This is a genomic window from Cupriavidus sp. CER-90 (assembly GCF_057652055.1).
Window position 1 is genome coordinate 2,210,724 of the sequence record NZ_JBYGYM010000002.1, and the last position, 226,432, is coordinate 2,437,155.

Annotated in this window: 202 protein-coding genes, 4 tRNA genes and 1 riboswitch (2 of these 207 only partly in view); of the genes, 96 read left to right on the forward strand and 110 right to left on the reverse strand. The window is 65.3% G+C overall.

What is annotated here, in order from left to right; all coding sequences use genetic code 11:
- Together trmB and AC24R4_RS20755 are read right to left on the reverse strand one after the other, a co-directional pair.
- On the reverse strand, positions 1-105 hold the 5' end (the start) of the coding sequence (gene trmB / locus AC24R4_RS20750; RefSeq protein WP_400394536.1) for a tRNA (guanosine(46)-N7)-methyltransferase TrmB. It extends 678 nt beyond the left edge of the window; the window shows 105 of its 783 coding nt (coding positions 1-105); the start codon lies at positions 103-105; its stop codon lies off the left edge, out of view.
- 77 nt (positions 106-182) lie between these two features.
- Positions 183-257, reverse strand: a tRNA-Gly gene (locus AC24R4_RS20755).
- A 113-nt stretch (positions 258-370) separates the two neighbouring features.
- Between AC24R4_RS20755 and AC24R4_RS20760 the strand changes: the two genes are divergently transcribed.
- Complete coding sequence (locus AC24R4_RS20760) at positions 371-760, forward strand: DUF5594 family protein (RefSeq protein WP_487523550.1); 390 nt, start codon at positions 371-373, stop codon at positions 758-760.
- 24 nt (positions 761-784) lie between these two features.
- Here AC24R4_RS20760 and AC24R4_RS20765 read toward each other — a convergent pair whose 3' ends face one another.
- Positions 785-1,708 carry an aldose epimerase family protein gene (locus tag AC24R4_RS20765; protein WP_487523551.1) on the reverse strand — a complete coding sequence of 308 codons (924 nt, stop codon included), beginning with the start codon at positions 1,706-1,708 and terminating at the stop codon, positions 785-787.
- Positions 1,709-1,781: 73 nt separating this feature from the next.
- Positions 1,782-3,008: a polyhydroxyalkanoate depolymerase gene (locus tag AC24R4_RS20770; RefSeq protein ID WP_400397426.1), complete on the reverse strand. Its 1,227-nt coding sequence runs from the start codon at positions 3,006-3,008 to the stop codon at positions 1,782-1,784.
- A gap of 284 nt (positions 3,009-3,292) precedes the next feature.
- Between AC24R4_RS20770 and AC24R4_RS20775 the strand changes: the two genes are divergently transcribed.
- Positions 3,293-3,949 (forward strand): glutathione S-transferase family protein, encoded by a 657-nt coding sequence (locus AC24R4_RS20775; protein ID WP_400393348.1) that lies wholly within the window; start codon positions 3,293-3,295, stop codon positions 3,947-3,949.
- 29 nt (positions 3,950-3,978) lie between these two features.
- On the opposite strand, the gene AC24R4_RS20780 is transcribed toward AC24R4_RS20775, so the two are convergent.
- Positions 3,979-6,000 carry an acetoacetate--CoA ligase gene (locus AC24R4_RS20780; RefSeq protein ID WP_400393346.1) on the reverse strand — a complete coding sequence of 674 codons (2,022 nt, stop codon included), beginning with the start codon at positions 5,998-6,000 and terminating at the stop codon, positions 3,979-3,981.
- A gap of 101 nt (positions 6,001-6,101) precedes the next feature.
- Positions 6,102-7,619, reverse strand: coding sequence for a 4-hydroxy-3-polyprenylbenzoate decarboxylase (gene ubiD / locus AC24R4_RS20785; protein WP_400393344.1), 1,518 nt, complete (start codon positions 7,617-7,619; stop codon positions 6,102-6,104).
- A gap of 646 nt (positions 7,620-8,265) precedes the next feature.
- On the opposite strand from ubiD, the gene AC24R4_RS20790 reads away from it, so the two are divergent.
- Positions 8,266-9,348, forward strand: coding sequence for a lytic transglycosylase domain-containing protein (locus tag AC24R4_RS20790; RefSeq protein WP_400393342.1), 1,083 nt, complete (start codon positions 8,266-8,268; stop codon positions 9,346-9,348).
- 110 nt (positions 9,349-9,458) lie between these two features.
- Here the strand turns inward: AC24R4_RS20790 and AC24R4_RS20795 are convergent, their stop codons facing one another.
- From AC24R4_RS20795 to ribBA, 4 genes are all read right to left on the reverse strand, one after another.
- The gene (locus AC24R4_RS20795; protein WP_400393340.1) at positions 9,459-10,640 is read right to left on the reverse strand and encodes a pyridoxal phosphate-dependent aminotransferase; all 1,182 of its coding nucleotides are present in this window, start codon (positions 10,638-10,640) and stop codon (positions 9,459-9,461) included.
- Between the two features lie 120 nt (positions 10,641-10,760).
- On the reverse strand, positions 10,761-11,276 hold the full coding sequence (nusB, locus tag AC24R4_RS20800; protein WP_029051082.1) for a transcription antitermination factor NusB: 516 nt from the start codon (positions 11,274-11,276) through the stop codon (positions 10,761-10,763).
- Positions 11,269-11,778: a 6,7-dimethyl-8-ribityllumazine synthase gene (ribH, locus tag AC24R4_RS20805; RefSeq protein WP_029051081.1), complete on the reverse strand. Its 510-nt coding sequence runs from the start codon at positions 11,776-11,778 to the stop codon at positions 11,269-11,271. The genes nusB and ribH overlap by 8 nt, the downstream gene beginning before the upstream one ends.
- A gap of 101 nt (positions 11,779-11,879) precedes the next feature.
- Positions 11,880-12,995: a bifunctional 3,4-dihydroxy-2-butanone-4-phosphate synthase/GTP cyclohydrolase II gene (ribBA, locus tag AC24R4_RS20810; RefSeq protein ID WP_029051080.1), complete on the reverse strand. Its 1,116-nt coding sequence runs from the start codon at positions 12,993-12,995 to the stop codon at positions 11,880-11,882.
- 287 nt (positions 12,996-13,282) lie between these two features.
- On the opposite strand from ribBA, the gene AC24R4_RS20815 reads away from it, so the two are divergent.
- Positions 13,283-14,314: a CaiB/BaiF CoA transferase family protein gene (locus tag AC24R4_RS20815; RefSeq protein ID WP_487523552.1), complete on the forward strand. Its 1,032-nt coding sequence runs from the start codon at positions 13,283-13,285 to the stop codon at positions 14,312-14,314.
- A 121-nt stretch (positions 14,315-14,435) separates the two neighbouring features.
- On the opposite strand, the gene AC24R4_RS20820 is transcribed toward AC24R4_RS20815, so the two are convergent.
- From AC24R4_RS20820 to glyA, 16 genes are all read right to left on the reverse strand, one after another.
- Positions 14,436-15,068, reverse strand: a complete 633-nt coding sequence (locus AC24R4_RS20820) for a riboflavin synthase (protein ID WP_400396463.1) — start codon at positions 15,066-15,068, stop codon at positions 14,436-14,438.
- Positions 15,069-15,102: 34 nt separating this feature from the next.
- Positions 15,103-16,224: a bifunctional diaminohydroxyphosphoribosylaminopyrimidine deaminase/5-amino-6-(5-phosphoribosylamino)uracil reductase RibD gene (ribD, locus tag AC24R4_RS20825; protein WP_400396466.1), complete on the reverse strand. Its 1,122-nt coding sequence runs from the start codon at positions 16,222-16,224 to the stop codon at positions 15,103-15,105.
- A 95-nt stretch (positions 16,225-16,319) separates the two neighbouring features.
- Positions 16,320-16,853, reverse strand: a complete 534-nt coding sequence (locus AC24R4_RS20830; RefSeq protein WP_487523553.1) for a GspH/FimT family protein — start codon at positions 16,851-16,853, stop codon at positions 16,320-16,322.
- 5 nt (positions 16,854-16,858) lie between these two features.
- Positions 16,859-17,323: a type IV pilin protein gene (locus AC24R4_RS20835; protein WP_487523554.1), complete on the reverse strand. Its 465-nt coding sequence runs from the start codon at positions 17,321-17,323 to the stop codon at positions 16,859-16,861.
- Positions 17,320-19,149: a pilus assembly protein gene (locus AC24R4_RS20840; RefSeq protein ID WP_487523555.1), complete on the reverse strand. Its 1,830-nt coding sequence runs from the start codon at positions 19,147-19,149 to the stop codon at positions 17,320-17,322. The genes AC24R4_RS20835 and AC24R4_RS20840 overlap by 4 nt, the downstream gene beginning before the upstream one ends.
- Positions 19,146-19,706 (reverse strand): pilus assembly PilX family protein, encoded by a 561-nt coding sequence (locus AC24R4_RS20845; RefSeq protein WP_487523556.1) that lies wholly within the window; start codon positions 19,704-19,706, stop codon positions 19,146-19,148. Before AC24R4_RS20845 ends, AC24R4_RS20840 begins: the two co-directional genes overlap by 4 nt.
- Positions 19,700-20,674 (reverse strand): PilW family protein, encoded by a 975-nt coding sequence (locus AC24R4_RS20850; RefSeq protein WP_487523557.1) that lies wholly within the window; start codon positions 20,672-20,674, stop codon positions 19,700-19,702. The genes AC24R4_RS20845 and AC24R4_RS20850 overlap by 7 nt, the downstream gene beginning before the upstream one ends.
- Positions 20,671-21,096 (reverse strand): hypothetical protein, encoded by a 426-nt coding sequence (locus tag AC24R4_RS20855; RefSeq protein ID WP_487523558.1) that lies wholly within the window; start codon positions 21,094-21,096, stop codon positions 20,671-20,673. The genes AC24R4_RS20850 and AC24R4_RS20855 overlap by 4 nt, the downstream gene beginning before the upstream one ends.
- Positions 21,097-21,242: 146 nt before the next feature.
- Positions 21,243-21,710 carry a type IV pilin protein gene (locus AC24R4_RS20860; protein ID WP_283780999.1) on the reverse strand — a complete coding sequence of 156 codons (468 nt, stop codon included), beginning with the start codon at positions 21,708-21,710 and terminating at the stop codon, positions 21,243-21,245.
- A 35-nt stretch (positions 21,711-21,745) separates the two neighbouring features.
- On the reverse strand, positions 21,746-26,554 hold the full coding sequence (locus AC24R4_RS20865; RefSeq protein WP_487523559.1) for a pilus assembly protein: 4,809 nt from the start codon (positions 26,552-26,554) through the stop codon (positions 21,746-21,748).
- A gap of 58 nt (positions 26,555-26,612) precedes the next feature.
- Positions 26,613-27,140, reverse strand: a complete 528-nt coding sequence (locus AC24R4_RS20870; RefSeq protein WP_487523560.1) for a pilus assembly PilX family protein — start codon at positions 27,138-27,140, stop codon at positions 26,613-26,615.
- Between the two features lie 55 nt (positions 27,141-27,195).
- Positions 27,196-28,038, reverse strand: a complete 843-nt coding sequence (locus tag AC24R4_RS20875) for a PilW family protein (RefSeq protein ID WP_487523561.1) — start codon at positions 28,036-28,038, stop codon at positions 27,196-27,198.
- The gene (gene pilV / locus AC24R4_RS20880) at positions 28,035-28,589 is read right to left on the reverse strand and encodes a type IV pilus modification protein PilV (protein ID WP_487523562.1); all 555 of its coding nucleotides are present in this window, start codon (positions 28,587-28,589) and stop codon (positions 28,035-28,037) included. The genes AC24R4_RS20875 and pilV overlap by 4 nt, the downstream gene beginning before the upstream one ends.
- Positions 28,590-28,593: 4 nt before the next feature.
- Complete coding sequence (locus AC24R4_RS20885; protein WP_487523563.1) at positions 28,594-29,238, reverse strand: GspH/FimT family pseudopilin; 645 nt, start codon at positions 29,236-29,238, stop codon at positions 28,594-28,596.
- Positions 29,239-29,452: 214 nt separating this feature from the next.
- Positions 29,453-29,920: a transcriptional regulator NrdR gene (gene nrdR / locus AC24R4_RS20890; protein ID WP_029051311.1), complete on the reverse strand. Its 468-nt coding sequence runs from the start codon at positions 29,918-29,920 to the stop codon at positions 29,453-29,455.
- Between the two features lie 174 nt (positions 29,921-30,094).
- A complete protein-coding gene (gene glyA / locus AC24R4_RS20895; RefSeq protein ID WP_153945614.1) occupies positions 30,095-31,342 on the reverse strand; it encodes a serine hydroxymethyltransferase in 1,248 nt (415 codons plus the stop codon).
- A gap of 180 nt (positions 31,343-31,522) precedes the next feature.
- Positions 31,523-31,626: riboswitch (ZMP/ZTP riboswitch) on the reverse strand.
- Positions 31,627-31,794: 168 nt separating this feature from the next.
- On the opposite strand from glyA, the gene ybgC reads away from it, so the two are divergent.
- From ybgC to AC24R4_RS20955, 12 genes are all read left to right on the forward strand, one after another.
- A complete protein-coding gene (ybgC, locus tag AC24R4_RS20900; RefSeq protein ID WP_400393355.1) occupies positions 31,795-32,199 on the forward strand; it encodes a tol-pal system-associated acyl-CoA thioesterase in 405 nt (134 codons plus the stop codon).
- Positions 32,196-32,879: a protein TolQ gene (gene tolQ, locus AC24R4_RS20905; RefSeq protein WP_066731701.1), complete on the forward strand. Its 684-nt coding sequence runs from the start codon at positions 32,196-32,198 to the stop codon at positions 32,877-32,879. The genes ybgC and tolQ overlap by 4 nt, the downstream gene beginning before the upstream one ends.
- Positions 32,880-32,895: 16 nt before the next feature.
- Positions 32,896-33,333: a protein TolR gene (tolR, locus tag AC24R4_RS20910; protein WP_153945612.1), complete on the forward strand. Its 438-nt coding sequence runs from the start codon at positions 32,896-32,898 to the stop codon at positions 33,331-33,333.
- An 18-nt stretch (positions 33,334-33,351) separates the two neighbouring features.
- On the forward strand, positions 33,352-34,443 hold the full coding sequence (gene tolA / locus AC24R4_RS20915) for a cell envelope integrity protein TolA (RefSeq protein WP_400393359.1): 1,092 nt from the start codon (positions 33,352-33,354) through the stop codon (positions 34,441-34,443).
- Positions 34,444-34,655: 212 nt separating this feature from the next.
- Positions 34,656-35,996 (forward strand): Tol-Pal system beta propeller repeat protein TolB, encoded by a 1,341-nt coding sequence (gene tolB / locus AC24R4_RS20920; RefSeq protein WP_153945610.1) that lies wholly within the window; start codon positions 34,656-34,658, stop codon positions 35,994-35,996.
- A 20-nt stretch (positions 35,997-36,016) separates the two neighbouring features.
- A complete protein-coding gene (gene pal / locus AC24R4_RS20925) occupies positions 36,017-36,526 on the forward strand; it encodes a peptidoglycan-associated lipoprotein Pal (RefSeq protein ID WP_197497450.1) in 510 nt (169 codons plus the stop codon).
- 18 nt (positions 36,527-36,544) lie between these two features.
- Entirely contained in the window at positions 36,545-37,300 is a 756-nt protein-coding gene (ybgF, locus tag AC24R4_RS20930; protein ID WP_153945609.1) for a tol-pal system protein YbgF, read from the forward strand.
- 206 nt (positions 37,301-37,506) lie between these two features.
- Positions 37,507-38,190, forward strand: a complete 684-nt coding sequence (gene queC / locus AC24R4_RS20935) for a 7-cyano-7-deazaguanine synthase QueC (RefSeq protein WP_400393352.1) — start codon at positions 37,507-37,509, stop codon at positions 38,188-38,190.
- A gap of 95 nt (positions 38,191-38,285) precedes the next feature.
- Positions 38,286-39,401, forward strand: a complete 1,116-nt coding sequence (locus AC24R4_RS20940) for a YeeE/YedE family protein (protein WP_400393350.1) — start codon at positions 38,286-38,288, stop codon at positions 39,399-39,401.
- Positions 39,402-39,471: 70 nt separating this feature from the next.
- A tRNA-Lys gene (locus AC24R4_RS20945) sits at positions 39,472-39,547 on the forward strand.
- Between the two features lie 192 nt (positions 39,548-39,739).
- Positions 39,740-40,621 (forward strand): hypothetical protein, encoded by an 882-nt coding sequence (locus AC24R4_RS20950; protein WP_487523564.1) that lies wholly within the window; start codon positions 39,740-39,742, stop codon positions 40,619-40,621.
- Between the two features lie 129 nt (positions 40,622-40,750).
- Positions 40,751-42,763, forward strand: coding sequence for a diguanylate cyclase domain-containing protein (locus AC24R4_RS20955; protein WP_487523565.1), 2,013 nt, complete (start codon positions 40,751-40,753; stop codon positions 42,761-42,763).
- Positions 42,764-42,779: 16 nt separating this feature from the next.
- On the opposite strand, the gene AC24R4_RS20960 is transcribed toward AC24R4_RS20955, so the two are convergent.
- From AC24R4_RS20960 to AC24R4_RS20970, 3 genes are all read right to left on the reverse strand, one after another.
- Positions 42,780-43,310: a DUF3318 domain-containing protein gene (locus tag AC24R4_RS20960; RefSeq protein WP_400393491.1), complete on the reverse strand. Its 531-nt coding sequence runs from the start codon at positions 43,308-43,310 to the stop codon at positions 42,780-42,782.
- Positions 43,307-43,684, reverse strand: coding sequence for a phage holin family protein (locus AC24R4_RS20965; RefSeq protein WP_400393493.1), 378 nt, complete (start codon positions 43,682-43,684; stop codon positions 43,307-43,309). The genes AC24R4_RS20960 and AC24R4_RS20965 overlap by 4 nt, the downstream gene beginning before the upstream one ends.
- A 166-nt stretch (positions 43,685-43,850) precedes the next feature.
- Complete coding sequence (locus AC24R4_RS20970; protein WP_349632244.1) at positions 43,851-44,168, reverse strand: ElaB/YgaM/YqjD family protein; 318 nt, start codon at positions 44,166-44,168, stop codon at positions 43,851-43,853.
- 300 nt (positions 44,169-44,468) lie between these two features.
- On the opposite strand from AC24R4_RS20970, the gene AC24R4_RS20975 reads away from it, so the two are divergent.
- Positions 44,469-45,107, forward strand: a complete 639-nt coding sequence (locus AC24R4_RS20975) for a peroxiredoxin (protein ID WP_400393495.1) — start codon at positions 44,469-44,471, stop codon at positions 45,105-45,107.
- A 143-nt stretch (positions 45,108-45,250) separates the two neighbouring features.
- Here the strand turns inward: AC24R4_RS20975 and AC24R4_RS20980 are convergent, their stop codons facing one another.
- The gene (locus tag AC24R4_RS20980) at positions 45,251-46,444 is read right to left on the reverse strand and encodes an acyl-CoA dehydrogenase (protein ID WP_400393497.1); all 1,194 of its coding nucleotides are present in this window, start codon (positions 46,442-46,444) and stop codon (positions 45,251-45,253) included.
- A gap of 199 nt (positions 46,445-46,643) precedes the next feature.
- Between AC24R4_RS20980 and AC24R4_RS20985 the strand changes: the two genes are divergently transcribed.
- Positions 46,644-47,453, forward strand: a complete 810-nt coding sequence (locus AC24R4_RS20985) for an IclR family transcriptional regulator (protein WP_400393499.1) — start codon at positions 46,644-46,646, stop codon at positions 47,451-47,453.
- A gap of 57 nt (positions 47,454-47,510) precedes the next feature.
- On the opposite strand, the gene kynA is transcribed toward AC24R4_RS20985, so the two are convergent.
- The 3 genes from kynA to kynB are packed head-to-tail and all read right to left on the reverse strand — an operon-like array spanning position 47,511 to position 50,354.
- Entirely contained in the window at positions 47,511-48,392 is an 882-nt protein-coding gene (kynA, locus tag AC24R4_RS20990) for a tryptophan 2,3-dioxygenase (RefSeq protein WP_400393501.1), read from the reverse strand.
- 12 nt (positions 48,393-48,404) lie between these two features.
- Positions 48,405-49,661 carry a kynureninase gene (gene kynU / locus AC24R4_RS20995; protein WP_400393503.1) on the reverse strand — a complete coding sequence of 419 codons (1,257 nt, stop codon included), beginning with the start codon at positions 49,659-49,661 and terminating at the stop codon, positions 48,405-48,407.
- 30 nt (positions 49,662-49,691) lie between these two features.
- Complete coding sequence (gene kynB / locus AC24R4_RS21000; protein ID WP_400393504.1) at positions 49,692-50,354, reverse strand: arylformamidase; 663 nt, start codon at positions 50,352-50,354, stop codon at positions 49,692-49,694.
- 157 nt (positions 50,355-50,511) lie between these two features.
- Between kynB and AC24R4_RS21005 the strand changes: the two genes are divergently transcribed.
- Positions 50,512-51,000, forward strand: a complete 489-nt coding sequence (locus tag AC24R4_RS21005) for an Lrp/AsnC family transcriptional regulator (RefSeq protein ID WP_400393506.1) — start codon at positions 50,512-50,514, stop codon at positions 50,998-51,000.
- Position 51,001: 1 nt separating this feature from the next.
- Here AC24R4_RS21005 and AC24R4_RS21010 read toward each other — a convergent pair whose 3' ends face one another.
- On the reverse strand, positions 51,002-51,643 hold the full coding sequence (locus AC24R4_RS21010) for a flavin reductase family protein (RefSeq protein WP_400393508.1): 642 nt from the start codon (positions 51,641-51,643) through the stop codon (positions 51,002-51,004).
- Between the two features lie 332 nt (positions 51,644-51,975).
- Between AC24R4_RS21010 and msrA the strand changes: the two genes are divergently transcribed.
- Positions 51,976-52,518 (forward strand): peptide-methionine (S)-S-oxide reductase MsrA, encoded by a 543-nt coding sequence (gene msrA / locus AC24R4_RS21015; protein WP_487523566.1) that lies wholly within the window; start codon positions 51,976-51,978, stop codon positions 52,516-52,518.
- Here the strand turns inward: msrA and AC24R4_RS21020 are convergent.
- From AC24R4_RS21020 to AC24R4_RS21040, 5 genes are all read right to left on the reverse strand, one after another.
- Complete coding sequence (locus AC24R4_RS21020) at positions 52,515-53,594, reverse strand: DUF72 domain-containing protein (protein ID WP_400392419.1); 1,080 nt, start codon at positions 53,592-53,594, stop codon at positions 52,515-52,517. The genes msrA and AC24R4_RS21020 overlap by 4 nt on opposite strands.
- 3 nt (positions 53,595-53,597) lie before the next feature.
- Complete coding sequence (locus AC24R4_RS21025; RefSeq protein ID WP_400392416.1) at positions 53,598-54,839, reverse strand: class I SAM-dependent methyltransferase; 1,242 nt, start codon at positions 54,837-54,839, stop codon at positions 53,598-53,600.
- Between the two features lie 257 nt (positions 54,840-55,096).
- Entirely contained in the window at positions 55,097-55,735 is a 639-nt protein-coding gene (gene pdxH / locus AC24R4_RS21030; protein ID WP_153945591.1) for a pyridoxamine 5'-phosphate oxidase, read from the reverse strand.
- Positions 55,736-55,865: 130 nt separating this feature from the next.
- A complete protein-coding gene (locus tag AC24R4_RS21035; protein WP_400392413.1) occupies positions 55,866-57,065 on the reverse strand; it encodes an MFS transporter in 1,200 nt (399 codons plus the stop codon).
- A 347-nt stretch (positions 57,066-57,412) separates the two neighbouring features.
- Entirely contained in the window at positions 57,413-59,746 is a 2,334-nt protein-coding gene (locus AC24R4_RS21040) for an AsmA family protein (protein WP_400392411.1), read from the reverse strand.
- A gap of 193 nt (positions 59,747-59,939) precedes the next feature.
- Here AC24R4_RS21040 and tcdA point away from each other — a divergent pair, with 193 nt between their 5' ends.
- Entirely contained in the window at positions 59,940-60,797 is an 858-nt protein-coding gene (gene tcdA / locus AC24R4_RS21045) for a tRNA cyclic N6-threonylcarbamoyladenosine(37) synthase TcdA (protein ID WP_400392408.1), read from the forward strand.
- Here the strand turns inward: tcdA and AC24R4_RS21050 are convergent.
- Positions 60,794-61,372 carry a P-loop nucleotide/nucleoside kinase family protein gene (locus AC24R4_RS21050; protein WP_400392405.1) on the reverse strand — a complete coding sequence of 193 codons (579 nt, stop codon included), beginning with the start codon at positions 61,370-61,372 and terminating at the stop codon, positions 60,794-60,796. The genes tcdA and AC24R4_RS21050 overlap by 4 nt on opposite strands.
- A 135-nt stretch (positions 61,373-61,507) precedes the next feature.
- Between AC24R4_RS21050 and AC24R4_RS21055 the strand changes: the two genes are divergently transcribed.
- Positions 61,508-61,981 (forward strand): bacteriohemerythrin, encoded by a 474-nt coding sequence (locus AC24R4_RS21055; RefSeq protein WP_400392403.1) that lies wholly within the window; start codon positions 61,508-61,510, stop codon positions 61,979-61,981.
- Positions 61,982-62,038: 57 nt separating this feature from the next.
- On the opposite strand, the gene trxA is transcribed toward AC24R4_RS21055, so the two are convergent.
- Positions 62,039-62,878, reverse strand: a complete 840-nt coding sequence (trxA, locus tag AC24R4_RS21060) for a thioredoxin (protein WP_400392400.1) — start codon at positions 62,876-62,878, stop codon at positions 62,039-62,041.
- A 237-nt stretch (positions 62,879-63,115) separates the two neighbouring features.
- Between trxA and AC24R4_RS21065 the strand changes: the two genes are divergently transcribed.
- Positions 63,116-64,813 (forward strand): long-chain fatty acid--CoA ligase, encoded by a 1,698-nt coding sequence (locus AC24R4_RS21065; protein WP_400392397.1) that lies wholly within the window; start codon positions 63,116-63,118, stop codon positions 64,811-64,813.
- 73 nt (positions 64,814-64,886) lie between these two features.
- On the opposite strand, the gene AC24R4_RS21070 is transcribed toward AC24R4_RS21065, so the two are convergent.
- Positions 64,887-65,690, reverse strand: coding sequence for an ankyrin repeat domain-containing protein (locus AC24R4_RS21070; RefSeq protein WP_400392394.1), 804 nt, complete (start codon positions 65,688-65,690; stop codon positions 64,887-64,889).
- A gap of 21 nt (positions 65,691-65,711) precedes the next feature.
- Entirely contained in the window at positions 65,712-66,509 is a 798-nt protein-coding gene (locus AC24R4_RS21075; protein ID WP_400392391.1) for a gamma-glutamylcyclotransferase, read from the reverse strand.
- A gap of 199 nt (positions 66,510-66,708) precedes the next feature.
- Here AC24R4_RS21075 and AC24R4_RS21080 point away from each other — a divergent pair, with 199 nt between their 5' ends.
- Positions 66,709-67,029, forward strand: a complete 321-nt coding sequence (locus AC24R4_RS21080; RefSeq protein WP_400392389.1) for a hypothetical protein — start codon at positions 66,709-66,711, stop codon at positions 67,027-67,029.
- A 66-nt stretch (positions 67,030-67,095) separates the two neighbouring features.
- On the opposite strand, the gene AC24R4_RS21085 is transcribed toward AC24R4_RS21080, so the two are convergent.
- The 7 genes from AC24R4_RS21085 to AC24R4_RS21115 form a co-directional block, all read right to left on the reverse strand.
- Positions 67,096-67,443, reverse strand: a complete 348-nt coding sequence (locus tag AC24R4_RS21085; protein ID WP_153945581.1) for an FKBP-type peptidyl-prolyl cis-trans isomerase — start codon at positions 67,441-67,443, stop codon at positions 67,096-67,098.
- A 55-nt stretch (positions 67,444-67,498) separates the two neighbouring features.
- A complete protein-coding gene (locus AC24R4_RS21090) occupies positions 67,499-68,047 on the reverse strand; it encodes a YaeQ family protein (RefSeq protein WP_153945580.1) in 549 nt (182 codons plus the stop codon).
- Between the two features lie 168 nt (positions 68,048-68,215).
- Positions 68,216-68,524, reverse strand: a complete 309-nt coding sequence (locus tag AC24R4_RS21095; protein WP_153945579.1) for a hypothetical protein — start codon at positions 68,522-68,524, stop codon at positions 68,216-68,218.
- Between the two features lie 140 nt (positions 68,525-68,664).
- Complete coding sequence (locus tag AC24R4_RS21100; protein ID WP_487523567.1) at positions 68,665-69,282, reverse strand: YceI family protein; 618 nt, start codon at positions 69,280-69,282, stop codon at positions 68,665-68,667.
- A 9-nt stretch (positions 69,283-69,291) separates the two neighbouring features.
- Positions 69,292-69,681 carry an MAPEG family protein gene (locus AC24R4_RS21105; RefSeq protein ID WP_092594444.1) on the reverse strand — a complete coding sequence of 130 codons (390 nt, stop codon included), beginning with the start codon at positions 69,679-69,681 and terminating at the stop codon, positions 69,292-69,294.
- A gap of 91 nt (positions 69,682-69,772) precedes the next feature.
- On the reverse strand, positions 69,773-70,003 hold the full coding sequence (locus AC24R4_RS21110) for an RNA-binding S4 domain-containing protein (protein WP_092594442.1): 231 nt from the start codon (positions 70,001-70,003) through the stop codon (positions 69,773-69,775).
- Positions 70,004-70,005: 2 nt separating this feature from the next.
- The gene (locus AC24R4_RS21115; protein ID WP_400395845.1) at positions 70,006-71,754 is read right to left on the reverse strand and encodes a glutamine--tRNA ligase/YqeY domain fusion protein; all 1,749 of its coding nucleotides are present in this window, start codon (positions 71,752-71,754) and stop codon (positions 70,006-70,008) included.
- 311 nt (positions 71,755-72,065) lie between these two features.
- Here AC24R4_RS21115 and AC24R4_RS21120 point away from each other — a divergent pair, with 311 nt between their 5' ends.
- Positions 72,066-73,550, forward strand: a complete 1,485-nt coding sequence (locus AC24R4_RS21120; RefSeq protein ID WP_487523568.1) for a CoA transferase — start codon at positions 72,066-72,068, stop codon at positions 73,548-73,550.
- Positions 73,551-73,569: 19 nt separating this feature from the next.
- Here AC24R4_RS21120 and AC24R4_RS21125 read toward each other — a convergent pair whose 3' ends face one another.
- A complete protein-coding gene (locus AC24R4_RS21125) occupies positions 73,570-74,187 on the reverse strand; it encodes a pyridoxamine 5'-phosphate oxidase family protein (protein ID WP_487523569.1) in 618 nt (205 codons plus the stop codon).
- A gap of 80 nt (positions 74,188-74,267) precedes the next feature.
- Positions 74,268-75,128 (reverse strand): PhzF family phenazine biosynthesis protein, encoded by an 861-nt coding sequence (locus tag AC24R4_RS21130; protein WP_487523570.1) that lies wholly within the window; start codon positions 75,126-75,128, stop codon positions 74,268-74,270.
- Between the two features lie 184 nt (positions 75,129-75,312).
- Between AC24R4_RS21130 and gltS the strand changes: the two genes are divergently transcribed.
- Complete coding sequence (gltS, locus tag AC24R4_RS21135; RefSeq protein WP_400392365.1) at positions 75,313-76,509, forward strand: sodium/glutamate symporter; 1,197 nt, start codon at positions 75,313-75,315, stop codon at positions 76,507-76,509.
- A gap of 125 nt (positions 76,510-76,634) precedes the next feature.
- On the opposite strand, the gene ggt is transcribed toward gltS, so the two are convergent.
- Positions 76,635-78,260 carry a gamma-glutamyltransferase gene (gene ggt, locus AC24R4_RS21140; RefSeq protein ID WP_400392367.1) on the reverse strand — a complete coding sequence of 542 codons (1,626 nt, stop codon included), beginning with the start codon at positions 78,258-78,260 and terminating at the stop codon, positions 76,635-76,637.
- Positions 78,261-78,334: 74 nt separating this feature from the next.
- Positions 78,335-79,309 (reverse strand): Bug family tripartite tricarboxylate transporter substrate binding protein, encoded by a 975-nt coding sequence (locus tag AC24R4_RS21145; RefSeq protein WP_400392369.1) that lies wholly within the window; start codon positions 79,307-79,309, stop codon positions 78,335-78,337.
- Between the two features lie 165 nt (positions 79,310-79,474).
- On the opposite strand from AC24R4_RS21145, the gene AC24R4_RS21150 reads away from it, so the two are divergent.
- On the forward strand, positions 79,475-80,359 hold the full coding sequence (locus AC24R4_RS21150; RefSeq protein ID WP_400392372.1) for a LysR family transcriptional regulator: 885 nt from the start codon (positions 79,475-79,477) through the stop codon (positions 80,357-80,359).
- A gap of 111 nt (positions 80,360-80,470) precedes the next feature.
- On the opposite strand, the gene AC24R4_RS21155 is transcribed toward AC24R4_RS21150, so the two are convergent.
- Both AC24R4_RS21155 and AC24R4_RS21160 read right to left on the reverse strand, forming a co-directional pair.
- Positions 80,471-81,973 carry a tripartite tricarboxylate transporter permease gene (locus AC24R4_RS21155; protein ID WP_153945569.1) on the reverse strand — a complete coding sequence of 501 codons (1,503 nt, stop codon included), beginning with the start codon at positions 81,971-81,973 and terminating at the stop codon, positions 80,471-80,473.
- Between the two features lie 13 nt (positions 81,974-81,986).
- Positions 81,987-82,448, reverse strand: coding sequence for a tripartite tricarboxylate transporter TctB family protein (locus AC24R4_RS21160; RefSeq protein ID WP_153945568.1), 462 nt, complete (start codon positions 82,446-82,448; stop codon positions 81,987-81,989).
- 356 nt (positions 82,449-82,804) lie between these two features.
- On the opposite strand from AC24R4_RS21160, the gene AC24R4_RS21165 reads away from it, so the two are divergent.
- On the forward strand, positions 82,805-84,613 hold the full coding sequence (locus tag AC24R4_RS21165; protein WP_400392377.1) for a potassium/proton antiporter: 1,809 nt from the start codon (positions 82,805-82,807) through the stop codon (positions 84,611-84,613).
- Here the strand turns inward: AC24R4_RS21165 and AC24R4_RS21170 are convergent.
- The 3 genes from AC24R4_RS21170 to AC24R4_RS21180 form a co-directional block, all read right to left on the reverse strand.
- Complete coding sequence (locus tag AC24R4_RS21170; protein WP_400392379.1) at positions 84,585-85,583, reverse strand: tripartite tricarboxylate transporter substrate binding protein; 999 nt, start codon at positions 85,581-85,583, stop codon at positions 84,585-84,587. The two genes, AC24R4_RS21165 and AC24R4_RS21170, sit on opposite strands and share 29 nt — an antisense overlap.
- Before the next feature lie 72 nt (positions 85,584-85,655).
- Positions 85,656-86,111 carry a DUF2214 family protein gene (locus tag AC24R4_RS21175; protein WP_153945565.1) on the reverse strand — a complete coding sequence of 152 codons (456 nt, stop codon included), beginning with the start codon at positions 86,109-86,111 and terminating at the stop codon, positions 85,656-85,658.
- A 103-nt stretch (positions 86,112-86,214) separates the two neighbouring features.
- Positions 86,215-87,435, reverse strand: coding sequence for a CaiB/BaiF CoA transferase family protein (locus AC24R4_RS21180; RefSeq protein WP_400392383.1), 1,221 nt, complete (start codon positions 87,433-87,435; stop codon positions 86,215-86,217).
- A gap of 251 nt (positions 87,436-87,686) precedes the next feature.
- Between AC24R4_RS21180 and alaS the strand changes: the two genes are divergently transcribed.
- Positions 87,687-90,311, forward strand: coding sequence for an alanine--tRNA ligase (gene alaS, locus AC24R4_RS21185; RefSeq protein ID WP_400392385.1), 2,625 nt, complete (start codon positions 87,687-87,689; stop codon positions 90,309-90,311).
- A 60-nt stretch (positions 90,312-90,371) separates the two neighbouring features.
- Here the strand turns inward: alaS and AC24R4_RS21190 are convergent, their stop codons facing one another.
- From AC24R4_RS21190 to AC24R4_RS21210, 5 genes are all read right to left on the reverse strand, one after another.
- Positions 90,372-90,503 (reverse strand): hypothetical protein, encoded by a 132-nt coding sequence (locus AC24R4_RS21190; RefSeq protein WP_283780990.1) that lies wholly within the window; start codon positions 90,501-90,503, stop codon positions 90,372-90,374.
- A 10-nt stretch (positions 90,504-90,513) separates the two neighbouring features.
- On the reverse strand, positions 90,514-90,990 hold the full coding sequence (locus AC24R4_RS21195; protein WP_487523571.1) for a hypothetical protein: 477 nt from the start codon (positions 90,988-90,990) through the stop codon (positions 90,514-90,516).
- A 136-nt stretch (positions 90,991-91,126) separates the two neighbouring features.
- Entirely contained in the window at positions 91,127-91,882 is a 756-nt protein-coding gene (locus tag AC24R4_RS21200) for a slipin family protein (protein WP_400391063.1), read from the reverse strand.
- 18 nt (positions 91,883-91,900) lie between these two features.
- Positions 91,901-93,364, reverse strand: a complete 1,464-nt coding sequence (locus AC24R4_RS21205) for an NfeD family protein (protein WP_400391066.1) — start codon at positions 93,362-93,364, stop codon at positions 91,901-91,903.
- 113 nt (positions 93,365-93,477) lie between these two features.
- On the reverse strand, positions 93,478-94,365 hold the full coding sequence (locus tag AC24R4_RS21210) for a LysR family transcriptional regulator (RefSeq protein WP_400391069.1): 888 nt from the start codon (positions 94,363-94,365) through the stop codon (positions 93,478-93,480).
- Positions 94,366-94,467: 102 nt separating this feature from the next.
- On the opposite strand from AC24R4_RS21210, the gene AC24R4_RS21215 reads away from it, so the two are divergent.
- From AC24R4_RS21215 to AC24R4_RS21240, 6 genes are all read left to right on the forward strand, one after another.
- Positions 94,468-95,733: a YbfB/YjiJ family MFS transporter gene (locus tag AC24R4_RS21215; protein ID WP_487523572.1), complete on the forward strand. Its 1,266-nt coding sequence runs from the start codon at positions 94,468-94,470 to the stop codon at positions 95,731-95,733.
- 87 nt (positions 95,734-95,820) lie between these two features.
- Entirely contained in the window at positions 95,821-96,594 is a 774-nt protein-coding gene (locus tag AC24R4_RS21220) for a class II aldolase/adducin family protein (protein ID WP_400391074.1), read from the forward strand.
- Positions 96,595-96,616: 22 nt separating this feature from the next.
- A complete protein-coding gene (locus tag AC24R4_RS21225) occupies positions 96,617-96,805 on the forward strand; it encodes a 4-oxalocrotonate tautomerase (protein WP_400391077.1) in 189 nt (62 codons plus the stop codon).
- 42 nt (positions 96,806-96,847) lie between these two features.
- Positions 96,848-97,876, forward strand: coding sequence for a threonine aldolase family protein (locus tag AC24R4_RS21230; RefSeq protein WP_092594408.1), 1,029 nt, complete (start codon positions 96,848-96,850; stop codon positions 97,874-97,876).
- A gap of 56 nt (positions 97,877-97,932) precedes the next feature.
- On the forward strand, positions 97,933-98,529 hold the full coding sequence (locus AC24R4_RS21235; protein WP_400391080.1) for an NUDIX domain-containing protein: 597 nt from the start codon (positions 97,933-97,935) through the stop codon (positions 98,527-98,529).
- Positions 98,530-98,541: 12 nt separating this feature from the next.
- Positions 98,542-98,769 carry a sulfurtransferase TusA family protein gene (locus tag AC24R4_RS21240; protein ID WP_008645216.1) on the forward strand — a complete coding sequence of 76 codons (228 nt, stop codon included), beginning with the start codon at positions 98,542-98,544 and terminating at the stop codon, positions 98,767-98,769.
- A gap of 111 nt (positions 98,770-98,880) precedes the next feature.
- Here AC24R4_RS21240 and galU read toward each other — a convergent pair whose 3' ends face one another.
- Positions 98,881-99,756, reverse strand: a complete 876-nt coding sequence (galU, locus tag AC24R4_RS21245; RefSeq protein ID WP_400391083.1) for a UTP--glucose-1-phosphate uridylyltransferase GalU — start codon at positions 99,754-99,756, stop codon at positions 98,881-98,883.
- Positions 99,757-99,859: 103 nt separating this feature from the next.
- On the reverse strand, positions 99,860-102,727 hold the full coding sequence (locus AC24R4_RS21250) for a valine--tRNA ligase (protein WP_400391086.1): 2,868 nt from the start codon (positions 102,725-102,727) through the stop codon (positions 99,860-99,862).
- A gap of 230 nt (positions 102,728-102,957) precedes the next feature.
- On the opposite strand from AC24R4_RS21250, the gene AC24R4_RS21255 reads away from it, so the two are divergent.
- Positions 102,958-105,312, forward strand: coding sequence for a UvrD-helicase domain-containing protein (locus AC24R4_RS21255; protein ID WP_400391089.1), 2,355 nt, complete (start codon positions 102,958-102,960; stop codon positions 105,310-105,312).
- 60 nt (positions 105,313-105,372) lie between these two features.
- Here AC24R4_RS21255 and AC24R4_RS21260 read toward each other — a convergent pair whose 3' ends face one another.
- From AC24R4_RS21260 to AC24R4_RS21275, 4 genes are all read right to left on the reverse strand, one after another.
- Positions 105,373-106,173, reverse strand: coding sequence for a BPSS1780 family membrane protein (locus AC24R4_RS21260; protein ID WP_400391092.1), 801 nt, complete (start codon positions 106,171-106,173; stop codon positions 105,373-105,375).
- A 6-nt stretch (positions 106,174-106,179) separates the two neighbouring features.
- Entirely contained in the window at positions 106,180-107,163 is a 984-nt protein-coding gene (locus tag AC24R4_RS21265; protein ID WP_400391095.1) for a homoserine kinase, read from the reverse strand.
- A 193-nt stretch (positions 107,164-107,356) separates the two neighbouring features.
- Entirely contained in the window at positions 107,357-107,770 is a 414-nt protein-coding gene (locus AC24R4_RS21270) for a DUF2782 domain-containing protein (RefSeq protein WP_153945550.1), read from the reverse strand.
- 191 nt (positions 107,771-107,961) lie between these two features.
- On the reverse strand, positions 107,962-108,909 hold the full coding sequence (locus AC24R4_RS21275; RefSeq protein WP_175459820.1) for an LOG family protein: 948 nt from the start codon (positions 108,907-108,909) through the stop codon (positions 107,962-107,964).
- Between the two features lie 4 nt (positions 108,910-108,913).
- Between AC24R4_RS21275 and polA the strand changes: the two genes are divergently transcribed.
- The 4 genes from polA to AC24R4_RS21295 all read left to right on the forward strand — a co-directional run bounded on the left by polA (position 108,914) and on the right by AC24R4_RS21295 (position 115,499).
- The gene (gene polA, locus AC24R4_RS21280) at positions 108,914-111,721 is read left to right on the forward strand and encodes a DNA polymerase I (protein ID WP_400391099.1); all 2,808 of its coding nucleotides are present in this window, start codon (positions 108,914-108,916) and stop codon (positions 111,719-111,721) included.
- Between the two features lie 335 nt (positions 111,722-112,056).
- Positions 112,057-113,466 (forward strand): NAD(P)/FAD-dependent oxidoreductase, encoded by a 1,410-nt coding sequence (locus AC24R4_RS21285; protein ID WP_400391102.1) that lies wholly within the window; start codon positions 112,057-112,059, stop codon positions 113,464-113,466.
- 159 nt (positions 113,467-113,625) lie between these two features.
- A complete protein-coding gene (locus AC24R4_RS21290) occupies positions 113,626-114,501 on the forward strand; it encodes a dienelactone hydrolase family protein (protein ID WP_400391105.1) in 876 nt (291 codons plus the stop codon).
- 185 nt (positions 114,502-114,686) lie between these two features.
- Positions 114,687-115,499: a ZIP family metal transporter gene (locus tag AC24R4_RS21295; RefSeq protein ID WP_400391108.1), complete on the forward strand. Its 813-nt coding sequence runs from the start codon at positions 114,687-114,689 to the stop codon at positions 115,497-115,499.
- Between the two features lie 34 nt (positions 115,500-115,533).
- On the opposite strand, the gene AC24R4_RS21300 is transcribed toward AC24R4_RS21295, so the two are convergent.
- The 3 genes from AC24R4_RS21300 to AC24R4_RS21310 form a co-directional block, all read right to left on the reverse strand.
- On the reverse strand, positions 115,534-116,397 hold the full coding sequence (locus tag AC24R4_RS21300; RefSeq protein WP_400391111.1) for a sulfurtransferase: 864 nt from the start codon (positions 116,395-116,397) through the stop codon (positions 115,534-115,536).
- Between the two features lie 66 nt (positions 116,398-116,463).
- Positions 116,464-117,384, reverse strand: coding sequence for a DMT family transporter (locus AC24R4_RS21305; protein WP_153945544.1), 921 nt, complete (start codon positions 117,382-117,384; stop codon positions 116,464-116,466).
- 184 nt (positions 117,385-117,568) lie between these two features.
- Positions 117,569-118,675 carry an aromatic ring-hydroxylating oxygenase subunit alpha gene (locus AC24R4_RS21310; protein WP_153945543.1) on the reverse strand — a complete coding sequence of 369 codons (1,107 nt, stop codon included), beginning with the start codon at positions 118,673-118,675 and terminating at the stop codon, positions 117,569-117,571.
- A 433-nt stretch (positions 118,676-119,108) separates the two neighbouring features.
- Between AC24R4_RS21310 and AC24R4_RS21315 the strand changes: the two genes are divergently transcribed.
- The 4 genes from AC24R4_RS21315 to folE2 all read left to right on the forward strand — a co-directional run bounded on the left by AC24R4_RS21315 (position 119,109) and on the right by folE2 (position 123,383).
- Complete coding sequence (locus AC24R4_RS21315; RefSeq protein ID WP_153945542.1) at positions 119,109-119,405, forward strand: exodeoxyribonuclease VII small subunit; 297 nt, start codon at positions 119,109-119,111, stop codon at positions 119,403-119,405.
- Complete coding sequence (locus AC24R4_RS21320; protein WP_400391116.1) at positions 119,402-120,286, forward strand: polyprenyl synthetase family protein; 885 nt, start codon at positions 119,402-119,404, stop codon at positions 120,284-120,286. Before AC24R4_RS21315 ends, AC24R4_RS21320 begins: the two co-directional genes overlap by 4 nt.
- Positions 120,287-120,330: 44 nt before the next feature.
- Positions 120,331-122,247, forward strand: coding sequence for a 1-deoxy-D-xylulose-5-phosphate synthase (dxs, locus tag AC24R4_RS21325; protein ID WP_400391117.1), 1,917 nt, complete (start codon positions 120,331-120,333; stop codon positions 122,245-122,247).
- 332 nt (positions 122,248-122,579) lie between these two features.
- The gene (folE2, locus tag AC24R4_RS21330) at positions 122,580-123,383 is read left to right on the forward strand and encodes a GTP cyclohydrolase FolE2 (protein ID WP_400391120.1); all 804 of its coding nucleotides are present in this window, start codon (positions 122,580-122,582) and stop codon (positions 123,381-123,383) included.
- Between the two features lie 46 nt (positions 123,384-123,429).
- Here the strand turns inward: folE2 and tsaD are convergent, their stop codons facing one another.
- On the reverse strand, positions 123,430-124,488 hold the full coding sequence (gene tsaD, locus AC24R4_RS21335; protein ID WP_400391121.1) for a tRNA (adenosine(37)-N6)-threonylcarbamoyltransferase complex transferase subunit TsaD: 1,059 nt from the start codon (positions 124,486-124,488) through the stop codon (positions 123,430-123,432).
- Between the two features lie 148 nt (positions 124,489-124,636).
- Here tsaD and AC24R4_RS21340 point away from each other — a divergent pair, with 148 nt between their 5' ends.
- From AC24R4_RS21340 to dnaG, 3 genes are all read left to right on the forward strand, one after another.
- Positions 124,637-125,872 carry a BaiN/RdsA family NAD(P)/FAD-dependent oxidoreductase gene (locus AC24R4_RS21340; protein ID WP_400391124.1) on the forward strand — a complete coding sequence of 412 codons (1,236 nt, stop codon included), beginning with the start codon at positions 124,637-124,639 and terminating at the stop codon, positions 125,870-125,872.
- A 181-nt stretch (positions 125,873-126,053) separates the two neighbouring features.
- On the forward strand, positions 126,054-126,503 hold the full coding sequence (locus tag AC24R4_RS21345) for a GatB/YqeY domain-containing protein (protein WP_153945536.1): 450 nt from the start codon (positions 126,054-126,056) through the stop codon (positions 126,501-126,503).
- 218 nt (positions 126,504-126,721) lie between these two features.
- Positions 126,722-128,563, forward strand: coding sequence for a DNA primase (dnaG, locus tag AC24R4_RS21350; protein ID WP_487523573.1), 1,842 nt, complete (start codon positions 126,722-126,724; stop codon positions 128,561-128,563).
- Between the two features lie 159 nt (positions 128,564-128,722).
- Here the strand turns inward: dnaG and AC24R4_RS21355 are convergent, their stop codons facing one another.
- Positions 128,723-129,082 carry a hypothetical protein gene (locus AC24R4_RS21355; protein ID WP_400396121.1) on the reverse strand — a complete coding sequence of 120 codons (360 nt, stop codon included), beginning with the start codon at positions 129,080-129,082 and terminating at the stop codon, positions 128,723-128,725.
- Between AC24R4_RS21355 and rpoD the strand changes: the two genes are divergently transcribed.
- From rpoD to AC24R4_RS21370, 3 genes are all read left to right on the forward strand, one after another.
- Entirely contained in the window at positions 129,072-131,357 is a 2,286-nt protein-coding gene (gene rpoD / locus AC24R4_RS21360; protein WP_400396119.1) for an RNA polymerase sigma factor RpoD, read from the forward strand. The genes AC24R4_RS21355 and rpoD overlap by 11 nt on opposite strands.
- Positions 131,358-131,430: 73 nt before the next feature.
- Positions 131,431-131,507 (forward strand) — tRNA-Ile (locus AC24R4_RS21365).
- Positions 131,508-131,635: 128 nt separating this feature from the next.
- On the forward strand, positions 131,636-132,796 hold the full coding sequence (locus AC24R4_RS21370) for a tyrosine-type recombinase/integrase (protein ID WP_487523574.1): 1,161 nt from the start codon (positions 131,636-131,638) through the stop codon (positions 132,794-132,796).
- A gap of 319 nt (positions 132,797-133,115) precedes the next feature.
- Here AC24R4_RS21370 and AC24R4_RS21375 read toward each other — a convergent pair whose 3' ends face one another.
- Positions 133,116-133,916: an NYN domain-containing protein gene (locus AC24R4_RS21375; RefSeq protein WP_487523575.1), complete on the reverse strand. Its 801-nt coding sequence runs from the start codon at positions 133,914-133,916 to the stop codon at positions 133,116-133,118.
- 175 nt (positions 133,917-134,091) lie between these two features.
- On the opposite strand from AC24R4_RS21375, the gene AC24R4_RS21380 reads away from it, so the two are divergent.
- The 9 genes from AC24R4_RS21380 to brxL all read left to right on the forward strand — a co-directional run bounded on the left by AC24R4_RS21380 (position 134,092) and on the right by brxL (position 150,570).
- Positions 134,092-134,508 carry a hypothetical protein gene (locus AC24R4_RS21380; RefSeq protein ID WP_487523576.1) on the forward strand — a complete coding sequence of 139 codons (417 nt, stop codon included), beginning with the start codon at positions 134,092-134,094 and terminating at the stop codon, positions 134,506-134,508.
- A 200-nt stretch (positions 134,509-134,708) separates the two neighbouring features.
- The gene (locus tag AC24R4_RS21385) at positions 134,709-134,837 is read left to right on the forward strand and encodes a hypothetical protein (protein WP_487523577.1); all 129 of its coding nucleotides are present in this window, start codon (positions 134,709-134,711) and stop codon (positions 134,835-134,837) included.
- Between the two features lie 70 nt (positions 134,838-134,907).
- A complete protein-coding gene (locus AC24R4_RS21390; RefSeq protein ID WP_487523578.1) occupies positions 134,908-135,630 on the forward strand; it encodes a hypothetical protein in 723 nt (240 codons plus the stop codon).
- Positions 135,620-136,183 carry a BREX protein BrxB domain-containing protein gene (locus AC24R4_RS21395; RefSeq protein WP_487523579.1) on the forward strand — a complete coding sequence of 188 codons (564 nt, stop codon included), beginning with the start codon at positions 135,620-135,622 and terminating at the stop codon, positions 136,181-136,183. Before AC24R4_RS21390 ends, AC24R4_RS21395 begins: the two co-directional genes overlap by 11 nt.
- Before the next feature lie 34 nt (positions 136,184-136,217).
- Positions 136,218-139,679: a BREX system P-loop protein BrxC gene (gene brxC / locus AC24R4_RS21400; protein ID WP_487523580.1), complete on the forward strand. Its 3,462-nt coding sequence runs from the start codon at positions 136,218-136,220 to the stop codon at positions 139,677-139,679.
- A 74-nt stretch (positions 139,680-139,753) separates the two neighbouring features.
- Positions 139,754-143,149, forward strand: a complete 3,396-nt coding sequence (locus AC24R4_RS21405) for an Eco57I restriction-modification methylase domain-containing protein (RefSeq protein ID WP_487523581.1) — start codon at positions 139,754-139,756, stop codon at positions 143,147-143,149.
- Entirely contained in the window at positions 143,142-145,985 is a 2,844-nt protein-coding gene (locus AC24R4_RS21410; protein ID WP_487523582.1) for a TrlF family AAA-like ATPase, read from the forward strand. Before AC24R4_RS21405 ends, AC24R4_RS21410 begins: the two co-directional genes overlap by 8 nt.
- Before the next feature lie 69 nt (positions 145,986-146,054).
- On the forward strand, positions 146,055-148,427 hold the full coding sequence (gene pglZ / locus AC24R4_RS21415) for a BREX-1 system phosphatase PglZ type B (protein WP_487523583.1): 2,373 nt from the start codon (positions 146,055-146,057) through the stop codon (positions 148,425-148,427).
- Between the two features lie 97 nt (positions 148,428-148,524).
- Entirely contained in the window at positions 148,525-150,570 is a 2,046-nt protein-coding gene (brxL, locus tag AC24R4_RS21420) for a protease Lon-related BREX system protein BrxL (protein WP_487523584.1), read from the forward strand.
- Between the two features lie 480 nt (positions 150,571-151,050).
- On the opposite strand, the gene AC24R4_RS21425 is transcribed toward brxL, so the two are convergent.
- The gene (locus AC24R4_RS21425) at positions 151,051-151,434 is read right to left on the reverse strand and encodes a hypothetical protein (RefSeq protein ID WP_487523585.1); all 384 of its coding nucleotides are present in this window, start codon (positions 151,432-151,434) and stop codon (positions 151,051-151,053) included.
- Between the two features lie 1,770 nt (positions 151,435-153,204).
- On the opposite strand from AC24R4_RS21425, the gene AC24R4_RS21430 reads away from it, so the two are divergent.
- Entirely contained in the window at positions 153,205-153,399 is a 195-nt protein-coding gene (locus AC24R4_RS21430) for a hypothetical protein (protein ID WP_487523586.1), read from the forward strand.
- A 68-nt stretch (positions 153,400-153,467) separates the two neighbouring features.
- Here the strand turns inward: AC24R4_RS21430 and AC24R4_RS21435 are convergent, their stop codons facing one another.
- Complete coding sequence (locus tag AC24R4_RS21435) at positions 153,468-154,220, reverse strand: hypothetical protein (protein ID WP_487523587.1); 753 nt, start codon at positions 154,218-154,220, stop codon at positions 153,468-153,470.
- Between the two features lie 244 nt (positions 154,221-154,464).
- Here AC24R4_RS21435 and AC24R4_RS21440 point away from each other — a divergent pair, with 244 nt between their 5' ends.
- On the forward strand, positions 154,465-155,010 hold the full coding sequence (locus tag AC24R4_RS21440) for a hypothetical protein (protein WP_487523588.1): 546 nt from the start codon (positions 154,465-154,467) through the stop codon (positions 155,008-155,010).
- A 58-nt stretch (positions 155,011-155,068) separates the two neighbouring features.
- Here the strand turns inward: AC24R4_RS21440 and AC24R4_RS21445 are convergent, their stop codons facing one another.
- Positions 155,069-155,509: a hypothetical protein gene (locus tag AC24R4_RS21445; protein WP_487523589.1), complete on the reverse strand. Its 441-nt coding sequence runs from the start codon at positions 155,507-155,509 to the stop codon at positions 155,069-155,071.
- Between the two features lie 358 nt (positions 155,510-155,867).
- On the opposite strand from AC24R4_RS21445, the gene AC24R4_RS21450 reads away from it, so the two are divergent.
- The 8 genes from AC24R4_RS21450 (at position 155,868) to AC24R4_RS21485 (ending at position 163,776) form a co-directional block, all read left to right on the forward strand.
- On the forward strand, positions 155,868-156,665 hold the full coding sequence (locus tag AC24R4_RS21450) for a hypothetical protein (protein ID WP_487523590.1): 798 nt from the start codon (positions 155,868-155,870) through the stop codon (positions 156,663-156,665).
- 160 nt (positions 156,666-156,825) lie between these two features.
- The gene (locus AC24R4_RS21455; RefSeq protein WP_487523591.1) at positions 156,826-157,455 is read left to right on the forward strand and encodes an AAA family ATPase; all 630 of its coding nucleotides are present in this window, start codon (positions 156,826-156,828) and stop codon (positions 157,453-157,455) included.
- Positions 157,456-157,478: 23 nt separating this feature from the next.
- A complete protein-coding gene (locus AC24R4_RS21460) occupies positions 157,479-157,739 on the forward strand; it encodes a hypothetical protein (protein ID WP_487523592.1) in 261 nt (86 codons plus the stop codon).
- Between the two features lie 119 nt (positions 157,740-157,858).
- The gene (locus AC24R4_RS21465; protein WP_487523593.1) at positions 157,859-158,734 is read left to right on the forward strand and encodes a hypothetical protein; all 876 of its coding nucleotides are present in this window, start codon (positions 157,859-157,861) and stop codon (positions 158,732-158,734) included.
- Positions 158,735-159,705: 971 nt separating this feature from the next.
- Entirely contained in the window at positions 159,706-160,560 is an 855-nt protein-coding gene (locus AC24R4_RS21470; RefSeq protein WP_487523594.1) for a hypothetical protein, read from the forward strand.
- 278 nt (positions 160,561-160,838) lie between these two features.
- On the forward strand, positions 160,839-161,294 hold the full coding sequence (locus AC24R4_RS21475) for a hypothetical protein (RefSeq protein WP_487523595.1): 456 nt from the start codon (positions 160,839-160,841) through the stop codon (positions 161,292-161,294).
- 616 nt (positions 161,295-161,910) lie between these two features.
- The gene (locus AC24R4_RS21480) at positions 161,911-163,245 is read left to right on the forward strand and encodes a hypothetical protein (RefSeq protein WP_487523596.1); all 1,335 of its coding nucleotides are present in this window, start codon (positions 161,911-161,913) and stop codon (positions 163,243-163,245) included.
- 177 nt (positions 163,246-163,422) lie between these two features.
- A complete protein-coding gene (locus AC24R4_RS21485; RefSeq protein ID WP_487523597.1) occupies positions 163,423-163,776 on the forward strand; it encodes a hypothetical protein in 354 nt (117 codons plus the stop codon).
- A gap of 9 nt (positions 163,777-163,785) precedes the next feature.
- Here AC24R4_RS21485 and AC24R4_RS21490 read toward each other — a convergent pair whose 3' ends face one another.
- The 6 genes from AC24R4_RS21490 to AC24R4_RS21515 form a co-directional block, all read right to left on the reverse strand.
- A complete protein-coding gene (locus AC24R4_RS21490) occupies positions 163,786-164,931 on the reverse strand; it encodes a hypothetical protein (protein ID WP_487523598.1) in 1,146 nt (381 codons plus the stop codon).
- Between the two features lie 626 nt (positions 164,932-165,557).
- Positions 165,558-166,436: an NAD(P)-dependent oxidoreductase gene (locus AC24R4_RS21495; protein ID WP_487523599.1), complete on the reverse strand. Its 879-nt coding sequence runs from the start codon at positions 166,434-166,436 to the stop codon at positions 165,558-165,560.
- Between the two features lie 188 nt (positions 166,437-166,624).
- The gene (locus AC24R4_RS21500) at positions 166,625-167,401 is read right to left on the reverse strand and encodes a DeoR/GlpR family DNA-binding transcription regulator (protein WP_400393901.1); all 777 of its coding nucleotides are present in this window, start codon (positions 167,399-167,401) and stop codon (positions 166,625-166,627) included.
- Positions 167,402-167,477: 76 nt separating this feature from the next.
- Entirely contained in the window at positions 167,478-168,479 is a 1,002-nt protein-coding gene (gene pdxA, locus AC24R4_RS21505; RefSeq protein ID WP_400393902.1) for a 4-hydroxythreonine-4-phosphate dehydrogenase PdxA, read from the reverse strand.
- A 27-nt stretch (positions 168,480-168,506) separates the two neighbouring features.
- Positions 168,507-169,727, reverse strand: coding sequence for a four-carbon acid sugar kinase family protein (locus AC24R4_RS21510; RefSeq protein ID WP_400393903.1), 1,221 nt, complete (start codon positions 169,725-169,727; stop codon positions 168,507-168,509).
- Entirely contained in the window at positions 169,724-170,707 is a 984-nt protein-coding gene (locus tag AC24R4_RS21515; protein WP_400393905.1) for a 2-keto-3-deoxygluconate permease, read from the reverse strand. Before AC24R4_RS21515 ends, AC24R4_RS21510 begins: the two co-directional genes overlap by 4 nt.
- A 224-nt stretch (positions 170,708-170,931) precedes the next feature.
- Between AC24R4_RS21515 and AC24R4_RS21520 the strand changes: the two genes are divergently transcribed.
- Positions 170,932-171,540: a glutathione S-transferase family protein gene (locus AC24R4_RS21520; protein WP_400393907.1), complete on the forward strand. Its 609-nt coding sequence runs from the start codon at positions 170,932-170,934 to the stop codon at positions 171,538-171,540.
- Between the two features lie 211 nt (positions 171,541-171,751).
- Here the strand turns inward: AC24R4_RS21520 and AC24R4_RS21525 are convergent, their stop codons facing one another.
- On the reverse strand, positions 171,752-172,558 hold the full coding sequence (locus AC24R4_RS21525) for an IclR family transcriptional regulator domain-containing protein (RefSeq protein WP_400393909.1): 807 nt from the start codon (positions 172,556-172,558) through the stop codon (positions 171,752-171,754).
- Positions 172,559-172,729: 171 nt separating this feature from the next.
- Between AC24R4_RS21525 and AC24R4_RS21530 the strand changes: the two genes are divergently transcribed.
- Positions 172,730-174,373, forward strand: coding sequence for an acyl CoA:acetate/3-ketoacid CoA transferase (locus tag AC24R4_RS21530; protein WP_400393911.1), 1,644 nt, complete (start codon positions 172,730-172,732; stop codon positions 174,371-174,373).
- Positions 174,374-174,448: 75 nt separating this feature from the next.
- Positions 174,449-175,447, forward strand: a complete 999-nt coding sequence (locus AC24R4_RS21535; RefSeq protein ID WP_400393912.1) for a Bug family tripartite tricarboxylate transporter substrate binding protein — start codon at positions 174,449-174,451, stop codon at positions 175,445-175,447.
- A 43-nt stretch (positions 175,448-175,490) separates the two neighbouring features.
- Here the strand turns inward: AC24R4_RS21535 and AC24R4_RS21540 are convergent, their stop codons facing one another.
- Positions 175,491-175,703, reverse strand: a complete 213-nt coding sequence (locus AC24R4_RS21540; RefSeq protein ID WP_487523600.1) for a hypothetical protein — start codon at positions 175,701-175,703, stop codon at positions 175,491-175,493.
- A gap of 272 nt (positions 175,704-175,975) precedes the next feature.
- Here AC24R4_RS21540 and AC24R4_RS21545 point away from each other — a divergent pair, with 272 nt between their 5' ends.
- Positions 175,976-177,523 (forward strand): DEAD/DEAH box helicase, encoded by a 1,548-nt coding sequence (locus AC24R4_RS21545; protein WP_400396918.1) that lies wholly within the window; start codon positions 175,976-175,978, stop codon positions 177,521-177,523.
- Between the two features lie 99 nt (positions 177,524-177,622).
- Here the strand turns inward: AC24R4_RS21545 and gluQRS are convergent, their stop codons facing one another.
- Entirely contained in the window at positions 177,623-178,501 is an 879-nt protein-coding gene (gene gluQRS, locus AC24R4_RS21550) for a tRNA glutamyl-Q(34) synthetase GluQRS (RefSeq protein ID WP_487523601.1), read from the reverse strand.
- A 12-nt stretch (positions 178,502-178,513) separates the two neighbouring features.
- Positions 178,514-179,446, reverse strand: a complete 933-nt coding sequence (locus AC24R4_RS21555) for a LysR family transcriptional regulator (RefSeq protein ID WP_066731515.1) — start codon at positions 179,444-179,446, stop codon at positions 178,514-178,516.
- Positions 179,447-179,590: 144 nt separating this feature from the next.
- On the opposite strand from AC24R4_RS21555, the gene AC24R4_RS21560 reads away from it, so the two are divergent.
- Together AC24R4_RS21560 and AC24R4_RS21565 are read left to right on the forward strand one after the other, a co-directional pair.
- Positions 179,591-180,292 (forward strand): pirin family protein, encoded by a 702-nt coding sequence (locus AC24R4_RS21560; RefSeq protein ID WP_153945522.1) that lies wholly within the window; start codon positions 179,591-179,593, stop codon positions 180,290-180,292.
- Positions 180,293-180,487: 195 nt separating this feature from the next.
- On the forward strand, positions 180,488-181,465 hold the full coding sequence (locus AC24R4_RS21565) for a CobD/CbiB family protein (protein WP_400391829.1): 978 nt from the start codon (positions 180,488-180,490) through the stop codon (positions 181,463-181,465).
- A gap of 44 nt (positions 181,466-181,509) precedes the next feature.
- Here AC24R4_RS21565 and AC24R4_RS21570 read toward each other — a convergent pair whose 3' ends face one another.
- The 3 genes from AC24R4_RS21570 to AC24R4_RS21580 all read right to left on the reverse strand — a co-directional run bounded on the left by AC24R4_RS21570 (position 181,510) and on the right by AC24R4_RS21580 (position 184,105).
- Positions 181,510-181,815 (reverse strand): putative signal transducing protein, encoded by a 306-nt coding sequence (locus tag AC24R4_RS21570; protein WP_153945521.1) that lies wholly within the window; start codon positions 181,813-181,815, stop codon positions 181,510-181,512.
- A 65-nt stretch (positions 181,816-181,880) separates the two neighbouring features.
- A complete protein-coding gene (gene rsgA / locus AC24R4_RS21575; protein ID WP_400391832.1) occupies positions 181,881-182,858 on the reverse strand; it encodes a ribosome small subunit-dependent GTPase A in 978 nt (325 codons plus the stop codon).
- The gene (locus AC24R4_RS21580) at positions 182,855-184,105 is read right to left on the reverse strand and encodes a M48 family metallopeptidase (protein WP_400391835.1); all 1,251 of its coding nucleotides are present in this window, start codon (positions 184,103-184,105) and stop codon (positions 182,855-182,857) included. Before AC24R4_RS21580 ends, rsgA begins: the two co-directional genes overlap by 4 nt.
- A gap of 162 nt (positions 184,106-184,267) precedes the next feature.
- On the opposite strand from AC24R4_RS21580, the gene orn reads away from it, so the two are divergent.
- Both orn and AC24R4_RS21590 read left to right on the forward strand, forming a co-directional pair.
- Positions 184,268-184,909, forward strand: a complete 642-nt coding sequence (gene orn, locus AC24R4_RS21585; protein ID WP_400391838.1) for an oligoribonuclease — start codon at positions 184,268-184,270, stop codon at positions 184,907-184,909.
- Between the two features lie 85 nt (positions 184,910-184,994).
- Positions 184,995-185,876, forward strand: a complete 882-nt coding sequence (locus AC24R4_RS21590) for an AEC family transporter (protein ID WP_400391841.1) — start codon at positions 184,995-184,997, stop codon at positions 185,874-185,876.
- Between the two features lie 47 nt (positions 185,877-185,923).
- Here AC24R4_RS21590 and mog read toward each other — a convergent pair whose 3' ends face one another.
- Entirely contained in the window at positions 185,924-186,571 is a 648-nt protein-coding gene (gene mog, locus AC24R4_RS21595; RefSeq protein ID WP_400391844.1) for a molybdopterin adenylyltransferase, read from the reverse strand.
- Positions 186,568-187,185, reverse strand: a complete 618-nt coding sequence (gene yjgA, locus AC24R4_RS21600; protein ID WP_400391847.1) for a ribosome biogenesis factor YjgA — start codon at positions 187,183-187,185, stop codon at positions 186,568-186,570. Before yjgA ends, mog begins: the two co-directional genes overlap by 4 nt.
- A gap of 48 nt (positions 187,186-187,233) precedes the next feature.
- Here yjgA and pmbA point away from each other — a divergent pair, with 48 nt between their 5' ends.
- Positions 187,234-188,601 carry a metalloprotease PmbA gene (gene pmbA, locus AC24R4_RS21605; RefSeq protein ID WP_400391850.1) on the forward strand — a complete coding sequence of 456 codons (1,368 nt, stop codon included), beginning with the start codon at positions 187,234-187,236 and terminating at the stop codon, positions 188,599-188,601.
- Positions 188,602-188,668: 67 nt separating this feature from the next.
- Here pmbA and AC24R4_RS21610 read toward each other — a convergent pair whose 3' ends face one another.
- The 3 genes from AC24R4_RS21610 to AC24R4_RS21620 form a co-directional block, all read right to left on the reverse strand.
- Positions 188,669-189,169, reverse strand: coding sequence for a dihydrofolate reductase (locus AC24R4_RS21610; RefSeq protein WP_400391853.1), 501 nt, complete (start codon positions 189,167-189,169; stop codon positions 188,669-188,671).
- Positions 189,166-189,960, reverse strand: coding sequence for a thymidylate synthase (locus tag AC24R4_RS21615; protein ID WP_400391855.1), 795 nt, complete (start codon positions 189,958-189,960; stop codon positions 189,166-189,168). Before AC24R4_RS21615 ends, AC24R4_RS21610 begins: the two co-directional genes overlap by 4 nt.
- A 119-nt stretch (positions 189,961-190,079) precedes the next feature.
- On the reverse strand, positions 190,080-190,787 hold the full coding sequence (locus AC24R4_RS21620; protein ID WP_400391858.1) for a TerC family protein: 708 nt from the start codon (positions 190,785-190,787) through the stop codon (positions 190,080-190,082).
- A gap of 589 nt (positions 190,788-191,376) precedes the next feature.
- Between AC24R4_RS21620 and egtD the strand changes: the two genes are divergently transcribed.
- Entirely contained in the window at positions 191,377-192,483 is a 1,107-nt protein-coding gene (egtD, locus tag AC24R4_RS21625) for an L-histidine N(alpha)-methyltransferase (protein WP_400391861.1), read from the forward strand.
- Between the two features lie 148 nt (positions 192,484-192,631).
- The gene (locus AC24R4_RS21630; protein WP_400391863.1) at positions 192,632-193,888 is read left to right on the forward strand and encodes an SUMF1/EgtB/PvdO family nonheme iron enzyme; all 1,257 of its coding nucleotides are present in this window, start codon (positions 192,632-192,634) and stop codon (positions 193,886-193,888) included.
- Positions 193,889-193,988: 100 nt separating this feature from the next.
- On the opposite strand, the gene AC24R4_RS21635 is transcribed toward AC24R4_RS21630, so the two are convergent.
- From AC24R4_RS21635 to AC24R4_RS21655, 5 genes are all read right to left on the reverse strand, one after another.
- Positions 193,989-195,854 carry a DEAD/DEAH box helicase gene (locus AC24R4_RS21635; RefSeq protein WP_400391866.1) on the reverse strand — a complete coding sequence of 622 codons (1,866 nt, stop codon included), beginning with the start codon at positions 195,852-195,854 and terminating at the stop codon, positions 193,989-193,991.
- Positions 195,855-196,671: 817 nt separating this feature from the next.
- Entirely contained in the window at positions 196,672-196,902 is a 231-nt protein-coding gene (locus tag AC24R4_RS21640) for a hypothetical protein (RefSeq protein WP_400391868.1), read from the reverse strand.
- Positions 196,903-197,038: 136 nt separating this feature from the next.
- Positions 197,039-197,305 carry a hypothetical protein gene (locus AC24R4_RS21645; protein ID WP_153945506.1) on the reverse strand — a complete coding sequence of 89 codons (267 nt, stop codon included), beginning with the start codon at positions 197,303-197,305 and terminating at the stop codon, positions 197,039-197,041.
- An 84-nt stretch (positions 197,306-197,389) separates the two neighbouring features.
- Entirely contained in the window at positions 197,390-197,656 is a 267-nt protein-coding gene (locus AC24R4_RS21650) for a hypothetical protein (protein WP_400391872.1), read from the reverse strand.
- Between the two features lie 57 nt (positions 197,657-197,713).
- Positions 197,714-197,989 carry a hypothetical protein gene (locus AC24R4_RS21655; RefSeq protein ID WP_153945504.1) on the reverse strand — a complete coding sequence of 92 codons (276 nt, stop codon included), beginning with the start codon at positions 197,987-197,989 and terminating at the stop codon, positions 197,714-197,716.
- A gap of 421 nt (positions 197,990-198,410) precedes the next feature.
- On the opposite strand from AC24R4_RS21655, the gene AC24R4_RS21660 reads away from it, so the two are divergent.
- Complete coding sequence (locus AC24R4_RS21660) at positions 198,411-200,579, forward strand: serine/threonine protein kinase (protein ID WP_487523602.1); 2,169 nt, start codon at positions 198,411-198,413, stop codon at positions 200,577-200,579.
- 22 nt (positions 200,580-200,601) lie between these two features.
- Here the strand turns inward: AC24R4_RS21660 and AC24R4_RS21665 are convergent, their stop codons facing one another.
- Positions 200,602-201,885: a formylglycine-generating enzyme family protein gene (locus tag AC24R4_RS21665; protein ID WP_487523603.1), complete on the reverse strand. Its 1,284-nt coding sequence runs from the start codon at positions 201,883-201,885 to the stop codon at positions 200,602-200,604.
- Between the two features lie 223 nt (positions 201,886-202,108).
- Between AC24R4_RS21665 and AC24R4_RS21670 the strand changes: the two genes are divergently transcribed.
- From AC24R4_RS21670 to AC24R4_RS21710, 9 genes are all read left to right on the forward strand, one after another.
- On the forward strand, positions 202,109-202,549 hold the full coding sequence (locus AC24R4_RS21670) for a DUF4399 domain-containing protein (RefSeq protein WP_400395101.1): 441 nt from the start codon (positions 202,109-202,111) through the stop codon (positions 202,547-202,549).
- 60 nt (positions 202,550-202,609) lie between these two features.
- Entirely contained in the window at positions 202,610-203,095 is a 486-nt protein-coding gene (locus AC24R4_RS21675; RefSeq protein ID WP_400395099.1) for a DUF4399 domain-containing protein, read from the forward strand.
- A 362-nt stretch (positions 203,096-203,457) separates the two neighbouring features.
- Entirely contained in the window at positions 203,458-203,724 is a 267-nt protein-coding gene (locus tag AC24R4_RS21680; RefSeq protein WP_400395098.1) for a hypothetical protein, read from the forward strand.
- A gap of 296 nt (positions 203,725-204,020) precedes the next feature.
- Positions 204,021-205,472: an efflux transporter outer membrane subunit gene (locus tag AC24R4_RS21685; RefSeq protein ID WP_400395103.1), complete on the forward strand. Its 1,452-nt coding sequence runs from the start codon at positions 204,021-204,023 to the stop codon at positions 205,470-205,472.
- Between the two features lie 210 nt (positions 205,473-205,682).
- Entirely contained in the window at positions 205,683-208,313 is a 2,631-nt protein-coding gene (locus AC24R4_RS21690) for an FHA domain-containing protein (protein ID WP_487523604.1), read from the forward strand.
- On the forward strand, positions 208,310-209,692 hold the full coding sequence (locus AC24R4_RS21695; RefSeq protein ID WP_153945499.1) for an HlyD family secretion protein: 1,383 nt from the start codon (positions 208,310-208,312) through the stop codon (positions 209,690-209,692). The genes AC24R4_RS21690 and AC24R4_RS21695 overlap by 4 nt, the downstream gene beginning before the upstream one ends.
- A 17-nt stretch (positions 209,693-209,709) precedes the next feature.
- A complete protein-coding gene (locus AC24R4_RS21700; protein ID WP_400394168.1) occupies positions 209,710-210,462 on the forward strand; it encodes a peptidylprolyl isomerase in 753 nt (250 codons plus the stop codon).
- On the forward strand, positions 210,443-213,550 hold the full coding sequence (locus tag AC24R4_RS21705; RefSeq protein ID WP_400394166.1) for a peptidase domain-containing ABC transporter: 3,108 nt from the start codon (positions 210,443-210,445) through the stop codon (positions 213,548-213,550). Before AC24R4_RS21700 ends, AC24R4_RS21705 begins: the two co-directional genes overlap by 20 nt.
- The gene (locus AC24R4_RS21710) at positions 213,547-214,869 is read left to right on the forward strand and encodes a sigma-54 interaction domain-containing protein (protein WP_400394164.1); all 1,323 of its coding nucleotides are present in this window, start codon (positions 213,547-213,549) and stop codon (positions 214,867-214,869) included. The genes AC24R4_RS21705 and AC24R4_RS21710 overlap by 4 nt, the downstream gene beginning before the upstream one ends.
- 82 nt (positions 214,870-214,951) lie before the next feature.
- Here the strand turns inward: AC24R4_RS21710 and AC24R4_RS21715 are convergent, their stop codons facing one another.
- A complete protein-coding gene (locus AC24R4_RS21715) occupies positions 214,952-215,731 on the reverse strand; it encodes a PP2C family protein-serine/threonine phosphatase (protein ID WP_400394162.1) in 780 nt (259 codons plus the stop codon).
- Between the two features lie 102 nt (positions 215,732-215,833).
- Entirely contained in the window at positions 215,834-216,124 is a 291-nt protein-coding gene (locus tag AC24R4_RS21720; RefSeq protein WP_400394160.1) for a hypothetical protein, read from the reverse strand.
- Between the two features lie 438 nt (positions 216,125-216,562).
- On the opposite strand from AC24R4_RS21720, the gene AC24R4_RS21725 reads away from it, so the two are divergent.
- The 3 genes from AC24R4_RS21725 to AC24R4_RS21735 all read left to right on the forward strand — a co-directional run bounded on the left by AC24R4_RS21725 (position 216,563) and on the right by AC24R4_RS21735 (position 217,948).
- Positions 216,563-217,030: a lecithin retinol acyltransferase family protein gene (locus AC24R4_RS21725; RefSeq protein ID WP_153945491.1), complete on the forward strand. Its 468-nt coding sequence runs from the start codon at positions 216,563-216,565 to the stop codon at positions 217,028-217,030.
- Positions 217,031-217,316: 286 nt separating this feature from the next.
- A tRNA-Arg gene (locus AC24R4_RS21730) sits at positions 217,317-217,391 on the forward strand.
- Positions 217,392-217,621: 230 nt separating this feature from the next.
- On the forward strand, positions 217,622-217,948 hold the full coding sequence (locus AC24R4_RS21735) for a hypothetical protein (RefSeq protein ID WP_487523605.1): 327 nt from the start codon (positions 217,622-217,624) through the stop codon (positions 217,946-217,948).
- A 22-nt stretch (positions 217,949-217,970) separates the two neighbouring features.
- On the opposite strand, the gene AC24R4_RS21740 is transcribed toward AC24R4_RS21735, so the two are convergent.
- A complete protein-coding gene (locus AC24R4_RS21740) occupies positions 217,971-218,300 on the reverse strand; it encodes a DMT family transporter (protein ID WP_487523606.1) in 330 nt (109 codons plus the stop codon).
- A 355-nt stretch (positions 218,301-218,655) separates the two neighbouring features.
- On the opposite strand from AC24R4_RS21740, the gene AC24R4_RS21745 reads away from it, so the two are divergent.
- Positions 218,656-219,183, forward strand: coding sequence for a hypothetical protein (locus AC24R4_RS21745; RefSeq protein ID WP_487523607.1), 528 nt, complete (start codon positions 218,656-218,658; stop codon positions 219,181-219,183).
- Between the two features lie 45 nt (positions 219,184-219,228).
- Here AC24R4_RS21745 and AC24R4_RS21750 read toward each other — a convergent pair whose 3' ends face one another.
- Positions 219,229-220,419: a benzoate/H(+) symporter BenE family transporter gene (locus tag AC24R4_RS21750; protein ID WP_400395086.1), complete on the reverse strand. Its 1,191-nt coding sequence runs from the start codon at positions 220,417-220,419 to the stop codon at positions 219,229-219,231.
- Positions 220,420-220,503: 84 nt separating this feature from the next.
- On the reverse strand, positions 220,504-221,439 hold the full coding sequence (locus AC24R4_RS21755; RefSeq protein ID WP_400395088.1) for an amino acid ABC transporter substrate-binding protein: 936 nt from the start codon (positions 221,437-221,439) through the stop codon (positions 220,504-220,506).
- Between the two features lie 517 nt (positions 221,440-221,956).
- Here AC24R4_RS21755 and AC24R4_RS21760 point away from each other — a divergent pair.
- Positions 221,957-223,879: an ATP-binding cassette domain-containing protein gene (locus AC24R4_RS21760; RefSeq protein WP_400395090.1), complete on the forward strand. Its 1,923-nt coding sequence runs from the start codon at positions 221,957-221,959 to the stop codon at positions 223,877-223,879.
- A 182-nt stretch (positions 223,880-224,061) separates the two neighbouring features.
- Here the strand turns inward: AC24R4_RS21760 and AC24R4_RS21765 are convergent, their stop codons facing one another.
- Both AC24R4_RS21765 and AC24R4_RS21770 read right to left on the reverse strand, forming a co-directional pair.
- Positions 224,062-224,187 carry a hypothetical protein gene (locus AC24R4_RS21765; protein ID WP_400394470.1) on the reverse strand — a complete coding sequence of 42 codons (126 nt, stop codon included), beginning with the start codon at positions 224,185-224,187 and terminating at the stop codon, positions 224,062-224,064.
- A 1-nt stretch (position 224,188) separates the two neighbouring features.
- Positions 224,189-225,400: an MFS transporter gene (locus tag AC24R4_RS21770; protein WP_400394468.1), complete on the reverse strand. Its 1,212-nt coding sequence runs from the start codon at positions 225,398-225,400 to the stop codon at positions 224,189-224,191.
- A 255-nt stretch (positions 225,401-225,655) separates the two neighbouring features.
- Between AC24R4_RS21770 and AC24R4_RS21775 the strand changes: the two genes are divergently transcribed.
- Positions 225,656-226,432: the beginning of a DNA topoisomerase IV subunit B gene (locus AC24R4_RS21775; RefSeq protein WP_400394467.1), read on the forward strand. It continues 1,218 nt past the right edge of the window; the window shows 777 of its 1,995 coding nt (coding positions 1-777); its start codon is at positions 225,656-225,658; the stop codon falls past the right edge of the window.

Here is a 226,432-nt window from a genome sequence, read left to right on the forward strand (position 1 = left end):
GACCTCGTCACCCGGGTTGGCAGGGGTGGCGTCTGCAGGTTGTCCGCTGGCGCCGTCGGCGTCGTCGCCCGGCAGCGTGTCGGTGTTCGTGTCTTGGGGAAGCATGGCAACAAAAAACCGCCGGGCGGATCGCCGGTCATCCATTGACCGGGTGCCAGAGGCGGCTTGTCAGATCTGGGAAGTGGAGCGGGCGATGGGAATCGAACCCACGTCTTTAGCTTGGGAAGCTAAGGTAATAGCCATTATACGACGCCCGCCATGGCTTACTGGGGGCGGATTGTAGCATGGTTGTGCGGCGGAACTCGCCCGGTGGCGACGCCGCCCCAACCGGCGCACAATACCCGATCCCCACACGAGATGCCCCCCGCCCGTGCCCCCCGTTCCTGCCCAACGATTCAATTCCGAGCTGTTGCCGCGCATTGTCGAGCGTGTGCAGCGCCTGTCCCGTGGCACCTTGCATGCGGAAATCCAGTCGCCGGCCGCCTCCGACCTGCCCGCCTGCCTGCGCGTCTGGGCCCAGTCCAGGCCGAACGGCGGCCGCTATGCCTATCCGATCGACATCACGCTGTCGTGGGACAGTTTCGAGGTCGATCGCCTGTTCGCCTCGGGCGGTGTCGAGCGCTTCGACGCGTATCTGGATGCCTTGCCGGCCAAGCTCGATGCCTGGCAGGAACCCCGGCAGATCGACTTCAACTCGCGCACGCAGGCCGAGGCCACGGTGCTGATCGGCGGCCTCGATTTCGAGCATCTGGTGCGATAAGCGCCGTGTGAGCGCGGCCGACGGCTATCGGACGGTCAGCCGGCACGTGGCGGTGTCTTCCGCCCCGCCCGGTATCCATCGCAATCCCTGCCCATGGTGGATGGCATTTGGCAGGCCAAGCCAAGGCTCGACACAGTAGAAGTCGGAATCGTCGCGCTCGGTCCAGGTGGTCACGGCGTACCAGGGCGCCGTGTTGGCGGCATCGAGTCCGATTTCGATGGTACGCGTCGGGAGTTCGACGCAGACAGACCTGGCATCGCCATTCCCGCGGGCTTGCAGCACATGGAAGGTGTCCTGCAGCCGCGCGTCGTCCAGGCGATAGGCGGGCTCGCCCGGCTCGGGCGCCGTCAGGCCGCCATCGGCCCGCTGCCGTACGCGGGACGCCGGTGGCATGACGATGCGGCTCCGCGCGCGGGCGGGATGGGGCAGGGCGAAGTAGAAGTGATGACCAGCGTCATACGGCAACGGGGGCAGCGCGGCGTCGCCAGTATTGCGCGTGCGCAGCGTGACCTCGATGCCATCCGGCACCAGCCGATAGGTGGCCGTGAATACGAATTCATACGGATAGCCGGGCCGGGTCTGGGCCGAAGATGCCAGTGACAGGCTGACCGCGTCCGCCGACAGTTCGGAGACGGCAAACGGCAGGTCACGGGCAAAGCCATGCTGGGGCAGTGCGTGGATCGTGCCCGCACTGTCGCGCCAGCGGCCCGCTTCGCCGTCGACAAAATGCCGGCCGATAAACGGAAATAGCAGCGGATTGCCGCCACGTATCTTGGCGACGCGGGTCCAGTCGGCATCGTCCGGCCAGTACAGGATGTCCTGCCCGCGATGCACCCAGCGCACAAGCCGCCCCCCGTGCGCGGGCGCCAGCAGCAGGTAGTGGTCGTCGTGGCCGACCCGGAGCAGGTCCTGGCCCTGGAATCGCTGAGTCATGGTCATCGTCGGCATCCGTGGCGCGTCGAAAACCGCAAGCGTAGCGCATGTGGGCCGTCGGGCTTGTGCGGTGGCGCGCGCGGGCGCCTTACCGCCGCATCTCGTCGCTCGTGTAGATGGTTTCGCGCACCAGCGGATACACCTGCGCCTCCCAATGCTTGCCGTTGAATACGCCATAGTGGCCGACCCCGGTCTGAATGTGATGCATGCGCAGGTACGGGCGCAGGCTCGAACACAGGTCCTGTGCCGCCATGGTCTGCCCGATAGCGCAGATGTCGTCGCGCTCGCCTTCGATGGTCAGCAGCGCCGTGCGGCGGATGGCACGCGTCGACACCCGCCGCCCGCCCACGTCCAGCAGGCCCTGCGCCAGCAGGAACCGCTGGAATATCAGGCTGACCGTTTCCAGGTAAAACTCGGCCGTCAGGTCCATCGTGGCGAAGTACTCGGTGTAGAACGCCTGGATGGCATCGGCCTTGGCATGTTCGCCACGGGTGCGCAGTGCGTACAGGTCGCGCAGCGCCTGTTCGTGCCGCTCTCGGTTCATGCTCATGAAGGCAATCAGCTGCACGAAGCCCGGGTACACGCGCCGCATGGCGCCTGCAAACCGCCACGGCACATAGCCGATCAGCGTGTTTTCGAACCACTCGATGGGGCGGCTGGTGGCCAGTTCGTTGACGCGGGTGGGATTCACGCGGGCGTCGATCGGGCCGGCCATCAGCGTCAGGCTGGGGGGCTGCATCGGGTCGCCGTCCTCGGCCATCAGTGCGGCGGCCGCCAGCGCGGCCACGGTCGGCTGGCACACGGCTACCACGTGGGTGTTGCCGCCCAGTGCGTGCAGGAAGGTGACCAGGTGTTGCACGAATTCGTCGAAGCCGAAGCGGCCGCGTGACAGCGGGACGTCTCGCGGGTTGTGCCAGTCGGTAATGTAGACGTCATGGTCTCGGAGCATCGTTTCCGCGGTGCCGCGCAACAGCGTGGCAAAGTGGCCGGACATCGGCGCCACCAGCAGTACGCGCGGCTGCGGCGGTACGCCTTCGCGGCGAAAGCGCAGCAGCGTGCAGAACGGCGTGCGCGTGACCACTTCCTCGATCACCGGCACGTCCTGGCCATGAATGCGCACGCTGTCGATGCCGAAGGGCGGGCGGTAGTGGGTCAGTCGGGCCAGCGCCAACACTTCGCAGGCGCCGCGCAGGGTGCGCAGCGGCTCGGATTGGTCGCCATGGCGCCATGCGCTCAGCAGCGTGGCCGTGATGTCGGCGAGCGAGCATGCTGGCTGCATCAAGTCTGCGTATGTCTGGTAGGCCTGGTAAAGCATCGCTCGATCTCCCCACTTCCGATCCTTGACACCGCAATTTATGTGCCATCGTGGTTCATGTTGGCACGCAGGTTGCGAATCGGAATCGGTTCGGTGCGCCGGATCACACGCGGTGCACCGAGTGGCGCAGACACCGCGCGCCGATCGCGCGCAACGCGGCGGGCGCTTCGGACTGGTGCCGGTCGTGCCCGCCGGCCGCACCGCCCGGGTGCGTACTGGCGGAACGCGTCCGGGGCACCGATACTGCAAGCGGACGTCACGCCCCGGGGGGCGGAGGAGGCAAGATGGCCAAGACAACGCTGACGATCAGCAGCAAGACCTATTCATCGTGGTCGCTCCGGGGCTGGCTGCTGGCGCGCTTTGCCGGGCTGGAGTTCGAGGAGGTGCTGGTGCCGCCCGACGATCCCGCCGTGCGCGCCGAAATCCTGCTGCTCTCGCCGTCGATCCTGGTGCCGTGCCTGCGGCATCAGGGCGTGACGGTATGGGACACGATGGCGATTGCCGAATACCTCAACGAAATCAAGCCGAAAGCCAGGCTGCTGCCCGAGGAACTGGCCGCGCGCGCCCACTGCCGCGCCATCTGCGGCGAAATGCACTCGGGGTTTGCCGCCATGCGCGCGGCGTTGCCGATGAACCTCAAGGGCCATTTCCCCGGCCTGAAGGTCTGGTCACGGGCGCAGGCCGACATCGATCGCATCACCGCAATCTGGACCGAATGCCTGGAGCGCTACGGCGGCCCATTCCTGTTCGGCAAGCATCGCACCGTGGCCGATGCGATGTATGCGCCCGTGGTCACGCGCTTTGTCACCTATGGCGTGAAGCTCGACGCGCCGCTGGTGGAATTCTGCAAGACCATCCTCGCCATGCCCGAAATGCAGGAATGGATTGGCGCGGCGCGCGAGGAACCCGACGAAATCAGCGAACTCGACGTGGAGTTCTGACGCCGGGCGCCCCTGGCTGGCATCACCGTTCAGGCCACGCGCGGCTGGCGCGCCAGGTAGTCGGCGGCGTAGGCGAAGTACCACGCCAGGCAGTCCGGATTCGCCATCGCGTCGGGATTGGCGATCCGGTCCGGCGCGTGGCCCAGCAGCAGCTTCTTGATCGGGACTTCCATCTTCTTGCCCGACAGCGTGCGCGGCACGCCGGGCACCTGCACGATCTCGTTCGGCACGTGGCGCGACGACAGCGCCGCGCGGATGCGCGCGCGCATGGTGTCGCGCAGGGTATCGTCCAGCGCCATGCCGTCGCGCAGCATCACGAACAGCGGCATGTACGATTCGCGGCCCAGGTATTCGAGGTCGACCACCATGCTGTCGAGCACTTCTGGCAGTTCCTCCACCACGCGGTACAGCTCGCTGGTGCCCATGCGGATGCCGTGGCGATTGATCGTGGCGTCCGAGCGCCCGTAGATGATGGCCCCGCCGCGCGGCGTGATGCGGATCCAGTCACCATGGCGCCACGCATTCGGGTACACGTCGAAATAGCTGTCGCGATAGCGGCTGCCATCGGCATCGCCCCACAGGAACAGCGGCATCGACGGCATCGGCTCGGTGCAGACCAGCTCGCCCACTTCGTCGATCACGGCATGGCCGTGCTCGTCGAACGCTTCCACCTTGGCGCCCAGGCAGCGGCATTGCATCTCGCCGGCGTAGACCGGCAGCACCGGGCAGCCGCCCACGAACGACCCGGCAAAGTCGGTGCCACCCGACATCGGCGCCAGCCAGACGTCTTCGCGGACCTGGGCGTAGATCCATGCGTAGGCATCTTCGGACAACGGCGAGCCGGTCGAACCGATGCCACGTAGCCGCGAGACATCGGCAATCCGCGCGGGCTCGACGCCCGCCTTCATGCAGCTGGTGAAGAACGCGGCGCCGGCGCCGAACATCGTCACGCGGGCGTCGTCGACGAAACGCCAGAGCACGCCGGCGTCGGGCCAGGCGGGGTTGCCGTCGTACAGGGCGATGGTCGTGCCCAGCAGCAGCCCGGCTACCTGTGCATTCCACATGATCCAGCCGCTGCTGCTGTACCAGTGGAAGACGTCGTCGGCGCCGAGGTTGTTGTGGAACGCCATGAGCTTGAGCTGCTCGGCCACGATGCCGCCATGGCCATGCACGATGGGCTTGGGCATGCCCGTGGTGCCGGACGAGTAGACGATCCACAGCGGATGGTCGAACGGCACGGGCTCCACCTGGAGCGGCACGCCGTGCGCCAGCACATCGGCCCAGGCGTGGTGGCGCAGGCTCGCGCCGCGGCCGGCGACGGCGCCGTCGATGTCGACCTGGCTGCCCAGCGTGGGCACGATCACGATATTGGTCAGCGAGGGCAGGGCGGCCACCAGATCGGCGATGACGGGCGCGCGGTCGTACGCCTTGCCGCCATAGCGGTAGCCGTCCACCGCGATCAGCACCTTGGGCTCGATCTGCCGGAAGCGGTCGATCACCGCCACCTGGCCCATGTCGGGCGCGCAGCCGGACCAGATGGCGCCCACGCTGGCGGTGGCCAGGAAGGCCACGATCGTTGCCGGGATGTTCGGCAGATAGCCCGCCACGCGGTCGCCGCGCGTCACGCCCATCTCACGCAGCGCGTGCGCCAGCGAGGCCACCTGGGCTTCCAGGGTATCCCAGCTGATATCGGCAAGCGGCTGCGCCTCGCCGGCATGGCGGATGGCGGTGCGTGCGCGGGCGGGGCCCGTGCCGGCATGGCGGAAGACCTGCTGCACGTAGTTGAGCGTGGCGCCCGGGAACCAGCGCGCCCCGGGCATGGTGCGCTGGGCCAGCACGGCACTGGCCGGTGTGTCGAAGCGCACGTCGAAATAATCGACGATGGCTTGCCAGAACGCTTCGATGTCGGAGACCGACCACTGCCACAGGCTGGCGTAGTCGCGGAAATCCAGCGCGCGCTCGCGGCGCAGCCAGTGCATGAAGGCGGCCAGCTGGCTGCCGTGGGCGAACGCCTGCGTGGGCGTCCACATCCGTTTCCCTGCAAGGGTCATGTGTCTCCTCCGCGGCCCGTCTGACGCGGGCCCTTTGCGTGATGGGCGGTCCGCAAATGATAGCGGACCGCCGTGCCGCGGGTGCGCGGCTGGCTGAACGGCTACTTCGGGGACGCGAACAGGGTGCCCCAGATCTCGTCGACACGCGTCTTCACGGCCGGGTCCATCCTGATCGGGGTGCCCCATTCGCGGGTGGTTTCGCCGGGCCACTTGTCGGTGGCATCGATGCCCATCTTGGAGCCCAGGCCCGACACGGGCGACGCAAAGTCGAGATAGTCGATGGGGGTGTTGTCGACCATCACCGTGTCGCGGCTCGGGTCCACGCGCGTGGTGATGGCCCAGATCACTTCCTTCCAGTCGCGCGCGTCGATGTCGTCGTCCACCACGATGATGAATTTGGTGTACATGAACTGGCGCAGGAAGCTCCACACGCCGAACATCACGCGCTTGGCGTGGCCGGCGTACTGCTTCTTCATGCGCACCACCGCCATGCGGTAGCTGCAGCCTTCGGGCGGCAGGTAGAAGTCGGTGATCTCCGGAAACTGCTTTTGCAGCAGCGGCACGAACACTTCGTTCAGGGCCACACCCAGCACGGCCGGCTCGTCGGGCGGCTTGCCGGTGTAGGTGGAGTGGTAGATCGGGTCGCGCCGCATGGTGATGCGGTCGATCGTGAAGACCGGGAACCAGTCCTGCTCGTTGTAATAGCCGGTATGGTCGCCGTACGGACCCTCAAGCGCGTGCTGGTAGCCGGACGGGTGGTTCGGATCGGGCTGGATATGGCCTTCGAGCACGAATTCGGCCGACGCCGGCACCGACAGTTCGGACAGCGTCGGCGTGATGCAGCTGGCCAGCGCGGTGCGGCTGCCGCGCAGCAGGCCGGCAAACTGGTACTCGGACAGCGTATCGGGTACCGGCGTGACCGCGCCCAGGATCGTGGCCGGGTCGGCGCCCAGTGCCACGGCGATCGGGAACGGCTTGCCCGGGTTGGCCAGCGCGTGCTCGCGGAAATCAAGGGCACCACCACGATGCGCCAGCCAGCGCATGATCACCTGATTCCGGCTGATGACCTGCTGGCGGTAGATGCCCAGGTTCTGGCGCTTCTTGTGCGGACCCTTGGTCACCACCAGGCCCCAGGTAATCAGCGGCGCGGCGTCGCCGGGCCAGCAGGTCTGGATCGGCAGGCGCGCCAGATCGACATCGTTGCCTTCCCAGACGATCTCCTGGCAGGCGGGGCTGCTGACGCGCTTGGGTGCCATGTCCCATACCGACTTGGCCAGCGTGAACAGCTTGCCGGCCTCGCGCAGCCCGCGTGGCGGCTCGGGCTCCTTGAGCGCCGACAGCACACGGCCAATATCGCGCAAATCTTCCAGGTTCGACGCACCCATGCCCAGGGCGACTCTTTGTGGCGTCCCGAACAGATTTGCCAGGACCGGTACTTTATAGATATCTCCGTCGTCCCGGCGCGGCTGCTCGAATACGACTGCCGGGCCTTCCGCGCGCAGGAGGCGGTCGCAGATCTCGGTCATTTCGAGGTTCGGCGATACCGGCGCGCTCACGCGCCTGAGGTCTCCGCGCTGCTCCAGCTGACCGATGAAATCGCGCAAATCTTTGTATTGCATAGTGAATTTGGTTCAGGGATGTGGCATCGCGCCATGCCGGGGCACGCTGCTTCGATGTGTGTGACGATACACACGCCACCTCAAAGGCGCAAAAAAATCGTGCCTCCGGACGCCGCAAAATTGTAAGTAACTGATGACTTTAGTCATTTGTTCGGACAATTGCGAGGCTAGGCGTGGCTTGCGATTCAGGGGCAGTGGTTAGCCCACGAGTGCCGTAAAAGGCGTTGTTACATATTGCTGAAAGTAGGAATATTTTGTTTTCTTATTCTTGACGGGTTATAAAAGCGTTCCTACAATCCGGTCTGCTCTCAGGAGTGTTGCGTTGCAACATAGCTTGCGCCCGGGTTGTCAAGTGGGTGTGGCGAAAAAAGCAACGCCGACATTTCCGAATCGACTGTCCATCAAGCGGCCCCAGGGAGGAGCCCGGTGCGCAGTCCTCTGGCGGGATGCCGGAGTTGATGAGTGATCTTAGTGGCAGGGTGCGGCTCCCCAAGCTGTGCCCTGTTTCTCGTTGGGCGCATGGGGAGCGCCCGCCAACAGATGCTGGACACCCCTGCTAGGTGGCGCAGCATCCTTACTTGAATACGTTGAGATCGGGCACGCGCAGTTGTCGGGCGCGCGCAGCGGGCGACGGATGGAGGTAAGCATGAGCGGTTGGAAAACCCTTCATCTTCCCGGCATCGGGCGGGCATTGCAGGTCCGCCTCAGACAGCCGGTACCCGGTGTGAGCCGCGCACTGCAAGTGCGACTGGCCCATCCGGTGGCAGGTCGCGCGTTGCTGCGCGGCGGCCGCACAACCTTGAAGTACACCCTGAACAGTCTCGGGGTGCTGTCGGTGGCCGCAGCGGTCACCCTCACCGTCAGCCAGCAATGGCGGACGTCGCTTGCCGGGGCACTGGCGGGCAATGAAGCGCCCGCCGTGCTGGTGGACGCCGCCGTGGCCAACGCCGAAGCGGCCAACACGGTACACGCCGTGGCCAGCGCGTCGGTGCCGGCGATATCGGCCGACGCGGCCGCAGCACGGCTGCTGGCTACCGCGACGTCCAAGGCCAAGGGCCTGCCGACCGTGTCGGGCGTCGACGAATGGAGCCAGACCCCCGCGGGCAAGGTTCCGTCGGTGGCGCACCTGGCTGCCCAGATTCCGGTGCAGCGCGTGGCGCTGGAGGCGCGCAACACGAGCGCGCTGGGATCGGCGCGCGAGCAGGCCGCCGTGGCGGAGTACATCGCACGCAAGTACCGCGTCGCGAGCCAGGCTACCGCCCAGCTGGTCAAGGCTGCCTACATGACCGGCCGCGAGGTCGGAATCGATCCGCTGCTGATCCTGGGCGTGATCGCCATCGAGTCCAGCTTCAATCCGTACGCCGAAAGCGGCGTCGGGGCGCAGGGCCTGATGCAGGTGATGACCAAGGTCCACCAGGACAAGTACGAAGCCGTGGGCGGCGTGACTGCCGCCCTGAATCCGTACGCCAACATCAAGATCGGTGCGCTGGTGCTGAAGGACTGCATCGCCCGCGCCGGTTCGATCGAGGGCGGCCTGAAGTACTACGTGGGCGCCACGACCAACACGGACGGCGGCTATGGCGCCAAGGTGCTGGCCGAGCGTGGACGGCTGCGTGCCCTGCTGGGCCTGCCGGCCGCGGACAAGGCTGGCGACGCCAAGACGCAGGCCGAGCATCACCAGAACGGCGAAAAGCTGGAAGCCTCCGGCAATACCGCGCAGGCGGCCTGACCTTCGGGACGGGTTCGACCGGCAAGAAGAAAGGCACCCCTCGGGGTGCCTTTTCGTTTTCGTTTTCCGCTTCGGGCTGCCGTGCCGCCGCCCGGGTCGGCCCGTGGGGCCTAGCGCAGGAAGTGATGCATACGATCCATGGCCTCTTCGATATTGGCCATCGACGTTGCATACGAGATGCGGATGTAGTCGTTTGCCGTGTGCGGGCCGAAATCCGTGCCGGGCACCATGACCACGCCGGCATCGTGCAGGATCGCCTGGGTCAGCTTGTCGGCGTTGCCGGCGGCCGGGTGGTTCACGTGGCGGCAGTCGGCATACACATAGAACGCGCCGTCGGGCTTGACCGGTACGCGCAGCCCCAACGCTTCCAGCGCGGGCAGGATCGCGTCGCGGCGGCGATGGAACTCGGCCTTGCGCTCGTCGTAGATCGCCAGTGCCTCCGGCGAGAAGCAGGCTACGGCCGCATGCTGGGCCACGGCCGACGCGCAGATGAACAGGTTCTGCGCCACCTTTTCGAACGCCGGCACCAGCGCATCGGGCACCACCAGCCAGCCCAGCCGCCAGCCGGTCATGTTGAAGTACTTCGAGAAGCTGTTGACGGTGATCACGTTGTCGTCGAGCGCCAGCGCCGAGACGGGCGGGGCATCGTATGACAGCCCCTGGTAGATCTCGTCGAGGATGGCAAAGCCCCGGCGCTCGCGTACTTCGGCCAGGATCGCCTTGAGTTCGTCCGGCAGGATCGACGTGCCGGTCGGGTTCGATGGCGACGCCAGCAGCACGCCGCGCGTCTTTTCGCCCCAGTGGGCCGCCACCTGGGCGGCCGTCAGCTGGAATCGCTCCGCCGGGCCGCTCGGGATCATTTTCGCCTGCCCGTCGAACGCCGCCACGAAATGGCGGTTGCACGGGTAGCTCGGGTCCGGCATCAGCACTTCGGCACCGATTTCCACCAGCACCGCGCAGGCCAGCAGCAGCGCGCCGGAGGCACCGGCCGTGACGATCACGCGCCGCTCGGGAATGTCCAGCCCATAGGCGGTCTTGTAGTAACCGGCAATGGCTTCGCGCAGGGCGTGGATGCCCAGGGCGCCGGTGTACTGCGTCACGCCGCGTCGCATCGCGGCTTCGGCCGCGTGGATGACCGGCGCCGCGGCGGTGAAATCGGGCTCGCCAATACCCATGTGGATGATGTGCCGGCCGGCACGTTCGAGTTCGGCGGCCTGCTTGGCCAGTTCCATCACATGGAAGGCCTCGATGTTGGCTAGTCGGGAAGCGGTGGCGATACGCTGGTAGTCCATGGCGATGGGGACAAAAGCACGGGTGGAAACAAAAACACCCGCCGGAGCGGGTGTCATGCCGGTGACTGGCATCATGGGATGCCGGACGCCGGATTGCAACATCCAGTCAGTGGATGCGGGTCAGCGGCGCGCGGCGACCTCGGGTGCGCGCACCTGGGCGGCCAGCTTGTCGAGCACGCCGTTCACGTACTTGTAGCCTTCCACGCCGCCGAAGGTCTTGGTCAGTTCCACGGCTTCGTTAATGACGACCTTGTACGGAATGTCCAGGCAATGCACCAGCTCGTAGCTGCCCACCAGCAGCGCGGCGCGCTCCACGGGCGACAGTTCGTCGACGGTACGGTCCAGGAACGGCTCGAACGCGGCGGTCAGGCGCGCTTCCTCGCGCACGGCACCGCCCAGCAGCGCGTCGAAATGTTCGCGATCGGCCTTGTTGAAGCCTTGCGCGTCGTGCAGGTGGGCCTGAATTGCACCGATATCGTTGCGATTCAGCAGCCACTGATACAGGCCTTGCAGGGCCAGTTCCCGGGACCGCCGGCGCGCGCTCTTGGGCGGGGCCTTGGGTTCGGTGCGCGCCTTGGCGCCGGCCGGCTTGCCGGCGGCGTCTTGCGCGTCGCCGTTGTCGGGGGCATTACTCATCATCTTCCTCGTCATCTTCATCGCGGCCGTCGTTCTCGCGCAGGGAATCCAGCGCGACGACCAGGTTGGCCATTTCCACTGCGGTGCGGGCGCAGTCACGGCCCTTTTCGCGGGTGCGGGCATGGGCCTGCGCATCGGTGTCGACCGTCAGGATGCCGTTGGCGATGGGCACGTTGAAGTCCAGGCCCACGCGCGTGATGCCGGCACCCGATTCGTTCGAGACCAGCTCGAAATGGTAGGTCTCACCGCGCACCACGGCGCCCAGCGCGATCAGTGCGTCGAACTGGCCGCTTTCGGCCATTTTCTGCAGGGCCAGCGGCACTTCCAGTGCGCCGGGCACGGTCACGAGCAGCGTGTCTTCGCCCTCGACGCCGAGCTTTTCCAGTTCTGCCGTGCAGGCTTCGCGCAGCTCGTCGCATACGGGTTCGTTGAAACGGGCTTGCACAATACCGATGCGCAGGCCTTCACCGTCCAGGTTGCTCTCGTAGAAGCCGTGATCCATTGTCAGTTCTCCATTCATTCGGTCAGGCACCGGCAGGAATGCCGGCGCCGTGTGATTCCGTACCGCAGGCGGGTGCCTGGTTCAATCCCGTTCCCATCGCATCAATCGCAGTTCGGCTCGCCGTCCATGGGCTGGCAGCCGACGATTTCCAGATCGTAGCCGGTCATGCTCGGCATCTTGCGCGGCGATCCCAGCACGCGCATCTTGCCCACGCCGATATCGCGCAGGATCTGGGCGCCCACGCCGTAGGTGCGCAGGTCGGGCTTGCGGCGGGGGCGGTCCTGCGGGGCGTCCAGCGCGGCAAACTGTTCGAAAATCTGCTCCGGCGCGTCGCCGCAGTTCAGCAGCACCATCACGCCCTGTTCGGCGCCGTGCAGCACTTCCAGGGCGGCCGGCAGGCTCCACGAGTGCGTGGTGCGGCCGGCTTCCAGCAGGTCCAGCACCGACAGTGGTTCATGCACGCGCACCAGCGTGGCGGTATCCGGACGCGGCTGGCCCTTGACCAGCGCCAAATGGGCGCGGCCCGACGGCTTGTCGCGGTACATCACGCTGTGGAACTTGCCCCACGGCGTCTGCATGTCGCGCTCGCCCGTGCGTTCGATGATGCTCTCGGTGCGGCTGCGGTAGTGGATCAGGTCGGCGATCGTGCCGATCTTCAGGTCGTGCTCGCGTGCGAATTCGATCAGGTCGGGCAGGCGGGCCATCGTGCCGTCGTCCTTCATGATCTCGCAGATCACCGCCGCCGGGGTCAGGCCGGCCAGCGCGCCCAGGTCGCAGCCGGCTTCGGTGTGGCCGGCGCGGATCAGCACGCCGCCGGGCTGGGCCGTCAGCGGGAAGATATGGCCCGGCTGCACCAGGTCGGAAGCCTTGGCGTCGCGGGCCACGGCGGCCTGCACGGTGCGCGAGCGGTCGGCGGCCGAGATGCCCGTGGTTACGCCCTCGGCGGCCTCGATCGACACCGTGAAGTTGGTGCCATGCACGGTGCCGTTGCGCGACACCATCGGATACAGCTCCAGCTGGCGGCAGCGTTCGGCCGTCAGCGTCAGGCAGATCAGGCCCCGGCCATACTTGGCCATGAAATTGATGGCTTCGGGCGTCACGAAGTCGGCCGCCAGCACCAGATCGCCCTCGTTCTCGCGATCTTCCTCGTCGACGAGGATGACCATGCGGCCGGCGCGGATGTCGGCAATGATGTCTTCAGTACGGGCGATAGTCATGGCTTGGAACGGCGTTCAATGAGGGCGGGCGCGGGATGCGAGCAATCGGACAGGCAATCAGGCGGGCAGGGCCGGCGCGGATGTCGCGAGACCGGCGAAATCAAGGCCGCTATTGTACGCCATGCCGTTCGACGATGCCCCGGGTTCGGGCGCGGACCGGGCGGCCGCCGACCGGGCCCGGGTTCGCCCGGGTTGCGGGAATGTGAATGCGGCGGCATATCGGAACGGTTGCGTTGCCATACGCCGCTGCCACCGGGACAGCCGGCCAGACCACGGAGAGATATCAGATGCATCCACCTCTGCAGGGCATCCGTATTGTCGAGTTCGAGGGCCTCGGTCCCGGGCCGCTGGCCGGCCGGATGCTGGCCGACATGGGCGCCGAGGTCACGGTCATTGCCAGGCGCCAGCGTACGGCCGTGGCCGACCGGCTGGGCGGCAGCAAGCCCAGCCCGCTGCGGCGCGGCAAGACGATCGTGCCGCTGGACCTCAAGCAGCCGGCCGACCTGGCCGAGGCCCTGCGCCTGGTGGCCACGGCCGATGGGCTGATCGAAGGGAACCGGCCCGGCGTCATGGAGCGGCTGGGGCTGGGCCCGGCCGACTGCGCCGCCCGCAATCCCGCGCTGGTCTATGGGCGGATGACCGGCTGGGGCCAGACCGGGCCGCTGGCGCAGACCGCGGGCCATGACCTGAACTATGTGGCGCTCACCGGCATGCTGTCGCTGTCCGCCCGGGCCGGACAGGCGCCGATCACCCCGCCCACGGTGCTGGGCGATGCCGGCGGTGCACTGGGCCTGGCCTTCGGCATGGTCTGCGCCATGCTCGATGCGCGCGCCACGGGGCAGGGCCGCGTGGTGGATGGTGCCATCGTCGACATGGTTGGCATGCTCGGCAGCATCGCGCTCTGGGTCCGGAACAACGGCCAGCTGGACGGAGACGTGCCAAGCCCGTTCCACCAGTCGCCGTTTTACGACGTCTATGCCTGCGCCGATGGCGGTTTCATCACGATTGGCGCGCTGGAGCCGCAGTTCTATGCGCTGCTGCTGACGAAGCTGGGGCTAGACGACGTCGATCCCGCCAGCCAGTATGACCGCACCGCGTGGCCGTCCCTGAAAGCGCGCTTCACGGCGCTGTTCCTGAGCCAGCCGCGTGCCCACTGGGACAGCCTGCTGGGGGGGACGGACGTGTGCTATGCGCCGGTGCTCAGCATCGCCGAGGCCGCCCGCCATCCGCACAACGTGGCGCGGGGCCTGTTCGTCGAGCGGGAAGATGGCACGCTCGATACCGCTGGCGCACCCAGGTTTATGGCGCCCGACGCCTGACGCTGCGTTTGTCGATCGGACTTTCGATCAACACCAGGAAAACTCCGTCGAGGAGGGGACTTATGCAGTGAGCCGGGAGCGGCCCGTCATGCCGTGCTGGCGGCGACGCGCGCCGGTCAGGTCAGAGCGCCGGCCTGGCCACGCCGTCGGACGCCGACAGCATCCGTTCCACGTACCGCGCGATCAGGTCGATCTCCAGGTTCACGCGCTTGCCCGCAGCCAGCTCGTTGAGCGTGGTCACTTCCACGGTATGCGGAATCAGGTTGATCGAGAACACGCAGCCGTCGGCTTCGTCGCTGACGGTGTTGACGGTCAGCGATACGCCATTCACCACCACCGACCCCTTGTAAGCCAGGTAGCGGCCCAGCTCGCGCGGGGCACGGATGCGCAGTTCGTGCGACTCGCCCACCGGGGCGAAACGGACCACTTCGCCCAGCCCATCGACATGACCGGACACCAGATGGCCACCCAGGCGGTCGGCCAGGCGCAGTGCCTTTTCGAGATTGACGCGGCCCGGCTGGTCCAGCCCGACGGTCTTGTCGAGCGATTCGCGCGAGACATCCACGTCGAAGTGGCCCGCTTCCAGCGTCACCACGGTCATGCAGGCGCCCTGGATGGCGATACTGTCACCGATGCCCACATCGGAGAGGTCCAGGCCGCCGGCGGCCACGCGCAGGCGCACGCCCGCATCGGCATCGCCCAGCGGCGAAACGGTTTCGATGCGGCCCACGGCCGCCACAATGCCAGTAAACATGCTTGCCTCTGTCTGAATACGATGAATACGGTTGTCAGTCCTTGCTGTCGGCGCGGCGGGCGATCAGGCGCAGGTCGTCGCCGATCTGCCGCACCTCGTGCCAGCGGAATTGCGCGGCGTCTTCCAGTCGGGTCAATGGCGGCAGGTTGAACATGCCCTGCGCGTCCCCCAGCAGCCGGGGCGCCATGTAGACCAGCAGTTCGTCGGCACAGCCTTCGCGGATCAGCGATCCGTTGAGCTTGTAGCCGGCTTCCACATGCAGTTCGTTGATGCCGCGCTGGCCCAGCGCCTCGAGCATGCGGCGCAGTTCCACCTTGCCGTGCCGGTTGGGCAGCACCACGACTTCGACGCCCCGGTCTTCCAGCGCGCGCTGGCGGGCCCTGTCCTCGACGGCGCAGAACACCAGAACCGGTTTGGCGAAATCGCCCGTGTCGCGATGCAGGATCTGCGCGTCGAGCGGCACTTCGAGCCGCGAGTCGACCAGTACGCGTTGTGGCTGGCGCGGCGTGTCCACGGCCCGCACGGTCAGCGCGGGGTTGTCGTCCCGCACGGTGCCGATACCGGTCAGGATGGCGCAGGCGCGGGCGCGCCAGGCATGGCCGTCGTCACGCGCGGCCAGGCTCGTGATCCATTGGCTGGTGCCGTCGTGCAAGGCCGTGCCGCCATCGAGCGAGGCCGCCACCTTGACGCGCACCCACGGCAGCCCGCGCGTCATGCGCGAGACAAAGCCGATATTGAGGTCGCGTGCTTCCTTTTCGAGCAGCCCGCAGCGCACGTCGATGCCCGCATCGCGCAGCCGCTGCAGGCCGCGGCCCGACACGCTCGGGTTCGGGTCTTCCATGGCGGCCACCACGCGGGCGATGCGCGCGCGTACCAGCGCGTCGGCACACGGCGGCGTGCGGCCAAAGTGGCTGCACGGTTCCAGCGTGACATAGGCGGTGGCACCCGCCGGGTCATGACCGCGCGCAATCGCGTCCTTCATGGCCTGGATTTCGGCATGATCCTGGCCGGCCGGCTGCGTATAGCCCTGTCCGATGACCTGTCCGTCCTTCATCAGGACACAACCGACGCGAGGATTTGGCGTGGTGGTGTACATGCCCCGTGCGGCGAGTGCCAGGGCCTGCGCCATGGCGGTGTGGTCGGAATCGGAAAACATGGTGTGGCGAGTCGGGCCTGAAGTGGTATGTCCGGTCAATCGAAAATCTGGGAAATCAGGGTCGTCGGACCGGTGCCCTGGCGCCCGCGGCATGGTCAGTCGCAATCGGCATCGGCGCCGGGCCGGCAGATCCGGATGCGTCCCTGGGCGCCAAGCCGTACTTGGCGTTGCGCCTGGTGGCAACGCACCAGAAATGTGGCGGCCAGAAAGCCGCCACGCTCCGACCGTGAGTATCCCACAGGTGTCAAGCGCAGGCTTTGGGTGGCTGCGGTGCCGGCCGTGGCGCGCAGCGTGATGCGCAGGCAGCGCTCATGCAATGCCACCACCGAGAACGGCGGGGTTTGCTCGCCAGCGGTGTCTCCCAGGGCCGTCAACTGCCAGCCGCGATCGAGCGTGTCTGCGCCGTGGATTGGCGCCAGCCGCACGTCGGCCCGCCGTGCCGACGCCGTGGTGCGTGCAAGCGCCAGCGACGCCGCCAGGCGGTCTGCGGCGTGGCTGGCGCTCTGTTCGGCGACAAGCGTGCCGATGGTGGGCCATGCGGCCACCGCAAGCACAGCCGATACGGCCAGCGATACCAGCAGTTCGGTCAGCGTCACGCCACGCTGCTGCCACCGCTTTCGCCTCGGCATGATGTTCAGCACTCCGGGGGCAACCGCTTTGCGCCACCGTCTGGCGTGGGCAGAAAGAGCCACTCCCCGCTGCTGCGCAGCACCAGGGTGCCGCAAAGCGGGTCGGGCCGTGCCGGGACGGCGCGCACTTCCACGCAGCGTGACAGCGAGATGCCGTCGCAGCTGGTGGCGGTAAGCCAGTGACGGGTCCGCGCCGGCGGCGGTGGGACGGCTTTTGGCCAGTTGCCGGCGGGTGTCGCGTCATCGGTTGCGCTGGCGAACGTCAGGTTCACCAATGCATGGCGCTGCAGCGCGAGCATGGCCGAGACCAGTTCCGCACGTGCCTGCATGCGCCAGCCGCGCTCGGCCTGACGCTGCCAGGCCGGCACGGCCAGCATCGTCAGTATGGTGACGATGACCACCACGACCAGCAGTTCAGCCAGGCTGAAGCCGGCGGTCGGGGGCGCGCGATCGGGTCGATTTGGCATCATTGCGGCGACCTCACCAGTTCCCGCCAGCCCAGGCGTCCTCGCCGCCTGTGCCAGCGTGCCTGCTGCAACAGCGCCGCCGTGTCGCCGTCCACCTGCCAGAGATCGAGTCCGAATGTGTCCCGCGTGGCGGTAGCAGGGGTGGTCGGCTGGCCGGTGGCGAGTGTCGACGTGATTCCGATGGGTGCCGGCATGCCGCCGGCCCATGGCAGGCCGGTCACCGCGTGGACCGGCTTGCCGTCGCCGTCCAGAGTGGTTACCGACTCGCCGCGGGCGGCATCGACAAGATAGCTGCGCCGCGTTCCCGCCTCGTCCACGGTGGTAAATCCAATGTGGACCGGGCTGGCGCTGTAGAGCGTGTCCACGCGTTCGCCGGGGCGGGGCAGGGTCAGCGTCCAGCCGTTTGCCGAAGCGGCGTCGGGTTGTGCCGACCGAAGGACGACGCCATCGCCCTTTGCCATTGCCGCGATGCTGGCCGGAGCCTGCGAGCCGCCGGGGGCATCTGGTATCGCGGATACCTCGTTGCCGGTGCCGTAGACGATGAGCGGCGTTGTGCCCGTCTGCACGACCACCGGGGCGTCGGTGTTGTCACCGGCGATGCCTCGTTGCCGATGCATGCAGGTGGCCGATGGCGCCGGGGCACCTGTGGACAAGTGGCCAAGGTCGAAGCGCCAGAGCCTGCCGGCCGCATCGGTGGCATACGCCGCGTGCGCCATGCCGCTGGCCGTGCTGCGGATGGCCACGGCCAGCAAGGGGATCGATGCGGTGGTCGCCGCGCAGCCCGCATCGGGCAAGGGGATGCGTGGGACGTCTGCGGATGCCGACCAGTTCTGCGCGGGCCGGTCGAGCGGCAGCAGCGCCAGCGCCGCGCGCGCATGCGTGCCGGCGTCGGGGGAAACGATGGCCGCCGCCGCCCAGCGCCGCTCGCCGCGCGCCATCCACATGGCCGCGCCGATGGGGCCGCTGCCCGACAGACGCAGCATGTCATTGGCTTGCACTTCCCACAGCAGGTGGATCCGCGTTGGCGCGTCGGGCGCCGAGACATCGAGCACGAATACCGCGCCGGGTTGGACAAACGACGACGTCTGGCGCGCCGGCATTCCGCACAGCAGCAGCGTGCGCCATATGCCCGATGGGTCGGCGTCGATGCTGGCTGGGCGCGGACATGGCGCCGAGGGCACCGTCCCGGCGGGTTGGGTCAGCAGGGCGGCGCCTGCGAGGGCCGCGCGCGGCAGGTAGCCGACCCGTTCCTGCCCGGTTACGGCGTCGAAGCCATGCAGCAGGCCGTCACGGGTGCCCAGCCAGACCATGGTCGGCCGCCTGGCATGGCGTTGACGGAAATCCGTGTGGCCCGGCTGCATCGGCAACCAGGCCGGCGGCGCCACGACATGCACGCGCGCGCCCGCAGCACTGCCCAGGCGGGTATCGCGCCGCCGCAGGGCAGCGTTCCGCAGGTCGCCTTGCAGCCATGCCAGCCTTGCCTGGCCCGCGCCCTCGGGTGTGACGCCGTCGAGTACGGATTTGGCATCGTCATCGATGGCCGGCCAGCGCAACGGAACGATCTGGCTGCCGCCCAGGTAAAGCCGCCGCGCGAGCAATGCCTGGCGATCGAGCTGATCGCCGGCTTCCCAGGGCATCTGTACGGGGGAGGCAGAAAGTGCCGCCGTCCGGAACGCCAGGGCATGCAGCCGGCCTGTCCAGGGATAGCTGCCGCTGGCGGCGCGATATCCCAGCGGAAGCTGACCGGGCGTTGCGAAGCTTGCGGGGATCGAGCATGCCGCCAGGACCAGGGCGAGAAGCCGTCGAACGACATGATAGGCGATGGTCATGGCTGAAACTCCGTCTGCAGCAGCACGCGGACTTCCGCGTCCCGTCCCATCCCCAGCGCAACGATGCGCATGCGTGGCCACATGCCGGCCGCCGGCGGGTCGTCGCGGATCTCTATCAGGTAGCGGGGCAATGTCGTGGCGCCGATCACGGCTGCCGGCAGTACCGGCAGTTGCGCGCCCGTGAACGTGCCCAGTGCCACACCGATGCTGGCGGCCGCACCGCTCACGTCGCCGTCCAGCCATGCCTGCCACACGCGGTGATCCCCGTCGGCCATGCAGATCCCACGCTGCGCGCCATCCGCGCAGGTGCCCGGCGCGGGCCAGCTGGCCAGACGTGCGCTGCCCGAGGCGATGGCGGCGATCAGGTCGGCTTCGGCATCATGCAATGCCGCTTCGGCGGCGCGGAAGGCGATCTCGCGGTCGAGCGGCTGGCTTGCCAGTTGCCGGCCTGCCAGCAGAAGGTGTGTGGCGGCGGCGCAGATGCCACCCATCAGCAGCATCAGCGTGGCGACGAACGCGAGTAGCGCGGCACCTGTTGGCCTGCGGCGGCTCAGCATATGATCCCCTGGCACGGTGACGGGTTGCGAAGGCGAACCGTGGTGGCAAACACCCGGCGCCTCAGGCGCGGATGTCTGGCCGGCATGAAGACCTGGTCGTCGGCGTGGCTGGCGCCGTCGCCCGGAAACAGCGTGAGCCGTTGCGTGGTGCCCGGCGCGAGCGTGGGACGCTCGCCGCGTACGACCAGGGCGACCTGCACTGCGTGCACGCGATGCCAGCCGGCGGCGCCCTGTGCCGGCAATTCACGCGCCGGCACGAATCGGTCGATCCGTCCGTCGCCGTCGAAGTCCATGCCGTAGCGCAGTTGCAACATCTCCACCCCACGCACCAGCGTGCCGGCCGTGTGGGCGCCCGCCAGCAGGCGGCTGCCCTGGCGCGTCGGATAGCGACACAGCAGCTGTGGCACGCCGTCACCGCCCATGCCAACGTAAAACAGGTTGGTCGATGCGTGATGGGGCAGCGCCGCCCCGCTGGCCTGGACGATGGCGCGGGCCGGCAGTGCGTAGCCGCCGCAGTCGCTCATGGTGCCGTCAGGCAAGGTGGGGTCGGCGGCCAGGCCGCTGCCGGATACGCGCACAAGCAGCGCATCGCTGCCGTTCACACCGCCCCGCGCGCACTGCATCGGGGCCTGCTTCCGCGATGGTGTCTGCGTTTGCGTGTGGAGCGATGGCTGCGCGCAGTCGTCGCGTCCTTCGATGGGCGGAACCGGCGCCGGATGCGCCGGCGCGAGCGCGACATGCGCGGGAATCCATCCCGCCTGCCGAATCGAGTGGGCCAGGATGAACAGCGCGCGCTGCCCCCGTTCCTCGATCAACACGCCGTCAACCACGGTGGCGTACGCGGTGCGCATGACCTGGAAGGTGGCCAGCGCGGCAAAGGTGGCGATCAGGCCCAGGGAAATGCCTACCATCAGGCTGGCGAGCGTGAAGCCTCGTGCGTTCCCATGCGTCAGGCGGCGGCACGTCATGGCCGCACCCACAGGGCAATGTGCGTCACGGACCTTGCCCGGTCATGCGGGCGCGTCAGCGCATCAGGCGGCAAGGTGGCCAGTGCGATGCGGTCGCCGTGCAGGCAGCCAGCCCCGGCGGAGGTGGCCCCGCACAGCGCGGCACGGCGCGTATCGCCGCTGACCAGCCGCCAACCTTCGTCGCGCGCTTCGGCCTGTTCGGCCGCCAGCCGCAGCGTGGCGCCGAGCCGCTCGTGGTGGCCACCCCATCGCAACCAGGCACTGCCCAGCGTGGCCAGCGGTACCGCGCCCAGGCCAACGATGGCCAGGCAGACCAGTGATTCGACAAGAACGTCGCCCCGGGCCCGATGGCGCGAAACGCCAAGGGCCGCAGGGGGGCGGTGGATCAGTCGAAACGGAAAACAGGAAGCCGAGGAAGGCATGGCGCATCGGTTCGTCGGGAACGGATGGCCACGATAGCGGCAGGAAGGGGGTTAAAACGTGTCCGGATGTGACGGAGTTGCGTCAATGTGTGTCCGAGCGGCTCTCCGAAACCTCCGACGCCGCCCCGCGCCTTGCTGCCAGTCCGCTACCAGCAGGTGCCGGCTGCGCCCGTGCCCGTCGACGTCTTGACGTTCAGGTTGTCGACCGTGAAGTTGCCGCACACGGGGTCCTGGCGATTGGCCACTGGCGTGGCGGTCAGTTGGAAACCGGTGGCGATGGAGCCGCCGGATGGCGCGATGGTGATGATGTAGTTGGTGGATTCGCAGGTGTCGCCAGACGGCGTCTTGGCGTCATCGCACTTCGTCAGTTTGAGCGCCGACGGATCGACGGTGTAGGTGTTGTTGACCGTGAAGTACCGTTCCAGCGCCCCCTGCACGCGGGCCAGGCCAGCCTTGGCCTCGGCGCGCCGCGACTTGGTCACGAACTGCTGGTATTGCGGGATGGCGACCGCCGCCAGAATGCCGACGATCATCACCGTGATCATCAGCTCTATCAGCGTGAAGCCCCGGGCGCCGGCGTGGCGCCCGCCCCTGGTCTTCTCAAATTTCATCATCGCAGTTCTCCTGTCATCCTCATCCTGCCCAGGCATCAACGCTGGATCTGCCGCCATGACACGCGGCCGGTCGGATAGCCGGTGTTGATGGTGTTCCTGCTGATACCGCCGCCGGTGCTGCCGTTTGATCCGCTCCCGCTGGTGTACGAATTGTTGCCGATGACCGTGGAATTGGTCAGGATGCCGTTGTTCGACTTCTTGCCGTTCACAACCTGTCCAGCCGTGTTACCGCCGCCGCCCACGGCATCCGATCCGTCGAACTTGCCATCGCCATTGGCGTCGAACATCGCGACCGTTTGACCGCCGGTCAGGCCGTCGATGAGCATTTCCCAGCCGGTGCCGCCGTATTCGCACAAATCGCTGGAGGGTACGAGCGTGGAGAACAGCAATCGCGTGCCGGTAATCTGCGGATCATAGACCACGCGCTCGCCTTGCGGGTCCGCGCCGGGCGAAACGAGGTTCAGATACCACCCCATGGCGCCGCCGCTGTAGTTCACCGGGTTCTTGCTCAGCACCCTGTACCAGTCTCCGCCCTTGTACTGGGCTTCCATCGTGATGGACTGCTGCACCAGCTGGGAACGCGTGATCGTGAGCTGCCCACTGCTGTTTTTGTCCCAGATGCCGTAGACCGACTGCGTGCCCATGTTTGCGGGGTCACCAACATCCACGTACCGGCCCGTGCCGAACATCATGATGTAGCCGCCCCAGCGATTACGCACCCCACCAAACGACGTTGTGATCGGCTGGGCATTGCCGCCGGCGTCGGTGGCTTTGAACAGCAGTTGCCGGGTGTCCTGGTAGGCCGCCGCGGTCTTGCCGCTGACATCGAACTTCCAGACGTTGCCGAGCAGGTCGCCTGCGTAGATGGCGTCGGCCACGTAGTCGCCATCGGTATCGGTCACGTACACCTGCATGATGCCGTTGGACTTCTTCTGGGCGTCGGTGGCGTCGTTGACCGTCAGCTTGAGGTAGTCCGTGCCGAGGCGCCAAGTCTTGCTGCCGGCCGGGCGGTCCAGGAAAATTACGAAAATCGAGCCGCGTGCCGCAGTACTGTTCAGGCCGTTGCCGAAGACCGCAGCCCATTTGCCGTTGCCCAGCCGCACGATCTTCGGTCGGCCATAGGTGTAGCCGAGGTCTGCGTCATCGGCGCTGGTAAATTCCCAGAGTGCGGTGGACGCCGCGGTGGACTCGTTGATCGCCGTCGGGTTGGTCACATCAAGAGCATAGATGCCCTTCCCGCCGCCGCCCAGCCCGCCAACCAGCACGGTTTTCCATGCGCTGTTGACGTAGGCATCGGTGATTGTCGGAGTGCTGTCTACGTAGTAGCTGTGCGCATACTTGGGAGCCGTCAGGTCGGCCAGCTTGCCGTATAGCGCCGACGGCACGTATGCGAACAGCTCCTTGCCGCCGTCGCTAGCGGGGTCGTCGCTCATGTCGGCCGAGAATGCGTGCAGCATGCCGTCATTGGCGCCGACATAGATCATCGGCTTGCGCTTGCTCTGCGCGGCGACGAAAGCTACATAGGTGGCATCGCCATACCCGGCGGCGGGCGTTCCCACGTACTGCGGACTGGAATTGACGATATCGCCCAACGCGGTAGAGCGGGCGCGGAACATCGTCTGTTCATTGCTCTGATCGCCGCGTAGCCAGAGCAGCCGCTTGGTGCCCAGCTTGTCGGTGCCGTTCAGCGCGGTCTGGTATGCCGTGGGCAAGCTATCCCAACGGAACGGAATGCCGGCGCTGTTGGTGTCGGCGGTGTTGTAGGTCAGAATTGCACGGCTGTCCTGGTTGACGCCCTTGAGCTTGGCGCCCGCATCCCACTTTTCCTGGGAGGCGATGTTGCCGTTCTTGTCCAGGCGATAGGCCAACACCTGACCCGACCAGTCGGAGCCATTGAAGCGGGCCTGGAAAATGCTGGAATCGGTTTTCAGCGATGTGGTACTTGCCGCCACCGCTGCCGCCGATGAGGTCTTCAGAATCGACAGGAAGGCGTTTTCCAGTGCTGCGGCCAGCGCGACGGGGTTGGTCGCGTAGAAGTAATTGTCGGGCACGCCGTCCGAACCTTTACTGCCGTTCGACAGGGTCACGTCCCATTCGGACGTCTGGTCGGGGGTGCCGCTACCGTTCTGATCGTTGAAACCGCCCCACTTGGCGGCGTACAGCAATGGGTCCTGGAATTGCGAGCCGGCCTTGCCGTTGGCCGTGTAGACGACGCTAGTCTCCGGATCGCCAAAATTACACTTGTTGCAACCGCCAGTCGTATTGATCGGCGCGCTGGAGGGGGTCACCTTGATATTGGTGGGATCGCTGTACTGGAAGTCGTAGATCCCGGAGTGGAAGTGCGGGCCATCCTGCGAGGTGCCGGAGATCGAGTAGCCGAAGCCCTGGCCGTTAGCCGACGAGCCCGACACCACGCGTGTGGACACCGTGATGGTGTCGCCGCTGACGTTGTAGCTTAGGATGCCCCAGACGTCCTGGTCATAGTCGCCGCCGGCAATCGAATCTTCCCAGTTCACGTAGAACTTGCCGCTGGTGGCGGTCTGCGAGATGACCTTGAAGTCCACCAGCGTACCGGTGCTGGCTGCGGCCGTCACGCCGTTGGGCGACTGAGGATGCAGTTGGTATGACGGCATGATCGTCACGGTCTTGCCGTTCACGTTGACGCTAATTTTGGGCGTGTTCGTGGCGAGCTGCACCGCGTAGGTGTTCATCTTGAGCGACGTGGTGTCCTGCACTGGTACGCCTAGCGTGGCCGCGTCGGCGTCCGAACGCAGGCGGTTCTGTTTGGCAAACAATGCCGCGCCTGCGATCTGGAACGTACCTTTTTGCGACGGGCCTTCCGGGCAGATGCCCAGTACGTCGCTGAGATTGCCGACCGATTTGGCCGAGCACAGGTTGTCGATCGTCTTGCCGCTGATACCGCCCGCAAACCAGGAGCCGCCGGCTATGTTCTCGCCAACTCCTACCTTGTTCGTATAGGTGCTGATATCGGGCGCGCCGTTCAGGGCGCTCATGCCGCTGAGCTGATCGTCATCGTACGATGACACGCTTGAATTGAAAACCAGCGCGTTCAGCGGCGTGCAGTACGGTGCGCGGCTCGCATTCGTCTTCGGCAGATCCATCGGGTTGGCCCAGGCTGGCTGTGTCAGACCCAGTGTGGCGTCCTTACCATTGCTGGCCGGCTGGAATGCGCTGGTTGCCGTCTTGCCACCGAAGTAGCGTAGTGTTTCGACGAAAATCTCCGAGATTGGATTGCCCCATGTGGAACAGTTGCCTTCCGAGGCCGGCTTGTTCTGGGCATTGGTGCCCCCGCTCGGCTGGATACCAGTCTGCTGGTAGTTGCACTGGTCCGCGCTCAGATAGGTGCCGTCGCTGTAGCTGTAGCCGTATGGGCGTAGCTTGTCGATGTTCCAGACGATGCCTTTCACCGGATTAGTAGCGGCCGAGTAGGTAAATACGCCGGTGTCGGGATTGAATTCCGACGCGAAGTTGGTCACGTTGCGCCGCAGGACGCCCCCAGAAATATTCTTGTCATAGCTGCCGGTCATCAGGCCGAACAGCATTTGGCCGGGGCCGCCGTACTTCTGCAAAAGCCCGATCGGCTTGTTGTTATTCGGGTCACACTTCTCCGATCCAATCAGGCCGTTGACGCACACCTGCACGCGCGCGTTGTAGACGCCGACGTCCTGGCCCATGCCCAGCCCCCGTGCCGATTGCAGAGGATTTTCGGCCGACGAGTTGATGCCCGAGAGCGCGGCGCGGTTGCCGTTCGACGAACCCGACACCGTGGTGCCATTGATCTTGGGCAGGAAAGACCCTTGCGTATTGTGGGCTTCGGTATACCAATTGCACTGCCATTTCTCGGAGGCGCCCCACGTGGCGTAGTTGCCTGCTACCACGCGGATCTGCGGCGCCTGCTGATTGGTCTGCGAGTTAAGGTTGCTGGAGTCCTTCGGCGTGACGTTGCACAAGGTCAGGCCGCCGCGCGTCAGATTGGTGACCTTCCACGACGAGAACTGTGTGCTGGTGTTGCCCGGGTTCGACACGCCATCGGCATAGAACGCCATGTTGACCGAGCCGGAGTTGACCTGCATCACCCAGCCTGTCATCGAACTGCCAGCCGTGGCGCCAGAGGTCGGCTCGAACCGCAGTTGGTCGCCGATCTGCACCTTGCTCACGTCATTGAGCGCGATATTCGATGCCGCGGCTGCGGCCAGCGCCATTTTGGTGTTCGACGTTAGCGTGCCGATGGCCGAGGCTACTTCCACGGACACCGGCACAAGTTTCGCGACGTCGGCGCCGTTGTAGAACTTGGCCCAGGCGTGCGCGTCCATCGGCAGGAAAGCACGTTCCAGCACCGTGGTGGTCGTGGTATCCGTCGAGCGCATGCCACCGTAGAGGATCTTGCGAACCTCGTCGATGCGGCTCATGGTGGCCCAGTTCAGGAAGTTGCCGCTCCAGGTCGATCCATCGCAGTACTTCGTGTCCTTGTCCACAAGGGCCTTTGGTACGAACCCCTTGATCGTCGTCTTGTCGTACGTGTAACACTTTGCCGAATCGAAGTAGCCGGCGTACTCGATGCTGTTGGTGTACGTCGTATCGAGCTTGCCGTCGCCGTCCAGATCCGTATAGTCGTTGTACGCCTTCTGGTGCAGCGTGTGATCCTTGGTCAGGTCGATCATGACCATCGGCGGCACATTGCCACCGGCGAAGAGCGGCCGCTGGGCCAGGGTGAGCTGGGGGCCGGCAGCCGAGGCCGTGGCGATGGCAAGCATGCTCGACATCGCCAGCAGGGCAGCCTGCACGCGGCTCACGAAGCGTCGGGAAGAGAGGGGATAGGTCATGGTGCGCCTGACAGTAAGGGTTTGCGCAAGACAGTGCCGAGTCGTCAAAGGGTCGTCGTCAGAAGCGGACGACTTCCTGCACCATCACCTTGGTGCCAGGGTTCACGCCGTAGCCAATCGCCGTGATGCGGTACACATACTTGTTGGCGCCGAACTCGATGTCGTTTGGCTCCTTGAGCGGCTCGATCAGGTAGCGCGGCTGCTTCGATACGCCGTTGGCGCCGGCGGTATCCACCGTGGCCATCTTCTGGGTGGCCGTCAGGCCAGTCATCTCGCCCAGTTCCACCGATCGCTTGGGGTCCTCGATGTAGAGTTCCCAGACCTGCTGGCCGGACGTGGCGTACTGGCAGTAGCCCTTGTATCCCTCGATGTCGCAGGTCGGCGACGAGCCCGTCAGGCCGTTCAGCTTGCGGTACGTGGTGATGTCCGTGCGTGCATCGCGCAGTGCGGATTCCGCCGCCTGGAGGGCCACGCTCTCGTCCCGGGTGTTACGGGCCAGGCGCTCGGAGTTCAGGCTCATGGTGCTGGCGGCCAGCCCGGCAAGTGTCAGGATGACCAGGAGCAGCAGGACCAGGATCAGCGACATGCCACGCTGCCCGGTGCGGCGGGACGTTGGGTGAATGCGGTGTTTCATGGCCGGCCTATGTCAGTCGGTTGCGAAGGGCGATGTAGAACGTGAAATGCCTGTGAAGACGGCCGTCGGCGGCCAGTTGCATCACGCTGCCGGCATCCCCGTTGGGCGCCAGGTCACCGGGTGCGTACGTGGTGCCGAAATGGTTGATTTTCGTCTTGACCATGTCGGGGTTGGTGGTGCTGTTGCCGCGCAGTACGACGGACACGCGCACGGCCAGCACGTTGTCCATGTTTGCGGCCGCTCCAGGTCGCACAAAGCGGTTCACCACCATGTCGTTGTCGGTGTCCTCGCCCAGCAGGATCTGGAGCGCCTCCACATTGCGGAAGAGAGGCGTGGGGGTGCCATTTACATCGCACTGCAGCCATGGAACACCGTCCGCGTCCTTGACGATCGAATAGATCTCGGTGGTCTGCACGTTGCCGTTCACGTCGTTGCCGCTGCAATCGACCGAGCTGCCGTCAGCCTTCGGGAATGTCGGGCTGCCCGGTGCGGCGAACGGATCTCCGCCGGCCATCGATGAGCCGTAGTAGCGCAGCGTCAGCGTGTCGCTGGTGTTCGCGCCACCGTCGTTCGTGGCTTCGAGCGTGGGGGACACGAAGTCGTTATTCGTGTACAGGAAATCGGAGTAGCCGATCTGGCGCGCCTGGCGCTGCAGCAGCTGGGCAATGGCGCGGGCGTTCTCCTGGATCTCGCCCACATCGCCCTGCGTGCTGTTGGTGCGGCGCTGCGAGATATAGAGCGAGCTGGCTGCGAGGATCAGCAGCATGCTGATCACCATGCCGACCATCAACTCGACCAGCGTAAAGCCGCTGGCCGCGCGGCGGCGGAACTGACGGTTTGGCGTAGTCATGGGATGAGCGCGGTCGAGAAATGCTGTGGGGTGCCGCCGTTGTCTTCGCTCCAGAAGATCTTGATGACATACGGCGCATTGGCGTCCTTGTCGCAGCCGTTCTTGTCTTCGGCTGATCCGGAGCCGTCGTTGGGCGTGCTGTCGGTGCATACGATGCCGTCGCCACCGGGCATGCTTTCCCGGACGTCCGCGAGCCATGTGGCATAGGCCGTGATCGCCATCTCGTCCGGCGTGCAGCCTGCCGCGGTATAGCACTTGGCCACCGCTTCGGATGACTTGGGGACGTTGAACGTGCCGTTCGTCACGGCGGTGCTGTTGCTGCGAATCTGGTCCGCCAGGTTGTAGGCCATCAGCGCGGCATAGTTGCGCATCGCGGCGGTGCGCGAGTCCACCAGCGTCTGCAATTGCAGGTTGGCCAGCGCCAGCATGCCGATCGACAGGACGATCAGCGTGACCAGCGCCTCGATCAACGAAAAGCCGCGCGCCGGGTTCCGCGCACGCGACAGCCGGCATCGATCCGCCATCGGGATCGGGGAGGAGTAGGGCGTCATGGCGTCAGGGACACGTCGACTGCAGCTGGGTGGAGGGCCGGCCGCTGCCGGTCATGGAAACCGTCTGGCCGGCTTCCGTGGCATTGCGCTCGCAGAATTTCCAGCTCGCGGTGGGCGTGCTGGAACTGCCCGTGGATCGCATGCGTACGCGATCCGGCGTGGCGCCGAGATTGGCGGCGGTGACTTCCGTGGTGGCTTGCAGCGGATCGCTGTTCCGCACCAGTTCTTCGGTGTTGGCGTAGACGCCGTCATTGTCCGCATCGACAAACACGATGCGGGGCAGGGTCCAGTCGTCGGAGCAGGTATTGCCAGCGCCGAGCGGGCAGACCGTCACCGTGGTGTTGCGGCGCGCGGCCTCGCTGCGGGCGAGTTCGAGGTCCGCGAACAGACGCGTGGCATCGGCCGACAGCCGGCTGTTATGCAGGAATGACTTGAAGTTTGGTGCGGCTGCGGCGGCCAGCACGGCCAGTACCGCAATGGTCACCATCAGTTCGATCAGCGTGACCCCTCGCGCGCGCCGACGGTGTCGTTGACCTGTGCGCGCGTGTACAGCCCCTGACGCCACTGCAGCCACGCCGGCATTGACCCCAGGCTTAGGCAGCAAAGGCGTCAGCAAGCCCGCTGCCTTCCGGCAGAAAGACTGACCCATTTGTGACTCCCGTCCAAAAAAACGACAGTTCTTTTTTTGTTCTTTGCGCGGCGCGCTGGAATGCTGTTGCGTCCGGGCCTCTGATGGGTCCGGTTCCGCGTGTGGCGACGCTGCTGTGTCGCAGCGTTCTTATGCGATGGAAACGCGCGTTCGTCCGCCTGCCTCCTACCCGAAGGAGGTCAGTGCAGATTAGACATCTTTTTTGGCGAAGTGGCTACCCCTTTCGTGGGGTAGGGGTCGAAAATTCGTCGAGTACGTCGCGGAATTCAGACACATCCTCGAAGCTTCGATAGACGGAAGCAAAGCGGATATAGGCGATCTTGTCGAGCTTGCGCAGTTCGCGCATGACCAGTTCGCCCACCTGGCTGCTCGGGATTTCCTTTTCGCCCAGCGCCAGCAGCTTTTCCTCGATGCGCAGGATGGCTTCGTCGATGGCTTCGGCCGAAACCGGCCGCTTGCGCAGGGCCAGCCGCATCGAATCCTTGAGCTTGGCCCGGGAATAGTCCACGCGCGAGCCGTTCTTCTTCACGATGGCCGGGAAGAACAGCTCGATGCGCTCGTAGGTGGTGAAACGGCGGTCGCAGGCTTCGCAGCGCCGGCGCCGGCGCACGGCTTCGCCGTCCTCGGAGACGCGACTGTCAAGGACCTGGGTATTGGAATGACCGCAGAAGGGGCATTTCATGCCTGACCACCTGAAGAAATATGCCAGCCCGCATTTTGCATCTTTGAGTTCTGCTGCGGGGTTGTGGCGGGTCAACCGGCGCCGCCGACCCGGAGGAGGGCGGCGCCGTTGGTGCGTACTAACTATAGATACGCTTCAGATCGCCCGGGGGGGCGATCCACGCCGTCGGTCCGATCAGCCGTAGACCGGGAAGCGGCGGGTCAGTGCGGACACCTGCTCGCGAACCTTGGCGATGTTGGCTTCGTCGTGCGGGTTGTCCAGCACGTCGGCGATCAGGTTGGCCACCTGACGGGCTTCTTCTTCCTTGAAGCCGCGCGTGGTCATGGCCGGCGAACCCAGGCGGATGCCCGAGGTCACGAACGGCTTTTCCGGATCGTTCGGGATGGCGTTCTTGTTCACCGTGATATGCGCGTCGCCCAGAATCTTCTCGGCTTCCTTGCCGGTGATCTGCTTGGCACGCAGGTCCACCAGCATCACGTGGCTTTCGGTCTTGCCCGACACGATGCGCAGGCCGCGCGCGATCAGGGTCTCGGCCAGCACGGCGGCGTTCTTCACCACTTGCTGCTGGTATTCCTTGAATGCCGGCTGCAAGGCTTCCTTGAACGCCACGGCCTTGCCGGCGATCACGTGCATCAGCGGGCCGCCCTGGATACCCGGGAAAATGGCCGAGTTGATGGCCTTTTCGTGCTCGGCCTTCATCAGGATCACGCCACCGCGCGGGCCGCGCAGGCTCTTGTGGGTGGTGGTGGTGACGAAGTCGGCGTGCGGCACCGGGTTCGGGTACACACCGGCGGCGATCAGGCCGGCGTAGTGCGCCATGTCGACCATGAAGTATGCGCCCACTGCCTTGGCAACCTTGGCGATGCGTTCGAAGTCGATGCGCAGGGAGAATGCCGAAGCGCCGGCGATGATCATCTTCGGCTTCGTTTCGTGCGCCTGCTTCTCCAGCGCGTCGTAGTCGATGTCTTCCTGGGCGTTCAGGCCGTAGCTCACGACGTTGAACCACTTGCCGCTCATGTTCAGCGCCATGCCGTGGGTCAGGTGGCCGCCTTCGGCCAGGCTCATGCCCATGATGGTGTCGCCCGGCTTGAGCATGGCGAAGAACACGCCCTGGTTGGCCTGCGAGCCCGAGTTCGGCTGCACGTTGGCGGCGTCGGCGCCAAACAGCTGCTTCACGCGGTCGATGGCCAGCTGTTCCACGACGTCGACATACTCGCAGCCGCCGTAGTATCGCTTGCCGGGATAGCCCTCGGCATACTTGTTGGTCAGTTGCGAACCCTGGGCGGCCATCACGGCCGGCGAGGTGTAGTTTTCGGAGGCGATCAGCTCGATATGATCTTCCTGACGCTGGTTCTCCTTCTGGATAGCGGCGAAGACTTCGGGGTCGATCTGTTCGATCGTGAAACGGCTGCGTTCAAACATGGCGTGACTCGTCTGTAAAAAGGAAAGCGGACGGCAAAAACGATAGGAGCATCGGTTGCAGGTCGGCGCAATCGTATTAAAGCGGGAATTACTTCGCGGATAGGGCGCGCGGGAAGGCACTGGCGTCCAGTACCGGGCGGCCCTATGCGGCTGACCGGTACAGGGCGCACCCTGCTTCCCATTCGCTGCCCAGGCGAGCGGCAGGCGCATTCTTACTTCACGCCCAATGAACTTGCGCTTCCTCGTGGTAGTACCCACTGACTTCGCCAGTCGCGCAAGGTGGAATGGTTGCGGCAGAGTTTATGCGAACGCGCCGCGGGCCGCAACCCGGCAGCGGCCGGGCGCGGAGCGCGCGCCGCCTGCGCCGTCAAGGCCTTGTGGCGTATGGCTCGCAACTTGCTGTTGCAAAGTCGCCTACGGGTTAACCAGTGCGCTCCGTTACAATGCGGCCCATGCCAAATTTCGTGTGGCCGCTGCGCGTGTATTGGGAAGACACCGACGCAGGCGGCGTGGTGTTTTACGCCAACTACCTCAAGTTTTTCGAACGGGCGCGGACCGAATGGCTGCGCTCGCTCGGCATTGAGCAGCAGACCCTTGCCGATACGTCCGGCGTGGTCTTCGTCGTACGCAGCACCGCTGTGGAATACAATGCGCCCGCCCGGCTGGATGACCAGCTGGAAATCCGTACGCATATCGAACGGGTTGGGCCGGCATCGGTCCAATTCGCCCAGGAAGCGTGGCGCGGGGACTTGCTGCTGGCCAGCGGCAAAATCCGCGTGGGATGTGTCGACAAAGGCACGTTCCGTCCGGCCCCGATTCCTGCCCCTGTTCTCGCTACTATTAAAAACGCTCGATGAATCCGGTGACCGTCACACAAGACCTGTCGATCATTTCGCTGGTCCTTCACGCCAGCCTGCTGGCACAGGCCGTCATGGCGCTGCTGCTGGTGATGTCCCTGTTCTCGTGGACCTATATCTTCCGCAAGCACCTGGCGCTGCGCTCGGCGCGCACCCAGACCGAAGGCTTCGAGCGCGACTTCTGGGCCGGCGGCGACCTGCAGGCGCTCTATAACAGCGCCGTGAACAACCGCCACAACACCGGCGCGCTGGAGCGCATCTTCGAATCGGGCATGGGCGAGTTCCTCAAGGCCCGGGAACGCAGCAACGACGCCGGCGCCCTGCTGGACGCCGCCCGCCGCGCCATGCGCGCCGCCTATCAGCGCGAGATGGACGTGCTGGAATCGCACCTGCCGTTCCTGGCGTCGGTGGGTTCGGTGAGCCCGTACATCGGCCTGTTCGGTACGGTGTGGGGGATCATGAACGCCTTCCGCGGTCTGTCGAATGTGCAGCAAGCAACACTTGCGTCGGTGGCGCCCGGTATCGCTGAGGCGCTGGTCGCCACCGCGATCGGCCTGTTCGCCGCCATCCCGGCCGTGATTGCCTACAACCGCTACGCCACGGAGATCGATCGCCTGGCCATCCGGTTCGAAAGCTTCATGGAAGAGTTCCTGAACATCCTGCAGCGCCAGACGCGTTAAACGGGGAGCATCAGACATGGCAGCCATCCAGCGCCGCGGCGGTTCGCGCCGCCGGGCCAGCGCCGAGATCAACGTCGTGCCGTATATCGACGTGATGCTCGTGCTGCTCGTCATCTTCATGGTGGCGGCACCGATCGTGAGCCCTGCGGTGGTGGACCTGCCGTCGGTGGCCAACGCCACGCCGCAGCAGCAAACGCCGCCGATCGTCGTCACCGTGCATGAAGATGGCCAGCTGACCGCGCGCGGCAAGGACAGCTCGGGCGGATCGTTCGAGCGCAAGCTCGACAAGCGCGGCCTGACCGATTTCGTGCGCCAGCGCCAGAACGAGAATCCGGACCAGCCGGTGGTGATTGCTGCTGCCAAGACGGTCAAGTATGAAGCCGTACTGGACGTCATGTCAGAGCTCAAGGCCGATGGCGTGAAGCGCGTCGGGCTGATGGTCAAGTCCAAGTAAGCACTATTGCGTCCCAAAGTGGCCAGCCTCTCGTCACGTCATCCGCAGCCAGGGCCTTCGCGCACGAAGGCCGCCGCCTATCCGTATCAGCCGGTCAAGGAACGCGGCACGATGCGGTCGTTCCTGCTCGCGCTGCTGATGCACCTGTTGCTCGGCATCGTGCTGTACTACGGCGTGCATTGGCAGAGCAGCACGCCGGTGGGCGCCGAGGCCGAACTTTGGGAAGAGGTTCCCGACGTCACGCCCGCACCGCCGCCGCCGCGTCCGGTGGAGCAGCCGGTGCCGACGCCGCCGCAGCCGGCCGTGCGCAGCAAGGTCGAGGAAGCGGCCGACATCGCGCTGGAGCAGAAGAAGCGCAAGCAGGCCGAGGAGGCCGCTGCACGCGAGGAAGCCGCGCGCCGCGAACGCGAGCGCAAGGAACAGGAACAGAAGGAAGCCCAGCGCAAGGAAGAGCAGCGCCAGCAGCAGCTCGACGCGCAGCGCAAGGAAGACGCGAAGAAGAAGGCTGACAAGGACAAGGCTGACAAGGCAGCGCAGGAAAAGGCCGCCGAAATCGCCCGGGAAAAGGAAAAGGAAAAGGCCGAGCAGCAGCGCAAGGAAGCCGACGCGAAGGCCAGGGCCGAAGCCGACAAGCAGGCCAAGGCCAAGGCGGATGCCGAGAAACAGGCGAAGGCCAAGGCGGATGCCGATGCCAAGGCCAAGCGCGATGCTGCGGCCAACGCGCAGCGCAAGAGCGAACTGGCGCGCCTGCAGGCGCTGGCAGGCGGCGGCAGCGCGTCGTCGAGCGGCGGCGGCGTTGGCAATGCGGCAGGCTCGGGCGCCGGTTCGGGCGGCAAGGCGTCGCCGGGCTATTCCGACCGGGTGCGCCGCCGCGTGAAGCCGAACATCATCTTCAACGGCACCGTGGAAGGCAATCCGCCGGCCGTGGTGGCGGTCCGGCTGGCGCCGGACGGCTCGATCCTGTCCAAGCGGCTGGCCAAGTCCAGCGGCGACGCCGACTGGGATAATGCCGTGATGCGCGCCGTGGAGCGTTCGGACCCGCTGCCGACCGACGAGGGCGGCAAGGCCCCGTCGTTCGAATTCACGATCACGTTCCGCCCCAAGGACTGACCAGCCAGGGGTCGAGAGCGCCATGATTTGCAACATAATGCAACCTTCATCGTTGGCCGCCAGTCCCATCGCTACCATGAACGGTTGCCTGACGCGGCCGGCAGTGTGCAAGACGTACACGCACGGAGCATGCGCCAAGCTGCATGCCGTTCCTGTGCCCGACTTGCTGTGCCCGCCGTACCGATGAATCCCAAAATCGACTGAGGAGCAGCATGCGAAAGCTTTGGGTCCCTAACTGGCTGTCCCGGCGCCAGACCACCAAGATCACCCGCGACCAGGGCCGCCACGCGCTGATGGCCTGGCTGGCGGTGGCACTGATGTCGGCCGGCGCCGCGCACGCGCAACTGAACGTGGAAATCACCGGCGTGGGTTCGAACCAGTTCCCGGTGGCCACGGCCAACTTCCAGGGCGAAGGCCAGGGCGCGCAGAACCTGACCGCCGTCATCCGTTCCGATCTGACCAACAGCGGCCGTTTTCGCAATATCGATCCGGCCGGCGCCACCGTCGCCGAATCGGCCCAGGTGGACCTGGGCAGCTGGAAGGCCAAGGGCGCCGACGCCTTCGTGGCGGGCAGCGTGACCCCGTCCGGCAATGGCCAGTACGAGGTGCGTTTCCGCCTGTACGACACGGTCAAGGGCCAGAGCCTGGGCGGTCTGGCCTTCAATGTCAGCCAGAGCCAGCTGCGCGTGACCGCGCACAAGATCGCCGACTACATCTACGAGAAGCTGCTGGGCGAACGTGGCGTATTTGCCACGCGCCTGTCGTATGTGTCGAAGGTGGGCAACCGCTACCAGCTGCTGATTTCGGATTCGGATGGCCAGAACGCCCAGGTGGCGCTGTCCAGCAGCGAGCCGATCATCTCGCCGTCGTGGTCGCCCGATGGCCGCCGCGTGGCTTATGTCTCGTTCGAGGCCAAGAAGCCGGTGGTGTACGTGCATGACCTGGCCACGGGCAAGCGCACGCTGGTGTCGAATCAGAAGGGCAACAACAGCGCGCCGTCGTGGTCGCCCGACGGGCAGCGCCTGGCCGTGGCGCTCTCGCGCGACGGCAACACCCAGATCTACCTGGTCAACGCCGACGGCTCCGGCCTGCGCCGCATCTCGCGCAGCAGTGCGATCGACACCGAGCCGCAGTTCTCGCCGGACGGCCGCAGCATCTATTTCACCAGCGATCGCGGCGGTGCGCCGCAGATCTACCGTATGCCGGCCTCTGGCGAGGAATCCGGCGCAGCACAGCGCGTGACCTTCAAGGGCAACTACAACGTCAGTCCGCGCGTTTCGCCGGACGGCAAGTACCTGGCCTACATCTCGCGTTCGGGCGGCTTCCGCCTGCAGCTGCAGGACCTGTCCAACGGTGACGTGACTTCTCTTACGGATACGTCCAACGACGAGGCCCCGAGCTTCGCCGCCAATGGAAAATACATCCTGTATGCCACCCGCGTGGGCGGCCGCTCGGTACTGGCGGCAGTCTCCACGGACGGCCGAACGAAACAGGTTCTGTCACTCCAGTCCGGCGAGGTTCGCGAGCCGTCCTGGGGTCCTTTCATGCAGTAGAAAAAGAGGAGTCTCTCGCCATGTCCCAAATGATGACCAAATCGCTCGCCCTGGCTGCACTGCTGGCCCTGGGCGCCTGCAGCTCCGGCGTGAAGCTGGACGACGCATCGAAGTCGGGTGCCAACCAGGGCGGCGCCCAGACCGATCCGCGCGCCGTGGCGCCGGTGGTTGCGGCCGATCCGCTGAACGACCCGAACAGCCCGCTGGCCAAGCGTAGCGTGTATTTCGACTTCGACAGCTACTCGGTCAAGTCGGAATACCAGGGCACGCTGCAAACGCACGCGCAGTACCTGAGCGCCAACAAGGGCCGCAAGATCCTGATCCAGGGCAACACCGACGAACGCGGCACCAGCGAGTACAACCTGGCCCTGGGCCAGAAGCGTGCCGAGGCCGTGCGCCGCTCGATGTCGTCGCTGGGCGTGCCCGAGTCGCAGATGGAAGCGGTGAGCCTGGGCAAGGAAAAGCCGAAGGCCACCGGCCACGACGAAGCCTCGTGGGCTGAAAACCGTCGCGCCGACATCGTCTACTGATCCACGGAATAATCCTTCATGAAAGCTCGCGTTTCCACCCTGCTGTGGCTGGCCGCTGTCTCCGGCGGTCTGCTGGCAGCCAGTTCCGCGCACGCCGGCGTCTTTGACGACGACGAAGCGCGCAAGGCGGTGCTGCAACTGCGGGACCAGTTCAACGGTTTCCAGGCAACGGCATCGCAGCGTATCGACCAGAACAGCCGCCAGCAGCTCGACATGCAGAACCAGCTGGAAGGTCTGCGTCAGGAAGTGGCCCGGCTGCGTGGTCAGAACGAGGTGTTGCAAAACACGGTGGACACGCTGCAGAAACAGCAGAAGGATTACTACGCGGACCTGGACGCGCGCCTGAAGAAATTCGAGCCGCAACAGGTGACCGTCGATGGCAAGGAAGGGCTTGCACAGCCGACCGAAAAGCCCGAGTACGACGCCGCGCTGAAGCAGTTCCAGTCGGGCGATTTCAAGGGCGCGGGCAACGCCTTCTCGGCATTTGCGAAGAAGTATCCGCAAAGCCCGTACTTGCCGCTGGCGCAGTTCTGGCTCGGCAATTCGCTCTACGCGCAGCGTGACTACAAGGGTTCGACTTTCGTGCTGCAGAACATGGTGCAACAGTTCCCGACGCATGCGAAGGTACCGGACGCCATGATCGCCATTGCCAACAACCAGATGGAATCGGGCCAGAAGGCAGCGGCCAGGAAGACGCTGGAGACGGTGGTGTCGAAGTATCCGGGTACCGAAGGCGCCCAGGCCGCCAGCAACCGGCTGAAGACGCTGAAGTGACCCGCCGGGGTACGAAAGCCAGGAAAGAGCCCGCAATCTTGCGGGTTTTTTCTTTTTTGGGCCGGCGCCATGGCGCATGGCGCCGCCGCAGCGCCATGGCGCCCATCACCCCCGCCTGATCGTATCCGGGGCGCCGGCGCGCTAAAATACGCGATTCGCCCAGCGCGGCGTATTTGACAGCGCGCTTGTTCCGCGCGCACCCCATCATGACCCAACGTGCAATCGTCCTGCTTTCCGGCGGCCTGGACTCCGCCACCGTGCTTGCCATGGCCAATGCGGCCGGCTTCGAAACCTATGCGTTGTCGATGCGATACGGCCAGCGCCATTCGTCCGAACTGGATGCCGCGCAGAAGGTGGCCGCCGCGCTCGGCGCCCGGCGCCACGAGATCATCGACCTCGACCTGCGCCGGTTTGGCGGATCGGCCCTGACCGACGACACGCTCGATGTGCCCGTCGACGGCGCCACCGGCGGCATTCCGGTGACCTATGTGCCGGCACGCAATACGATCATGTTGTCGCTGGCGCTTGGCTGGGCCGAGGCCATCGGCGGCCGCGACCTGTTTTTTGGCGCCAATGCGGTGGACTACTCCGGCTATCCCGATTGCCGCCCCGAATACGTGTCGGCGTATGAAACGCTGGCCAACCTGGCCACCAAGGCCGGTGTCGAGGGTGACCGCTTCCGCGTGCACGCCCCGATCATCGACATGACCAAGGCCGAAATCATCCGTGCCGGCGTGAAGCTGGGCGTGGACTATGGTCTGACCGTGTCGTGCTACAAGGCCGATGACGAAGGCCGCGCTTGCGGGGTTTGCGATTCCTGCCGCATCCGCAAGGCCGGCTTCGAGCAGGCCGGCGTCGCCGATCCGACGCGTTACCAGCCGGCTGCCTGAGCGCCGCAACAACCGGCCGGCCAGGACGAGAGGCGCCGCCCACGAGCGCCTCCGCCCAGAAAAAATCAGAAATCCACGAGCCCCCCAGTCACGACATGCCCGAAATCGACATCCCCGCGCTCACGCACACCGTACTGCTGAGTACCTTTGTGCTGACCTTCCTGTTTGGCGCCGTGCTGCAGCGCACGCACTTCTGCACGATGGGCGCCATCTCCGACATCGTCAACATCGGTGACTGGAGCCGTATGCGCATGTGGATCCTGGCGATTGGCGTGGCGATGATCGGCACCGGCGTGCTGGCGTGGACGGGGCTGATCGATCCGACCCGGACCATCTACACGTCGGCCCGGCTTGGCTGGCTGTCGGCGGCGGTGGGCGGGCTGCTGTTCGGCTTCGGCATGGTGCTGGCGTCGGGCTGCGGCAGCAAGACGCTGGTGCGCATTGGCGCGGGCAACCTGAAGTCGCTGGTGGTGTTCGTGTTCCTCGGCCTGTCGGCGTACATGACCTTGCGCGGCCTGTTCGGGGTCGTGCGGGTGAATACCGTCGATGCAGTGGGGGTGGCGCTGCCGTCCACGCAGGACCTGCCGTCGCTGGTGGCGCAGGTCACCGGCATGGCGCGCGGCACGCTGCAACTGGTGCTCGGCGTGGCGATCGGCGCGGTGCTGGTGCTCTGGGCGCTGGTCGGCAACGGCTTCCGCACGTTCGACAACCTGCTGGGCGGCCTGGCCGTCGGGCTGATCATCGTCGGCATGTGGTACGTGTCGGGCCACCTCGGCTATGTCTCCGAAGATCCGAATACGCTCGAAGAACTGTTCGTCGGCACCAACAGCGGCCGCATGGAAAGTCTGAGCTTCGTGGCGCCGTACGCGTACACGCTGGACTGGCTGATGATGTTCAGCGACAAGAGCAAGGTGCTGACCATCGGCATCGTCAGCGTCTTCGGCGTGATCGCGGGCGCGTGCGCCTATGCGCTGGTGTCGCGCACGTTCCGCTGGGAAGGATTCGGCAATGCCGAGGATGTGGCCAACCATATGGTCGGCGGCATCCTGATGGGCGCGGGCGGCGTGACCGCGCTGGGCTGCACGATCGGGCAGGGGCTGTCCGGCGTATCGACGCTGGCCATCGGTTCGTTCATCGTGTTCGCGACCATCATCGCCGGCGCGATGCTGGCCTTCAAGTATCAGATGTGGCGTCTGGAGCGTATGGCCTGAGTGGCGCTGGACGAGCCTGAAGCTTGACACCCCCTAGGGGGCTCCCTATAATCGCGGATTCAGTTTTTCCGGGTCGTTAGCTCAGTCGGTAGAGCAGCGGACTTTTAATCCGTTGGTCGCGTGTTCGAGTCACGCACGACCCACCAGCATTCCCAGAAGGGCCTGTGGCGAAAGTCACGGGCCCTTTTGTTTTGCCTGCGATGTATCCGCACTTGCCAGCGCAATCTGGTGTTCTATCCTTCGGTCCATGCGCAAACGCACGTAACAGATCAGGCAGCGTGCGCCGCCGCTGCCTAGAATGAATTCCCCGGTTCCCGAAAGGCCGATGCGCAGACACCATGCAGCGGATTGCAGGCCACCTGGCTCTCTTCGTCGTCCTGACATTGTGGGTTGCCCATGCGACGTGGGCTTCCGACATCTCGTGCCCGCACAGCTATCGACCGCGTTGTGATGTTTCCGCCCCGGCGGGTGCTTCCTGTACGGAGCCCATGCGGCAACATGTGCGCGGCTCGCAGTTGATCTGCGACTACGCGATGCTGCACGAGACCTATGAAGGCATCTATGCCGACCAGCAGCGCAGGCGCTATGCCGGGACGTTGCGCAAGGGGGATCTCGACGCCTGGCGCAGGGCGCGTGACGCGTGCACGACGGTGCGGTGTCTCGACCAGCTGTTCGCGGATTGGCGCAGGGCGTCGCCTGGGGCGGCCTCGCGCGAAGCCGCGACACATAAGCCGCCAGCGATGGCCGACAACCGGGCGGTCAAGCGAACGCCGCCGCCATTGCAGGCGCCGGCACATCGCGTCCTGCCGGGCAGGGAGGCGGAAATGTCGCCGGTCAGCGCGACGGACGATCTGCATCCTGCCACTCCAGTGTTCGAGTCCGTGCCGCTGTCGCTGCGCGATTCGCTGCAGCCATTGCCGCCAGTCGCCCCACGCGCGCCGGGCCGGGCCAACAATGCGCCGGCGCCGTTCGGATGGCTGGCGTGGCTGTCGTGGATCGTGGTCCTCGTTGCGGCCGGCGGCGGCTATTATTGGCTGGTCGTGCGCAAGCAGGCCACGCGCTATCTGGACGCGGCCTTCGCCTCGGCTTCGGCCGGAATGTCGTGGCTCAAGACCCTGCCGACCCTGGCCTTCATCCTCACCGGACTGGCGCTGTTGAACGGCGTTTTACTCGTCGTTTTGCTAGGTGGTTGGCCGATGCATATTCCCGGCATCAATTAACCAGTCTGAGTTAGAGACACCCCGTAACGCCTCATTGACAATGCAACCAGACAAGGCTGGCCACCCCAGGCCCGCCTTGGTGCATTCATCGACAGGGCCGGGCCCATGGCCTGGCGCGGGAAGTCTCATATGCAGCAAGCTGGTGGCGGCGATAGCCTGCCGGCCAATGAGCACGTACTGCGTGTCGTCTGGCCGTTTGTCCCGGTGGTTCTGGCGCTGGCATTGTTCTGCATCGCCAGTGTGGACGTGTTGTCCGCCGCCCGGGGCTTCGTGGCCGGCGAGAGCCTCTGGAGCAAGGGCCAGAAGGCGGCGGTTTCCCACCTGTTGCGCTACGCCGAAAGCCGCGATGAAGCCGACTACGACGCCTATCTGGCCGGCATTGCCGTGCCGCAGGGCGACCACCTGGCGCGGCTCGAACTCGAAAAGCCCGACTACGACCGCACCCGCGCGGTGCAGGGACTGCTGATCGGCGGCAACCACCCCGACGATGTACCCGGCATGATCCGGCTGTTCCGGTATTTCCGGCATGTGCCGGAGATCGATGAGGCGATCTCGATCTGGGCGGCTGCCGACGCGGAGATCGCACGGCTCGACGTCATGGCGCGTCGGCTGCGCGAGCGCGTGAGCGAGCATGGCTGCGCGGCAGCCTGCGTCGCGCCGCTGCAACGCGATATTGCCGACGTCGATGCATTGCTGACGCCCATGGAGGAAGCCTTCTCGGCCGCACTGGGCAAGGCATCGCGGCGCGTGCGGGGGTTGCTGATGTGGGGGACGGCGGGTCTGGCGCTGGCGCTGCTAGGCTGTGCCACATGGATGTCCACCCGCGCGATGAGCCGGTACCGCCAGTTGCGGCAGGCGCTGACGGTCAGCGAGGAACGGCTGCAACTGGCCGTGGCCGGCAGCACCGATGGCTTGTGGGACTGGCATCCCCATCGCGGCGAACTGTATTTCTCGCCACGCTGTGCCGAAATGCTCGGCTATGGCCCCCATGAACTGCCGCATGCGCGCGAGACCCTGCTGGCGCTGATGCACCCGGCCGACGTGGCCGAATTCGACCGGCGCCTGGTGGGGCATGTGCGCCAGGGCGCGCCATACGACGTGGAACTGCGCCTGCGCCGCAAGGGCGGCGGCTATCTGTGGGTCAGGGCCAGGGGCCGCATGGTGCGCAGCGCCATCGGCAAGGCGACGCGCATGGCGGGGTCGCTCAGCGATATTTCCGACCGCAAGCGTTTCGAGGCACAGCTGTTTGCCGAAAAGGAGCGCGCGCAGGTCACGCTTCAGGCCATTGGCGACGCGGTCATCACCACCGATGTCTGGGGGCGTATCCAGTCGCTGAACCCTGTGGCCGAGACCATGACCGGATGGACGGACGCCGAGGCCGCTGGCTGCTTCCTGCAACAGGTCTGCCGGCTGCATGACGAAACCACCCGGGAGCCGGTTGCCGATCTGGTGCCGCGCGCGCTGGCGGGCACCTGGCCCGGCCAGATGGTGATGCTGCTCGAGCGCCGCGAGCCTGCCACGCAGGGGTTCACGCTGGCCGTCAAGCCATCGGTGGCGTTGATCCGGGACAAGGGCGAGCAGGCGATCGGCATCGTCGTCGTCCTGCATGATGTCAGCCTGGAGCGGGCCCACGCCGCGCAGCTGGCGTACGAGGCCAGCCACGATCCGCTGACTGGCCTGGTCAACCGGCTGGAATTCGAGCGGCGGCTTGGGGCGGCGGTGTCGCGCGCCCAGCATGAAGGCTGTACGCACACGCTGATGTATCTGGATCTCGACCAGTTCAAGGCCGTCAACGACACCTGCGGGCACGCGGCCGGGGACGAACTGCTCTGCCAGATCGCCGACGTCATGCGCCATCAGCTACGGCGCAGCGACACCCTGGCCCGGCTGGGAGGCGACGAATTCGCGGTGCTGCTGGAGTATTGCGCCGCCACCGATGGCGAGCGCGTGGCCGAAGGGCTGCGTCATGCCATCGCGGCCTATCGGTATCGCTGCCACGACCATGAATTCTCGATCGGGGTCAGCATCGGCCTGGTACGGGTCGACGAACGCACGGCCAAGCGCGAGGATGCGCTCGATGCGGCCGACCTGGCCTGTTACCAGGCCAAGCGCGAGGGCCGCAATCGCGTGCAGACCGGCTGATCCGGCTTGCGCCGGATCAGGGTTGGGAAGCCGGAGGCGCCGCCGCGGGGGGCGACGGCACCAGCGGGTCGCGGAAGCCGGTATCGACCGGCACCGCCACCGCCCGCGCGGCCGACGCCGCGTGCGCATGCACCTGCGGCTGGGCGCCGTGCCAGGTCTTGTAGGCCCAGTATCCGGCGCCGGCCAGCATGCCCAGCTTCGACAGCTTCCAGGCCACGCGGCCGATCGGGGTCTTGCGCAGCAGGGGCAGGGCCAGTGTGATGGCCGTACTCACCATCGGATAGTCGCGCGTCACGCCGAACAGCTTGAGCCAGCCCGACGGCCGGGTCATGCGAGGCAGCCAGGCGCCCAGGCTGGTCATGCGGCGGGCGCCACCCTTGACCTGGCGCAGCGCCTGCACGGCGTCGTAGCGTTCCAGCGCGGCGCGCGTCACCAGCAACTCCTTGCGCACGGCCAGCGGCAGGCGAACTTCGCGCGTAAAGCGGACCGGACGGGGGTGCTCGTGGCGCGGGCGGCTGTCGATCGAATCGTCTTCGGGCGTGGTCATTGGCGCAGCATCTCCCGGTCCTTGTCCAGCTCGGCCAGCGTGGATTCAAACAGCGGCGGGGCGTGGCGGACCTTGTTGCGAGCCACCAGCAGGCAGACGCCGGCGCAGATCAGGTAGAACAGCACGATCGCGCCCAGGGCCTGCCAGCGATAGCTTTCCCAGAACAGGATGGCGACCAGCAGCGTGAAGGTCATCAGCGCCATGCTGAAGAACACCAGCCCGAACAAGGCCAGCAGCGCAACCTTCATCAACCGTTCGCGTTCCTCGGCCAGTTCCACGCTGGCCAGCTCCAGGCGAGTCTGCAGCATCGACACCACGGAACCGGCGAGGTTGCGAAGGGATTCGAGGAACTTGGGGGAATGGGATTCGCTCATGCGGCTCCGGCGAAAGAACGATGCGCCGGCATGGGCGGCATCTGCGAGGGATGGACCGGCAGCGGCATGATGGGGCCGCGCCGGTCCGTCTTCAAGACTGCATGCACCCGGCGCAGATGCGCAGCCGGGGCTGGTAATGCGTATTGCTACAGTACTACAGGGCTGCTTACTTGCGGTTCAGCAGCAGACCGATCAGCAGGCCCACGCCGGCGGCCACGCCCACGGCGCGCCACGGATGGTCATGCACATAGTCGTCGGTGGCACGGGCGGCCGCCTTGCTCTTGGTCACGACGGCATCCTGCAAGTCCTGGGCCTTTTCCTTGGCCTGCTTCAGCAGGCCCATGCCACGCTCGCGCAGTTCGGCAGCTTTCTCGCCGGTGGTCGAGGCCGCTTGCTTAAGCAGTTCTTCGGCGTCGGACAGAACGGTCTTGACATCGCTCATCAGTTTCTCCTGTTGCGGGCGGTTAGGTTCAAGTGGTGACATTTTGCCTTGCCCGCTCGGGCTTGTGGCATTTCTTGTCGTCCACCTAGCATATGTGGCGGCTGCCCATCGTTTCAAGCTCGCCGACACAATGCCGTATCACTGTCACCAAATGTGCCATCGGCCCCGGGGGCAGCGTCGCCACAAGGAACCATGGCCCGATCACCCGGTCTTTATGACTTCGAGTGATTTTGTAGTGACTTTATATTCGTTTGGGTTGGATGGCAATCCAACTAAGCTGGTTCACCGGTTTTTACCTTTCCTTACTTTCGTTTATTTTCCGTTTCTCTGGAGACTTCACTCATGGCACTGCGTCTTGGCGATACCGCACCGGACTTCGAGCAAGAATCGAGCGAGGGCCGCATCCGCTTTCATGAATGGCTCGGCGAAGGCTGGGGTGTCCTGTTCTCGCACCCCGCCGACTACACCCCCGTTTGCACGACGGAACTGGGCCTGACCGCCAAGCTGAAGGAAGAGTTCGCCAGGCGCAACGTGAAGGCCATCGCCCTGTCCGTGGACAGCGTGGCGTCGCACAAGGGCTGGATCCAGGATATCAACGAGACCCAGTCGACCTCGGTCAATTTCCCGATCCTGGCGGACAGCGACCGCAAGGTGTCCGAGCTCTACGACATGATCCATCCGAATGCGAATGAGACGCTGACCGTGCGCTCGCTGTTCGTGATCGACCCGAAGAAGAAGGTGCGCCTGATCATTACCTATCCTGCAAGCACCGGTAGAAATTTCAATGAAATCCTGCGCGTCATCGATTCGCTGCAACTGACCGATCACCACAGCGTGGCCACGCCGGGCAACTGGCAGGATGGCGACGACGTGGTCATCGTGCCGTCGCTGAAGGACGAAGCGGTGATCCGCCAGAAATTCCCGAAGGGCTACAAGGCGGTGCGTCCGTACCTGCGCCTGACGCCGCAACCGAACAAGTAAGAAAAAGCCGGGCGCGGGGTGGGTCCCCGGCCCGGCTCGGTATGGCGTTGCCGATGTCGTAAAACGGCGGGGTCGTGCCCGTCGTCTCCTTGGTAGTGTGCTTCAGCCCGGCTTTCCAGCCGGGCTTTTTTACGTCCGGACGATCAGAAGAAGGCCTGCAGGCCGGTCTGGGCGCGGCCCAGGATCAGCGCGTGGATGTCGTGCGTGCCTTCATACGTGTTCACCACTTCCAGGTTCACCACGTGGCGGATCACGCCGAATTCGTCCGAAATGCCGTTGCCGCCCAGCATGTCGCGCGCCACGCGGGCAATGTCCAGCGACTTGCCGCACGAATTGCGCTTCATGATCGAGGTGATTTCCACCGCGGCGGTGCCTTCGTCCTTCATGCGGCCCAGGCGCAGGCAGCCCTGCAGGCCCAGCGTGATCTCGGTCTGCATGTCGGCCAGCTTCTTCTGTACCAGCTGCGTCTGCGCCAGCGGACGGCCGAACTGCTTGCGGTCCAGCGTGTACTGGCGCGCGGTGTGCCAGCAGAACTCGGCGGCGCCCAGCGCGCCCCAGGCGATACCGTAACGGGCCGAGTTCAGGCAGGTGAACGGACCCTTCAGGCCCTTCACGCCCGGCATGATGTTCTCTTCGGGCACGAAAACCTGGTCCAGCACGATTTCGCCGGTGATCGACGTGCGCAGGCCCACCTTGCCGTGGATGGCCGGGGCGCTCAGGCCCTTCCAGCCCTTTTCCAGGATGAAGCCGCGGATGTCTTCCTTGCCGTCTTCGCCGGCCAGCTTGGCCCACACCACGAAGACATCGGCGATCGGCGAGTTCGTGATCCACATCTTGGCGCCGCTCAGTTCGAAGCCGCCGTCCACCTTCCTGGCGCGCGTGACCATCGAGCCCGGGTCCGAGCCGTGGTTCGGTTCGGTCAGGCCGAAGCAGCCGATCCATTCGCCGGTGGCCAGCTTGGGCAGGTACTTCTGTTTCTGCGCCTCGCTGCCGAATTCGTAGATCGGCACCATGACCAGCGACGACTGCACGCTCATCATCGAGCGATAGCCCGAATCCACACGCTCCACCTCCCGCGCGATCAGGCCGTAGCTGACGTAGTTCAGGCCCGGGCCGCCGTACTGTTCGGGGATGGTCGGGCCGAGCAGGCCCAGTTCGCCCATCTCGCGGAAGATCTCCACGTCGGTCTTCTCGTTGCGGAACGACTGCAGCACGCGCGGCATGAGCTTGTCCTGGCAATAGGCCGCCGAAGCGTCACGGATCATGCGCTCGTCGTCGGTCAGTTGCTGGTCCAGCAGCAGGGGGTCGGCCCAGTGGAATTCGGCGTTGGCAGCCATGGAGGTCTCCTTCTTTGGTGGCGCGGTGAAGGCAGTGCCGCCTTCATTCGATCCGGTCGATCAAAAAGTTGCGGTTCCGCATTGCGGAACCTTGTTCCGATGAGCTAGTATAGCTGAACCGATTCGCGCTGCAACAGGGGGAAATCCGGCTCCCAATGATTAGCGTTCGGCAATCGACCACTTCCACAGGAGCTGTCTCTTGACCCCATCCACTGTCGCGGCCGCCGAGCCGGTCCAGAAGGAACGCGAGAGCGACCCCAATTTCGTGACGGCGCTGGCGCGCGGGCTGGAGCTGCTGCGCTGCTTCCGCACCGGCGAGGCGATGCTGGGCAACCAGGATTTCGTGCGTCGCACCGGGTTTCCGAAGGCCACCGTGAGCCGGCTGGCCGGCACGCTGGTGCAGCTGGGCTACCTGCGCTACGACGACAGCCTGGGCAAGTACGCGCTCGATGCCGGCGTGCTGGCGCTGGGGTTTTCCTACCTGGCCGCGTCCGACGTGGTGACGCTGGCACGGCCGCACATGCTGGCCTTCGCGCAGTCGTATGGCGTGTCGGTGTCGCTGGGCAAGCGCGAGCGCATGGAAGTCATCTACATGGAATCGATCCGGAACGATGCCGGTGTGATGCTGGGTCTGGGGGTGGGCTCGCGCCTGTCGCTGGTGTCGAGTTCGATGGGGCGGGCCTATCTGGCCGCGCTGCCGGCGGCGCGGCGCGACAAGGTGCTGGCCGAATTTGCCCAGACGTATCCGGAACAATGGAAGCAGCAGGAGGCCCCGATGCGCGCCGCGCTGGCCCAGGCCGAGCGCGACGGCTATGCCGCGTCGTTCCGCGACTGGCACCCGGCCATTCACGCCTGCGCGGTGGCGTTCAAGCCGGTGGGTGAGAAGGATCTGCACATGCTGAGCTGCAGTGCGTCCTACGGGGCCGTCAGCGAAGAGACGTTCCACGAGAAGCTGGCGCCCGCGCTTCAGGCGCTGGGGGTCAGGCTGTCCGATCCGGCGGGGCGGTAGGGCAGGCGTCGCGCCGCGCTCCCGCCTTGCGCCAGCGCGAAGCCTGACACCGCCGGATCACAGATCCGTCCGCAGCTTCCACAGTTCGGGGAACAGCACCACATCGAGCATCCGGCGCAGGTAGCTGACGCCTTCGGTGCCGCCGGTGCCGCGCTTGAAGCCGATCACGCGCTCCACCGTGGTCACATGGCGGAATCGCCATTGGCGGAAGGCATCCTCCAGGTCGACGAACTTTTCGCCCAGTTCGTAGAGTTCCCAATGCGCCGACGGGTTGCGATACACCTCCAGCCAGGCCGCCTCCACCGACGCGTTGTACTGCGTGGGCTGGGTCCAGTCGCGGTCCACCACGTCGGCGTCGATCCGGAACCCGCGCCGCGCCATCAGCCGGATCGCCTCGTCGTACATCGACGGCGTATGCAGCGCCGTTTCCACCAGTTCCAGATGTTCGGCCCGGTGCGCGTGGGGCCGCAGCATGGCCGCGTTCTTGTTGCCCAGGATGAACTCGATCTCGCGATACTGGTACGACTGGAAGCCGGACGATGCGCCCAGGTACGGGCGCATGGCCGAGTATTCGGGCGGCGTCATGGTGGCCAGCACGTTCCAGGCCTGCACCAGCTGGTCCATGATGCGCGATACGCGCGCGAGCATCTTGAACGCCGGGCGCAGCTGGTCGGTCTTCACCCCATCGCGTGCGGCGCGCAGTTCGTGCAGCATCAGCTTCATCCACAGCTCGGTGGTCTGGTGCTGGACGATGAACAGCATCTCGTTGTGGTCCGGCGACAGCGGGTGCTGCGCGCTCAGGATCTGATCCAGGCCCAGATAGTCGCCGTAGCTCATGTCGCGGGCGAAGTCCATCTGCGCGCCATGCCAGCCATCCTCGCCGGCCGCGTCGGCCGGCTGGCTGCCGTGCCCCATCGGGCATCCCTTGAATTCACTCATGATGCGCTCCGCTCAGGTCACCGCCGTGCGCACCGCAAAGCGGGCGTCGCGATAGGCGCCGCTGTCCAGCACGTCGCGCATGATTTCCACGGCATCCCAGACTTCGGTGAAGGTCGTGTACAGGGGCGTGAAGCCGAAGCGGGCAATGCCGGGTTCGCGATAGTCGCCAATCACGCCACGCTCGATCAGCGCGGCCACCAGCGCGTAGCCGTCCGGATGCGCAAAGCTCACCTGGCTGCCGCGCCGGGTATGGGCGCGCGGCGTGACCAGCGTCAGCGGGTGCCTGGCGCATCGTGATTCGACGAGTTCGATAAACAGGTCGGTCAGCTTGAGCGACTTCGCGCGCAGCGCGCTCATGCTGGTCTGGGCGAAGATGTCCAGGCCGCATTCGACCATCGCCAGCGACGTGACCGGCTGCGTGCCGCACAGGAAGCGGCCGATGCCCTTGGCGGGCGCGTACTGCGGCGACATCGCGAACGGCGCGCCGTGGCCCCACCAGCCCGACAGCGGCTGCCAGAACTGGTCGCGCAGCGCGGGCGCCACCCAGACGAAGGCCGGCGAACCCGGACCGCCGTTCAGGTACTTGTACGTGCAGCCGATGGCGTAGTCCGCGCGGGCGGCGGTCAGGTCCACCGGCACGGCGCCAGCCGAGTGGGCCAGATCCCACACGGTCAGCACGCCGCGGGCGTGCGCGAGTTCGGTCAGGCCGGCCATGTCGAGCATCTCGCCGGTCTTGTAGTTCACGTGCGTCAGCATCAGCACGGCCGTATCGGCGCCCACGGCGGCGTCGATCTCGTCGGGACTGTTGACCAGGCGTACCTCGTAGCCCTGCTGCAGCAGGTCGGCCAGGCCCTGGGCGATATAGAGATCGGTCGGGAAGTTGCTGGCCTCGGACACGATCACGCGGCGCGCCGGATCGCGCTGCTGCTGCACGCGCAGTGCGGCGGCCAGCACCTTGAACAGGTTGATCGACGTGGTGTCGGTCACCACCACCTCGTCGTGGCCCGCGCCGATCAGCGGCGCCAGGCGGTTGCCCAGCCGGCCCGGCAGGTCGAACCAGCCGGCGGTGTTCCAGCTGCGGATCAGGCCATCACCCCATTCGCTGCTGACCACCTCGGCGGCACGCGCCGCGGCGGCGCGCGGGCGGGCGCCCAGCGAGTTGCCATCGAGGTAGATCACGCCGTCAGGCAGGGCAAACTGTTCGCGCAGCGCGCGGAGCGGGTCGTCCCGGTCCAGCGCCTGGCAGCGTTCACGTGTCAGGTTGGTCATGCTTTCAGTGTCCAGAGGGTTCGGGCGGATTCAGAGTGCGCGCAGCACCGCGCGGACCGGGCTCGCGTCGAGCGTGGCCAGGCGCAGCGGCAGCGCGATGAGTTCGTAGTCGCCGGCCGGCACGTCGTCGAGCACGATGCCTTCGAGAATGGCCAGCCGGTGGTCGCGCACCGCGTGGTGGGCGTCCATCGTCTTCGAGGTTTCGGGGTCCAGCGACGGCGTGTCGATGCCGATCAGCTTCACGCCGTGGCGGGCCAGCAGCGCGATGGTCTCGGGGGCGACAGCGCAGAACGCCGAATTCCACACCCCCAGCGGCGCCTGCCGGTAGGTCCGCAGCAGCACGCGCGGCGGCACGTCGGCCAGAGCGGTTTCGATGTGGTGCGGCTCCACGCGCGGCGCCGCGCCGATGCAGTGGATCACGCGGCAAGGGCCCAGGTAGGCGTCGAGCGGGACGGCGCCGATCGGCGCGCCGTCGGCCGCGTAGTGCAGCGGCGCATCGGCATGGGCGCCGGTGTGCGGCGACATCGTAATACGGCCAACGTTGACCGGACAGTGCGCGTCCAGTTGCCACGCGGGCTCGTGCCGGAACGGCGTGTCGCCGGGCCAGACCGGCGTGGCGTTCGACACCGGCGGGCTGATATCCCAGATCTGGCGCGTGGCGCGGCTGGGTGCGTTCGTGGGGGCGTTCGGCATGGTGACTGGCAATCTCCGGGGCGCGTTTCTGAAGACGCGGTGCGTGTGGGGATCATAGTCAAAAGCGCCGAGAAGAGGCTTGCGAAATGGTCCGTCGATCACGGCATCTTTCGCATAAAATTGTGTGATTCCAATAGAAAGATGTGGATTCTGCGAAATGACCCTCGATCCGATAGATTTACGCATCCTGACGGCGCTGCAGGAGAACGGTCGCATCAGCAATCAGGACCTGGCCGATCGTGTGGCGTTATCGCCATCTGCTTGCTTGCGCCGCGTGCGGCTGCTGGAAGAAATCGGGGTGATTGGCGGCTACAAGGCGTGGTTCGACGCCGAGCAGCTGGGGCTGGAGATCGAGGCGATCGTGCAGGTGTCGATGCGGCACGACGTGGAAGGGTGGCACGACACGTTCAACGCCGTGGTGCAGACCTGGCCGGAGGTACTGACCGCCTATGTGATCACGGGTGACAGCAACTACATCCTGCGGGTGCAGGCGCGCAACCTGAAGCACTACTCCGATTTCATCGTGAATCGGCTATATCGCACGCCTGGCGTGATGGATATCCGCTCGAACATCGTCCTGCAGCGGATCAAGACGGACGGATCGCCACTGGCGATCCTGAAGGACAGCAAGGACGCCAGGCCGTGACCTAGCGTTCGCGCGGCGCGATCTGATCGAGCGGATCGAGCGGGCACAGCGTGGAAAATTGCGCCCCCTGGAACACGAGCGGCTCGCCGCCGGCGTCGAGAATGCCGCAGCGTTCCACTTCGCCGACGAAGATCACGTGGTCGCCCTCGTCATAGCGGCTGCGGTTGTGGCACTCGAACCAGGCCAGCGCATTGGCCAGGATGGGCAGGCCGGTCTCCGACAACCGATAGTCCACGCCGGCAAAGCGGTCGCCCTTGAGCGTGGCAAACCGCTGGCACAAGTCCAGCTGTGAGGCGGCAAGCACATTGATGATGTAGTGCGAGCCATCGCGGAACATCGGCAGGCTGTTGGCGCGCGTGGCCATGCTCCACAGCACCAGGGGCGGATCGAGCGAGACCGAGTTGAACGAGCTGGCCGTGATGCCGACGAACGGCACGTCGTTGGCGTGCGATGGGCCAGCGGCGCGCGTGGTGATGACCGTCACACCTGTGGCGAACTGCGACAGCGCGCGCTTGAAGTGACCGCTGTCGAAATCGGGGGCGGCGGCCTTGCGGCGCTGGGGGGCGGGGGCGGCGGCCTCGGGCATGCCCTCTCGGGCTCCACACAAATCCATGATCTTCATATCGGGATGGCCGGCGCGCATTCAACACGCCAAACGTAATCCTGGGGGGCGGCAATTTCAGTGGCCTGGCGCACACATTTTGCGGGCCCACGCGGCCTGGCGGGCGCTTTCGGGTCCCGCGCAGCCCATTCACGTGCGCCGACGGGCGCCAGTACCAGTGCGATTGTAGCGGACTCCGGACATGGCACCCCGACGTGGCTCCTGCGATACATCGGACGGTCTCTGTGCCAGCCGGATTGCACTTGTTTCATTTTTCACGGCAGTGCGGGGCGCCATTGCTTATGCTGGAAATCGATGCCGCCAGAGCCGGCGTGGTATCGGAACCCCCTGGACGCGGGAAAGGGAGCGCGCAGATGGATCACGAACTTGAGATTGCCACGCTCGGTGGCGGGTGTTTCTGGTGCCTGGAGGCGGTGTTCCAGCAGGTGGATGGCGTGCGTGCCGTGGAGTCGGGCTACACCGGCGGCCATATCCACAATCCCACCTATCGCCAGGTATGCGAGGGCGACACGGGCCACGCCGAAGTGGTGCGTGTGACCTTCGACCCGGCCACGATCACTTTTCGCGAAATCCTGGAGATCTTCTTCTCGATCCATGATCCGACGCAGCTCAATCGGCAGGGCAACGACGTGGGCCCGCAGTACCGCTCGATCATCTTCACCCATTCCGAGGCCCAGCGCGCCGTGGCCGAGTATGTCATGGGCGAACTGGTCGTCAACAAGGTGTTCGATGCGCCGATCGTCACGCAGCTCGAACCCGAGCAGCCGTACTGGCGCGCCGAGATGAGCCACCAGAACTACTATCAGGAGCATCCCGCGCAGGGCTACTGCGCGTTCGTGATCACGCCCAAGCTGGCCCAGTTACGGCGAGATTTTTCGCATCGGATGCGCCGCTAGGCCGGCAAGGCCGCATTTTCCAGCCGATCGGCAATGGCCGTGGCCAGCCGGGCGATGCTCTGCGGTGCGCAGCCTTCGGCATTGTTGCTGACGATGACATAGGCCGGCTGGCCGGCGCGCAGCGTGCCCGCCACCACGTCGGCGATGGCGTCGCGCGTTGCGTCGTCAGGGTCCACGAGCTTGTCGAATGGCATGTAGGCCTTTTCGGCCATCGCATACGAGCGGCCCTCGCGCAGCATCCAGCGCAGCACCAGCGGGCCGGGGGCCCCGTCGTCCATCAGCGTCTGCGCGTGGGCCTGGCGCGATACCGGCGGCAGGCGGTCGCGCGCGGCCAGGCAGAAGCGTACGCCGCGTTCGCGCAGCAGGCGGATGTAGCGCGGTGTCAGCAGCGCCGGATCGCGCATTTCCACGGCATAGCAGGCGTGCGGGGTCAGGCTGGGGTCCAGCGGCGGCAGCGCGGCCAGGAAGGCGTCGAGCCGCGCGAAGAACGCCGGGCCGTCGTCGGCCACGCTTTGCAGCGGCGACAACTGGAACAGCAGCGGGCCGCAGCGTTGGCCAAGACCAGTGGTGGCCGGCACGATGAAATCGCGGATCGCGATCCCGGCGTCCAGGAACGCCGCGTTGGCCAGGCGCCCGGCGCCATCGGGGCCGCGCAGCCAGGCATCGCAGACGCTGGCCGGGGCCTTGACCAGGAAGCGGAAACCTTCCGGCACCTGCGATGCGTAGCCCAGGTAGTCGGCCAGCGGAATCGGGCCATAGAAGCCACGGTCGATGCCCGCCGCGCGCAGCAGCGGATGCTGCCCGCAGGCGCGCAGCCCCTTGCGGGACAGCAGGCTTTCGGTGTACTGGCCGTCGTAGACCATGCCGTGCCAGCCGGGGTACGACCACGAAGAGGTGCCGAAATACAGGTTGGACGGCAGCCGGCCGGCAAGCGCGGTCAGCGCTGCATCGGGCGTCCAGGGCTGGACGATCTTGCCAGCGGGCGTCTTCTTTTCGGGAGTGCCGGCCGCGGCGGGCCGGGGCGGGGCGTCCGGCGATGCCGGGGCATCGCCGAACAGGTCGAGGTTGTCAGTCAAGCGTCAGACGGGATTGCCTATCGGAGACGCGTAAATATAGCGCCGCGAGACCGGGAACGTGTCGGCGGCGCGATTCGCCTTCTGACACACCACCTGGTGCAGCGACATGATGCTGTTGGTGAACGCGTGCTCGCAGCCGGCCAGGTAGACCCGCCAGATCCGGTACTTCTTCTCGCCCACCATGGCGCGGATCGCGTCGGCGTTGGTCTCGAAGTTGTCGGCCCAGTGCCGCAGCGTCTGGGCGTAGTGCCGGCGCAGCAGTTCCACGTCGAACGCCTCCAGCCCGCCCTTGGCCATGGTATTGAGCACCATGCTGATGTGCGGCAGCTCGCCCTGCGGGAACACATAGCGGTCCATGAAGCCCGAGCCGTCGAGCGGCACCGCGCCGCTGTCGGGGTCGGTGGCCGTGATGCCATGGTTCATCGCCACGCCATCGTCCTTGAGCAGGTCGCGCATGCGGCTGAAGTAGCCGATCAGGTTGTCCTTGCCCACGTGCTCGAACATGCCGACGCTGGTGATGCGGTCGAACTGGCCCTGGATGTCGCGATAGTCCTGCAGCCGGATCTCGATGCGGTCCTGCAGCCCGGCGGCCTTCACGCGCTCGGTGGCCAGGTCGAACTGGTTCTGCGACAGCGTGATGCCCACGCACCGTGCGCCGTACTTCTGCGCGGCGCGGATCACCAGTGCGCCCCAGCCGCAGCCGATGTCGAGCAGCGTCTGGCCCGGCTGCACGCGGATCTTGGTCAGGATATGGTCGATCTTCTTGAGCTGCGCGGTGGCCAGGTCTTCGGTGCCTTCCTCGAAATACGCGCACGAGTACACCATGCGCGGATCGAGCCAGAGCTGGTAGAACGCGTTGGAAACGTCGTAGTGATACTGGATCGACGCCTTGTCCTCGGAGCGGCTGTGCGTGAAGTGCTGCGCCACGCGGGCCAGGGCGCCGCCCGCACTGCGCGCGGCGGCTGCCGACAGGCCGTAGGCCATCTTGATGATGTCGGCCAGGCGGCCGTCGAGATCGATCTTTTCCTGGACATATGCCTCGCCGAGGTTGTCCAGGCTTGGCGTGAGCAGCAGCGGCAGGGCCGAGGCCTCGCGTACGGTCAGCGTGACCTCGGGTTGGTCGAAGTTGCCCAGCTGGTATTCGCTGCCATTCCACAGACGTAGCCTGACAGGCAGGTTGGCGTGCTCGCGCACGTCGGAAATCCAGCTATCAAGCTGCTTGTCGATTGCTTGCTTGAAGAACATGCGGCTTTCTCCCGATTGGTTGATGATCCCTCTCGAAATGAAATGCCCCATGGTCGGCTGCGCAGACTGCGTGGTGGTACGCAGCACTGGCCCTGGGGGCGCACCGATGCATGGCCGGTGCGGCAACCCAACAACTTTACGCCAATTCGCCGAATTGTGCAGTGTGGGGCGCCGCGGTCAGCGCCTGTCAGTACAAGCAGACATTGACGATGCAGCGATCGCGCGCCCCGTGCCGCGATATTCCCGCAGCGCCGACGTCAGGGCGACAGCCGGACGATCTGCCAGCTGCCGTCGGCCTGTTGCCGGAACGCGATACGGTCGTGCAGCCGCGACGGCCGGCCCTGCCAGAATTCGATCCACGTGGGCCGCAGGCGGTACCCGCCCCAGTGCGGCGGACGCGGCGGGTTGTCGCCGAACTTGCTGCGGAAGTCGGCTTCGCGGGCTTCCAGCACGTCGCGGCCGGCCACCTCGCGGCTTTGTTCGGAGGCCCAGGCGCCCAGGCGAGATCCGAGCGGACGCGACGCATAGTAGGCATCGCTCTCGGCATCGTCCACCTTTTCGACCACGCCTTCCACACGCACCTGGCGTTCGAGCTGCACCCAGTGGAACAGCAGCGCCGCGCGCGGGTTGGCTTCCAGATCCAGGCCCTTGCGGCTTTCGTAGTTGGTGAAGAACGTGAAACCGTTGGCGTCCATGCCCTTGAGCAGCACGATGCGCGCCGACGGCTGGCCGTCGGCACCTACGGTGGCCAGCGTCATCGCGTTGGGTTCGGGCAGCTTGGCCTGCATGGCCTCGTCGAACCAGTTCTGGAACTGGCGGATCGGGTCGCCTGCCACGTCGGTTTCGGAAAGGGCGCTCAGCATGTAGTTGCGGCGCAGATCAGCGAGTTGGGTCATATCGCATATCGAAGAGTCGGTCCGCACGGAGCACCATGCGGACGAGGATGCTTCGAGTATAGCGAATGCGCCGCACACCGCATTTGCGCCATGGCAAGGCGGACTCGCTGTTTTACGAATCTGCGGGTGGCTAGTCCGACAGTTTCGGTGCGGCGATCTTTTGTGTCTGGCGGCGCGAATAGTAGTTGGCCATGCCCATGGCGCCGGCCATCGACAGGAAGATCGGCAGCATGCCCAGCGCCGTGCCCACCACACCGAACGTGAGCGGCCACACCACCTGGCTGGTATTGAGCACGGCCGAGCGCAGCCCCAGCGCCTCGCCGGCGCGGCCCGAAGGCGATGCCGTATGCAGGATGTTCATGACGTTGGGCTGGGCACTGCCCAGCGCCAGCCCCAGCACGAACGCCAGGCCGCACATGAGCCAGAAGTGCGAGACGAACGGATAGACCACATAGGCCAGCGCCCCCACCAGCAGCGCCAGGCGGATGATCTTCCATTCCGAGAAATGGCGGGACACCATCGGCATGGCAATCCGGATGGTCAGCGTGGCGATCGAGAACGCCCCGAGCACCCAGCCGATCATTGACGGCGACAGCCCGATATGCGTGCCCTGGATCGGGATCAGGAACGCGTGCAGGTCCCACGCGGCAGACAGCACCGCGCTGGCGACGAACACGGCGCGCAGTTCGGGGTGGTGAAGCAGGTCCAGCGTGGAGCGGCGCGAGCCGTCCTCGATGGCGATGCGTCCCGCGTTGCCGCCGGTGGCCGGCAGGCGCGGCCGCACATACTGCAGCCCGGCCTGGCCCAGCAGCGCCACGCCCACCAGGATGCAGAACGCGGCACGAAAGCCTGCGTGTTCGATCGTATAGCCCATGGCCACCGGCCCGAGCGTGCCCGAGATCGACAGCCCCAGCGCATGCCACGTGTAGTTGCGCAGCCGGGTCTCGTTGGTCGATACCTGCCCGATCAGCAGTTGCATGGCCACCTGGACCAGCATGAAACCCACGCCGATCAGTGCGCACGCCGCGTACAGCGACGCAATCTCGTGCCAGACGGCCGGCAGCAGCGTACCGGCCACCACCATCAGCGACCCGGCGGTCATCGGCAGGCGCGGCCCGATCTGGTCGATGCGCTTGCCGGCGCGAATCGCCAGGAACATCGGCAGCAACGCATAGAGCGACATCAGGATGCCCAGCGTGACCGTGGACGCCTTGAGCGAGATGGCAAATAGGGAAACGACGACACGACTGGCGTTGAACGCCACGTGATTGCACACCGTCAGCGCGATCAGCCAGCTGATCGGGGGAACGGCGGCATGAGGCAACGTCATGGCAGGGGGTGCGCGGGGGCGGCGAAGGTGGTTCGCGCCGCCGGCAAGGGTCTCCGATCCGGACGATAAGACGCGCGAAAAAGAAAATCAGTGCGGCCGGAGCCGCACCTACAAGGCATCGCTGGCCGGACTGGAACCCGGCGAGCGAAGGCGTTGCGTGTCGTTGTTCATTAATTGCTTGCTTAATCAACGACCAGCCGATTATGCGACTGCCAGTGCGGTCTGCACAACAACGGTGTGGGAGGGCGTGCCAAATCCGCAACACATTTGGTACAGGTGTGTTGCGGATTCGCCAAGGTTGTCAGTGTGTGATGACGGGCGGGGCGCGGCGGGCGTGCCGCCGTTCGCTAGCCGCCCTGGTAGAGCTGCTTGTCGTGGTCCGGCCGCAAGGGTTGCTGCACGGTGGCGCCGGGCATGCGCGGCTTGGTCGGCGGCGGGGCCGGCTCGCCACGGGCGGCGTCCGACTTCGTGGGCGATTCGGGGATAGGGGGGCCGGCCTGCTGCTGGCCCTTCGGCGCGGCTGGCCCCTGATAGGTCTTGCCCGGCGGCGGGGCGGTAGGCCGCTTCTTGAGTTCCGCCAGCAGCCGGGCGCACTCGCTTTCGTCGCCGCCGCCCGAGATGTCGAGCAGCGGCACCACCATGGCCACCGGCGCGGTCAGTGCCAGCGCCAGCGCGCCGCCGGCACGCAGCGCGAGGATGGCGATATTCGGGCTGACCGACGGATTCTTGAACGTACCGCCCACATACAGCGGCGAGCGCAGCGAGATGACGCGCAGCCCCTTCGAGTCGGGATGGATCGTCAGCGCCAGCCGCTCGTCCTTGAAATCGACCGCGCCCTCGGTGGTGATGATGGCGTCCTGCGTATCGAGCACGAAGGTCTGGGCCCGGGCAATGCCGTTCTGGAAGCCGAACGCGCTGACGCCGCAGTTGATCTGCACCGCCTTGTCGCCGAACAGCTTCGAGATCACCACGCTGCCCACGTTCAGGCCGATGGCTTCGAGGATGAACTTGCTGACGGTGCCGTTTTCCACCAGCAGCTTGGCCTCGCCGTTCGACGAACCCATCAGCGCGGCAACCGAATTGCCCGTGGCCGAAAGCTTGGCGCTGCCGTTGACCTCGCCGACGCTGGCGCGGGTACTTTCCACCTTCGGGAACAGCTGCTTGATCTTCAGGTGCCGCGCGGTCATGTCGACCTTCGCGCCCATCGGCTCGCGCTTGCCATCGAGTTCGACCGTCGATACCAGGTTGCCGCCGGCCACGCCGAAGTTGAGCGGGTCGAGCCGCAGCACGCCATCGGTCAGCTTCAGGTGCGTGGTCAGGTCCGTGATCGGCAGGTCTTCATTGCGGACGATGCGCTTGCCGGTGAACTTCACGTCGGCATCGATCTCGTCCCAGCGTTCCGTGCGGAACGGCGCCACGGGCAGCTTCTTGTCCGCCGGCTGCTTCACGGGGCTGTCCTTGGCCGGCTGGCCCGGCTTGGCGCCGCCGCCGATCAGCGGCGCGAGGTCGTCGAACAGCAGCTGCTTCGACACCAGTTCGCCAGACAGCAGCGGGCGGGGCGAATGCTGCGCAAACGTCAGCGTGCCGCCCAGGTCGCTGCTGCCGACCTTGCCGGTGAAGTCGCGATAGGTGTAGCTGGAGGCTCCCTTCTTGAGCGTGGCCACCAGGCGGCCGCGCGTTTCATACGGCGGGGTCGATGGCAGCACGATGCCGGTCAGGTTGTAGAGCGATGCCAGGCTGTCGCCGGCCAGCGTCAGGTTGACGTCGAGCGCGCCGAGGTGGGCCGGGTTCGTTACCGTGCCTTCCATCGTGGCGCGGGTGGCGCCCACGCGCACATCGGCCTGTACCGGATAAGGGGTGTCCACGTCGCGCAGGCTCAGCACGGTGCCGGCCTTGCCGGTGGCGTTGACGGTGGCCTTGTTGTAGTGGCCCACGGCTTTCCAGCGAATGCCGTAGCGGTCGTCATTACCGGTCTTGCCAGCCTTGCCGCCCTTGTTGTCGTTGGCCTTGGCTTCGGGCGTGGAGGCGGCGGAGCCTTGCGACGCCGCCACAGCGGAGGCATCGGACGGCATCAGCGCGCCGTCGCGGGCCTTGTCGTAGATGGCCTGGTCGCCAATCGTGTCCAGCGTGGCCTGCAGCTGGATCTTCTCGGCCGCGTCGTCCAGCGCCAGGTTGCCGCGCTGGAGGACCACTTCGCCCACATCGAGGTGCCATTTCGACTTGCCCGAGTCGGTCTGCTTGCGCATGTCGAAGGTCCAGTTGTTGCGCTTGTCGGCCAGCCGTTCGAGCCACACGGCGGGGCTGTCCACGACGATGGTCGGCACGTTGATTTCATGGGCCAGCAGCGGCAGCGGGCGCAGCACGAAGATCAGTTCGCGAATCGTGCCCATGTTGGGCGCCTGGGCCCAGTCGGGGTTGCCGATGGAAATGTCCTTGGCCGACAGCCGTGGCCACGGCACGAGCGTACGCCAGCCGGTCTCGCCCTGGCCACGTTTCCAGGTGACGGTCAGATCGCCATTGATGGCGAAGGGGCGCCCGATCGACTCCGTGACCTTGTCGTTGAGCCACGGCTTGAGCCGGTTCCAGTCGAAGGTCAGGATGATGACGACAAGGATCGCGATCAGCGCCAACGGCGTGAACACGCTCCATAAGACGATCTTGTGGCGACGCGAGGCGGGCATAAGGGGTGGACTCCTGGTGGCAGCCGTGCGGCGGATCAACCACTGCACAGGTAATTGTAGGGAGCCCCATCGTTCCCGGTTGTCGGCCTCAGGCTGACATTGCGGTCGTCGGGACGCCTATTCGTTGTGCGTTCGTCGTCCGCAGGAATCCCCGCCGGTGACATAAAATGCCGGCAGATTTGAGAAAGTCACTATGACCATCGCCCCTACGCCCCTGGCGGATCAGGACCTGCCCGCGCCCCTGTCGCACGAAAGCCCGGCCGACGACGACTACCATCGCCGCTTTGGCGGCGTGGCCCGCCTGTACGGCGCGCATGGCCTGGCCCGGCTGGAGGCCGCCAGGGTGTGCGTGATCGGCATCGGCGGCGTGGGCAGCTGGGCGGCCGAGGCGCTGGCGCGCAACGCGGTGGGGCGCATCACGCTGATCGACCTCGATCACATTGCCGCATCAAATACCAACCGGCAGATCCACGCGCTAGGCGACGCTTACGGCCGCGCCAAGGTGGAAGCCATGGCCGAGCGCATTGTGGCGATCAACCCGCGTTGCCGCGTGACGCAGATCGACGATTTCGTGACCGAAGACAATGTGGCGGAATTGCTATCAGGCTTTGACTACGTGATCGACGCCATCGATGCCGTGAAGGTCAAGACCGCCATCCTGGGATGGGCCCGCCGCGAGGGCGTGCGCGTGATCACGTGCGGCGGCGCGGGCGGTCAGCTGGACCCCACGCGCGTGCGCATCGAGGACCTGGCCCGCACGATTCAGGACCCGTTGCTGGCCAAGGTGCGCGGCAACCTGCGCCGGCAGTGGGGCTTTCCGCGCGATCCCAGGAAGAAGTTCGGCATCGAGGCGGTGTATTCGGACGAGCCGCTGCGCTATCCCGAGCCCGAGCAGCAGGCGTGCGAAATCGACGAGGTGCCGCCGGCCCCGGTGCGCGGCCCGCAAGGGCTGGCCTGCGCGGGATTTGGCTCGTCGGTGGCGGTGACGGCGGTGTTCGGCTTCGTGGCGGCGTCGGCGGTGATCGGGGCGCTGGCAGCCGGCCAGCCCTAGGCGGCCAGCGTCCGCAGCAGGCCGTCCACGGCGGCATCGTCGGGCGCCTGGTTGTCGAAGAAGATCAGTTCGGGATATTCGGCCGGGTCCGGCGAAAACCGCCGGGCGCGATAGGCGTCCCAGTGCGCGAGCTTGTAGGCGTCGTTGGGGTTGGCGCGGCGGATGATGCGTGCGTGGGCTTCGTCCTCGGGCAGGTGTACCCACACGATCTGGGTGCGCGTGCCCGCCGGGACATGCAGCCACTGCGGATCGGTCAGCAGGTGCGCGCGGATTTCGCGCGACAGTGGGCCGATCACGATCACACTGATGCCCAGCGTCAGGTTTTCGCGGGCGGTGTCGAGCAGGCCCTCGTATTCGGGGTCTCGCAGATTATCCAGATAGGCCGGACTGTCGCGGTCATTGGGATCGCCCGTGATCGCGCGCATGGCGGCGGCGCTGTAGCGCCCGTAGAGCGTGTCCTTGTCGAGCAGGCAGAACGGCTCGCCGGTGGCCTGCATCAGCGGGCCGATCAGCCGATGGGCGAGGGAAGTCTTGCCGGTGCCTGCGTGGCCGCAGAAGAAGATCAGTCGGGGCATGTCGGTGGCTTGCTGGAAATCCGTCACTTGCCAGGGGCGCGAGCGTCAAGCATACCGTTCTTTGCGGAAAATCAGATCGGACGGTAGCGAAATCGGTATCCTTGCCGCTTATCTCAAAGAAAAGTTTTCAGATCCATGTCTGCAGCACAGAACCCCTACGACGGTCTTTCCTCGGAAGGCTTGCCAGACGAACTCCGGCTGGGCGAGCCCGTCACCGACGCCACGCACGCGGAATTCCTGCAACTGCTCGATGCCGTGGCCAAATCGGACGATGCCGGCTTCCTGGCGGCGTACGACGCGTGGATCGCGCACACGCGCCACCATTTCGAACAGGAAGAGCAGTGGATGGAGGCCATGCAGTTCGGCCCGCGCTTCTGCCATACGAACGAGCACAAGGGCGTGCTGCAGGTGGTGCAGGCCGTGCGCGACAAGATCGCGCAGGAAGTGGAAGATCCGGAGGGGCCCGGCAAGGGCGGGCTGTCGCTGGGCCGCCGCCTGGTGGATGAACTGTCAGGCTGGTTCGACAATCATGTGAAGTCGATGGACGCGATGATGGTCGAGCATATGAAGGCCAACGGCTTTTCGCTGATCGAGGCGCCGGCCGTCTGAGGCTGTTCCGCACCGGAGGGGCAATCCCGTCTCCGGTGCGCGTCAATCAAACGCCACTCAATTCAGCGCCGTGCTCAGTTGCCGGCGCCATTTCGATACCACTTCTGGCGAATCGGCCATCAAGTCGAACACCGACAGCATTGTCTTGCGGCCGATGTCGTCTTCAAAGCCGCGGTCGCGGCGCACGATTTCCATCAGCTGCGCCAGCGCCGGTTCGTATTCGCGGCGCGCGATCAACACCTTTGCCAAATCCAGGCGCGCGGCCAGGTTGGCCGGCTCGGCCTCGACCTGCGCTTTCAGTTCGGCGCCGTCGGGCAGGCTGTCGAGTCCCTTCATCGCATCGAGCCGGGTCCGCAGCGCGGCGTAGCCGTCTTCCTGCGGCGCGCGCGGCGTCAGGCGGCCGAACTCGGCTTCCGCGGTGTCGATGGCGTCGCCGTCGAGCAGGAAGCTGATATAGGCCAGTCGATTCGGGTCGTTTTCCGGGTCCTCTGCGAGCGCGGCCTGCCACGCGGCCTTGGCGCCTTCCCGGTCGCCGGCCGCGGCCAGCGCCTGGGGGTCCGGCGCCGTGGCCCCGCCGTCGCCGGGGGCCAGCGTAGCGATGAACTCGCGCAGTTGCGATTCCGGCAGCACGCCCACGAACTGGTTGACCGCCTGCCCACCGGCAAACGCCACCACGTGGGGAATGCTGCGCACGCCAAAGTGCCCGGCCAGCTGCTGGTTCTCGTCGACATTGACCTTGACCAGCTTCCACGTGCCGCCGGCTTCGGCTTCGAGCTTTTCCAGCATGGGCCCGAGTGTGCGGCAAGGGCCACACCAGGGCGCCCAGAAATCGACCAGTACCGGGACGGGGCTATTGATGACTTCGGCTTCGAAGTTCTGCAGGGTGACGTCGCTCATGATCTGCACCTGGGAATCGGGTTGGCCAGCACTGTGGCCGGATTCCCCCTATTGTGAGGACGAAGCCCCAAATTGCAACCGGCGCCGCCCGGGGTGCGGTGCGATGGGTAGGAAAACCTCCTGTTGAAAATAGAACGGTCGTTCAGTTATATTGCTTGACCACTACGCGGGGCCCACCCCGCGAGACCCGCGCTTTCCAGAAACTGGTCCCTTCGAGGGCCATCCGCAGGAGACACCATGACCACCAAGCCCGCCCGTCCGCATTTTCAGTTCTGGCCCAAGCGAGTGCCGACCGAAATCGTGCTGCCGGAAACTTCGCTCTGGTACAACCTCGAAGTTTCGGCACACCGCTATGCGGACAAGGCCGCCATCCGCTACTTCGGCAACGCCATCACGTTCCGCGAGCTGGAGGCGCAGGCCACGGCGATGGCCGGCTGGCTGCAGCAGAAGGCGGGGGTGAAGAAGGGCGATCGCGTGCTGCTGTACATGCAGAACTGCCCGCAGTTCATCGTCAGCTATTACGCGATCCTGCGGGCGGACGCCGTGGTGGTGCCGGTCAATCCGATGAACCGCGCCGAGGAATTCAAGCACTACATCACCGATGCCGGCGCGCGCGTGGCGATCTGCACGGCAGACCTGGCCGCCGGCGCGATGCAGGCCGACGGCGAACTGGCTGCCGACCAGCGCCTGCAGCATCTGCTGGTGACGCAGTACGCCGACGCGCTGCCGCCGTCGCACGAATTCCCCGAAGATGCGCCGCCCGCCTGGCTGACCGTGCAGCATCCGTTGCCGGACAACGCCACGCCGTGGGCGCAGGCGCTGGCTGCCGGCCTGCAGCCGGGGCCGCATACCGCAGGCCCCGACGACATGGCCGTGATGCCGTACACGTCGGGCACCACGGGCTTCCCGAAGGGCTGCATCCACACCCATCGCTCGGTGATGCACAATGTGATCGGCGGTGCCACGTGGTCGGGCAGCGGTGCGGAATCGGTGATCCTGTCGGTGCTGCCGCTGTTTCACGTGACCGGCATGCAGTACGGCATGAACGGCCCGATCTACACCGGCGCCACCGTGGTGATGCTGCCGCGCTGGGATCGCGAAGTGGCCGGACGCCTGATCTCGCGCTACCAGGTCACGCACTGGACCAATATCCCCACCATGGTGATCGACTTCCTGGGCAGCCCGAACCTGGCGACCTTCGACGTCAGCAGCCTGCGCTACATCGGCGGCGGCGGCGCGGCCATGCCGCAGGCGGTGGCCGAACGCCTGAAGACCCAGTTCGGGCTGAGCTACCTGGAAGGCTACGGCCTGTCCGAGACCATGGCGCCGACCCACAGCAATCCGTCCGAGCGCGCCAAGCTGCAGTGCCTGGGCGTGCCGACGTTCAACACCGACGCGCGCGTGGTGGACCCGGTCACGCTGCAGGAAATGCCGCCCAACGAGGTGGGCGAGATCATCGTGCGCGGCCCGCAGGTGTTCAAGGGGTACTGGGGCAAGGAAGATGCCACGCGCGACGCGTTCATCGAGTTCGAAGGCCAGACCTACTTCCGCACCGGCGACCTGGGCCGCATGGACGAAGAAGGCTACTACTTCATCACCGACCGCCTGAAGCGCATGATCAATGCGTCGGGCTTCAAGGTCTGGCCGGCCGAGGTGGAAAACCTGCTGTACAAGCATCCGGCCGTGCAGGAGGCCTGCATCATCGGCACGCGCGACCAGTATCGCGGCGAGACGGTGAAGGCGGTGGTGGTGCTGCGCGCCGACGCCAAGGGCAAGACGCAGCCCGAGGACATCATCGAATGGGCCAAGGAAAACATGGCCGCCTACAAGTACCCGCGCGTGGTGGAATTTGTCGAGGCGTTGCCGAAGTCGGGCACCGGCAAGGTGATGTGGCGCCAGCTGCAGGAAGCGGAAAACGCGCGCCAGCCCGCGTAAGCGGGGTGTGTTGTTCTCCCCTCTCCCGCCGGGCGGGCGAGGGGCGCCAAAATGCAAGCCCCTCGGCGGCCCGTCAATGCCCCCTGGCCCGCATCAGCATCTTGACCATCGACTTGTAGCCGCGCTCGCGCGCATGGCGCGACGGGGTGATGCCCTCCCGGTCGGCCAGGTTGGCATCGGCGCCCGCATCGAGCAGCAATTGCACGATCTCTTCATAGCGGGCGCTGCCGTCGCCGAGGATGATGGCTTCCAGCAGTGCCGTCCAACCGAGCTGGTTGATGCGATCCACCGGCACGCCTGCCTTCAATAGCAGTTTTACGACTTCGACATTGCCATGCTGGCAGGCCGCGATCAGGGCCGTGCCGTCGTAGCGGTCGGTGCTGCGGGTGTCGGCGCCATGCGACAGCGACAGGCGCACCACATCGATCTGGTTGGTCGCGGCCGCCAGCAGGAAGGCGCTGTTGGATTCGCCGTCCTTCTGGTTCACGTCGGCGCCGGCCATGATCAACGCGCGGGCCACGTCGCCCCGGCGGTTGTACACCGCTGCCAGCAGCGCGGAGCGGCCGCGTTCGTCCACGGCATGGAGCGACGCGCCGGCCTTGATCAGCCGGTTGACCAGATCGAGATCGCCAATGCTGGCTGCCGTGATCAGGTTGCGGTCGAGCGCGGACATGCCTTCACCGCGTGCCGCCGGGTGGGATGGCGACGGATACGGCGCCGGTGCCGACGGCGACGATGCGTCGCGCAGCCCGCCGATCGAGCGCGCCAGCGTCTGGCCACCTTGGCCCGCCAGCAGTCCGCCACCCATCAGCAATCCCATCAGCCCTAGCATTTCAGCGAGTGCCTGGCGGCGGGGGCGGGTCTGGGAGCGCGTCATGATGGGCGGCAGTGGCTTCGGTCAGACGGTTTCGTGGGGATGGGCCGTGGCAGCCACGGCGTCCTCGGGGCAGGTCGCCGCAGAGGCCGAAGTGCCTACCGGCGTGGCGACGGCGCAGGCGTCGCTGGCGGCTTCGGCCGCGTCGCTTTCCTGCAGTTGGCGCCAGAGCCGGCCCAGGTAGGGGTCGTCCACGCCATGCGTGGCCAGCCCCAGCAGGGTCTGGTGCAGATATTCGCGGGCCGGCCCGTACAGGCCGCAGGCGTGGCGCAGGCAGTCCACGACGCGCGCATCGGGCAGCCGGCCGGCGTAGCCGGCATGTTCGCGATTCATCACGAAAGCGAGTGCCCGCTGTTCGGGCGCGCCAGGGGCGGCGTCCAGCTTCACGCGCAGCCAGCGCGGGTGATAGGCGCCGGTCATCATCTCGCGGCGCCACAGCACGCGGAATTCCTGCTCGACGACGTGGCGCGGGATGCGGAACACCATGCCCGTGCAGCAGCCGCCGCGGTCCAGCCCGAGCACCAGCCCGGGGTTGTCCCAGGTGCCGCGATTGATTTTGGAATACAGGTAGAAGCCGCGGTGGTAGCCATGCACGGTGGCCAGGCGGCTTTCGGTATGGACCACCATCGGGTTCCAGATCAGCGATCCGTAGCCGAAGACCCAGACGTCGCCGTCCAGTCCGGGGGTGTCGGGCCGGCTGGCCAGCGTCTGGCACAGCGATCGCTCCACATCGGCCTCGGGCAACAGCGAAGACGCGACCGGCGTGCTGCACAGCGTCGTGCGCAGCCTGTTTGCTTCGAGGTCCTGTCTTGTAATGGCCATGGCTGAAAGAATAATCCAAAGCGCATTGATGCGTCGCAAGCAAACCACACATCGGGTGCAAGGTGTGTGCAGCAGGCAACGGTCGTGAGGGGGGCGACTGCCCGATGCATTGGCCGGATCGGGGGCCATGTCACTACAATAGGGGCCCTAACGCAGGCAACTGTCGTTCAACGCTCGGCGAATCTCGGAGAACCCGCACATGGCGCACACCCTGACCGTGGTATTTGGCAGCGGCAAGGAATTTGAATTCACGCTGGGCGACAACGAGCTGGCGGCGGTCACCGAGGATGCCGCCTGGCGCTGGTTCGACCGCGAATATGCCGAGCTGGACTGCCAGGCATCGAGCCCCGTGGGCAAGGTGCTTGTGATCGACAAGATCCTTAATGTCGCGAAGTTCTCCGGCGAGAGCCGGTTTGCCGGCAACGCCGACTGGGCGCAGGATTTTGCCCGCCATGCCGGGCGCCTGCTGGACCGCGACAAGGTGCGTATCGACGTGGGCAACGCCGCCATCGGTTTCTGACCGTTTGGGGCCCGCACCAACAAAAACGGACGCCGAGGCGTCCGTTTTTTGCGGTGTGCGCCGGAATCAGACCGACAGCAGTTCCACTTCGAACAGCAGGGTGGCGTTCGGCGGGATCACGCCGCCGGCGCCGCGCGCGCCGTAGCCCAGATCGGCCGGGATCACCAGCCGGCGCGTGCCGCCGACCTTCATGCCTTGCACGCCTTCGTCCCAGCCACGGATCACGTGGCCGGCGCCCAGCGGGAAGACGAACGGGTCATTGCGGTCCTTGCTCGAATCGAACTTGCGGCCCGGTTGGCCGTTTTCGTAGAGCCAGCCGGTGTAATGCACGGTCACGTGCTTGCCAGCCGTGGCTTCGTCGCCCGAGCCGACGATGGTGTCTTCGTATTGCAGGCCGGAGGGATTGGTATGCATCGCGAACTTCCTTTTTCTGTGTGGCGGGAAATAGAACCGACGGCCGCCTGTGTGATCAGTCGTCGGCGCGCTGGAGCACGTCGCGCGTCAGCTGCACGTTGTGATCGTCGTCGCTGACCCAGATGTCGCCGTCCTGGATGGTCACGGACAGGCGCATGGCACGCTGGGCCATCTGCGCCAGCGCGTCCACGGCTTCGGACGGCACATTGTAGACGGTCACGTTGCGCAGCTTGCTGGCCTTGCCGGCCATGCCCTTCCACCATTCGCGGGCGCTGGCGCTCTGATAGGTATAGACGGTAACGTGGTCGGCGCGCGCGGCCGCGCGCTTCAGGCGGGTTTCGTCGGGCTGGCCCAGGTCGATCCAGTGGAGGATGTCGCCCGTGAGGGACTTGTCCCAGAGGTCCGGTTCGTCGGGTTCGTCCAGGCCACGCGTGAACGCCATGGTTTCGGTGGCTTCGCAGGCAAAGGCGAGCAGGCGGACCATCATGCGGGCATCGTTCTCGGACGGATGCTGCGCGATGGTGAGCGTGTGACTGCCGTAGTACGGCCGGTCCATGTCCGAGACGGACAGTTCGGCCTTGAAAATCGTGGATTTGAGCGCCATGGGGTCGGAAATGCGGCGCGCGCCGGCAACGGTGCCGGGCACGCGAAAGGCGGAATCATACGTGATCCGCGCGGCGGCGCGATGGAAATCCGGCGCGGGTATGTGCGCCGGCCCGCTCAGACGGCGGGGGCAAGCAAAACGGCCCGGGAAGGCGGGCCGGGCCGGTCCTCAGGACTTGCGGTATTCGCCCAGCCAGAAGCGCAGCATGGCCGATACCAGCACCAGCCCCAGGAACGCCGCCGCGGCCACCAGGGCCAGGCCGCCATCGCTGTTGATCTTGCCTTCCACAATCAGGCGCGTCAGCAGGATGCCGACCATGCCGGTCAGCAGGGGCAGCAGCAGGGCCGCGCGGCCGTAGGTCTTGAAGGCCCACAGCGGAAAGCGACGGAGAAAATCGGCAGGAAAGCTGCACGCCAGGCACGCACCGGCAGCAGCCAGCGACGCCGAAACGACGTCGTTGAGGGAGATGAGGCTCATCTTGACTCGCGGATAGCCGGGTTTGCTTAGGCGAAACGCGGCAGGATGGGAATAGGCAAGGCGCTGATTTTACTGAAGATTTTGTCCCAAAAGGTGACGTTGGGCCGTCATCGCAACGCGCGGCCTCGCTTTTTTCTGAATTATGGCGCGGGCCCCGCCGGCGTGGCTTCCACCGAAATCTGCAATGTGACGTTATCGCCAACATCGGGCAGGAAACGCGTCATACCAAAGGCGCTTCGAGACAATGTGGCGCGAAAATCACCGCCGCACACATCGCGCCGGATACCGAACAGGACGGTCTGGCCGCAACTGAAGCGGTCGGCCTCGAGCCTGATGGGCTGGGCCACGCCATGGAGGGTGAACGTGCCTTCCACGGCAACCAGCTTGCCGCCTTCCGTCACAAACTGGCTGGCCTGGAGCCGGGCCACCGGAAACGTCTGGGCGTCAAGAAACTGGGCCGAGCGCAGCACACCGTCGAGACTGCGGTTGCCGCTGTCGACCGAATCGGTGTCCACCGTGAAGTCGATCGACCCCGCACCCGTGGCCGGGTCGTAGATCACACGCCCGTCGATCTTGCCGAACCGGCCGCGCACGCTGGTGCGATCGAAGTGGCTGACGCCGAAATAGACGCTGGTGTGTGTCGGATCGACGGTGTACTGCGTGGGCGCCGCCAGGGCTGGCGTGCCCGTCAGGGCCGCGAGCGTGGCAAGGGCGGCCAGCGGGGCGCGCGAGGTACGGGAAGGGTGTCGCGTCGGCATGGCCGTGGCTCAGTGGACGAACACGGGAAGCAGGAAAATGCCGATCACCGTCAGATAGCCAATCGTCCAGCATAGCGTCCGCAGCGTGGCGCGATCGGTCAGGTAGCAGATCGTGTAGAGAATCCGGACCACGATGAACACCATGGCCAGTTCGTTGATGCGGGCCTGGGGCGCCGCCAGATGCGTGGCCGTGAAGACCGCCGCGGCAAAGAACGGAAACGCTTCGAAATGATTGCGGTGCGCCATGTCCGCACGGCGGGCGCGGCCGCTTTGCCTTTCCAGCCACGCGCGCGGGTCGTGGTTATCGAACGTGCCGGCACGACTGCCGGCCTTGGCGATGGAGACAGTCAGCACTGGCATCAGGCCTGCCAGCAATACACACCAGAACGCGATCGGCATGAACACTCCTTGCGTGTTTCGGTGCGGAGGCGGCAGGAGCCGCCGCCTCCTTTCCATTTGTGCCGGGGCCGTGGAGCGCCCCAAGGCCGGTTCAGGCGGCGACGACCTTGATGCGAACGCCGTCAGCGCCGCCAACGCCCACCACCTGGCCGGCACGGATCTTGGCGGTCTTGCGCGACTCCGGCGTACCGTCCACCGAGACCTCGCCGGCCGCGACCAGCGCCTTGCCGGCGCCACCGCTGTCGCAGACGCCAGCCACCTTGAGCAGGTCGTTCAGGGCGATGAACTCGCCCTCGAGCGGAAACGTAATCGTCTGTGCCATGCTCACTTGCCCCAGCTGTCCTTCAGGCCAACCGTGCGGTTGAACACTGGCTTGCCGGGCTGCGAATCGGTACGGTCCGCAACGAAATAGCCGTGACGTTCGAACTGGAAGCGTTCTTCCGGCCTGGCGTCGCGCAGGCCCGGTTCCAGGTAGGCGGTGACTACCTTCTTCGAGTCCGGGTTCAGCGCATCGAGGAAATTCTTGCCGCCGGCATCGGGATTCGGGTCGTTGAACAGGCGGTCGTACAGGCGCACTTCGGCCGGGCAGGCATGCGCCGCGCTGACCCAGTGAATGTTGCCCTTGACCTTGACGCTGTCCGCGCCCGGCGTGCCGCTCTTGGTTTCCGGCAGGTAGTTCGCATGGACGGCGACCACGTTGCCGTCGGCGTCCTTGTCCACGCCCGTGCATTCGATCACGTAGCCGTAGCGCAGGCGCACCTTGTTGCCCGGGAACAGGCGGAAATAGCCCTTCGGCGGGGTCTCGGTGAAGTCGTCGCGCTCGATCCACAGCTCGCGCGACAGCGGGAACACGCGGCGGCCCATTTCCGGCAGCTTCGGGTGCACCGGCGCCGAGCATTCCTCGCTCTGGCCCTCGGGATAGTTGTCCAGGATCAGCTTGACCGGGTCCAGCACGCCAACGCTGCGCGGGGCACGGGCATCGAGGTCGTCACGCACGGCGCCTTCCAGCGTGCTCATGTCAATCCAGCTGTCGGCCTTCGACACGCCGATGCGGTCGCAGAACAGCTGGATCGATTCCGGCGTATAGCCGCGGCGGCGCATCCCGACGATGGTCGGCATGCGCGGGTCGTCCCAGCCGTCCACGCGCTTTTCGTCCACCAGCTGCTTGAGCTTGCGCTTGCTGGTGATCGCATACGTCAGGTTCAGGCGGGCGAATTCGTACTGGTGCGGCAGCGGGCTGGCGAAGACGCCGGCATCGCGCAGGTGTTCCAGCACCCAGTCATAAAGCGGGCGGTTGTTCTCGAATTCGAGCGTGCACAGCGAGTGCGTGATGTTCTCGATCGCGTCCGAGATGCAGTGCGTGAAGTCGTACATCGGATAGATGCACCACTTGTCGCCGGTCCGGTGGTGATGGGCATGGCGGATGCGATAGAGCACCGGGTCGCGCATCACGATGTTCGGCGCGGCCATGTCGATCTTCGCGCGCAGCACGTGCTCGCCGTCACCGTACTTGCCGTCGCGCATCTCGCGGAACAGCCTCAGGTTTTCCTCGACGGAGCGGTCGCGGAACGGCGACGGCTTGCCGGGCTCCGAGAAATTGCCGCGGCTGGCGGCAATCTGTTCGGCGCTCTGGCTGTCCACGTAGGCCACGCCACGCTCGATCAGGGTCTCGGCGAACTGGTACAGGCGGTCGAAGTAGTCGCTCGCGTAGTACAGGTGCGGCGCGCCGCCGGGCTGCCTGGCATCCCATGAGAAACCGAGCCAGTGCACCGCGTCGATGATCGAATCGACGTATTCGGTGTCTTCCTTGACCGGGTTGGTGTCGTCGAAGCGCAGGTGGCAGCGGCCGGCATAGTCGCGGGCCAGGCCGAAGTTCACGCAAATGCTCTTGGCGTGGCCGATGTGCAGGTAGCCGTTCGGCTCCGGCGGAAAGCGCGTGATGACGGTCGGCAGCGGCTCGCCCTGCTTGTCCGTGCGGCCGCCGTACGTGCCGGCGGCGAGGTCCTGGTCGATGATGCTCCGCAGGAAGTTGGAGGCGGCTGGCGTGTCGGTAGGCTTGTTGTCGTGGCTCATGTTGGCGCCGCATCACCTGCGGCTCGATAACTGGTGGACCGGCCCGGTCTGGATCGACCCGGCCGCGTTCCTGGTGTTCCTGGATTGGGTGCGCTGGAATGGCGAGGAAAGTCCGGCGAATGGTGCGATTTTACCGTGCCTGCGGCGCAACCCGGCGGTGCGTCACGAAATTCGGATTCGTCTCACGGCGCAACGGGCCAAAGTGGTGCAGAATCCACGGCACGGTACGGCGCTACGTACCCGCCTCGCGCATGCTCCGTGCGACGTCATCGTCGCATGCCGCCTCCATTCCCGCCGCAGGAATACATGCCATGAATGCCGCCAGTTCCGCCACGAACCCCTCCGACGCCGCCGGCCCCGGCCGCGCCGCCGTCCACCAGGCACCCGCCGACGTGCTTGCCGCGCTGTGGAGCGCCGCCGCCATGCCGCCCGAGGCGCTGTCCCATGTCACGCTGACCGGCCAGGACCCCATCCTGCCGTCCAGTTTCGCCATCGGCACCGCCGCGCAGGCCAGCCTGGGCGCGTCCGCGCTGGCGGCGGCCGCGATCTGGGCCCAGCGCACCGGCCGCTGGCAGGATGTGTCGGTCGATATGCGCCATGCGCTGGCGGAGTTCCGTAGCGAACGCTACCTGCGCGTCAACGGCGGGCCGGCGCCCGAGCTCTGGGACAAGATCGCCGGCCTGTATCCGGCGGGGGACGGCCGATGGGTGCGCCTGCATACGAATTTTCCCCACCATCGCGACGGCGTCCTGAAGATACTCAAATGCGCGTATGACAAGGACGCCGTACGGGCGGCGCTGTCGGGGTGGAAGGCCGAGGATTTCGAGACGGTCGCATCGGACGCCGGCATGGTCGTGTCGGCCATGCGCTCGCTCGACGAATGGCTGCGGCATCCGCAGGCCCAGGCGCTGCAGGGGCTGCCGCCGGTGATCATCGAAAAGATCGGCGACGCGCCGCCGGAACCGCTGCCAGCGTTCGGGCCCCATGCCGAGATCAATGTCGATGCGCGGCCGTTGAGCGGTGTCCGGGTGCTGGACTTCACGCGCATCATCGCGGGGCCGGTCGCCGGCCGCACGCTGGCCGCGCATGGGGCCGACGTGCTGCTGGTGACGGCCGCGCACCTGCCGTCGATGCCGTCGCTGGTGATCGACACGGGCCGCGGCAAACGGTCATGCCAGCTTGACCTGCGCGATGCCGACGACAAGCGCACGCTGCACAAGCTGTTCCACGGTGCCGATGTGGTGGTGCAGGGCTATCGTCCCAATGGACTGGCGGAACTGGGCGCCGGACCCGAGGCGGCGGCGCGGGCCCGCCCCGGCATCGTCTACGTGTCGCTGTCCGCCTACGGCCATGTGGGGCCATGGTCGGGCAAGCGGGGCTTCGATTCGCTGGTGCAGACCGCCACCGGCATCAATACCGACGAAGCCCAGGCGGCCGGCAGCGCCGAGCCCAAGCCGCTGCCGGCGCAGGTGCTGGACCACGCCTCGGGCTATCTGCTGGCGTTCGGCGCAATGGTGGCGCTGCATCGGCGCGCGGTGGAAGGCGGCAGCTGGCACGTGCGCGTATCGCTGGCGCAGGTGGGGCAGTGGCTGCGCACCCTCGGGCGCGTGCCGGATGGCGCGGCGGTGCCGGACCAGCATATCGACGAAATTTCCGATCTGCTCGAAGTGGAAGAGTCGGGCTTCGGCGAACTGACCGTGGTGCGCCACGCGGCGCACCTGTCGGAGACGCCCGCCCACTGGGCGTTGCCGTCGGTGCCGCTGGGCACGCACGCGGCGGTGTGGCTACCGCGTTAATCGCCCGGCGGGCCGGGGCCTAATACAGCGTGGTGCGTACGCGTTCGGGCAGATCGCGGTCGTAGGCCGCGCCGTCGATCGCGTTCTGGCTCAGCGTGGCCAGCATGGTGCCGGTGCTGGGCAGCGCCTCGCGTGGCACCTGCGCGTCGGCCAGCCACAGGCGCGAGCGCAGCAGGGCGCGCGCGCACTGGAAAAACACCGAGTGGATGCGGATCACCAGCACCGTGGTGGGCGCCTTGTCCTGCATCATGCAGCGGGCGATCAGGTCCGGGTCCGTCGAAACGGTAGCGGTGCCGCTGACGCGTAGCGTCTCATTGACGCCGGGCACCAGGAACAGCAGCCCGACGCGCGGGTCGGCCAGGAGATTGCGCAGACTGTCGATGCGATTGTTGCCGCGCCGGTCGGGCAGCAGCAGCGTGCGGTCGTCCAGCACCTGCACGAAACCGGGCGCATCGCCGCGCGGCGAGCAGTCGCCGCCCTGTTTGTTCATCGTGGACAGCAGGCAGAACGGCGAGGCTTCGACGAAGGCGCGGTAGTGCGGATGCAGGTAGTCGACTTCCTTGGCCAACGAGGCGGCGCCGGGCTCGGCGTAGAGCGCCTCGAGGTCGGCCAGCGTAGTGATGTCGTGCGACGGCATGGGACGGTTTGCGAAGGGTAGGCGTGGAGAGGAAGGCGCCAGTATGACGCACATCCCCGAAGGTTCGATGATCTGTGCAGTCAGATACTGACCGTGCCGCGACCCAGTTCGATCACGCGGCCGCCCACGCGGATTGCGCCGTCGGCGGTCACGGCAAGGTCCAGCCGGCATCGTCGATCGACGAATTCACCCTGATCGACTTCATAGCGGGCCGGCAGCGCGTGGCCGGTGGCCACCAGCCAGCCCCCCAGGTTCGCGCACGCCGAGCCGGTACCCGGATCTTCCGCCACGCCCCCGCCCTGCTTGGTGAAGAAATAGCGCACCAGCACCTTGCCCGGCTGTTCGGGATCGAAGGCAAACACGTAGGCAGTCTTGCGGCCCAGGCTGCTTTGCGGCCAGCGGTCCAGGCGGCTGCTGTCGGGCTGGGCGCGGCGCACGGCGTCGGGCGTCTTCAGCGGCACCAGCAGCTGGTCGGCGCCCGTATCGACCCAGATCGGCGCGCCGGCCAGGTCGTCGGCCTGCAGGCCCAGCAGCGATGCCATCTCGGCATCGGGCAGGCCGGCCGGCGCCGTCCTGGGCGCCCCCTGGTGCGGGGCGGTCAGCGTCCAGCGGTCTTCCACGGCCGTCACGGGAACGACGCCGGCCTTGAACTCCAGCGACAGCGCGTTGCCGGTCTGCGCCAGGTCGCGCACCACGTGGGCGGTGCCCAGCGTCGGATGGCCGGCAAAGCGCATCTCGTAGCCGGGCGTAAAGATGCGGACGGCCGCATTGGCCTTGTCGGACGGCAGGACGAACGTCGTCTCGGACAGGTTGAACTGCAGGGCCAGGGCCTGCATGGTGGCATCGTCCATGCCGCGCGCATCCTCGAACACACACAGGGGATTGCCGCCGAACGTGGATTCGGCAAAGACATTGACGATTCGGTATGCGTAGGTGGCCATGGGCGTTTTGCGGGCGTGGATGGGAAACCACATAGTGTAGGGAAGCGATGCCCCGAAGCCATGCACAGTTTCATGCAAGTGCAACGGAACAGTTGCGCTTGGCATCCGCTTCGCATCTTTAAGCGGAATGCGATTGGCGAGAGCAGGCAGGCCGCCAAGAATGGAGGTTTTTCGGTTGCTCGCCATGCTGGAACTCAACAACTACGAAACGCTCGTCGCGGCATCGCTGGTGCTGCTGGTCGGACGCAAGCTGCTGCACGTCACAACGCCGCTGCGCACCTTCAACATTCCCGAGCCGGTCGTGGGCGGGCTGGTCGTGGCGCTATGCCTGGCCCTGGCCCGCTTTACCGCCGACGTGCAGGTGAAGTTCGACACCACCGCGCAGACGCCGCTGATGCTGGCCTTCTTTGCCACGCTTGGCCTGAGCGCCAATCTTGCCAGCCTGAAGCAGGGCGGCAAGTCGATCGGCATCTTCCTGGTCGCGGTGGCGGGCTTGCTGGTGATCCAGGACGCGATCGGCGTCGGGCTGGCCAGCGCGCTGGGCCTGCATCCGGCCACCGGCCTGCTGGCCGGGTCGATCGCGCTGTCGGGCGGTCACGGCACCAGCGCGGCCTGGGGCAAGACGTTTGTGGAGCAGTTCGGCATGTCGTACGCCATGGAGCTTGGCGTGGCATGCGCCACGTTCGGCCTGGTGCTGGGCGGCCTGATCGGCGGCCCGGTGGCGCGCTACCTGCTGCGCAATGTGACCAAGCCGGGCGTGGGTGCCGGCGATGACCGCGTGCTCAACTTCGAGAATCCCCAGGCGGTGCGGCCGATCACGGCATCGGCGCTGATCGAGACCCTGGCGCTGATCCTGGTCTGCCTGACCGCGGGGCAGGCGCTGGGCGACGTGTTCAAGGCCAGCTGGCTGGAACTGCCGACCTTTGTCTGGGTGCTGTTCGTCGGGGTGCTGCTGCGCAACGGGCTGGCGCTGCTGGGCTGGTACACGGTCTTCGATCGCGCGCTGTCGGTGCTGGGCAACGTGAGCCTGTCGATGTTCCTGGCGATGGCGCTGATGAGCCTGCGCCTCTGGGAACTGACCTCGCTGGCGCTGCCGATGCTGCTGATCCTGCTGGTGCAGACCGGCGCCATGGCCGCCTATGCGATCTTCGTTACCTTCCGGGTCATGGGGCGCAACTACGATGCCGCCGTGCTGGCCGCCGGCCATTGCGGCTTCGGCCTTGGGGCCACGCCCACGGCCATCGCCAACATGCAGGCCATCACGGACCGCTACGGCCCGTCGCACCTGGCCTTCCTGATCGTGCCGATGGTGGGTGCCTTCTTCATCGACATCGTCAATGCCGTGGTCATCAAGCTGTTCCTGAGCCTGCCGGTCTACTGACGCCGCACGGATACCGCTGCGGCATAAAAAAGGCGCCACGGATGGTTCCGTGGCGCCTCGCAGGACATCCACTACGGTGTTACCCACTGCGGTACTACGATATCGATACGTCCGGCGGTGTTGCGTCAGAAGCCCACGGCCTGGCCGTCGCGGCGGCTGTCGCTGGCAGCCACGTAGCCTTGCTCGGCGTCTTCCGACAGGCGCCAGATGAACTGGCCCGAGCCGAAGTCCATATACGGGTCTTCCACCGACTTGAGCTTGTGGCCGCGGTCCTTCAGGCCGGCCACGGTGGTCGGGTCCATGGTGCCTTCAACGTCCAGCGTGAAGTCGCGGTTGACCTTCCAGCGCGGCGCGCAGCAAGCGGCCTGCGGCTGCTGGTTGTAGTCGAGCATGCGCACGACGGTCTGCAGATGGCCCTGGGGCTGCATGTCGCCGCCCATCACGCCGAAGCTCATCACGGGCTGGCCATCCTTGGTCAGGAACGCCGGGATGATCGTGTGGAACGGGCGCTTGCCGCCTTCCACCACATTGGCCGACTTGGGGTCCATCGAGAAGCCCACGCCACGATTTTGCAGGCTGATGCCGGTGCCCGGTACCACCACGCCCGAACCGAAACCCATGTAGTTCGACTGGATGAACGAGATCATCATGCCGTTCTCGTCGGCGGCGGTCAGGTAGATCGTGCCGCCCGTGCGCGGCATGCCGAAGTTGAAATGCGTGGCACGCTGCATGTCGATCAGCTTGGCGCGCGACTTCAGGTACGCATCGTCCAGCATCTGCTCGGGGGTGACCTCCATGCTGCGCGGGTCGGCCACGTAGCGGTACAGGTCGGCAAAGGCCAGCTTCATCGCCTCGATCTGCAGGTGCTGCGAATCGACCGAATCCACGGGCAGGGCGCCCAGGTCGAACTGGTCCAGGATGCCCAGCGCCATCAGCGCGGCAATGCCCTGGCCATTGGGCGGAATCTCATGGACGTCGTAGCCGCGATACGACTTGCTGATCGGCTTGACCCATTCGGGGCGATAGTTGCGCAGGTCGTCCAGCGTCATCGCGGCGCCGCATTCCTGGCTGAACGCGGCGATCTTCTCGGCGATCTCGCCTTCGTAGTAGGCGCGGCCCTTTGTGGCGCCGATCTTGCGCAGCGTCTCGGCGGCGTTCTTGAACACGAACTTTTCGCCCACGAGCGGCGCGCGGCCGTTGGGCATGAACGTGTCGGCAAAGCCGGGCTGGCTCTTGAGGTCCGGCACGGCCGCGGCCCACTTGTGCGCCACCACCGGCGGCACGGCGTAGCCGCGTTCGGCGATCTCGATGGCGGGCTCCATCAGGTCCTCGAACGGCAGCTTGCCGAATCGCTCGTGCAGCGCGGCCCAGCCGGCGATCACGCCAGGCACGGTCACCGAATCCCAGCCGCGGATCGGCCGGTTGGCCAGTCCGTTGCCGTCCACCCCGTACTTGTTCTTGAAGTATTCGGGGCTCCAGGCCTTCGGGGCCACGCCCGAAGCGTTCAGGCCATGCAGTTCCTTGCCATCCCAGAGGATCGCAAAGGCATCGCTGCCCAGCCCGCACGACACCGGCTCCACCAGCGTGATGGCTGCGGCAGCGGCGATGGCGGCATCCACGGCATTGCCGCCCTTGAGCAGCATGCGCAGGCCGGCCTGCGCGGCCAGCGGATGCGAGGTCGATACCACGTTGCGCGCGAACAGCGGAATGCGCACGGTGGGATAGGGATTGGTCCAGTTGAAGTTCTGCATGGTGTCTCTCTTTGCTGCCTGGTTGTCGTGCTCGGCAGGGCGACGCCATTGTCGCCCGCTTGTCCTGCTTGTGCTTAGTCGACCTGGATCTTGCGATCCTTGATCAGCTTGCCCCAGCGTGCGCTGTCCTTCTTCACCATCGCGGCGAACTGGGCCGGCGTGCCGCCAACCGGTTCGGCGCCCAGCTTGGCCAGGCGGTCCTTGACGTCCTGCGACTGGATGGCCTTGTTGAACTCGGCATTCAGGCGGCTGACGATCTCGGGCGGCAGGCCCTTGGGACCATAGATGCCGAACCAGGTATCCGATTCAAAGCCCGGCAGGCCCGATTCGCTGACGGTCGGCAGGTCCGGCGCCAGCGGCGAGCGCTTCAGGCTGGTCACGGCCAGCGCCTTGAGCTTGCCGTCCTTCACGTGCGGCATGCCGGACACGATGCTGTCGAACAGCACCTGCACCTTGTTCGAGATCAGGTCGGGCACGGCCAGCGCGGTGCCGCGATACGGGATGTGCGTGATGAACACGCCGGCCTGGGCCTTGAAGGCCTCGGCGGTCAGGTGCACCACGGTGCCATTGCCGCTCGACGCATAGTTCAGCTCGCCAGGATGCTTCCTGGCGTAGTCGATCAGTTCCTTGACATTCTTGACCGGCAGCTGGTTGGGCACCACCAGCACGTTGGTGGCGGTGGCCACCTGGCCAATCGGCGTGAAGTCGGTTTCGGTGTTGTAGGGCAGGTGCGTATTGATGTACGGCCCGATCGAATGCGTGCTGGTGGTGGCGATCAGGATCGTGTAGCCGTCCGGCGCGGCCTTGGCGGCCATGTCCGAACCGATGGCGCCGCCGGCGCCGGGCCGGTTGTCGACCACGATCTGCTGGCCCAGGTTCTGGCCTACCTTCTGGGCGATGGCGCGCGCCAGCAGGTCAGTGGCACCGCTGGCCGGAAACGGCACGATCAGGCGGATCGGCTTGCTGGGAAAAGTGTCGGCATGCGACGGGGCAGCAAGGGTCAGGCTCGTGGCAAGGCCGATGCCAAGATGGCGTAGCCAGGATTTCATGTGTGGCGTCTCCGGGACGGATGGGTGCGACGTGGAACTGCAGCAGGAAAACACAAATTATTCCGCGCCCGCCCCTACAATGAAAGTTAATATTCCTTGCTTGATTGACAAGAAATTCTTGAGGATTGCCGCCCTGCGGTGCGCGTCCTCAAAGATGCACCAGCAATGAGCACGATCCGCTTTCTGAGAACCTTCGTCGCCGTGGCCGAACACGGCTCGTTTGCCGCCGCCGCCGGCCAGGTGGCGGTGACGCAGGCGGCCGTCAGCCTCCAGATGCGGTCGCTGGAGGAAGAGTTGCGTCGCCCGCTATTCGACCGCAGCGGCCGGGTGGCCGTGCTCAATGCCGATGGCCGGGCGCTGCTGCCCCAGGCGCGCCGGCTGCTGGCGCTCTACGACGACATGCGCGTGCCGCTGGCCGACACCGAAGCGATGGCCGGGGCGGTGGCGGTGGGCGCGGTGGTTTCCGTGATGGGCGGGCTGTCGCACGTGGTGGCGCAGATGAAGCGGACCTATCCGGCGCTCGATGTCAGGCTGATCGGCGCCAAGTCGTTCGAACTGGCCGCCATGGTGGAGAGCGGAGAGCTCGACGCCGCCTTTGTGGTGGAGGGCTCGGCACGCCTGGCCGGCACGCTGCACTGGACCCCGCTCTATGACGAGCCGCTTGTGGCGATTGCGGCACGTGGAAGTCAGGGCGACGATGCGCGGCAGGCACTCGCTGCCAACCCGTTCCTGCGCTTCGACCGTAGCCAGCGCACCGGCGCGCTGGTGGAACGCGCGTTGCGCCGCGCCCACCTTCGCACCAACGAATATCTGGAACTGAACTCGATCGAGGCGCTGGTGGAACTGGTCCGGCAGGAAGTGGGCGTGACCGTGGTGCCGCTGCTCAAGCGTGCCCGCTGGCGCGACGACCGCGCGCTGCGCATCCTGCCCTTGCGGGCCGGCGGCGAACCCACCGTGCGCACCATCGGCATGCTGGAGCGGCGCGATCACGGCCGCGTGCATGTCACCGAGGCCATCCGCACCGCCTGCGCAGCCCTGTTCGGCGACTGAGGGCCGGGCGCCAGCCCGGGGGGGCGCTAGACAAAGGCGGGAAGAACGACCCGTCCAAAGACAAAGGGCGCCACACGGGCGCCCTTGTTTCATGCAGCGGGGGAAACGTCCTTACTCTTCCTGGAACGCTTCTTCGCGCTTCGCCTTGATCGACGGCATGGCCACGATCGCCACCAGGACCGCCGCGGCGATCAGCAGGCCCAGCGACAGCGGACGCGTCACGAACACGCTGAAGTCACCACGCGACAGCAGCAGCGAGCGGCGGAAGTTCTCTTCCATCATCGGTCCCAGCACGAAGCCCAGCAGCAGCGGTGCCGGTTCGCAGCGCAGCTTGATGAACAGGTAGCCGATGATACCGAAGGCCGCGGTCTGGAACACGTCGAACGTGGTGTTCTGGACCGAGTACACGCCGATGCAGCAGAACGTCAGGATGGCCGGGTACAGGTAACGGTACGGCACCTTCAGCAGCTTCACCCAGATACCGATCATCGGCAGGTTCAGGACGATCAGGATCAGGTTGCCCAGCCACATCGACGCGATCAGGCCCCAGAACAGCGCCGGGTTGCTGGTCATGACCTGCGGGCCCGGCTGGATGTTGTGGATCGTCATCGCACCCACCATCAGCGCCATCACGGCGTTCGGCGGGATACCCAGCGTCAGCAGCGGGATGAACGACGTCTGTGCCGCGGCGTTGTTGGCCGATTCCGGACCTGCCACGCCTTCGATGGCGCCCTTGCCAAACTCGTGGGCGTACTTCGAGGTCTTCTTTTCCAGCGAGTAGGCCGCAAACGAAGCCAGTGCCGCACCGCCGCCCGGCAGGATACCCAGCGCCGAACCCAGGGCCGTGCCACGCAGCACGGCAGGGATCATGCGCTTGAAGTCTTCCTTGGTCGGGAACAGGTTGGTCACGTGATCGGTGAAGGTCTCGCGGGCTTCCTTCTGTTCCAGGTTCGCGATGATTTCCGCGAAGCCGAACACACCCATGGCCACCGACACGAAGTTCAGGCCGTCGGTCAGCTCGGGCACGTCGAACGAGAAGCGCGCCGCGCCCGAGTTCACGTCGGTCCCGACCAGGCCCAGCAGCAGACCCAGCACGATCATCGAAATCGCCTTGACCAGCGAGCCCGACGCCAGCACCACGGCACCGATCAGGCCCAGCACCATCAGCGAGAAGTACTCGGCGGGGCCGAACTTGAACGCCAGTTCCGACAGCGGCGCCGCGAAAGCGGCCAGGATCAGCGTGGCCACGCAGCCGGCGAAGAACGAACCGATACCGGCTGTGGCCAGCGCCACGCCGGCGCGGCCGCGCCGTGCCATCTGGTAGCCATCGATGGTGGTCACCACCGACGACGATTCACCGGGCAGGTTCACCAGGATGGCGGTGGTCGAGCCGCCGTACTGGGCACCGTAGTAGATACCGGCCAGCATGATCAGCGCGGCCACCGGGGGCAGCGTGTAGGTCACGGGCAGCAGCATCGCGATGGTGGCCAGCGGGCCCAGGCCCGGCAGCACGCCGATCAGCGTCCCGAGCACACAGCCCAGGAACGCGTAGGCGATGTTCTGGAAGGACAGGGCGGTCGAAAAGCCCAGTCCGAGGTTGGCTAACAGTTCCATGAGGGCGGGCTCCTTAGCTTGCCAGGAAAGCCGGCCACACCGGCATCTGCAGGTTGATGCCGTACACGAACGCGCCCATGCTGATCAGCACCAGCACGATCGCGTTGAGGACAGCACCCTTCCAGCTGAATTCATGACTGGCCATCGAGGAGACCAGCACCAGTACCACCACGGACAGCACCATGCCCAGCGGCTTGAGCAGCAGGCCGAACAGCACCACCGAGCCCAGGATCCACAGCAGGATCTTCAGGTCCCAGCGCGCCAGTTGATCTTCTTCCATCCTGGAAGACAGCGAGCCCCACAGTACCAGCGCGCCCAGCAGGGCGAGCACGATGCCGAGCCAGAACGGGAAGTATCCCGGTCCCATCTTGGCGGCTGTTCCCATGGAATAGCCACGGGCGACGAAGGAAAAGCCCAATCCGACCAGGATGAACATCAGGCCGGAGGCAAAGTCCTTTTGGCTACGTATGCGCAAAATGATTCTCCTCGATATGACACAGCTTTGACTGCTTGAAATCGTCGCGACGAGGGCTACCCCGATCGCGGCAGGGTGGAAGGTAAAAGCGCATCCTTTCAGCTACCTTTCATATGTCTGCATAAAGTGGCAACCTCAGGGTATGTCCCTACGCAGACGTCTGAAAGCGTTCGGTAAGTCGTTGACGACGCAAGGAAAAGTGCAGGGAATATGCCGATGGAGGGCGCAGGCGGGTGGTGCCGCGCCGGACGGAAACGGACAGACCGGCGGGGCGCGGCGACCTATGATCGAAAGCTGGAGTGAAAGCTCTCGCATGGCCTGACATCCCCCAAAAATAACGACGACAGGAGGCCCGCTTGGAAGCCATCGACCATGCCATCCTGATCGGCGCCCTGGTGATGACGCTGGGCATCCTGCTCGGGGTGTTCTCGGCGCGTTTCGGGGTGCCGTTCCTGCTGGTGTTCCTGGGTGTGGGCATGGCCGCCGGGGTGGACGGCCCGGGCGGCATCCGGTTTTCCAATACCTGGCTCAGCTTCCTGGTCGGCAATATCGCGCTGGCCGTGATCCTGCTGGACGGCGGGCTGCGCACGCGCTTTGCCACGTTCCGCGTGGCGCTGAAGCCGTCGCTGTCGCTGGCCACCGTGGGCGTGCTCCTGACCGCCGTGCTGGTTGGATTGTTTGCAACATGGATGCTGGGGATCGACTGGAAGCTCGGGCTGCTGCTGGGCGCCATCGTCGGGTCCACCGACGCGGCCGCGGTGTTCTCGCTGCTCAACAGCAGCGGCATCCGGCTCAAGGACCGCGTGGCCAGCGTGCTGGAGATCGAATCGGGCATCAACGACCCGATGGCCATCTTCCTGACCCTGACCCTGATCGAATGGATCACCGCGCCGCAGGGCCTGTCGCCCGGCGCGCTGGGCCTGCGGCTGCTGGTGCAGTTCGGGGTGGGGGGCCTGCTCGGCGGCGGGCTGGGCTATTGCATGGCCAATGTCATGGAGCGCGTCAATGTGGCCGAGGGATTGCAGGCCATCCTGATCTGCTCGGGCGGCTGCATGATCTGGGCCATCGTCCAGTCATTCGGCGGCAGCGGCTTTCTGGCCGTCTATCTGGTCGGGATGATGGTCGGCAACCGCGACCGCGCCGTCAGCGAGGACGTCCTGCGTGCCATGGACGGCATGGCCTGGCTGGCGCAATCGGCCATGTTCCTGCTGCTGGGGCTGCTGGTGACGCCGCACCGGATCTGGGATATCGCCGTGCCGGCCCTGGCAGTGGCTGCCTTCCTGATGTGCGTGGCGCGGCCCGTGGCGGTCTTTGTCTCGCTGCTGCCGTTCCGGTTCAGCCCGCGCGAAAAGGGCTTCCTGGCCTGGATCGGCCTGCGTGGCGCCGTGCCGATCGTGCTGTCGCTGTTCCCGCTGCTGCAGGGCATGGAGGATGCCGGGCTGCTGTTCCGGGTGGCGTTTGCCGTGGTGCTGGCCAGCCTGCTGTGCCAGGGCACGACGGTGGCGCTGGCGGCGCGGCTGGCGCGTGTGCTGCGGCCGGCCTATGACGAGCCGCTGTCGCGCGAGCGCCTGCGCGGCGTGCGCGCGCCGGGCATGGAAATCATGCAGTTCGTGGTGGCGCCCAATTCGTCGATGGAAGACCTGCGCGCGGACCAGATCGAACTGCCGTCGCGCAGCCGGCTGATGACGGTGGCCCGCGAAGGCGCGCTGGTGCCGCTGGACCAGGTGGTGCTGCGCGCGGGCGATATCGTGTCGATCCTGGCGCCTGGCCCGGCCATGCCGCGCCTGTCGCGCCTGTTCCTGAAGCCGGCCACGCCGCCGTCGTGGGATCAGGTGGCGCATGACTTCCTGCTGGACGGCCAGGCGCGTCTGGCGGACGTGGCGGCACTCTACGCCACGCGGCCGCTGCAGGCGGCCCAACAGGATCAGACGCTGGAGGAAGGCATGCTGGCGGTGTTTCCGTCGCCGCCGGTGGAGGGCGATGCGGTGGAGATCGCCGGTTTGCGGCTGACCGTGACCCGTATGGAGGGGCCGCGCATCACACAGGTAGGGTTGCTGCTGCCGCGCAATGCGGCAGAAGACGCCAGGGACGGCAAGGACCGCCTCTGGCGCATGCGCGACAAGGCGCGCGGATCGCTCAGTCGACCTTCGCGCCGGAAACCTTGACCACCTGGCCGTACTTCTTCAGTTCACGCTGGATCAGCGCGCCGAACTGCTCGGGCGTGGTGGGCGCCGGCTGGGCACCGATGCGGGCCAGGCGCGCCTTCATGTCGTCGGTCTTCAGGATGGCGACGATGTCGTGATTGAGGCGGTCCACGATATCGCGCGGGGTGCCCGCCGGCGCCAGGACGCCAAACCACGTGGAGATGTCGAAGCCTTCCAGGCCCAGCCCCTTGCCGGCTTCGGCAATGGTCGGCAGCTCGGGGAACGACGCGGCGCGGCTGGCCGTGGTCACGGCAAAGGCCTTGAGCTTGCCGGCCTTGATGTTGGCCGATGCCGATGCGAGGTTGTCGAAGATCAGGTCGGTCTGGCCCGACAGCACCGACAACTGCGCGGGCGATGCCCCGTTGTACGGAATGTGGACCATGCTGACGTGCGCCATGCTCTTGAACAGCTCACCCGACAGGTGGCCGGCGCTGCCATTGCCGCCCGACGCGTAGTCGAGCTTGCCCGGGTGCTTGCGCGCGTATTCCACCAGGTCGCGCACGGTGTTGATATGCAGTTCGGCGGCCTTGCCCGGGTGCATCACCAGCACGTTCGGCACGTCGGCCACCAGCGTGACCGGGGCAAAATCCTTGACCGGGTCGTACGGCATCTTCGCGAACAGCGTGGGGTTGATGGCGTGCGTGGCCACGGCGCCCATCACGATCGTGTAGCCGTCGGCCGGCTGCTTGGCCACGTAGTCGGCCCCCAGATTGCCGCCGGCGCCGGGTTTGTTTTCCACAACCACGGGCTGGCCCAGGCTGTCGCGCAGCTTCTCGCCGATGGCGCGTGCCACGGTGTCCAGCGGACCGCCGGCCGGGTAGGGCACCACGAAGCGGATTGGCTTGGTCGGCCAGTTGGCCGGGGCGGCGTGGGCCGGGGCGGCCAGCGCCGTGGTGACGGCCAGCGCGGCCGTGAGCAGGGTCTTCAGCATGTCAAACGTGGAAAGGATGGGAATCTGTGGGCCGCCGCGTACGTTGCGCGCCGGCGGTGTGGGTCGTGCCGCTTAGCGGATGCCGATGCCTCGCGCCATCATTACCGCGCACAGCGGCAGCAGGATCACCAGATGCGCCTCGATCATCACCCAGCGGCGGGCCTTCTTGATCTCCGACGGCGTCGGTACGAAGTCTGGCAGATGTTTTGCCTGCTTGCGCCACCTGGCAAAGGCGAAGGTTGGCGGCAACGAGCACAGCGCGATGACCACGAACACGGTCATCTTGGCGTGGAACCACGGGTTATGGATATAGAAATCCACGCCCTTGGCGCCATGGAACAGGCGCAGCAGGCCGGTGGCCAGCGTTGCCATGGCCGACAGGAAATAGACGAAATCGTAGATCGACAGGCGGCGGACGGCGGCCGGTGTCATGTCCGGACGCAGGACCACGGCTTCGGCGGCCATCAGCGTAATCAGCACGAAGATGGCCGTGAAGTGCAGGAACGCGAGCAGGGCATCGGTCAGCATGCATTCTCCTAAGGATGGAAAAACGTCATGATCACCGGCCCGTGCGCCCGCCGGAGGCAGGCGCGGTCAAGGTCTGGTCAGTTTCCGACGGATCTGCTTCGCGTCAGACCACACCCTTGGCACGCAGGGCGGCGATGTGTTCGGCACTGTAGCCGAGTGTCTCGTCCAGCACCACATCGGTGTGCTCCCCGAGCAACGGCGGATGGCGCAGCGCTTCGGGCGGCGTGGCGCTCATCTTCATCGGGCTGCCCACCAGCCTGACCGTGCCGCCCGTGGGGTGGGGCAGGTCCACGCGCAGGCCGCGCGCCACCACCTGCTCGTTTTCGAAGACCTCGTCGAGCGTGTTGATCGGGCCGCACGGCACGCCGGCGCGCTCCAGGTCCAGAATCCACTGCTCGCGGGTACGCGGCAGCACCATCTCGGCCAGGATCGGCACCAGCGCGTCGCGGTGCGCCACGCGCTGCGGGTTGGTGGCAAAGCGCGGGTCGTCGGCCAGCTCTGGGCGGCCGCCGGCGGTCACGAACTTGCGGAACTGGCCGTCGTTGCCCACCGCGACGATGATCCAGCCATCGGCGGCGTGGAAGGTCTGGTAGGGGACGATGTTCGGGTGCGCGTTGCCCCACCGCTTGGGGGCCACGCCGCTGGCCAGGTAGTTGGTATTCATGTTGGCCAGCATCGACACCTGCACGTCCAGCAGGGCCATGTCGATGTACTGGCCTTCGCCCGTGCGGTCGCGGTGGGACAGCGCGGCCAGCACGGCGATGGTGGCGTACTGGCCGGTCATCAGGTCCGAAATCGCCACGCCGGCCTTTTGCGGGCCGCCGCCGGGCAGGTCGTCGCGCTCGCCGGTCAGGCTCATGAAGCCGCCCATGCCCTGAATGATGAAGTCGTAGCCGGGGCGCTGGGCGTACGGGCCGGTCTGGCCGAAGCCGGTGACCGAGCAGTAGATGATGTCCGGCTTGACAGCCTTGAGCGATTCGTAATCGAGGCCATACTTCTTCAGCTGGCCAACCTTGTAGTTTTCCAGCACCACGTCGCTCTGGGCGGCCAGGTCGCGCACCAGCTGCTGGCCTTCGGGCGTGCTGATGTCACAGGTCACCGACCGCTTGTTGCGGTTGGCGGCCAGGTAGTAGGCGGCCTCCGCCGTGTCGCGCCCATCGGGCGTCTTGAGCCAGGGCGGGCCCCAGATGCGGGTGTCGTCGCCTGCGCCGGGGCGCTCGATCTTGATCACGTCGGCGCCGAAATCGGCAAGATTCTGGGCGCACCAGGGCCCGGCGAGCACGCGGGTCAGGTCGAGGACGCGGAGATGGCTTAAGGCTCCCATGGCGGTGACGGCTGGCAGTTCTGAGGAGCCAGCACTCTATCACCGGCCAACCGGCACGATGCCCCGGGGCGGGGCGCCGGCCCGTGTTCCGTGGGCGATAACCGGACAGGCGGCGCCGCGCCGTGCCTGGGCCCGACATGGGCACGGCGCGCCAGTGCCCCGGGACGGGGCTTCCCCGTATAATCAACGGTTTGCAAATCCAACCTGACTGCCTGCGTGCTGCCACGACGCGCCGAGGCGCCCGATACAACATGAAAGTCTCCGACATTCGCAGCAAGTTCCTGCAGTTCTACGCGTCGAAGGACCATACCGTGGTCCGCTCGTCCAGCCTGGTGCCGGCGAACGACCCGACCCTGCTGTTCACCAATTCGGGCATGGTGCAGTTCAAGGACGTGTTCCTGGGCACCGACAAGCGTCCGTACTCGCGCGCCACGTCGTCGCAACGCTCGGTCCGCGCCGGCGGCAAGCACAACGACCTCGAAAATGTGGGTTACACCGCACGTCACCACACGTTCTTCGAAATGCTGGGCAATTTCTCGTTCGGCGACTACTTCAAGCGCGATGCCATCCAGTACGCCTGGGAACTGCTGACCAAGGTCTACCAGCTGCCGGCGGACAAGCTGTGGGTGACCGTGTACGCCGAGGACGACGAGGCCTACGACATCTGGGCCAAGGAAGTGGGCGTGCCGACCGACCGCATCGTGCGCATCGGGGACAACAAGGGCGCGCGCTACGCGTCGGACAACTTCTGGCAGATGGCCGACACCGGCCCGTGCGGCCCGTGTTCGGAAATCTTCTATGACCACGGCCCCGAGGTGTGGGGCGGCCCGCCGGGATCGCCCGAGGAAGACGGCGACCGCTACATCGAGATCTGGAACCTGGTGTTCATGCAGTTCAACCGCGACGAGCAGGGCAACATGACGCGCCTGCCCAAGCCGTGCGTGGACACCGGCATGGGCCTGGAGCGGATTGCCGCGGTGCTGCAGCACGTGCACAGCAACTACGAGATCGACCTGTTCCAGGCGCTGATCCAGGCCGCCGGCCGTGAAACGCATACCGCCGACCTGAACCAGAATTCGCTGAAGGTCATTGCCGACCATATCCGCGCGTGCTCGTTCCTGATCGTGGATGGCGTGATCCCGGGCAACGAAGGCCGCGGCTATGTGCTGCGCCGCATCGTGCGCCGCGCGATCCGTCACGGCTACAAGCTCGGCCAGAAGACGCCGTTCTTCCACAAGCTGGTACCGGACCTGGTGGCGCAGATGGGCGAAGCCTATCCGGAACTGGCCGAAGCCCAGAACCGCGTGGTGGAAGTGCTCAAGGCCGAGGAAGAGCGTTTCTTCGAGACGATCGAGAACGGCATGTCGATCCTGGACGGCGCCGTGGCCGATCTCAAGGCCAAGGGCGGCAAGGTGCTGGACGGCGAACTGGCGTTCAAGCTGCACGATACGTTCGGCTTCCCGCTCGACCTGACGCAGGACGTGGCGCGCGAGCAGGAAATCACCGTTGACGAGGCGGCCTTCGACGCCGCGATGACGCGCCAGCGCGAGCAGGCTCGTGCCGCCGGCAAGTTCAAGATGGCTGCCGGCCTGGAGTACACGGGCGACAAGACCGTGTTCCACGGCTACGACGCCCTGAGCATGGAAGGCGTCAGCGTGACCGCGCTGTATGTCGATGGCGCCGCCGTCGATACGATGCAGCCGGGCCAGACTGGCGTGGTGGTGCTGAACAACACGCCGTTCTACGCCGAATCCGGCGGCCAGGTCGGCGACCAGGGCACGCTGGTGGCGGGCCCGGCCGTGTTCACCGTGGCCGATACCACCAAGATCCAGGCCGACGTGTTCGGCCACCAGGGCACGCTGGCCAACGGCGTGCTGAAGGTGGGCGACAAGGTCGCGGCACAGGTGGACGCCGTGCGCCGTGCGCGCACCGTGCGCAACCACTCGGCCACCCACCTGATGCACAAGGCCCTGCGCGAAGTGCTGGGTACCCACGTGCAGCAGAAGGGCTCGCTGGTCGATCCCGACAAGACGCGTTTCGACTTCTCGCACAACGCCCCGGTGACCGACGACCAGATCCGCCAGATCGAGGAAATCGTCAACGCCGAGATCCTGGCCAACGCGCCGACCGTGGCCGCCGTCATGCCGTTCGACGACGCCGTGAAGAGCGGAGCCATGGCACTGTTTGGCGAGAAGTACGCCGACGATGTGCGCGTGCTGTCGATCGGCACGTCGAAGGAACTGTGCGGCGGCACCCACGTGACGCGCACCGGCGATATCGGCCTGTTCAAGATCGTCGTGGAAGCCGGCGTGGCCGCAGGTATCCGCCGCGTGGAAGCCATCACCGGCGACAATGCGCTGCACTACCTGCAATCGCTCGACGCCCGCCTGAACGAGGCGGCTGCCGCGCTGCGCGCCCAGCCGTCGGAACTGGTGCCGCGTATCGCCCAGGTGCAGGACCAGGTCCGCGCGCTGGAAAAGGAACTGGAAAAGCTCAAGAGCAAGCTGGCTTCGTCGCAGGGCGACGAGCTCGCATCGCAGGCCGTGGACGTCAAGGGCCTCAAGGTGCTGGCTGCCCAGCTCGAAGGCGCCGACGTGAAGACGCTGCGCGAAACGATGGACAAGCTCAAGGACAAGCTCCAGAGCGCCGCCATCGTGCTGGCCGCCGTCGCCGACGGCAAGGTCAGCCTGATCGCGGGCGTGACTGCCGACGCCACGTCGAAGGTCAAGGCCGGCGAACTGGTCAACTTCGTCGCCCAGCAGGTGGGCGGCAAGGGCGGCGGCCGCCCCGACATGGCCCAGGCCGGCGGCACCGACCCGTCGGGTCTGCCGAAGGCCCTGGCCGGCGTGACGGAATGGGTGTCCGCCAAGGTCTGATGCCCGACTCACTGAAGCTGCCGTGAAGAAAACGCCTGCGAAAGCAGGCGTTTTTTTGCGTCACAGGTCCGCGAACAGGGCGATCAGGATGAAGGGCGCGATGCCGAGGGTCAGGAAGACGATGGACACTGGAATCATGATCTTGGCCTGGAATTCGCGGTCGGTGAAGAATCTGGTCAGGAAGCGTTCCATGGTGATCTCCTTACAGGTGAGCGAGTGAAGTCTGAAGTGGAGCGGCCTGCGCGAGGGTGGGCAGGATCAGCATCGTGTAACCGAAGTAGTGGGCCGCTGCGCTCGCGGCCGTGACAATCAGGGACAGGGCGAGCGGCCATTTCGGCGCCGCAGCGCCCGGGGAGGCAAGGCTTGCCTCGACGGCGCCGAGGAGCACCAGCACTGCGGCGAACACGATGAGCGCCACATGGGCGGTCAGGGCGGTCCACATCCATTGGCTGCGGATGTCATCGATGCCCAGGTGCTGGGCGAGAAGGTAGCAGGCGCTCGCGCTCATCGGGATCGCGGCCCAGAGCAACTGCCCGTTCTGGAGGGTGCGCATGACGACGCCACGGCTGCGCTGGCGCAAGGCCCTTGGAATCTTGACGAGCGGCAGGAGCGCCAGCGGCGCCAGCAACGGAATGGCAATGTTGAATACGAACCAGCCGAACAGTGCGAAGTCCCTCATGGATTGGCCTCGATGGAATGGAACGAAGCCAATCGTAGGCGTCGCAAGCGCCTGTGCAAATGAGACAGATCTGAACTTGAGGGCTCGTAGTCAGCTTGCTTGTCCGCCATCAATCCTGCCGAACACGTGTCCGCGCCTACTTCCCCCCACCCCCCGTCAGCGTCGACACGATGTCGATCGGTAACGGAAACACGATTGTCGAACTCTTGTCGCCCGCGATCTGTGTCAGCGTCTGCAGGTAGCGCAGCTGCATAGCCTGGGGCTGGCGCGCCAGCATCTGGGCCGCTTCGAGCAGCTTTTCCGATGCCTGGAGCTCGCCTTCGGCATGAATGATCTTGGCGCGCCGCTCGCGCTCGGCTTCGGCCTGGCGGGCGATGGCGCGCACCATCGACTCGTTCAGGTCGACGTGCTTGATCTCGACGGTCGATACCTTGATGCCCCAGGCATCGGTCTGGGCATCGAGCACCTTCTGGATATCGAGGTTGAGCTTCTCGCGCTCGGCCAGCATTTCGTCGAGTTCGTGCTTGCCCAGCACCGAGCGCAGCGTGGTCTGCGCCAGCTGGCTGGTGGCTTCCAGGAAGTTGGCCACCTGGATGATGGCGCGCTCGGGGTCCACCACGCGGAAATACACCACCGCGTTGACCTTGACCGACACGTTGTCGTGCGAGATCACGTCCTGTGGCGGCACGTCCAGGACGACAGTGCGCAGGTCCACGCGTACCATCTGCTGCACGGCCGGGATGACCAGCACCAGGCCAGGGCCCTTGACGCGCCAGAAGCGGCCCAGCATGAACACCACCCCCCGTTCATACTCGCGCAGCACGCGGAAGGCGGACACCACCAGCAGGACGAGCAGGAAGACCAGGCCACCGAAGCTGAATCCGAATGCCATGTCGGGCTCCTTGTTGTGTCAGGCATCGTGAATCGAAGTGACATCCAGCACGAGGCCGTGCCGGGCGGTCACGCGCACGGAATCGCCGCGTGCCAGCGGACGGTTGCTGCGGATGCGCCATTGTTCGCCGCGGACCATCGCCCAGCCGTCGGTCGGATCGGTCTGCCCGGTCGGGCCGGCCGTGTCCGTCACCACCACGCCGACGCTGCCCACCAGCGTGTCGGCCCCGCTGACCACGGGCCGCCGCCGCGCGCGCAGCAGCAGCGCGGACATGCCGAACAGGAACAGCGCCGAAATGCCGGACAGCGCGGCAATCAGCGAAAGCGGCACGCCGAAGCCCGGCACGTCGGTATCGATCAGCATCACCGCCCCGAACGCGAACGCAATGATGCCGCCCACGCCGACAGCGCCGAACGTCGGCAGGAACACCTCGGCCACCATGCACCCCACGCCGAATGCGATCAGCGCCAGCCCGGCGTAGTTGATGGGCAGCATCTGCAGCGCGAACAGGCCCAGCAACAGGCAGATGGCCCCGGCGATGCCCGGGATCACCATGCCGGGCGTGGAAAACTCGAAGATCAGCCCGTAGATGCCGATCATCATCAGGATCAGCGCCACGCTCGGGTCCGTGATGACCGCCAGCAGCCGGCTGCGCCAGTCGGGTTCCAGCGTGACGATGGGCGCGCCGGCCGTGTGCAGCGTGCGCGTGGCGCCTGCGGCCTCGATCTGCTTGCCGTCCAGTTGCCGGAGCAGGGCGGGCAGGTCGGGCGCCACCAGGTCGGCCACCTTCTGCGCGACCGCTTCGTCAGCGGACAGGCTCACGGCTTCGCGGACTGCCCGTTCCCCCCATTCGGCATTGCGGTGCCGCAGCTGCGCCAACCCGCGGATATAGGCCGATGCGTCGTGCATCTGCTTGCGCGTCATGGTGTCTTCGCCGGCCGGGGCGCTGGCAGGCGCCGATGCCGGGGCGGGGGCGGCCTCGGGCTTGGGTCCGCCGATGCCGATGGCCACCGGGCTGGCCGCACCCAGGTTGGTGCCAGGCGCCATGGCGGCGACATGGCTGGCGTACAGGATGTAGGTGCCGGCGCTGGCCGCGCGCGCGCCACCAGGATAGACGTAGGTGGCCACCGGTACCGGCGACGCCAGGATGGTCTGGATGATGTCGCGCATCGATTTGTCGAGGCCCCCGGGTGTGTCCATTTCCAGCACGATCAGCTGGGCGCCCTGCTTGCGGGCGCGCTCGATGCTGCGCACGGCGAAACTGGCGCTGGCGGGGCTGATGGCGCCCTGCACCGGGACGACATAGACCGGCGCCACGGACGACGTCGTTGCCAATATCGTCCGATCGGGAGCGGCCGTCTGGGCAAGCGCGCCGGAGGCGGCCAGCAAAAAGAGGCCCAGGCAGGCCAGCGCGAGCCAATGTCCCCAGTGCCAGCGGCTGGCAGGCGGCGGTGGCCGGTGCAACGCAAATGCGTGTCTCATGGCGGGGCGCGGCCCGCCGTGAATGCCGTGGCCGCGCCACTTTCAGTGTAGGCGACCGGCCACATCCTGCAGGGCGGCGCGAAGACGCGGCGCCAGGCCGTCAGGCCACCTGCTCAGGCCACCGCCCGGGTATCGTCGACCGTACCGGCTCGGCCGGGCAGCATGTCGGCCAGCGCCATCAAGGCGGTGCCTGCCATCGAGGGATGCCAGGCCAGCACGGTGGTGACGCGTCCGGTGTCGCCCAGTGGATGGATGCCGATCTGCGGCAGGTTGCGATAGAGCGCCAGCACCGATCGCGGCACGACGCCCACGCCGATGCCGGCCGCCGCGCAGGTCACGATGGCGTGATACGAGCCAAGCTGGATCACGCGGTTCATGCCCCGCCCGCACTTGCCAAACCACTGCTCGAAGCGGCTGCGATAGTTGCAGCCGGTCTCGAATGCCAGCAGCGTGGCGCGCTCGATGTCTTCGGGCGACGCAATGGGCCGATGGCTGGTGCTGGACACGATCACCAGTTCTTCGTCGAACGCCGGCAGGCTGACCAGATCCGGCTCGCTCAGCGGTTCGGCCACGAATGCGCAATCCACCTCGAAGCGGCGCACCGCGTCGAGCGCCTTGCTGGTGATCAGCGTGACCAGCTCCAGCTCCACGTCCGGCCATTGCTGGTGATAGGCCGCCAGCATGTTCGGCAGGCGGCTGGCCGCCGTGCTTTCCATCGACGCGATACGCAGCCGTCCGTGCGGATGCGCGGGCTGCACCGCATGCTTCGCTTCCTCGGACAGCTGCAGGATGCGGCAGGCATAGTCGAACAAGGTCTGGCCGGCCGGCGTGAGCACCATGCGCCGCCCATCGCGGACAAACAGCTCCACCCCCAGCGATTGCTCCAGTTGCCGGATGCGCGTGGTCACGTTCGACTGCACCCGATGCAGCCGTTCGGCGGCCCGCGTGATGCCGCCGGCTTCCACCACCGTACGAAAAATCTCCAGTGCGGCCAGGTCCATATGCAATTCCCAGTCAAATCGAGATGGCTTGCATCTCAATTATTCATTTTCCGTGATGGATCGTTCGGGCATAGCATAGTCAACAATCCAGAAATGCTCCAGATGTCCGATCGCCCCCCTTCGATGCCACGCGTGCCCCTCGCCAACGTTGATGTTTCCGCCAGCACCGCCCCGGCCCGGCCCACTGCCGGGCCGCTGGCCGTGGCGCTGGCCGGCCTGGTGTCGCTGGCGCTGGCCATGGGCATTGGCCGATTCGCCTTCACGCCGCTGCTGCCGATGATGCTGCACGACGGCACGGTCACGCTGGCCGAGGGCAGCGCGCTGGCGACACTGAACTACATCGGCTACCTTGCGGGCGCCGTGCTGTGCCTGTTTATCCGGCCGGACCCGGTATGGATGGTGCGCGGCGCACTGGCGCTGACCGTCGGCCTGACACTGGCGATGGCGCTGCCCGGCGGCATGCCGGCCTGGCTGGCCTGGCGCACGCTGGCCGGTATCGCCAGCGCCCTGGTGATGGTGTACGGCACCGCCTGGTGCATGCAGCGACTGGCCGAACTGGGCCATCCCACGCTGGGCGGGCTGATGTTCTGCGGACCGGGAATCGGCATCGTGGTGACCGGGCTGTCCGCCTTTGCGATGGTAGGCGCGGGGTGGCAGGCCAACTGGGGATGGATCACCTTTACGATCCTGGGTGCCGTGATGCTGCTGCCCGTGTGGCGGGTCTACGGCTCCGCCGCCCCGACGTCCGCGCTCGGTGCCGCACCAGGCGCGGCGACCACGCCGGCGCCGACGCCTCGCCTGGACGTCGAAACCTGGGCGCTGACGTTGGCCTACGGCCTGGCGGGCTTCGGATACATCATCACGGCCACGTTCCTGCCGGTCATCGCCCGGCACGCCATGCCCGGCAGCGTCTGGGCCGATCTTTTCTGGCCGATCCTGGGCGCCGGCGTGGCGGTGGGGGCGTGGCTGGCCACCCGGGTCGGCATGCATCACGACAACCGCCGCATGATGATGGTGCTGTACACGCTGCAGGCGGCCGGGGTGGGCGTGGCCGCCGTGTGGCCGACCGTGGCCGGGTTTGCGCTGAGCAGCCTGCTGGTGGGGTTGCCGTTCACCGCGCTGGTGTCGTTTGCGATGCGCGAGGCACGGCGCCTCTGGGGCGGTCGCGCGGCCAAGCTGATCGGCCTGATGACGGCCGCCTACGCGATCGGCCAGATCGCCGGGCCGCCGTTGGCCACCGCGCTGGTGGCGCGCACCGGCGGCTTCGGCGCCTCGCTGGGCGTGGCGGCGCTGGCGCTGCTGTCAGGCGCGCTGATCTTCCTGTGGATGTGGCGCACGATGCCGGTGGACGGCCACACGCCGCGCTAGCGACTGCGCTACAGTATCGGCTTCGCCGCCCACTCGACCCGGACGCCCCCGCGCCGGCGCTGCAGGGCGGCGCGAAAGCCAAGCCCCATGTCTTTTGCCTTGCAGCCCGGACGTGCCAACGACCCGGCCCTGCCCATCAGCCCCGAGGAAGCGCGTGTCCGCGTGGACCTGGCCGCCGCCTACCGGCTGGCCGCGCTGGAACGCTGGGACGACCTGATCTACACCCATATCTCGGCCACCGTGCCCGGTGAGCCCGACCATTTCCTGATCAATCCGTTCGGCTTTGCCTTCGACGAGATCCGCGCCTCGGATCTCGTGAAGATCAATGGCCGGGGCGAAGTGGTGGGCGAAACCGTGCATCCGGTCAACGTTACCGGCTTCGCGCTGCACGCGGCCGTGCATGCCGCGCGCGCCGATGCACAGTGCGTGATGCATCTGCACAACACCGCCGGCATCGCCGTGTCCGCCCAGGCCGGCGGGCTGCTGCCGCTGTCGCAGCACGCCCTGCGCTTTCACGGCCGCATGGCTTATCACGACTACGAAGGCCTGGCGTTCACGCCGGCCGAAGGCGCGCGCCTGACCGCGTCGCTGGGCAGCCATCCGGCCATGCTGCTGCGCAACCACGGCACGCTGACGGTCGGGCGCACCGTGGCCGAGGCCTATGTGCTGATGGCCACGCTGATCAAGGCGTGCGAGATCCAGCTCGGCGCACAACTGGGGCGCGCCACCGTGCAGCCGCCGCCGGCCATCGCGGACAAAACGTCGCTGCAGCTGTTCGACAACGGCGCCGTCGAGGGCGTGATGGAATGGCCGGCGCTGCTGCGCAGACTGGATAAAATCGATCCCACCTATAAAGACTGAAAATTCGTAAAGGAGCCATGCAATGCCCACGTTTCACGTAGAGATGTTCGAAGGCCGCACCGTTGACCAGAAGCGCAAGTTCGTCGAGGAAATCACGCGCGTCACGTGCGAGACGCTTGGCTGTTCGGCTGGCGCCGTCGACATCATCATCACCGACATCAAGCGCGAGAACTGGGCCACGGGCGGTGAGCTGTGGCTGGACAAGAAGTGATGCCAGGCGGGATTTGAACCGATGACCTCCGCAGTTTCCGCCATGCAGCAGTTTGCCTCTGACAACTACGCCGGCTTTTGTCCGGAATCGCTGAAGTATTTTCTGGAGGCCAACGCGACGGGCCACGAGAAAGCCTATGGCGACGACAGCTGGACGCAGAAGGTATGCGATCGCATCCGCGACCTGTTCCAGACCGATTGCGAGGTCTTTTTCGTGTTCAATGGCACGGCGGCCAATTCCTTGGCGCTGTCGTCGCTGTGCCAGTCGTACCACTCGGTGATCTGCCACGAGCTGGCCCATATCGAGACCGACGAGTGCGGCGCGCCGCAGTTTTTCTCGAACGGTTCGAAGCTGCTCACCGCCCCCGGCGAGAACGGCAAGCTGACGCCCGATGCCGTGGAGGCGCTGGTCACGCGCCGCTCGGATATCCACTATCCGAAGCCGCGCGTGGTGTCGCTGACGCAGGCCACCGAGGTGGGCACGGTCTATTCGGTGGACGAGGTGCGCGCCATCGCGGCCATCGCCAAGCGCCGGCAGTTGCGCGTGCATATGGATGGCGCGCGCTTTGCCAACGCGGTGGCGTCGCTGGGCGTGCATCCGTCCGAAATCACCTGGCGTGCCGGCGTGGACGTGCTCTGCTTCGGCGGCACCAAGAACGGCCTGCCGGTGGGCGAAGCCGTGGTGTTCTTCGACCGTCGGCTGGCCGAGGATTTCGCGTACCGGGTCAAGCAGGCCGGGCATCTGGCGTCGAAGATGCGTTTTATCTCGGCACCCTGGCTCGGCATGCTCGAAAACGATGTATGGCTCAGGAACGGCCGCCATGCCAACGCGATGGCCACGCTGCTGGCCCAGCGCATTGCCGATGTCCCGGGCGTGCGCATCATGTTTCCGACCCAGGCCAATGCCGTGTTTGCCGAGCTGCCGCTGCCGGCCATCGAGGCGCTGCGGGCCAAGGGCTGGCTGTTCTACACGTTTATCGGCGCGGGCGGTTGCCGCATGATGTGCGCGTGGGACTTGCAGCCCGAAACGGTCGAGGCGTTTGCCGCCGATATCCGCGCCGCATGCGCCTGATTTTGAAGATTCAACGATAGCTACAACGATAACCAGACAGTCCCAGGAGCCCCACGATGCAACCCTATCGATTCTGCCCGCGCTGCGGCGCGGAACTGGAACACCTGCCGATGTCCGGCCGGTTTCGCCATGCCTGCGTGCAGGACGGCTGCGGTTTTGTGCACTGGGACAACCCGCTGCCGGTGCTGGCGGCCGTGGTCGAGTACGAGGGCAAGCTGCTGCTGGCGCGCAATGCCGCGTGGCCGGAGAAGATGTTCGCGCTGGTCACCGGTTTCATGGAGCGCGACGAGACGCCCGAACTGGGCGTGGCACGCGAACTGAAGGAAGAGACCAATCTCGATGCGGTGTCGGCGTCGCTGATCGGCGTCTACGACTTCATGCGCAAGAACGAGCTGATCATTGCCTACCACGTGCGTGCCGAGGGCGAGATCCGGCTGTCGGAGGAACTGGTCGAATACAAGCTGGTGGCGCCGGACAAGATGCGGATCTGGAATGCCGGCACCGGGTTTGCCGTGGCCGACTTCCTGGAGCGGCGCGGCTTGCCGGTGCGCTTCTTCGACCGTGCCACCGGCGCGGACATCGCCGATCCGCGCCGCCCGACCGACTTCAGCCTGGTCGCTGCTTCGCTACAATACGGCATCAACCAGAATTAGAAGGTGAGAGGAATGGATTTCCAGAAAGAAGTGGACGCGCGCGGCCTGAACTGCCCGCTGCCGATCCTGCGAACCAAGAAGGCGCTGGCAGACATGGCCAGCGGCGAAGTGCTCAAGGTGCTGGCCACCGACCCCGGCGCCACGCGCGACTTCCAGGCCTTTGCCAAGCAGACCGGCAACGAACTGCTGTCGCACGCCGAAGTGGACAAGGTGTTCGTGTTCTACATGAAGCGCCGCTGAGACTGGCCTTCCCGCCCCGTACGGGCACAAAAAAACCGCCTCCGTGAGAGGCGGTTTTTGTTTGGGCGGACGCCCTGGCCGGGATGGCCGATAGTGGCCGATAGTGGCCGATCAGCCGCGCTGCGCCAGGTAGGCGCTGAATTCCTCGCGCACTTCGGGGTGCTTGAGTGCGAATTCCACGGTGGCCTTCAGGTAGCCGAGCTTGCTGCCGCAGTCGTAGCGTACGCCCTTGTAGCGGTAGGCCAGCACCTGCTCCTGGTCCAGCATTGCCTGGATGGCGTCGGTCAGCTGGAACTCGCCGCCGGCACCGGGCTTGAGATTGCGGATATGGTCGAAAATGCGCGGGGTCAGGATGTAGCGGCCCACCACGCCGAGGTTCGACGGGGCATTCTCGGGCGCCGGCTTTTCGATGATGCCGGACATCTTGATCACGCGCTCATCCCATTCCCGGCCATCGACCACGCCATAGGAACGGCTCTGTTCCGGCGAGATTTCCTCCACGCCCAGCACCGAGCAGTTGTAGTGGTTGTAGACATCCACCATCTGCTTCATCACCGGATCGCTCGACTCGCCATCCAGCAGGTCATCCGCCAGCATGACGGCAAACGGCGCGTCGCCCACCAGGCGGGCGGCGCACAGCACCGCGTGGCCCAGGCCCAGCGCCTCGGGCTGGCGCACGTAGAAGCATTCCACGTTCTTGGGCTTGATGGAGCGCACGACGTCAAGCAGCGCCTGCTTGTTCTTGGCTTCAAGCTCCATTTCCAGTTCGTAGGCCTTGTCGAAATGGTCCTCGATGGCCCGCTTGGAGCGGCCCGTCACGAAGATCATCTCGTTGATGCCTGCGGCCATGGCCTCTTCCACGGCGTACTGGATCAGCGGCTTGTCCACCACCGGCAGCATTTCCTTGGGACTCGCCTTGGTGGCGGGCAGGAATCGGGTGCCTAGCCCTGCAACGGGAAAGACTGCTTTGGTGACGCGGTTTTCCATTTCAGCTTCCTTTTTAATCCGGTGTAATACCGTGCCGTACGAGGGGAGAGCCGTCTGTCAGGTTTCGTCCGACTTACAGTCCGGACGGACCTGATCATCACATTCAGGACGGCAGACGCTGTAGTTGATCCTGCAGCTTCGCCAGCGTCTGTTCGAAATCCGACAAACGTTGTGTTTCCTGTGCCACAACGGCGGCTGGGGCCTTGGCGACAAAGCTCTCGTTGGAGAGTTTGCCACGGCACTTTCCGATCTCGCCCGCGATCCGCTCAATCTCCTTGGACAGGCGCGCGCGCTCGGCCACCACGTCGATCTCGATCTTCAACAGCAGGTGATTGCGGCCGACGATGGCCACCGGCGCGCCGGCTCCCTCGCGCTGCAGCGCCGCTTCGTCTTCGAACACCTTCACTTCGGAAAGTTTCGCCAGCGCCTGCACCTGCGCGGCGGCTTCCTTCAGGAACGCACTGTCCCCATGGGCATACAACGGAATACGCTGGGCCGGCGAGATGTTCATCTCGCCACGCAGGTTGCGGCAGGCGTCCACCAAGGCCTTCAGCTGGGCCACCCATGCTTCGGCGGCCTCGTCGATCTTGGCCGCGGCCGGCAGCGGGTAGGCCTGCGTGGCGATGGTCTCGCTGCCGTCGCCCTTGGCGCGGCCGGCCAGCGGCGCCACCTTCTGCCACAGTTCCTCGGTGATGAACGGAATGATCGGATGGGCCAGGCGCAGTACCGTCTCCAGCACGCGCAGCAGCGTGCGGCGCGTGGCGCGCTGCTGTGCCTCGGTGCCGGTCTGGATCTGCACCTTGGCCAGTTCCAGGTACCAGTCGCAGTATTCGTCCCAGACGAACTTGTAGATCGCGCTGGCGATATTGTCGAAGCGGTACTCGTCGAAGCCCTTCTCGACGTCGGCCTCCACGCGCTGCAGCAGCGACACGATCCAGCGGTCGGCCTGCGAGAAATGCAGGTAGCCGTCCGGGCCGCAATCCTTGTCGCACGGGCCCATGCCGCAGTCATGGCCCTCGGTGTTCATCAGCACGAAGCGCGTGGCGTTCCAGAGCTTGTTGCAGAAGTTGCGATAGCCCTCGCAGCGGCCGGTGTCGAAATTGATGTTCCGGCCCAGCGTGGCTAGCGACGCGAACGTGAACCGCAGCGCATCGGCGCCGAAGGCGGGAATGCCGGCGGGGAATTCCTTCTTCGTCTTGGCTTCGATCTTGGGGGCGTCCTTGGGGCGGCGCAGGCCCGTGGTGCGCTTCTTGAGCAGCGGATCGAGTTCGATACCGTCGATCAGGTCCACCGGGTCCAGCGTGTTGCCCTCCGACTTGCTCATCTTCTTGCCTTCGGAGTCGCGCACCAGGCCGTGGACATACACGGTATGGAACGGCACCTTGCCGGTGAAGTGCTTGGTCATCATGACCATGCGCGCCACCCAGAAGAAGATGATGTCGTAGCCGGTGACCAGCACCGACGACGGCAGGAAGTGCTGCAGCTCGGGCGTTTCCGCCGGCCAGCCCAGCGACGAGAACGGCACCAGCGCGGACGAGAACCACGTGTCCAGCACGTCTTCCTCGCGGCGCAGCGGGCCGGTGCTGCCGGCCGCCTGCGCCTTGGCGCGGGCGTCTTCCTCGGTGCGGGCGACAAAGCAGTTGCCGGCATCGTCGTACCACGCCGGGATCTGGTGGCCCCACCACAGCTGGCGGCTGATACACCAGTCCTGGATATTGGCCAGCCACTGGTTGTAGGTGTTGATCCAGTTTTCGGGCACCAGCTTGATCTCGCCGCTCTGCACGGCGTCCAGCGCCACCTCGGCAATCGAGCGGCCCGGGTTGAAGGTGCCTTCCGGGGCCGGCTTGCTCATCGCGACGAACCACTGGTCGGTCAGCATGGGTTCGATCACGCTGCCGGTGCGCTCGCTGCGCGGCACCATCAGCTTGTGCTTCTTGACGTCGCCCAGCAGGCCCTGGGCTTCAAGGTCGGCCACCATCTGCTTGCGGGCGTCGAAGCGGTCCATGCCGGCGTAGGCGGCCGGCGCGTCGGCCACGACCTTGGCGTCCAGCGTCAGGATCGACAGTTGCGGCAGGTTGTGGCGCTGGCCCACGGCGTAGTCGTTGAAGTCGTGGCCCGGGGTCACCTTGACCACGCCGGTGCCGAATTCGCGGTCGACGTACTCGTCGGCAATCACCGGAATCTTGCGATCGGTCAGCGGCAGGTGCACGAACTTGCCAATCAGGTGCGCGTATCGCTCGTCCTCGGGGTGCACCATCACCGCGGTGTCGCCCAGCATCGTCTCGGGGCGCGTGGTGGCCACGGTCAGATGGGTCAGGCCGCGCACGGTGTCGGGCTCGGCCAGCGGATAGTGGATATGCCAGAGCGAGCCTTCTTCCTCGACGCTGTCCACTTCCAGGTCGGACACGGCGGTGCCCAGGACCGGGTCCCAGTTGACCAGGCGCTTGCCGCGGTAGATCAGGCCCTGTTCATACAGGCGCACGAAGACTTCGGTCACGGCGCTCGACATCTCGGGCGACATCGTGAAGTATTCGCGCGTCCAGTCGATCGACGCGCCCATGCGGCGCACCTGGCGCGTGATGGTGGAGCCCGACTCTTCCTTCCAGGCCCAGACCTTCTCGGTGAACTTCTCGCGGCCCAGGTCGTGGCGCGACACGCCTTGCGCTTCCAGCTGGCGTTCCACCACGATCTGCGTGGCGATGCCGGCGTGGTCGGTGCCCGGCACCCACAGCGTGTTGGCACCGCGCATGCGCGCATGGCGGGCCAGGCCGTCCATGATCGTCTGGTTGAACGCGTGCCCCATATGCAGCGTACCGGTCACATTCGGCGGCGGCAGCTGGATGGCGAAATCGGGACGGTTCGCATCGAAAGTGGGCTGGGCGATGCCGCGGCGCTCCCATTCGGGGCCCCATTTGGCCTCGATGGCGGCGGGTTCGAAGCTCTTGGCAAGGGACTGGTCTTCTGCGGTCATGCTCGGATGTCTTGGGATGCTTGGAATGCGGATCGGGGCTCGGACCGGCTCGCGGCGGGGCGGGCGGCGGCATTCGGCCGGGGAAAACGTCAAATTATAGGGGAGCCGGCGTACCGATGCGCATTTCCGGGCCGGCGACGGGCACCCGGGGGCTGCCGCGCGGCGCCTCCCGACAGGTCCGGGCGGCGCCCGCCGGTATAATTGCCGCCTACTTTATTGGCCCCGATCCGATGTCCAGCCTGCTTGCCAATCTCAACGCCGAACAACACGCCGCCGTCACTTTGCCGGACGAACCGGCCCTGATCCTGGCTGGCGCGGGCAGCGGCAAGACCCGCGTGCTGACCACGCGCATCGCCTGGCTGATCCAGAACGGGCGCGTGTCCCCGGCCGGCATCCTGGCCGTGACCTTCACGAACAAGGCCGCCAAGGAAATGCAGACGCGGCTGTCGTCGATGCTGCCGATCAACACGCGCGGCATGTGGATCGGGACGTTCCACGGCCTGTGCAACCGCATGCTGCGGGCGCACTTCCGCGACGCCGGGCTGCCCCAGACCTTTGCCATCCTGGACACCCAGGACCAGCTGTCGGCCCTCAAGCGGCTGCTCAAGCAGCTCAATGTCGACGACGAGAAGTACCCGGCCAAGAACCTGCAGTACTTCATCAACAACGCCAAGGAACAGGGCCTGCGGCCGGCCGACGTCGAGGCCAACGACGACTTCAACCGCCGCTTTGTCGACCTGTACGCCGCCTACGACGAACAGTGCCAGCGCGAGGGCGTGGTCGATTTTGCCGAACTGCTGCTGCGCTGCTACGAACTGCTGCGCTACAACGACGCCATCCGCCAGCACTACCAGCACCGCTTCCGCCACGTGCTGGTCGACGAATTCCAGGATACCAACGTGCTGCAGTACCGCTGGCTCAAGCTGCTGGCCGGCTACGGCACGGGCAACGCCGCGGCGGTGTTCGCGGTTGGCGACGACGACCAGAGCATCTACGCGTTCCGGGGCGCCAATGTCGGCAACATGCGCGATTTCGAGCAGGAATTCCGCGTGCGGCACATGATCAAGCTCGAGCAGAACTACCGCTCGCACGGGCACATCCTCGATAGCGCCAACCATCTGATCTCGCACAACGCGCGCCGGCTCGGCAAGAACCTGCGCACCGACGCGGGGCACGGCGAGCCGGTGCGGGTGTTCCAGGCCGGCTCGGACGGGCAGGAGGCATCGTGGATCGTTGAGGAAATCCGCGACCAGATCGCCCAGGGCATGGCGCGGTCCGAAGTGGCGATCCTGTATCGCAGCAACGCGCAATCGCGCGTGATCGAACATGCACTTTTTTCATCGGGCATCCCGTACCGCGTCTATGGCGGCCTGCGCTTCTTCGAGCGCGCCGAAGTCAAGCACGCGCTGGCGTACCTGCAGCTGATCGAGAATCCGCGCAACGACGCCGCGTTCGGCCGGGTGGCCAACTTCCCGACGCGCGGCATCGGCGCCAAGACGCTGGAAAACCTGCAGGACGCCGCGCGCCAGTACAACTGCTCGCTGGCCGAGGCGGTGGCCTACGTGCCCGGCAAGGGCGGCACGTCGCTGGCGGCCTTCCTGCGCCTGATCGAACAGATGCGCGCGGAGACCAGCCGCATGACGCTGGCGCAGACCGTGGAATACGTGACGAATACCAGCGGGTTGATCACGCATTACCAGACCGAAAAGGAAGGCCAGGACCGCATCGAGAACTTGCAGGAACTGGTGACGGCCGCCCAGGCCTTCGTCGTGGAAGAGGGCTACGGCCTCGACGCGCTGGCCCGCATGCTGCCCGTTGGCCGCGACGCCGCGCCGGCGCTGGCGCAGGGCGACCAGGCCCAGCAGGTGCTGGACCCCGAGCAGTTGCCGGTGGTGATGACTCCGCTCGTGGCGTTCCTGACGCACGCCTCGCTGGAGGCCGGCGACAACCAGGCCCAGGCCGGCCAGGACGCCGTGCAGATGATGACCGTGCACGCGGCCAAGGGCCTCGAATTCAATGTGGTGTTTATCACCGGCCTGGAAGAGGGCCTGTTCCCGCACGAGAACAGCGCCATGGAAGCCGACGGCCTGGAGGAGGAACGCCGCCTGATGTATGTGGCCATCACCCGGGCGCGCGCGCGGCTGTATCTGTCGTTTGCCCAGAGCCGGGTGCTGCACGGCCAGATGCGCTACCACGTGCGTTCACGATTCTTCGAGGAACTGCCCGAAGCGGCGCTGAAGTGGATCACGCCCCAGGGTCAGGCTTCGTACGGCAACTATGGCGTGAGCCGCCAGGAGCGCGACAGCGCCTGGGGCCGCGACTGGTTCAAGCGCGCCGAGGACGTGCCGTACACGGGCAGCAAGGCCACGGGCGGCATGGACACGGGCAAGAACTACGCCGAGGAAAAGCGCGCCGCGGCCACGGGCTTCCGCGTGGGGCAGAACGTGTTCCACACCAAGTTCGGCGAGGGCAGGATCAAGGCGCTGGAAGGCGAGGGCGCCGATGCGCGCGCCAATATCGACTTCAAGCGGCACGGCGTCAAGTGGCTGGCGCTGGCAGTGGCGAAGCTGGATCCGATCGACTGAGGATGGAGCGCACCCCGGTGCCGATGCCGGCAGCGGGGTGCGTCAGGTGGGTGTGGCAGGTCAGGCCTGCCGGGCGCTTTCCGTGGCCTCGCCGGGCGGCACGATATTGAAGCAGCCGCGATAGGTGGCGTAGAACGAGCAGTACAGGATCGCCAGCATCAGCAGCGAGTACGGCGTCACCAGGAACGACATCACCGCCTGAGCGCCCAGCGCCGCGAACACCGTTTCCAGCACCAGCGGCACCGCGACCAGCAGCACCGCGAACATCACCGCATAGGTGAAGAACGCGCCGCGGTTGCGCCAGCAGGCCGTCCAGCTGAAGAACAGCGCCTTGACCGGGGGCACCTGATGCCAGGCGGCCAGCAGCGGCGCAAACCAGAACATCATGGCCACCGGCGTGTACAGCACCGCGCCGATCATCAGCGCGAAATAGAGCTGGCGGATGGCATCGGCAGACGGCTCCTCGCCGCGCAGCACGATGGGCGCCACCGCGCCGATATCGACCACGGCCGTGGCGATCAGGCTCAACGTGAACACCAGCACCGCATAGATGGCCCCGAGGACCAGCAGGTGGCGCGTGGCCTGCTTGCCGTTGGTCCGGAATCCGGCCAGCAGGATGGTGGGCAACACCCGCTTGTTCTGGATGACCTCGCGGCAGGCCGTCATCACGCCCACGTACAGGCCGGGCGTAAAGACCAGCAGGGCGATGATGCCGAACAGCGGCACGAAGATCGCCAGCTGGGCGGCAATCAGGTAGATGAACAGCAGCATCAGGAACGCCAGCGGGTTCTTGCGGAACAGCCAGATGCCCTGGCGCAGCCAGACGTAGCCTTCCTTGGCGGAAACTTCCAGTAGTTGCATGGCGAATCAGATCCAGGGGAGCGTCGCCCCGTCGTCGATGCGACGGCGCAGGATGCGTTCGAAGTGGGTCGGATCGTGCGGCTGGAGCATGTCGGCCTCGCGCGGGAGGTAGAAATCCCACAGGCGCGACACCCAGAAGCGCAGCGCGCCGGCGCGCATCATGTCCTGCCAGTGCGCGGCTTCCACGCGGGTCAGCGGGCGGATCGCATCATAGGCACGCAGCATGGCCTGCGCGCGGACCGGGTCGAGCGCGCCGGTCACCAGGTCGATGCACCAGTCGTTGACCGTCACGGCCAGGTCGAACAGCCACTTGTCGTTGCCGGCGAAGTAGAAATCGAAAAAGCCGCCCAGCCGATGCCGGCCATCGACCATATCGAACAGCACGTTGTCGCGGAACAGGTCGCAATGGCACGGCCCGCCCTGCAGCGCGGCGTAGTCGGCACTGCCAAAGAACGCCGTCTGGTGCGCCAGCTCGTGGGTCAGCAGCTGGCGCTGGCCGGCGTCCAGGAACGGCGTGATCTCGGGGGCGGTCTGCTGCCACCAGGCCAGGCTGCGCAGGTTCGGCTGCTGGCGCGGATAGTCCTGGCCGGCCAGGTGCATGCGTGCCAGCATCGTGCCGACTTCGGCACAGTGGTCGGCCGCCGGGGCCAGCTGCGACGCGCCGGGCAGGCGCGTGACGATGGTGGCCGGCTTGCCTTTCAGTTCGCGCAGGATCTCGCCATCGCGCGCCGGCATCGGGGCCGGCACGCTGATGCCGTGGCGGGCCAGATGATCCATCAGGTGCAGGTAGTAGGGCAGCTGGTCGGCGCGCAGCCGCTCGAAGAGGGTCAGCACGTACTCATGCGTGACGCCATCCTGCTCCATGGTCAGAAAGAAGTTGCTGTTCTCGATGCCCGAGGCAATGCCGCGCAGCGCGCGCACTTCGCCAAGGTCGTAATCAAGCAGCCAGCGGGCGATCTCGTCCTGCGAGACCGTGGTAAATACGGCCATACTGTCAAATTGGTACGAAACGGAGGGACGACGGACCGCAACCGCAAGGTCACGTTCCGCCGCCGCGGCATTGCTGCCGGAGGGCCGGCGCGATCCTCGCCCGGCAAGCGGCGCCGGCGCGGATCGTGGGTGAGAAAGGCGTAAGACTATCAGGTCTGCCGGATCGATCCCCGGAACAGCTCGGAACCCGGGCTCAGAACTTCAGGTTGACCGACGGCACGCGGTTCACGTCGTGGTCGCGAATCCGGGGCGAACTGTCTTCGGGTTTGCTCATCTCGTACTTCGTGCCAAAACCGGACTGCACCTGGATTTCGGTGGCGCGGCCCTTGTCGCGGTATTCGGTCACCTGGGTGCCGTCGCGTTCGCGCAACTTGAAGCTCGGCTCGCGGGGCTGGTTCAACTGGCTTTTCGCGGCGGGAGCAATCGGCTGGTTGTTGATTTTATTGAGTTCCTGCTGCGTCAGCGCATTGCTGGTTTCCTCTGCCAGCGCCGCCTGCGTGGCGGTCAGTGCCAGGACGGTAGCGGCGAGCGCGAGCAGATAGCCGTGGCGGCCGATGGCGGCTTGCAGATCGGCCAGCCTGGCACCCGGTTGCGAAGGGGAAGTCATCTGAGGCTCCTGTGCGCGCGGGCGCTGGGCCCCGCGACGCGGAATTGGCCTGCACGCAGCCGGCGGCGCAGGCTGTGGCAGGTGGGCAGGCTTCCATTCTAGCAATTCCTGTCGTTTTCCGGGTCGCTCTCGTGGCCTTGCGTCCACCTGCCGGACCTGTCGGCCGGCGGGTGGATGTGGCGCGTAATGCCTTACAGATAGAACATTTCTTCCTTGGGCGGAATCGGGTTGTCGCCGCCGCGCTTCTCGTAATACTCGTACACGGCTTCGAGCACTTCCTGCGGTTCGTCGACGATCTTCATCAGGTCCAGGTCGTGCTCCGCGATCAGGCCCATCGGCAGCAGCGTGAAGCGGAACCAGTCCAGCAGGCCCTTCCAGAACCGGCTGCCGTACATCACCACCGGCACCGAGCGCGACTTGCCGGTCTGCACCAGCGTCAGCACCTCGGCCAGTTCGTCGAGCGTGCCGAATCCGCCCGGCATGACGATGAACGCGTCGGAATTCTTCACGAAGGTGACCTTGCGCGTGAAGAAATGGCGGAACCGCATGGCGATGTCCTGGTACGGATTGCCCTGCTGTTCGTGCGGCAGTTCGATGTTCAGGCCCACGCTGGCGGACTTGCCCGCGTGCGCGCCCTTGTTGGCCGCTTCCATGATGCCGGGGCCGCCGCCGGAGATCACCGCGAAGCCCGCGTCCGAGAAGAGCCGGGCGATTTCGATGGTCTTCTGGTAGTACGGCGAGTCCTCGCGCAGGCGCGCGCTGCCGTAGATCGAGACGGCCGGGCGGATCTCCGAGAGGTACTCGGTGGCCTCGATGAACTCTGCCATAATCGTGAACATTTGCCACGAGGCGCGCGCCTTCTTGGCCGTCGCACGGTCTTCGTCGGCCAGTGCACGCAGGCTTGGGATCATCTTGCGCGGATTCGCGCGCGCTGCCGCCGCACGCGCGGCAGCTTCCTGTTCTTCGGGGTTCTTGCCGGCAGCCGCGGCATCGGCCTTGGCGGCGATGGCTGCGGCATGCGCCGAGGCTTTGCCGGGCGGCGGATTCACCGTGTTACCGGAAATGTCGGAAACATCCGTGTCGGCGAGGGGCGCTGAATCAGCGCCGCCAATGGGGGCACCAGTCAATTTAGAGTCCATGGGAATGTCGGATAGTCCAAAAACACTCTTGCTCGTCGATGGGTCGAGCTATCTGTATCGCGCGTATCACGCGCTGCCGGACCTGAGGAATGGCGAAGGTCTGCCCACAGGGGCAATCTACGGCATGATCAACATGTTGCGCAAGCTGCGCAACGATTACCCGGCAGAGTATATCGCCTGCGTGTTCGACGCCAAGGGCAAGACGTTCCGCGATGATCTATATCCCGCATACAAGGAACATCGCCCGTCGATGCCCGAGGACCTGGCCCGCCAGATCGAGCCGATCCACGAGGCGGTGCGCGCGCTGGGCTGGCCGATCGTGGTCGTGGAAGGCGTGGAAGCCGACGACGTGATCGGCACGCTGGCCTGCCAGGCCACGCAGCAGGGCGTGCGCACGGTGGTATCCACGGGCGACAAGGACCTGGCACAGCTGGTCAACGACAGCGTCACGCTGGTCAACACGATGAGCGGCGAAGTCCTGGACCCGCCGGGCGTGGTGACCAAGTTCGGCGTGGCGCCCGAGCGCATCGTCGACTACCTGTCGCTGATCGGCGATGCCGTGGACAACGTCCCGGGCGTGCCGAAGGTGGGCCCCAAGACCGCCGTGAAGTGGCTGACCGAATACGGCACGCTGGACAACATCATGGCCAGTGCCGATGGCATCAAGGGCGTGGTGGGCGAGAACCTGCGCAATACGCTGGACTGGCTGCCGCGCGCCCGCGAACTGGTCACGGTCAAGACCGATTGCGATCTCGGCGACGCCGTGCCCGACTTTCACGCGCTGCACGACCTGGGCGAGGACAAGGACAAGCTGGTGGCGTTCTTCCAACGCTACGGCTTCAAGACCTGGCTGCGCGAAGCCACCGGCGAATCGCTGCCGAACGCGCGCGCCGCCGCGGCCCGTGCCACGCCACAACCGGCCCAAGGCGGTCTGTTCGATACCGCACCGGGCGCCGCCGAGGACCCGCCCGCCGAAGACCTGCCGCCGGCCGAGATCCGCTACGAAACGGTGACCACCGAAGCCGCGCTCGATGCGTGGCTGCAGAAGCTGGTGGACGCGCCGCTCGTGGCGATCGATACCGAAACCACGTCGCTCGACCCGATGCTGGCCGAACTGGTGGGCATCTCGGTGTCGGTGGAGCCGGGCGAGGCCGCCTACATTCCCGTGGCGCATCGCGGCCCCGACGTGGCCGGCGAGGAAAACCACGGCCAGCTGTCGCGCGACTACGTGCTGGACAGGCTGCGGGCGTGGCTGGAAGACCCGTCGCGCCCCAAGCTGGGCCAGCACCTGAAGTACGACGCGCACGTGTTCATGAACCACGGCATCACGCTGCGCGGCATCGCGCACGACACGATGCTGGAAAGCTACGTGCTGGCGTCGTACCGCAACCATGGCATGGACAGCCTGGCAGAGCGCCTGCTGAGCCTGAAGACGCTTACCTACGAAGAGGTGTGCGGCAAGGGCGCCAGCCAGATCGGCTTCGACCAGATCGACCTGCAGCGCGCCACCGAATACGCGGCCGAGGACGCCGACGTCACGCTGCGCCTGCATCGCAAGATGTTGCCGCAACTGGAGCGCGCCGAAGGCCTGAAGTACGTCTACGAGGGCATCGAGATGCCGGTGTCGGTGGTGCTGCAGAAGATCGAGCGCAATGGCGTGCTGATTGATGCCGACAAGCTGGCCGCGCAGAGCGCGTCGCTGGGCCAGCGCATGCTGGAAGCCGAGCAGGCCGCGCACGAGGCCGCCGGCCAGCCGTTCAACCTGGGATCGCCGAAGCAGATCGGCGAAATCCTGTTCAACCAGATGCAGCTGCCGGTGGTCAAGAAGACCGCCAGCGGCGCGCCGTCCACCGACGAAGAGGTGCTGCAGAAGCTGGCGGAGGACTACCCCCTGCCGAAGCTGCTGCTGGACTACCGGGCCCTGTCCAAGCTCAAGTCGACCTACACCGACAAGCTGCCGAGGATGGTGAACCCCAGGACCGGCCGCGTGCATACCAGCTACGGCCAGGCCACGGCGGTGACGGGCCGGCTGGCGTCGACCGATCCGAACCTGCAGAACATCCCGGTGCGCACCGAGGAAGGCCGCCGTATCCGCGAAGCGTTCATCGCCGGGCCCGGCAATGTAATCGTGTCGGCCGACTATTCGCAGATCGAACTGCGCATCATGGCGCATATCTCGGGCGACGATAACCTGCTGCGCGCGTTCGCCAACGGCGAGGACATCCACCGCGCCACGGCCGCCGAGATCTTTGCGGTGGAGCGCGAGGCCGTCACCAGCGAGCAGCGCCGCTACGCCAAGGTGATCAATTTCGGCCTGATCTACGGCATGAGCGCGTTTGGGCTGGCCAGCAACCTGGGCATCGAGCGCGAGGCGGCCAAGCACTATATCGACCGCTACTTCATGCGCTATCCGGGCGTGGCCAACTATATGGAGGAAACGCGCCAGAAGGCGCGCGAGCAGGGTTACGTCGAAACCGTGTTCGGCCGCAGGCTCTGGCTGCCCGACATCCGGGGCGGCAACGGCCCGCGCCGCCAGGCCGCCGAGCGTGCCGCCATCAACGCGCCGATGCAGGGCACGGCCGCCGACCTGATCAAGCTGTCGATGATCGCCGTGCAGGACTGGCTGGAAACCGACAGGCTCGCGTCGCGCCAGATCATGCAGGTGCACGATGAACTGGTGCTCGAAGTGCCGCAGGCCGAGTTCGACCTGGTGAAGACGAAACTGCCCGAGCTGATGTGCTCGGTGGCCACGCTCAATGTGCCGCTGGTGGCCGAAGTCGGCAGCGGCGCGAACTGGGAAGAAGCGCACTAGCGGCCGCACTCGCGGCCTGGCCGCGCGCAGCAGGCACCCTGGGGCGCACTTCCCGGGGGGGCTGCCGGCAGCACAGTCGCGCATGCGCCGACGGGGCACAGATCGCCGCGCCGGCGCTGTCTCCCGCGCGATGCCGATGTATGCAAAAAAGTACTGTCTGAATCGACGCGGGAAGGCTTGCCAGCCGTGCTGCTCTGCAGCACACTGGCAGCAAACCAGCCGTTTCCTGGCAGTACCAGCCGCACACAGAACATCGGCCTCGCGGTGCGAGACCACAACAGAAAGACGCCGCAGGGGCCTGCACCGGTTTTCAAATTGAAAACATCGGGTAGACCATGAGCAACGCACCAGGCAGAGAGGAAAGCGCCCCCACTCCTATCGACACTACCGCAGGCGGCACGCAAGTCAGCGTGGCACCGCGTCCTTCGAACCTCCCGCACCGGATCATCGTGGTCGGCGGCGGGGCCGGCGGGCTTGAACTCGTCACGCGGCTCGGCGACAAGCTGGGCAAGTCGCGGCGCGCTCAGGTGACGCTGGTCGACCGCATGCCCACGCACATCTGGAAGCCGCTGCTGCACGAAGTGGCTGCCGGCAGCATGGATCCGAATACCCACCAGCTCGAATATGCCGCGCAGGCGCGCTGGCACCATTTCGACTTCCAGCAGGGCGAACTGACCGGCATCGACCGCGCCCGCAAGATCGTCAACGTGGCGGCCTGCATGGATCAGGATGGCACCGAACTGCTGCCCGCGCGCGAACTGCCGTACGACACGCTGGTGCTGGCCATCGGCTGCATCACGCATTTCTTCAATGTGCCCGGTGCCGCCGAACACGCCATTGCGCTCGATACCGTGGACCAGGCCGAACGCTTCCGCCGCAAGCTGATCGCGGCCTGCGTGCGCGCCCAGAACGGCAAGGGACGTATCGGTGCCGATGGACGGCCGCAGGTGGACGTGGCCATCATCGGCGCCGGCGCCACGGGCGTGGAGCTTTCGGCCGAACTGCGCAATACCGCCCACGTGCTCAACGCCTATGGCCTGCACCACCTGGACCCGCGCCGCGATGTGCGCATCCATGTGATCGAGGCCGGCCCGCGTATCCTGCCGGCGCTGTCGGAGCGCGTCTCCGCCGAGACCACCAAGCTGCTGCGCAAGCTCGACGTTGACGTGTTCACGTCGGAGCGCGTCACCGAGGTCACGGGCGATGCGGTGCTGACGGCCAGCGGCAAGCGCATCGATGCGGACCTGACCGTGTGGGCGGCCGGCATCACGGCGCCGGGCGTGTTGCGCACGCTTGGCCTGCCGGTCAGCAAGATGGGGCAGCTCGTGGTGGGCCCCACGCTGCAGACCGAAACCGACCCGGACGTCTTCGCATTCGGCGACTGCGCGGCCGCGCCGTGGCCCGAGAAGCAGACCACGGTGCCGCCGCGCGCCCAGGCGGCGCATCAGCAGGCCACGTTCCTGTACGACGCGCTGCGCGCCCGGCTCGATGGCAAGCCGCTGCCGAAGTTCGGCTTCAAGGACTTCGGCTCGCTGGTGTCGCTGGGGCACTTCAGCGCGGTGGGCAGCCTGATGGGCGGCCTGATCGGTGGATCGATGTTCATCGAAGGCCTGATGGCGCGCTTCATGTACACGTCGCTGTACCGCATGCACGTGCTGGCGCTGCATGGCGCCATCGGCATGGGGCTCGACACCGTGACGCACTGGCTGCGCAGCAAGACCAGCCCGCGCGTGAAGCTGCACTGACCGGGCGCGAAGCCAAAAGAGGGCCGGATCAAACGCGATGGCCGCCACCCACGCCCCGGGCGTGCGCTGGCGGCCATGTTTGCTTAGAATCGACGGCGCCGCGCTTGCGTCACATGCCCAGATGACGCGTGCGGTGCCCTCGATGCCACGGAGACCCTCATGCTGAAGCCCGAAGTCGAAAGCCTCGTTCCCGGTCAATCCTTCGACCGCCGCAGTTTCGTCAAGACCGCGCTGGGCTCGGCCTTTGCGGCAGCCGTGCTCCCGGTGACGGCGCAGACGATCAAGACGGATTTCAACGGCCTGACTGCCGGCGAAGTCACCGTGCCGTCGAACGGCTTCAACATGCCGGTCTATCGCGCGCAGCCCGAAGGCAAGAAGAACCTGCCAGTCGTACTGGTGATCAGCGAGATCTTCGGCGTTCACGAGCATATCGCCGACATCTGTCGCCGTTTCGCCAAACTGGGCTATCTGGCCATCGCCCCCGAGCTGTTTGCCCGCCAGGGCGACCCCGCCAGCTACGGCACGATCCAGGAACTGCAGGCCAACATCATCCAGAAGGTGCCCGATGCCCAGGTGATGGGCGATCTCGACGCCTGCGTGGCGTGGGCCGGCGCCAACGGCGGCGACGTGAACCGGCTGGCCATTACCGGCTTCTGCTGGGGCGGGCGCATCACGTGGCTGTACACGGCACACAGCAAGCGCGTGAAGGCGGGCGTGGCGTGGTACGGCCAGCTGGTGGGCCAGCCAAACGCGCTGAAGCCGAAGAATCCGGTCGATATCGCTGGCGACCTGCACGCGCCGGTGCTGGGTCTGTACGGCGGCAAGGACACCGGCATCACGCAGGAGCATGTGTCCCAGATGAAGGCCGCGCTGGCCGAATCATCGAACCCGAACGCCAGGGCGTCCACCTTCGTGGTCTATCCGGAAGCCGGTCACGCGTTCCACGCCGACTACCGCGCCAGCTACGTGGAAGCGGCAGCCAGGGACGGCTGGCAACGCTGCCTGGCCTGGTTCAAGGAACACAAAGTCGTTTGATCCGGGCGGGGATTAGCCCCTGCATCCGCGCGGGTGATTGCAAAGAGGGCGCCGAGGTACGTACAATGCGGACTTTCGCGTTTTTGCAACCATGTTGCGTTAGTGCGCGAGCGTAGTCAGTCGGCGACGACTGCCCGGCTGTCGGGCGGGGGCCGGTCCGGGAGTTCATCATCCATTCCACGCTTTTGTACATCTTGCTGGCGGCGACCATTTCGGGCGTCGGCAGCATTTTCGGCGCGGCGCTGCTGTCGCTGACCGTGGCTTCGCGCGTGGTGGAGCGCATGGTGAGCTTCTCGGTGGGCGTGCTGCTGGCGACGGCCCTGCTGCATTCGCTGCCCGAAGCGTTCGAGTCCGGTGCCGACCCGCGTGCGCTGTTCGGCACACTGCTGGCCGGGCTGCTGGGCTTCTTCCTGCTCGAAAAGATCTCGCTGCTGCGCCATTCGCATCACCACGAGGGTGACGGGCATCACCACCATCATGGCCATGACCGCGAGGAAGCGGGACGCAGCGGCCTGACCATCCTGGTGGGCGACACGTTCCACAACTTCGCCGACGGGATTGTCATCGCCGCCGCGTTCCTGGCCGATCCGCATATCGGTCTGGTGACGGCGCTGGCGATTGCCGCGCACGAAATCCCGCAGGAAGTGGGTGATTTCATCGTGCTGCTGAACGCGGGCTTCTCGAAGGCGCGGGCCTTTGCGTTCAACCTGCTGTCGAGCCTGGCCGCCATCCTGGGCGGCATCGTCGGCTATTTCCTGCTGGACCAGCTGACGGGCTGGATTCCGTATGTGCTGGTGATTGCGTCGAGCAGCTTTGTCTATATCGCCGTGAGCGACCTGATGCCGCAGATGCAGCGCAAGCCGCGTCTTAAGGAATCGGCGGTGCAGGTGGTGTTGGTGGCGGCCGGTATCGCGGCGATCGTCTTTATCACCAACGGCGTGCACGAGCAGCACGCGCATGGCCACGCGAAGGCCAAAACAGAAGCGGCGTCAAACTGAACTGACGCCGCTTTTTGCTGGGCCGTCTGGCCCCTCAGGTGCCGCTACCCGTTGCCACGGGGCGTTTTGGATCGGCACACCATTCGCTCCACGACCCCGGATACAGGGCCGCATCGGTCAGCCCGGCCACTTCCATGGCCAGGAGGTTGTGGCAGGCGGTCACACCCGAGCCGCACTGCATCACCGTGTCGGCGGCCGGCTTGCCGCCGAAGACCTGGCCGAATTCCGCACGCAGCTGATCGGCCGGCTTGAAGCGGCCATCCGCGGTCAGGTTGTCCTTGAAGAATCGATTGGCGGCGCCGGGAATGTGGCCGCCCACGGGGTCGAGCGTTTCGTTTTCGCCGCGGAAGCGGTCGGCAGCCCGCGCATCGACCACCAGCAGCGCCGGCTTGTCCAGGTTTTCCAGCAGTGCGGCGGCATCGACCGTACGAACCAGCGACGGGCGGCGCGTGAGGTTGCCACCGGTTTCCGGATCGGGCGTAACGCCCGGTTCCAGCGGCAGGCCCGCCGCCAGCCAGGCCGCCTTGCCGCCATCGAGCACGGCCACGGTGCCGTGGCCCACCCAGCGCGCCAGCCACCAGAGCCGGGCGGCATACATGCTGCCCTGCGCATCGTAGGCGACGATCAGCGTGTCGTCGTTGACACCGAGCGCACGCAGCCGCGCCACGAACAGATCGGCATCGGGCAGCGGGTGGCGGCCATTGAAGCCGGTCTTCGGGCCGGATAGCTCATTGTCCAGATGCAGGTAGAAAGCACCCGGCACATGGTTTTGCTGGTACATCTCGCGGCCGGCGGCGGGGTTGGCCAGGTCGAACGAGCAATCGACGACGACCACGTGCTGCCGGGCCGAGGCGCGCAGCTGGTTCAGTTCGATGGCGGAAATCAGCGGTGATGGCATGAAGAACCTGTCTCGCGTTGAGTGGAAAGTCGATGCCAATGCTACACCGCCGCCTCCGCGCGCGCGTCAGACCTCGGGATGCACTTCGGCTTCGGGCGACTTGACCGGCGTGGCCGGCGTGGGATGCTTGTCGGTATCGCGGGCGCGCGTGAGCGTGGTGGCAATGCCGCTGGCCACGATCAGCGCCATGCCCAGCCACGAGATCCAGTTGAGCCGGTCGTCCCAGACCAGCATGCCCCACAGGCTTGAAAACACGATGCCCGCGTATTGCAGGTTGGCCGTCAGCAGCGTGTTGCCGCGCTTGTAGGCGCGTGTCATCGACGTCTGCCCCAGCGTGGCCAGGATGCCGATGGCCAGCAGCAGCCCTGCGCCGTGCCAGGTGTGGTGGCTGACGCCGGTGAACAGCATCCAGACCAGGCCGCAGACCAGGCCCACGGCCGAGAAGTAGAACACGATGCGGCCCTCGGGTTCGCCCAGCTGCCCCAGCTGGCGCACTTCCACATAGGCCAGCGCCGTGAACACGCCGGACACCAGGCCGATCATGCCGCCCGCCAGCTGGTCCTTGCCCACCGAGGGCTGCAGCAGGCAGATCACCCCCGCGAACGACAGCAGGATGGCGCCGATCAGCTTCTTGTCGGTGCCGCCGCGTGTGCCGGCCAGCGCCGCGCCCGCGCCCAGGATCAACGCGATCCACACGGGCGACATGTAGTTCAGCGTCATGGCCGTGGCCAGCGGCAGCAGCGTGATCGATGTGAACCAGAGCAGCAGGGCGGTGACGCCGAAGAGGCTGCGCTTGATGTGGGTGACCATGTGCGGCGTGCGCACCGACGTGCCTTGCGACGACAGCAGGACCCACATGATCGTCACGCCGATCAGGCTGCGGTAGAAGACGATCTCGCCCGTCGTGTAGAGCTCGGCTGCCAGCTTGACGCCCACCCCCATCAAGGAAAATGCGAAGGCGGCAAACAACATCCAGAGCGATTGCATGGCGAAACGGGGCGAGACAGCGTGGAAAGGGGGCGAAACCTGAAAAATCGTTGATTAAGCAACGATTGAGCAGTGATTCTATCAGTGCGCCAACCGCCGCTCCAATGCAAAACGGACCGTTTTCACGGTCCGTTTCGTGTTGTCCACAGTTTTGCGGGCGATCTCCGCACCCGGTTGCGAACGTTCAGCGGTTGCGGTAGTCCATCGCGCGCCGATACCACTCGTGGAAGTGCTGCATGCCGTCTTCCATCGGCGACTGGTACGGGCCGGTCTCGCTGATGCCGCGCTTCATCAGGGCCAGGCGGCCGGCGTCCATGCGTTCGGCAATCTCGTCGTCCTCGATGCACGTCTCCATATAGGCGGCGCGCTCGGCCTCGACGAACTCGCGCTCGAACAGCACGATTTCCTCGGGGTAGTAGAACTCCACGACATTGCGCGTCTTGCGCGGGCCCATCGGGTGCAGCGTCGAGATGCACAGCACGTTCGGGTACCACTCCACCATGATGTTGGGGTAGTAGGTCAGCCAGATCGCGCCATGCTTGGGCAGCTTGCCGTTGTTGAAGCGCAACACCTCGTCGTGCCACTTCTGGTACGTCTGGCTGCCCGGGCGTTCCAGGCCCTTGTGCAGGCCCACGGTCTGCACGCTGTACTGCTCGCCGAACTCCCACTTCAGGTCGTCGCACGACACAAAGCTGCCCAGTCCTGGGTGGAACGGCACAACGTGGTAATCCTCCAGATAGACCTCGATGAAGGTCTTCCAGTTGTAGTTGCACTCGTGGACTTCCACGTGGTCGAGCATGTAGCCGTCGAAGTTGAGATCTTCGGCCACGCCCATGCGGGCCAGGTCGGCGCGCACGTCGCGCTCGCCTTCGAACAGCATCCCGTTCCAGTTCTGCAGCGGCGACCGGTTCAGGCGCACGCAGGGCTGTTCCGCGAAATGCGGCGCACCCAGCAGTTCGCCTTGCAGGTCGTAGGTCCAGCGGTGCAGCGGGCAGACGATGTTCCTGGCGTTGCCCCGGCCATTCATCATGATGGCCTGGCGGTGGCGGCAGACGTTGGACAGCAGTTCGATGCCGTCCGGGTTGCGCACCAGCACGCGGCCCTCGTCTTCGGCGGCCAGCGTCTGGAAGTCGCCGGTTTCCGGCACCATCAGTGCGTGGCCGACGTAGCCCGGGCCCTTCTTGAACAGCAGTTCGAGTTCTTGTTGATGCAGCGCCTCGTCAAAGTAGACGTCGACGGGCAACTGCGAATCAGCCGGCGCAAGCTTGAGCGCGGTGCTGAGATTGGACATTATCCCCACTCCCTATGAACAGGCGAAAGCAGTGAACAACCCAACCATCGAAAAATGAATCGATTTGGGAAACCGTGTCAGACGATCGGCATCCGCACCGGTTCCCTTTCTGCCTGGCCAGTCTGGCGGCGCAAAAGTGCGTCCTGGACGCAACGGTCGGATCTCGCTGACGAGCCCGGGATTGTACCCGAGCCCAAAAATTAAGGGCCTGATTTTTTTGGGTTTTTAGCGAAAAAGTCGACCCGGGTCGTCATGGAGGTGCCCCTTCAGCCGCATTCCGAAAGACGACCCGGGCGCACACGTCACTTCCATGTCAAAAGACTGTGTCAGGTGCGCGATCCGGACACCCGGTTTCCATGAAGTGGATAAGACTGTTCTGCGGCCCGGCCCCGGATTGGCGTAAAATCGCGAATTCCCCTGATCAAGGCCTGACATGCCAAGAACGACGACCGCCCCGGTCCAGCCTGAAGATACGCCGGCCGCCAGCGCGCCGCCGGCTTCCTATGAGGCCGCAATGGCCGAGCTGGAAACCCTGGTGGCGAGCATGGAAAGCGGCGAATTGCCGCTGGAAGCGTCCCTGGCGGCATACCGTCGCGGCGCGGAGCTCGTCCGTTTTTGCCAGCAGAGCCTGGAGCGGGTGGCCCAGCAGGTCAAGGTTCTGGAGGGCGATGCCCTGAAACCCCTGGCCGGCGAGCCACGTTCCGATAACAACAGCGCAGATTTCGAATGAGCGATTTCGCTACCTGGATGCGGGCGCAAGGCGCCCGGACCGAGGCCGCCCTGGACGCCGCACTGCCGTCCACGGACACAATTCCACACACCTTGCACGAGGCCATGCGCTATGCTGTTCTCGGCGGTGGCAAGCGGGTGCGCCCGCTGCTGGTTCATGCCGCGGGCGAGGTGGCGGGTGCGGCACCCGAAGCCTGCGATGCCGCGGCATGCGCGGTCGAGATGATCCACGCCTACTCGCTGGTTCACGACGACATGCCCTGCATGGACGACGACGACCTGCGCCGCGGCCGGCCCACGGTCCACAAGGCCTACGACGAAGCCACGGCGCTGCTGGTGGGCGATGCCCTGCAGACCCAGGCCTTCATCGTGCTGGCACAGGTGCCGGCGCTGGGCGCCGAGGCGCGCCTGAAGCTGGTGGCCGAACTGGCCATGGCGTCGGGTTCGGTGGGCATGTGCGGCGGCCAGGCGATCGACCTGCAGAACGTGGGCCTGGCGATGACACGCGACGCACTGGAAGGCATGCATCGCATGAAGACCGGTGCCCTGCTGCGTGCCAGCGTGCGCATGGGAGCGTTGTGCGGAAACATCGATCCGGCCGGTCTGGCGGCGCTTGACCAATATGCGGCGGCCGTGGGATTGGCTTTCCAGGTGGTGGACGATATTCTCGACGTCACTGCAGATACGGCAACGCTCGGCAAGACCGCCGGGAAGGATGCCGCCAACGACAAGCCGACCTATGTGTCGCTGCTGGGTCTGGATGCCGCACGCGAGCTGGCTGCCCAGCTTCGCACCGACGCCCACGAGGCGCTGGCGGGATTCGGCGCACGCGCCGGCCGGCTGGCCGAACTGGCCGACCTGATCGTGCTGCGCTCAAACTGAACTGAAAAGCCGGACACACAGAATCCGGCGGCCGAACGGACATCATGACCTACACGCTGCTCAACAATATCGACGACCCCGCGGACCTGCGCAAGCTGGACCGCCGCCAGCTCGGCACGCTTGCCGACGAACTTCGCGCCTATGTGCTGGAATCGGTCTCGCAAACCGGCGGTCACCTGTCGTCCAACCTGGGCACGGTGGAGCTGACCATCGCGCTGCACTATGTGTTCGACACGCCGAGCGACCGCATCGTCTGGGACGTGGGTCACCAGAGCTACCCCCACAAGATCCTGACCGGCCGCCGCGACCGCATGTCCACGCTGCGCCAGTACGGTGGTATCTCCGGCTTCCCGCGTCGCTCGGAAAGCGAATACGACACGTTCGGCACGGCGCATTCGTCGACCTCGATCTCGGCCGCGCTGGGCATGGCCCTGGGCGCGCGCACGATGGGTCACAAGCGAGTGGGTATCGCCGTGATCGGCGATGGCGCGATGACCGCCGGCATGGCCTTCGAGGCCATGAACAACGCCGGGGTCTACAAGGACCTGCCGATGCTGGTGGTGCTGAACGACAACGACATGTCGATCTCGCCGCCGGTTGGCATGCTGAACAAGCACCTGGCCCGCCTGCTGTCGGGCCAGTTCTACGCGGCCACCAAGAAGGGCATCGAGAAGGTGCTGTCGGTGGCGCCGCCGGTGCTCGAGTTCGCCAAGCGCCTGGAAGAACATGCCAAGGGCATGGTCGTGCCGGCCACGCTGTTCGAGGAATTCGGCTTCGACTACATCGGCCCGATCGACGGTCATGACCTGGAATCGCTGGTGCCGACGCTGCAGAACATCCGCCAGCGCGCCCTGGAAGGTCACGGCCCGCAGTTCCTGCACGTGGTGACCAAGAAGGGCCAGGGCTACAAGCTGGCCGAGGCCGACCCGATCCTGTATCACGGCCCGGGCAAGTTCAACCCGGCCGAGGGCATCCGCCCGTCGGCCAAGCCGTCGCGCAAGACGTACACGCAGGTGTTCGGCGAATGGCTGTGCGACATGGCCGCGGCCGACAAGCGCCTGATCGGCGTGACGCCGGCCATGCGCGAAGGCTCGGGCATGGTGGAATTCGAAAAGCGCTTCCCGGACCGTTACTACGACGTGGGCATTGCCGAACAGCACGCCGTGACGTTTGCCGGCGGCCTGGCCTGCGAGGGCCTGAAGCCGGTGGTGGCGATCTACTCGACGTTCCTGCAGCGCGGCTACGACCAGCTGATCCACGACGTGGCGCTGCAGAACCTGCCGGTGGTGTTCGCGCTGGACCGCGCCGGCCTGGTGGGCGCCGACGGTGCCACGCACGCTGGTGCGTACGATATCCCGTTCCTGCGCTGCATCCCGAACATGATGGTGATGACGCCGGCCGACGAGCAGGAATGCCGCCAGCTGCTGACCACCGCCTACCAGCAGGATTGCCCGACCGCCGTGCGCTACCCGCGTGGCGCTGGCGTGGGCGTGGCCACCGAGGCCGCGCTGACGGCGCTGCCGCTGGGCAAGGGCGAGATCCGCCGCGAAGGCCAGGCGCGCGCCGGGCAGCGCGTGGCCATCCTGGCCTTCGGTTCGATGCTGCATCCGTCGCTGACGGCCGCGGATTCGCTCGATGCCACCGTGGCCAACATGCGTTTCGTGAAGCCGCTGGACGTCGACCTGGTCAAGCAGCTGGCCGCCAACCACGACTACCTGGTCACGGTGGAAGAGGGCGCGACGATGGGCGGCGCCGGCAGCGCCGTGCTCGAAGCGCTGGCCGAGGCCGGCATCGAGATCCCGACGCTGGTGCTGGGCCTGCCGGACAAGTTCATCGATCACGGCGATCCGGCTTTCCTGCTGTCGCAGTGTGGCCTGGATGCCGCTGGCATCGCGCGTTCGGTGCGCGAGCGTTTCGCGCTGACCGAGCAGCCGGTGAAGGTGGCCACCCGCGTCGCCTGACCGCCAGCCGCCCGCACGCTGTAGCCGGAACCGGCGCGGATGATCCGCGCCGGTTTTGTTTTGGCTGTCGGCAAACGGCAGGAAGCTGCATCGCCGGGCCATTGTCCGCATGAAATACGCAGAATGACGCGCGGGCGCGGCAGCACCTTCCAATATTGCGTAGAATCGCCATTCCCATTTTTGTGTTCGCAACTGCGGGCCGGCGCCCCCCCTGGTTTTCTGTCCGGACCGTCGTTTCACACTCGTTGCGCGGCGTGGAGAAATCCTGCGAAAACGCCGCGACCGTAAGGATGGCCCGTCATCCCCTGACGACGTCCTGGAGGAAACCGTAGATGAATGACATCAATCCCGCCTTCGTGATGCCCGACGTGCAATCGAGCGTCGATACCCGCCAGATCGTGATCCAGCGTGTGGGCGTCAAGGGCGTGCGATATCCGCTGACACTGAAGACGCCGGCTGGCGACATCGGCACCGTTGGCACGTTCAACCTGGACGTGCGCCTGCCGGCGGACCAGAAGGGCACGCATATGTCGCGTTTCGTGGCGCTGCTGGAAGACAACCGCGCGCCGCTGGACCTGGCCGGCTTCCGTGGGCTGCTCGACGACATGCTGGTGCGCCTGGAAGCCGATGCCGGCCGCATCGAGGTGTCGTTCCCGTACTTCATCAGCAAGACCGCGCCGGTGTCGGGCGTGCAGTCGCTGCTGGACTACGAAGTGACGCTGGCTGGCGAGAAGCGCGACGGGCAGACGCGCCTGTTCCTGACCGCGCTGGTGCCGGTGACGAGCCTGTGCCCGTGCTCGAAGAAGATCTCGCAGTATGGCGCGCATAACCAGCGATCGCACATCACCATGCAGGTGGAACTGGCTGGCGACCTGGATGTGGAAACGCTGGTGCGCATGGCCGAGGAAGAGGCATCGTGCGAGCTGTGGGGCCTGCTCAAGCGGCCGGACGAAAAGTTCGTGACCGAGCGCGCCTACGAGAACCCGAAGTTCGTGGAAGACCTGGTGCGCGACATCGCCATGCGTCTGAACGCCGACAACCGGATCGTGGCCTACACGCTGGAAGCCGAGAACTTCGAGTCCATCCACAATCACAGCGCCTACGCCGTGATCGAGCGCGACAAGCGCGTCGCGTAAGCGTTGGCGGCAACTCCCCGCGTCCGCCCGGCGCGGGCGGGGAGAACTAGCTTTCCTGCGAAGCCGGCGTGCCGGCAGGGTCCGGCAGGCGGATGTCCGACAAATCCCAGCGCGGCGTGACGCCGTAGTCGTAGCCATGGCGCGCCAGCTGGGGCGCGGCCTGCAGGCGCATGGCGCCGGCAAAGGCGATCATCGCCCCGTTGTCGGTACAAAACGCCAGGTCGGGGTAGTACACGTCCACCTTGCGACGGCGGCCCATCTCGTCGAGCCGCGCGCGCAACTGCCGGTTGGCGCCGACGCCGCCGGCCACCACCAGCCGCTTGTGGCCGGTCTGCTTGAGCGCGTTGAACGACTTCGCGGCCAGTACATCGACGATGGCATCGACAAACGAGCGCGCCAGGTTGGCCCGGTCCTGCTCGCAGGCGTTGCCGAGCTTGCGCGTCTGCGTCAGCACGGCGGTCTTGAGCCCCGCGAACGAGAAATCGAGATTGCCGGAATGGAGCATCGGCCGTGGCAGCTCGAACGCGCCCGGATTGCCGAATTCGGCCAGCCGCGACACCTCGGGGCCGCCCGGATAGCCCAGGCCCAGCAGCTTGGCGGTCTTGTCGAACGCTTCGCCGGCGGCATCGTCCAGCGTTTCGCCCAGCAGCGTGTAGTCGCCAATGCCTTTGACTTCCATCAGCTGGGTGTGGCCGCCAGATACCAGCAGTGCGACAAACGGAAACGGCGGCGGGGCATCGGTCAGCAGCGGCGAGAGCAGGTGGCCTTCCAGATGGTGGACGCCCACCATCGGCACATCCAGCGCGAAGCCCAGCGCGTTGGCCACCGAGGCGCCCACCAGCAGCGCACCGGCCAGACCGGGGCCCTGGGTATAGGCGATGGCGTCGATGTCCTTGCGCTGGCGGCCGGCGTCGTCCAGCACCTGCTGCAACAGCGGCAGCACGCGGCGGATATGGTCGCGCGACGCCAGTTCCGGCACCACGCCACCGTATTCGCGATGCATGGCGATCTGCGAGTGCAGCGCATGCGCCAGCAGACCGGCCCCGGTGTCGTAGAGGGCCAGCCCGGTTTCGTCGCAGGAGGATTCGATACCGAGGACAAGCATGGAAATTCTGGTGCGGCCGGTCGGGTTCGGGCTGCAACTGCAGCGATCTTGCCGGCAAAAATCGGAAGGCCAGCAGGGTAGCACACCCTGACCCCATGCGCTTGGGTGGCCGTCATTCGCTACAATCGCGGCTTCTTGAAAGGGTGATATGACACAAGGCAGGAAAGACCGGTTCGACGTGGCGGTGGTGGGCGCAGGTGCGGCCGGCATGATGTGTGCCGCCGTGGCCGGCCAGCGCGGCGCACGGGTGGTGCTGATCGACCATGCCACGCGGCTGGCCGAGAAGATCCGCATCTCTGGCGGCGGCCGTTGCAACTTTACGAACCTGCAGGCCGGCCCGGCCAACTACCTGTCGTCAAATCCGCATTTCTGCCGGTCGGCGCTCGCGCGCTACACGCCGCAGGACTTCCTGGGCCTGCTGCGCCGCTACGACATCGGCTGGCATGAAAAGCACCGCGGCCAGCTGTTCTGCAACAACAGCGCCGAAGACATCATCGCACTGCTGCGGGCCGAATGTGATGCCGGAGGCGTGCGCTGGCAGACCGGCTGCACGATCGACGAGATCCGCACGGAGGGTGATGACTACCTGCTGCTGACCGCGCAGGGCACGGTGCGCGCCGGCGCGGTGGTGGTGGCCACCGGCGGGTTGTCGATCCCGAAGATCGGCGCGACCGATTTTGGCTATCGCATCGCTCGCCAGTTCGGGCTCAAGGTCGTGGAAACCCGCCCGGCGCTGGTGCCGCTGACGTTCGACGGGCAGGCCTGGCAGCCGTTCGTGCCGCTGGCCGGGGTGTCGATGGAGGTCGATATCGCCACCGGCAGCGGCAAGTCGGCCGGCGCCTTCAAGGAAGACCTGCTGTGGACCCACCGGGGTCTGTCTGGGCCCGCCGTGTTGCAGATTTCCAGCTACTGGCGGCCGGGCACCCCGATCGAGATCGACCTGTTCGATGGCGAGGACGCCGCCGACTGGCTGATCGGCCATAAGAAAGGCGGCCGCAAGCATCTGGATAACCTGCTGGCCGAACGCCTGCCGTCCCGGTTGGCCGACGCCTGGTGTGCCGCCGTGGGTCTGCAGGGCACGCAATCTGTGGCCGACATGCCCGACAAGGCGCTGCGCCAGCTAGGCGAGGCGCTCAACCGCTGGCGCCTGGTGCCGTCCGGCACCGAGGGCTACAAGAAGGCCGAAGTCACGCTAGGCGGCGTGGACACCCGCGGGCTGTCGTCGTCGACCATGATGGCGCGTGACGTCGACGGCCTGTACTTCATCGGCGAAGTGGTGGACGTGACCGGCTGGCTGGGCGGCTACAACTTCCAGTGGGCCTGGGCATCGGCCGTGGCGGCGGGCGAGGCTGCGGCCGAAGCGGCGCGGGGCGGGTCCGCCTAGGCGGCGCGCATGCAGTGGCGCGGGCCATGCGCTACAATCGGCGCTCTCGCACATGACCGGTGAGGCGCTTCGTTCCTTTTTGGCCGGCGCCCTGCTTCTGCAAGAAACCCGCTACGGGCCATGGCTCCGGCGGGTTTTTGCGTTATGGTCCCAGTTGCTACCCATTTTTCGGAAGATTGCCATGTCCCTGAAAGCCCGCATTACTGAAGACATGAAGACCGCCATGCGCGCCCGCGAAACCGAGCGCCTCGGCACCATCCGCCTGCTGCAGGCTGCCATCAAGCAGCGCGAGGTGGACGAGCGCGTGGAACTGGACGACGCCGCGGTGACTGCCGTGATCGACAAGATGATCAAGCAGCGCAAGGACTCCATCAGCCAGTTCGAGCAGGCCGGTCGCGACGATCTGGTGGCCAAGGAAAAGGCCGAAGTCGATGTGCTGGTGGCCTATATGCCCGCCCAACTGTCGGAAGCCGAGGTGGCCGCCGAAGTGCAGAAGGCCGTGACCGAAGCCGGCGCCACCGGCCCGCAGGACATGGGCAAGGTCATGGGCCTCGTGAAAGCCCGCCTGGCCGGCCGTGCCGACATGACGGCGGTATCGGGTCTGGTCAAGGCCGCCCTTGCACCCAAATAATTGACAGTTGCGTCAGATATAAGCAGGATTATCAGTTGCGAAGCACGGCGTTGGCGCCACATTGAGGGGACTTGGCGGCCAATGTCGGCGAGGGCCGGCATTTCGTTGCGGCTGCACTACAATGATTCGATGGCTGCCGGGCGACGTTCCGGTCACGCATTCCAGAAAAATGGCCGCCGGCCGATCCGGCAGGCCTTGGCATCAGGACGGTCAGTCGGGTGATTCCGCAATCCTTCATTCAGGACCTGCTTAACCGCGTGGACATTGTCGACGTGGTGGGCAAGTACGTGCAGTTGAAGAAGGGCGGGGCCAACTTCATGGGCCTGTGCCCGTTCCACAACGAGAAATCCCCGTCGTTCACGGTATCCCCGACCAAGCAGTTTTATCACTGCTTTGGGTGCGGCGCGCATGGCTCGGCCATCGGCTTCCTGATGGAGTATTCGGGCCAGTCGTACCCCGACGCCGTGCGGGAACTGGCGCAGTCGGTAGGGTTGTCCGTCCCCGAGGAACGCAACAGCCTGCCGCCCGCCCAGCGCGCGGAACAGCAGGCCAGATCGGTGGCACTGAGCGATGCCATGTCGCGGGCCACCGAGTTCTACAAGAAACAGCTACGCGGTTCGCCGCAGGCCATCCAGTACCTGAAGGGCCGCGGCCTGACCGGAGAGATTGCCGTGCGATTCGGGCTCGGTTACGCCCCGGACGACTGGCAGGGCTTGGAGGCGGTGTTCGGCTCGTATCGCGACGATGCGACTGCGGCGCCACTTGTGGAAAATGGTCTGCTGATCGAATCCCAGGACAAGCGCGATGCCGACGGCAAGCCGCGCCGTTACGACCGGTTCCGCGACCGCATCATGTTCCCGATCCGCAATACCAAGGGCAATGTGATCGGGTTCGGCGGCCGCGTCATGGGCCAGGGCGAGCCTAAATACCTGAACTCCCCCGAAACACCGCTCTTCAGTAAGGGAACGGAGCTCTACGGCCTGTTCGAGGCACGTCATGCCATTCGCGAGAACGGCTACGTGCTGGTGGTCGAGGGATACATGGACGTGGTGGCGCTGGCCCAGCTGGGGTTTGCCAACGCGGTGGCCACGCTCGGCACGGCCTGTACGGCGATCCATGTGCAAAAGCTGCTGCGCCAGACCGACGCCGTGGTCTTCTCGTTCGACGGCGATGCCGCCGGACGCCGGGCGGCGCGGCGGGCGCTGGAAGCCTGCCTGCCGCATGTTGCCGACAACAAAACCATCCGCTTTCTGTTCCTGCCCGCCGAGCACGACCCCGACAGCTATGTGCGCGAGGAGGGGACCGACGCGTTCGCGCGGCAGGTGCAGAACGCGATGCCGCTGTCGCGTTTTCTGCTCCAGATCGTGACGGAAGACCAGGACCTGCGGCAGCCCGAAGGCCGAGCCCGTGCCCAGTTCGAAGCCAAGCCGCTGCTCCAGGCCATGCCGGCCGGCGGTCTGCGGCTACAGATTGTGCGCGAACTTGCCGATGCTACCGGTACGACGCCGGCCGAGATCGAGGCGGTGTGCGGGCTGGGCAGCGATTCGTCGCGCGTCGGCCGCTTCTCGCAGCCGCGTCCCCGCGCCAGGCGCCAGGCGCCGACCGGGCTGGAGCAGCAGGTGATCCAGCTGCTGATGAGCTACCCGTCGCTGGCAAGCCGGCTGGACGAGGAAGCCCGCGCCTTGCTGCTTGATCCCCAGCGGCCGGAAACCGAAGTGCTTGCTCACTTGGTGGCGGCCTGCGACGGCATCCAGGGCACCATGAATTTTGCGGCCTTCAACGAGCAGCTGGCCCAGACGCCTTACGCGGACGTGTACGCCGCCGCCCGGGCAGCCGTGCTGAAGGAAGACATGGAAGAGGCGCTTGCGACACTTGAATTCGACGGCGCCGTACACAAGCTGCTGGCAGACCCGCTGCAGCGCGAACTGGAGACATTGCTGGCCGCCATCGAGGCCGGCACCGCCAACGAGGACGACAAGGCGCGCTATCGCTGGCTGATGCCGGAAGTCCAGCGCCGTCGCCAGATGGGATGGCGGCCCGTCAATGCGGAAGACGAGTAGCCGTCACACGGCACACGATAAAAGGCAGCACACAGGTTTTTCGGCTTGAGCCATGCGCATGTGACCCCAACTGACGGACAAATCCGGGGTCTAACCGCTTAAGCCTTGATTTTTCAGGTGAAAACCTCACCTGACAGGAAGCCGGGGATTGGTGACGTGCTACAATGCCCGGTTTGGATTGCGAAATCTCTCTCCAGTACTGGCGAAAGTGAGCGTGCCAATGGCAAAGGCCAAAGCAACCGAAAGGGCAGCCGGGAAGGCTCCCTCCAAAGCTCCCCAATCAGGGAGCGGCAAGGCGTCCGTGAAAACAACGGCGGCGAAGACATCGACCGCGTCAGTCAGGACGACATCAGCCCGGTCTGCGCCAGCAAAGTCCGCGCGTAGCGTTTCAGCGCCCGCCGGAACCACTTCCGCCAGGAATCGCACATCCGAAAATACAAAGCCCTCGACTTCGGCACGCGAGAGCGGCAGCAGCGCCAATACAAGCGGCAGTGATGCCGCTGCAACAGTGAAAGGCAAGAGTATCACCGTGGCGAAACAGCAGAATACCGAAGTCGAGAGCAAGCGTGCGGCAACGACGGCCGGCACCCGGACCAGCAGCGCCAAGGGTGGCGCCGCTGCCGCCGCGCCGAAAGCCCGTGCCGCAACTCCCGCACCCGTTGCATCGGAGCGTCCCGCCGCCCCGGCCGTCAAGCCTGAGCCGAAGAAGCGTGGCCGCAAGCCCAAGGCCGAGATGCAGCAAGAAGACAGCACCATCGAAGACGTGACTGAAGAGTTTTACGACAACGACGCGCCCGCCTCCACGCCCGCGGCGGCCCCCAAGACCGAGAAGCAGAAGGCCAAGGACCGCAAGGCCAAGGAAAAGGCGCTGCTCAAGGAATTCGCTTCGTCCAACCAGGCCGGTAGCGAGGAAGAACTCGAGGTCCGCCGCCAGAAGCTGAAGGCGCTGATCAAGCTGGGCAAGTCGCGCGGCTACCTGACCTATGCGGAAATCAACGATCACCTTCCGGACGACATGGTCGATTCGGAAACGATCGACACGCTGGTCGCCACGCTGAACGACATCGGCATCGCCGTCTACGAACAGGCGCCGGACGCCGAGACGCTGCTGCTCAACGACAACGCCCCGTCGGCCACCAGCGAGGAAGAGGCCGAGGAAGAGGCCGAAGCCGCGCTGTCCACCGTCGATTCCGAATTCGGCCGCACCACCGACCCCGTCCGCATGTACATGCGCGAAATGGGTACCGTGGAACTGCTGACGCGCGAAGGCGAAATCGAGATCGCCAAGCGTATCGAAGCCGGTCTGAAGGACATGGTCATGGCCATTTCGGCCTGCCCGGTCACGATCTCGGAAATTCTGGCCAGCGCCGAGCGCATCGCCAACGAAGAGATGAAGATCGACGAATTCGTCGATGGCCTGATCGATCCGAACGCCGAGGAAGTCCAGGACAACTCGCCGGCCGCCGCGGCCGCCTCCGCTGACGAGGACGAGGAGTCGGAAGACGGCGACGACGAGGAAGGCGACGACGAAGACGACGACGAAAACGGCGCCGGCGCCGGGGCATCGGCCCGTCAGCTGGAAGAGCTGAAGGTTGCCGCGCTGGAGAAATTCCGCATCATCGCCGAGCAGTTCGACAAGATGCGCCGCGCCTTCGAGAAGGAAGGCTACAAGTCCAAGCCGTACGTGAAGGCCCAGGAAGCAATCCAGGCCGAGCTGATGGGCATCCGCTTCACCGCGCGTAACGTCGAGCGTCTGTGCGACACGCTGCGCGGCCAGGTGGACGAAGTCCGCAAGCTCGAACGTGCCATCCTGAACATCGTGGTCGACAAGTGCGGCATGCCGCGTGCCGACTTCGTGGCCCGCTTCCCCGGCAACGAGACGAACCTGGACTGGATCGAGACCATCGTCGCCGACAACAAGCCGTACAGCACGATCGTCGAGCGTAACGTGCCGGCCGTGCACGAGCTGCAGCAGAAGCTGATCGACCTGCAGGCCCGCGTGGTGCTGCCGCTGAAGGAGCTGAAGGACGTCAATCGCAAGATGTCCGAAGGCGAGAAGCGCGCCCGCGAAGCCAAGCGCGAAATGACCGAGGCCAACCTGCGTCTGGTGATCTCGATCGCGAAGAAGTACACGAACCGTGGCCTGCAGTTCCTGGATCTGATCCAGGAAGGCAACATCGGCCTGATGAAGGCGGTGGACAAGTTCGAATACCGTCGCGGCTACAAGTTCTCCACATATGCCACGTGGTGGATTCGCCAGGCCATCACGCGCTCGATCGCCGACCAGGCCCGCACCATCCGTATCCCGGTTCACATGATCGAAACGATCAACAAGATGAACCGGATCTCGCGCCAGATCCTGCAGGAAACCGGCAACGAGCCGGACCCGGCAACGCTGGCCGAGAAGATGGAGATGCCCGAGGACAAGATCCGCAAGATCATGAAGATCGCGAAGGAACCGATCTCCATGGAAACGCCGATCGGTGACGACGACGATTCGCATCTGGGCGACTTCATCGAGGACACGAACACGCTGGCCCCGGCCGAAGCGGCGCTGCATGGCTCCATGCGCGACGTGGTGAAGGACGTGCTCGACAGCCTGACGCCGCGCGAAGCCAAGGTGCTGCGCATGCGTTTCGGCATCGAAATGAGCACGGACCACACGCTGGAAGAAGTGGGCAAGCAGTTCGACGTTACCCGCGAGCGTATCCGTCAGATCGAGGCCAAGGCACTGCGCAAGCTGCGCCACCCGAGCCGGTCCGACAAGCTGAAGAGCTTCCTGGAAGGCAGCTAAGCATCACGCCTTCTAAGGGCCTCTAGCTCATGCCTGGTTAGAGCAGCGGACTCATAATCCGTTGGCAAATCCAGGGCCTATAGCTCAGTTGGTTAGAGCAGACGACTCATAATCGTTTGGTCGCAGGTTCAAGTCCTGCTGGGCCCACCAATAAAATCAATGACTTATGGATACCACGGTGTCCTTCAAAGAAGCCGCGAGAGCACACGCTTGAGCGGCTTTTTCTTTGACTAGGGCAATCCCGTGTGCAATAGTTTTGCACATGGTGTGGAGAGCACATGAGCATAATTAAACTTCCGAGCGGCCGCTGGCGGCTGCAGATTCGGCGAAAGCATCTGAAGGTCGACCAGGTCTATAACACGGAAGAGGCTGCCCAGGTCGCGGAGGCCGAATTGCTTGAGCGACACAGTGGGAATGGCAAAGGGCTGACGTTGAAGCAGCTCTGGGAGCGCTACATCCTCTCTCAGCAGTTCGACGACAAGGCGGAGAAGACTCGGAAGACTGAGCGTGGGCGTATTCAGCCGGTGCTCCACAAGCTGGGCGATTTCGCAATTGATGAGCTGGAGGCGAACACGGGGCTCATCTACGACTACATCGATGCCCGCCGACAAGTTATTTCAAAGCGCACGAAGAAGCGTATGAGCAATACGAGCGTCCGGCTTGAAATTGCGGCGCTGTCGTCCGTAGTAGCGTATGCGGTGAAACGCAACCTCATCCGGCAGAATTTCGTCGCAAGCATCAGCAGGCCGACGACGAAAAATCGTAAACGTCGGGTTGCTCCTAGGGAGCAGGGGAAGCTAGCGATTTTCGCCCGAAACGGTGACTCAAGAATTGCCAAGGCGGCGCGCTTTCTGCTTCTTATTCGGCATCTTGGTTGTCGCCCGGGCGAGCTAAACAAGCTGCTCCTGCGCAATATCTCAATGGAGCATCGGGAGGTGCTTTTCCCAGACACCAAAAATAAGGAGGATAGGTGCGTGCACGTTACCTCCGACGCCGCTACGTTGCTGTATCTGCAGCTCGAAGATGTGCCCGATAAGAGCAAATACCTGTTTTCAACATGGTCGCACCGCAAGCAAGATTGGGTGCCATACAACTACGCACACGGTGTGAATATACTTCGAGAGTTGAAGGTCATTGAGGTGGACTACATCGCGCATGCTGGTCGGAGAGAGTTTATTAGCCGGGCCATTGAGTCAAGCATGCCACTGACAACAATTAAAAAGCAGACTGGTCATAAGACGACACAAGCGCTGGAGATTTACGACCAGGGATTGTCGACCGCACCAGAGATACGAACGGCACTCGACGCCCTGGCTGCGAAAGTCAAAGACGAGAACCTGATGGGCGTATTTGAAGCTGCCGGGCTGACGCCTGAGCAGAAGGAAAAAGTGCTGCGCATGATGAATAAAGACGGCTGGCAAACCGTCTGGCCGAAGTGAAGGGCGGCCAGGCGTCCGCCTAACGGGCGACCAGGACGCTGCCCGAGCACGTCGCTATGCGCTCCTTGGTCACGCGCCACATCATGAACGCAGCACCTTCTCTAACGGCGCAGCGCCTGGACCTGGATGCCTACGCCAACGCCGGCGAATGCAAGTCATCCCGACTCGCCGAGCCTAACTGAACCCGAGCCAGCGGAGCCTGAACGTCGCGGGTACCTACAAGCAACTGTGAAAAATTCCTTCTGACCAAGACGAACTTGGTGGGAAGGACGTGTGTCTGCTGTCAAGCTCCACCACTTAGCCCCCACACAGCCCGTGTTTATCTCGGCTTCAGGTAGAGCTGCTTCTGCTCACGGCCTGGCACACTTCGCTCGTCAGTAACGAATATGTCCTGCCGTGACTTGACTAGGTCGGACAGTTTCTTGAAACCATACACGCGGGAATCAAAATCGGGCTGCAACTTCGTGAGGTAACTACCAAACGTACCCAGATGCGCCCAGCCGCTTTCGTCGGATGATTGTTCCAGTGCCGAAAGCATGAATTTCCGCGGGAGCTGCGGCTTCTCTGGCGTCGCGGCGGTTGTTACCCGGATTGTCGTACCGGAGGCCGCGGCGAGCCCAGCCGCTTCGGTGTTTGGGTCGGATACTTTCTCAGGTTCCGGCTGTGTTGGCCGCAGAACCTCGGTGAGGATGAACTTGTGGCACGCGTTGCGGAACGCGTCCGGCGTCTTATTCTCTCCAAAGCCCATCACGACCAAGCCCTCTTCCCGAAGCCGGGTTGCGAGGCCCGTAAAGTCACTGTCGCTGGTTACCAAGCAGAACCCATCAAAGCGACGAGTGTAGAGCAAGTCCATCGCGTCGATGATGAGAGTGCTATCGGTGGCGTTTTTGCCTGTGCTGTAGGCAAACTGCTGCACAGGCTTAATGGCGTACTTGTGAAGCACCTTCTTCCACGATGCGCTGTTGGGCGAAGTGAAGTCGCCGTAGATTCGCTTCACAGTGGCCTCGCCGAATCGGGCGACCTCTCCAAGAATCCCCTCGATGACGGCAGCCTGCGCATTGTCCGCGTCGATGAGGACGGCCAAGCGTAGCGTTGGTTCTTCGGCTTCGATTTTGGCCACAAGTCTTGGGGATGACATCGTTCGAGGGGAAATTGAGATTGGGCTTCCAGAGTAACGCAATTCCCTTGCTCGATGGCCCAAGTCGCGTGACCGCGGGGATGTAAATCATCCCGTCTCCCGACGCCTATACCTCAGTGCAGGAGACATTCCTGCGTGAGGACATAGGAGAAGGCAGGTGCAAACTACTGAAATGCTCCACTGCCCTGTAACGGGCACGCGCGGCCCGGTGCCAAATACGGCAGCAGCATGGCGTGAGCAGTATCGACACGCGAACTGGGTATTCAACCCATGGACCGGCCGGCGGCGTTCGCTGTGCGATGTCGAGCAAGACCCAAAGGGATTCCTGCTGGTTCCGTCAGTCGACGAGCCAACGGCGGAGAGCGGGCGTCACTTCCTGCAGATGCTACGAGCAGAGGGGGCGCTGGGTCAGTACAAGCTCAGAGGATGGGCTGGCAGACTTGACGCCCAGGGTCTCATCGTTGTTCTACACAAGGGGGAGCAGTCTTTGACCTTCCGGCTGACGGAGCCGAAAGATGAAAGGCGCTACTACCAGTTGTTGCGCCTTGAGGTCCTACGACACGCGCTGCAGTAACTCACGCCCGCCTTGTGCGGGCTTTTTCTCGTCTGCCCAGAGACGATGCCGTCACCCCCATGATAGGATGGCGAATTGCTAGCGTTCTGCTAGCGTTCTGCTAGTGGGAAAGCGCAATGGCCGTTGTCAAATCTCAAGTGGTCAGTGTCAGGGTGGAGCCGCACATCAAGGCGGCGCTACAGTCGGCCGCCGAGCGGGAGATGCGTAGCCTGGCTAACATGGTCGAAGTCATGGTGGTGGCCTATTGCCGCATGCAGGGCTACCCGCTGGACGGGGTTCCCGACGACGCGCTACCCAACACGATGGCGAGAGAGTCGCACCGTGACTGAGTACCACGAGTCTATTCTCTTGAAATTAGGCTTCCGGTTTGGCATTAATGGTCCGCATGCTGCTCGGACCATGATGCTGGATGACCTGCGCCTATTGCTGTCGCACACCCCGCAGCAGGCCGCGCGGGCGGACTACGTCGCCGCGGTGGTCGACGACAATGTATTGGGCAAGCCCACTCGCAAGGCGCGAGAGCTCGCGCTGCGCCACCTTGCGACGCTTTACGCGCTGGACCCCATCAATCCTATTTTTCGTGCACTGCGCCGACTGTGGCCGTTGGAGGAAGGCGCGCAGCCGCTGCTTGCGCTGGCCGTTGCATTGGCACGCGACCCGCTGCTGCGTGGCACGCAGTCGTTTGTTCTGGCGCAATCCCCAGGTGCGGCCGTCACACGCGAAGCTGTCGAGGAGTTTCTCCGCGTCAGCCACCCGGACCGCTTCAGCCCCGCATCGCTGAAATCGTTCGCGCAGAACGTTGCTGGCACCTGGACCGCCGCCGGCATGCTGAATGGACGCGTACGCAAGACACGAGCCAAGCCTCAATTGCACCCGGAATCCATCGCACTGCTGTTGTTCCTGGGCTACCTCGAAGGGCGCACTGGCCAGCGGCTTTTCTCATCCGAGTGGATGGCCTTGCTGGATGGCTCACCAGATGAGCTGGAGGCGCTTGCGAGCTCGGCATCTCACCGAGGGCTGCTCGTTTTCATGAACGCAGGCGGCGTGAAGGAAGTGCGCTTTCCCGGTTACCTTACCCCCGAAGAAGAACGGATTCGTCAGGAGGCTTCGCATGTCATCTAAGGTCGCCAAACTGGTGTCCGCCTACCGCCAACATCTCACAGTGCCCTGGCAGGCAGGGCTTGCGGCTATCCAGCGCGTCATCTTCGCGGTCTATGACAAGACCGATGAGTTGCGCCTACGCGCCAATGTCGCCGAGTTCGAGCTCGCCACACAGCAAGGTGGCAAGCAATGGCTGCTGTTGGACGTGACTAACGCCTTTCCAGAATGGATGGCGGCGCAAGAATACCGCGACGCCTACTTCGAGTCGCCCGAGGACTTGGCGGGCTACCAAACTGGCGAACTCACCGAATTCGTGGTTGACCTCAATACCAAGCTGAAGGCCCGCATCGCCGCCGAAGCCGGGCCCGACACGGTCGTTGCATTGTTGGGGGTCGGCACGCTTTTCGGCTTGGCGCGAGTTTCGTCAGTGGTAGAAGGCATCAAAGAAGCTGTCCAAGGACGGCTTTTGGTGTTCTTCCCTGGTGAGCACCATCCCGAGAACCACACCTATCGTCTGCTGGATGCTCGCGACGGCTGGAACTACCTCGCCGTACCGCTCCTCGCCCAAGACTGACAACCTGACACCAAGAACAAGATTAAGGACCGCCATGCTGAATAGGGAAATTTACAACAAGCCCCCGAAGGAAAATCGCCTCGTTAACAACGGCGTTGCGGAGGTCTCCGAAGACCACTCCGATGCTGCCCAAGCCATCCTGCGCTACGAGCTCGAGACCTTCGTCTGTGACGGCCAGTACGAGAAAGGTCTGGAGACCATCCTCGACAAATTCCTTCTCAACTTGGACGCGGGTACCGAACAGCCAGGCGTCTGGATTTCCGGCTTTTATGGCAGCGGTAAGTCGCATTTGGCCAAAATGCTGCGCACGCTCTGGACCGACTACCAGTTCGCCGATGGCGCCACCGCTCGCAGCCTAGCCAAGCTGCCCACAGGCGTATTCGAGCATCTGAAGGAGCTCAGTACCCAAGGCAAGCGTCATGGTGCCCTGCACGCAGCAGCAGGCAAGCTCGGCGCCGGTGCTGGCGACAAGGTGCGACTGGCCTTGCTGGGCATTGTATTCAAGTCTAAGGGGCTGCCGGAGCAATATAACCAGGCTCAGTTCGTCTTGTGGATGCAGCGTGAGGGCATCCTGCACGCAGTGGAAGCCGAACTCCAAGCGGCTGGTCGCTCGCTGGCTCAGGAACTGCCGCACATGTACGTGTCCAGCCACCTAGCCAAGGCGCTGCTGAAGTCCCGGCCTGACCTTGCCCACACCGAGGCCGATGCCCGCAAGCTGCTCAAGGAGCAGTTTCCCCAGGTCACCGATGTCACCAGCGAACAGATGACTACCGCGATTGCCGACGCCCTGTCGGTCGACGGCAAGTTTCCGCTAACGTTGGTCGTCCTGGACGAGGTGCAACAGTTTATCGGCGCCGATGCTGAGAAGGCTTTCCAAGTGCAGGAGGTCACCGAGACCCTGTCCAAGCACTTCAATGGCAAGCTGCTCTTCGTCGGAACCGGCCAGTCGGCGCTCTCCGGCATGCCCAATCTGCAGCGGTTGATGGGCCGTTTCCCGGTGCAGGTGATGCTCGGCGATTGGGACGTTGAGAATGTCACTCGCCAAATAATTCTTGCCAAGAAGCCCACCGCTCAACCTGAGGTGGAGCACGTTTGGCGGGCAAACCTGGGTGAAATCTCGCGTCACCTGCGTGGCACCAAGCTTGAGCATGTCACCGACGACGAAGACGTTATGACCTCGGATTACCCGCTGCTGCCGGTACGCCGCCGGTTCTGGGAACGGGTGCTGCGCACCATTGACACCACAGGCACTGTGTCGCAGCTGCGCAGCCAATTGCGCGTGGTGCACGAGGCCGTGCTGGACACTGCCGAAGCCCCGCTGGGACATGTGGTCTCGGGCGACTTCCTCTACGACCAGATTGCCGCGAACCTAGTCTCCACCGCCCAATTGCCTAAGGAGGTGTTCGAGAACGTTCAGCGCTTCGCCGCTGGGAATGCTGACAGCCAGCTCAAGGCTCGGCTACTCAAGCTCGTCTATCTCATCAACAAGCTGCCTCCCGATGCTGCTCTGGACATCGGCCTTAAGGCCACTGAAGACGCACTGGCCGACCTGCTGGTGACCGACCTCGCGGCTGGTTCCGCTGAGCTGCGCAAGAAGCTGCCAACACTGCTGGACGAGCTACAGAACAAGGACCGCCTCATCATGGCCTTGGTTGGTGGGAGCGGCACAGAGTACCGACTGCAGACCCGCGAATCCAGTGCCTGGTATGACGAGTTCCGTGCTCAAGAGGCCGAACTGAAGGCCGCGCCGCAGCGCGTGGAGCAAAAGCGTTCTGACCTGCTGAAGGCTCGCTTCGGCGAGGTGCTGAAGAAAGTACGCGTGGTGCAGGGCAAAGACAACGTTGAGCGCCGACTCACGCCCACCTACGACGACACCCTGCCCAAGGACAACACCAAGAACCTCTACCTATGGATACAGGACGGCTGGCAGGCGGAGGAGAAGTCCGTTATCGCAGAGGCCCGGGCCAAGGCAGCCGACAACCCAACATTGTTTGCCTTCCTGCCCGCGCAGCACAAGACTGAGCTCGCCAATGCTATCGTGGCCCTGGAAGCCGCGCGTACTACGCTGCAGAAGAAGGGCAGTCCCTCCACCGAAGAAGGTCGCGACGCCCAGCGCTCAATGGAGAGCCGTCAACGCGCCGCGGAGAAGGAGCTAACTGAACTGCTGGACCAGCTCTTGGGAGGCGTGCGCGTCTTCCAGGCTGGCGGGCAAGAAGCGCAGGACGGTAACGACCTGGCCGACCGCATCAATCGCGCCGCCAAAGCTTCTGCTATTCGCTTGTACAACCAATTCGATGCCGCCGACCACGACCAGTGGAGCAAGGTGCTGGACGATGCACGAAAAGGCAATCTGGAAGCCCTCAAGGCCGTGGGGCACAGCCAGGAGGCTGACAAACACCCCGTGTGCCAAAAGCTGCTCAGCTACGTCGGTCCTGGCAAGAAGGGCGCGGAGATTCGAGACAACTTCGAGGCCCCGCCCTATGGCTGGCCGCGCGATGCCATCGATGGCGCGCTTTATGCCTTGCTGGCGGCTGGCCACCTCAAAGCCAGCGATGTCACTTCCAAGCCGGTCGATGCCAAGAGCTTGGACCGCGCCAAGCTGACGCAGACGAGCTTTCAGCGGGAGAGCGTGAACATCACGCCACCACAGCTCATCAAGATTCGCTCACTGTTCAGCGCTGTGGGTGTACCGTGCCAGCCAAAGGAAGAGCTGACTAGGGTGCCCGCGCTGTTGGCCAAGCTGCGTGAACAAGCAGCCCGGGCTGGCGGCTCTGCACCCGCGCCACAAGCGCCCAAGCTCGCGGTCGTTGAATCCATCGAAGGCCAATCAGGGAATGCGCAACTGTTGGCGCTTTTTGAAGGTTTTGATGAAATCGTTGGCCTGTCCAAGTCCTGGACTCAAACTGCGGACGCTATCGCCAAGCGTCTGCCCGTCTGGCGCCAGCTCACCGAGCTGCTGCGCCACGCCAAAGGCCTGGGCCCCTATGCGGAACTGAAGGCTGAACTGGATGCCATCGAGGTTCAGCGTAGTCTGCTGGCTGAGCCGGACATGGTGCGCCCACTGCTGGACAAGGTCGTGGACCTCCTACGCCAAGCCCTCAAGGCTAAGCTCGATGCGTTCCAGAAGACCTTCTCGCAGCATCAGGCTCAACTGCAGGCCGACGCCGATTGGTCCAAGCTCACCGATGCTCAACGTACTGAGCTGACCCAGAACCATCATTTGGTCCCGCCGATTGCGGTGGCATTGGGTACGCCCGAGCAATTGCAGGACGCGCTCGACGAGTGCGACCTCGAGCACTGGGCGGCAAAAACGCAAGCACTCCCTAGCCGCTTCGAGGCGGCCCGCCATGCAGCTGTGCAGCTGCTCAAGCCTAACGTTGTGCACGTGACCGTCCCGCGCCGGACACTGAACGATGAGACAGAACTGAAGGTCTGGCTGGCGGAGGTGGAGGCCCTGTTGACCGCGAAGCTCAAACTGGGGCCGGTGGCACTCTGAAATCTATAGACCAGAAAGGACGGGGTAACTGTTGCTCGGAGCCCGCGTCACATCGCAGATACGACACAAACACTATGCCGACACACAGTATCAACAACCTGCCGCTGGCCAAAGCACCGCGTACGCAGCTGGAGAATACCGTCAAGGCCGCCCGCGATGTCGCCGAGAGGGGTGCCCGTGCCGCCCTGGACCAGATGGCGGTGGCAGAACCCAAGGCCCCTGACTACTTGACCGACGAGCTCAAGGCCCTCCGTCGCCGCCTGCGTGCACACGGCCGCGCCCTGGACGACGTGAAGGCTAAGGACGACACTCAGGCCCTGACGCACCTGGTGTGGGAAGTGGCGTATGAGCACTGGCACCGCATGCTCTTCGCCCGCTTCCTGGCCGAAAACGGCCTGCTGATGTGGGAGCCAGGTGCTCCTGTGTCGCTGGACGACTGCCTGGACATGGTGGACAACCACCCGGATATGGCCCTGGGCGCCAAGAGCCACTGGGAGCTGGCCGGAAAGCTGGCCGCACGTATGCTGCCGCAGGTGTTCAAACCGCACAGCCCGGTGTTCGAGCTTGCCTTCGCGCCCGAGCACCAACGCGAACTTGAGCGCCTGCTGGCAGCGCTGCCCCCCGAGGTGTTCAAGGCCAGCGATAGCTTGGGCTGGGTCTACCAGTTTTGGCAGGCCAAGCGCAAGGACGAGGTCAACGCTTCCGGAGTAAAGATTGGCGCCGACGAGTTGCCCGCAGTCACGCAACTCTTCACCGAGCCCTACATGGTGGACTTCCTGCTCCACAACTCGTTGGGTGCTTGGTGGGTGATGAGGCACCCCGGTAAGACCTGCCCGGTACCGCTGACCTACCTGCGCACACTGGAAGATGGCACGCCCGCTGCCGGAAAATTCGAAGGCTGGCCCGACCAATTGGCGGACTTCAAGCTTCTCGACCCCTGCTGCGGCTCGGGCCACTTCCTGGTTGCGGCGTTCCTGATGCTGGTCCCCATGCGAATGGAGGCAGAGGGCCTGAGTGCGATGGACGCGGTGCACGCCGTGCTGACTGACAACCTACACGGCCTCGAACTGGACGCCCGTTGTGTGGAAATTGCGGTCTTCGCACTGGCCCTGGCAGCCTGGCGCTTCCCGGACGAGAACGGCGACCCGCTAGGCGTGCGTGGCGACATGCCCGCGCCGCAGGTCGCGTGCTGCGGCGTGAAGGTGGCCGCCAAGCCCGAGGACTGGATGGCTCTGGTGCCGGATGATGCGCCCAACGCAGCCTATCTGCAACAGGAACTTCGCCTGCTGCACGCCAGCTTTGCGCAGGCGCCACTGCTTGGCAGCCTGCTGGACCCGGCACATAGCCTGAAGAACGACTTGGCCACGTCCAGCTTCGACGCGCTGCGTGAGCTTCTGGGGCGTGCCTTGGCCGGTGAATCGCTGGCAACTGCGAGAGGGACAGACGGTGAACTGGACGACGACGCCTGGGACTTGGCTGTATCCGCGCGAGGATTACTGGATGCCGCTCGGCTGCTCGACCTTCGGTACCATTTGGTGATAACAAATGTCCCGTACCTAGCCGCAGTCAATCAATCGGAAGCTTTAAAAGCTTTTTGCAAGAAGCGCTATCCGGACCAAAAGAATGACTTGGCTATGGTCTTTCTTCTGAGATGCCTGGAACTTACCCTTCGAGGGGCATTCGTTGCGCTGGTTACAAAGCAGGACTGGCTCTATAAATCCTATTATAAGAAGGCCCGCAAATCACTAATCTCCAATACGGAGTGGAGCCTGACGGCCTTCCTTGGTAGCCGCGCATTCGACACCATTTCGGGCGAAGAGGTTAAGGCGATTTTGACCATCCACCGAAATTCCCATCCGCCGCATCGACATAGTCTTCAACTCCTGACGGTGGCCAACGAAGAGTCATCTACGAAAAAGGCTGCCGGTCTACTCACCGCACCACTGTCCCCGCGTGAGCAGCAATCACTGCTTGGCGCACCTGACTATATCGTTTCTCTACAGGAAGCGGCGGCAGCCTCGCTATTGGGAGACCACTGTAGTTACCAGCAGGGAATATGTACGGGGGACTACAACCGATTTGGTCGCAAGTGGTGGGAATTTCCGCATAGAGAGAAGGGCTGGGTGTTTCAGCAAAGCACTGTAAACCGCAGCACGCTTTATGGAGGGCTGGAGCATGTCTTGCTCTGGGCTGACGAGGTCGGCAGTTTGAGGAACTTCGTAGAGGAGCGCGTGGGAGAGGAGCGTGTTGGCTCTTGGCTTCGAGGCGAGGACGCTTGGGGGCGAGTCGGCATCGCGGTTAGTTCAACCGGTGAGCTTGCGGCTGCCAGCTACATGGGAGGGCTTTATGACGACAGCACGATGGTTCTTGTGCCCCACGAGCCCAAATTGCTCCCGGCAATCTTTGCATTTTCTACATCGGACGAGTATCGAGAAAAGGTACGAGAGCTTGATAGCGCCCTCAAGGTCCGTAGCGCACTCATAAAGGTGCCATTTGATGTAGCTCGGTGGGAAGCTGTAGCCGAGGAGAGGTTTCCTGATGGTATGCCCCTTCCAAGCACAAATGACCCGACTCAATGGCTTTTCCACGGCCACCCGCAGCCTGCCACCGACCCACTTCAAGTGGCTGTCGCACGCCTAGTCGGTTACCGCTCGCCAGCCGAAACCGATTCATCGATGGAACTGGCCGACGAGGCCCGCACCTGGATTTCCCATTGTGAGCAACTGACCGAACACACCGACGATGACGGCATCGTCTGCCTGCCCTCGGTGCGCGGGGAGCCACCCGCGCACGAGCGCCTGCTCAAGCTGTTGATTGCTGCCTGGGAGACGGTGCAGTCCGGCAGCTGGAAGCCCGCTGTTCTCGACAAGATGCTGGCCGATGCCGACTGCGCGGGCAAGGGCCTGGATGTCTGGCTGCGTGACAAGTTTTTCGAGCAACACGCCAAACGCTTTCACCACCGCCCCTTCATCTGGCACGTGTGGGACGGCCTGAAAGACGGTTTTGCCGCGCTGGTGAATTACCACCGGCTCGATGCCAAGAACCTTGAGCGCCTCATCCACACCTATCTGGGCGACTGGATTCGCCAGCAGGAAGCTGGCGTGCGCGATGGTGTCGATGGTGCCCAAACCCGCCTGGCCGCCGCCCAGGACCTAAAGCACCGCCTAGAGCTCATCCTCGAAGGCGAGAGCCCCTATGACATCTTCGTGCGTTGGAAGGCGCTGGCTGAACAACCCATCGGTTGGAACCCCGACCTCAACGACGGCGTCCGCCTGAACATCCGCCCCTTCATGACCGCCGAGGCGCTGCGCCACAACAAGAAGCCCAAGCTCAACATCACGTGGGACAAGGACCGCGGCAAGGACGTTGAAAGCGCCCCTTGGTTCAAAGTGTTCAAGGGCGAGCGCATCAATGACCACCATTTAACGGTAGCGGAGAAGCTGGCAGCAAGGGAGGCAAGCCGTGACTGACTACCAAGGGATGCGGTGGTTCAAGTGCGACTTTCAGGTGCAGACACCCGAGGACGGCGCGCACTGGGGCGATGATGACACTCGATTGGGCGAGCCGCGCCGGCCGATGGTTGTGCCCACCCCCGATGCGAATGGCGTGGTGGGTCCGGCAAAATCGGACGAACAGCGCTTGCAGGAAGTTGCCCGCGCTTACCTGCATCGATGTCATGCGGTGGGCTTGGAGCTAATCGGCGTCACCGACCACAATTTTTCCCAAAGGACTGACCCGCGGGACTGGTTCCTCACCCACCTGGTTGAACAGAACAAGTCGGTGGCCAAGGAACTAGGGCGGAGGCCGCTCCATATCCTGCCTGGCTTCGAGGTCGACATCGGCTACCACGTGCTCTGCCTATTTGAGCCGGCAACGAAAGCCAGCCATGTGTGGCGGGTGAACAAGCTGCTGTGCAAGCTGGGATTGGATGAGAACGAGCGCTTCCGGCAAGGTCGTCCGATGCCGCTGCGGAGGAATGGCGCAAACGTCAGCCTGAAGGAGCTCATCGAACTGGTTCAAGTGCAGCACAAAGGCATTGTGATTGCGGCTCACTCAGACCAGAACGACGGGCTCTTGAATGACCCTCGTCATATGGAGGACTACAAGAACCAGAAGCTTCTGGCACTGGAGGTCACGTCTAGTCCGCCTACCAAACGGGTCCTTGACATCATAGAGGGCAGAGACAGAGCCTGGGCACGGTCGGACTGTCACCCAGCCTACGTGATGTCGTCGGATGCGAAGTCCCTCAAACAGGATGAGCATGGTGCGCCCGTCGCGAACTCGCTGGGTTATCGCTATACCTGGCTCAAGATGTCTAAGCCGTCCATCGAGGCACTGCGACAGGCATTTCTGGACCCGCTGTCGCGCATTCAGTTGCTTGGCCAACGGCCGAGCGATGCGCTGACGCATCCACGCATCACGAAGGTGGCGGTGACAGGAGCCAAGTTCCTGGATGACCAAGAGGTGCACTTCTCCGAAAGCTTCAATTGCGTCATCGGCGGTCGGGGCAGCGGCAAATCGTCGCTTCTGGAGTACATCCGGTTTGCTTTGAGCCAAGACGAAGGGGGGCCTGAAGCTAACGAGCAGGACCGCGGGCTCCAACGCAAGCGAAAGCAGTTGAGAGAGTCGCTGCCAGTGGCGGCAGAAGTGAGGGTGACGTTCGAGGTGGGCAACGGTGTTCGCGACACCTTGGTCTATCGACCCGGTCGAGCTGACGGACCGCAGCGCTGGCTGGATGGGCGCGAGGTTGCAGACCTGCAGACCGTGTTGCGTCAATTGCAGTTGCAGTTTTTTAGTCAGGGCGAACTGAGCCAGATGACCAGTGGCGTGCAAGGGCAAGCTCAAGTGTTGTCGCTCATCGACGCTGCGGTGGGCACCCCGCTGCTCGAGCTCAATGCCCAAGAGCGTGAACTTAAGGCGCGACTGAAGGCCTTGTTTCAGAGCACGCGGGACGCGGTGCGCCTGCAAGCTGAGTTGAGCGAAACCACGCAGGAAGCGGTAGAGTTGGAGCGCCAGCTCAAGGCGCGCGAGGCCGTTCAAGACGACTCCAGCCGGAACCAACTGGCTTTGGAGGCGCGCCGCAATCTTGAGAGGATGAAGGGTGCCGATTCACCTATCATCAAAACCATCGAACAGGTTCTGGCGGACTTGACGAAGCCGAATGACCCATTGCCTGCGACCGCTGGAGAGTGGCCCAATGCCAAATGGTTTGCGTCCACCTCGGAACGCATGCTGCAGGCAGGAACCGACCTGGCCACCGCCATCGGCCGCGCACTGAACGACTATAGGCAAGTTACTGCGACGTGCCTGAGTGCCGAAGCAGTGCAGCCGACGCTAGATGCCATCGATGCTGTCCAGGCACGGTTCAAGGCGGCCTGTGCTGAGCGTGGAATTCGCGAGGATGACATCGCGCGGATGCAAGAATTGGAGGACAAGCGGCAGGCGAAGTTGACGCTGGTCGAGGAACGTCAGAAGCGGTTGACGGATGTGCAGAAGGAAGCCGATAAGTTCCCGCAGGTGTTGGAAGAACTTCACGCGGTATGGAGAGCGCAGTTCGCTGCTCGCAGCGCGACGGCGACGGCAATTCAAGCTTCTGTCGCATCACAAACGGTGCACTTGGCTACCGCGTACATGGCCGATGAGGCGTCTTTCAGGACGACCTGGGCACGACTCGCACCACAAGACAAGCGCGGAAAGCTTGCGCGGCGGTGGGACGAAATTGGCGACGACCTGTTTCGTACGTGGCAGCAACGCGCTGATGCATCAGCGTGGGAAACGGTTGAGGCGGCACGGCAGGACCCATTGCTGCTGCAGGTATTGCTCACGGCCGGCTTCGAAGACCTTCACCAATTGTTGTTCACTCACCTGGATAGCGACAACGTTCGCCCATTGTGGGAGGACGTCCGTATCTCACGCGTGAGCGACGGCATCGATGTCCAGCTTCTTCGTGAGGACGGCACCTTAGCCGGCTCCATGAGCGGAGCGTTATCGGAGGGACAGCGCAATACGGTGCTACTGAACTTGATGTTGGCCCGTGGGGAGGGGCCAATCGTGATTGACCAGCCCGAGGACGAATTGGACTCGAGCTTCATTTATCGGACGCTGGTTCGGGACCTTCGCGCGGCGAAGAGCAGGCGGCAGTTGATTGTGGCGACACACAATGCCAACCTGCCCGTCAATGCCGACGCCGAAAAAATCTATGCACTGGAAGCACGGGATGGTCGTGGAAAGACACTTTCTAAAGGCGGATTGGACCGGAAAGACGTTGCGCAAGCGGTGCTTGACATCATGGAAGGCTCAGAGTAGGCCTTCAGGCGACGCAGCGAGAAGTACCATTTCTGACCAACCAGGTGCCAAGGAACAATAAGGACAATCATGCCCCAGAAAAACAGCGGCGCAGAGCCTCGTGGGCCATCGTCGTCCGGCAATGTCGGTGAGGCGTTGGTGACCGCAGTAATGTCCGCGGCCAAGGGCAACTCGCACACGGCGGCACCGGCCGCTGCTATCCTCTGGCCCGACAAGGACGGGCACTGGAAATCTGCATTAACCGCACTGAGAAAGCTGCTGCCCAGCCTGTGCGTGCTTGGCCCCTATGACCACGAGCATCGTAGCGGTCCCGCCATCTGGCTGAAGTGCGCTATTTCCGGCGCCCTTGCGGACGTCAAACCCGACAGCGTGCCCGTCGTCTACCTGCACGGCGTCAGCCGCGCCGACCTGCGCGCTATCGAAAGCTGCCCACGCGACCTACAGCCCTTGGCCGAGTTGCAATATCGCGGTGTGTTCTGGAGCCAGGCCAGCACCAAGGACTGGACCCTGAGCGCCTTCCTGTCATCGAAGAATGGTGGTCTGGGTCTGGACGTGGCACAGGACAAGGCCACGCAAGAAGCTCTGGGCCAGGCGTTAGAGGCCGGCGTCCTGCTGGAACACAGCGTGGAAGAACTCAAGGAGCGGCAAATCAACGCCGAGTGGCTGCATAGCCTGCTGGCGCCCAATCCCACGCGGGACCTGCTGGTTTGGTTGAACGACTCGGAGGGCGCTCGGAATCAGTGGGAAGGTGTTCGATGGGAGGTGTTTGCCAAGCGGTGCAAGTCGGACTTTGGCGTCGACCCCGTATCCGACGGAACGCTTGCGGCAGCCGAGTTGTTGGCCAAAGCCCAAGGCAAATGGGCAGCCGTCGCCGAACTTTACAAGGACTCGTACACCAGCTTTCCGAAGGTGTTCGAGCTGCTTGCTAAGCTTCAGCCACCACAGATGGGGTTGTTTCCTGACCTCGACCAACTGGCCGGCTATCCACAGGCCAACGAGCAGAGTGAGTCTGCGCTGCGAAATGCCTTGTTGGGCTGCGTCGCCATGGATGCACGACAGGCACGCTCGGCAATTCTCGATGCCGAAAAGGAACATGGTATACGGCGTGGCTGGCTATGGAGCCGCATGGGCCGTTCACCGCTGGCGGCGGCACTGGCGCATCTGTGCAAAGCTGCCGAGCTGAGTGCGACAGTCCCCATCGGCCAGACACCGACTGAATTGGCTGCCAGCTACCAGCAGTCGGGCTGGCAGGTAGACGAGGCCGGGCTGCACGCTCTGGGTTCTGTGCATTTGAAGGCCGATGTTGATGCCGTTTCGGCGGCCCTTCGCGCGGTCTACCTGCCCTGGGTAGAGGAAGCGGCCAAGCGCCTGCAGGAGGCCATCAAAATCATTGGTGGGCTACCCCCCTTGTCTGCAGACTCGGTCGCGGTCCAAGACGCCGGCACCTGTACGTTGTTCGTTGATGGCTTACGCTACGATGTGGCGGTGCGCTTGCGTCAACGCCTGTCAAACTTGGGCAAGACGAGCCTTTCCGCTCGTTGGACTAGCCTGCCTTCGGTGACGGCTTCCGGAAAGGCCTGGTGTTCGCCCGTTGCCAACCAAGTGTCAGGCACGGCAGACGACGTTGAGTTCGAGCCCCGCGTGGCCGCAGACGGTAAGCCGTTGTCAGGCCACAATTTCCGCAAGCTGCTGGCGGAACATGATGTGCAGCCGTTGGATAAGCACGAGACCGGAAACCCGCAGGGTCGTGCCTGGACCGAGACGGGCGACCTGGACCACTACGGCCACGAGCACGGCGTACGCTTGGCGCGTGACCTGGAGACTCAGTTGGACCAAGTGGTGGAGCGGGTTGGTGAGTTGTGCCAGGCCGGCTGGCAGCGTGTGCGAATCGTGACCGACCACGGTTGGTTGCTGCTTCCTGGTGGCTTGCCCAAGACCGAACTGGCCAAGCATCAGGCGGAAACCCGCTGGGGCCGCTGCGCGGTACTGAAGGAAACCGCCCACGGCACCCCACTGACGTTCGGCTGGGATTGGTGCAAGGACGTCCAGGTGGCCTACGCCCCCGGCGTAGCCTCTTTCAAAGCGGGGGATGAGTACGCCCATGGTGGCATCAGCCTGCAGGAGTGCCTGGTGCCAGTACTAGAGCTAGAGGCAGCGGGCGCGACTTCAAAAGTACTGGCGGTCGCCATCAAAGCAGTGACCTGGAAAGGTCTAAGATGCGTCGTCGAAGTGGATAGCGCTTCCCCAGGTTTGACCGTCGATATTCGCACCAAGGCAGCGCTGGCATCCACCTCGTTGGCGGCGAGTACAAAGTCGGTGGATGACGGCAAGGCGAGCCTGGCTGTTGCCGACGACGACAACATGGGTTCTGCGGCCGTGGTGGTGGTCCTAAGTCCAGCTGGCGAGGTGCTTCAGAAGCAAGCAACTACGGTCGGTGGATGACGGACTGCGTTGTGGCCCACACTGCCTCGTTACCCCAACTCGATAAACACAAAGTAGGATTCTGGTCACGACCAGGGCACAAAGACAGGTAGAAAAGATGCAACTCGATGACTTGGACAGGAAAGCTACGACGGCCTTTGAGGGCTATGTAGTTCGGAAGGACCTTGTGCGCGCGTTCAGTCGTCAGTTCCCCGTGCCGACCTATGTTGTCGAGTTCTTGCTGGGCCGCTACTGTGCGACAACGGACGAGGCCGAAATTCAAGAGGGCCTCGACATCGTCCAGCGTCAGCTGGCTTCCCGTACGGTCAAGGCGGGCGAGGAGGAGCTTTTCAAGGCCCGGGCGCGTGAGTCGGGTTCTGTGAAAATTATCGACATTATTACCGCGCGTCTGGACGCCAAGACCGACTCCTACATCGCCACACTTCCCAGTTTGCGGCTGACGGATGTCCGGCTGACACCCGAGATGGTCAAGGACAACGAGCGCATGCTGACGGGCGGCTTCTACGCCGAGGTCACGCTAGGCTACGACGCATCGATTGCGCAAGAGAAGGGTGGTAGGCCGTTTGGCGTCGATGCACTGCGTGCCATCCAATTGTCCAAGCGCGAGGTGCTGGACGTGCTGGCCAATGGGCGCGAGAGCTTTTCGACTGCCGAGTGGCGTGACCTACTGCTTCGCAGCGTGGGCTTCGAGCCGGAGACCTTGCCCGAGCGGGCCAAGGATGCGCTGCTGCTGCGAATGGTGCCTTTCGTCGAGCGCAACTACAACCTGGTCGAACTGGGCCCGCGTGGCACAGGCAAGTCGCACCTGTTCCAGCAAGTCTCGCCCTATGCGCACCTGATTTCCGGCGGCAAGGCTACCGTGGCGCGAATGTTCGTCAACAACGCTAACGGCCAGCGTGGCTTGGTGTGCCAATACGACGTGGTCTGCTTCGATGAGGTGTCCGGCGTGTCCTTTGACCAGAAGGACGGTGTCAACATCATGAAGGGCTATATGGAGAGCGGCGAGTTCTCACGCGGCAAGGAAAGCATCCGTGCGGACGGCTCCATCGTGCTAGTGGGCAACTTCGATGTGGACGTCGAGCACCAGCAGCGTATCGGCCACCTATTTGGCCCACTGCCGCCCGAGATGCGCGACGACACAGCCTTCATGGACCGCATTCACTGTTTCCTGCCAGGCTGGGACGTACCCAAGCTCAACCCGGGTCTGTTCACCGAACACTTCGGCTTGGTAAGTGATTTCCTATCCGAGTGCTTCACCCAGTTGCGCAACCAGAGCCGTGTCTCAACGCTACAGGGCCGCGTCTACTGGGGCGGCGCCTTATCCGGCCGCGACCTGAATGGCGTCAACAAGACTGTCAGCGGTCTGCTCAAGCTGCTCTACCCGAACCCGGGAATTACAGTGAGCGATGAAGACCTGGAGTGGGCGGTGCGGCTGGCGCTGGAGGTCCGGCGCCGCGTGAAGGAGCAGCAGAAGCGCATTGGCGCGGCCGAGTTTCGCAATACGCATTTCAGCTACACCATGGGCGCGGAAGGTGTCGAAAAATTTGTGAGCACGCCGGAACTTCAAAGTCAGGGCGGTATTGGTGATGAGCCGCTCGAGTGTGGACAGATTTGGACACTGAGCCCCGGCGGCCAGGACGAGTATCCGGGGCTGTTCCGCCTCGAGGTCAGTGAGGGGCCAGGCAGCGGTGTGAGAGTGCTCAACAATCCGGTGCCAGCTCCTTTCAAGGAATCGATTCGCTGTGCCGAGCAGAACCTCTATGCCAGGGCGCAGCAGCTAGTGGGGGACCGAGACCCGCGCTCACATGAATTTTCTGTACAGTTGCGAGGGTTCGACGCCGCGAAGTCGGGCGCCAAGACTAGCGTGGCTGCGCTCATCGCGCTGGCTAGCGCATTACTGAAGAAGTCGATTCGAGGCGGTCTGGTCGTGGTGGGCGAAGTGACCCTCGGCGGCACCATCGAACCCATTCACAATGCAGTTTCCTTGGCTGAGCTAGCTGTCGAGAAAGGCGCTAAGTCGTTAATTCTACCCGTATCGTGCCGACGTCAGCTGTTCGATTTGTCGGACGAGATGGCGACCAAGCTGGACATCGAGTTCTACCAGGATGGGCGGGATGCGCTGCTGAAGGTCATGGCGGATTGAAAGCGACGACTTGACTGAATGTATCAGCATAGTTTGCGCCAGGGCTACGGAATCCTTGCCGCTATGCGTTGATGTCGCGAAGCGGGGCGGTGGTGTAAACGGCGAGAGTAATTCGTAGCCCGGCTGCACAACACCTCTCACAGTTCTGTGCGAAGGTGCTCGCCGACAGGCAAAGGGCTGCGAAGTGAGGCAACTGAAAGTGAAAGTCCGTCGCTGCCACGGATGAGCAGTTGAGTCTTTAGGAAGGCCGCCCGCGTCGACGCTGTTCAGGCTCATCAGACTCCGCACGTGCGTCTTGCTGCCGGGGGCTCACGTGCGCGAGTCCTCGGCCATGCGAAGGGAGTTAAAGGGGTCTTTGAGCTCGGCGTGGATAGGCCGAATCAGCGTAAGCAGTTGGGCGTCGGTGCGCCGTTTGCACATAGATGTTGCCGCCGCGTTTCCGGGAGCGGTAGCCGTTATCGTGGGTAGGAACTGCGGGCTTTATCTGCCACAGTCATGCGGGGTTCCATCGCTACTTAGCCAGACGCCGTCGCCCAAATATACATCGTCGCCCGAATCGTCAACGGCGAGAACCTCATAGATTTCTTGCATATCATTTAATTTTTCAGGCTCGCTTTTTCCGAATCCATCAAAGATTTCAAAAAATCTATCCAGCGCTTGGTTCAGTGCTTTATTAAATTCCTCAAGGTTTTCGCCAACATTTATTTCACCTATAAAAATATAATCCCGCCCAGATATATCTTTTTTGGGAGTAGGCGTCTGATGCATTTCCGCTGCAAACTGCCGTGCCGCCGACACAAGACGATTTCCATCTGCGCAAACGGTAAATTGGCTGCGGTCCTCGCTAGCGGTGGCCGTCATCATGAGGTAGGTCGGATGTTTCCCAATTATCCTCAGGTAGCTTGTCCGGCCTCTAACTATGATGTAGCTTTCTTTTGTGTTAATGCCAGACTTGTTGGAGTTATGGATTTCGTATCCCGCATTCATGTGACCTCCGTTGTGTTGTTGCTCTATTGCGTCGATTATACGGAGCAACTGTCTTGAGTCGTCCCTACGCTGGTGGGGCGGCATGCCGAAGCCCGCGCCGGGGAGCTATTGAAGCGGCGACCTTTGAGTGGTACGCGGGCCGCGCCTCTCCAATGGCACGCCGGGGCCAGGACGCGCGCCAATAAAATCCGTCGCAAGGTTCGACTTAAGCCGCTTGTCCGATATACGCATCAGGCGGGACCAATCTTCCTGCGCCCGGCCCCTGTAATGCGGGGTTGGGACTCTATTTTGGAGTCCGAACTTCAAGTAGCCTTTCCATTAGGTCACCCCGTCTTTACCTCGATAGATTGGCCTACCGAAGTTTGAGCCCCATCCCCCAGTTCCACGCATGCGAGACGACACCAGCGCCAGCTGGGAGTCACGACGCAGCGCCAGGCCGTCGTTGAGTCGCGACGTGATGCTCCAGGCTCAGCTCCCCATCGGCTGCCGCTCAATACCAGCCTGAGACGGCGAACGGGCCTTCGTCTCAGATTCCTTGCTGGCATCTCGCCAGGCGACTTTCGAGATTCCATTTCGGATTTTCAGCAGGCGACTCGTTAGCCTCCTTCCCTTACGCCACACCGGATGTGGATGCTGCCGTAGAAGTGCTGACCGGCACCAGCTCGGGTCGCTCCACCAGCGACTCCAGCATGCGCGGCGCTATCCGTCCCCCAGCCCCTTTCGGGGTTGCGCCTGCGGCGCCGGCAACCAGGAACGGGCTACCGCTCGCCGGCAGTGAACATGTCCGCCTTTAGGGCTCCGCGCGAGCTTCCAGCAGGCAGCGCCAGGCCGCCCGGCGGCCACCATCAAAGCACAGCGCGCGCCTCCCACAAGCAACGTTGTTGGTCGCCATACCAGCACCGCTCTACCCGAGTCGGTCATGCCTGGCCTGAGCCCGGCCCGCGCGACACCAGCCTTGCCCAACATGGCATTCGAAGGCTCCTCTCCGGACGCGGCTCCACATCCCCGCAAGGGAGGCTGTCCACGCACCTTCCATTGTGTGTCGTCTAGCCAGCCTTCGGCGGCTAACCGGCGCGCTGCTGCGCCAGCAGACAGACATGCTTCCTAGAACAGTCTCAAACCGCGATGACCAGGTCAGTCCCCGCGAAGCGATTGCCCTTTCTGGCCACCTCCAGGGCGCACACCAGGCAGACGCTCCTTCGGGAAGTCATGGTAGCAACGTGCGTGTCGCGGCGACGGCGAGGCTTGGCATAGAGTCCTCCGTACGTTATTCGCAAAGCAGGCGCCAGTCGTCCGAACGCAGCGCCAGCGAACTGCAGGAGGGGCGCCTTGCTTGGGCGAGGGGTGCTAGTTGGGCGCAGCAAGGACGTCTAGTGGCACCCGGCCTGGGAGGTGGGCCCCGCGGGGACGCAAACCAGCCCGGCTTGTCCGATTAGGGGCGTTACGCAGTAGTGGCAAAGGGCTCAGGAATGAGTAGGGTGTTCGACCTCTCCGACGTCAGAGAATAGTCATGCAGCCAGTGTTGGCTCTCCGACCTCTCACCAGCCCATCGCAGCCGACCATTCTGCCGTCTGATTATTGAGGTCAGCCAGCGCTATACGTTGTCAGCCGCATCGCGCGAAATCAGTCGACGTGAAGGAACAAGTCATGAGCCAGAAACCCAGTAGCCCTTGCATTGAAACGTCCCTGGATGAGGAAATCGAGTTTGAGGCAACTATCGAAGACTACCTGGGCGACTATGACGAACAGTTTGCGCATCAAACTCCGGCCCAGTGCCTGCGGGCGAGTCGCTCGCATGGGCATGCCGGCGAACACATTCCAATCGCGCTAGTCCTGCACTGACAGATTCTCCTCTCAGTGGTACTGTTGGGCCCTTACGAAGGGCCTTTTTTTACGCCTGCGCCAGATTTTCAGGTTTGGGCTTGCAGGTGGTTGAAATGCCGGGCCCTGTCTATCACTTGCTCGATGTCGAGCTGCCGCACGAAGTTGGGTCGGCCGATGCCGAACTGCTCCACGCCCGCGGCATCGCACATGATGCGAGCTGCCTCGACTGCCTCAGGGTACGGCATCAGACGGTGAGTCTGTAGCATCAGATTGCCGGGAATCCGAGTCATCAATCGCGCCCACCAGAAATCCGGTAGGCGTAGCCATTGCTCGCCATCGGTTAAGCTCGCGTTCTCCTCGTACACAAGGCCTTCATCAGTTGCCTTAAAGAGCGCGATGGCCCCCAACGCCTTACCTGGCGTCACGGAAACCTCATCCAGTGCGGGCTGCCAGCCGGTCGATGTGAGGGGAGAGCCAGGCTTAGCCCAGCCAATGAAGCGGAGCCCCGGAACCGCCTCCGCTACCTCGTCCCCTGCCATCGGGAGAGCCATACCGTCTTCCAGAAAGACGTCGTCTTCGGGAGCGTCTGACCAGCTGTGCTGCACCAGGCAAGGGACGCCAAAAACCGCCCGCGGGAAGTGCATCAAAAGGTCACGAAGCAGTACCAAAAGGTTGTTGCGAAGCTCGCCGGGGCATCGAGACATCAGCGTCTCAACATCACCTGGCTGCACGCTGTTAAGCCACCGGCGGTAGAGCCGGCACATGGGTGCGAACCGCCGTTCCTGGATGCCGATGCGAAGACTGGCGAGAAGCTGTTGAGACACGTCGGGGTGAAGCATACTGGTTCCTTGGCATACCGGCCTCATCGACTCTATCGCAACAAAATTCACATTGCACAGCGTGATGCAACGATTAGGCAAGTGTTCCACATGTCTTGCAGCAAGGTTGCTGTTGGACCAGTTGGCCCAGTGAATCAGCAACGCTCGTCGAATCCGCCGGGATGCCGCTATACGCAGAGAAGGAGTGAATCTCGCTCGGCCCGATGCCGGCATCCCCAATGACTCACGCGAATCAGGAGCCCTAATGCCCCCAAGTACCGCTCAGAGCGCCGCCACCATTGCCCGCTTGGAGGTGTATTCGCAGTACCGTGATATGTTGATTCAGTATCTCTTCGTATCAAAAGCACAACGCTATCTGCTGCAGGTCGAGACGCTTGAGCTTGTGTCCGACCAGGTCTTGCGTAGGCAGCTCACAAACCGTAGGCAGCGCTTGGCCGACCGCCAGGCCAAACTCGACGCCGCATTGGCCGACTTCATGAGCAACCCGTTAATCAGCCATCGCAATACCCATGCGCGTTCGGCCCATACGGGCAGAAGCTGGGCCGCCGGAATTCCGGCGTCAACGTCCAGGTCTGTCGACGGGCAACCTTTAGTCAATAACGTGCCAAAATCAGTGGTGGCCGAGGCCGTGGATGGTGGGTATGACTTCGATACGACTACTGGCGAAGAGGATTGGCTGATTTCATCAACGCCATCTACGAATATCAACGGGTTGCCCATGGTCGGCAGCGTAGACATTCACGGCAACCCGTATGGCTCCACTGCTTTTGACAGCAACAACGGTGTCTGACCTAGCTGATGAAAAAAGGGCTCCGCGAGAGATAGGAGCCCTTTGAGTTTTTGGGAAGTTAGTATTCTCCTGCAGCAATCAATGCGATTGCTGCCAGTTTCACCTTCACCACTTGCACGGCCAGCGTCGGCATATCGCGATACGTGATGAGTACCGCCTGCTCGCCCGTGACCAGTTGCAGCAGTTCGTCAACGCGCTGAGACAGCACTTCCAATCGTCGGCGATGCCACCAATGTTCCAACGTCGCCCGCCAGCCTACGACCGGTAGTGCCAGCTCAACAGCAAAGCGTCGTTCGATGCTATCGAGCTTCTGCAGCACGTCCTGCAGCACTTCATGGCTGCGCGGATTGACCCGGTATACATTGACCCACGCCACTGCAGTCCCGAGAGCTACAGCAATGCTGGCAGTTGACCGCAATTTGTAGAGCGCGTAACTAGCCTCAGTCAACTCGTCCATGAGCCGCTCGTCCTGAGCGCGCTGCGCGTCTTCGTTTGCCATCGTTCTTTCCTTTCAGAGTGGCCCGCCCCGCGGGCGTCTGCTCTCGTATAGGAAAAACGCAGCGGATTTTGCGGCGCTGGGGATGGCGAGCACAGGAAAACCAGCCAAAGGCCAGGACGCTGCGGACCTTTCGGGGCAGCCGCGCGCCTTCATGTGGTAAGCAACCACGCACCCCCCACTTGGCGGGTTGATATACGCAATCTTTGCGTATAAAAATAGTGACCTTGATGCAATGTTTGCCGCAAGGCAACAGCGCATGGTCGAGCGCAGACGGGCACCGCCTGTCCGCCATAGGGACCTTTGGCACTATCACGCAAGCTTGCGGAGCTGCGTGTGCCCAACCCTATGGAGAATCGGCATGCAGCAAACCATTGCCACCCCCCCAACAGGCCGCTTTCGGTTCCAGCCGGAATACGCGCCCAGTGCTCATCCCGCTCGCAGCAAGGCAGCACCGCGCACCTCTCCCGAAACAAGCCCCGCATTGTCGTCGCAGGCGAACACCGACGGGATTACCACGGAGGCTCGCACCAAGGCCAACGTTGCTCGCATCGAAACCGAGTTCAAGAACAACCGCAGGTTCTACGAGCACAAGCTTCGCGGCGCCGGCATCGCGCCTCACGAGCTACAGGACGCCCTGTGCGAAATGTTCTCGCTTGCCGTTCGGTGGGCAGGCTCCTACGACGCTAAGAAGAGCGGCATCACCAGCTGGTTGGGCAATCAAGTCTTACGCACCGTTGCGAGTTCGACCTACGGCACCCGGCGGCCCGGCTGGCGACATCAGCAAGAATGCGAAATGTCCGCGGAAGCGCTAATGAACGGCGTGGGGCATGCATATTACGGGGTAGCAGTCGACGGCCTCTCCAACGCCGATACGCAGGCCGAAGACCTGGCGGTTGCCGCATTTCTCAGCCAGTTGTCCGGCGAACTGACCCCGGCCGAAGCAGCCATCATCGACATCTGTGGCGCGGACCTGCTGCATGAACGCCAGGCACTGCCGCAGCTCATCCAGATGCGCGACCTGCTCGGCGTGCGCAGCCTGACGACGGTTCGTGGCTTCACGCGAAAGCTCGCGTGCAAGGTGCGCGCGCTTGCTCTCGAACACTTCGACGCCCAGGACCTGACGGGGCGCCCAGGCTTCGACAAGCTTGCTGCCTGATTCTCGGGGCCTCTCAAGAAGCCGCTCAGAACCGGGCACCGCGTGTTTTATGCACGGTTGCCCGCGCTATACACACATAGAACACGCGCTCACCAATCTTTCCGGAAAGGGTGCATACAGATTCAAGCCATTCACATCAACCATTGCTGAGAGAAGGGGCATGACCATCGTTGCTGTCCTGAATACGAAAGGTGGCGTCGGCAAGACGACGATTGCACTAAACTTGGCCATTGGCCGCGCGCTTCACGGCCGCAACGTACTTGCGGTAGATGGTGACCGCCAAGGGAGCCTGCTGACCGCGCTGGCAAATCGCGGTGAACGCGAGCCAGCCATCGCTGTTGCGCAATACGTCGATGGACAAGCACTACGCCAGCAAGTGCTTCGAGCGGCCTCGCATTACGACGACATCGTGATTGACGCGGGTGGCCGCGATAACAGCGCCTTGCGCGCTGCCCTGCTACTTGCAGACAAGGTCATCACCCCTTTCCTGCCACGGTCGTTCGATGTCTGGTCCCTGGACGACATGAATACCCTCCTCATCGAAGCTCGCGCGATTAAGGAGGTCGATGCATACGCGTTGTTGTCCATGGCTGACGCTCGCGGCAGCGACAACGAAGTCGCGAGCCAAGCCGTCCCCGCAGGGATGCAACTCATGCCGGTCTCTCTCGGGCGTCGCAAGGTCTTCGCGGACGCAGGCGGTGCCGGCCTAAGCGTCCTGGAGTTGGCGGCAGTCCGAGACCACAAAGCTACCGCCGAAATGCAGGCGTTGCTTGCTGCCATCTTCAACTGATACCAGACAAGAAGGAGCCTCTCATGGCCGTGATTCCCCGCACAAGGCCTGTTTCTGTCGAAACATTCATCGGCAGCGCTCCAGATGCCAGAGCCGGCGGTGCCGCGTCGGCGGTCGCCCAGGGAGGCGGTAGGCTGATTCGCAAAGTCGGTAAGAAACACATCATCACTGTATCTATCGACCCGACCGTGCTGGACGAACTCGACACTTACGCAATTCGGATGGGCATGAGCCGCGCTGCCGTTATTACTTATGCTGTCAAGACGCTGCTGAAAGCAGAATGATTGGCTGCAGGGCATCCACCAGATGAATTCGTGTCTCACAGTGTTTCTTGTGCCGCGCCGCCGCTATACCACCCGTAAGCGGAGGAACGAACCAACCAACTACATTCACCAACACCGCCATGACCGATAACCCCTTGCAACACAAGCCGTTTTTACGACTTGTCACCAGTGAGTCAATACCCGAAGCGGCGCAAGAGGGCACATCCGCCAACCCCAGAGTCTCCACTCGTCGCCGAACCAAAACCTCCGGTGCTGCCGCAAGTGACTACCCGCTGCGAGCAATTCTCGACATTCAGGTCTCGTGTGTGTCAAAAGAGACTATCGAACAGATGTGCCATCTCGACACACCAGACGCTGAACTGACGGACCTACAGCGTCGAGAGCGTCGCCTGCTGGGCGACTTCGGACTCGAAGTTCGGCAATCACTTGGTGCGTTGCCGGCAGCAATCGTACTGAAAGACAAGCGCTGGTTTAGGAAAGTCCGGCCTGAACTCAAGCACCTCGCGAAGCTGCTCGAGGAAAGCGGTGGCGTGGTGCCGTACACCCCCGGACATCCGCGCATCGACACGAAGCCAGTACCCCCGACTCCGACGAGCCTTTCGGGCACCCCACTCTTTGCAGTACTGCAGGCAAAGCTGACTCCGAATTTGACCGTCGAGGACGCTTGCCACCTTCGCATATATTACGAAGATGAAGAACATCTGGCTCCCAGCTGGGAGCGCGCATGGGACGATTTGGGCCTCCTACAGGCTGCCGGTCTCGATATAGTCCTAGCCCAGTACGACGAATCGTCTAGTGTGACCATTCCCGCAGGGATTGTGCTGCGGGATGAAATGGCGTTCGCGACAACATTCCCAGAACTAGCTCACCTGAGTCCTCTGTTGAGGGAGGTAGACGGCGTGGTTCCATACACGAGAGGGCTTCCCCGAATCACGAAGCGCTCGACGACATTCACGTCCCGTGCCAGCACGCATCTAAAGTTGGTATCTAACTAGTCGAGCGTAGGCCGGTACGTCGTCAACCCTCCGTGCAATCGCGAAACGCGCTCCGGCCAGGTCAGAGCTTGGCCATTGCGCGCTTCTCGTCAATGAGAGCGGCCAATCAGCACGAGGCGTCTTCTTGAGACGACGAGACTGTTATAGCTGTGGAGACCCGAGAAGGTCGGGCGTAGCGCTGTCGGACTCCATCCATCCCCGGCTGCCGCCCGCCGCAGGCGTAGCAAGTGCTCGCGTGTGCATCTGAATACCGACATCGAAATCGCGCAACGCAATTCAATCGTCAAACGATGTAGGCGGTTGAAACCACCGAGCAATATAAGGGGCAGCAGGAGGCTGCTGCTGGCAGAGCTTGGTCATGGGCAGCCAGGGAGTTTTGCCTCACGCATGCCCGGAATTCTGGGTGGGGCGAACTGGGCGTGGGGATACCGTCGCGCGGCCGGCATTGCGGTTGCCGAGACCCGAGAAGGTCCAGAGCGCAGCGCTGCCGCACTCCATCCCTGGCTGCCCGCTCGCCGCAGGCGTAGTAAGTGCTCGCATTGAACGTAAGCTGCGACAGCAGCATCTACATATCTATTGACTGCCTGAATCAGCCTATCCTGCCGGTATCTTCGCGTCTACGAAGTATTTATATTTATATGCTTGGGAGGGGCTTGCATACCCCTTCCTTCAGAGAGGTAGCAGCATCGTTCGAGCCGATGCTCCGCCAACAACCTCGACCTCAATTGCCCGACTCGCCTGCCTTGAGTCAAGCGGAGGTTGCTCATCGGCCCGTATTTCGGGCCGATGAGATGTCATCTATCGTTTAATTTTTATAATATAAAAATTCAATTAATTGGAATTTGTGCATGAATGAGCGGAGTTTTTGAGGCGAGGGGCTTCTGAGCTGCTTGAGATGAGAATTCCATGCGGATTTGGCGCTATACCGAGGGCAAGCATACCGCCAAACCTCATACACCAGGATTCTAAAAATGCGCAAATTCGTGATGGTTTCTCCTAACTTCTGGGTTGGCCAAACTGGCCGCGACCTCCGTCGAGCCGGCTCCTTCGCCCAACTGGCCGCGCTCTATCTGCTGAGCAACCCGCTCGCGAATTACACGGGCTTGTATCGCTTGCCAATTATCTATATCGCAAACGACCTCGGGCTGACGCTCGACCAGGTGCGCGCCGCCTTGGCAGCTATTGAGCACACAGGCTTTGCTCGCTACGACGAGAACAGCGAATACGTCTGGATTGTCGAGGGCGCTCGGCACCAACTTGGCGAATACTTGAAAGCGAGCGACCACAAGGTGAAATTCGTGAACAAAGAATTTGCCGCTATCAGCAAAAGCTGCCCGTTTCTACACGACTATTTCAACAAGTATGCGTCGAGCCTACACCTGAAACCGCGTAGCGACATGCCCGAGCTCCTAGTCCCCGGAAGCAATGGAGAGCTGGTGTCGGTGCAGGCCCAGTCCTCGAAATCAGGGCTCGCTGCAGCAAAGGCGTCGCAGTCTGAATCCACCTCGGTGGTCGTCACTGCCCTTCAAGTGCTCGCAGATGACGTAGAGGACGACGCCGCGCTCATGAAGCCTGAGAGGATGCAGGAGACGTGGCGTCGGACCAATTTGGCCGACGAACTGGCAAACTTCCTCTCAGAGCGAGAGCGTCGCGGACTTCCCACGGCGGGTTCGAAAGCGGTGGCGGAATTTGTCCTGACGTTCTCCGAGCAGCATCACGACCACATCGCCACCGAACTTCTGAAGGTGGCGGCTGCGGCGGGTGACTACGACATCGTCGACCATGCCCTGTATGCCGCTGAAGTGATTGCGATGTACGACATCTAAGTAAACGTAACTCCCATCGTGAAAGGCATTTCATTGGGCAGCTGAGCAACACGGTTTCTGTACCGGGCCACTGTCATCCGCTACCAAAGCCCGAGGCCGTAAGGGGGAAGCGGCCAAGGCCTGCTGATGCAGGCCGGCGTCGGCTGGGCCCTGGCGCGACACCGGTCACCATCGTTTTTATCACAGCAAAACTTACAGGGGAGGCATGACGTCCGGGTACGAGCCGGCTTGTGTGATGGCTTGGGTATACTTACCCGACGCGAGTACGGAAATTCACTGTGACAACACGAAAATTCTCGCTTCGGCTCATCCAGGGCGGAGCATCCGGCAAGACCGAGCCTACTCCTACGCTGGCAGCCATCACTAGAGCCCCGCAGGCTAAAGAAGCTCCAGAGCGCTTCGTTGTGCCCGCTACATTGCTGTCGCCAGCTGAAGCTGACGACGCGCGAAAGCAAATACTCGATTACAACGTGAAGGGCCTATCCGTTCGCGAGCACATTGCACTCGCAGAGATAGCAGTCACGACAGGCGAGGGCTTGTCTTCGCCCGTAGACAACTACTTTGAAGCGTTGCGAGCGCTGGACAGTATTGGCATCGTTCTGTCGACCGGCGGCACATCGCTCGGACTCGCTACGATGATGTATGCGACAGTGCTCGAGAACAAGAAGCTCGTACGTCATATACCTGCGTTGAAGAGTATGTCCGCCAAGCTTCCAGGGCTTGCGCTGTACTAAAGAAAAAGCCCCGAATAGCCGGGTATTTTCTCGTTTACCTATGACGGTCGCTACGTTCCTTTCCTGCTCGAGCAACCGCTCAAGTTCGAGGCGAAATTCCCCAACCTGAGGCATGTCATCCCCTTTGTTTTACATTCGAAAAGCGTATGGGTTCTGTCGGGTTCAACCCCATCGCACAGCCCGGCCTTACCATTGTTCAATAGGCCCGGCACTGGTGAACCAGTATCCCAGTAGCATGTACGCGGGGCTTAATCATTCCGCAGTCTTTGCGGATAGTCTGCCGCTACATTGCTGAGTCATGAGCGAAATTGGACGTAGCGCGTGGTGATGCTATGAGGATGAAAATCTTGAGATAGAACGCGTTGTCGGTAAGAAGAGGAGCCGCGGCGATTGCGATGGCAGTGGCAGCAAGCTGCTGCCGGGCTTCCAGACCCGGCGTGACCTGAATCTGCAGCACTGGCGCACGCTCAGGAAGGAAGTGCCGGCCGGCCGATTGCGCTGCTCGAGACGCCTGAGGATGACGACCTGAATGCCTGCTGTTCGCGAATAATCACACTCTGGCGGATAACCGCGAAACAATGTCGACAGCGGGCAAGCGACCGCCCGGGGGTGATGCGTGGAAAAACAAGATTTTCCTGAAGACGACCTGCAGAAGTGGTTCGAGGCGACCGCTAAGCAGAACGAGATTTGCTTGAGCATCCAGAACCTCGATGCGCTTCGCAGCAAGGCTGACAGCCTAGTGCGAACAGCTCGAATCTCGAACAGCGTTAGTCGCGCGGGCCTCACCCGCACCTTGAGAATCTGCGAGGTGCTGAAAGAAGTCACGCTGGTCGGTGCAAACGAAAGCATTGCGCCGCCCGATTGCAACCAGATGCGGCCTGACATTGTCTTGGTCACGCCGGCTTCGCAGTACCTTCTCGTCGAACTCAAGTCAAAGACTGCGGCAGAACGCCAGGGTGTGCAGGAGCTGCTCGCCTACAGCACCGCGATAAAGATGCAGTCGCACCATGTGAATGACTTCATTTACATCATCGTAGCGCATCACTGGGATGCCTTGCTCACCTACGGGGTTCGCTCGATGCTTCTGGATGGCAAGCACGTACTGCCGCTCGAGTGCCGGCAGGACTCGACCGGGTTCAGCCTGCGCATCAAGCTGGAGCTGTTTGATTTTCAGTTCGCCCGGCCGTACGACCCCTGGTACGCCCTGTCGCCCGCTACCCTCGCTGTCATGAGGAAGGTTCCGCGGTGCAATGACCTGGTGAGCGAGTATGCTGGCTTAGACCGATATTTCCGGCGTCTCGTCTCTGGCGCCCTGGCAGACTGCAACCGGCTACACCAGTCGGGCTTCGTGATGATTTGGAAGTATCCGACCGACCCGGACACAGTCGGCAATTTCGAGATGGTCAACCTGACGCTGTTCACGGTGAATCAGCACTGGATAGCAAATGAACATGTGCCAAAAGATTTCCATCCTTTGGCCCAACCCGAACTGCGCGGTTTCGATGGCATCCATTTGAGGCGCTATATCGAGACCTACGACGCGGTATCGGCTCGCCATCCGGTTCCGCACGAGGACGACTTCTTCGCGCAGTCGGCCATCCATCAGGAAGCAGAGCAGGCTGCAGAAAGCGTCTACCCGCAAAGCACATTTTCTGAAGACGTCATTGCTCGGTATCGTTCGCGGGCCGTTGAGCAGAAATTGGAACGCAACCGCTCCTGGTTCGGCGACTTCGAGCTTCACGACGCGACGCCGCACCTCCGCGCCTTTCTTCGCAGTCTTGATTCCTGGCAAATGCCATGGTTGATGCAGATTAAGGTGTTCAGGACCTTTGGCGACATGGCCGACTTTGACAATTCTCCGATGGCGTGGCCATACCCGGAAGACCATGACGACTTGACGTCGTATCTCGAGGCTTTTCGAGAGTATAAGAAAAACAGCCTAGACCGGTAGCCTGGCCTGGAGTCCAGGTAAATCGGGGCTTGCCGTTCGACCAGGCCACCCGGAAGGCTGGCAGCTCCGGTGCATCCTCAAGCGGTCTTGGTAAAACATTGCCATAGCTTGTTCTTCTCCTGGAGACGATAGTGGCCCCCGTCGGGACTTGCCGACCTAACCCACTAGGAGACCATCATGCGCATCATCCACGTCGACCAAAACAATCCGAACTTGCCGAGTCGCACGGGCAACCCCTCGGGTCGAGGCCGCGGCAACAACCCGCCGGGTGGCGGCAGCCGTGGCAATAATCCGCCAGCAAAGAGCGCCCAGAACCGGCCGAGCGACGGTCGTAGCCATCCGCCGGCGAAGAGCAATCCGAACTGGCCGAGCCGTACTGGCGAAGTTTCGGGCAAACACCGCGGCAACAACCTGCCGGGTGGCGGAAGTAGCAAACCTTCACCGGAGAAGGGCAATCCGAACTGGCCGAGCCGCACGGGCGAAAAGTCTGGCGGCGGCCGCGGTAACAACCCTCCGGCGAAGGGCAGGTAACGCGTTGAGCTACTGGTCGCTCGTGTCTTGCGCTGCCTTGGCGAGCTCTGCTACGACAGCGCTTTTTTCGCGGTGGAAGGCCAGCCAGTAGGGATAGCGGGCGGCCGCCCACGATTCAAAGTCAGAGTGGCCGAAGGGATAGGCGGGCCACGGCCAAAGTGCTGGTGGTTCTCCGTTCTCGCGCGTTATGGCTGATAGAGATTGACCGAGGTAGCCCAGTAAGTTGACGAGCTTCGCGGCGGTGAAGTGTCGGTACAGCATGTCCCGCGGGTCCAGCAGACCGTGCGCAGCCATCAGTGTCGTCAAGGTCTCGGGGTCCGGGAAATGCATTCCCGCACTCCATCTATACAGCGTTCCAATCTCCACGTCCGGCAAGCTACTGCAGCTATCGAGCATTGCTGATACCGTCGAAACCCCCAGGCGACGTTTTAGCTCGTCGAATAGCAGGCTGGTGGGGTTGCGTCCAGGGTTGGTCAGCGAGGGCAGAAGGCAGGCAAATTGAGGCGCCTCCAGCTCACGATTCTGGGAGTCATCGAGGTCCCAGGCGGCAAGCAACCCCAAGTGCGCGTCCAGAGCCATGGCGGCAGCCAGAGGAGATAGGGCTTGCAGGTTCGGAGCATTGCTTAGCGCCTCGCGCGCCTCCGGCCAAAGCAGGGTACTCAGCAAGGGGTGGTCGGTCATGAAGGTGGCGGCGCCAGGCATGTCGCCCGCCTCTACCAGTTGCTGGGCACGCCGGCCCGCACATTCCAGCACGACCAAGTGGCAATGTCGTCGCTGCCAGGCGTCCGGCTTAATGCCTAAACCGATAAACATGACCTCGACAAATGTCAGGGAATCCACGCGCTGCCTGGCATGTGCGCACCCCCCGACGGCCAGTTTCATGTCGTCAATGAAAGAGGGTACGCCCTCGGAGGAGCCAAGCTTGTCCAGTATTTCCTCGAGTGTCTTCGCAACAAGCTTTTCCTTCGGTTGGCCCTGGGCCATCCGCTTCAGACGCCGGAACTGATTCTCCAGGCCGTTCTCAGCATAGGCAGCTTGCAGGGACACGCCGAACAACTTGAAATAAACGTCCGGGAGAAAGGCAAACAGCCCAACCCGCGGGATGGGGGCTGGATGTCCTTCAAAGGGATAGCGAAACGAGACGTGCGTGGGCATCGGCAATTGCATCGTCGGACCAGGGTTGACTGCGCATGTTCGCTTAAGACCAAGCCTAACTCAAGGCGCCCCGGAACACCGCAACCATACCGTTCATCGACGAGCGGTTTGATGGGCACCGAGCATCCGGTACCGCTACGCGCCGGTATTGAGAAACGGGGCAGCGGCGAGCCTGAGTTCCCACGCCTGCACCCGGAGATAACTCAAGACCAAGGCAACGGCTGTTCTCATTGCAGGCCGCGCCTCGACCGGGCGCCTACAGACTTGGCTGTAAGCTGCAGAAAATCACTCTCCATCCGCTTGCATGGCTGGGTTTTCTTCTTTCAGTCGCGCACATGCACACAACTTTGTTCCGGCCAGTAGGTCGGTCTGATATGCTCATGTGCAGCCACTTTGCACAGGCGTGATTTTATAGTCGTATGTGCAGAGCCGTGTGCAATCGGATTTCTTATAGTCCTTTGATTTTATTGTTATTTTTTTCCGATGAGTTCGCAGTAACTAACTCATAATCCGTTGGTGCCGTGTTCGACTCACGGGAGGCCCACCATTGAAACAAAAAGGGGTTACGGTTGATGCCGTAACCCCTTTTTTTGATGAAATGCCGACGCTGCGCCGAATTTCGTCGTTCAGCCCCGTCCCGCCCGCCGCCGCGCTGTCAGTGCCAGTGCCGCCCAATCCTTGTGTCCGTCCCCATGGGCGATGGCCTCGATATGCGCGTCGCGCAGCGTGCTGGCCAGCGTCATCGGCACGTTGGCCTGCTCGCCCGCTTCCAGGGCCAGCCGGACGTCCTTGCCGCCCAGCGCCAGCTTGAAGCCGGCGGGCTCGAAGCGTTGTTCGGCGATCGCGCCGCCGTAGATCTTGTAGACCGGGGCGGCGAATACCGTGGCGGTGACCAGGTCCAGGAACGCGGCCGGATCGACCTCGTAACCCTGTGCCAGCGCCGCGCCTTCGCTCATGGCGCCAATCGCGGCGCCGATCATGAAATTCACGCCCAGCTTGACCGCGTTGGCCTGCTCGGGCTTGTCGCCAAAGATCCAGGTTTTCTGGCCCAGTATGTCGAACAGCGGCTGCACGGTGGCGAGCGCCTGGGGGTCGCCGGCGGCAAGGATATTCAGCTGGCCGGCCTCGGCCACGTTGACGCGGCCCAGTACCGGCGCCGCGACATAGGCCACGCCTCGCGCCGCGTGCAGCGCGGCGAGTTCGCGCGCCAGCGCTACCGAGACGGTGCCCATGTTGATATGGATGGCGCCACGGGCCAGCGCGTCGAGCGCACCGCCGCCGAGGATGGTGTCGCGCGTGGCGGTGTCGTCGGCCAGCATCGTGATCAGCACCTGGGCGCCATGGGCGGCGTCGGCAGCCGTGGTGGCGCCTTGCGCGCCCTGCGCGACGAGCTTGTCGACGGGGCCGGGCGAGCGGTTCCAGGCGCGTACCGAATGGCCGGCCTTGAGCAGGTTTGCGGCCATCGGCAGCCCCATCGTGCCGAGTCCAAGGAAAGCGATTTGCATGACGGCCTCCATCGTGTGCTTGCGTGCGTCTTACGGATATTGCTTGCCGACGTGCGTCGGGATACACGTGCGGGCAGGCCGCAAGTTAGCACGCGCGCGCGCCGGGCGTATTAGCCCTGCTGCGGGTGCGGGATGCCGATCCGGCGCGACACCCGCCATCGCCGCCATCGCCGCCGATCACATCGCGGCTACTCGGCCACCGCCACCTTCACCTGCTTCAGCGCGTGAAACGGCTCAAGCTGGGCCGGCGTGGCCTCGGCGTCGGTGATCAGTGTCCAGGCGCGCTCCAGCGGGGTCCAGTGCTGCTGGCGGGCGCGGCCGAGCTTGGTGGAATCGACCAGCACGAAGATGTCGGCGGCCTGGCGGATGATGCATTCCTTCAGGTAGGCCTGTTCCGCGCTGGCTTCGCACAGGCCCACGCCGGCCACCACGCCGTCGGCGCCCAGGAATGCCTTGTCGACGCTGATGCGTGACAGCGCCACCTGCGCCAGCGGCCCGAACGTGCCCATGCTCGACGGGCGCACATCGCCGCCGATCAGTGTGACGCGGACCTTGGGCAGGCCCGCCAGCGCGGTCACGGCCAGCAGATTCGTGGTGTAGACGTGCAGGTCTTCGCGGGCGGCCAGCAGGCGGGCCAGCGCGGCGGCCGTGGTGCCGCTGTCCAGCAGCACCGCGTCGCCGTCCTGCACGAAGCTTGCCGCCAGGCGGGCGATGGCTTCCTTCTGGTCGCGCTGCAGGGCCTTGCGTTCCTCCAGCGATGCCTCGGGTTCGTGGCCGCCCACCTGCATCAGCGCGGCGGCGCCGCCGTAGGTGCGCACGATGCGGCCTTCGCGCGCCAGCGCGGTCAGGTCGCGGCGCACGGTGGCCTCGGACACGCCAAGGCTCGCGGTCAGGCGGTCGACGTTGGCGTCTTCCCCCGCAAGCACGAGTTCGAGGATGGCGCGGCGGCGGTCGGCGGCTTTCATGAGCGAGACAGGAAAAAGGGGATCGAAAAACGATCCCCGATCTTACAGCAGTGCAGGCGCGGTCAAACGGCGGGGATCACGCGCGCCGCGTGGCCAGTTCCGCGCCCTGGCGCAGCGCTTCGAGCAGGCTGCGCTCGTCGGCGATGCCCTTGCCGGCGATGTCGAACGCGGTGCCGTGGTCAACCGACGTGCGGATGACCGGCAGGCCGACGGTGATGTTCACGCCGGCTTCCAGGCCCAGCACCTTCACGGGACCATGGCCCTGGTCGTGGTACATCGCCACCACCAGGTCGAAATCGCCCCGGCCGGCGCGATAGAACAGCGTATCGGCCGGCAGCGGGCCCTCCACATCCACGCCCTGCGCGCGCAGGGCCTCCACGGCCGGGATGATCTTCTGCTCTTCCTCGCCCTGGCCGAACAGGCCGTTCTCGCCGGCGTGCGGGTTGATGCCGCACACGCCAATGCGCGGTGCGGCAATGCCGGCGCGCTTGAGCGTGGTGTTGCCGCGCTCGATCGTGCGCTGCACCAGGCCTGGCTCGATCTTGCGGATGGCGTCCATCAGGCCGATGTGGGTGGTCACGTGGATCACGCGCAGCTTCGGCGCCACCAGCATCATCGACACCTCGGGCGTGCCGGTCAGGTGCGCCAGCATCTCGGTATGGCCCGGGAACTTGTGGCCGCCGGCGTGCAGTGCCTCCTTGTTCAGCGGCGCGGTGCAGATCGCGTCGATCTTTTCCTGCTGCGTCAGTTGCACGGCGCGCTCGATATAGCGGAACGCGGCGTCGCCAGCCACGGCCGACAGCTTGCCGAACGGCAGGTCTTCCGGGATCAGGCCCAGGTCGATGCAGTCGATCGTGCCCATTTCGAAGCGGGCTTCGTCGGGCGATGCGATGGCGCGCACCTTGAGCGTCGAGTTGACCAGGCGGCCGGCCTGCTCCAGCCGGCGCGCGTCGCCGATGACCAGCGGGCGGCACTGGGCGTAGACGCTCTCGTGCGCCAGGCTCTTGACGATGACTTCGGGGCCAATGCCCGTGGCATCACCCATCGTGATGCCGATAACCGGAATGTAGTCGCTCATTTGTCCTTGTCCCGTTTGGTGGGGAAATCAGTCCTGGCGCATGGCTTGCCAGGCAAGCCAGAGCGCGGCGTCGGTGCCGAACGCGCCCGCCTTGGTGGCGATGCGGCGCGTGGGGCCCGAGAGGGTTTCGGATAGCGGCACGCCGGCTTCCACCTCGCGCTTCAGCGTGAGGGCGCCGATGCCGGCGGCTGCCAGCATCGCACGTGCCGTTTCGCCGCCGGTGGCGATCAGCCCGCCGACGTGCGCAAAGTAGGGTAATACCAGCTGGGCCAGTGCGGCGGACAGCTGCGGCCCTTCGGCCGGGTCGAATGCGTCGTCGCGGCCGATGCTGACCAGCAGGTCGCGGCCCGCCATCAGGCAGTCGGCAACCGACTGTTGCGACGCGATCCATGCCGCGTGGTTCGCGCCGTCGCGCAGCGCCTGCGGCGGCACCACCAGCGCGTCGATGCCGGCCTGTTCGCAAAGATAGGTGGCCTGCCTGCCCGACACGCCGGACATGCTGCCCACCAGCGTCAGCACCGGGCCTTCGTGGCCCGGTGCCGGGGTCGGGGCGTCCACGCCCCGCACCGGTGCCGCCGCCGACAGCGCGCGCGCCAGGCCGCCCGAGCCCACCCAGAACACCGGCGTGGCCAGGTCGATCGATGCCTGCGCCAGCGTGAGCAGATCGGCTTCGATTTCCGCATCGCAGACCACGGCCTGATAGCCCTCGGTCTGCCAGCCTGCCAGTTGAGACTGCACGGCGGCCAGGCCGGCGCGCAGCGTGTACAGCGAAATGCGCGCGGTGCGCAGGCCCTGGGCTTCGAGCAGCGCCACCATGTCGGCGGGGCCGGTCAGCCCTTCCAGGCGCCAGATGTCGGTGTTTTCAAGCGGCTGGCCGTTGACGAACATCCGGCCGTCGCGCGTGGCGCGGCCCATGGCTGGAAAGGCGGGGGCGACGACGGCCAGGCCGGCCACCGGCTGCAGCGCGGCCGTTTCGGCCGCCCAGTTGCCGCGCAGGGTCGAATCGATCTTCTTGTAGAGCCGGCGGTGGGCGGCAGTGCCGCAGCGCCAGGCCTCGAGATTGCGCGCGGCGGCGTCGGCCGGCGCGAGGCGGCGGCTATCGACGTCGGCGGCGACCACATCGGCACCGCCGACTTCCACGGCGGCCGCCGCATCCAGCGTCACGACCGTGCGCGCGCCATGCACGGCAAAGCCGATGGCGCAGTCTGCCGCGCCGGACAGGTCGTCGGCGATGATGAGCCAGCTCATGCGGCGGTCCTGGCCATGGCGGCGTTCGTGCGCCGTGCCACGCGACGCGCCACGAAGGCGGTCAGCAGCGGGGTCAGCACCGCAGTCACCACCACGCAGGCGGCCACCAGGATCGTGGCGTGCTTGGCGGCCTCGCTGTAGGCCGGGTTGGCGGCCGCCACCAGGGTTGGCACGGCTGCCGCGTTGCCAGCGGTGCTGGCGGCCGCCACGCCCGCCACGCCGGTGCCGCCGCTCAGGCGGTCGGCGATATAGAGCGCGAAGCCCGTCACCACGACCACGGCAACCCCCAGGCCCAGGCCCAGCATGCCGGCCTGCCATACCTTGTGCAGGTCCAGGCCAGCGCCCAGCGCCAGCGCGAAGAACGGAATCATCACCGGCACGGCCTTGCTCAGGAATTCGCGCATCTCGCGGTCCAGATTGCCCAGGATCATGCCCAGCATCAGCGGCAGGATGCTGCCGACCAGCGTCGGCCACGGGAAGGCCGACAGGCCCGCCACGCCCAGCGTGACCATGGTCAGGAACGGGCCCGATTCCAGCGACATGATCGAGTAGGCGCCCACGTCCTCGGGCTTGCCGTACTGGCCCATCAGGGCCATGTACAGGCCGCCGTTGGTGTCATTCATCGCCGCCACCACGGCCAGCGTGGACAGGCCGGCGAACATGCCGGCGCTGATTGGCGCCTCGCCCAGGAAGTGGCCCAGGATCACGCCCAGCAGCATGGCCGTGCCCACCTTGGTGGCAAACAGCACGCCGCCCTTCTTCACGATGTAGGGGGTGGCCTTGACGCTGATGCTGGCGCCCATGCAGACGTAGAACACGGCCAGGATGGGCAGCGCGCCGGTGAACAGGGCGTTGGTGAACGACCCGAAGAACTTCGGACCCTCGGGGGCAAACGTTGCAACCAGCGAACCGATCAGCAATGGCACGATCATCATGCCGCCCGGCACGCGCTCGATGGCGCGCTTGATATGAATCTGCATCGTCGTCTCCTGCCGCGTGCGGTGCGGCAACTGTGTGTTTTGCGCAGGCGTTTGATCGAATCGATCAAACGTGGGGCGAAGTGTAGGTCAAACGATCGATTTTGACCAGTTCGATCAGAAAAATGATTGAAATGGTCATTCGGTCACACTACGCCGGCGCAGCACCGGTTGCGCTATCGTATGGCTCCCGCTTTTCCCTTGTCCGTATTGAAACTGGAGCCCCCATGAGACTGATCGGCATGCTCGATTCCCCCTACGTGCGCCGCGCCGCGATCACGCTGCGGCTGCTGGGGTTGCCCTATGCGCTGGAGCAGGTGTCAGTGTTTCGCACCTTCGAGCAGTTTCGCGCGATCAATCCGGTGGTCAAGGCCCCCAGCCTGGTGTGCGACAACGGCGTGGTCCTGATGGATTCGACGCTGATCATCGACTACGCCGAGGCGCTGGCCGGCCGCAGCCTGATGCCGGTAGACCTGGCGGCGCGCCAGCGCGCACTGCGCATCGTCGGCCTGTCGCTGGCAGCGTGCGAGAAGGCGGTGCAGCACGTGTACGAGCACAACCTGCGTCCCACCGACAAAGTGCATCAGCCGTGGGTGGAGCGCGTGGATGGCCAGTGCGCCAGCGCGTTCGCGCTGCTCGAAGACGAGATGAAATCGGTGCGGCTGCCGGTGGCGGAGCAGGACCTCGATCAGGCCGGCCTGACGGCGGCCGTGGTGTGGACGTTCACGCAGGCCTTGCTCCCGGGCAGGGTCGATCCGGCGGCGCATCCGGCGCTGGCCGCGTTCACCACGGCGGTCGAGACGTTTCCGGCCTTCCGGGCACTGCCGCACGCCTGAATGCCAAATGTGATGCATTGACCGATCAAGCGCATGGAATCGTGCGCCGATTGTGCGATACCCCACCAAATCCCCCACAAACGGGTGATGTGGCGCTAGTCGCCTTGCATCACGATACGCGGCGGGGCGACAGGATCCTTGCCCCGCTACCACTTCTGCCCCGCGACCTCCCCGGCCAGCGGGGCTTTTTCCTTGTGGGGCCGACGGGCAGTTACCGCGCCTTCAGGATGGCCTCGATCTGCGCGGCCGCGTGGCGCAGCGGCGCCAGGTAGTGCTGTTCCAGATAGGCCTGGTCGCGGCTGCCCAGCACCATGCTCAGGCCCAGGCCGGCCACCACCTTGCCGGCCTGGTCGGTCAGCGGCACCGAGATGCCGGCAAATCCATCGACCAGTTCGCTGACCAGCGCGCAATAGCCATTGGCGCGCACTTCCGCCAGCTTGCGCGCGAGCGCAGAGCGGGAACTGATCGTGAACGGCGTCAGCTTGCGCAGGTCGGCGCGGTCCAGATAGGCGGTCAGGGCCTCGTCGTCGAGCCCGGCCAGCAGCACGCGCCCCAGCGAGTGCGCGTAGGCCGGCATGCGGCGGCCAATCGCCATGTCCACGCGCAGCAACTGGCTGGGCTCCTCGCGCGCCACCAGCACCACCGACTCGTGATCCAGCATGCCGACCGAGCAGCTTTCGCCGGCTTCGGCGCACAGCGCCTGCAGATAGGGACGCGCCAGCTGCGGCAGGTTCATCGACGCAAAGTAGGCATAGCCGAGGTCCATGACCCGGGGCGTCAGCACGAACTGGCGGCCCTGCTGGGCCACGTAGCCGTTGTGCGCCAGCGTGAGCAGCAGGCGGCGGGCGGCGGCACGCGTCACGTCCAGTTGATCCGCCACATCCTGCATGGTCAGGCGCTCGCTGCCGCTGGCGAACAGGCGCAGCAATGCCAGGCCCTTGGTCAGGGAGTCGAGCAGTTCCTCCTTCCTGGGGGTGTCGAGGGCATCTTCGGTGGTCTGGGCGTTGCTGCGCGGCATGTCGGGATGGAACGGGTCGAAGGGGTCGAAGGGACCGAAATAAGGGGGGTCTGCGGGTCAGACCCGACTTGCGTCCGGCCGTCCGATCCGTATGATAGATGTTCCGCGAACATTTGTTCGCAAAACGTGGATCCGTAGAAACCACGACAGAACAAGACTCAGGAGACGGCAATGAAGGTGATCACCACCGCGCAGGCGGCAGAACTCGTCCAGACCGGCTGGACCGTGGCCAGTGCGGGGTTTGTGGGCGCCGGCCATGCCGAGGGCGTGACCGAGGCGCTGGAGCAACGCTTTCTGCGCGATGGGCTGCCGCGCGACCTGACGCTGGTCTATTCCGCAGGGCAGGGCGACCGTGGCGCGCGCGGGGTGAATCACTTCGGCAATGCCGGCATGACGCGCGCCATCGTCGGCGGGCACTGGCGTTCGGCCACGCGCCTGGCCACGCTGGCCATGAACGAGGATTGCGAAGGCTTCAACCTGCCGCAGGGCGTGCTTACGCACCTGTATCGGGCCATCGCCGGGGGCAAGCCCGGTGTGCTGACAAAGATCGGCCTGCACACGTTCGTGGACCCCCGCACGGCGCACGACCCGCGCTACCACGGTGGCGCCGTCAACCAGCGCGCCCGCGACGCCATTGCGGCGGGCACCGCGAACTGGGTCGAGGCGGTGGAGTTCCGGGGCGACGAATACCTGTTCTATCCAAGCTTCCGCATCGATTGCGCGCTGATCCGCTGCACGGCGTCGGACCCGCGCGGCAACCTGAGCACCCATCGGGAGGCGTTCCACCACGAACTGCTGGCCATGGCGCAGGCGGCCCACAACTCTGGCGGCATCGCGATCGCGCAGGTCGAATCGATCGTCGATTATCACGAGACGCTGCAGGCCATTCACGTGCCCGGCATCCTGGTGGATTACGTGGTGGTCAGCGAGCAGCCCGCGCATCACCAGATGACGTTTGCCGAGACGTACAACGATGCCTACGTGCGCCCGTGGCGCGGCGAGCGTGCCGATGCCGCCGAGAAGGCGAAGGAAGCGCAATCGCTGCCGGCCGCATCGGCCGCGCTGGACGCGCGCACCATCGTGCAGCGCCGCGCCGTGATGGAACTGGCCGCGCGCCGGCCCCGCGTGGTGAACCTGGGCGTGGGCATGCCGGCCGCCGTGGGCGCGCTGGCACACCAGGCCGGGCTCGACGGCTTCACGCTGACTGTCGAGGCCGGCCCCATCGGCGGCACGCCGGCCGATGGCCTGAGCTTTGGCGCGTCGGCCTATCCCGAGGCCGTGGTCGACCAGCCGGCGCAATTCGATTTCTACGAGGGCGGCGGCATCGACCTGGCCATCCTCGGCCTTGCCGAACTCGACGGCCACGGCAACGTGAACGTGAGCAAGTTCGGCGAAGGGGAGGGCGCGCTGATCGCCGGCGTGGGCGGCTTCATCAACATCACCCAGAGCGCCCGCGCGGTGGTCTTCATGGGCACGCTGACGGCCGGCGGGCTGGAGATCCGCGCGGAGGACGGCGCGCTGCGGATCGTCAAGGAAGGGCGCGTCAGGAAGATCGTGCCCGAGGTCTCGCACCTGAGCTTCAATGGCCCGTACGTGGCGTCGCTGGGCATTCCCGTGCTGTACGTGACCGAGCGCGCGGTGTTCGAGATGCGCGCCGATGCCAACGGCGATGCGCGCCTGACGCTGGTGGAAATCGCGCCGGGGGTCGATCTGCAGCGCGATGTGCTCGACCAGTGCGCCACCCCCGTGGCGGTGGCGGACGACCTGCGCACGATGGACGCGCGGCTGTTCCGGCCGGGGCCAATGCGGCTCTGAGCGCGATTCAAGAAATTACTAAAACGATTACGAGAAAGCGGCCCGCTGTACCGGGCCGATATTGGAGGAAGCACTGTGCAACACCGTCGTCAATCCCGTCGTCTGGCGCTGTCCGCGCTGGCCCTGGCAGCCGTGCTGCCGTTTGCATCGGCGTCCGCGCTGGCGCAGCAGCACTACCCGGACAAGCCGATTCGCCTGGTGGTGCCGTTCCCGGCGGGCGGCCCGACCGACACCGCCGCGCGCATCATCGGCCAGAAGATGGGCGAGACGCTGAAGCAGACCATCGTCATCGACAACCGTCCCGGTGCCTCGGGCACCATCGGCACCGAAACGGTGGCCAAGGCGGCGCCCGATGGCTACACGCTGGTGATGCTGGCCACGCCCACGCTGCTGGCGCCGCACCTGCTGCCGCGCAAGAGCTACGACATCTTCAAGGACTTCACGCCGGTGGGTAACGCCTACGAACTCCCGATCGTGATGGTCGTGAACCCGCAGTCGCTGCCCGATGTGACCGACCTGCAGTCGTACATCGCCAAGGCCAAGGCTGCCCCCGGCAAGATGAACTACACCAGCGCCGGCAACGGCAGCTTTGGCCATCTGTCGACCGAACTGCTGAAGAACCTGGGCCACTTCGACGTGCAGCACGTGCCGTACAAGGGGAGCGCACCGGCGATTTCGGACCTGCTGGCCGGCCAGGTGCCGATGATGTTCTCGGACATGATCGCCGCGCTGCCGCATATCAAGGCCGGCAAGCTGCGCCCGATCGCGGTGGGGTCGAGCAAGCGCGTCACGTTTGCCCCGGAAGTAAAGACCGTGGCCGAGCAGGGCTTCCCGGGCTTCGACGCGTCGTCGTGGGGTGGCCTGCTGGTGCCGGCCGGCACGCCCAGGGACGTGGTGGCCAAACTGTCCGACGCGCTCAAGGGCGCGCTGGCCGATCCGACCGTGCAGCAGAAGATGCTGGGCGCCGGCACCGTGGCGTCGTACCTGCCGTCGGACCAGCTTGCCGCGCGCATGCAGAACGACTATGCCAAGTGGGGCAAGGTCATCAAGGACAACAACATCAAGAGCGACTAAGGGCTGTCTGAAGCGGTTTTTAGACCGGCTCGCTTGATGCGGGTCAGACGGCGCGCAGTTTCCAGCGCTCGGCCCAGTGCCAGCCGTCGCCGTGGGCGATGGCTTCCGATTCGGGGCGGATGCCCCGGCCCTGGCCGACCGTGTCGACGGTCAGCCCGGCGCCCAGGCCAAAAAAGTGACTGGAGGTGCGCAGGAAACTGCGGCGGGTGGCGTCGGAGGGGGGTGTGGCGGGCAGCGAGGGGAGGCGGGTCGTCATGGCGGAAGGCTTCGGGTGTCCCTGTATGGACATGGCCGGGCGATATCCTCGCCAGCTTTTGTGACGCGTTGTTGACATTTCATTGACATGTCAGACACCGAGACTGCCCTTCCGTCCCCGTGTGCGCCCCCGGACTCTGGTGGTAGAATCCAAGTCTTTGATTTTCCGGGCAATTCATCTTTTCGCGCGTTTTCCGCCGCGCGCCGCCCGTTGAACCGTACCAGACGCGTGTCCGTTGCCTCGGCTCCGCGCCCTGCACAGACACCTCATTGATGACGATGACCAACACCCCAGACCAGACCCCAGCCGCAGAGCAGACGTTCGAAAGCTTCGGGCTGGACGCACGCATCCTGCGTGCCTTGTCCGACCAGGGCTACACCAAGCCCACGCCGATCCAGGCACAGGCCATTCCGGTGGTGCTGCTGGGCAAGGACGTCATGGGCGCCGCACAGACCGGCACCGGCAAGACCGCCGGCTTTGCCCTGCCGATCATCCAGCGCCTGCTGCCGATGGCCAACGCCAGCGCGTCGCCGGCGCGCCACCCGGTGCGTGCGCTGATGCTGACGCCCACGCGCGAACTGGCCGACCAGGTCTACGACAACGTGGCGCGCTACGCGCAGCACACCGACCTGCGCAGCACCGTGGTGTTCGGTGGCGTGGACATGAATCCGCAGACCGACGCGCTGCGCCGTGGCGTGGAAATCCTCGTGGCCACGCCGGGCCGCCTGCTCGATCACGTGCAGCAGAAATCGGTGAACCTGTCGCAGGTGCAGATGCTGGTGCTGGACGAGGCCGACCGCATGCTCGACATGGGCTTCCTGCCCGATCTGCAGCGCATCATCAACCTGCTGCCGGCGCAACGCCAGACGCTGCTGTTCTCGGCCACGTTCTCGCCCGAGATCAAGAAGCTGGCGTCGAGCTACCTGAAGCAGCCGGTGACGATCGAAGTGGCGCGCAGCAACTCGACCAACGAGAACGTGCGCCAGGTGGTCTATTCCGTGCCGGACGGCCACAAGCAGGCCGCCGTGGTGCACCTGCTCAAGCAGCGTGCCGCCGGGCAGCAGTCGAAGCAGTGCATCGTGTTCGTGAACAGCAAGATCGGCTGCTCGCGGCTGGCACGCCATCTGGAACGCGAAGGCATCAACGCCGCCGCCATCCATGGCGACAAGACGCAGACCGAGCGCATGCAGACGCTCGACGGCTTCAAGAGCGGCACGATCGATGCGCTGGTGGCCACCGATGTGGCCGCGCGCGGCCTGGACATCCCGGCCATGCCGTGCGTGATCAACTTCGACCTGCCGTTCAGCGCCGAGGATTACGTCCACCGGATCGGCCGTACCGGTCGTGCCGGCGCCAGCGGCGATGCGCTGTCGATCCACGTGCCGGGCAACGATGACCGCCTGCTGGCCGATATCGAGAAGCTGATCAAGCGCAGCGTGCCGCGCGGCACGCTCGAAGGCTTCGACCCGACCGGCGAGCGTGCGCGCCAGGAAGAATCGGACCGCCGCCGCCAACGCTCGGACGTGCGCCGTGCGCGCGACAACGGCGGTGCCGGTGCCACGGGTGGCGCAGCCGGTGCGGCCGGTGGCAGCGGCGAGCGCGACGAATCGGCCCCGCGCCGCCGTCGTACCGAACCCAATGGCCGGCCGGCGTTCCGTCCGTCGGACGATCCGTTCTTCTCGCGTCCGTACGAGCCGTCGGGCAACTACACGCCGGCGCCGAAGGCCGAGGATCAGCTGGCCGCCGCGCTTACGCGTGGCCGTCAGGCGCCCAAGCGCCCGGTGGCGGCGTTGCTGGGCGGTGCGCCGCGCAAGTCGTAAGATCGCAAAGGCTTTACAAGCAAAATGGCCCGCGTTGTGCGGGCCATTTTCATTTCGGGCGATGAAGGTCGGGTCGGGTTCGATGGGCGGCTTGCTGCCTCACCGATCCAGCCACTGTTCCGCCCACTGCTCCGTGGCCGCCGCCAGCCAGGCTGTGACCGATGCTTCTCCGTTCACGATGCCCAGGTGCGCGCCGGCTTGCCGCAGCGCATCCAGCGGTGCGGCCGTGTCCAGCGCCTGCGCGCCGCTTTGCTTGCTCAGTTTTTCGCCCATCGCGTTGACCACCACGGGCACGTGCAGGTACGACGGCGTGGGCAGGCCCAGCAGGTGCTGCAGATGGATCTGGCGCGGCGTGGAGTCGAGCAGGTCGGCGCCGCGCACGATGTGGGTGATGCCCTGTTCGGCATCGTCGACCACGACGGCCAGCTGATACGCCCAAAGCCCGTCGGCCCGGCGCAGCACGAAATCGCCAAGCTCCGTTTCCAGGTTCTGGCACTGGCGCCGCTGCCAGCGATCGTCAAAGCAGATCGTGGCCGCCGGGCCGTCTGGCACGCGCACGCGCCAGGCGCGCGGCAGCTTGCCATGCAGGCCATTGCGGCAGGTGCCCGGATAACCGAGCGTCTGGTGCCGTTCGCGCACGTGGATGAGCGAATCGGCGATTTCCTTGCGGGAGCAGCCGCATGGATAGAGGCTGCCGGCGGCGTCCAGTTGCCGCAGTGCCTCGGCATAGCGCGACTCGCGGCGGCTTTGCCAGACCGGCGGCTCGTCGGGCCGCAGACCCAGCGCGTCAAGTGTGCGCAGGATGCCGGTGTCGGCATCCTTCACGCAGCGCGGGTAGTCGATGTCCTCGATCCGCACGAGCCAGTCGCCGCCATGGGCGCGCGCGTCGAGCCAGCTGGCCAGCGCGGTCACCAGCGAACCGAGATGCAGCGGGCCGGTGGGAGAGGGGGCGAAGCGCCCCCGGTAACGTTGCGGCATGGTGCGACGGACTTACTCGAACGACTCCGGTTGCTGCGGCGCCTGCTGCATCAACGCCTGCGCCAGGCGGGGATCGTCGAGCTTGCTGGACCACCATTGCAGCGCCTTGCCGCGGGTGTTGGTGCGCCATGCCACCTTGAAGTTGCCGGGGGCGCGCACTTCCACGGTTTCGCGCACCTGCAGCACGCCGCTTTCGATATGCGGCTGCGCCATCGGCGCGGGCAGCCAGCCGCAGCCCAGGCCGCGGATCTGCGCTTCGAGCTTGTCGCGCATGGTGGGCACCACCAGCACGTCCTGGCCGGCCAGCACGCCATGGGTGCGCGCGGGCAGGTTGCGCGACGTATCGCCCACGGCCACAATGCGGTGCTTGGCAATCTGGATCGTCGTGAGCGGGCCTTCCTCGGTGGCCAGCGGATGATGCGCGGCCACGGCGAAGACAAACGGAATCGTGCCCAGCGGCCGCACCTGGAAGCCCTGGGTGCTCGGAATCTCGTACGCGCCGCCGATGATCAGGTCGGCCCGGTTGCTGACCAGCGCATCCCAGGTGCCGCCCAGCACTTCCTTGGCAAAGCGCAGCCGGGTGGCCGTGTTCTCGGCGTAGAAGTCCTGGATGACGGGCAGCAGGGCCCGGAAATTGACCAGATCGTCCACGGCGATATTCAGGCTGGCCTCCCAGCCGGTGGCCAGGCGCTTGACGCGCCGTGCCAGGTCGTCGGCCGCATGCAGCAGGTGGCGGCCTTCGTCCAGCAGCGCGCGGCCCGCCGGCGTCAGTTCGGCCCGGTGCCGGCGGCGGTCGAACAGCAGTACGTCGAGGTCTTCCTCGAGCTTGCGCACCACATAGGTCAGCGCGGAGGGCACCTTGCCCATTTCGTGAGCGGCGGCCGCAAAACTGCCTTTGCGCTCGATGGCGTCAAGGACTTCAAGGGATTCGAGTGACAGGGGCATATTCAGAATTTCTGAACAAGTGCTTCTAACGCGGTGCCCGCCAATATACTCCCGCTCCCCTAAACTGCCTAGCATCGAAACGCCGCCGGGCCCGCAGCCAAGAGCTGACGGGTTCGATTCCAGGCCACAAGGAGGGCCATCAAAATGATTGAAATCCGTAAGTCTGAAGATCGCGGTTATGCAGACCATGGCTGGCTCAAGTCGTACCATACGTTCTCGTTTGCCGACTATTACGACCCGCGCCATATCCAGTTTGGCCCGCTGCGTGTGATCAACGAGGACCGTGTCGCGCCCGGCATGGGCTTTGGCACCCATGGCCATCGCGACATGGAAATCATCAGTTATGTGCTGGAAGGTGAACTTGCCCACAAGGACAGCATGGGCAACGGCAGCGTCATCCGTCCGGGCGACGTGCAGCGCATGAGCGCGGGCACCGGCGTACGCCACTCCGAGTACAACCATGCGGCAGATGCCACGACGCACTTCCTGCAGATCTGGATCATGCCGAACCAGCAGGGCATCGAGCCGGGCTACGAGGAAAAGACCTTCGACGCCACCGAAAAGCGGGGCCGCCTGCGCCTGGTGGGCAGCCCGGACGGCGCCGACGGCTCGGTGGTGATCCATCAGGACGTGCGACTGTTTGCCGGCCTGATCGACGGTGACGAAGCGGCCACGCTGGCGCTGCAGCCGGGGCGCCAGGCCTACGTGCATGTGGCGCGGGGCCGGGTGACGGTCAATGGCCAGCCGCTGGAAACAGGCGACGCCGCCAAGCTGGCCGGCGAGGATGCCGTAAGCCTGGAAAAGGGCGCCGACGCCGAAGTGCTGGTATTCGACCTGCCGGCGTGACCGGTGAAGGTAACTGCAAACGCCCGCCGCCCTGGCGGGCGTTTGCATTGCACGGCCGCCCGTTGCGCGGCCGTCAGTTGTTTACCCGTAACCAGTGCTTACAGGTACTTGGAACACTTGCCGCTATGCTATCGTCTGGCCTATCCGGCATGCGACCGCCGCGGCACACGCCGTGCGCCGATTAATCGTCACGCGATGACCTTCGTATCCATTCTCCTGGCGCTGATTGCCGAACAATTCCGGGCGCTCGGCCGGAACAATCCCATCTACGACATCGTGCGTGTGCTGGGTGACCGTGCCGAGCACGCCTTCGACACCGGTCGCCCGCGCGACGCCGCGCTGGCGTGGCTCACCGTTGTGCTGCCGCTCACGCTGGCCGTGGTGTTCGTCCATTACCTGCTGGCATCGATCAGCGTGGCCCTGACCCTGGTCTGGAACGTCCTGCTGCTGTACCTGACGCTGGGTTTCCGCCAGTTCAGCCATTACTTCACCGACATTCACGAGGCGCTGAACCGGGACGACCTGCATACCGCCCGCACGCTGCTGCATGAATGGACCGGGCTCGACACGCTGGAAATGCCCGTCAGCGAGATTGTCCGCCACACGCTGGAAGCGGCCATCGTGGCCGTGCACCGCCATGTGTTCGGGGTGTTCTTCTGGTTCCTGGTGCCGATCGGCCCCGGCGGCGTGGTGCTGTATCGCACGGCCGAATTCCTGAATCGCCAGTGGAACACGCCATCGAACGAACGCAGCCCGGCGCTGGGGCGATTCGCCGCGCGCGCGTTCTACGTGCTGGACTGGGTGCCGTCGCGGCTGACGTCGATCGGGTTTGCGATCGTCGGCAATTTCGAGGACGCGGTCTACGCGTGGCGCAACCACGCGCCCAAGTGGAACGACGCGGTCAACGGCATCCTGCTGGCCAGTGGCGGCGGGGCGCTCGGCGTGCGGCTGGGCCAGCCGCTGGCCGAAGAGGATTCGAGCGTCATGCTGCGCACCAGCCTGGCTGGCGTGGACTACGCGCCCGGCATGAGCGAGGCCGAGCCGGTGCCGCCCGAGTTTGGCGCGGACCCCGGCGTCCGTACGCTGCAGTCGGCGGTGGGCCTGGTCTGGCGTGCCGTGATCCTGTGGATGTTGCTGCTGGCGATGATCTCGCTGGCCCTCTGGGTGGGCTGACGCCAGACGGACAAGGAAAAAGCGCCACGGTCGTGGCGCTTTTTTTATTCCCGGTGCGCGCCGCAGTGCCAGCATGCGGCGAATTGCGCCTCGTGCCATTCGCCGCAGCGGTGGCATTGCCAGCGTGGCCCCGGCGCGGGATTGGCCGCCGCATTGAGCGCGGCCCAGGCGTCGGCCTCGGCCGCGTCGTCAAGAATCCAGACCTGCGGGGCGCTTTCATTGAGCGGGATATCGCCCGCCGCGCCCGCAAGCCAGGTGTTGCGGACTTCCGCGCGGATGCCGGCGGCATCCAGCACGTTCTGGCAATGCGCGGCATGGACCAGCGAAGGCGTCCTCAGCAGCAGTTTCATGATGAAGCCGTGGCAGGCAGGGTGCTTTTACCTTACCACGGCCGGTGCCGATTGCCAGCCGGGGCTTACCACGGCTTCTGCTGACGCGATTCGTGCAGCAGCTGCGTATAGAGCTGGTGGCGGCGCGGCGAAATCGTGCCGTTGTCGATGGCGCCCAGCACGCCGCAGCCGGGCTCGTTGATGTGGTGGCAGTTGTAGAACCGGCATTCGGTCAGCTGCGGCCGGAATTCCGGGAAGGCGCGCTCCAGCATGCCTTCGCTCAGGTGGTGCAGGCCGAATTCCTGGAAGCCCGGGGAATCGATCAGATAGCCGGGCCGGCCATCGACCACGGCCCATTCGGCCGGCAGGTGATAGAGCCGCGTGAACGTGGTGGTGTGCTTGCCGGAGTCGAGCTTCGACGAAATCTCGCGCGTCTGGGCTTCCACGCCTGGAATCAGCAGGTTCAGCAGCGACGACTTGCCCATGCCCGACTGCCCGATCAGGATGCTGGACACCCCCGCCGTACGCGGCTGCAGCGCGGCCAGCGCCTCGTCGGGGCGGCCGTGGACGGACAGCTCCAGCGTGTCGTAGCCCAGATCCTGATACAGCTTCAGGCGGCGCCGCGCGTCGTCGAGCCGCCCGGTCAGGTCAGTCTTGTTCAGGATCACCAGCGGGCGGATCTCCAGCGCCTCGGCCGACACCAGCGCGCGGCCCAGCAGATCCTCCGAAAAGCTCGGCTCGGTGGCCAGCACGATGATGACCTGGTCGATATTGGCCGCCAGCAGCTTCGACTTGAACTGGTCTGACCGGTACAGCAGGTTCTTGCGCGGATCGATGCCGGTGATCACCCCCTGGTCCACCGCGGCCAGTTCGATGCGCACGTGGTCGCCCACCGCCGCGTCGCTTTTCTTGCCGCGCGGGAAGGCATGCAGATGGGAACCATCGGTGCGCTCCACCACGTAGTGGCGGCCATGCGCGGCGACGATCAGCGCGGATTCCGTAGCGGCCCCGTTGCCCTTGCCGGTGCCCCTGCCGGCGTTGTGATGGCGTGCGCTGCGGGTCATGCGTGCGACAGCAGGCGGTCGATCCGCTGGGCCGCGGGCGGATGCGAGTAGTAGAACGCGCTATAGATCGGGTCCGGCGTCAGCGTGGACGCGTTGTCCTTGTACAGCTTCACCAGTGCGGACACCAGGTGCCCGGCATTGGTCTGGTGCGCGGCGAACTCGTCGGCCTCGAATTCATGCCGGCGCGACGACTGGCTGGCCAGCGGCCCGAGGATGAACGTGAACACCGGCAGCGCCAGGAAGAACAGCACCAGTGCCAGCGCATTGTTGCTGGCGCCGAAGTTCGGCAGCACACCCAGGCCCGTGAAGAACCACTCGCGGGTGGCCAGCCAGCCCAGGATCGCCAGGAAGACCAGCGACAGCGCAAACGTGACCGCGATCATCTTGGCCACGTGGCGGCGCTTGAAGTGGCCCAGCTCGTGGGCCAGCACCGCTTCCACCTCCTCGCCATCCAGGCGCTCCAGCAGCGTGTCGAAGAACACGATGCGCTTGGCCGCGCCGAAGCCGGTGAAATAGGCGTTGCCATGCGCGCTGCGCCGGCTGCCGTCCATCACGAACAGGCCCTTGCTGGCGAATCCGCACTTGCGCAGCAGCGCCTCGATGCGCTCGCGCAGGCCTTCGTCGGCCAGTGGCTCGAACTTGTTGAACAGCGGGGCGATGTACGTGGGCACGATGACCTGCAGCAACAGGCTGAAGCCTACCCACAGCAGCCAGGTGTAAAGCCACCAGTAGGGGCCGGCGCGATCCATCAGCCACAGCACGGCCAGCAGCAGCGGCAGGCCCAGCACGCTGGCCACGGCGGCCATCTTGGCCAGATCGGCCAGCCACAGTCTGAATGTCATCTTGTTGAAGCCGAATCGCTGCTCGATCACGAACTGGCCGTACAGCGAGAAGGGCAGGTCGAACAGCCCGCCGATGATGGCCACGCTGGCGATCAGCGCCACGCCGTAGAAGTAGGCGTTGTCCGGGAAGGTATGGAGCCAGAACTGGTTCAGCGCGTGCAGGCCGCCCAGCATCGTGAAGCCGATCAGCACGGCGGCGCCGGTCAGCACTTCGAGCATCGACAGCCGGGTGCGGGCAATCGTGTAGTCCGCCGCCTTCTGGTGGGCGGACAGGGCGATGGTGTCGGCAAACCGCGCGGGCACGGCGCCGCGATGGCGCGCCACATGGCGGATCTGGCGCGAGGCGAGCCAGAGTTTGGTCAGCACCATGATGACCAGGGCGGCAAGAAAGATCAGCGTGAACATCGGCAAGCCTTGTAGACGATGGCGCGGCGCAGCAACGGGAAAGCCGAAGTGCGCGGCATGCCATCCGGGGCAGATATGCGAGAATTATAATTTGTCCGCCCCCGGCCACCCGCCGATCCGGGGCAATTCCTTTTCCAAGCCCATATCGAGCCGTACCGCCAGATGACAAGTCCCGCCGCATCCTCCGTCAAAAGTGAAAACAACCTTGTCTGGCTGGACATGGAAATGACCGGCCTGCAGCCGGATACCGACCGCATCATCGAGGTGGCGGTGGTGGTCACCGATTCCGAACTGAACATCCTGGCCGAAGGGCCGGTGCTGGTGATCCACCAGTCGGATGCCGTGCTCGACGGCATGGACAACTGGAACAAGGGCACGCACGGCCGCTCGGGCCTGATCGACAAGGTCAAGGCATCGACACTGACCGAAGCCCAGGCCGAGGCCGAGCTGCTGGCCTTCCTGAAACGCTGGGTGCCGGCCAGCAAGTCGCCGATGTGCGGCAATTCGATCTGCCAGGACCGCCGCTTCATGGCGCGCTACATGCCCAAGCTCGAAGCGTTCTTCCACTATCGCAATCTCGACGTCTCGACGCTCAAGGAACTGTGCAAACGCTGGGAGCCCGCCATCCACAAGGGTTTCCAGAAACGTCAGCTGCACACGGCGCTGGCCGACATCCTGGAATCGGTGGAAGAGCTGCGCTACTACCGCCAGCACTTCATCAAGACGCCGGCCGAAGCGGCCGCCACGTTGCCGGCACCGGCAGCCCCCGCCGCCCCTGCTGCCCCCGCCGCCCCCGCCGCGTAACGCCCTCTCAACAACAAGAACCCGGCGGGCGGGCTCCACGACGGACCGGCCACGCCGCCCGAGTCCGTCCAGCCTCGCCCCTGCCATGTTCACGCGCATCGTCTCGATCATCACGCCGGTCATCCTGATCATCCTGATCGGGTGGATATACGGGCGGCGTGCCCATCCGGACATGGCGGGCATCAACAAGGCGATGCTCGAAGTGATCGCGCCGTTGCTGGTGGTCTCGGCATTCATCAGCAAGGATTTCGTGCTGGCCGATCACCTGGTGCTGCTGGCGTGCGCCGTGGCCGTGGTCATCGGCTCGGGCGTCCTGGCCTGGGTGGTGGCGCGCATGAGCGGCGCCAATCCGCGCACGTTCGTGCCCCCGATGATGTTCAACAACTGCGGCAACATGGGGCTGCCGCTGTCGGTCTTTGCCTTCGGGCAGGTGGGCCTGGCGCCGGCCGTGGCGCTGTTTGCGGCATCGAACCTGATGCATTTCACGATCGGCATGAAGATCGTGAACCGGCAGGCGTCGATGGCGCAGATCGCGCGCAATCCGATGGTGCTCGCCACCGTGGCCGGCGTGGCGCTGTCGCTGGCCAAGCCGGTATTTGTGCTGCCCGGGCCGGTCTACGAATCGATCAAGCTGCTCGGGGATTCCACGGTGCCGCTGATGCTGTTCGCACTGGGTGTGCGGATGAAGGATGTGAGCCTGCGCAACTGGGGCATGGGCGTGCTGGGCGCCGTGGTCTGCCCGCTGGCCGGTATCGCCGTGGCGCTGCTGCTGGCATGGTGGGTGCCGATGACCGACCTGCAGCGCGGGCTGCTGTTCGTCTTCGCGTCGCTGCCGCCGGCAGTGCTGAATTTCCTGGTGGCCGACCACTTCCGGCAGGAACCCGACCAGGTGGCGTCGATCGTGCTGCTCGGCAATATCGCCGCGGTGGTGTTTGTGCCGATCGGGCTGTATCTGGGGCTGAAATAAAAAACGCCCTGCGCCGGGTGGGGCAGGGCGTCATCGGCATCGGCCGGTCAGACCGTCGGGTTCGGCTTCGCGCGCAGCGCGCTCTTCGGCCGGAACGCCTTCACGATGGCTTCGTTGGTTTCCACATACGGGCCACCAATCAGGTCGATGCAATAGGGCATCGCCGCAAACACGCCTTGCACGATCACGCGGCCTTCCACGTCGCGCAGGCCTTCCAGCGTCTCGCGAATGGCCTTGGGCTGGCCGGGCAGGTTGACGATCAGCGCCGCCCGGCTCGGCGTTTCGCGGATCACCGCCACCTGGCGCGACAGGATGGCCGTTGGCACGAAGTGCAGACTCACTTGCCGCATCTGCTCGCCAAATCCCGGCATTTCCTTGGTACCCACGGCCAGCGTGGCCTCGGGCGTCACATCGCGCCGGGCCGGGCCCGTGCCGCCGGTGGTCAGCACCAGATCGCATCCGGCCACGTCGACCAGTTCGATCAGCGTGCGCGAAATCAGCGGCGCCTCATCGGGAATCAGCCGTTCCACGGCCTGCCACGGCGAGGTCAGCGTCTTGCCGAACCAGTCGCGCAGGGCCGGGATGCCCTCGTCCTGGTACGTGCCGGACGACGCCCGGTCCGAAATGGAAACGAAGCCGACCACCAGTTCGTCGGGGTGGTGACGGGAAACGGGGGCGGTCAGCGGCGGATTCATGCGTCGGGTTCCTTTGGCGTGTCTGTTGCGGCACTTTCTTCGCCATCATCGCCACCTTCCAGTGCGGCCTTGATGGCCTGGAACAGCTCGCGGTAGTACTTCGGCGGCTTGCCCAGTTCCTTTTCCTTGCGCGCGTTGCGGATGATGTTGCGGACTGACTGCACGTCCACGCCCGGGTGTTCGCCCAGGAATCTGGTCAGGTTGGCGTCGTCGGCCAGCAACAGTTCGCGCCAGCGTTCCATCAGGTGCATCTTGGCGGTCTCGGCCTTGCTGGTGCCCTTGAAGCCTTCCAGCGCGGCGCGGATGGCGGCCACTTCGTCGTCGTCCAGGCTGCGCATGACCTTGCCGACAAACTGCATCTGGCGGCGCTTGCCTTCGTGGCTGGTGATCTTGCGGGCCGCATGGATGGCGTCCGCCAGCGACTCTGGCATCGGCACCCGCGCCAGGCGGTCTTTGGCCAGCGCTTCGAGTTCGGCGCCCAGGTCCTGCAGCTCGGTCATGTCGCGCTTGCGCTGCGACTTGCTCTTGGGCAGGTCGTCGTCGTCTTCCGGGGCAAAGGCGCCCGGGAAACGGCCGTTGGAGTTGTTACGGGTATTTCGCGTCATGGCCGGCATTTTATCTTGCTATGATTCCCGTTTGGACTTTTGATCACGCCCGCCCATATGAGCCAGACTGCCGAAAAGACCGCGCATTTCACCTATACCCAGGATCAGCTCAAGGCCATGGCGGCCGATGTGCTGCGCGTGGCACGCGAACTTGGCGCGACGGATGCCGCTACGGAGATCTCCGAAGGCGGTGGCCTGTCGGTGACGGTGCGCAAGGGGCAGGTGGAAACCATCGAGCAGAACCGCGACAAGGTGGTGGGCGTGACGGTCATGATCGGCCAGCGCCGCGGCAACGCCAGCACGTCCGATTTCTCGCCGGACGCGCTGCGCGCGACGGCCGAGGCGGCGTACAACATCGCCCGGTTCACGGCCGAGGACGATTGCGCGGGCCTGGCCGAGGAAGGGCTGCTCGAACGCAACCCGCAGGATCTGGACCTGTTCCACCCGTGGGACATCGATGCCGAGGGTGCCATCGACATCGCGCGCCGTGCCGAGGCGGCGTCGTTTGCGGTGTCGCCGAAGATCAAGAACAGCGATGGCGCCAGCGTGTCGGCCCAGCATTCGCAGTTCGTGCTGGCCACGTCGCGCGGCTTCGTGGGCGGCTACCCGTATTCGCGCCATTTCATCTCGGCGGCGCCGATCGCCGGGTCCGGCGGCGGCATGCAGCGAGACGACTGGTATTCGTCCAAGCGGTCGCCGCTGGCGCTGGCCGAGCCCGAGGCCATTGGCCGCTATGCCGCCGAGCGCGCGCTGGCCCGCCTGAATGCCCGCAAGCTGTCCACGCGCAAGTGCCCGGTGCTGTTCGAGGCGCCGCTGGCGGCCGGCCTGCTGGGCGCCTTCGTGCAGGCGGTGTCGGGCGGCGCGCTGTACCGCAAGTCGACGTTCCTGTACGACTCGCTGGGCAAGGCCGTGTTCTCGCCCGATATCCAGATCAATGAGCAGCCGCACGTGCCGGGCGCCATGGGCAGCGCCCCGTTCGACGAGGAAGGGGTGCGCACGCAGGCCCGCCAGGTGGTGCGCGACGGCGTGGTGCAGGGCTATTTCCTGTCGACCTATTCGGCGCGCAAGCTCGGCATGCAGACCACCGGCAACGCGGGCGGCTCGCACAACCTGACGCTGACCAGCTCGAAGACGCAACCGGGCGACGACTTCGCCGGCATGCTGAAGAAGATGGGCACCGGCCTACTGGTAACCGAGCTGATGGGGCAGGGCGTGAACTACGTGACCGGCGACTACTCGCGCGGCGCGTCGGGCTACTGGGTGGAAAACGGGGTGATCCAGTACCCGGTGGAGGAAATCACGATCGCCGGCAACATGGTCGAGATGTTCAAGCAGATCGTTGGTATCGGCGCCGACGCGCTGGTGCGCGGCACCAAGGAAACCGGGTCGATCCTGATCGAGCAGATGACGATTGCCGGCAACTGATTCCGGCATTCGGCCAAACGAAGAACGGCGCCCGAGGGCGCCGTTTTTCATGGTCGGACGGGTGGGGTCATTCCTCGCCCGACGGCGGGCGTTCATAGGTGACGAACGCATAGTCGAACGCGTTGGCCGCCGAATGGTGGGTTTCGCGCGCGACTTCCACCCACTTGGACCGGTCGATGGCCGGGAAGTGGGCGTCGCCTTCCACGTCGGCATCGATCTCGGTGACGATCAGGCGATCCGCACTGGGCAGGGCCTCCGCGTACAGTTGCGCGCCACCGATCAGGAACACCTGATCCACGCCCACGCACAGGCGCTGGGCGTCCTCCAGCGAGCCCACTACCTCGGCGCCTTCCAGTTGCAGGGCCCGGTTGCGGCTTACCACGATATTGCGGCGGCCCGGCAGCGGCCGGCCGATCGAATCCCAGGTCTTGCGGCCCATGATGATGGGCGCGCCCAGCGTGGTGCGCTTGAAATGCTGCAGGTCCTCGGGCAGGCGCCACGGCAGCGTGTTGTCGCGGCCGATCACGCCGTTGCGCGCCCGCGCGACGATCAGGGTCAGCAGCGTCATACGGCCACCGGCGCCTTGATCGCGGGGTGCGATGCATAGCCCACCAGTTCGAAGTCGTCGTACTGGTAGTCGAAGATGCTGTCGGGACGGCGCTTGATCTTCAGCGTCGGCAGCTTCATTGGCGCGCGCGACAACTGCGTCTGCACCTGTTCGAAGTGGTTGCTGTAGATGTGGCAGTCGCCGCCGGTCCAGACGAAGTCGCCCACGCCCAGGTCGCACTGCTGCGCGATCATGTGCGTCAGCAACGCGTAGCTGGCGATATTGAACGGCACGCCCAGGAAGATGTCCGCGCTGCGCTGGTACAGCTGGCAGCTCAGCTTGCCGTCGGCCACGTAGAACTGGAAGAACGCGTGGCAGGGCGGCAGCTTCATCTGCGGGATCTCGCCCACGTTCCAGGCCGACACGATCAGACGGCGCGAATCGGGGTTGTTGCGGATCTGCTGCACCACCTCGCTGATCTGGTCGATATGGCGGCCGTCCGGCGTTGGCCAGGCGCGCCACTGGTAGCCGTAGACCGGGCCCAGCTCGCCATTGGCGTCGGCCCATTCGTCCCAGATCGTGACGCCGTTGTCTTTCAGGTACTTGATGTTGGTCGATCCCTGCAGGAACCACAGCAGTTCGTGGATGATCGACTTCAGGTGCAGCTTCTTGGTGGTGACCACCGGAAAGCCTTCGTTCAGGTCGAAGCGCATCTGGTAGCCGAACACCGAGCGCGTGCCGGTGCCGGTGCGATCGGACTTTTCGGTGCCATGCTCGAAAACATGGCGCATGAAGTCGAGGTACTGTTTCATCGGCGCGGGGTAGAAATGTGATGTCGGCTCGCGGGCCGTAAAGCGAGGATTTTAGCCTGAAAGCAAAAAGCCGCCCGAAGGCGGCCTTTTGCGTTTCCCGGCAATTCCGGTCAGCCGGGTCAGTGGCTTTCCACCGGCTTCTGGTTGCTGTCGCGACGCTTCTGGGTCAGGTAGCCCGCACCCAGCACGCCACCGATGATCACCAGGTACAGCCCCCACTTGATGGCGGGCTGTGCCTCGAAGAAGGCCTTGGTGATCGGCTCGCCCAGGATCATCTTGACGGCGGTGAAGGCCAGCACGCCGGCACCGATGTAGATGATCGACGGATAGCGCGACATCAGCTTGAGCACCAGGCTCGAACCCCAGACCACGATCGGGATACTGATCAGCAGGCCCAGCACCACCAGCAGGAAGCTGCCGTGGGCGGCGCCGGCCACGGCCAGCACGTTGTCCACGCCCATCACCGCGTCGGCGATGATGATGGTCTTCATGGCGCCCATCAGCGTGGCCGCGCCAGCGCCGTGCTCGTCACCGTCGTTCTCGGCGGCCAGCAGCTTGTAGGCGATCCAGACCAGCGCCAGGCCGCCAACCAGCAGCAGGCCAGGGATCTTGAGCAGCCAGACCACGCCAATCGTCATGGCCGAACGGACCACCACGGCACCGATGGTGCCCCAGACAATGGCTTTCTTCTGCAGGTGCGGCGGCAGGTTGCGCGCCGCGAGGGCAATCACGATGGCGTTGTCGCCAGCCAGGACCAGGTCAATGACGACGATCGACAGCAGGGCTGTCAGGAACTGCATCGTGAACAGATCGGTAAACCACTCCATGTACGCTCCTCAGGTACGAAAAAGCTGCAGGCCATCGAGCCAGCAAGGGATTTTTGTTGCACCTGGGATTTACAGCGAGCGCCGGAAGTGATCGGGGGCGCCTTTGCAAACCGTAAAAACCAGGTGTGCAAAGGTCTTGCTCGACTGACTGGCGCGGAATGCGCACCAGGGTCAGCACAACCGGAGACGAGCGATGCGTCTCGGAATGACGATTGTGCTAAGGGCATCGGATGCCCCCAAGCTACTCCCCTTTTACTTCCCTCTTTGGAAGGGATCGTGGCCGCCGAAAAGCTCCGGCGATCACGTTGGAGGCGATTATAAGGGAACTGCGAAAAAAATGTTGCACTGCCGGGGTGGGGTTTGTATGTATCAAGTTTCAGACATGAACGCCGTGCGATTCAGTTTGTAAAGTGATGCAACGTGCCACGCACGCATAAGCATATGCACCTATCCTATCTGGATCGGTTCGGCAGGTGTGCACCAGACCTGACAGGCGCGCACCCCTGACCACCGCTGGCAAGCATCGGATGCCGGCGCCGACGCTTTGAGAGGGATTCACCGTAGTGCCCATCGACAACAAGGAAACGTCATGCCGGCCCCCACTACGCTTCAGACGCCCGACACCCATTCGACCCGCAACAACTCCCGCAACCACTCCCATCAACAGAACGGCCACGCCACGCCGGACATGGCTCCGGAGCCGCGCATCGTGGTCGGCAACGGCCACGCCCGGCCCGTGGCGGTCCCGCAGCCGGAATTCGTGCAGCAATACCGCGAGGACAACGGCGCGCTACGCGCCGAGATCGAGGAAGGGCTGCGCCGCAGCCAGGCGCGCATCAGCCCGAAGTTCTTCTACGACGTGCTGGGCTCCCGGCTGTTCGAGGCCATCACCGACCTGCCCGAGTACTACCCCACGCGCACCGAGGCGTCGATCTTTGCCACGGCCGCGCCCGCCATCGCCGCACGGGCGGGCAGCGGCTGCGTGCTGATCGACCTGGGCGCCGGCAACTGCCAGAAAGCGGCGCGCCTGTTTCCGAGCCTGCAGCCGGCCCAGTACGTGGCGCTCGATATCTCGGTGGAATTCCTGCGCGGCACGCTGGCCGCGCTGCAGCAGCAGAACCCCCAGATCCCGATGCTGGGGCTGGGAGCCGACCTGTGCGGGCCGCTCGACCTGCCCTCCAGCGTCAAGCGCGGCCGCCGGCTGTTCTTCTATCCGGGTTCCAGCATCGGCAACTTCGCGCCGATCGACGCCCTGGCGCTGCTGCAGCGGCTGCGGGCCGCGGCCGGCCCGGGAGACGGCGTGCTGATCGGCGTGGACCTGTACAAGGACGCCGACACGCTGGTGGCAGCCTATGACGATGCCCTGGGCGTGACCGCGGCGTTCAACCGCAACGTGCTGCGCAACGTGAACCGCATCGTAGGCAGCGACTTCGCGCTGGCCGACTGGCGTCACGCGGCCACGTTCGACACGCAGGCATCGCGCATCCAGATGCACCTGCAGGCCGAGCGCGATGTCACCGTGCGCTGGCCCAACGGCGAACGGCGGTTCGCGGCCGGCGACCGCATCCATACCGAGGACTCGCACAAGTATCGGCCGGATGACTTCGCGATCCTGCTTGAGGCGGCCGGCTTTACCGACCCGGTCAGCTGGACCGATCCGCGCGGCTGGTTCGCCGTATTTCACGCGCGCGGCTGACGATCGGCACGATCGGGCCAGGCTGGCGGTAAGCCGCGCCGCCAGCAGGGTAAAAGCGCGGGGGGCGGAACGCGTGGGCGCGCGGTGTCATAATGCGCGCAGCCGGCCCGGCCGGCACCGATTCCCACCCTTTGTCACGGATACCTCGATGAGCGGCTTTTCCATGCTTCCCGATCTCCACTTCACCGGCGGCACGGCGGCCTGGCCCGACGCGCGCCGGCTGCCGCGCGAGGGGTTGGCACAGGCATTGGTGGAGTCGCGCAACCGCACGCTGGCGTGGCTGGGTGCCTTCGGCGTGACCCGCAAGGGTTGGACCGTGCAGCGTCAGTACGACACCAATCCGCCGCTGTGGACGCTCGGCAATATCGCCTGGCACGCCGAATGGTGGTGCCTGCGCGGTGTGCGGCACCTGGAGCAGGGCGGTATCCGCCTGCCGGTGGCCAGCGAGCCGTCGCTGCTCGATGGCGCGGACGAATGGTTCGATCCCGAGCGGATCGGTCCGGATGAACGCTGGGAGATCGCGCTGCCCGACGTGGCGGTGGTGAAGCAATACGCCACGCAGGTGCTCGATGGTCTGCTGCGGCGCATCGCGCTACTGCCCGACGACGGCGACGCCACGCTGTATCCGTTCCGCCGCGCGCTGTACTACGAGGACGTGCAGGGCGAAACAGTGGCCACGCTGCTGCAGGCCCTGGAAGTGGCGCCGGTCGAGCCGGCATCGATCTCGCCGGCGGCGGCCGTGCAGTCTGCCGGCACGCTGCACTTTCCCGGTGGCAATTTCACGCAGGGCTGGCCGGAAGCCGACGGCTTTGCCTGGCCCGACGAATTGCCGGCGCAGAAGGTCTACGTCCCCGCGTTCGAGATGGACGCCGCGCTGGTGACCAACGCCCAGTTCCTGGAGTTCGTGGAAGACCGCGGCTACGAGCATCCGTCGTACTGGTCGGCCGCCGGCCGGCAATGGCTGATGACGCAGGAGCGTTCGGCGCCCCGCTACTGGTCGCGCCATGCGGTCAGCCGCAGCTGGGTGGCGTCGCGCTTTGGCACGGAGCGCACCCTCAATCCCGACGAGCCGGTGCGGCACGTCACGCTGTTCGAGGCCCAGGCGTGGTGTGTCTGGGCCGGGCGCCGCCTGCCGCAGGAGGTGGAATGGGAGCTGGCGGCCGTGCAGAATCGCGGGCTGCAATGGGGCACGCTGCGGGAATGGACGGCTACTCCGTACGAGCCGTACCTGGGCTTTGCCGCCGAGCCGACCGATGGCGAGATCATCGGCCGCTTCGGCACGCACCAGGCCGTGCGCGGGGTGTCGTTCGCCAGCCCGTCGCGCCTGCGTCATGTGCGGGCCCGCACGGCACTGCTACCCGAGGACGATGTGTCCTTTGTCGGCTTCCGGACGTGCGCGATGTGAACTGACGCGCGGCAACAAGAAAAGAGAAAAGGCACCCGAGGGTGCCTTTCTTGCGTTCCGCCACCGGCCGGCTGGCCGGCAGGGGATCAGCGATCAGCGATCAACGCTCGTAGCGCGAACGGCTGTTGCCGTTGCGTTGGCCGCCAAAGCCGCCGCGATCGCCGCCACGGTCGCCAAAGCTGCGGTCGCCGAAGCTGCGCTCGCCACCAAAGCCACGGTTGCCGTCGCGTTGCTGGCCGTCGCGGTTGCCGTACGAACGCTGCTCGCCGCCGAAGCTGCGGTCGCCGAAGCTGCGTTGCTGGCCTTGACCCTGGCCCTGGCCACGGTAACCGCCGTTGCCGCGGTCGCCGAAGCCGCCGCGGTCGCCGAAGCCACCGCCATTGCCACGGTCGCCGAAGCCGCCGCCGTTGCCACGGTCGCCGAAACCACGGTTGCCGTCGTTGCCGAAGCGGCGCTCGCCAAAGCTGCGCTCGCCGCCTTCGCGGTTGCCGCCGTTGTTGCCACGGTAGCCGCCGCCGTTGCCGGCACCATTGCCGCTGCGATAGCCACCGCCGCTGTTGCCGCGGAAGCCGTCACGGCCGCCCGGCTTGCCGCCGAAGTTCGAACGCGGCTTCGGCGAACGGCGCGGCTCCAGGCCTTCGATCACCGATGCGTCGATGCGGTGGTTCGTGAAACGCTCGATACGGCGCCACTGGAACATGTCGCCATGGTTCACCAGGTTGATGGCGATGCCCGAGCGGCCGGCACGGCCCGTACGGCCGATACGGTGGACGTAGTCTTCCGCCTGCTTGGGCAGGTCGAAGTTCACCACGTGGGTGATATCGGGCACGTCGATGCCGCGTGCGGCCACGTCGGTAGCCACCAGCACGCGCAGGTTGCCGCGGCGCAGGGCCGTCAGCGTGCGGTTGCGCGCGCCTTGCGTCATGTCGCCGTGCAGGGCGCCGGCCGCAAAGCCGGTGTCCGACAGGCGCTCGGCCAGCGAATCGGCGTCACGCTTGGTGGCCGTGAACACGATGGCCTGCTTCAGCGACGAATCGCGCAGCAGGTGGTCCAGCAGGCGCTCCTTGTGCGACATGTCGTCGGTGAAGTGCAGGCGCTGCTCGATGTTGCTGTGGTCGGCGCGCGCGGCGGCGATCTCGATGCGTTGCGGGTCGCGCAGCTGGCGCGAGGCCAGCTGGCCGATACGGGCGTCCAGCGTGGCCGAGAACATCAGCGTCTGGCGCGATGCCGGCGTGGCGGCCACGATGGCGTCGATGTCGTCGGCAAAGCCCATGTCGAGCATGCGGTCGGCTTCGTCGAACACCAGCATGTCCAGCGCGGACAGGTCGATGCGGCCGGCTTCGATGTGGTCCAGCAGACGGCCCGGCGTTGCCACCAGGATGTCCGGCATGCGCGACAGCATGGCCAGCTGCTTCGGATAGGGCATGCCGCCCAGGATGCTGGCGCACACGATGCGGCGCAGATGGCGGCCGTACTTGGCGGCGGCCTCGGTCACCTGCAGGGCCAGTTCACGCGTCGGCGTCAGCACCAGCAGCGACGGCTGGGCGGCGGCCGGACGGGGGCGCTTGCCCTTCATGCGCTTGGCCGGTTCGGTCGGACGATTCGGCGCGGGCTTTTCGCTGATGCGCTGGATCGCCGGCAGCATGAACGCGGCGGTCTTGCCCGAACCGGTCTGGCTCGAGACCAGCAGGTCGCGGCCAGCCAGGAAGGCGGGAATGGCCTGGGCCTGGACCGGGGTGGGGTTGTTGTAGTTGGCTTCGGCCAGGGCGCGCAGGATGGCGGGGTCCAGGCCAAGCTTTGCGAAACCGCTTTCCGGTGCGTCCGACGCTTGCGCGGCCGGGGCTGCATCGGCATTGAGCATGGCGTCGAGCTTGTCGAGCGGGCTCACGGCAGCGGCGGGCGTGGCAGTGGTGTCGGCGGCGGAAGCAAAAGATTGCTCCGCACGGAAGTCTTCGTGCTGGGTCATGTCGTACGTATTAAAAATGCATGGCACCCCAGGGCATTGTGCGCAAAGGGGTGGGCGCAAGTGCAAAGTCTTAAAAAGGCTTCGGCGCCAATCGGTAGGCCGTTCGACAGACTCAGCTGGCAAGACGGCGGCAGGCAGGGGGCGGCAGGCGATTCAAAACCGGCCGATTATCCCTGGCAGGCAAACAGCAATTCGGGCTGTTATCAGGATCGGAGACGAGGCAGCGTCAGGTGAGCGGTGCGTTCTGGCCAGGCACCTGTCTGATACTTCGTGTGATGACAGAGGCAGGGAGCAGATCTTGGGAGGTAGCGGATACGCCACGGCGGGTGGCCGGACGGCGCGGTGCGGGACTCACAGTGCGAAACTCACGGCGCGCAGTATAGCAGAACGCTGAATTTTTTGTTGCACCGCGCAAGCGGGAAATATCTGGAACATCGTAAGCAAACGTAAATGAAAGCGGCCGGGGCTTCGCTTGCATGTCGGGGCCCGGTGCCTATACTCCAGACGCGGGCATCGCTGCCCGTACGGGGCGGACGACAAAAGTCCCGCTGACATTGCCTTTGGCAAGGTTCGCTTGCCGCTCGCCTCCGGCCTTGCGGTCATTGATGCCACCGCCAGGTTTCCTCCGACTGTCCGGGTGGTCCGGATGGGCGTCCGCTTCATGGGCGGAATCCATGGGAAACATGCTTGGCACAGGAATGACCGGAAGCAGCCGGTGACGCAGACCCAGGAAGTCCGGGCCCGTCCGCAACCAAAGCCCGCCAATTGCTTGGCGGGCTTTTTCTTGTGATGCGACCTGTGCGCCTGGCGTGCCGGCTTACTTGCGCGCGGGCGTGGTATCCCGTTCGTGCCCTGCAGCCTGCGATGTGCCGGGGAATCCCTCTGGATACTGGACCAGCCGCGTAAGCGCGGGGCGTCGGTGCGCCTGCCAGCGGTAGCTGCCGGCCAGCCGCGCGCCGCCGATGATGGCGGTCATGGCCTCGCGATCGAGGTCCATGTTTTCCGACAAATCCTTGATGACGATGACTGCCATGGCGATCTCCAGCATGCGGGCCTTGCCGCGGCCGGCCGGAACGGCGCCGGTCGGGCAGCGCCGGGGCAGGCGCGGGCCCGATTCAGTATAGGCGAGCGGTCCTGTCGCATGCGCCCGGCACGCGACAGGACCGCGCCTGGACGCGCGGCGTTCAAGCCACCGCCAGGTTGCCGCCCCATTGCGTCGGCTTGACGTTGAGCGCGAGGTGGCCCAGGTCGACGCCGACGATCTTGTTGTTGTTGAAGGCGGCGACGTTCACCTGCTGGAACTGCTGCACGCTCTGGTTGATGTTGACGTTGACCAGCGGGCCGGCGGCGGCAATCTTGCCGAACCAGTCCGTGCCGCCGCGGATGGCGCACAGCGATTGTTGGTCGAGGTCCTTGCTGACGGCAAGGTCGCGGACGATGATCGATGACATGGTGGACTCCTGGAATCAGATTCAGCGGGTCGGGTCTGCGGCGGGCGGCCGGCTCGATGCCGGCGCCCGCCGCTGGCGGCGGACTCAGGCGTTGTTCTGCGCGTACTGGTTCGTCGTCGCGTTGTTGCGCAGATGGTCCTGGAAGGCCGAACCGTTGCCGAAATAGTTGCCCACCTGCTGCATCTGCTGGTTCTGCTGGTCGATCTTGACGTGCGAATCGAACGACAGCTTCACCGGGGCGTAGACGCTGGTCCACGGGGCGATCAGGCCCAGGCCGCCGCGTACCGATTGCATGCGGGCGGCTTCGAGGGTGGTGGTGCTGGACAGGTCGAGGATGGTCAGGGTGCTCATGGCAGTCTCCTAATGGGCGAGTGTGCGGGTGCGGTGCGTGGATGCGAAAGGCGGTGCTCAGACCGGGTGGTACACGTTGTTCTGTGCGGACTGGGTCGTGGTGACGTTGTTCGTCATGTGGTCCTGGAAGGCCGAGCCATTGCCGAAGTAGTTCTCCACCGATTGCATTTGCTGGTTCGACTGGGTGACGTTGAACACCTTGTCGACCGACAGCTTGAACGGGCTGTAGACGGTGGTGATCGGCAGGATGGCGATGCCGCCGCGTACGGCGTTCAGCGCCTTGGCGTCGAGGGTTTCGGTCGAGGACAGGTCCTTGATGGTCAGCGTGGTCATGATGGTTCTCCTGGATAAGGAAGGTGCTGCGTTGGGTCTGGGTGATGAGCATCGGGTTGGTGTCGCGCTCGGACCAGATATCGCAGCAAGCGTGCCAGCGCGTGCCATGGCCACGGAAAAAGTCTGCGGCGCGTTGTTGGACAAGGGTTTGCGGCGCAGCCGCGCGATGCGCGCCGGCATGGCGGGGGTGCGTGACCCCCTCGCAGTGATGGGGCGGCGCCAACAGAAAGGTGTCGGGTGTCGGGCGGACGGCAACGTCCGGGGCGTGCCGGACCACAGGGCGGCATTGCGGATGGCCGGAGTGCGCACTAGTATCCATCGAAGGCAATGTGCCGTGACGCAACGGTTCCGCCTCCAGTGCCGCCTCCAAAGCGCCACTTGTCAGCGCCACCAGTCGGCAACCAATGTCGGGATGCACCGGATGTCCAGCCTGACCGAACTCATACGGAATTTTCAGAGCGGGAGCCTGAGCCGCGACGAATTCCTCGCATCGGTGGATACGGCCCTGAAGGACGATCAGACCGACTCCACCCAGTTTGCCCGCGTGCTTTCCGAGGAGCACACACGCTTTCCGTTGCCGCCGGCCGTCTACGCCGAAGTCATGCATCGCATCGACTCCCACGTGGCCACGCAGTTCGACCCCGTTGGCCCGGCGCGGCACGATGGGCGCACCGAGCTGCCCGGCGAGGAAACGCGTATCGAGCCCGGGCCGGTGGATCGGCCGATGCCGGCGCCGGGCTTCACCGGCACCACCGGCAGCGGCATGACCGGCGGGTACACCGGCAACACGGGCACCGGCAACACCGGCAACACCGGCAGCCATACGGGCGGCAACACGGGGGGCGCCACCACCGGCGGACAGAGCGGGCACTTCACCGGCGGCTTCATCCCGTCCGGTCCGACAAAGGGTGTGGGCGATACGCTGAACGGCCGCTTCGTGCTCGAAGAGTGCCTGGGCGTGGGCGGCATGGGCACGGTGTACAAGGCGCTCGACCTGCGCAAGCTCGAAGCATCGGACCGCAAGCCCTATATCGCCATCAAGGTGCTGAACATGCAGTTCAGCGGGCATCCGAAATCGCTGATCGCGCTCCAGCGCGAGGCGCGCAAGGCCCAGCAGCTGGCCCACCGCAATATCGTCACGGTGTACGACTTCGACCGCGACGGCCCCACGGTCTTCTTGACCATGGAATACCTGCAGGGCAAGTCGCTCAACCGTGTGCTGCGCTCGCCGGAATTCCAGGGGCTGCCTTATGCGAAGGCGATGCCGATCATCGTCGGCATGGGCAGCGCGCTGGCCTATGCGCACGAACGCGGCTTCGTGCATTGCGACTTCAAGCCGGCCAATGTGTTCCTGACCGATCGCGGCGAGGTCAAGGTGATCGACTTCGGCATCGCGCGGGGCTTCCAGCAGCCTGCCGACGACGCCGACCAGACCGTGTTCGATCCGGGATCGCTGGGCGGCATGACGCCGGCCTACGCCAGCCCGGAGATGTTCGAGCACCGCGAGCCCGATCCGCGTGACGATATCTACGCGCTGGGCTGCGTCAGCTATGAACTGCTGACCGGTCGGCACCCGTACAACCGCGTGTCGGCCACGGAGGCGCGTGCAAAGAACCTGAAGCCCGAACCACCGAAGACACTGTCGCGTGGGCAGTGGAAGGTGCTGCGCCAGGCGCTGTCGCTGGACCGCGCAACCCGCACGCCCACGGTCAAGCAATTCCTGGCCGGGCTGGGCGGCGAAGCGCAGGCCACCAGCCTTCGCCTGCCCGTGATCGCGGGCAGCGTGATCGCCGGCGTGGCCCTGGCCACGGGGGTACTGGTGTACCTGTGGCGCAGCCACATGCCGCCGACGGAAAGCGCAGCGCCGGCCCAGGCCGCGGCGCCGTCCGCCACGCCCGCGCCGCCGGCAGAGGCGGTGCCGGTCAAGCCCGAAGCCGTCGCGCAGGTGATCGCCGCCACGCCGTGTTCGCTGCTGAGGGCCCGGATCGACGGCAATACGCTGCAGGTAGGCGGGTATGTCGGCGAATCGGCATTGGGCGGCCTGCGCGACAAGCTGGGCAGGATCGCGGGCGTGCGCACGCTGAAGCTCGATGCCCAGCCGCTGACCAGCGACAAATGCGACGTGGTCAAGCTGGTGGCGCCGTACTGGTCAGGCAGCCGGAAGGCGGGCGAGCCCGCCGGCGCGGTACTGCGCACGCGCGGCGGGACGCAGCTGACCGAAGGCGCGCCGCTGGTGCTGGACATCAACACGCCGCCGCACGACTCGTATGTCTACGTCGACTATTTCTCGGCCGATGGCAAGGTGGCGCACCTGGTGCCCAGCGGGCGCATCCAGGGCAACCAGGCGCCGGCCAGCTACAGTGCGACCGTGGGCGACAGCGGCGACTGGGTCATCTCGAAGCCGTTCGGCACCGAGCTCGTGGTGCTGCTGACCACGCCGGCGCCGCTGTTCCCCGCACGGCGCCCCGAGTTCGAGACCCGCCAGGAGTACCTGAAGGCGCTGGAAAAGCCGCTGGCGCAGATGGCCAGCAAGCACGGGCGCGAGCAGGTCAGCGCGGACATCGTGCAGATCGCCACGCGCGCGAAGTAGCCGCCAGCACAACCGCCTGGGGCTACTTCGCCTCGCGCACCACGCGAAAGCCGTTCTGCGACTGGCGCACGCTGGTGCTGTACTTGAAGCGCGTGGAAGACACCATGTAGCTGGCCCCCTCGCGCCACGAGCCGCCACGTATCACGCGCGCGGTGCAGGCCGGCTCGTCCCATGCGCGGCCATCGGTCGGCGCGTTCTTGTACGAACTGTGCCAGCAGTCGGCCACCCATTCCCAGACGCTGCCGTTCATGTCGTGAAGTCCGAACGGATTGGGCGCGAACGATCCGACATTGGCTGGCGCGGCATCGCTCCACGGATCGCCGCAATCCTTGCAGTTGGCGTTGCCCTTGCTCATCCGGTCGCCCCACCAGAATGCGGTGCTGGTGCCGCCGCGCGCCGCGTACTCCCATTCGGCCTCGGTGGGCAGCCGGTAGCGCTTGCCGGTGGTTTTCGACAGCCAGGCCACGTACTGCTGCGCGTCATCCCAGCTGATGTCGCGCGCCGGTGCCGTCCTGGCCTCGGGCGGATTGGCGGCAATGCGCGGGCAGGCGTTGGCATCGACGCAAGCATTCCATTGCTCGACCGTGACTTCGTATTTGCCGATGGCAAACGCGTGGCCCACGTTCACGTGATGCGGTGGTTTCTCGGCGGGGTCGCTGGTGTTGCTGCCCATCGTGAAGGCGCCGGGATTCAGCGCGATCATCAGCGGACACTGCGGACAGTCGCGCGATTCGCCGCCCTTGGCCTCGGCCGGCTTTGCCGCGCCGGACGCGGGGGCTTCCTTGCCTTCCGCCGGAAAGGTCACGGTGCCCTGCGCGACGGTGCCGCCGGCGCGTGTGCGGGTCTGGCCCGGGGCAGCGGCCGGTGGCGTGGGGGCAGGGGGCGGCCGGGTGACGGCAGGCGGCGTGGATTCGGCCTTCGCCTGGGGCTTCGGCTCGGACTTGGGCGGGGCCGATGACGTCGCCGGTGCTGGTGCCGATGCCGCCTGCGCGGGCGCACTGGCCTTGATGCGATCGAGCCGCGACCTGGCCAGCGCGGCGAAGCGTCCGTTCGGATACTGCTTCAGGTAGGCCTCGTAGTCGGCGGCGTAGTTGCTGTTCTTGATCGAATCCCAGAACGACAGTTCGTACTGCTCGTCGCTGTTCTTCGGCAGGATGCCGGCCGTCGCCGATGGCAACAGCGCGTTGCCCGCCTGGGCGATCCGGTCCCGCACGCTGCGCGGGGGCGGCCCGTGCGACGCGCCATCGATTCCCGCGCCGGTTTCCAGCAGCGCCAGCAGCGACGCGACGATTGCTTTCCGCCACATATTCACCCCCCTCAGAGTCGCCGCGCTGTGCGGTGTGGAGTTGCCGTGACGCGGTACCGGCCGTTTCAAGATAGCACAGCGTTTGTGGCGTGAAAGTTCGCTTTTTGGAGCCGGCCGACCTACGCTGTAGGACACATCGCCGAGCGCATCAAGAACATCGACCAAGAATCCGCTCCCGCGCGGGGTACCGTGTGCAGCGGACTGTTCTCCGGGAGGAGCCGCCATGTCCAGACGATCCCTGCTGCACGCGCTCGCGGCCGCATCCCTGGCCACGTGTCTGGCCAGCTGGACGACGCTGGCGATACCGTTGACGCAGGCCCCCAAGGGCGCCGAGGTCTATATCATCTGGCCCGGCGACGGCACGGTCATCGATGGCGGCAAGCTCTGGGTGCGCATGGGGCTCAAGGGCATGGGCGTGTGCCCCAAGGGCATCGAGCGGCCCAACTGCGGGCATCACCATCTGCTGATCGACGCCGATCTGCCGCCGATGGACAAGGAAATCCCGAACGATCGCAACCACCTGCACTTTGGCGCGGGAGAGACCGACGCGCGCATCGAACTGACCCCGGGCAAGCACACGCTGCAACTGCTGCTGGGCGACAGCAAGCATGTGCCGTTCGATCCGCCGATTTACTCGAAGAAGATCACGATCACGGTGCGCTAGCCACACAGGCGCGAACGGGGGGGAGCCATGACCCATTTCAGACCGATGCTTCTCGCGGGCATGACGTTGCTGTCCGCCGCTGCCTGGCTGCCGGCGGGCCTGGCAGGTGCCGCCGATGCGTCGGCGCCGGCCGCGCATGCGGGCCATGCCTCGGCACCGGCCGCGGCCGCTACCCCGGCATCGGGCCCCACGCCGGCCCCCCGGAACGCCTATCTCTATATCGGCTATCCCAACAACAACCAGACGCTGCCGGCCGGCAAGCCGATCAAGGTCTGGTTCGGGCTGCGCAACATGGGTGTGGCCCCCAAGGACGTCAAGTATCCGAACACGGGCCACCATCACCTGTTGATCGACGTCGACCTGCCGCCGCTGGACAAGGAGATCCCGAACGACCGCAACCACCTGCACTTCGGCGCGGGCGAAACGGAAACCACGATCGACCTGCCGCCAGGCAAGCACACGCTGCAACTGCTGATGGGCGACGAGCGGCACATCCCGACCAATCCGCCGGTCTACTCGAAGAAGATCACGATCTATGTGAAATGACCGACACCAGTCTCGGAGCGAAATGGCGGGGCGGTCCGCCTGTCTCCGGCGCGGCGCACAGCGATGTGCGCCGTTTTTTTTGCCCGGCCCCAACGGTGGCGTGCCGGCTGTTGCCGCGGCGCCAACATGCTGCGCCGGATTGGTCGGGTGCGATCCAACACAAGCGGGGGCACCGGCAGGCGGCCAGGCCGGGGCCGGTTCGGTGAGGTCGCCCGCCAGCCCTTGTCCTGCAACGATCTGCGGTTTTTTTCGGGTCCATGGCATGCGCTGGCACGCTTGCTGCGATATCTGGTCCGAGCGCGACACCAACCCGATGCTCATCCCAGACCCAACGCAGCACCTTCCTTATCAGGAGAACCATCATGACCACGCTGACCATCAAGGACCTGTCCTCGACCGAAACCCTCGACGCCAAGGCGCTGAACGCCGTACGCGGCGGCATCGCGGTGTTTGCCCCGCGCACGTCGATCTTCACGCCGGTGAGCCTGTCGTTCGATTCGCACAAGACGATCACGCAGTCGAACCAGCAGCTGCAGGACGTGGCCAACTACTTCGGCAACGGTTCGGCCTTCCAGGACCACATGCGCAACAACGTGACGACGAACCAGTACGCCCAGAACAACGCCTGATATTCGTACGGTTCAGGCGGCAGCGGCGCGCAGGCCGGCCAACCGGCCGCCGCCGCAACAGCCGCACGGGGAGCTTGCGCCGGGGACACCTCCGCCCCGGCGCTTTTCTTGCCCGTCGCCTTGCTTCGCACGCCGATTTCCTTTGCCCGCCGATTTCACCGGGCACGCACACCGAGGTTGGCGTCTGCCGCATGCCGACCCACAATACAGATCGAACGCCAGGACGCCCTGCCACGGTCCGGCGGCGTTTCAAGCAGGAAGCCATCGTGAACGCATTCGCCTTTGCTCCGCGCCGCATGTCCCAGCTGTCGGGCGTGGCCCTGTCCGTTGCGCTGCTGGCCGGCTGTGCCGACTTCCGGCCGCCCGAGTACCACCGGCCCGAAACGCCGGCCAAGGCGGCCTGGACCCGCAACGAGTCCGTCACCGTATCGCCGGCCGAGACGATCCTGCCGAACTGGTGGCAGGGCTTTGGCGATCCTTACCTGGACCAGCTCGTGGCCAGGGCGCTATCGGGCAACTACGACATCAAGGTGCTGGCCGCCCGCATCCGCGTGGCCAACGCGCAGATTGCCGAGGCCCGCGCGGGGGCGCTGCCGGTGTTCGATATCGGCGCCGGCGTGGACATCAGCAAGACCACCGGGCAGCCGGTGTCGCGCACCTATAACCTGGGTGGCACCGTGAACTGGGACATCGACGTCTGGGGCAAGGTGGAAAAGGGCGTGCAGGCCCAGAGCGCCGAGTTTCGCGCCACCGAGGCCGACTGGCGCGCCGGCTATCTGTCGCTGGTCTCCGATGTGTCGATCACGTACTTCACGATCCTGCTGCTCGACGAGCAGGTGGCGCAGCAGCGCCATACGCTGTCGCGCAACAACGACATCCTGGGCACCTACAAGGCCATGCTGGCCAACGGCCTGCTGCCGCAGATCCGCGTGATGCAGCAGCAGGCCGAAATCAATCGCCTGACCAAGGACCTGCTGGAACTGAAGCGGTCGCGCGACGTGGCCGAAAACGCGCTGGCCACGCTGGTCGGCGTGCCGGCCGGCGAACTCAAGGTGCCGCCCGGCAAGCTGCAGGAGCGCATCAAGCTGCCCGTGGTGCCGGCCGGGCTGCCTTCGCAGCTGCTGGCGCGGCGCCCCGATATCGTCGCCGCCGAATATCGCGTGCTGGCCGCCTACGACCTGGTCGGCCAGGCTCGGCTGGCGCAGTTGCCCAGCATCAGCCTGACCGCGCGCGGCGGCACCGCCAGCTTCGCGCTGTCCGACCTGATGAAGTCCTTCACCTTCGGCTTCATGCCCAGCATCAACCTGCCGATGCTGGACCCCAACGTGCGGGCCCGGGTGAAGACGACCGAGGCCAACGTGGGCGTGGTCGAGAACGAATACGGCCGCACCGTCATGACCGCGTTCGAGGAAGTGGAGAGTGCGCTGGTCAATGTCGATGCGCACAAGAAGCAGCGCGTGGAGCTGCAGCAGCAGGTGAGCCAGCTGCGCGTGGTGGGCGCGCAGATCGACGCCCAGGCGCGCGAGGGCATCGCGTCGCAACTCGACGTTTTCGAGTCCGAGCGTTCGCTGCTGACCGCCGAGCAATCCTTGTTGGGGGCGTACCAACAAATCCTGGCCGATACCGTCACGCTGTACAAGGCACTGGGCGGCGGCTGGCCCGACGTGGACGTGCGCAACAACCGCGTGGACACCGCCGCCGAGGCGGCGTCGCCGGCCGGTGCGGCGGCGTCCAAGGCGGCGCGTTAGCCGCAGCGGCGCACAAACCGTATCAAGCCTGAAACCCGCATGGCGCTGGCGTTTGCGCAACGCTGCGCCGCAGCGCATTGACTCCCCCCAAGCGTGGCCTACTATGTTCTTACCCGTGACCTGCCGCCCCCTTGCCGACGCATGCCGACCCCGTCGCCGCGTTGGCGCGCGGTTTCGCGCCACAGGCCGCACTGTTGGCTCAGGTGAAACATGACGCGCGACGAAGCTCCCTTCATGGATGTGCCGGTCATGACGCCCCCCGCTGGCCAGGCGTTCGATGTCCTGCTGATGCCCGTGTCGCGCCCGGAGCTCGGCGAGATCCGCATCGACGAGGACCTGTTCGCGATCGGGCGCGGCGAGGCGCCGTTTGCCGCGTATCCGACCGAAGCCGTGTCGGTGCTGTCCCGGCGGCACGCGCGCATCTTCTCGGAAGACGGCGCGGTGTATGTGGCCGACCTGGGCAGCAAGAACGGCACACGCGTCAATGGGGACAGCGTGGCGCAGCAGCCGGCGCGGCTCAGCGATGGCGACGAGGTCAGCTTCGGCGCGGACCTGGCCTACCGCGTGCGGCTCTATCCGCGTCCGGCAGCGCCCGAGCCGCCCCGCGTGGCGGTCACGCTGACGCCGATGCGCGAGGACCTGGGCCTGCAGCCCGTGGTCATCACCGGCTTCCCCTTCATGGTCAACAAGGCGGACGACACCTTTGCCCGCTATCGCGACCAGTATCCGCACCAGGTGAACTATCTGTCGCGCCGCCATGCGCACGTGTACCTGAAGCACGGCGTGCCGTGGATCGAAGACCTGGGCAGCACCAACGGCACCTTTGTCAATGGCGTGCGGCTGCGCGACCAGTCGGTGCGGCTGGAGCCCGACGACGTGGTGGCGTTTGGCGGCAGCCACTTTGTCTACCGCGTGGGGATCGAGCGCGAGACCGATGCCGATGCCACGGCCACCCGGACATCGCTGGCAGCGCCCGCCCCATCCGCCCCGTCCGCCCCGTCCAATGCGTCCGACATGCCGCGCCAGGCCGCGCCGGGCGATGCCGATCCCGACAAGACCACCTTCGTGGGCGCGGCCGACTCCTTCCTGGACATCTTCTGCATGGACTATCGCGCCGCGCAGGAGGACGAGGTCAACCCCGAAGCCATGCCCGATGCGGCGGACCCCGCCCATGCGTCGGCGCCGCGCGGGCGGATGACGATGATGGCGCTGGAGGCCATGCGCAGCTTCGGCATCCGCGACCGCCATCAACTGGAGCGTGCCGCGCGCGTGGCGATCCTGGTCATTGCCGTGCTGGTGATCGGTGGCGGCTATGTCTGGTGGCGCGGCGCGCCCGACAGGTCACTGCAGGCGCTGGTCGACGAAGGCAAGTACGTGCGCGCCGCGGAAGTGGCCGACAAGGTGCTGTCGCGCCACCCCGACGAGGCACGCTACCAGGCGCTTGGCGCCGAGGCCCTGATGCGCGGCTACGTGCCGCAATGGTCGGCGCGGCTGCAGGCCGGCGATGCCGACGGCGCCAACGCGGTGCTTGGCGAGATGCGGGCGCGCAGCCAGCACAATCCCGACGGCCAGGCGCTGACCGGCCAACTGGCCTGGGTAGCCGACCTGGAGCGTTACGTGGCCCAGCGCGGCGGCATCGACGGCCCGATCCGCATGTACGCGGACGAAACGAAGATCCGCGACCTGCTGCGGCGCTGGGAGGACGACACGGCGTCGCATCAGCGGCTGCTCGGGCGCATCGCCAACGACGTCCCGTCGTTCCGCGACACCTACGCGCGCGCGCTGAGCGATCTGCGCCGGCTGCAGAACGACGAATCGGTGCTGCTGGCCGCCATCGACCGGCTCAACGCGGCCATCGCCACGGAGCTGGGCCGCGACCAGCCCGAGGCGTTGCAGCCGATGCTGGCCGAATACAAGGACAAGTACCCGCGGCTGGTGGGGCTGGACAGCGTGGAGCGCGACCTGCACCAGTACACGGCGGTGATCGAGGCGCTGCGCGCGCGGGCGCCGGGGCCGCTGGTGGCGCTGATGCAGAAGGCCAGCTTTGCCACGCCGCCGTTCCAGGCCGCCTATCAGAAACTCAAGGCCACGCGCCTGCCCGGCGACGACGTGCAGAAGCAGTACGTGGCAGCCAGCAAGGCATGGGAGCAGGGCGACGGCGCGGCTGCGCTGGCCGCGCTGAAGGCCGTCACGGCGGGGCCCTGGGCGGCCGATGTGGCGAAGGATGTTGCCCACAAGGCGCAGGTGCTGGCGCAATACGGCGCCATCAAGGCCGCACGCGGATCGCCCGGCTATGAAGAACAGCTGCTGGCGTTCTACGAGTCGCTGGACCCGAAGACCGATGGCTACTTCGCCAGCAGCATCGACGCCGATGTGAACAGCATCCGCGAGGCGGCGCTGCGGCGCGCCAACCAGCTGCTGAACCGTGCGGCCACGGCATGGCGCCAGTATCGCAACAACGGCCTGATTGCCGGCGAACAACGTCTCGAACCGGGTATCTCGGCCAAGTTCCGCTCGCAGGCCAGGCTGCTGGCCGACGCCCAGGACGATGCGCGCAAGGGGCTGCGCATCTACGCCCAGCTGAAGATCGAGGATTCGGCGCAGTGGAGCAAGATCCGCGACGACATCCAGGCCGAAATCGACACCCAGCGCCGGTCGCTCAATGATCTGCGCATGGTGCTGGACCCGGCGGTGCTCAAGGCCAAGCTGGCGCTGGTGGGCGAGGGCAGCAAGCAGGGCGGGAAGGACGACGGCAAGGACGGCAAGGCCGCGCCGGCCGGGACCGCGGCCACCGCTGCTGCCGCCGCGGCCGTGAAGCCCGAAGCGGGGAGTACGCCATGAAGGACGAGAACCGCGACAACCGGCTGCGGCCGCTGACCGAGGCGCTGGAAGACCATAGCGCCGAGGGCATCGCGCTGCTCAGCGCCGAGCCGCGCCGGCTGACGCTGCTGGCCGTGGTGACCACGGGCGTGCTGGTGCTGTGCGCGCTGCTGTGGTCGTTCTTCGGCCACGCCGACGTCATCGTGACCGCGCAGGGCACGCTGGCACCGGAGTCCGAGGTGCGGCGCTTCTACGCGCCGGTCGATGGGGAACTGGTCGATCTCTACGTGGCCGAGGGCCAGCCGGTGTCGAAGGATGACGTGGTGGCGCGGCTCAACGCGCGCGGCGCCATCGAGGCGGCGGCCAATGCGCTGCAGGCCCAGCTCAAGCTCGAAGACGCCGAACGCGAGTGGAAGCAGTTTCCTGAACGCAAGGCCTTGCTGGAGCGCCGCGCGCTGGCGCTGAAGCAGCAGATCGAACTCAATTCGCGCCAGCACGAGAACCGCCTGGCCGAGGGCACGACGCGGCTGGCCGAGCAGCAGCGCGCGCAGTTGGCCGAGGCGCGCAGCAATCTGGAAAACGCGCGGCGCGCACGGGAATTCGCACGCCAGGAGCAGGACCGTTATGCGCGCCTGTTCGCGTTGCCCGCCGGCGGCGGGGTGTCGCAATCGCAGGTCGAGGCCAAGCGCGCGGCCACGCAGGAGGCCGAGAACACCCTGCGCGTGGCCCAGTCGCGGCTGGCCGAACTGGACGCGCGGCTGGCGCAGGAATTCACGCAGGCCAGTGCGCAGCTGGAAGGCAGCGGCCAGGAACTGGCCAGCCTGCGCGTGCAGTACGACGCCGCCGTGCGCGAGATCACCAGCACCGAGGACAAGCTGCGCCTGCAGGTGCAGACGGCGCGGCTGGTGGCCGATGCCGCCGCACGCATCAAGTTCGAGAACATCGACAAGGACAACTTCCTGCTGATCCTGGCGCCGGTGTCGGGCGTGATTACCGATGTGACGTCCACCCAGCGTGGCGACAAGGTGCAGGCCAATACGCCGCTGGGCGGCATCGCGCCCAAGGATGCCCGGCCGATGCTGCGCATCGAGATTGCCGAGCGCGACCGCGCCTTCCTGCGCGAGGGGCTGCCGGTCAAGCTCAAGTTCAGCGCGTTTCCGTACCAGCGGTACGGCCTGATCGCAGGCACGCTCGAATACATCTCGCCGGCCACCAAGCCGTCGGGTCCCGACAAGCAGCCGGTGTACGAGGGCCGCGTGCGGCTGGCGCAGGACTACTACAGCGTGGCCAGCAACAAGTATCCGTTGCGCTACGGCATGACCGCCACGGCGGAGATCGTGGTGCGGGAAAGACGCCTGATCGACCTGGGGCTCGATCCATTCAGGCAGGTCGCGGGTTGAACGTTGAGGAGAGGGCGATGACAGCCATCGTACGCATCGACGAAGAAATGATCGGCGTCGACGAATTCGTGAGGGTCCTGAAGCTGACCGGCCAGTTCGAAGGCTTGGTGGAGCAACTGGTGCGCGACAAGCTGACCGCCCACGCGGCGCGCCGCCAGGGCCTGAAGCTGACGCCGGAGGCAGTGCAGGAGCGCGCCGACCAGTTCCGCCGCGTGCATGGCCTGCACCGGGCGGCAGACATGAACCACTACCTCGACGCGCTGAACATCACGCTGGACGAGTTCGAGACCTTCATCACCGACAGCCTGTACCAGGAAAAGATGATGGAACAGGTCTGCACGGACCAGGCGGTGGAGTCGTACTTCCAGCTCAATTCCCCGAAGTTCGACAGCATCGAGGTCAGCCATATCGTGGTGGACACCGAGGGCAAGGCGAAGGAGCTGGTGTCGTACCTGCAGGACGATCCCGATGCGTTTGCCGAGATGGCGCGCGAGCATTCGATCGCCGACACGCGCGAGCAGGGCGGCGACATCGGCAAGGTGCTGCGCGGATCGCTCAAGGGCGACATCGAAGCCAAGGTGTTCAACGCCGAGGCCGGCGATCTGCTGGGGCCGTTTCCGGCGCCCGACAAGTCGTTCTTCGAGGTCTTCCTGGTGCGCGCCAAGCATCCGGCCCGGCTGGACCCCGACGTGGCCGTGGAGATCCGCCGGCTGCTCCGTGAGGAATGGCTGATGGCCAGGGCGCAGGAACATGTCATCGAAGCCCGCTAGCGAGGTGGCGGCACCGGCCGCTGCCGCAGCCCCCGCGCCGCCCGCCGGACAGTCGCTGGCCGACTTCCTGGCCACGGTGGAAATCCTGTCGCCGCTGTCGCGCGACGAGATCGAGCGGCTGGCCGCCAGCGCCCGCACGCTGCATTTCGGCTTTGGCGACACGGTCTGCAATGCGGGCGAGCCGGCGGACGGCATTTTCATTGTCCGCAGCGGCTCCGTGCGCGTGTTCAACGAGGAACATGGCAAGGAAATCAGCATGGGCGTGCGCAAGACCGGCGAAGTGTTTGCCGATATTGCGCTGCTGCGCGAGTACCGGCACGAGTCGTCGGTGCGGGCATCGGGCAAGACCGAGCTGATCACGATACCGCGCGCCGTTGCCGAGCCGACGGTGGGCGGCAACCCTGCCGCGCTGGCCTTTATCACCAGCTATGTGGCCATCAGTTCGGCGGGGGGCTTCGTGGCGCGGCTGTTCGACCTGCGCGGCAAGCTCGACAAGCTGGAGCTGGAAGACGCCGTGCGCAGCGTGGGCGTCAAGCGGGTGGCGGCCGGCAAGGAGATCCTGCAGCAGGACGGGCGCGAGGATCGGCGCCTGTATGTGGTGCGCCAGGGCACGGTGCGCATCGTGCGCGAGGAAGACGGCGACACGTTCCAGCTGGCCACGCTGGGACAAGGCGAAATCTTCGGCGAGCGCGCGTGCGTGATGCGCCAGGAGCAGATCGCCTCGGCCATCGCCGAGACCGACACACGGCTGCTGGTGATCCCCGAGAAGACGGTGCAGCTGATCCTGGAGCGCAACGCGCGGCTGCGCGAGGTGCTGGAAGAGCGCATCCGCACCGTGGATCGGGAATTGCACCGGCAGAAGAAGCTCGCCCAGCGCCGCAAGCGGCCGGTGCTGCTGGACCTGCACTCGAAGCCCGCACTGGGGGAACGGCTGATCCGCCGCTTCGCGCTGGTGGAGCAGGCCGAGGAGATGGACTGCGGCGCCGCCTGCCTGGCGATGATCTGCCGCCACTATGGCATCCCCATGACGCTGGGCAAGTTGCGCGAACTGGCCAATGTGACCACGGCCGGCGCCACGCTCGACAGCCTGGCGCGGGCGGGCGAATCGCTGGGCTTCACCACGCGCGGGGTGCAATGCACGCGCGATGCGCTGACCGGCTTCGAGCTGCCGTTCATCATCCACTGGGAGGGCTACCACTACGTGGTGGTCTACGGCGTGTCGTCGCAGTACGTGTGGGTGGCGGACCCGGCCATCGGCTTCCGCAAGATGAGCGCCGAGGAGTTCGAACGCGGCTGGAGCGGCACCTGCCTGCTGTTCTCGCCCGGTACGCAGATGAACGAACTGGCCGTGTCGCGCTCGCCGTGGCTGCGCTTCATCGGCTACCTGTCGCCGTACAAGCGCATCCTGGCGCATCTGTTCCTGGCCACGTTCGTGATCCAGGTGCTGGGCGTGGTGCCGCCGCTGATCATCCAGAACATCCTCGATGGCGTGGTGGTGCACCAGAACATCGGGCTGCTGCACCTGCTGATCCTGGGACTGGTGATCTCGAACGTGTTCACGCAGCTGATGGTCACCATCCGCGCGTACCTGGCGAACTTCATGGTCCGCAACATGGATTTCGCGATGATGTCGCACTTCTTCAAGCACACGCTGTCGCTGCCGCTGTCGTTCTTTGCCAAGCGCAAGACCGGCGACATCTTCGCGCGCTTCCAGGAAAACCAGACCATCCGCGCGTTCCTGACGGAGTCCACGGTGACCACGGCGCTGAACCTGCTGATGGTGTTCATCTACTTCAGCATCATGTTTCTCTACAACGTGAAGCTGACGCTGCTGCTGATTGCGTTCGTGATTCCGATTGCCGCGCTGACCGTGGTGGTCACGCCCAAGGTGAAGGGCTACGCGCGCGAGGTGTTCGCGGCATCGACCGATGCCAAGGCCTACCTGATGGAAACGCTGGGCGGCGCGGAGACCGTAAAGGGCATGGGGATCGAACGCCCGGTGCGGCTGCGCTGGGAGCGCAAGTACGCCAAGGCGCTGGACAAGCAGTACCAGGCGCAATCGTTCCATATCCTGGTGGGCCTGGTCAGCCAGGTGCTGAACGCGGCCACCACCATCACGATCCTCTGGGTGGGCGCCACGCTGGTGCTGGAGCGCGAACTGACGATCGGGCAGCTGATCGCGTTCAACGCCTTCATGGGCAGCGTGCTGGCGCCGCTGATGGGGCTGGTGGCGCTGTGGGGCCAGCTCAACGACGCCGGCGTGGCGATGGAGCGGCTGGGCGACGTGCTGGACCTGGAGCCGGAGCAGAAGCCGCAGGACGTGATGTCGCGCGTGTCGCTGCCGGACCTGCAGGGCGAGATCCAGTTCGACGGCGTGTACTTTCGCTATGGCGGCGAGGACACCGCCTACGTGCTGGAGAACATCAGCTTCCATATGCGGCCGGGCGAGATGGTGGCCATCGTCGGCCGCAGTGGGTCGGGCAAGACCACGCTGGCCAAGCTGCTGGTGGGCTTCTACAAGCCAACCGACGGCACCATGAAGGTGGACGGCTACGACATGAACGTGATCGACACCGAGTTCTTCCGTGCCCAGGTGGGGTATGTGATGCAGACCAACCTGCTGTTCTCGGGCACGGTGGCCGAGAACATTGCCTGCGGCGACGACAGCCCGGACCGGCGCCGCATCGAGGAAGTGGCCAAGATGGCCGACGCCCACGCGTTCATCTCGAAGCTTCCGCTCGGCTACGAGCAGGTGGTGGGCGAGCGCGGCATCGGGCTGTCGGGCGGGCAGATCCAGCGGCTGTGCATCGCGCGGGCGCTGTATCACGACCCGCGGCTGCTGGTGTTCGACGAAGCCACGTCGGCGCTGGACACGCAGTCGGAGAGCAACATCCTGGCCAATATGCAGGAGATCCTGAAAGGCCGCACGGCCGTGATCATCGCGCACCGGCTCAGCACCATCATGCAGGCCGACAAGATCCTGGTGCTGTACGAAGGCGGCATCGTGGAGCAGGGGCGGCACGAGGAACTGCTGGAACGGCGCGGCATGTACTACCAGTTGGTCCAGAAGCAGTTGAGCGCGGCATGAAGCTATACAACCCCACCCCCGTCACCTCGGCCGTATCGTTCGCGGGCCTGATCGAGCGGATCGAGATCCTGCGCTCCACGCTGCGCTGGTCGTCGCGGCTGGAGCGGCCCGACATCGAGAAGCTGCTGAAGCAGGCCACCACACTGCGCGACGAGGTCATGGGCCTGTCGCACAAGGAACGCTTTGTGGCGGCGGCGTCGGCCACGGGCGAGACGGGGGCCGACGAGGCGGTGGTCGAGCCGGTGGAGATGTCGGCCCGCGAGCGGCGGCAGGCGCTGATGGAGCGCAGCTTTATCTTCGAGGGCACGTTCGGCGACAACCCCAGGCTGCTCGAATCGCTGGAAATCGCCGAGAAGGCTGCGCCCACCGACCTGCCCGTGCTGATCGACGGCGAAAGCGGCACCGGCAAGGAGCTGATGGCCAAGGTGATCCACGCCAACGGCCTGCGCAACGACAAGCCGTTCATCTCGGTCAACTGCGGCGCGATTCCCGACAGCCTGCTCGAATCGGAACTGTTCGGCCACAAGAAGGGCGCGTTCACCGGTGCGGCCAACGACCGGCGCGGCAAGTTCGAGAGCGCGCATACGGGCACCATCTTCCTGGACGAGATCGGGGAATTGCCGCTGACCGGGCAGGTGAAGCTGCTGCGCGTGCTGGAGGCGCACGAGATCCAGCGGGTGGGCTCCGACGAGGTGATCGCCGTCGATACACGCATCGTCGCGGCCACCAACAAGGACCTGCGCCGGATGAGCCAGGAAGGCACGTTCCGCGAAGACCTGTTCTACCGGCTCAGCGTGATCCACGTGACCCTGCCGGCCCTGCGCGAACGGCGCGACGAAATCCCGCTGCTGGTGGCCTACTTCGGCGACGAGGCCGCCGGCCAGCTCAAGCGGCGGCCGCTGAAGCTGACGCCCCGGCTGCGCGACTTCCTGCTGCACTACGAATACCCGGGCAATATCCGCGAACTGCGCAACCTGATGTACCGGCTGTCATGCCTGGCCGGCGACACGGCCGATTTCGTCCACCTGCCCCAGGACATCCGCCCCCGGCCGACGGGGCTGCAGGCCGTGGCAGCCGCGGGCGGCAAGGCAACGGTGACCGACCTGAGCACGGCCACATCGCTCAGCGAGGCCAAGCGCGCCGCCAGCGACGAGGCCGAACGGGCCTTCCTGGAACGCGGGCTGCAGGAAGTCGGGGGAACCGTGGCCGAACTGGCGCGCCGCTTCGACATGAACCGGTCGCACGTCCAGATGCTGCTGAAGAAGCACGGCATCCACTCGAAGGATTTCAGGAACAACCGGCAGGCGGATGGGAAGTAGGGCGGGGCGGCTTTTTCGGATGCCGGCCTTCTTCAGTCATTGCCATCCGAAACGTCTGCATGCGTGCTGCGTTTGCGCTACCTCAAACCTCCGGATTCAGCAGCGTCATGTCCGATCCGCCGCCGATGTCCTCGGCGCGGATGACCACCACCGACACGTTGTCGCGGCCGCCGTTGTCGAGCGCCTGCTTGACCAATGCGTCGGCGGCAGCCGCCGGGTCGGCCATGCCCGGGGCCAGCAGCGCAGCGATCTGGTCGTCCTCGACTTCGTTGCTGAGTCCGTCGCTGCAGAGCAGGAACACGTCGCCATCGCCGATCTCCAGCGTCAGCCGTTCCAGATCCAGCGTGGCTGCCGCGCCCACGGCGCGCGTGATGGTGTTGTGGGCGGGATGGTGCTTGGCCTCGTCGGCGGTGATCAGCCCGCGCGCCTTGAGCCGTTCCACCTGGCTGTGATCGCGCGACAGCTGCTTCAGGTGGCCGTCGCGGAGCAGGTACAGACGGCTGTCGCCGGCCCACAGGCAACTGCAGCGGCGCTCGCAGGCCAGCAGCATCACCACGGTGCTGCCGATCACGCGGACCTTCATCCGCAGCGCTTCCTCGATCAGCAACTGGTTGACGGTCTGCATGGCCAGGCGCGCGTTCTCGACGGCGCCATCGAGGCTGTCGGGCTCGGGCAGCGCCGATAGCGCCTGGATGATCGCGCGGCTGGCGAAGTCGCCCACCGCGTGGCCGCCCATGCCATCGGCCACGGCCCAGATGCCGCGGTCGGGCATGGCCAGGCAGGCGTCCTCATTGCGTGCCCGCACCCGTCCGACGTCTGTGCAGGCGGCGGAAGTCCAGCGGAATTGCGATACGCAGGTCACGGCATGCTCCAGCGCGGGCCGCTACCGGCGTGCGCGTATGGCGCCCCCGGGGCGCCGGGAATTTGGAAGTCACCGCGAAAGCCCTGCCGGATGCTGCAGGGCTCAGACCAGCCGTCCCTTGTTGCGGGCGTCCATGGCGGCATCGACCGTGATATTCGAATTCGGCGCCGTGTTCTGGACGTTCACGTTCTGGAACTGGTTGTTCATCTGATCAGCATAGAAGCTGTAGTTGATCTCGTAAAAGTTCACGACGGGTAACGCGCTGGGGCGCGCCGCCACATAAGGCTGGATCCAGCCGAACACCCACGGCGCGCCGCCGCCCCGCACGGCCGACATGGCCCGGAAATCCAGTGCGCGCTGGGTGTTCAGGTCGCGGATGGTGAGCGTAGCCATGATGGTCTCCTGAGGCTGGCATCGAAAGGGTCTGCCGGTAAGGAGCAAACGGTGTGCCACGGCGCCGTTGTGAGGATCGGGGCGCATGCCGTAACCCATTGTGCGAGCCAAGTGAGGCATTGGCCGGATTACGCGTTGGCCACGCGCCAACAGCCGGCCGGAAGTGGTGGGGCGGCGCCGTCAGCATGCGGCCGCCAGGCGTTGGCCCGGCGCTGACGTCCGTTCGGCTGGCTGCCTCACCCCAATGCCGGGCGCCCGCCAACACAATCTGGCCAACGCTGTTGGGCATACGCCGACGAATTCGCGCGGTTCGAATCTGCCGAATCCCCGCCAGCCGTTGTCCCGCCGTCGATCCGGTGGTCTGGCACGCTTGATGCGGTTGGGTATGCACCAACGCAGCCCTGGCTGCCAGCCACCGACACCGAACCGAGACCTGCCATGAACGCCCAAGACCAACAACAAGTCAGCCGCCTGGAAGATGCCTACCTGCCCGGCGCCCATCTCGTGACGGAACGCAATGGCTACGCGCACCATGGCATCTACGTCGGCCAGGGCCGCGTCATCCACTACGCCGGCTTCTGCCACGCGCTGCACGCGGGTCCGGTGGAAGAAACCACGCTCGAACAGTTTGCCGACGGCCACGGCGTGACGGCCAAGTCCGAACCCTGCGCCCGCTACCTGGGCGCCGAAGCCGTGTCGCGCGCCCGCAGCCGCCTGGGCGAGAACCGCTACCACCTGCTGACCAACAACTGCGAGCACTTCTGCACGTGGTGCCTGCTGGGCCAGCCCCGCAGCGAACAGGTGGAAACCTGCCTGCGCAACCCCGGCACCGCAATGGTCATCGTGCTGCAGATGGCGCTGGCCCTGCTGTCGAGCCTCCACCTCGCCAGCCTGCACGCCGCCTGATCCACCGCCAGCACTCCACTGCCAAAGGGGCCCGCCATGTCCGGACTGATCGATTGGGAAAACTGTACCGCCCGCAGCGGCCGCGCCTGCCACCGCGCCTGCGGCCAGCAGGGGGACGCCGCTCGGGCCCGCCGGCGAAGGCGCCGCGAGATGCGCCACGAGATGCGCCACAAGATGCGCCGCGACAGCGATCGCCGACATCCGGCACTGGCGGAGTTTGCTATACTGCGCCCCGTCTTCCGGTCCGCCCGCCCCAGCGCGGCGCAGGCACCCTGCAGACGGTCCGCTCGCCGTAGTTCAATGGATAGAACGAGCGCCTCCTAAGCGCTAGATACAGGTTCGATTCCTGTCGGCGGGACCACCCACCCTGAGCATGAGCGAGCCCACCGGGACCACGATCGGGACCATCGGCAGGGGCGGGCCGCGCTACCAGGCAGTGTCCGAACCGCGCACGTTGCGCCGTTCAGTCATCCTTCCCCGCCACCATGTGCGCGAAGCTGCCGATTTCTGCGGATCAGCTTCAACAAACGGCTATCATGTAGCCCGCACGCCGCAGCCGCGGCGGCGCTGTTTGTCCAATTCTGTCGATCCATGCCTCTATTCCGGACGTCTCTGCGCTGGTTTTCCGCGCTGGCCGTGATGGCCGCCGCCCCCGCGGTGGCGGTGCAGCCTGCGTCCGACCCGGCATTGAACGACACGTCCGGCTGTTCGGCGCTGATCGATATCGTCCAGGAAAGCCTGCGCGGCGAGATCGATGTGGTGTGCCCGAAGGACGGCAAGGAAGCGTGCGAGGCCAAGAATGGCCAAATCCGGGCGCTGCTGGACATCGTGGACGAGCGTCGCAAGCGCAAGGCCGACGAGTGCGAGACGCTGGTTCAGGTCAACCGCCTGCTGCGCACGCTGCCGCCCAAGACCTGAGCGCCGGTAGAGCGCCCGGCGGCTAGTGGCTCATCTTCGAGAACAGCTGGATGACCGCCACCCCGGCGATGATCAGCGCGATGCCAACCACGGCCGCCAGATCCGGCACCTGCCGGTACAGCACCACGGCGATCATCGTCACCAGAACAATGCCCGCGCCCGACCAGATCGCGTAGGCCACCCCCACCGGCACGGTCTTCATGACCTGCATTAGCAGCCAGAACGCGGCCACATAGCCAGCCACCACCAGCACGCTGGGCCAGAAGCGCGTGAAATTCTCGGCAGCCTTGAGGCTGCTGGTGGCAATGACTTCGGCGACGATGGCCAGGGCAAGAAGCAGATATCCGTTCATGACAGGGGGCGGCAGGCAAGGAAACAGCGGTTGAATACTCAGAAAAGCGGCCATTAAGGCGCTCGGGCAAACCATTATGCAAGATGCCCGCAAATGGGGGCTGCAAAATGGTGCCGAAAATGCCCACAATCCAGTCTTCATGCGGGTTTCGGGCGGTTGATTACCCTCCCTCGCGGTGGTTGTGCCAATGCCAATACCCGTCTTGAATGCTACGCGTACGCCATAGCCGCCCGGGAAGACAATCGCGGCGGCCCACAATAAACGTCGCGGCGACAATAAAACCCGTGGCCTGACCATGCCGGCACCCGAGGCGCCGGTGGCGGGACGCGGGTCAACGGGATAAATGGGGAGCTGTATGACAACCGATCTGGATGCGGCCACGGCATGGCCTGTCATCACGCGGCTGGCCGACGTCGAGGGAACGTCGGACCACCGTACCGAACCCGCCGAGGGCGTGTGGCAGAACACGATCGCCGCCGCCGACCAGGCGCTGGAGGAAGCGGCCCGCATCCAGCGGGGCGTTCAGCACAATCTCAGGCTGCAGCAGGAATTGCGGGCCTTGCGCGACGAACTGCGCCGCGCACACGACGAGATCGACCGTTACCGCGGCATGCACGCACGCGTGGTGGTCAGCATGCGCCAGCTCGAGGAAGGCCACGCCACCGAAATAACGCGACTGCAGGCCGACAACGAGATGCTGCTGGTCCGGCATCGCGTCTACAAGCTGCTGGCCGAGCACTACGGCACGGCTGCGCTGCGCTTGCAGCCGGCCGTGTTTGCCGAGCATCGCGACCGCGTGCTCGAACACGTGCTGTTCCAGCGGCGCAAGGGCGTGCCGGTGACCGCGATCAGCGCGGCCGAGGTGGCCTTCCTGCTGCTCTGAGCCGCGCCGGCGGCAGCGGAGGGCAGCCCCGGGGCAGGCCCCGGATCAGGCGGCCTTCGGCGCGCGTGGCTTGAGGACCAGCAGCGCCAGCATGCCTCCGACCACGCCCCAGAAGGCCGAACCGACGCCGGCCAGCGTCATGCCCGATGCCGTGATCATGAATGTCAGCAGCGCCGATTCGCGCTCGGCTGGCGTCTGCATGGCCACGGTCAGCCCGTTGGCAATCGATCCGAGCAGAGCGAAGGCCGCCACGGCCACCACCAGCGCCTTCGGGAAGGCCGCGAACAGCGCCGCGATGCTGGCGGCCATCACGCCCATCACCAGATAGCCCACGCCACACACCACGGCTGCCATGTAACGGCGGCGCGGGTCCGCATCGGCCTGCGGGCCGGTGCAGATGGCGGCGGTGATGGCCGCCAGGTTGATGCCATGGGAGCCAAACGGCGCCAGGATGGCCGATGCGATGCCGGTCACCGCGATCAGCGGGCTGGCCGGCACGTGGTAGCCGTCGGCGCGCAGCACGGCCAGCCCCGGAATGTTCTGCGACGCCAGCGCGACGATGAACAGCGGCACGGCGATGCTGATGAAGGCCGCCGGCGAGAACGCCGGCGTGGTCCACACCGGCAGCGCCACCGTGAAATGAAACTGCTCGAAGTGCAGCTGGCCCGTCGCACCGGCCAGCGCCACGCCCACGGCCAGCACGCCCGGCACCGCATAGCGCGACCACCAGCGCCGCCCGACCAGGTAGGTGGCAAACATCGCCAGCAACAGCACCGTCTGGTACTGGGCCTGCACGAACACATCCACGCTGATGCGGAACAGGATGCCGGCCAGCAGGGCCGACGCGATGCTGGCCGGCAGCGCCTTCATGAGCTTGTCGAACCAGCCGGTCAGACCGGCCGCCGTCATCAGCAGCGCAGCCATCAGAAAGGCGCCGATCGCTTCGGCATAGGGCACGCCGGGCAGGCTGGCAATCAGCAGCGCGGCGCCCGGTGTGGACCAGGCCACCACAATGGGCACACGCATGGCCAGCGACAGCCCCAGCGTGGTCACGCCCATGCCGATCGACAACGCCCAGATCCATGACGAAATCTGCGGGTCGGTCAGGTGCGCCGCCTGGCCGGCCTGGATCATCAGCACCAGCGAACTGGTGTAGCCGGTCAGCAGGGCGATCAGCCCGGCCACCAGCGTGGAAACGGAAAGGTCGGACAGCTTCGGGGCGTGGGCGCGGTTCATCGAAGGGCATGCGAAGGACGGAATGGGCCGGTATCTTCGCACGGCAGCGCGGGGCAGGGTGGTTTTGTCGGGCCTCGGCGGGCCTCAGTCGGCCACCTTGTCGCTCGGGAACTTGAACGAATCGCGCAGCAGGTAGCTCATCGGGATATCCAGCGTGATGCCGTTCGGCGGGATCGGCTGCAGGAACCACTTGCGGTACAGCTTCTGGGTTTCCTGGTCGTAGATCGACGTGACCATCGCCTTGTCCACGATCTTCTTGAACTCGGCGTCGTGCCTGGACAGCATGACCGCGTACGGCTCGATCGTCAGCAGGTCGCCGGTCACGGCCAGCGATGCGGGGTTCTTCGCGTTGGCGCGCAGGCCGAACAGCAGCACGTCGTCCATCACGAAGGCGTCGGCCTTGCCCGATTCGACCATGGCAAAGGCCTCGGCATGGTCCTTGGCCTCCACCACTTTCCAGCCCATGGCACCCGCCTCGTCCATCTTGCGGATCATCTCCAGCGGCGTGGTCTTTGTGGTGGACACCACGGTCTTGCCGCGCAGGTCGCCCCACTTGCGGATGCCCGAGTCGGCTTTCACCAGCATGCGGCTGCCGGCGATGTAGTGCGGAATGGTGAACGCCACCTGGTCGCGGCGCTCGCGGTTGTTGGTGGTCGATCCGCATTCCAGGTCGGCCTTGCCCTCGACGATGGCCGGGATGCGCGAGGCCGGCGTCACCGGCACCCATTCCACACGCAACTGCGGCAGCTTGAGTTGCGTGCGCACGGCATCGGCCACCTTCAGGCACAGGTCCACGGCATAGCCCATCGGCTTGCCGTCCACCACGAACGAAAACGGCACCGAGCTTTCGCGGTGGGCAATGCGGATGGTCCCGGTCTGCTGGATGCGCAGCACCACGGAGTTGGGCATGGCCGCCTGCGCCGCCGGTGCGGCAGGCAGGCAGAGCAACGCGGCTAGGGAAAGTACGACAGGCGCCATGCCTCGTAGCGAGGCACGGCGCGGCAGGCCCGAATTGGTCATGAATGACACCCGTCGAAAATGATATTTCTAGGAACAACCCCGGCGGCGCGTTGCGCCGCGACTGGCCGGATGGGTCCGGCTCTATGACTGCTGCTGGGTACTGCTGTCGTTGTGCTTGGTCTGCGGTTCCGGAATTTAGGAGAATTCCGATGCTCCGGATTGTTCCACGGGCGCCCATCTCGGCACAACAGCCGCCGTTAGTGCGCGGGCTCAACGTCCCCGGCACGCAACGCTTCGGGCCGGGGCAGGTTGACGAGGATTTTCCCTTACGGATTTGTCCGACTTCTGGTGTGCCGCGCCGCTGGCTATGCTTCAGTCGTGCCTTGCGAGCAGGGCACCGAGGAGAGACTCTTGGGGCCCGTTCAGGCGAACGGGCCTTTTCTTTTTGTCCGGCCGCTGGTGCCCGCTGGCCGGCCCGGCATGGGCGGCCACGGCAGCGCGGGCCGCGTCGTCTACAATTCGGGCCTGCCTTCGCGCCAGACTTCCGGTCGGGCGCCGCTTACCCTTCCTCGCAATCATGGCCCTGTTCTCCATTACCGATGCCCAACTGGCCTTTGGCCACGTGGCGCTGCTCGACCATACCGATTTCTCGCTCGAAGCCGGCGAACGCGTTGGCCTGATCGGCCGCAACGGCACGGGCAAGTCCTCGCTGCTGCGGATCGTGTCGGGCGCGTCCGCACCCGACGACGGCCTGATTGCGCGCCAGAGCGGCGTGACCTCGGCCTATGTTGCGCAAGAGCCACAATTCGAGCCGGGCCTGACCGTGTTCGATGCGGTCAGCCAGGGCATGGGCGCCGCCCACGACCTGTTGCTGCGCTACGACGCGGCGCTGGCCAGACTGGAATCGCACCACGACGAGGCCACGCTGGCCGAACTGCACCGCGTGCAGGCCGAACTCGACGCCGCCGATGCCTGGCAACTGCGCACCCGCGTGGAAACCACGCTGGCCCGGCTGGGCCTGGACCCGCATGTGCGCGTGGACGCGCTGTCCGGCGGCCTGCAGAAGCGCGTGGCGCTGGCGCAGGGCCTGGTGGCCGAGCCCGATATCCTGCTGCTCGACGAACCGACCAACCACCTCGACGTCGAAGCCATCCGCTGGCTCGAAGACCTGCTGCTGGGCTTCCGCGGCAGCGTGCTGCTGATTACCCACGACCGCGCCTTCCTGGACCGCGTGGCCACCCGCATCGTCGAACTGGACCGGGGCAAGCTGTTGTCGTTCCCCGGCAACTTTGCCGCCTACCAGACCCGCAAGGCCGAACTGCTGGCCAACGAGGCCGTGGAGCAGGCCAAGTTCGACAAGCTGCTGGCGCAGGAGGAAGTGTGGATCCGCAAGGGCGTGGAGGCACGCCGCACGCGCAGCGTGGCGCGGGTGCAGCGCCTGCATGCCATGCGCGACGAACGCGCCCAGCGCCGCGAGGTGCAGGGCAACGTCAAGCTGGAAGTGTCGCAGGGCGACCGCTCGGGCAAGATCGTGGCCGAACTGGTCGATGTGTCGAAGTCGTACGGCAACAAGACGGTGGTGCGCGATTTCTCGGCCACCATCATGCGCGGCGACAAGGTGGGCCTGATCGGCCCGAACGGCGCCGGCAAGACCACGCTGCTGCGGCTGATCCTGGGCGATCTGGCGCCCGACGCCGGCACGGTGCGCAATGGCAGCAACCTGCAAGTGGCGTACTTCGACCAGATGCGTTCGGCGCTGGACCTGGAAAAATCGCTGGCCGACACCATCAGCCCGGGCAGCGACTGGGTGGAAGTCAACGGCCAGCGCAAGCACGTGATGAGTTACCTGGGCGACTTCCTGTTCGCGCCGGAGCGCGCGCGGTCGCCGGTCAAGTCGCTGTCCGGCGGCGAACGCAACCGCCTGTTGCTGGCGCGCCTGTTCGCCCGGCCGGCCAACGTGCTGGTGCTGGACGAACCGACCAACGACCTCGACATCGACACGCTGGAACTGCTGGAAGAACTGCTGCAGGACTACAGCGGCACGGTGTTCCTGGTATCGCACGACCGCGCGTTCCTGGACAACGTGGTCACGTCCACGATCGCCGCCGAAGGCGATGGACTGTGGCGCGAATCGGTGGGCGGCTATTCCGACTGGGAGCAGCAGTCGGCACGCGCCCAGGCACTGCAGTCCGCCAGGGCCGAGCCCAAGGCGGCCGACGCGCCCAAGGCCAGCACCCGCGAGGCCCGCGGCGCCAACCGCACGGTCAAGCTGTCGTACAAGGAACAGCGCGAGCTGGATGGATTGCCGGAGCGCATGTCGAACCTGGAGGCCGAGCAGAAGACCATCGGCGCGCAGCTGGCGGACGGTTCGCTGTACGCCACCGACCCGGCGCGCGCCGCCGCACTGGCCTCGCGCCACGACGAGATCGAGATGGAACTGCTGGAGGCGCTGGAACGCTGGGAAATGCTGGAAAAGAAGACAAAAGGCGAGGGCGCCTGAAGCCTGCGCCCCGGTTTGCTCCCCTCTCCCGCACAGCGGGAGAGGGGCCGGGGGAGAGGGCCTAGAGGTCCAAATTGCGACAAGGCAGCAAGCCGAGCCGCCTTACCCCCGCCTTACCCTCTCCCCCCAACCCGTCTCTCACGACGTGGGAGAGGGTAGCCGGTCAACGGTACCTCATGCCCTCACCCGCACCACGCCAGCACCATGTTGGTCAGGTCGACCATGAACGCCGGGCGCAGGTAGGCCAGAAACCCCAGCGTCAGCACCACCGCCAGGGCCAGGTAGCCGGCACCGCGCGCCCAGCGCATCTCAGACTCCCACCGGCTGCGGGCGCGCCAGCGCCTGCTCGCGGATCGGCAGGTTGACCAGCGCGGCCAGCACGCCGAGCCCGATCGCCAGCAGCCACACCGTGTTGTAGCTGCCGGTGCGGTCGAACAGGAAGCCGCCCAGCCAGGCGCCCAGGAAGCTGCCGATCTGGTGCGAGAAGAACACCACGCCCGACAGCATCGACAGGTACTTCACGCCGAACACCTGCGCGATGATGCCGTTGGTCAGCGGCACGGTGGACAGCCACAGGAACCCCATCAGCGCCGCAAAGACCCAGGTGCTCCAGGCCGTCAGCGGCAGCATCAGGTAGCCGGCGATCACCACCGACCGCGCGATATAGATGGCCGACAGCAGGTAGCGTTTGGGCATGCGCTGGCCCATCGCGCCGGCCGTGTAGGTGCCGAATACATTGAACAGGCCGATCAGCGCCAGCGCCACCGTGGCAATCTTCACGTCCACCAGGCCCCGGTCCTTCAGATATGGCGCCAGGTGCACGCCAATGAACACCACCTGGAACCCGCACACGAAATAACCGAGCGTCAGCAACTGGAAGTTGCGGTTGCCGAAGGCCTCGCGCGTGGCTTCGCCAATGGTCTGCTGGTGGCCGCCGGTGCTGGCGGCCATGTCGGGTTCGCGCAGCGTCAGGGCCAGCGGCAGCATGAAGCACGCCAGGAAGGCCAGGATGAACAGCGCGTTCTGCCAGCCCGCGGTCGAAATCAGCGTCTGCTCCACCGGAATCATCAGGAACTGGCCGAACGACCCGGCCGCGGCGGCAATGCCCATGGCCCAGACGCGCTTTTCGGCGCTGGCCACGCGGCCGATCACGCCGTAGACCACGCTGTAGGTGGTACCCGACTGCGCAATGCCGATCAGCACGCCGGCGCCGGTGGCGAACGCCGTGCCGCTGGTGGCCAGGGCCATCACGACCAGCCCGGCCACGTACAGCGCCACGCCGACGATCATGATGCGCACCGCGCCGAACTTGTCGGCCAGCGCGCCCGTGATCGGCTGGCTGGCGCCCCACATCAGGTTCTGCAGCGCCAGCGCAAAGGCGAAGGTCTCGCGGTTCCAGCCGTGCGTCTGCGTGATGGGCAGGTTGAACAGGCCAAAGCCATGCCGGATACCCATGGAAAGGGTGACGAGCAGGCCGCCGCACACGAGCACGGTGGTCAGGGATAGTTTGCGATCGGTCATGTCGGGCTCGGTATTGTCTCTATTGTTTTGTCTTGTTGTCTTGTGAATCGCCGCCGGCGTGCTGCCGGTGATCGGGTAACGCCGGGGGGGGGGGGCGCCTTGGGGGTCGGCGCCTAGTGTAAGCCGGGCATCGGAATTGTGCCGGACTACGAATTTCTGGGGTTTTTCAAAAAGGATGGCGGCCACGGCCATCCATTACAATGCAGCGCATCCCGGCCGCCGACGGCCGGCAAGTCCAATATCCGTATCGACTCCATGGCGAGCAAAACCAGTCAGTACAGCGAATCTTCCATCCGGGTCCTGAAGGGCCTGGAGCCGGTCAAGCAGCGCCCCGGCATGTACACCCGTACCGACAACCCCCTGCATATCGTGCAGGAGGTGATCGACAACGCGTCAGACGAGGCGCTGGGTGGCCACGGCACAGAGATCCTGGTCACGCTCCACAAGGACGGCAGCATCAGCGTGGAGGACGACGGCCGCGGCATTCCGGTGGGGATTCACCCGGAAGAAGGCGTGCCCGTGGTGGAGATCGTCTTCACGCGCCTGCACGCGGGCGGCAAGTTCGACAAGGGCAAGGGCGGCGCCTACGCGTTCTCGGGCGGCCTGCACGGCGTGGGCGTGTCTGTCACCAATGCGCTGGCCACGCGCCTGGACGTCACCGTCTGGCGCGACGGCCTGCAGTCCACGCTGACCTTCGAGCACGGCGGCGAAGTCACCCGCCCGCTGGCATCGCGCAAGATCGAGCGTGGCGAAAAGAAGAACGGCACGCGCGTCCAGGTGTGGCCGGACGCCCGGTATTTCGATTCGGCTGCCATTCCGATGGCCGAACTGCAGCGCCTGCTGCGTTCCAAGGCCGTGCTGCTGCCCGGCGTGAAGGTCACGCTGGTGCTGGAAAAGACCGGCGAGCAGACCGTCTGGCAATACGAGCAGGGCCTGAAGGGCTATCTGGTGGAAGCACTGGCCCAGGGCAGCGGCGCCGAGCTGGTGATCCCGATGTTCGAGGGCGAGCACTTTGCCGACCCGGACAAGAAC

Excerpts from the sequence above, each read along its gene's own strand:
- tsaD (WP_400391121.1), bottom strand. The coding sequence starts at position 124,488 with ATGCTTGTCCTCGGTATCGAATCCTCCTGCGACGAAACCGGGCTGGCC.
- AC24R4_RS21560 (WP_153945522.1), top strand. The coding sequence starts at position 179,591 with ATGATTGAAATCCGTAAGTCTGAAGATCGCGGTTATGCAGACCATGGC.
- AC24R4_RS21275 (WP_175459820.1), bottom strand. The coding sequence starts at position 108,909 with ATGGACTCTAAATTGACTGGTGCCCCCATTGGCGGCGCTGATTCAGCG.
- AC24R4_RS21695 (WP_153945499.1), top strand. The coding sequence starts at position 208,310 with ATGAAGGACGAGAACCGCGACAACCGGCTGCGGCCGCTGACCGAGGCG.
- AC24R4_RS20970 (WP_349632244.1), bottom strand. The coding sequence starts at position 44,168 with ATGTCACCACTTGAACCTAACCGCCCGCAACAGGAGAAACTGATGAGC.
- AC24R4_RS21145 (WP_400392369.1), bottom strand. The coding sequence starts at position 79,309 with ATGAAATCCTGGCTACGCCATCTTGGCATCGGCCTTGCCACGAGCCTG.
- AC24R4_RS21235 (WP_400391080.1), top strand. The coding sequence starts at position 97,933 with ATGCAACCCTATCGATTCTGCCCGCGCTGCGGCGCGGAACTGGAACAC.
- AC24R4_RS21115 (WP_400395845.1), bottom strand. The coding sequence starts at position 71,754 with ATGAGCCACGACAACAAGCCTACCGACACGCCAGCCGCCTCCAACTTC.
- AC24R4_RS21455 (WP_487523591.1), top strand. The coding sequence starts at position 156,826 with ATGACCATCGTTGCTGTCCTGAATACGAAAGGTGGCGTCGGCAAGACG.
- AC24R4_RS21255 (WP_400391089.1), top strand. The coding sequence starts at position 102,958 with ATGTCCAGCCTGCTTGCCAATCTCAACGCCGAACAACACGCCGCCGTC.
- AC24R4_RS21655 (WP_153945504.1), bottom strand. The coding sequence starts at position 197,989 with ATGACCACGCTGACCATCAAGGACCTGTCCTCGACCGAAACCCTCGAC.
- folE2 (WP_400391120.1), top strand. The coding sequence starts at position 122,580 with ATGAATGACATCAATCCCGCCTTCGTGATGCCCGACGTGCAATCGAGC.
- AC24R4_RS20980 (WP_400393497.1), bottom strand. The coding sequence starts at position 46,444 with ATGGCTGCCAACGCCGAATTCCACTGGGCCGACCCCCTGCTGCTGGAC.
- galU (WP_400391083.1), bottom strand. The coding sequence starts at position 99,756 with ATGGAAAACCGCGTCACCAAAGCAGTCTTTCCCGTTGCAGGGCTAGGC.
- AC24R4_RS20795 (WP_400393340.1), bottom strand. The coding sequence starts at position 10,640 with ATGGACTACCAGCGTATCGCCACCGCTTCCCGACTAGCCAACATCGAG.
- AC24R4_RS21125 (WP_487523569.1), bottom strand. The coding sequence starts at position 74,187 with ATGCCGTCGCACGACATCACTACGCTGGCCGACCTCGAGGCGCTCTAC.
- AC24R4_RS21105 (WP_092594444.1), bottom strand. The coding sequence starts at position 69,681 with ATGCCGATCGCGTTCTGGTGTGTATTGCTGGCAGGCCTGATGCCAGTG.
- AC24R4_RS21070 (WP_400392394.1), bottom strand. The coding sequence starts at position 65,690 with ATGACGCGCTCCCAGACCCGCCCCCGCCGCCAGGCACTCGCTGAAATG.
- ybgC (WP_400393355.1), top strand. The coding sequence starts at position 31,795 with ATGCCAAATTTCGTGTGGCCGCTGCGCGTGTATTGGGAAGACACCGAC.
- AC24R4_RS21385 (WP_487523577.1), top strand. The coding sequence starts at position 134,709 with ATGCGTAGCCTGGCTAACATGGTCGAAGTCATGGTGGTGGCCTATTGC.
- AC24R4_RS21690 (WP_487523604.1), top strand. The coding sequence starts at position 205,683 with ATGACGCGCGACGAAGCTCCCTTCATGGATGTGCCGGTCATGACGCCC.
- AC24R4_RS21095 (WP_153945579.1), bottom strand. The coding sequence starts at position 68,524 with ATGAGCCTCATCTCCCTCAACGACGTCGTTTCGGCGTCGCTGGCTGCT.
- AC24R4_RS21445 (WP_487523589.1), bottom strand. The coding sequence starts at position 155,509 with ATGGCAAACGAAGACGCGCAGCGCGCTCAGGACGAGCGGCTCATGGAC.
- AC24R4_RS21530 (WP_400393911.1), top strand. The coding sequence starts at position 172,730 with ATGAAGGTGATCACCACCGCGCAGGCGGCAGAACTCGTCCAGACCGGC.
- nusB (WP_029051082.1), bottom strand. The coding sequence starts at position 11,276 with ATGAGTAATGCCCCCGACAACGGCGACGCGCAAGACGCCGCCGGCAAG.
- AC24R4_RS21155 (WP_153945569.1), bottom strand. The coding sequence starts at position 81,973 with ATGGAACTGTTAGCCAACCTCGGACTGGGCTTTTCGACCGCCCTGTCC.
- AC24R4_RS21685 (WP_400395103.1), top strand. The coding sequence starts at position 204,021 with ATGTCCCAGCTGTCGGGCGTGGCCCTGTCCGTTGCGCTGCTGGCCGGC.
- alaS (WP_400392385.1), top strand. The coding sequence starts at position 87,687 with ATGAAAGTCTCCGACATTCGCAGCAAGTTCCTGCAGTTCTACGCGTCG.
- AC24R4_RS21040 (WP_400392411.1), bottom strand. The coding sequence starts at position 59,746 with ATGCCCGCCTCGCGTCGCCACAAGATCGTCTTATGGAGCGTGTTCACG.
- msrA (WP_487523566.1), top strand. The coding sequence starts at position 51,976 with ATGGATCACGAACTTGAGATTGCCACGCTCGGTGGCGGGTGTTTCTGG.
- ribD (WP_400396466.1), bottom strand. The coding sequence starts at position 16,224 with ATGTTTTCCGATTCCGACCACACCGCCATGGCGCAGGCCCTGGCACTC.
- AC24R4_RS21650 (WP_400391872.1), bottom strand. The coding sequence starts at position 197,656 with ATGAGCACCCTGACCATCCTCGACCTGTCCAGCACCACCACCCTCGAA.
- AC24R4_RS21630 (WP_400391863.1), top strand. The coding sequence starts at position 192,632 with ATGAGCGGCTTTTCCATGCTTCCCGATCTCCACTTCACCGGCGGCACG.
- gluQRS (WP_487523601.1), bottom strand. The coding sequence starts at position 178,501 with ATGCCGCAACGTTACCGGGGGCGCTTCGCCCCCTCTCCCACCGGCCCG.
- brxC (WP_487523580.1), top strand. The coding sequence starts at position 136,218 with ATGCTGAATAGGGAAATTTACAACAAGCCCCCGAAGGAAAATCGCCTC.
- AC24R4_RS21500 (WP_400393901.1), bottom strand. The coding sequence starts at position 167,401 with ATGAAAGCCGCCGACCGCCGCCGCGCCATCCTCGAACTCGTGCTTGCG.
- ribBA (WP_029051080.1), bottom strand. The coding sequence starts at position 12,995 with ATGACTATCGCCCGTACTGAAGACATCATTGCCGACATCCGCGCCGGC.
- AC24R4_RS21035 (WP_400392413.1), bottom strand. The coding sequence starts at position 57,065 with ATGACGTTGCCTCATGCCGCCGTTCCCCCGATCAGCTGGCTGATCGCG.
- AC24R4_RS21005 (WP_400393506.1), top strand. The coding sequence starts at position 50,512 with ATGACCCTCGATCCGATAGATTTACGCATCCTGACGGCGCTGCAGGAG.
- tcdA (WP_400392408.1), top strand. The coding sequence starts at position 59,940 with ATGACCATCGCCCCTACGCCCCTGGCGGATCAGGACCTGCCCGCGCCC.
- AC24R4_RS20850 (WP_487523557.1), bottom strand. The coding sequence starts at position 20,674 with ATGACGTGCCGCCGCCTGACGCATGGGAACGCACGAGGCTTCACGCTC.
- gltS (WP_400392365.1), top strand. The coding sequence starts at position 75,313 with ATGCTGGAACTCAACAACTACGAAACGCTCGTCGCGGCATCGCTGGTG.
- AC24R4_RS21465 (WP_487523593.1), top strand. The coding sequence starts at position 157,859 with ATGACCGATAACCCCTTGCAACACAAGCCGTTTTTACGACTTGTCACC.
- AC24R4_RS20775 (WP_400393348.1), top strand. The coding sequence starts at position 3,293 with ATGGCCAAGACAACGCTGACGATCAGCAGCAAGACCTATTCATCGTGG.
- AC24R4_RS20780 (WP_400393346.1), bottom strand. The coding sequence starts at position 6,000 with ATGACCCTTGCAGGGAAACGGATGTGGACGCCCACGCAGGCGTTCGCC.
- AC24R4_RS21220 (WP_400391074.1), top strand. The coding sequence starts at position 95,821 with ATGTCTTTTGCCTTGCAGCCCGGACGTGCCAACGACCCGGCCCTGCCC.
- AC24R4_RS21230 (WP_092594408.1), top strand. The coding sequence starts at position 96,848 with ATGCAGCAGTTTGCCTCTGACAACTACGCCGGCTTTTGTCCGGAATCG.
- AC24R4_RS21320 (WP_400391116.1), top strand. The coding sequence starts at position 119,402 with ATGAGCGATTTCGCTACCTGGATGCGGGCGCAAGGCGCCCGGACCGAG.
- AC24R4_RS20860 (WP_283780999.1), bottom strand. The coding sequence starts at position 21,710 with ATGATGAAATTTGAGAAGACCAGGGGCGGGCGCCACGCCGGCGCCCGG.
- AC24R4_RS21765 (WP_400394470.1), bottom strand. The coding sequence starts at position 224,187 with ATGCGCTGGGCGCGCGGTGCCGGCTACCTGGCCCTGGCGGTGGTGCTG.
- tolR (WP_153945612.1), top strand. The coding sequence starts at position 32,896 with ATGGCAGCCATCCAGCGCCGCGGCGGTTCGCGCCGCCGGGCCAGCGCC.
- AC24R4_RS21310 (WP_153945543.1), bottom strand. The coding sequence starts at position 118,675 with ATGTCCAATCTCAGCACCGCGCTCAAGCTTGCGCCGGCTGATTCGCAG.
- glyA (WP_153945614.1), bottom strand. The coding sequence starts at position 31,342 with ATGTTTGAACGCAGCCGTTTCACGATCGAACAGATCGACCCCGAAGTC.
- AC24R4_RS21645 (WP_153945506.1), bottom strand. The coding sequence starts at position 197,305 with ATGTCATCGATCATCGTCCGCGACCTTGCCGTCAGCAAGGACCTCGAC.
- AC24R4_RS21190 (WP_283780990.1), bottom strand. The coding sequence starts at position 90,503 with ATGGAACGCTTCCTGACCAGATTCTTCACCGACCGCGAATTCCAGGCC.
- AC24R4_RS20940 (WP_400393350.1), top strand. The coding sequence starts at position 38,286 with ATGCCCGAAATCGACATCCCCGCGCTCACGCACACCGTACTGCTGAGT.
- AC24R4_RS21110 (WP_092594442.1), bottom strand. The coding sequence starts at position 70,003 with ATGGCACAGACGATTACGTTTCCGCTCGAGGGCGAGTTCATCGCCCTG.
- egtD (WP_400391861.1), top strand. The coding sequence starts at position 191,377 with ATGCCGGCCCCCACTACGCTTCAGACGCCCGACACCCATTCGACCCGC.
- AC24R4_RS21520 (WP_400393907.1), top strand. The coding sequence starts at position 170,932 with ATGAGACTGATCGGCATGCTCGATTCCCCCTACGTGCGCCGCGCCGCG.
- AC24R4_RS21545 (WP_400396918.1), top strand. The coding sequence starts at position 175,976 with ATGACGATGACCAACACCCCAGACCAGACCCCAGCCGCAGAGCAGACG.
- queC (WP_400393352.1), top strand. The coding sequence starts at position 37,507 with ATGACCCAACGTGCAATCGTCCTGCTTTCCGGCGGCCTGGACTCCGCC.
- AC24R4_RS21200 (WP_400391063.1), bottom strand. The coding sequence starts at position 91,882 with ATGGCATTCGGATTCAGCTTCGGTGGCCTGGTCTTCCTGCTCGTCCTG.
- AC24R4_RS21515 (WP_400393905.1), bottom strand. The coding sequence starts at position 170,707 with ATGCAGATTCATATCAAGCGCGCCATCGAGCGCGTGCCGGGCGGCATG.
- AC24R4_RS20815 (WP_487523552.1), top strand. The coding sequence starts at position 13,283 with ATGCATCCACCTCTGCAGGGCATCCGTATTGTCGAGTTCGAGGGCCTC.
- yjgA (WP_400391847.1), bottom strand. The coding sequence starts at position 187,185 with ATGCCGGCCATGACGCGAAATACCCGTAACAACTCCAACGGCCGTTTC.
- AC24R4_RS21660 (WP_487523602.1), top strand. The coding sequence starts at position 198,411 with ATGTCCAGCCTGACCGAACTCATACGGAATTTTCAGAGCGGGAGCCTG.
- AC24R4_RS21745 (WP_487523607.1), top strand. The coding sequence starts at position 218,656 with ATGACAACCGATCTGGATGCGGCCACGGCATGGCCTGTCATCACGCGG.
- AC24R4_RS21435 (WP_487523587.1), bottom strand. The coding sequence starts at position 154,220 with ATGCTTCACCCCGACGTGTCTCAACAGCTTCTCGCCAGTCTTCGCATC.
- AC24R4_RS21085 (WP_153945581.1), bottom strand. The coding sequence starts at position 67,443 with ATGCATACCAATCCCTCCGGCCTGCAATACGAAGACACCATCGTCGGC.
- pdxH (WP_153945591.1), bottom strand. The coding sequence starts at position 55,735 with ATGACCCAACTCGCTGATCTGCGCCGCAACTACATGCTGAGCGCCCTT.
- AC24R4_RS20875 (WP_487523561.1), bottom strand. The coding sequence starts at position 28,038 with ATGACTACGCCAAACCGTCAGTTCCGCCGCCGCGCGGCCAGCGGCTTT.
- AC24R4_RS21290 (WP_400391105.1), top strand. The coding sequence starts at position 113,626 with ATGCTGAAGCCCGAAGTCGAAAGCCTCGTTCCCGGTCAATCCTTCGAC.
- AC24R4_RS20790 (WP_400393342.1), top strand. The coding sequence starts at position 8,266 with ATGAGCGGTTGGAAAACCCTTCATCTTCCCGGCATCGGGCGGGCATTG.
- AC24R4_RS21075 (WP_400392391.1), bottom strand. The coding sequence starts at position 66,509 with ATGGCCATTACAAGACAGGACCTCGAAGCAAACAGGCTGCGCACGACG.
- trxA (WP_400392400.1), bottom strand. The coding sequence starts at position 62,878 with ATGAGCGACGTCACCCTGCAGAACTTCGAAGCCGAAGTCATCAATAGC.
- AC24R4_RS20960 (WP_400393491.1), bottom strand. The coding sequence starts at position 43,310 with ATGACCACGCCCGAAGACGATTCGATCGACAGCCGCCCGCGCCACGAG.
- AC24R4_RS21180 (WP_400392383.1), bottom strand. The coding sequence starts at position 87,435 with ATGGGAGCCTTAAGCCATCTCCGCGTCCTCGACCTGACCCGCGTGCTC.
- AC24R4_RS21210 (WP_400391069.1), bottom strand. The coding sequence starts at position 94,365 with ATGGACCTGGCCGCACTGGAGATTTTTCGTACGGTGGTGGAAGCCGGC.
- AC24R4_RS21615 (WP_400391855.1), bottom strand. The coding sequence starts at position 189,960 with ATGAAACAGTACCTCGACTTCATGCGCCATGTTTTCGAGCATGGCACC.
- AC24R4_RS21285 (WP_400391102.1), top strand. The coding sequence starts at position 112,057 with ATGAGCAACGCACCAGGCAGAGAGGAAAGCGCCCCCACTCCTATCGAC.
- AC24R4_RS21610 (WP_400391853.1), bottom strand. The coding sequence starts at position 189,169 with ATGACGCTGCTGACCCTGATCGTCGCGCGGGCGCGCAACGGCGTGATC.
- AC24R4_RS21735 (WP_487523605.1), top strand. The coding sequence starts at position 217,622 with ATGCCTCTATTCCGGACGTCTCTGCGCTGGTTTTCCGCGCTGGCCGTG.
- tolQ (WP_066731701.1), top strand. The coding sequence starts at position 32,196 with ATGAATCCGGTGACCGTCACACAAGACCTGTCGATCATTTCGCTGGTC.
- AC24R4_RS20950 (WP_487523564.1), top strand. The coding sequence starts at position 39,740 with ATGCAGCGGATTGCAGGCCACCTGGCTCTCTTCGTCGTCCTGACATTG.
- AC24R4_RS21025 (WP_400392416.1), bottom strand. The coding sequence starts at position 54,839 with ATGTTCTTCAAGCAAGCAATCGACAAGCAGCTTGATAGCTGGATTTCC.
- AC24R4_RS21250 (WP_400391086.1), bottom strand. The coding sequence starts at position 102,727 with ATGACCGCAGAAGACCAGTCCCTTGCCAAGAGCTTCGAACCCGCCGCC.
- AC24R4_RS21430 (WP_487523586.1), top strand. The coding sequence starts at position 153,205 with ATGAGCCAGAAACCCAGTAGCCCTTGCATTGAAACGTCCCTGGATGAG.
- AC24R4_RS21300 (WP_400391111.1), bottom strand. The coding sequence starts at position 116,397 with ATGCCATCACCGCTGATTTCCGCCATCGAACTGAACCAGCTGCGCGCC.
- AC24R4_RS20830 (WP_487523553.1), bottom strand. The coding sequence starts at position 16,853 with ATGCCGAGGCGAAAGCGGTGGCAGCAGCGTGGCGTGACGCTGACCGAA.
- AC24R4_RS21050 (WP_400392405.1), bottom strand. The coding sequence starts at position 61,372 with ATGCCCCGACTGATCTTCTTCTGCGGCCACGCAGGCACCGGCAAGACT.
- AC24R4_RS21525 (WP_400393909.1), bottom strand. The coding sequence starts at position 172,558 with ATGCCGCGCAGCAACGCCCAGACCACCGAAGATGCCCTCGACACCCCC.
- AC24R4_RS21055 (WP_400392403.1), top strand. The coding sequence starts at position 61,508 with ATGTCTGCAGCACAGAACCCCTACGACGGTCTTTCCTCGGAAGGCTTG.
- AC24R4_RS20975 (WP_400393495.1), top strand. The coding sequence starts at position 44,469 with ATGGCACTGCGTCTTGGCGATACCGCACCGGACTTCGAGCAAGAATCG.
- AC24R4_RS21665 (WP_487523603.1), bottom strand. The coding sequence starts at position 201,885 with ATGTGGCGGAAAGCAATCGTCGCGTCGCTGCTGGCGCTGCTGGAAACC.
- AC24R4_RS20870 (WP_487523560.1), bottom strand. The coding sequence starts at position 27,140 with ATGTCGCTGATCCTGGTCCTGCTGCTCCTGGTCATCCTGACACTTGCC.
- AC24R4_RS21010 (WP_400393508.1), bottom strand. The coding sequence starts at position 51,643 with ATGCGCGCCGGCCATCCCGATATGAAGATCATGGATTTGTGTGGAGCC.
- AC24R4_RS21620 (WP_400391858.1), bottom strand. The coding sequence starts at position 190,787 with ATGGAGTGGTTTACCGATCTGTTCACGATGCAGTTCCTGACAGCCCTG.
- AC24R4_RS20865 (WP_487523559.1), bottom strand. The coding sequence starts at position 26,554 with ATGACCTATCCCCTCTCTTCCCGACGCTTCGTGAGCCGCGTGCAGGCT.
- AC24R4_RS21370 (WP_487523574.1), top strand. The coding sequence starts at position 131,636 with ATGAGCATAATTAAACTTCCGAGCGGCCGCTGGCGGCTGCAGATTCGG.
- AC24R4_RS21440 (WP_487523588.1), top strand. The coding sequence starts at position 154,465 with ATGCCCCCAAGTACCGCTCAGAGCGCCGCCACCATTGCCCGCTTGGAG.
- AC24R4_RS20820 (WP_400396463.1), bottom strand. The coding sequence starts at position 15,068 with ATGTTTACTGGCATTGTGGCGGCCGTGGGCCGCATCGAAACCGTTTCG.
- AC24R4_RS21100 (WP_487523567.1), bottom strand. The coding sequence starts at position 69,282 with ATGCCGACGCGACACCCTTCCCGTACCTCGCGCGCCCCGCTGGCCGCC.
- AC24R4_RS20845 (WP_487523556.1), bottom strand. The coding sequence starts at position 19,706 with ATGCTGAGCCGCCGCAGGCCAACAGGTGCCGCGCTACTCGCGTTCGTC.
- kynB (WP_400393504.1), bottom strand. The coding sequence starts at position 50,354 with ATGCCGAACGCCCCCACGAACGCACCCAGCCGCGCCACGCGCCAGATC.
- dxs (WP_400391117.1), top strand. The coding sequence starts at position 120,331 with ATGACCTACACGCTGCTCAACAATATCGACGACCCCGCGGACCTGCGC.
- AC24R4_RS21170 (WP_400392379.1), bottom strand. The coding sequence starts at position 85,583 with ATGCTGAAGACCCTGCTCACGGCCGCGCTGGCCGTCACCACGGCGCTG.
- nrdR (WP_029051311.1), bottom strand. The coding sequence starts at position 29,920 with ATGAAATGCCCCTTCTGCGGTCATTCCAATACCCAGGTCCTTGACAGT.
- AC24R4_RS21640 (WP_400391868.1), bottom strand. The coding sequence starts at position 196,902 with ATGCTGGAGATCGCCATGGCAGTCATCGTCATCAAGGATTTGTCGGAA.
- brxL (WP_487523584.1), top strand. The coding sequence starts at position 148,525 with ATGCAACTCGATGACTTGGACAGGAAAGCTACGACGGCCTTTGAGGGC.
- kynU (WP_400393503.1), bottom strand. The coding sequence starts at position 49,661 with ATGACCAACCTGACACGTGAACGCTGCCAGGCGCTGGACCGGGACGAC.
- AC24R4_RS20885 (WP_487523563.1), bottom strand. The coding sequence starts at position 29,238 with ATGGGTCAGTCTTTCTGCCGGAAGGCAGCGGGCTTGCTGACGCCTTTG.
- AC24R4_RS21720 (WP_400394160.1), bottom strand. The coding sequence starts at position 216,124 with ATGGCTACGCTCACCATCCGCGACCTGAACACCCAGCGCGCACTGGAT.
- AC24R4_RS21760 (WP_400395090.1), top strand. The coding sequence starts at position 221,957 with ATGGCCCTGTTCTCCATTACCGATGCCCAACTGGCCTTTGGCCACGTG.
- pal (WP_197497450.1), top strand. The coding sequence starts at position 36,017 with ATGTCCCAAATGATGACCAAATCGCTCGCCCTGGCTGCACTGCTGGCC.
- AC24R4_RS21770 (WP_400394468.1), bottom strand. The coding sequence starts at position 225,400 with ATGACCGATCGCAAACTATCCCTGACCACCGTGCTCGTGTGCGGCGGC.
- AC24R4_RS21495 (WP_487523599.1), bottom strand. The coding sequence starts at position 166,436 with ATGCAAATCGCTTTCCTTGGACTCGGCACGATGGGGCTGCCGATGGCC.
- AC24R4_RS21680 (WP_400395098.1), top strand. The coding sequence starts at position 203,458 with ATGACCACGCTGACCATCAAGGACCTGTCCTCGACCGAAACCCTCGAC.
- AC24R4_RS21090 (WP_153945580.1), bottom strand. The coding sequence starts at position 68,047 with ATGGCGCTCAAATCCACGATTTTCAAGGCCGAACTGTCCGTCTCGGAC.
- ribH (WP_029051081.1), bottom strand. The coding sequence starts at position 11,778 with ATGGATCACGGCTTCTACGAGAGCAACCTGGACGGTGAAGGCCTGCGC.
- orn (WP_400391838.1), top strand. The coding sequence starts at position 184,268 with ATGACAAGTCCCGCCGCATCCTCCGTCAAAAGTGAAAACAACCTTGTC.
- AC24R4_RS21315 (WP_153945542.1), top strand. The coding sequence starts at position 119,109 with ATGCCAAGAACGACGACCGCCCCGGTCCAGCCTGAAGATACGCCGGCC.
- AC24R4_RS20965 (WP_400393493.1), bottom strand. The coding sequence starts at position 43,684 with ATGAGCGAATCCCATTCCCCCAAGTTCCTCGAATCCCTTCGCAACCTC.
- AC24R4_RS21425 (WP_487523585.1), bottom strand. The coding sequence starts at position 151,434 with ATGATGACGGCCACCGCTAGCGAGGACCGCAGCCAATTTACCGTTTGC.
- AC24R4_RS21700 (WP_400394168.1), top strand. The coding sequence starts at position 209,710 with ATGACAGCCATCGTACGCATCGACGAAGAAATGATCGGCGTCGACGAA.
- AC24R4_RS21205 (WP_400391066.1), bottom strand. The coding sequence starts at position 93,364 with ATGAGACACGCATTTGCGTTGCACCGGCCACCGCCGCCTGCCAGCCGC.
- AC24R4_RS21405 (WP_487523581.1), top strand. The coding sequence starts at position 139,754 with ATGCCGACACACAGTATCAACAACCTGCCGCTGGCCAAAGCACCGCGT.
- AC24R4_RS21755 (WP_400395088.1), bottom strand. The coding sequence starts at position 221,439 with ATGACCAATTCGGGCCTGCCGCGCCGTGCCTCGCTACGAGGCATGGCG.
- AC24R4_RS20770 (WP_400397426.1), bottom strand. The coding sequence starts at position 3,008 with ATGCTTTACCAGGCCTACCAGACATACGCAGACTTGATGCAGCCAGCA.
- pglZ (WP_487523583.1), top strand. The coding sequence starts at position 146,055 with ATGCCCCAGAAAAACAGCGGCGCAGAGCCTCGTGGGCCATCGTCGTCC.
- polA (WP_400391099.1), top strand. The coding sequence starts at position 108,914 with ATGTCGGATAGTCCAAAAACACTCTTGCTCGTCGATGGGTCGAGCTAT.
- AC24R4_RS21240 (WP_008645216.1), top strand. The coding sequence starts at position 98,542 with ATGGATTTCCAGAAAGAAGTGGACGCGCGCGGCCTGAACTGCCCGCTG.
- AC24R4_RS21120 (WP_487523568.1), top strand. The coding sequence starts at position 72,066 with ATGAATGCCGCCAGTTCCGCCACGAACCCCTCCGACGCCGCCGGCCCC.
- AC24R4_RS21305 (WP_153945544.1), bottom strand. The coding sequence starts at position 117,384 with ATGCAATCGCTCTGGATGTTGTTTGCCGCCTTCGCATTTTCCTTGATG.
- AC24R4_RS21340 (WP_400391124.1), top strand. The coding sequence starts at position 124,637 with ATGACACAAGGCAGGAAAGACCGGTTCGACGTGGCGGTGGTGGGCGCA.
- AC24R4_RS21395 (WP_487523579.1), top strand. The coding sequence starts at position 135,620 with ATGTCATCTAAGGTCGCCAAACTGGTGTCCGCCTACCGCCAACATCTC.
- AC24R4_RS21270 (WP_153945550.1), bottom strand. The coding sequence starts at position 107,770 with ATGACTTCCCCTTCGCAACCGGGTGCCAGGCTGGCCGATCTGCAAGCC.
- mog (WP_400391844.1), bottom strand. The coding sequence starts at position 186,571 with ATGAATCCGCCGCTGACCGCCCCCGTTTCCCGTCACCACCCCGACGAA.
- AC24R4_RS21225 (WP_400391077.1), top strand. The coding sequence starts at position 96,617 with ATGCCCACGTTTCACGTAGAGATGTTCGAAGGCCGCACCGTTGACCAG.
- AC24R4_RS21710 (WP_400394164.1), top strand. The coding sequence starts at position 213,547 with ATGAAGCTATACAACCCCACCCCCGTCACCTCGGCCGTATCGTTCGCG.
- AC24R4_RS20840 (WP_487523555.1), bottom strand. The coding sequence starts at position 19,149 with ATGACCATCGCCTATCATGTCGTTCGACGGCTTCTCGCCCTGGTCCTG.
- AC24R4_RS21580 (WP_400391835.1), bottom strand. The coding sequence starts at position 184,105 with ATGTTCACGCTGATCTTTCTTGCCGCCCTGGTCATCATGGTGCTGACC.
- AC24R4_RS21175 (WP_153945565.1), bottom strand. The coding sequence starts at position 86,111 with ATGCTGACCGATGCCCTGCTCGCGTTCCTGCACTTCACGGCCATCTTC.
- rsgA (WP_400391832.1), bottom strand. The coding sequence starts at position 182,858 with ATGACCCGCAGCGCACGCCATCACAACGCCGGCAGGGGCACCGGCAAG.
- AC24R4_RS21215 (WP_487523572.1), top strand. The coding sequence starts at position 94,468 with ATGTCCGATCGCCCCCCTTCGATGCCACGCGTGCCCCTCGCCAACGTT.
- AC24R4_RS21080 (WP_400392389.1), top strand. The coding sequence starts at position 66,709 with ATGGCGCACACCCTGACCGTGGTATTTGGCAGCGGCAAGGAATTTGAA.
- ybgF (WP_153945609.1), top strand. The coding sequence starts at position 36,545 with ATGAAAGCTCGCGTTTCCACCCTGCTGTGGCTGGCCGCTGTCTCCGGC.
- pilV (WP_487523562.1), bottom strand. The coding sequence starts at position 28,589 with ATGACGCCCTACTCCTCCCCGATCCCGATGGCGGATCGATGCCGGCTG.
- ggt (WP_400392367.1), bottom strand. The coding sequence starts at position 78,260 with ATGCAGAACTTCAACTGGACCAATCCCTATCCCACCGTGCGCATTCCG.
- AC24R4_RS21195 (WP_487523571.1), bottom strand. The coding sequence starts at position 90,990 with ATGAGGGACTTCGCACTGTTCGGCTGGTTCGTATTCAACATTGCCATT.
- AC24R4_RS21570 (WP_153945521.1), bottom strand. The coding sequence starts at position 181,815 with ATGAAACTGCTGCTGAGGACGCCTTCGCTGGTCCATGCCGCGCATTGC.
- AC24R4_RS21345 (WP_153945536.1), top strand. The coding sequence starts at position 126,054 with ATGTCCCTGAAAGCCCGCATTACTGAAGACATGAAGACCGCCATGCGC.
- AC24R4_RS21705 (WP_400394166.1), top strand. The coding sequence starts at position 210,443 with ATGTCATCGAAGCCCGCTAGCGAGGTGGCGGCACCGGCCGCTGCCGCA.
- AC24R4_RS21065 (WP_400392397.1), top strand. The coding sequence starts at position 63,116 with ATGACCACCAAGCCCGCCCGTCCGCATTTTCAGTTCTGGCCCAAGCGA.
- AC24R4_RS21590 (WP_400391841.1), top strand. The coding sequence starts at position 184,995 with ATGTTCACGCGCATCGTCTCGATCATCACGCCGGTCATCCTGATCATC.
- AC24R4_RS21470 (WP_487523594.1), top strand. The coding sequence starts at position 159,706 with ATGCGCAAATTCGTGATGGTTTCTCCTAACTTCTGGGTTGGCCAAACT.
- AC24R4_RS21635 (WP_400391866.1), bottom strand. The coding sequence starts at position 195,854 with ATGACCCAGCACGAAGACTTCCGTGCGGAGCAATCTTTTGCTTCCGCC.
- AC24R4_RS21725 (WP_153945491.1), top strand. The coding sequence starts at position 216,563 with ATGAACGCCCAAGACCAACAACAAGTCAGCCGCCTGGAAGATGCCTAC.
- AC24R4_RS21670 (WP_400395101.1), top strand. The coding sequence starts at position 202,109 with ATGTCCAGACGATCCCTGCTGCACGCGCTCGCGGCCGCATCCCTGGCC.
- AC24R4_RS20765 (WP_487523551.1), bottom strand. The coding sequence starts at position 1,708 with ATGCCGACGATGACCATGACTCAGCGATTCCAGGGCCAGGACCTGCTC.
- AC24R4_RS21260 (WP_400391092.1), bottom strand. The coding sequence starts at position 106,173 with ATGCAACTACTGGAAGTTTCCGCCAAGGAAGGCTACGTCTGGCTGCGC.
- AC24R4_RS21460 (WP_487523592.1), top strand. The coding sequence starts at position 157,479 with ATGGCCGTGATTCCCCGCACAAGGCCTGTTTCTGTCGAAACATTCATC.
- AC24R4_RS21555 (WP_066731515.1), bottom strand. The coding sequence starts at position 179,446 with ATGCCCCTGTCACTCGAATCCCTTGAAGTCCTTGACGCCATCGAGCGC.
- AC24R4_RS20835 (WP_487523554.1), bottom strand. The coding sequence starts at position 17,323 with ATGATGCCAAATCGACCCGATCGCGCGCCCCCGACCGCCGGCTTCAGC.
- AC24R4_RS21390 (WP_487523578.1), top strand. The coding sequence starts at position 134,908 with ATGATGCTGGATGACCTGCGCCTATTGCTGTCGCACACCCCGCAGCAG.
- AC24R4_RS21265 (WP_400391095.1), bottom strand. The coding sequence starts at position 107,163 with ATGGCCGTATTTACCACGGTCTCGCAGGACGAGATCGCCCGCTGGCTG.
- ubiD (WP_400393344.1), bottom strand. The coding sequence starts at position 7,619 with ATGCAATACAAAGATTTGCGCGATTTCATCGGTCAGCTGGAGCAGCGC.
- AC24R4_RS21565 (WP_400391829.1), top strand. The coding sequence starts at position 180,488 with ATGACCTTCGTATCCATTCTCCTGGCGCTGATTGCCGAACAATTCCGG.
- AC24R4_RS21740 (WP_487523606.1), bottom strand. The coding sequence starts at position 218,300 with ATGAACGGATATCTGCTTCTTGCCCTGGCCATCGTCGCCGAAGTCATT.
- tolB (WP_153945610.1), top strand. The coding sequence starts at position 34,656 with ATGCGAAAGCTTTGGGTCCCTAACTGGCTGTCCCGGCGCCAGACCACC.
- AC24R4_RS21675 (WP_400395099.1), top strand. The coding sequence starts at position 202,610 with ATGACGTTGCTGTCCGCCGCTGCCTGGCTGCCGGCGGGCCTGGCAGGT.
- pdxA (WP_400393902.1), bottom strand. The coding sequence starts at position 168,479 with ATGAGCGACTACATTCCGGTTATCGGCATCACGATGGGTGATGCCACG.
- AC24R4_RS20955 (WP_487523565.1), top strand. The coding sequence starts at position 40,751 with ATGCAGCAAGCTGGTGGCGGCGATAGCCTGCCGGCCAATGAGCACGTA.
- AC24R4_RS21485 (WP_487523597.1), top strand. The coding sequence starts at position 163,423 with ATGCGCATCATCCACGTCGACCAAAACAATCCGAACTTGCCGAGTCGC.
- AC24R4_RS21490 (WP_487523598.1), bottom strand. The coding sequence starts at position 164,931 with ATGCCCACGCACGTCTCGTTTCGCTATCCCTTTGAAGGACATCCAGCC.
- AC24R4_RS21450 (WP_487523590.1), top strand. The coding sequence starts at position 155,868 with ATGCAGCAAACCATTGCCACCCCCCCAACAGGCCGCTTTCGGTTCCAG.
- AC24R4_RS21750 (WP_400395086.1), bottom strand. The coding sequence starts at position 220,419 with ATGAACCGCGCCCACGCCCCGAAGCTGTCCGACCTTTCCGTTTCCACG.
- AC24R4_RS20855 (WP_487523558.1), bottom strand. The coding sequence starts at position 21,096 with ATGCCTTCCTCGGCTTCCTGTTTTCCGTTTCGACTGATCCACCGCCCC.
- AC24R4_RS21510 (WP_400393903.1), bottom strand. The coding sequence starts at position 169,727 with ATGAGCTGGCTCATCATCGCCGACGACCTGTCCGGCGCGGCAGACTGC.
- AC24R4_RS21540 (WP_487523600.1), bottom strand. The coding sequence starts at position 175,703 with ATGACGACCCGCCTCCCCTCGCTGCCCGCCACACCCCCCTCCGACGCC.
- kynA (WP_400393501.1), bottom strand. The coding sequence starts at position 48,392 with ATGAGTGAATTCAAGGGATGCCCGATGGGGCACGGCAGCCAGCCGGCC.
- pmbA (WP_400391850.1), top strand. The coding sequence starts at position 187,234 with ATGAGCCAGACTGCCGAAAAGACCGCGCATTTCACCTATACCCAGGAT.
- AC24R4_RS21130 (WP_487523570.1), bottom strand. The coding sequence starts at position 75,128 with ATGGCCACCTACGCATACCGAATCGTCAATGTCTTTGCCGAATCCACG.
- AC24R4_RS21150 (WP_400392372.1), top strand. The coding sequence starts at position 79,475 with ATGAGCACGATCCGCTTTCTGAGAACCTTCGTCGCCGTGGCCGAACAC.